We start from the raw sequence: 215,449 nt of genomic DNA, 5'->3' as shown, positions 1-215,449 counted from the left end.
AACTTTCCGGTCCGTTTCCCCGCTTCCGTGTCCCGTTCGAGGCGCACGGCAAGGGGCCGGAGATTCTCCGGAAGGATTCTGGAGTTCGTCGGGCGCCACCCGGATACGCGCTCGGCGCCGGGCAGGGGGTCGACAGTACAGGGCACCGCTCCGGCGGTGCAAATCGCGCCCCGGCAGCCCGCCCGCACGCTCCTGCGGAACCCGTCACTCCGATGACTTAGGCTGCTGAACGGACGCCGTCCGGGACAGGAAGAGGCGGCGGCTGAACGACACCGCCCCTGGAGGCTTCCCCATGACGACCGTGACGTCCCCGCTGGCCGGACGCGTCGTCGGGCTCGCTGCCGTGCCCGACCCCGTTTTCTCCGGCTCCATGGTGGGCCCCGGTACCGCCGTCGAACCCGCGCGTGGCGCCACGGTCGCCGTGGCCCCGGTGGACGGCGTCATCGTGTCCCTGCACCCGCACGCCTTCGCGATCGTCGACGACGAGGGGCACGGAGTGCTGACACATTTGGGCATCGACACCGTGCAACTGGGTGGCGAGGGGTTCGAGCTGCTCGCCGCCAAGGGCGACACCGTCCGGCGCGGGGACGCCATCGTGCGCTGGGACCCGGCCGCGGTGGAGCGGGCCGGCAAGTCGCCGATCAGCCCGGTCGTCGCGCTGGAGGCCTCGGCGGACGCACTGTCCGAGATGGTGGAGGACGCCGACGTCGCCACCGGGGACGCCCTGTTCCGCTGGAGCTGAACCGCACCGCGCCCCGCCACCGGCGCCGGGGCGCCCACCAGACGCACCGCGGTGCACGGGTCACCGCACGAACCGGAGACGGGTGAGATGGACAAGCTGCAAGGCGTCGGCGTCAGCCACGGGGTCGCCGTCGGACAGGTACGGCACATGGGCACGGCCGTGCTGGAGCCCCCGGCGCGGCAGATCGACGCCGAGGAGGCGCCGCGTGAACAGCAGCGTGCCCGGCAGGCCGTGGAGGCGGTCGCCGCGGACCTCACCGCGCGCGGCGAGCTCGCGGGCGGCGAGGCCCAGGCCGTGCTGGAGGCCCAGGCGCTGATGGCGCAGGACCCGGAGCTGATCGCCGACGTCGAGCGGCGGGTCACGGTGGGCGGGACCGCCGAGCGCGCGGTCTACGACGCCTTCTCGACCTACCGCGAGCTGCTGGCCGGTGCCGGCGAGTACCTGGCCGGGCGGGTCGCGGACCTGGACGACGTGCGCAACCGCATCGTCGCGCGCCTGATGGGCGTGCCGATGCCGGGCGTTCCCGACAGCGACGAGCCCTACGTGCTGGTCGCGCGGGACCTGGCCCCGGCCGACACGGCGCTGCTCGATCCGGCGCTCGTCCTGGGGTTCGTCACCGAGGAGGGCGGCCCCACCAGCCACAGCGCGATCCTGGCGCGCGCGCTCGGAGTGCCGGCGGTCGTGGCGCTGCCGGGGGCGGGGGAGCTGGCCGAGGGCGTGGTCGTCGCCGTGGACGGCGCCAACGGCGAGGTCGTCGTCGACCCGGACGAGGCGGAGCGCGAGCGGCTGGTCCGGGTGGCGGCCGAGCACCGGGCGGCGCTGGCGTCGGCCTCGGGCCCGGGGGCGACCTCCGACGGTCACAAGGTGCCGCTGCTGGCCAACGTGGGCGGCCCGGCGGACGTGGCCGCGGCCGTCGAGGCCGGGGCGGAGGGCGTGGGTCTGTTCCGCACCGAGTTCCTGTTCCTGGACGACAGCGAGCGGGCGCCGTCCGAGGAGAAGCAGGTGGCCGCCTACCGCGCGGTGCTGGAGGCGTTCCCCGAGGGCCGGGTCGTGGTGCGGGTGCTGGACGCGGGGGCGGACAAGCCGCTGGCGTTCCTCTCCCCGGGCGAGGAGCCGAACCCGGCGCTGGGTGTGCGCGGCCTGCGCACGCTGCTGGACCACCCCGAGGTGCTGCGCACGCAGCTCACGGCTCTGGCGAGGGCGGCCGAGGGCCTGCCGGTGTACCTGGAGGTCATGGCGCCGATGGTGGCCGACCGGGCGGACGCCCGGGCCTTCGCCGACGCGTGCCGGGAGGCGGGGCTGACGGCCAAGGTCGGGGCGATGGTGGAGATCCCGTCGGCCGCGCTGCGGGCGCGCTCGGTGCTCCAGGAGGTGGAGTTCCTGTCGCTGGGCACCAACGACCTGGCGCAGTACACCTTCGCGGCCGACCGCCAAGTGGGCGCCGTCGCGCGGCTGCAGGACCCGTGGCAGCCCGCGCTGCTGGACCTCGTGGCGCTGTCGGCGGAGGCGGCGAAGGCCGAGGGCAAGAGCTGCGGGGTGTGCGGCGAGGCCGCGGCCGACCCGCTGCTGGCCTGCGTGCTGACGGGGCTGGGGGTCACCAGCCTGTCGATGGGTGCCTCGGCCATCCCGCACGTGCGCGCGGCGCTGGCGCAGCACACGTTCGCCCAGTGCGAGCGGGCGGCGTCCGCGGCCCGGGCCGCGGACGGCGCCGAGCGGGCGCGGCAGGCGGCGCGGGCGGTGCTCTCCGGGGAGTGAGGCCCGCCCGGCACGGCCCGCCCGCGGCACACGGCCCGCCCGTCGCACCGACGACCGGTGCGGCGGGCGGGCCGTTTCCCGTGGGCCCGGTTCAGCCCCGGGTGGCGGCGCGCTCGCGGCCGAGGCGCTCGTAGACGCGCAGGAGCTCGACGTCGTCGACGGACCCGGGGTTGACGCACCGGTCGAGGGGCGTGCCCTGCAGGAGCCGCTTGACGGGGACCTCCAGGCGCTTGCCGGTGAGGGTGTGCGGGACGGCGGCGACCTCGACGACCTCGTCGGGTACGTGGCGGGGTGAGAGCTGTTCGCGGAGGGTGCGCTTGATCCGCTCGCGCAGGGCGTCGTCCAGGACGGCCCCGGGGGCGAGGTGGACGAACAGCGGCATCCAGTAGCCCCCGTCGGCCTCCTCGACGCCGATGACCAGGGACTCGCGGATCTCCGGGAGGCGTTCGACGGCCTCGTAGATGTCGGCGGAGCCCATGCGCACGCCCTGCCGGTTGAGCGTGGAGTCCGAGCGGCCGTGGATGACGACCGAGCCCCGGTCGGTGAGGGTGATCCAGTCGCCGTGGCGCCACACGCCGGGGTAGGTCTCGAAGTAGCTCTCGCGGTAGCGCGCGCCGTCGGGGTCGTTCCAGAACCGCACGGGCATCGAGGGCATCGGGTTGGTGACGACGAGCTCGCCCACCTCGCCGGTCAGCTCTCTGCCCTGCGGGTCCCAGGACCGCAGGTCGGTGCCCAGGCAGGCGGCCTGGAGCTCACCGACGTGGACGGGGAGGGTGGGGACGGCCCCGGCGAAGCAACTGCACACGTCGGTGCCGCCGCTCACGGAGGCGATCCACAGGTCGGCGCCCACCTCGTCGTGCAGCCAGCGGAAGCCGTCCGGGGGGAGCGGGGAGCCGGTGGTGGCCACGCAGCGCAGGGCGGAGAGGTCGGCGTCGCGGCCGGGGTGGACGTCGGCCTTGCGGCAGGCCATGACGTACGCGGCGGAGGTGCCGTAGAAGGTGGCGCCGGTGCGCTCGGCGACGCGCCACTGGGCGTCGGTGGTGGGGTGGCCGGGGCTGCCGTCGTAGGTGATGACGGTGGTGCCGGTCAGCAGGCCGGAGACGAGGAAGTTCCACATCATCCAGCCGGTGGAGGTGTACCAGAAGAAGCGGTCGCCCGGTCCGAGGTCGCAGTGCAGCCCGAGCTGTTTGAGGTGTTCCAGGAGGATGCCGCCCTGGGACTGGACGATGGCCTTGGGCAGCCCGGTGGTCCCGGAGGAGTAGAGCACCCACAGGGGGTGGTCGAAGGGGACCTGCTCGTAGACCGGCTCGGGGTCGCCGGCGGTCAGCGCGGCCCACTCCAGCGCGCCGTCGGGCGCCTCGGTGCCCAGCAGCGGCACGTGGACGACGGCGCGCAGGGTGGGCAGCTCGCGGCGCAGTTCGGCGACGACGTCGGCGCGCGGGTGCTCCTTGCCGCCGTAGCGGTAGCCGTCGACGGTGAACAGCACCACCGGTTCGACCTGCTGGAAGCGGTCCAGCACGCTGCGGGCGCCGAAGTCGGGGGCGCAGGAGGTCCACACCCCGCCGACGGCGGCGGTGGCCAGCAGGGCGACGGCGGCCTGCGGGATGTTGGGCAGGTAGCCGCTGACCCGGTCGCCGGGGCGCACGCCCAGGCCGCGCAGTTCCGCGGCGAGTGAGGCGACCTGGCGGCGCAGCTCGGCCCAGGCGAGCGGCTGCGGCTCCTGGCGCTCGTCGACGTGGACGAGGGCCGGCTGCCGTGCGCGGGCCGGGTCGTCGGCGGCGCGCAGGGCGTGCTCGGCGTAGTTGAGGGTGGCGCCGGGGAACCAGCGGGCGCCGGGCATCGCGCGGTCGGCGAGCACGGTCTCGTACGGGGTGGCGAAGCGGACGTCGAACCACTCGGTGACCGCCTGCCAGAAGGCGGGCAGCGCCTCCACGGACCACCGGTGCAGGGCCGCGTAGCTCGCGGCCGCGTCGCCGGGGTCGGGGGCGGGCGCGCCGTGCTGCTCGGCGGCCCAGGCGTGGAAGCGGGTGAGCTGGGCGCGCGCGATGCGGTCGGGTCCCGGCTGCCACAGGGGGCGGGGCTGGGGCGCGGTTGCTTCGGCGGTCATGGGGCGGCTCCCGGACGGTGTACGCGAGGGTGTGCGTGCGTGGCGCGCACGAGCGGCAGGGTGTGCGCGTGACGCGGCTGTGCAGGACGATGCCATGGGATGATCCGCGGCACCAGGGGCGCCATCCCATATCGGGACGTCCTGGTACGCGGCGCAACGCCCGCGGTCGCTTCGGTGAACACAGGTTGAACGGCGCCGTGCCGGTGGTGGTCCGGTGGCACGCTGAGCAGCATGGACGCGAGGGGCCTGGACGGGCCGACGGGGTGGGGCGCGGCGCCGCGGCGGTTCGGGGCACCGCTGGGGCGGGCGGTACGGCGGTGGGCGCGGACGGCGGCGGCCCGGGTGGGTGAGGCGGCGCCCGGCGCGGAGCGGCTGCGGGTACGGGCACCGGGGGCGGTGGTGGGTGCCGAGCCGGAGCCGGGCGGGGGGCGCGTCCGCTTCGAGCGGTCGGTGCTGCGGGTGCGGGTGGCGGCGGGCGGCGCGGTCTTCCTCGGGTGGGACGGCGCCGAGCCCGGCGCGGGCGGGGCGGGCGGGCCCCGCGAGCCGGACGCGCGGGCGACGCTGGAGCCGGACACCGAGCACGGCTGCCGGCTGGTCTCCCAGCGGGTGCTGGTGGTGGTCACCCGGCGGGGCGAGGTGCGGCTGCGCACGCCGGGCGGGGTGCTGCTGCGCCAGGACGCGCCGCCGCTGTGGTGGGAGCGGGAGGCGGGCGGCCAGGGCCCGTGGCTGCTGCGCTCCCGCCTGGCGGCCGACGCGCGGGTGCTGGACGCGCAGGGAGGCGCCGTGCACGACGGCGCGGCCGGTCGGGTGCAGCTCGTGCTGGCCTCGGCCGGGGCCCATCTGGTCGGCCACGAGGGTCCGGTGACGGGGCGGCTGACGGTGCGTGCGGGGGCGGCGGGGGCCGGATCGGGGCACGACCGGCCGGGCCGTGCGGAGCTGCGGATGGCCGGCGGGGCGCCGTGCTACTGGCTTCTGGTGGGTTCACCCGACCGGGTGCTGCGCGAGTGGGCGGCGCTGGAGGGGCGGCCCGGGCGGGGGTGAGCCGTTGCGCGCGCTCCGTTCGGGGCACCGCGCGGCGGGGGCGCTTGGGGTACGGCGCCCGGTGGTGCAGGGTGCGGGCATGCGAGGTGTGGTGGCGGTGCTGGTGTGTGCGGCGGCCCTGCTGGCCGGGGTGCCGCCCGCGGGGGCCCGGGACGCGCAGCGGGCTCCCGTGGGATTCGTGGCGCTGGACGCGGTGGCTCCCGGGGTGCTGACGGACCTGCGGTACCACGGCTCGCACAACTTCCTGGGCGAGCCGGTGGTCGGTTACCGCGAGCCGGTGTGCCTGCTGACGCGGGAGGCGGCCGAGGCCGTGGCACGGGTGCAGCGGGCGGCGCTGCGCCGGGGGTACTCGCTCCAGGTGTACGACTGCTACCGGCCGCGGCGCGCGGTGGAGCGGTTCGTCGCGTGGGCCGGGGACGCGCGGGACACGCGGACCAAGGCGGAGTTCTACCCCCGCGTGCCCAAGGAGCGGCTGCTGGCCGAGGGCTACATCGCCGAGCGCTCCGCGCACAGCCGGGGCTCCACGGTGGACGTGACGCTGGTGCGGCTGCCCGTGCGGCCGACGCGGGCGTACGTGCCGGGGGAACCCCCGGTGCCGTGCTACGCGCCGCGCGCCGCGCGGTACCCGGACGCCTCGGTGGACATGGGCACGGGGTACGACTGCTTCGACCGGCTCGCGCACACCCTCAGCCCGCACGTCACACCGGCGCAGCGGGCCCACCGGCTGCTGCTGCGGCGGCTCATGGTGCTGGCGGGGTTCGCGGATCTGCCGCAGGAGTGGTGGCACTTCACCTACCGGGCCGAGCCCTACCCCGACCGCTCCTTCGACTTCCCCGTGGCCCGGGGGTCGCTGCCGGCCTCCGGCCCCTCCCGGCCGCCGTCCCGGGCGGCTTGACGGGGTGGCGGGGCGGGTGAACACTGCCGGATGCGCCGCCGCGCCAAGTGGCGGGCACGGGCGCGCCGGTCACGGCCGGCCGGCTCACGCTGGTCGCGGGTGCGGTGCGGGCGGCGGCCGTCGGCCCGCTGCCGGGCCGGGCGTGCCGATGTGCGCACGGGGAGCACCTCGCAGGGTGCCCGGGGCGACCGCTCCGGGCGAGGCACGCACGAGGAGCCGTCATGGACTATCCCACCGGTGACATCTTCGTCGGCGAGATCATCGGCACCGCGATCCTCATCCTGTTCGGCGTGGGTGTGGTCGCGGCCGTGACGCTCCGCCACTCCAAGGCCGAGGCCGGGGGGTGGATCGTCATCTCCTTCGGCTGGGGCTTCGGCGTGCTCGCCGGAGCGTACACGGCCGGCCCGCTCTCGGGCGGGCACATCAACCCGGCGGTCACCTTCGGCATCGCGGTGGAGAGCGGGGACTGGAGCAAGGTGCCCGTCTACGTGGCCGGGCAGCTCGTCGGGGCGATGCTGGGCGCGGCGCTCGCCTGGGCGGCGTACTACGCGCAGTTCCAGGCCAACGCGGACAAGGAGAACGCGGCGCCGACGCTGGGGGCCTTCGCGACCGGGCCGGAGATCCGCAAACCGCTGGTCAACCTGCTGACCGAGATCATCGCGACGGTCGCCCTGGTGCTGCCCGTCCTGGCGTTCGGGCTGACGCAGGGGCTGGGCACCTCGGGCACGCAGACGCTGATGGTCGCCCTGCTGGTGGTGGGCATCGGCCTGTCGCTGGGCGGGCCGACGGGGTACGCGATCAACCCGGCGCGCGACCTGGGTCCGCGCATCGTGCACCAGCTCCTGCCCATTCCGAACAAGGGCGGCTCGGACTGGGGTTACGCCTGGGTTCCGGTGGCCGGTCCGCTGATCGGCGGCGTCCTCGGGGCGCTCGTCTTCAACGTGGCCTTCTGAGCGGCCCGCTACGGGGCGGCGGGCAGGTGCTGCCGCGCCGCGGCGGTGCGCAGGGAGTGTTCGACGAGGGCGACGAGCACCTCCCGCGCGGACTCCCGGCGGCGTGCGTCGCACAGCAGCAGGGGCACGTCCGGGTCCAGGTCCAGGGCGGCCCGCACGGTCGGGACGGGGTGGGTCGGCGCGCCGTCGAAGAGGTTGACGGCGACGGCGAAGGGGATGCCGCGCCGCTCGACGTAGTCGATGGCGGCGAAGCTCTCCTCCAGGCGCCGGGTGTCGACCAGGACGACGGCGCCCAGCGCGCCCTGCGCCAGCTCGTCCCACAGGAACCAGAACCGGTCCTGCCCCGGGGTGCCGAAGAGGTACAGGACCATGGAGGCGCTGAGGGTGATGCGGCCGAAGTCCATGGCGACGGTGGTCGTGGCCTTGGCCTCCACGCCGCCCAGGTCGTCGTAGGGGCGGCCGGCCTCGGTGAGCGCCTCCTCGCTGCGCAGCGGCTTGATCTCGCTGACCGCGCCGGTGAAGGTCGTCTTACCGACGCCGAAGCCGCCGGCGACCAGGATCTTCAGCGCGGTCGGCGCGGGGGTGGGCCGGGCCCCCGGCTCAGAGCGCCCGAAGGCCATCGATTACCTCTCGCAGAACGGTCTCGTCCGGCAGCTCGGCCGGGGGGACGGGGCGGGTGACGCGCACGAGCTCGGCGGTGACGAGGTCGGAGACCAGGACGCGCACGACCCCGACGGGCAGGTCGAGGTCGGCCGCCAGCTCGGCGACCGACTGCGGGTCCCCCGAGCACCGGCGCACGATGGTCAGGTGCTCGGGGGCGAACCCGGTGGCGGGGGTGGGCCCGGCGGGGCCGGGGTGCACAGGGTGGCCGGGCGCGTCGTCCTGCGCCCGGTGGTCGGCCGGTGCCGCGTGCTCGGCGCGTTCCAGCGCGTCGTCGTCGGCGGTGACCAGGGCGATGAGGTCCAGGCGCAGCCGCGCGTCGGGGCGGGTGCGGCCACGCGTCATCGCGTAGGGCCGCACCACGGGTCCGGCCGCGTCGTCGAACCAGGCGTCGGTCATGCGCCGCCCCTTCACCCTCCGCCCGGCACGTCGCTGCGCGGCGCGGTGCCCAGGTGGACGCCGACCCGCTTGACGAGCAGCGTCATCTCGTAGGCGATCTGGCCCACGTCGGACTCGGCTTCGGCCAGGACGGCCAGGCAACTGCCGTCCCCGGCGGCGGTGACGAACAGGAAGGCGTCGTCGAGCTCGATCACCGTCTGGCGGACGCCGCCCACGCCGAAGTGGCGGCCGACGCCCTTGGCCAGACTGTGGAAGCCGGAGGCCACCGCGGCCAGGTGTTCGCCGTCCTCCCGGGACAGGTCCCGGGAGGCGCCCCGGGGCAGGCCGTCGCCGGAGAGGACCAGCGCCTTTCGGATGCTGCCGACCCGCCCCACGAGGTCGTCCAGGAGCCAGTTCAGCTCTCCGGAGCCCTGTTCTTCGGCGTCGTGGGCCGTCGCTTTCGGTGCGGTCATCGACCGTCCCCTTCGGGTGTGGTTCCGTCGTTGTGCTGGCGTCCGCGCTGCCAGCCGCGCTGGAGCGCGGCCATGCGGTCGCGGACCTGCTCGGCGTCCCGGTCGGCCGGCTCGGGGGCCGGGCGGCCGGGGTCGTCGGCCGGGAGCGGGCCGCCGGGTGCCGGTTCGTCCGCGTCCCGGTGGTCCTCGCGGAGCTGCGGGGCCAGGCTGGCCTGGCGGCGGCGGCGCGGCAGCCCGCCGACCGTCCGCGGCGGCTCGGGCTCCTCGGCCGGGCGGGGCCCGCCGGGCCCGGCCGCTCCGCCGGGGTGGCCGGGGTGGTCGGGGTGGCCGCCGGGTCCGCGTCCGGTGTCGGTGCCGGCGTCCCGCGCCGGGCGGACGGGACGGCCGTGGTCGGCCACCAGGACCGGCCGTCCCGCGGTGCCGGAACGGCGGCGGGGCAGGGCCGCGGGCTCGCCGCGGGCGGCCTGGCCGCCGGCCTCCGGTGCGGTCCGCTCCTCGCGGCCGTGGTGCTCCTCGGGGGGCGCGGTGGTGGCGCCCCGCTCGCGCAGGGCGCGGAAGAGGCTGCCGATGCCGTCCGCCGGGGTGTCGTCGGGGCGGCGCCGTTCGCCGTCGTCGAGGTCGTCGAGGTCTCCCAGCGGGCCGTCCAGCTCCACCGGGCGGCCCCGGCCGCGCAGGGCGCCGCGGGGGCGGCCGACGCCGAGGGCCGCGGCGAGGTCGCGCTGCGGGGCGGCGGGGACGCGGGCGAGGGCCGGGGGCCGCTCGTCGTCGCGGTCGGCGGCCGGGTCGGTGCCGTCGGTCTCGGTGAGCACCGAGCCGGGGATGAGCACGACGGCGGTGGTGCCGCCGTAGGGGGACGGCTGCAGGGACACCCGCACGCCCTGGCGCTGGGCCAGGCGCGCGACGACGAACAGGCCGAGCCGGTCGGTGTCGGACAGCTCGAACTCCGGCGTCTCGGCGAGCCGGAGGTTGGCTTCCAGCAGGGCGTCGGCCGGCATGCCCAGGCCTCGGTCGTGGATCTCCAGGGTGAAGCCGTTCGCCACGCGCTCGCCCCTCACCTGTACGGCGGTGTGCGGCGGCGAGAATGCGGTGGCGTTCTCCAGGAGTTCGGCGACGAGGTGGGTCAGGTCGCCGACGGCCGGACCGTCGACGGCCAGCGGCGGCAGGCGCCGTATCTCGATGCGCTCGTAGTCCTCGACCTCGGCGACGGCGGCCCGCACGACGTCCATGAGGCCGACCGGGCGGCGCCACTGCCGGGAGGGCGCGGCTCCGGAGAGGATGACCAGGCCCTCGGCGTGGCGGCGCATCCGGGTGGTCAGGTGGTCCAGCCGGAAGAGGTCGGCCAGTTCGTCGGCGTCCTCGGTGCGGCGTTCCATGGTGTCCAGGAGCGCGAGCTGGCGGTGGAGGAGCACCTGGCTGCGGCGGGCGAGGTTGACGAAGACCTCCGAGACGCCCCGGCGCATCTCCGCCTGCTTGACTGCGGCCTCGACGGCGGCGCGCTGGAGGGTGTTAAGGGCCTGCGCCGCCTGGCCGAGCTCGTCGGGGCCGTACTCCAGGCGGGGCGCCTCGGTCTCCACGTCCACCTGCTCGCCGGCCGCCAGCCGCCGCATGACGCTGGGCAGCCGCACGCCGGAGACCTCGTGGGCCTCGCGGCGCAGGACGCCCAGGTCCCGCACCAGGCCGCGGCCGATGCGCAGGGAGACGACGATGGACAGCAGGACGGCGAAGAACCCGACGACGCCGGCGAGTCCCGCCCGGAGGAACACCGACCGGGCGGCGGGCTCGACGCGTTCGGCCAGCCGGTCGGCGGCCTCGCCGTTCATGCGGTCGAGGTCCTTGAGGACCGCGCTGGTGGCGGCTTCCCAGCGCTCGGAGTCGAGCGCCGCCACGGCTCCCTCGGGCCCCGCCGCCAGGGCCGCGTCCTCGGTCTCGGTGAGGATCTGGCCGTTGGCGCCGTCCCAGTAGTCGCGGAAGGCGCGCCGCTCCTCGTCGGGCAGGACGGCGAGGTTGGTGCTGTAGGTGACGCGGCGTTCGGCGATGCGGTCGGAGAAGGCGCGCAGCTCCCGCTGGGTCATGCGCCCCGCGGACAGGGCGCCGGCCAGCAGGGCGTCCTCGCGGGAGAGGAGCTCCCGGGCGCGGCTGAGACCGACGAGCGCCTTGCCCTCGCGGTCCAGCGAGGCGTCGCGCAGCGAGTGCAGCGTCACCAGCAGGTCGTGGCAGGGGTCGATGACGGACGTGTAGGCGGCGAACGCCCCGTCCCGGGTGGCGGTGTTGCGCTCGACCTGGGTGCGCACGGTGGCCAGGCCGTCGAGTTCGGTGAGCAGCGTCTCCAGGCGCCGGCGCGCGTCCGGCGGCATGTCACCGCGGAACTCCCCCGCCCTCTCGCGCAGTTCGCCGACGGCCTGGTCGGTCTCCGTCTGCTGGAGCGTGAGGTGGGACAGGGCGTCGGAGCGTCGCGGGTCGGCGAGGTGGACCAGGACCTGGCGGCGCTCGTCCTGCACGGCCTGGACGGCCTCCTCGGCGGGCCCGGCCAGTTCGGCCACCAGCCGGGCGGTGCGCGTGAGGTGCACGGCCTCGCGCCCGGTGAGGTAGGTGGCGAAGGCCCAGATGGTGGTCAGCGTGACCAGGGGCACGAGCAACAGCGCCACGATCTTCCGGCGGATGGTCTTCCCGCGAAAGCGCATGGCCTCCCCTACGTCGACAACGCCACCGGGTCGGCGCTGGTCCTCGGCTGGTGCGTGGTTCCTGGGTGGTACGCGGTCTCAGCCCGGCGGTCGGGCGCGAGCCTACTACTGCGCGGTGGGGAACTCGTAGATGTGTCCGGGCCGTGGCCCGTTCGAGCGGGCCCGGCTCGTCCGGAAGTTTCCGGTGATGCGCTGACAATCCGCTCGGCGACGTGATACGGAAACCGGTTGCGGGACAGTGGGTGACGACGAAGGACGACGAAGGGGGAACGGGGTCCATGAAGGGCAAGCCGCGGCTTCCCGACCCGGTGCGGGCGGCGGCCGTGCGGGCGGTGATCGTGGTCGCGCTGACGCTGGTGCTGGTGATGGTGGCCGTGCTGTGCGCGCTGGCGGAGGTGTGGGCGGCGTTCCCGGCGATGCTGAGCGCGGTGGGCGGCACGGTGGCGGCGACCTGGGCGGTGCTGGACGTGTGGGTCACCCGCCAGGCGTGGGCGCAGCGCTACGGCGTGGTGTCCGAGCCCAGCAGCGTGGCCCGGGAGCGGCGGCCCCGGCGCGCGAACCGGCCGGTCTGACGGCACCGCGCGCTGGCCCGGGTGCGGCGGGGGCCCGGCGCCGCCACGGCCCGGGGGCGCCCCCGCCCTGGCCGGACGGGCTCCTCCGTGCTGCCCGGGTGCGCTCCACAGCTCTGGCCGGACGTGTGCTCCCCCGCTCTGGCCGGACGTGCGCTCCGGCCGCGGCCGGAGCGCCCCAGCGTGACGGGCCGCCCGGTGCCCGACGGACCGGGGCCGGGGCGCGGGCACGTGTGCGGCGTCCGGTCCCGGCACCCGGCCCGTGGCCGGTACCCGGCGCGCTCCCGGCCGGTGGCCGGGCACGACGCGGGGAGGCCGCGTCCACCGCGGGCGCGAGGGCCGACGGAGAGGCGGCGCGGGGGTGAACTTCGGCCATTCTTCGGGTGGCGCCCCGCTCCGGGTTTCCGCCGGCCGCCGCGCACCCCCGCCCTCGCGGAGCGTCACGAAGCCGAGGTCCGGGGCGCATCCCCGCCACCCGGAGTTCGCCAGGGGGCCGCCGCCGACCGGGTGCATCGGCCCGGGACACGTTTGGTACCAGGCGACGGAGGTATCCGTGGTCGGGTCCGGCCGCCTCGCGGCCAGCCCGGCACACGAAGGAGTTCCGCATGATCGTCAAGAAGATGCATGATGCCGGCGTGCGCAGCGAGCACGCCTACCTCGGGGCTTTCGTCTCGATCGGCGGCGCGTTCGCCACGTGGCTGACCTCGACCAAGGCCGAGCGCGCCGGCCTGGACCGCGCCGACCGCTGGGGCATCTTCATCGGAGAGTGGGCCCCCACCTTCTTCGCCCTCGGCATCGCGCTGTCCCAGTACGAGCAGCAGGAGGGCGTGCTGGGCTCGAAGTAACGGCCGGGCGGCTCGCCACCTCCTGGGGTGAGGCGCCCGACCCCTGCTCACACCGCCGCTCCCGCGCAGGCCCACCGCGCTCCCGGCGGTGCCGTGATCAGCAGCGCGCCGAAGGGAGCCGCGATGCGGCACCAGACCACGACGGCCACCTCTCAGCCCACCGCCCCCGCGCCCGCCCCGGGAGCCCGCCCCGGCCCGCCGCTCAGCGGCCAGCGCCGTCCGTGCCCGGGGGGCGGGCCGGGGCCTTTGGGCACCGTGGCCGAGGTGCCCGCGGCGGTGGAGGGCGTCCTGCGCCAGTACCTGGCCGAGCGCGCCGCGCAGGCCGACGGCGTCAGCGGGCGGTTCGCCGAGGAGGTCGCCGAGCTGGTGGCGCGGTTCGCGCTCGGGGGCGGCAAGCGGCTGCGCCCCCGGTTCCTGTGGTGCGGCTGGCGGGCCGGGGGGCCTGGCGCCGCGGAGGAGCGGGCCGTGCTCCGGGTGGGGGCGGCGCTGGAGCTGCTCCAGGTCTGCGCGCTGGTGCACGACGACCTCATGGACGCCGCCCCCCTGCGGCGCGCGAAGCCCTCGGTGCACGTGGAGTTCGCCGCCCGGCACCGGGCCCGGGGACTGCGCGGCGCGGCCGAGGAGTTCGGGGCGGGCGCCGCGCTGCTGACGGGCGACCTCGCCCTGGTGTGGGCGGAGGACCTGTGGCACGAGGCCGGGCTGAAGGCGGCGGCGCGGCGGCGGGCGGGCGCCCTGTGGCGCGCGATGCGCACCGAGATGGTGGCGGGCCAGTACCTGGACCTGCACGGGCAGGCGGCCGGTGACTTCGACCCGCCCCAGGCGTTGCGCATCGCGCATCTGAAGGCGGGGCTGTACACCGTGCAGCGCCCCCTGGGCCTGGGCGCGGCGATCGCGGAGGACGGGCGGGTCCGCCAACCGGAGCTGCGGCGGGCGGGGCGCCGGGCGGGCGTCGCCTTCCAGCTCCGTGACGACCTGCTCGACGTCTTCGGCGACGGGTCCGCCACCGGCAAGCCGACCGGCGCGGACGTCCGGCAGGGCAAGCCGACCTACCTGATGGCCGTGGCCTTGCAGCAGGCGCGCGCCGGGCGCCGGCGGACGGCCGAGCGGGTGCTGACCCGGGCGCTGGGCGACCGCGCGCTCGGCGAGTCCGGGCTGGAGCGGGTGCGGGCGGTCCTCGTCGAGCTCGGCGCGCGGGCGGTGGTGGAGCAGCACATCGCGGACCTGGCCGCCGAAGCGCTGGCGGCGGTCGACGCGGCCGGCCTGACGGAGAGCGCGGCGCGGGAGCTCACCGGGCTCATCCGCTCGGTGGCGTGCCCGCCGGCCGTCACCTGGGCGCCGGGAGGTGCGCGGGGGTGAGGACGCTACGGGGCCCGAGCGACCACGTCGTGGTGGTGGGCGCGGGGCTGTCGGGCCTGTCGGCCGCCCTGCACCTGCTGGGCGCGGGCCGCTCGGTGACGGTCGTGGAGCGCGCGGACCGGCCGGGGGGCCGGGCCGGCCGGCTGGAGCTGGCGGGCTACCGGATCGACACCGGGCCGACGGTGCTGACGATGCCGGACCTGGTCGACGAGGCGATGGCCGCGGTGGGGCGGCGCCTGGCCGACCACGTGGAGCTGGTGCGGCTGGACCCGGCGTACCGCGCGCGCTTCGCGGACGGTTCCCACCTCGACGTGCACAGCGACCCGGCGGCCATGGAGGCCGAGGTCCACCGCGTGGCCGGCGCCCGGGACGCGGCCGGGTACCGGCGGATGCGGGGCTGGCTGGAGCGGCTCTACCGGGTGCAGATGCGGTCGTTCATCGACGCGAACTTCGACTCCCCGCTCGGACTGCTCGGCGCCGACCTGGTGCGGCTCGCGGCGCTGGGCGGCTTCGGCTCCTGGCACGGGCGCGTCGCGCACTTCCTGGACGACGAGCGCCTGCGGCGGGTCTTCTCCTTCCAGGCCCTGTACGCCGGGGTGCCGCCGACCCGGGCGCTGGCCGCGTACGCCGTGATCGCCTACATGGACACCGTGAGCGGGGTGTGGTTCCCGCGCGGCGGCGTGCACGCCGTGCCCCGCGCCATGGCGGACGCGGCCGCCGCGGCCGGGGCGCGGTTTCGCTACGGCACCGCGGTGAGCGCGCTGGAGCGGCGCGGCGAGCGGGCGACGGCCGTCGTCACCGGGGACGGTGAGCGCCTCGCGTGCGACGCGGTGGTCCTCACCTGCGACCTGCCGGCCGCCTACCGCCTGCTGGGCCGGACGCCGCGCCGGGCGGTGCCGCTGCGGTACGCCCCGTCGGCCGTCGTCCTGCACGCCGGGGGCACCTTCCGGCAGCCCGGACTGGGGCACCACACGCTGTCGTTCGGGCACGCCTGGCGGCGCACCTTCGACGAGCTCACGCGCACCGGGGAGCTGATGAGCGACCCCTCGCTGCTGGTCACCCGGCCCACGGCCACCGACCCGGGGCTGGCCCCGCCGGGCCGGGAGCTGTACTACGTGCTGGCGCCGTGCCCCAACCTGGTGACCGGCCGCCGGGACTGGGACCGGCTGGCCCCCGGGTACCGGGACCGGATCGTCGGGGAGCTGGAGCGCCGCGGGCTGACCGGGCTCGGCGCCGGGCTGGAGGTGGAGCACCTGGTCACGCCCGCCGACTGGGCGCGGCAGGGCCTGGCGGCCGGAACCCCGTTCTCCGCCGCGCACACCTTCGCCCAGACCGGGCCGTTCCGGCCGGGGAACCTGCCGCGCGGCTGGGGCAACGTCGTCCTCGCCGGGTGCGGCACCACCCCCGGGGTGGGGGTGCCGACGGTCGTTCTCTCCGGGAAGCTGGCCGCCGCCCGCGTCACCGGGGTCCCCGGGCGCCCGGCGGCGGCGACCGCGCGGCGGGCCCCCGCGCCCCGGGCCGCCGCCGCGACCGGCGGGGGCGGGCGATGACGGCCAGGGAGCTGGCGGCGGCGGGTGTCCGCGACGCACGGCTGCGGGCCGCCTACACCCGCTGCCGGCGCATCAACGCGCGGGGCGGGGCGACGTACTTCCTGGCCACCCGGCTGCTCACCCCGCGCCAGCGTCCGGCCGTCCACGCCCTGTACGGCTTCGCGCGCCACGCCGACGACATCGTGGACGCCCCCGGTGGCGCCCCCGCCGACGAGCGGGCCCGCGCGCTGGACGCGCTCGACGCGACGGTGCGCCGCGCGCTGGCCACCGGCCGCAGCGACCACCCGGTGCTGGCGGCGCTGGCCGACACGGTCGCCCGCTACCGGATCGACGCCGGCCACTTCACCGACTTCATGCGCTCCATGCGCATGGACCTGCACGTCACGGAGTACGCCGACTGGGAGGCCCTGCGCGCCTACATGCACGGCTCGGCCGCCGTCATCGGGCTCCAGGTGCTGCCGGTCCTGGGCACCGTCGTGCCGCGCGAGGAGGCGGCCGAGCACGCCGCGTCGCTGGGGGTCGCCTTCCAGCTCACCAACTTCCTGCGCGACGTCGGCGAGGACCTGGACCGGGGGCGGATCTACCTGCCGCGGGACCTGCTGGCCGCACACGGCGTCGACCGACCGCTGCTGGAGTGGTGCCGCGCGACGGGGCGGACCGACCCCCGGGTGCGCGGGGCGCTGCGGGCGATGATCGGCCTCACCCGCGACGTCTACCGGCACGCCGCGCGGGGCGTGCCGATGCTGCACGCGGTCTCCCGGCCGTGCGTGCGCACCGCGTTCGTCCTCTACCACGGCATCCTGGAGCGCATCGAGGCCGCCGACTACGCGATCATCGACCACCGCGTCGTCGTGCCGCGCCGCCACCGGGCCGGTATCGCGCTGGGCGGGCTGGCGTCCCTGACGGCCGGCCGGCTGCGCGGCGCCCTGGGCGCCCCGCCGTGGCCGGTGGCGCGCGGGAGGGGGGCGGCGTGAGGCGCCCCGGGTGGCGCAGCCCGGTGCGGCTGCTGCCCGCGCGTGCCTGGAGCGGCCAGGAGCCCACCTGGCGGGCGGCCCGCCCGCAGGTGATCGAGGCGGCGCTGAAGCGGGCCGGAGCCCGCCCGGCGGGCAACTGGTACGTGCTGTGTGCCAGCCGGGAGGTGCCGCCCGGCCGCCCGTTCGGGCGCACGGTGGCCGGGCGGGAGGTCGTGCTCTGGCGCCGGGAGGACGGCGGGCTGACCGCCGGGCCCGGGGCGTGCCCGCACCTGGGGGCGCCGCTGTGCCAGAGCCCGGTGGTGGACGGCCACCTGGTGTGCCACTGGCACGGACTGAGCCTGACCGAGCGCGGCGCGCCCGGCTGGGACCCCTACCCGGCGCACGACGACGGGGTGCTGGTGTGGGTGCGGCTGGACGGCGTCGGCGGGGAGCCGCCGCTGCCCGCGCCCCGGGTGCCGCGGCGGCCGCCGCGGCGCGCCTCGGTGGACGCGGTGACCACCGTCGTGGGCACGTGCGAGCCGGAGGACGTCATCGCCAACCGGCTCGACCCGTGGCACGGCGCCTGGTTCCACCCCTACGCCTTCACCCACCTGACCGTCGTCGAGGAGCCCGATCCGCAGGCCGGCGACCGGTTCGTGGTGGAGGTCGCCTACCGCCTGGGCCGCCGGGCGGCCGTACCGGTGCGGGCCTCGTTCACCGCGCCGGGTCCGCGCACGCTGGTGATGCGCATCCTCGACGGGGAGGGCGCGTCCTCGGTGGTGGAGACACACGCCACCCCGCTGACCGCGCCGGACGCGGCACGGCCGCGCACCGCGGTCGTCGAGGCGGTCGTCGCCACCTCCGAGCGGCGCGGCTTCGCGGCGGCCAGGGTGGCGTCCCCGCTGCTGCGGCCGCTCGTGCGCCGCGCCGCGGCCCGGCTGTGGCGCGACGACCTGGCCTACGCCGAACGCCGCTGGGAGCTGCGCGGGCAGGGCCGCTTCCCGGGGGCGACGTGAGCCGCGCGGCGCCGCCGTCACCCCGCGTCGGGGCGGTGGGCGAGGAAGGTGTGCACGATGCCGTGCTGCCACCCGGGCATCGCGCCCACGCGCACCCGGTCGAAGCCGGCCGCCGTCAGCCGGGCGGCCAGGCGCGGGACGGTGTCGAAGTCCAGCACGCTGCGCCGCAGGTGCCGGTAGAGGCCGGGGCCGCCGGGGCCGAGCGCGCCGGCCGGGATGATCACCGCGCGGCACACCGCGTTCCACAGCAGCCGGTGCCGCGCCGCGCCGGACAGGCAGTAGTCGTGCACCGCCAGTCGGCCGCCGGGGCGCAGCAGCGCGTGGACGGCGGCGAGCACGGGCCCGGGCGCGGTGAGGTTGCGCACCAGGTAGGCGGCGAACACCGCGTCGAACGGTCCCTGGACGCCCGCGCGCGCCAGGTGTTCGGCCCCGGCGTGCACGAACCGCACCCGGCGCGGCCACGGTTTGGCGGCGGCGCGGCGCAGCATCCCGGCCGAGGCGTCCACCGCCGTGACGTGGGCCAGCGGCGCCGCGTCGAGCAGGGCGCGGGTGGAGGCGCCGGTGCCGCAGCCCAGGTCGAGCAGCCGCAGCCCGCGCCCGGCGTGCGGCAGGGCCAGGCGGCGCGCCGAGAGCCGCAGTTGCCCGTGGTAGCCGGGGCTGGCGGCCACCAGGCGGTCGTAGCCGCCGGCGGCCCGGTCGAAGGCGGCGGCCAGGTCTTCGTCGCGCAGCAGGGTCACCGGTGGGGCCCCTTCCCGAGGTCGGCGGGCCGCCGGGCGGCGGCGCCACCGGGGCGCGTACCCGCCCGGCCCCGGCCCGCCCTCGCCCGTTCGGGTGGCACGCGCGGCGCGGGGAGGCGCGGATGAGGGAGGCGGACGTCGTGGTGGTCGGCGCGGGCGCGGCCGGGCTGTCGCTGGCCAGGCGGCTGACCGATCCCGCCGGGCCCGGCGGGCCGGTGCCCAGGGTGGTCGTGGTGGAACCGCCGCCCGGCCCGCTCAGCAGCCCGCCGCGCACCTGGTGCTTCTGGGAGCGCGGCCCGGGACCGCTGGACGCCCACGTGTGCGCCCACTGGGACCGCCTGCGGGTGCGCGGCGCGGACGGTGACCGGTTCGAGGGCGACGGCTACCGGTACAAGATGATCCGCTCCGCCGACTTCCTGCCGGCCGTCACCGCCGAGCTGGCCGGGAACGGCCGGGTGGAGCTGGTGACGGCGACCGTCACCGGCGTCGCGGACGGCCCCGGCGCCGCGCGGGTGGACGCCGTGGACACGACCGGGCGGACGGTGAGCGTACGGGCCCGGTGGGTGTTCGACTCGCGCCCGCCGCGCCCCCTGCCGCCCGCCCGGACCACGCTGCTCCAGCACTTCCGGGGCTGGTTCGTGCGCACCGAGGCCGACCGCTTCGAGCCGGGGGTGGCGGAGCTGATGGACTTCCGCACCCCGCAGCCCCGGCACGGCCTGTCCTTCGCCTACGTGCTGCCGCTGACCGCGCGGCAGGCGCTGGTGGAGTACACCGAGTTCTCCCCCCGCCCGCTGGACGACGCCGGGTACCGGGCCGCGCTGGAGCACTACACCGGCCGGGTGCGGCCGCTGGGCGCGTTCACCGTCACCGGCACCGAGCAGGGCGTCATCCCGATGACCGACGCCCGCTTCCCGCGGCAGCGCGGCCGGCGGGTCTTCGCCATCGGCGCGGCGGGCGGCGCGACCCGTCCCGCCACCGGGTACACCTTCGCCGCCGTGCAGCGGCAGGCCGGGGCGGTCGCCGCCGCCTGCCGCGCCGGGCGGCGTCCGCTCCCGCCGCCCCCGCACGCCCGTCGCCACCTGGTCATGGACGCCGCCTGGCTGCGCGCCCTGGACCGCGGCCGCATCGACGGTGCCGAGTTCTTCGCCCGCCTGTTCCGCGACAACCCGCTCCCCCGCGTTCTGGACTTCCTCGACGGCCGCTCCACCGCGCTGGGGGACCTGGCGCTCGGACTGCGCTGCCCGGTCGGGCCGATGGCCCGTTCGCTGGCCGAGCTGCCCGTCCTGCCCCGCCGGGCGCGGGACGCCCGCCCGACGCCGTCTCCCGAAAGGCGCCCCGATGCCCCGCTTCCGTGACCGCCCGCGCCGCCTGGCCCGCGACCGGCGCGCCGTGTACCGCCCGGCGCCGCCGGGCGCGTCCGCGATGCCCGCGCCCGCGGCCCGCACCGCGGTCGTCGGCGGCGGCGTCGCGGGGCTGGCCGCGGCCACCGCGCTCGCCGAGCGCGGTGTGCGGGTGGACCTGTTCGAGCGCGAACCGGTGCTCGGCGGCCGGGTGAGCGGCTGGTCGACGCGGCTGGCCGACGGCACCGACGCCACCATGACCCGCGGGTTCCACGCCTTCTTCCGTCAGTACTACAACCTGCGCAACCTGCTGCGCCGGGCCGACCCGTCCCTGTCCGCGCTGGTGGAGCTGCCGGACTATCCGCTCCAGCACGCCCGCGGCGCCCGGGACGGCTTCGCGCACGTCCCGCGCACCCCGCCGTGGAACGTGCTCGCCTTCACCGCGAGCAGCCCCACCTTCACCGCCGCGGGTCTGAGGGGGATGGACCCGCGCACCGCGCTGCCGCTGCTGGACGTGCACGCCACCGACGTCTACCGGCGGCTGGACGGAATCAGCGCGCACGACTTCCTGACCGCCGTGCGCTTCCCGGCACAGGCGCGGGCCCTGGCCTTCGAGGTGTTCTCCCGCAGCTTCTTCGCCGACCCGCGCGAACTGTCGGCCGCCGAGCTGGCGCTGATGTTCCACATCTACTTCCTGGGTTCGGCCGAGGGCCTGCTGTTCGACGTGCCCGCCGAGCCCTTCCCCGCGGCGCTGTGGGACCCGCTGGCCGCCCACCTGGGCCGCCTGGGCGTCCGCCTGCACACCGGCGCCCGCGCCGAGCGGCTGGCACCCCGCGCGGACGGCTTCACCCTGACCACCAGCTCCGGCGCCGCGGTCCGCGCCGAGCGCTACGACGCGGTGGTGCTGGCGCTGGACACCGCGGGATTGCGGGCCCTCGTCGCCGCCTCCCCGGGCATCGGCGACCCCGGCTGGCGCGAGCGGATCGCCCACCTGCGCCTGGCGCCGCCGTTCTGCGTCTCGCGGTACTGGTTCGACCGGCCCGTCGCCCCGGAGCGGCCCGGCTTTCTGGGCACCAGCGGATACGGTCCGCTGGACAACGTGAGCGTCCTGGACCGCTACGAGGGCGAGGCCGCCCGCTGGGCCCGGCGCAGCGGCGGCAGCGTGGTGGAGCTGCACGCCTACGCCGTCGACCCGGCCGCCGACCGCGCGGCCGTGCAGGGGCGGCTGCGCGCGGAGCTGGCCCGCGTCTACCCCGAGACCGCGTCGGCCGTGGCCGTCGACGAGCGGCACGAGTGGCGCCGGGACTGCCCGCTGTTCGCCCCCGGCACCTACCCGGGCCGCCCCACCGTGCGCACCGCGCACCCGCGCCTCGTCCTCGCCGGGGACCTGGTGCGCGGGCCGGCGCCCACCGCGCTGATGGAGCGGGCCGCCACGACGGGCCTGCAGGCCGCCAACGCCCTGCTGGCCACCTGGCGGGTGCGCGGGCACCCGCTGCTGACCGTGCCCGCCACGGGGCGCTCCGCCCCGCTGCGCCTGCTGGCCCGCGCCCTGGCGCCACCTCCTCCGGTTCCGATCCACACACCGCGACAGCCCGTCGCCGAGCACTGGGAGACACGAGCATGACCCACCACACCACGCACTCCTACACCGTTCCCGGACTGTCCCAGCAGGCCGGCCGGGAAGTGGCCGAGTTGCTCACCGGACGCCTGCACGCGCTGAGCGACCTGGCCCTGACCCTGAAGCACATCCACTGGAACGTCGTCGGACCGCACTTCATCGCCGTCCACGAGATGCTCGACCCCCAGGTCGACGCCGTCCGCGACATGACCGACACCACCGCAGAGCGCATCGCCACGCTCGGCGGGTCCCCGCAGGGCACGCCCGGCGCCCTGGTGGCCGGGCGCTCCTGGGACGACTACGGCGTCGGCCGCGCCGGTGCGATCGAGCACCTCGGGGCCCTGGACCTGGTCTACACCGGCATCATCACCGACCACCGGGAGGCGATGGCCGCCAGCGACGACATCGACCTCGTCACCCAGGACATGCTCATCGAGCAGCTCCGCCAACTGGAGCTGTTCCAGTGGTTCGTGCGCGCCCACCTGGAGAACGCGGGCGGCTCGCTGAGCACGGCGGGTGCCGCCACCGAGGGCCAGGCCGCCGCGCAGGCCGCCGACCGGGCCCGCGACGAGCCCTGACGCGCCGCCGGTGCCGGGCGGCGCACACCGCCCGGCACCGGCTTCGGACACACCGGCGACCGGTCGGCGCGAGGCGGCGGCACCCCTCGGCGGCGACGGCCTCGCCCACGCCACTCGGGCCGGGGTGGGCAGAGCGGGCCGGGGCTGCGGCGGGTGCCCGGGGGAACGGTGACGGTGGGGAGCGCGCCGGCCGACGGGCTGTGCGGGGCCAAAGCTGCGCGCCGACGCCGCACACGGTCGTCGGCGCGTTGTCCGTCGTTGCCTGGTGCCGACCCGGTCGTGTGGGGCGGCCCGCGCCGGCCTCTCCGCCCTCCGGATGCCGCACGTGCCGTTCGGCCTCATCATGGAAGAGCTGATCGCCACCCCGCGGCACGTACGGGTCAGCGTCCCGGCGGCACGCCGCACGACACGACCGGGCGAGTACGCCACCGCGAACACGTCGCCCGAGAAGGGCACGGTGCGGGGAGGCCCCCCACTCACGACACGACGGCCGCCCCAGGCGCTTCCCCTCCGGGCGGCGCCCCCACGTCCCCGGCCCGGGACGTCCGGGACAGCCCCGCGGCCACCTGCCCGAACGAAAGGAACAGCCCATGTCGCACAAGCGCAAGCCCGCTCTCCTCGCCGCCGCGGCCGGGAGCTGCGTGCTCGGCCTGATGGCCACCGCACCGGCGTACGCCGCGCCCCACCAGGACGAGCAGGCCACGGTCTCCGTCTTCCACGGCGTGCCGGACACGACGGTCGACGTCTACACCGGGGACCGGGAGCTCATACCCGACTTCGAGCCCGGCACGCTCAGCGAACCGCAGCAACTGGACGCCGGCAGTTACGACCTCCGCGTCTTCGAGGACGGCGCCGACCCGCAGGAGGACGACCCGGTCGTCGAGAAGACCGTCGAGGTGCCCGCAGGCGGCAACGCCACCGTCGCCGCACACCTGTCCGCGCAGGGCGAACCGCAGCTCACGTCCTTCGTCAACGACACCTCACAGGTGGCTTCCGGGCAGGCCCGGCTCACCGTCCGCCACGTCGCGGCCGCCCCCGCGGTGGACGTGCGCGCCGGTGGGAAGGCGCTCGTCGAGGGGCTGGAGAACCCCAACGAGGCGACCACCGAGGTGCCGTCCGGGACGGTGTCCGCCGACGTCGTGCTCGCCGGGACCGACGACGTGGCGATCGGACCCGCGGACCTGACGCTGGAGGAGGGCACGAGCACGGTGGTCTACGCCTGGGGCAGCGCCGACGAGGACAACCTCGCGCTGAAGACGCAGGCCCTGGGCGGGGGCGAGCACGCCACACCCAGTCAGACGCCCACCGGGACGCCCAGCGGCACACCGACGGGCACCCCCGGCGGCGGGAACTCCGCGCTGGCCGGGCAGGTCGACGACTCCACCGCCTGGTCGGTCGCGGGAGGCGCGTCGGCCGCCCTGGTGGCCACCGCGCTGGCCGTCGCCCGTCGCCGCGCGGCCGCAGGCGGCTGACACGGCCGTACTCCGTCGAGCGCGCCCGGCAGTGGGCCACCGGCGTCCGCCGCGGGGCGCGCTCACTCCCGCGAAGCGCGGGCCGCGGTGCGGGCGATGTTGCGTGCCATGCCCCCGAAGACGAGCGCGTGGAAAGGGCTGACGGCCCACCAGTACAGGTGGCCCAGCAGGCCGTGCGGGTGGAAGACGGCGCGCTGCCCGTAGCGGGTGCGCCCCCGGTCGTCGCGGCCGACGGTCAGCTCCAGCCAGGCCAGCCCCGGCAGCCGCATCTCGGCACGCAGCCGCAGCAGGCTCCCCGGCTCGATCTCCTCCACGCGCCAGAAGTCCAGCGAGTCGCCCACCCGCAGCCGCCGTGCGTCGCGCCGCCCGCGACGCAGGCCCACGCCGCCCACCAGCCGGTCCACCAGGCCGCGCACCGTCCAGGCGAGCGGGAAGGAGTACCAGCCGTTCTCGCCGCCGATCCCCTCCACCACCCGCCACAGCGCCCCGGGGGAGGCCGCTACCGTCCGTGTGCGCTGGTCGGTGTAGAGGCTGCCGCCCGCCCAGTTCGGGTCGGTGGGCAGCGGGTCGCTGGGGGCCCCGGGCACCGAGGCCGAGGACCACCGGGTGGCCACCTGTGCCTCGCGGATGCGGCGCAGGGCCAGGCGCAGGGCCTGCGTCACGTCGGTCAGGCCCTGCGGCGGGTCGGGCACGTGGGCCGCGATGCCGCGGTCTTGGCAGACGACCTCGTGGCGCAGGGAGTCGGTCAGCGGCCGGGCCACGCTCGGTGGTACCGGGGTGACCAGCCCGATCCAGTGGCTGGACAGCCGCGGCGTCAGCGCCGGGACGGGCACGATGACGCGCCGGGGCAGACCGGCCACAGCGGCGTACCCCCGCATCATGCCGCGGTACGTCGTCACCTCCGGGCCACCGATGTCGAAGCGCCGGTTGACCTCGTCCGGGAGTCGGGCGCACCCCACCAGGTAGTGCAGCACGTCGCGCACCGCGATCGGCTGCACCCGGGTGCTTACCCAGCGCGGGGTGACCATGACCGGGAGTCGTTCGGTGAGGTAACGCAGCATCTCGAACGACGCCGACCCGGAGCCGATGATGACCGCGGCGCGCAGTTCGGCCGTCGGGACGCCGCAGGAACGCAGGATCTGTCCCACCTCGGCCCGCGAGCGCAGGTGGGGGGAGAGCCGCTCGCGCGGCACCCCCCGCGGGGTCAGTCCGCCCAGGTAAACGATCCGCCGCACGCCGCACGCGCGGGCCTGCTCGCCGAACGCGGTCGCGGCCGCACGGTCGCTGGACTCGAAGTCCCGGCCCCCGGTCATCGCGTGCACCAGGTAGTAGGCGACGTCCACCCCGGTCATCGCGCCCCGCAGCGACTGCGGATCGGTGACGTCGCCGGCCACCACCTCCACCCGGTCGGCCCAAGGGTGATCGCGCAGCTTCGCCGGGGTACGCGCCAGGCAGCGCACCCCGTACCCGGCGGCCAGCAGTTCGGGCACCAGCCGCCCGCCGACGTAGCCACTGGCGCCGGTGACCAGACACCTCACGAGCACGGGCCTCCCGTTCCCCGGTGCGGCGCGCCGCGGTCGCACCCGCGCGCACCGTGCCTCCCACTGGTATCCGGTGGGGCACGGCGGCAAACCCCGCGGCACCGTGGGCACGCGAGGGGCCATCACGGTGCCTTCGGGCCGTACGCGTCGGAGGGCGAACGTCCACCGCGTGAACCGATCTGTGCTCTCCCCCGCCGCGGGCCCGGCGAGCACACCGCCGCACCGGGAGGCGGTCCCGGCACACCGCCGCTCGGTGCGGCGGCCCGACGGTCTGGCCGACCGGGGGTGCCGTACGCGCGGCGCTCGGGCCGGGGCGGCGGTCCCGGTTCAGGCGGTGGACGGGGCCCGGCCCGGCTCCGGCGCGGGGGGCTCGGGAGCGGCCGGCTCCGCGGGCGGGCGGCGGAACATGCGGGTGGCGGTGATCTCCCCGTGCACCGTCTCCCCGTCGGGCGCCCCGGCGGGCAGGCCGGGGCGCAGGTGCTCCTCGACGCTGATGTACTTCAGGCCCGCCCGCAGGTCGGCGTCGTTGCGCAACCGGATGACCAGCGGGAACTCGGCCAGCGCCGTGGTGTCGAACAGACCGGTGGTGTAGAGGAGCTGCACGCCCAGCGCGTCGGCCACCGCGCGCTGCAGCTCCAGCAGGTAGGTGGCGTTGGCCCGGCCGATGGGGTTGTCCAGGAAGAGCGTCCCGGCGTGGCGGTGCTTGTCCCGGCCGCGGTCGTTGCTGCGCAGGGCGGCCATCGTGCAGTACAGGGCGATCGCCGCCGTCAGGAGCTGACCACCGGAGAAGACGTCCCCCATCTGCCCCACCGGGACGCGCTCGGCACGCAGCACGGCGTCCGGCTTGAGGATCTCCACGCTCACCCCGCGCGGCAGCAGGGCCGCGTGCACGCCGCGCAGCAGCAGCGACATGCCGTCGCGCCGCAGGTCGGAGTTCTTGCGGACCGCCGCCCGGGTCGCCTCGTCGATGACCTCGCCCAGCCGTTCGGTGAGCGTGGCCTGGTCCGGGTCGTCGAAGCGGATGCGCACGAACTCCTGCCCCGACCACTCCCCCAGGCCGCCGGGCAGCCGGGACAGGCGCTGGGCGGAGCGCAGCGTGGCCAGCGCGGACTCGGTGAGGCCGCGCAGCCGGTCCACGATGCTGTCGCGGTTGCGTTCGAGCTGGGCCAGCTCGTCGGTGAGCACGCGCAGCCGGGGCGCGAACGCCTCGGCCCAGGCGGCGGCGTGGTCGGGCAGCGACGCGGCGGGCAGTTCGCGGATCTGCTGCCGCGCGGGGGTCCGGACGGCCTCGTAGCGCACGGAGTTGGCGTGCCGCACCAGGATGTCGCTCGCCTCGCGCACGGCCGTCTCTGCGGCCGCCAGGTCGGCGGCGCAGCCGCGCAGCGAGCGGCGGGCCTCGGCGGCGGCCTGCCGGGCCTCGGCGGGCGTGCCGGGGTAGGGCTCGGGGGCCTCGGTGCCGTCCTCGCCGTGCGGCGGGTCGCGCAGCAGGTCGCGCAGGAGCGCGGCCGTCTCCTCGAAGGCGCCCGCGGCGTCCTCGGCCGCGCGGCGGGCCTGCTGGAGCTCGCCGAGCCGGGTGCGGGCGGCCTCGCACGCGTCCTCGGCGGCGGCCAGCTCGCCGCCCGCCGTGCGCAGCAGCGCCTGCGCCTCCTGCGCGCTGCCGGGGACCTGGGCGTCGGGCAGGTCGGCGTGGGCGGTGCCCTCGGGCGGGGCCAGCCGTTCGGCCTCGCCGCGCAGGCGGCCGAGCTGCTCGCTGGCGGCGGCCGCGCGTGACTCCAGGAGCTGCACCCGCTGTTCGGCGCGGGCGGCGGCCGCCTGACGGGAGGGGCCGTCGGCCCCGTCGGCCGTCCGCAGCAACTGGTCGGCGCGGGTGCGCACCTTGTTGGTGAGACGCTCCAGTTCGGCCAGCGCGGCGCTCTCGTCGCCCTCGGCGCGGGCCTGCTCGGCGCGCAGGTCGGCACCGACACCGACCTTCTCGTAGAGCTGGGAGGCCGAGCGGTAGGCCTCGCGCAGCGCGGGCAGCGAGGCGGCGTCCGCCGCGCCGGGCCGTGCCTGCCCGTGCGGAGCCGACAGGTCGTCCAGCACGCCCGCGATCTCGGCGCGCTCGGCGCGCAGGCCGCGGGCGGTGCGGTGGGCGTCGTCGGCGGCCCGCTGCGCGGCGCGGCGGTCCTCGTCGGCCGCGCGGGCGCGCTCGCGGCACTCGGCGGCGCGCTGCTCGGCGTCGGCGGCCTCGTCGGCCAGTTCGCGCAGCCGGGCCTGCCAGGCGGAGCGCTCGCGCAGCCGGAAGGCGAGGCCGGCCAGGGCGTCCGCCGAGCGGCGCGCGCGCTGGGCCGCCTCCTGGCGCTCGTCGCGGACGGCGACGGCCTCGGCCAGCTCCCGGGCGGCCTCCTCGCGTTCGGCGGCGGCGCCGGTGTGCCGGTCGACGGCGTCGTCGACGGCCTCCCGCGCGGCCTCGGCCGCGGCGGTGAGCTCGGCCAGCCGCCCGGCGGGGCAGCCGGCGCGCCAGGAGGCGAGGCGGGCCGACAGGGCGCGGTCCGCGCTGAGCCGGGCGGAGTGGGCGCGGATCTCCGCGTCGCGCGCAGAGGCCCGCTCGCGCAGCGTGTGCCGCTCGCCGTCGGCGGCGCCCTCGTCGTGCATCGCGGGGTTCGGGGGGACCAGGAAGACGCCGGACTCGGCCGACCCGGCGGGCGGCGCGGGGGCCAGGAGCGCGGCGGCCGTGCCCACCGCGACGGCGGAGCGCGGCAGCAGCGCGGCCGCGGCCAGGACCTCGCGGGCGCGGGCGTGGCTCGCGGGGTCGGTGACGACGACGCCGTCGACGAGTTCGGGGCGGGCGGCCAGGACGGCGGCGTGGTCGGCCGGGTCGACGGCCTGGGCCAGATAGCGCCAGCCCGGCAGGGCGGGGACGCCGTGCTCGCCCAGGTACTCCACGGTGGCCAGCACGTCGGGCCCCGGCGGCAGCAGCCCGCCGTCGCCCAGGGCGGCGAGCATCCGGGCGTCCTCGGCGGCGGCGGTGCGCAGCTCGAACAGGCGGCGCTCGCCCTCGGTGACGCGCTGGTCGAGCAGTTCGCGCAGGGCGTCGGCCCCGGTGTCGAGGGCGGCCGCGCCCAGCGGGCCCTCGGCGGCCAGGAGCTCGGTGACGCGGGGTTCGGCCGCGAGGGCCTCCGCGGCGGCGACCTCGGCGGCGCGGGCGGCCTCGGCGCTGCGGGCGGCGTCGGCGGCGCGGGCGGCGGCCAGTTCGGCGCGGCCGAGTTCGGCGGCGCTCTCGCGGTCCCGTTCGGCGGCGCGGCGGGCGCGGTCCCGGGCGGCGTCCCAGGCAGCGGTCGCCTCCCGTTCGGCGTCGCCGGCCGCCAGCGCGGCGCGGGCCGGGTCGGCGCCCGCGGCGGTGTCCGCCAGCCAGCCCGCGCGGACGGCCTCGGCCGTCTCCCGCTCCACCTCGGCCAGCCGTGCGCGCAGGTGCTCGGACTCGCTGCGGGCGCGCTGGGCCTCGGTGGCGGCCGTGGTGGCACCGGTGTGGGCCTCCTCGGCGGCGCGCTGGAGGGCGCCGGAGCGCTCCTCCCCGGCGGTGGCCGTCTCCTCGGCCTCGTCGGCGGCGGCGTGCAGGGCGCGGACGAGGGCGTGGGCCGCCCTGGCCCGGGCGGCCAGCGCGGGGGCGGCGTCGCGTTCGGCGTCCTGGATGGCCGCGGCGGCGCGGGCGGCGCGGTCCGCGGCGGCGCGGTGGCGCAGCACCGTCTCGGCGGCCTGCCAGGCGGCGTGCAGGGTGCGGGCCTCGCTCAGCTCGCGGCGGCCGGCGGCGGCCGCCTTCTCGGCGGCGGCCAGCGCGAGGGAGGCGTGGCGGTAGGCGAGTTCGGCGGCGATCCGGCCCGCCCGGGTGCGGGCGCGCTCGGCGTCGGCGACGACGACGGCTGCCTGGTCGGTGCGTTCGGCCAGTTCGGCGGCGTGTCCGCGTTCGTCCCGGCCGCGGGCGGCCAGCCGGGTGGCGAGGGTGCGGGTGCGCCGTTCGGCCCCGGCGTGCACGGCGCGGGTGGTCTCGCGCCGCTCGGCGGCCTCGGCGATGCGGTGGAGCAGTTCGAGCGAGCCGGCCGTGAAGTCGCGCTCGGCGGTCAGCTCGGCGCGGCGGCCGAGCTTGTGGGCGAAGCCGTGGACGAGGTCGGCCAGTCCGTCGGTGTCGCGGGTGTCGGTGACGGCGCGCAGCAGCAGGTCGGTGAAGTCGGCGTCGTTCTTCACCGCGAACAGGCCGGCCGCCTCGCCCTCGTCGGCGTTCATCTCGCGCTGGTAGCGGAAGAGTTCGGGGTCCAGGCCGAGGGCGTCGAGGTGGTCCTTCCAGCGGTCGTGGACCTCCTCCCAGGCCACGTCGAGGTTGGGGTAGGCCCTGCCCGTCTCGGTCAGGACGTCGCGGAAGCCCTTCATGGTGCGCCGCCGCCCGCGCGCGCCGGAGGCGCCCTCGGCCGGGCGCAGGGCGCTGGACTCGGCCACCGGCAGCGAGTCCAGCGTCATGCCCGGGCCCGGCCGGAAGGAGTACCAGGCCTCGGCGAACTTGCGCGGATCGCTGGAGACCTGGCGGCCGCGCCACTCGCTGACCTTGCCGACGACGACGGACTCGCCGGTGAGGGTGTGCTGCCACTCCAGGGCGACGTGCCCGGTGTCCTCGGCGAGCAGGAACTTGCGCAGCACGCCGGAGCTGGCGCCGCCCAGGGTGTTGCGGTGGCCGGGCAGCATGACGGAGAAGACCAGCTTGAGCAGCACGGACTTGCCGCCGCCGTTCTCCAGGAAGAGCACGCCCGCGGGGGCCGGGCGGCGCGGTGGCCCGGTGGGCTCGTCCTCGAAGAAGTCCGCCTGGGCGGGGGCCGGCGTCGGCACGGGCGCGCCGACGCCGCGCAGGTCCAGCACGGTGTCGGCGTAGCGCGCGCCGGCCGGGCCGATGGAGTACAGGCGGATGCGGGACAGCTCGTACATGGTGGACTCTCGTTGCGGGCGCGGGGCGGGGCGGGGAGGCGCCGCCGGTGGTGGCGGGAGGTCGGGCGGTCGGCGGCGGCCGGACGGTCGGGTGGGAGGACGGTCGGAGGGTCGGGTGGTGGGGCGGTGGGCTGGCGGAGGCGGCGCCCTCAGGTGTGGAAGGGCAGGCCGGCGCCCTCGACCAGTTCGGCCTCGGCGTCGTCGGGCGCGGGCAGCAGGGTGGCGCTGCCGTCGCTCACCGGGACGATGCCCAGCTCCAGCAGTTCGGCCAGGGCCGCGCTGCCGGCCATGTCGCGCACCTGGAGCTGGTAGCGGGCGGTGGTGCGGAAGGTGCCGCCCGCCTCGTCCCCGGTGCGCTGCAGGAACCCGGAGTCCACCAGGAAGGCGACGGCCTTGGCGACGATGCCGGTGGTGGAGCCCGCCAGGCGGCGGGCGTCCTTGGTGGCCCCGGTGGCGCTGCGCCGGGCGTACACCCGCCACGCGGCCTCCAGGCCCGGGGTGTCGCTGGCCGGGTCGGTGTTCTCGCCCCGCTCGGCGGCCCGCTCCTCCAGGCGGCGGCAGGCCTGGCGGACGAAGGCGTCGACGCCGTTGACCGAGAGGCGGCCGATGTAGCCGTCGTCGGCGAGGTCCTCGGGGCGGGGGAAGGCGAGCGCGGCGACGGCCAGGTGGGCCAGGCCGTGCAGGAAGCGGTCGGTGGCGTCGGTGGCGGTGCGGCGTGCGTAGTCGCCCATGCGGACGGCGAAGACGGAGTCCTCGGCCGCGGTGAGGGCCATGCCGGCCCGGGTGGAGACCTCCAGCACCACCAGGCCGAGCCCGGTGGCCACGGCGTCGGCGAGGCGGGCGAAGGGGGGCTGGTCGCGGTAGCGGCGCAGCAGGTCGGCGTAGTCGGCGTCGCGGGCGGGCGGCAGCTTGGGCTGGAGGCCGAAGGAGACCAGCCGCGCGGCGTCGGCGGCGTCGGCCGGGGTGAGGGCGGCGGGCCGCTCCTCGGTGTGCTGCGGCCCGGGGCCGGTGCCGAAGTCCTGCACGGGGGTGTCTCCTCGGGGGTGGTGCGCGGGGGTGCGGGCGGGGGTCACTCAGCCGGCCTCGCTGCGGGCGGCGGCCATGGCGGCGGCGTCCAGCTCGGCGGTGCCGACGACGAGGTCGGCGCCGCCGAACTCCGGGTCCTGGAGCTCGGTGCCGTCGTCGACGGCGAACAGGAGCTGCCGCTCCCCCTGCCGGTAGGCGGTGCCGACGGGCGGGCTCGCGGCGTGCACGGCGAGCAGGGCGACGAGGTAGGGCAGCTCCCGGTCGCGGGCGCGCGCCTGGGCGAGCAGGCCGGACAGGCGGCGCGGCGCGTCGGGCGGGAGCGTGAGCAGTTCGGTGGCGGCGGCGAACTGCTCCTCGCTGAAGCGGCTGTCGTCCGGGGTGGCGACCAGGTCCGGCTCGGGCAGCTCGGCGCCCAGGTGCTCGCGGGGCGCCGGCGGCGTGAGCAGCAGCTCCGTCAGGTCGCCCAGGCGCACGGCGGGCGGGGTGCGCAGGCCGGCGCCGTCGGCGAAGAAGGCGTCGGTGACGCGGGTGGCACGCTCGACCGGCTCGCCCAGCAGGGGCGCGAGGAGCTGCCCGTACAGGTCCAGCCCGGCGCGGGCGGCCGGGGGCGCGAACGCCTGCCGGTCCTGCTCGGCGCGGAACAGCGGCCCGGCCTCCAGCAGCCGGGACTGGAGCTGGGTGTGGCGGCGGATGCAGTCCTTGACGATGTCGACGAGTTCGGCGGCGCGCAGCTTGTGGTCGGGGTGGCGGTCCTCGGCCGTCTCGTCGCGGGCGCGGCGGATGTTGGTGAGGATGGCGTTCTCGTGCCGGTAGCGGTCGGCGACGTGGTCGAGCGCCTCGGCGATGAGGTCGGGTACGGTGTGCAGCCAGTCCACGGCGCGGACGTCGCGCCGGGTGGCCTCCAGGGTGCGGCGCAGCGTCTCGGCGTACTGGACGGTGCGGTAGCGGGCCTGTTCGGCGGCGAGCTGGGCGTCGGCCAGCCGGCCGCGGCTGACCAGCACCTCCAGCTTGACCTCGGCGGCGATCTGGGCGCTGGTGACGTCGGTGTCCAGCGCGCCGACCAGCACGTTGACCGCCTCGTCGGTGGTGCGCAGGTAGATCCGGCCGCCGGGACCGGGCACCTCTTCGAGCAGCTTGAAGTCGTAGTCCCGGCGGACGTAGCTGCCGTCGGGCGCGAAGGTGCCGTAGACGGCGCGGAAGCCGCGGTCGACGCTGCCGACGTTGACGAGGTTCTCCAGCACCCAGCGGGCGACGCGTTCGTGCTCGGCGGCCTCCCGCCGGGGGGCCTGCGCGGCGACGCGGGGCAGCAGCCGGGCCACCACGTCCTCGTGGTCGGCGCCGGTGTCGAAGTCCATCTGGAGGGTGACGGCGTCGATGGCGGCGAGCGCGATCTCGGCCATGGCGTAGATGCCGTACTCGCCGGAGAGGTTGGCCTTGCGGGCGTCCAAATCGTGCAGGGGCGCGGTGCAGGCCAGCGCCCGCAGCCGCCTGGCCAGGCCCTCGTCGGCGGCTGGGCCGGGGGCCGGGCGGGCGGGGGCCGGGCGCGGTGCGGGTACGGCGGAACTCACGACGGACAGGTTAGGCGCTGGCACCGACACCGGGCGCCACCGGTCGGCGGCACCCGGCGGCCGGCGCCTACGCGGTCGGCGGACCGTACCCGCCGCCGCCGGGGGTGTGGACGACCAGCACGTCCCCGGCGGCGACCGACGCCGCGGCGACGCCGTCGAGTCGCGTGACCGAGCCGTCGGCGTGCTCGACGGCGTTGCGCCCGAGCGCGCCGGGGGCGCCGCCCGCCATGCCGTAGGGCGGCACGCGGCGGTGGCCGGTCAGCAGGGTCACCGTCATGGGCTCAAGGAAGCGCAGCCGCCGCACGACGCCGTCGCCGCCGGGCCAGCGGCCGGCCCCGCCGCTGCCGGCGCGCAGCGCGAACTCCTCGACCCGCACCGGGTAGCGCCACTCCAGCACCTCGGGGTCGGTCAGGCGGGAGTTGGTCATGTGCGTCTGGACGGCGGAGGTGCCGGGGAAGCCGTCGCCCGCGCCGGAGCCGCTGGCCAGCGTCTCGTAGTACTGCACCCGCTCGTTGCCGAAGGTGACGTTGTTCATGGTTCCCGAGCCCTCCGCCTGCACTCCCAGGGCGGCGTAGAGTGCGCCGGTGACCGCCTGGGAGGTCTCGACGTTGCCCGCGACGGTGGCCGCCGGGTAGGCGGGGGCGAGCATGGAGCCCTCGGGAATGCGCACCTGGAGGGGTTTGAGGCAGCCGCTGTTGAGCGGGATGTCGTCGGCGACCAGGGTGCGGAAGACGTACAGGACGGCGGCGAGCACGACGGAGCTGGGCGCGTTGAAGTTGTCGGCGCGCTGCGGTGAGGTGCCGGTGAAGTCGAGCACGGCGCCGCGTGCGGCGCGGTCCACGCGGACGGCGACCTCGATGACGGCGCCGCTGTCGGTCTCGTAGCGGCAGGAGCCGTCGGCCAGGCCGGCGACGATGCGGCGCACCGACTCCTCGGCGTTGTCCTGGACGTGGCCCATGTAGGCGCGCACGACGTCCAGGCCGAAGGTGTCGATCATCGCCCGGAGTTCGGCGACGCCCTTCTCGTTGGCGGCGATCTGCGCGCGCAGGTCGGCGAGGTTGGCGTCCGGGTCGCGCGAGGGGTGGCGGGCCGCGGCGAGCAGCTCGCGCGTCTCGGCCTCGCGCAGCCTGCCGTCGCGCACCAGCGGCCAGTTGTCGAACAGGACCCCCTCGTCGTGCACGGTGCGGCTGAAGGCCGGCATGGAGCCCGGGGTCAGGCCGCCGATCTCGGCATGGTGGCCCCGGGAGGCGACCAGGAACAGCAGTTCGCCGCCGTCCTCGGCGAACACCGGTGTGACGACGGTGACGTCGGGCAGGTGGGTGCCGCCGTGGTAGGGATCGTTGACGGCGTAGACGTCACCGGGGCGCAGGGTGCCGGCGTTGCGGCGCAGCACCTCCTTGATGGACTCCCCCATCGAGCCCAGGTGCACCGGGATGTGCGGGGCGTTGGCGATGAGGTTGCCCTCGGCGTCGAACAGGGCGCAGGAGAAGTCCAGCCGCTCCTTGATGTTCACCGAGTGGGCGGTGTTCTCCAGCCGCAGGCCCATCTGCTCGGCCACGGCCATGAACTGGTTGTTGAACACCTCCAGCCTGACCGGGTCGACCTCGGTGCCGACGGCCGCGGTGCGCGGGCGCGCGGCGGCCCGGTCCAGCAGCAGGTGGCCCAGCGCGGTGGGGGCGGCCTGCCAGCCGGCGTCCACCACGGTGGTGGCGTCCGGCTCGGTGATCACGGCCGGGCCGGTCACCCGCTCCCCCGGACACAGGTCGGCGCGCCGGTACAGGGGGACCTCGCACCAGTGGCCACCGGTGTGCATGCGCACCCGGGCGGCCGGTTCCGGCCCCCGCGGGCGCGCGGGGCGCGCGTCGCGGTGCGGGGTGTGGCGGCCGGTGCGGGCGGTGGCCTCGGCGACGGCGGTGGCGGCGATGAGGGGCTGGTCCGTGGTGAAGCCGTAGCGGGCCCGGTGGGCGGACGCGAACCGGGTGCGCAGGGCCTCCAGGCTCCCCATCGGCACGGGCAGGGCGGCGTCGGTGCCGGCGTAGCGCAGGTGGACGCGGGCGTGGGTGGTCACCGAGTCGTCCGGGATGCCGTCGGCGCGCAGCTCCTCGCGCGTGCGCTCGGCGAGCGCCTCGCACGCCGCGCGCACGGCGGGCACTTTCCCGGCGGTCAGTTCGCGTTCGACGGACTGCTCCCGCAGCGCCGTGGCGTCCGCGACGCCGATGCCGTACGCCGAGAGGACCCCGGCCAGCGGGGGCACGACGACGGTGTTCACCCCGAGGGCGTCGGCGACGGCGCAGGCGTGCTGGCCGCCCGCGCCGCCGAACGCGGCGAGCGCGTACCGGGTGATGTCGTGCCCGCGCTGCACGGAGATCTTCTTGACCGCGTTGGCCATGTTCAGCACCGCGATCTCCAGGAAGCCGGCGGCGACCTCCTCGGGGGTGCGCCGGTCGCCGGTGGCCTGCGCGATCTCGTCGGCGAGCGCGGTGAAGCGACTGCGCACGTGCGCGGCGTCCAGCGGCTGGTCGCCGCCCGGGCCGAAGACGTGCGGGAAGTACTCGGCCTGCACCCGGCCGAGCATGACGTTGGCGTCCGTGACGGTCAGCGGCCCGCCGCGCCGGTAGGCGGCGGGGCCGGGGTCGGCTCCGGCCGAGTCGGGGCCGACGCGGTAGCGGGCGCCGTCGAAGCGCAGGATCGAGCCGCCGCCCGCCGCGACGGTGTGCACGTCCATCATCGGGGCGCGCATCCGCACCCCGGCCACCTCGGCGTCGAGCGTGCGCTCCAGCTCGCCCGCGTAGTGCGAGACGTCGGTGGAGGTGCCTCCCATGTCGAGGCCGATGGCGCGCTCGTGGCCGACTTCGGCGCAGGCGCGGGCCATGCCGACGACGCCGCCGGCGGGGCCGGAGAGGACGGCGTCCTTGCCGCGGAAGTGCCCGGCCTCGCGCAGCCCGCCGCCGGACTGCATGAACATCAGCCGCACCCCGCGCAGTTCGGCGGCGACCTGGTCGACGTAGCGGCGCAGCACCGGGGAGAGGTAGGCGTCGACGACGGTGGTGTCGCCGCGCGGGATCAACTTGATGAGCGGGCTCACCTCGTGCGAGCAGCTCACCTGCGTGAAGCCCGCCGCACGGGCCAGCCGGGCCACCTCCCGCTCGTGCTCGGGGTGGCGGTAGCCGTGCAGCAGGACGACGGCGGCCGCCCGCACGCCCCGGGCCCGCACGGCGGCCAGCGCCTGGGCGGTCGCCGCGGGGTCCAGCGCGGTCACCGTCTCGCCGTGGGCGCCGAGGCGTTCGGGCACCTCGACGACGTGGTCGTAGAGCGCCTCGGGCAGCACGATGTGGCGGTCGAAGAGGCGGGGCCGGTTCTGGTAGGCGATGCGCAGCGCGTCGCGGAATCCGGCCGTGGTGACCAGCGCGGTGGGTTCGCCGGTGCGCTCCAGCAGGGCGTTGGTGGCCACCGTGGTGCCCATCTTCACCGCGGCGACGCGCTCGGCGGGCAGTGGTTCGCCGTCCTCCAGCGCGAGCATGCGGCGGATGCCCTCGACGGCGGCGTCCCGGTACCGGCCGGGGTCGTGCGACAGCAGCTTGCCGGTCACCAACCGCCCGTCAGGACGCTTGCCCACGACGTCGGTGAAGGTGCCGCCACGGTCGATCCAGAACTCCCAGCGTCCGCTCATCCGGCCATCGTGCCAGGCCGGGGATCCGGCCGTTCGGCACGGTGGCCGGCGGGCGGCGCGGGAGCGACCGGGCTCAGTGGGCCAGCGCGGCGCGGGCGTCGCGGACCTGCGCGTAGTGGTCGATGAGCTGGTCGCCCACGGCCGTCCAGGTGCGGCGGGCCACGGCCGCGCGGCCCGCCGCGGCGAGGCGGGCGCGCAGCGCCGGGTCGTCGCGCAGGGTCCGCACCGCCTCCCGGACGGCGGCCGCGTCCCGCGGCGGCACCAGCAGCCCGGTGCGGCCGTGGTCCACCAGGTCCAGCGGTCCGCCGGCCGCCGGTGCGACGACCGGAACCCCGCTGGCCTGCGCCTCCTGCACCGTCTGGCAGAACGTCTCGAAGGGCCCGGTGTGCACGAAGGCGTCGAGGCTGGCGTAGACGCGGGCGAGGTCGGCGCCGGTGCGGCGGCCCAGGAAGCGGGCGCCGGGCAGCGCGGAGCGCAGGGCCGGGGCGCTGGGGCCGTCGCCGGTGACGACGACGCGGACGCCGGGCAGCGCGCACGCCCCGGCCAGCAGCGCGACCTGCTTCTCGGGCGCCAGCCGGCCGACGTAGCCGACGAGCAGCTCCCCGCCGGGCGCGAGTTCGCGGCGCAGCTCCTGGTCGCGGTGGGCGGGGTCGAAGCGGCTGGTGTCCACACCGCGCGGCCACAGGTGCACGCGGGGCACCCCGCGGGCGCCCAGCTCCGCGGCGGAGGCGGTGGACGGGGCCAGGGTCCGGTCGGCGGCGGCGTGCACGGCGCGCATGCGCCGCCAGGCGGCGGCCTCGCCCGTACCGAGATAGGTGCGGGCGTATCCGGCGAGGTCGGTCTGGTAGACGGCGACGGTGGGGCGGCCGAGCCGGGCGGCGGCCGCCATGCCGCGCGCGCCGAGCACGAAGGGGCTGGCGAGGTGGACCACGTCCGGGCGGTGGTCCGCCAGGGCCGCGGCGAGGCGGCGGCTGGGCAGGGCGACGCGCACCTGGGGGTAGCCGGGCAGCGGGAGGGAGGGCACGTGCACGACGGGGGCGGGACCGGTCTCCGGGCGCGGGGCGCCCGGGGCCGGAGCGGGCGCGACGACCAGCGGCTCGTGGCCGCGCCGCAGGAGGTGGCGGGCGGTCTGCCACGCGCAGTGCGCCACGCCGTTGACGTCGGGCGGGTAGGACTCGGTGACGATGCACACTCTCATGCCCCGGTTCTCGCCACGGCCGGCGTGGGCGCGGCCACGGGGGCGTGGCCGGGAGCCGAACGTCGCGTGAGCGGTACGGGGTCCGGCGCGCGGGTGGAGCCGGCGCGGGCCCGGCCGGTCAGCCGGAGGACGGCCCGGGGCGCAACCGGCCGCGGACGGCGCTTTGCACCCCGGCCTCCTCGGCCGGGTCGGCGGCCAGGCGGCGCAGGCGCTCCACCACGCGGTCGTCGCCCGTGGTGGCGGCGCGGGCGGCGATCTCGCGGGTGGACTCCTCGCAGTCCCACAGGCACTCGACGGCGAAGGACGCCGCGAACCCGGGGTCCGTGGCGGCCAGCGCCCGGGCGGCGCGGCCGCGCAACTGCGAGGACGCCGTCTCCCGGTAGACGTGGCGCAGCACGGGCGCGGCGCAGCCGACCGCCAGCCGGCCGGCGCCGTCGACGAGCGGGCCGAGCGCCTCGCCGTCACAGCCCTCGGTGCGCACGGTGCGGCGCAGGGCGGCCAGCACGGCGTCGGCGTCCTGGCCACTGCCCCGGGTGGCGAGCATGGCGGCGGCCTCCGCCCCCAGCAGGTCATCGCGGACGGCCCAGCGGCGGGCCTGCCGGAGCGCGGCGACGCCGCGCATCCGGCCGAAGGCCGCCGCGGCCGCCGCGGCGACGGGGCCGGGGGCGCAGGTGACCGCCTCGTCGATGAGGCCGGGGGCCGCCGGGTCGTCGCGCTCGGCCAGGTGGCGCAGGGCCGCGCAGCGGGCCGCGTCGGGGCCGCCGCGCGCGGCGGCGCGCAGCTCGGGCCCGTCCTCGGGGCCCGCGACGGCGGCCAGGCAGCGGGCGGCGGCGGCCTCGCGCTGCTGCCGGGCCTGCTCGACGTCGAAGGGTTCGCCGGGCGGCGGGGTGGGCAGCTCCTGCGCCCAGGCCAGGACCTCGCGGACGCTCCAGCCCGGCCGGGGCCCGCTGGAGCGCATCTGGCGCGACCAGCGGTCGAAGGCGTGCTGTTCGCGGACTCTGCCCAGGCGGGCGCGCTGCGCGGGGCGGCCGGGGTCCTCGGCCCACAGCCGCCACGGGCGCGGCTCGAAGGCGTCCCGCAGGGCGGTGGCCAGCTCGGCGTCGCCCGCCCTCGTGGCGGGGAAGCGGGCCAGCACCGCGGGGCCCAGCCGGCGCAGCGCGGCGTCGTCGTCGCGCACGGCCAGCTCGTCCAGGGCCCACTGCCAGTTCGCGCCCCGCGCGGCGTAGCGGCGCAGCAGCCGCAGCGCCCCGTTGTCGCCGTAGGAGGCGAGGTGGCCCAGCACGGACAGGGCCAGCCCGGTGCGCTCCTCGCGGGTGTCCACCCGGTCCTGGGGGGCGAACAGGTGGGCCGCCAGCGCGTCGAGCCCGGCGTCCAGGTCCCGGTGCAGCCGGGCGTAGTACAGCGAGCGGTGCTCGACCTGCCAGTCCCGGCGCGGGTCGTGCGTCAGGCAGTGGTGCAGCGCGGAAAGCGCCTCGGCACGCGGCGCGGCCAGCGCGTGCAGCGTGCCGTCACCGCGGCCGCGCTGCAGCAGGCCGAGCAGCGTGCCACTGGGCGCTATGTCTGGATCGACGTATTGGCCGAGATTTTCCGCGTACATAGAGGTCAGCATCCGGTAAGGGGGTCGGGCTGGCAACGGGATTTCCGCTCCCCGGCTCCTTGCCGGACGGGCGGTCCCGTATGCCTGCGGCAGCGTACTGGGTACGACGGGACACCGTACCGACGCGGTCCGCGCGCCCGCCGCCGCCCCCGTCCGCCGGGGAGGCGGCCGTCCGTGTGGTCGCGGCCCGCGCTGGCGCCGTGTCGCGCCGGATACGGCGTGTCAGCTCACTCCCCCGGGGTACGGGTGGGGTTCGGTGCCGGACGCGCACGAGTCAGCGGGGTGAGGCATGCGCGAGTTCCTGGACGTGGCGGCGATGTGCGCGCTCGCCGCCGGGGCGGTGGCCGCCGTGCGCCTGCTGCACCGGATCACCGCGATCACCGCCGACCCGCTGACGGTGGGGCCCTTCCTGTCCGGCGCGGTACCCACCGAGCACGCCGTCTCCCGCTTCCACGCGCGCTGGTACGCGCTGACCCTGCTGTTCCTGGCGTTCGACGTCGAGATGCTGTTCATGTACCCGTGGGCGGTCGTCGTCGCCGAGGTCGGGTCGGCGGCCGTGGTGGAGATGTTCGCCTTCCTGGGGCTGCTGATGTGCGCGGTGCTGTACGCGTGGCGGGAAGGTGTGCTGCGTTGGGCGTGAGGAGCGGGCGGCGCCGTCCGCGTCGGCTGGCGCGGTGGGCGGTGCGGCGGCCACACGTGCTGCTGGTGGCCTGCCCCGGTGCGACGGGACTGCGCCTGGAGGCGGAGGCCGCGGTACGCGGGGCCGGCGGGCGGCTCGCCGAGGGCCCGGCCGACGCCGACGTGCTGCTGGTGGTGGGCAGCCCGGGCACCCGGCTGGGGGCGGCCGTGGAGACGGTGTGGTCACAGCTTCCCGAGCCCCGCGCGCGGGGGCACGCCGTCCGCCCCGGGCGGGTGGCGGCCGTGCTCGACGGCGCCCTGGCCCGCCTGCTGGACGACCAGCGCCAGGCGGCCGACGCCGCCGAGCGGCACACCGCCTGGCCGCCGCCCGAACCACGTCGCCCGACCGACGACGCGGACGCGGGGCCTTCGGGCGGCGCGGGCCACGGCGACGGCGGCACCGGTGACGGGGGCCGGGAGGAGCCGCACGCCGGAGACCGCCGCGCCGCAGGGCCGGAACACGCCGCCGAAGGACACGGGGAGCACGCGGAGCACGGGCGGGACGAGGAGCACGGGAGCGGAGAGCACGGGCAGCACGGCGGTCACGAGCGTCACGCTGAGAACGCCGAAGACGCCGAGGACGCCGAGGGCGCCCGAGACGACCAGCACGGCGAACACGCTGACCACAGCGACCACAGCAGCCACGGCGACCACAGCGACCACGGCGGCATGGAGATGCCCGGGGGGCTGGCGATGGCCGACCGCGCGGAGGACCGGGACGGGCTGAAGCTGGACGTGCTGCACGTGCCGCTGGGACCGGTGCTGCCCCACTGGCCGCCCGGGCTGGTGGTCGACACCCTGCTCCAGGGCGACGTCGTCCAGCGGGCCCGGGCGCGGGTGGTCGCCGCTCCCGGCGCCGGGCGGGCACCGTTCTGGCGGCCGGAGCGGCCCGCGCACCGGGCCGCGCGCCGCCTGGACTCCCTCGGGCGGCTGCTCGCCGTCGCGGGATGGGAGGCGGCGGCCGCACGCGCCGGTGAGCTGCGCGACCGGTTGCTGGGCGGCGCGCCCGAGTCGGCGGTCCGCGCCGACTTCGTCCGGCTGCGCCGGTCCCTGGAGCGCTCGCGGCTGCTGCGCTGGGCCACCGACGGGGTGGGGGTGCTCGATGCGGGGCAGGTGGCGCGCCTGGGCTTGCCGCGCCGGGCCCACCCGCCCGGCGCGGCGTGGGACGCCACCGCGCGCTGGCGGTGGTGGCTGGCGGAGGCGGCGGCGGCGCTCGCCGCAGAGCCGCCGCCCGGGGAGGACCGGGCCGCGGCGTCGGCGCGGGTGGTGCTGGACGTCGTCGAGGACCTGCTGCCGGGGGTGGAACTGGGTGAGGCGCGGCTGCTCGTGGCCAGCCTCGACCCGGACACCGACGCCGCGGGCGCGGCGGAGGGAGGGACGCGGTGACGGTGACCGGGGCCCCGGCCTGGGCCGTCGCCCCGGCCGCCGCCGCGCTGCTGGCCCTGGCCTTCGCCGGTGCCGTGGTGGACGGCGCGCTGGGCGGTGGCGCGCGGGCCCGGTCCGGCGGTCGGTGGACGCGCCCGCTGGTGGAGACCGCGCGGCTGCTGCGGCAGCGCGGGCGCCGGACCGTGGCGGCGGACGGCCTGCTGTGGCGGGTCGGCGTGGCGGGCCCGCTGGTGGTGGCGCTGCTGATGGTCGTGGTCGTCCCGGTGGGCGGCACCGTGGTGGCGGACCTGCCGGTGGGCGTCGTGTGGTTCAACGCGATGGACGTGTCCCTGTGGGCGGTGGCGTGGCTGGCCGGGTGGGGGCCGAACAGCGTCGGCCCGCTGGTGGGCGGCTACCGGTTCGTGGCGCAGGCGCTCGGGTACGAGCTGCCGTTGATGTTCGCGCTGACGGCTCCCGCGGTCGCCGCGGCCAGCCTGGACCTGGGCGACGTGGTGGCGGCCCAGCGGGGGCTGTGGTTCGCGGTGTGGATGCCGGTGGCCTTCGCGGTGTTCCTCGCCTCGGTGGCCGCGTTCAGCATGTGGGGGCCGTTCCGCGCTCCGGTGGGGGCGGACCTGGCCGGCGGGGTGCTGGCGGAGGCGTCCGGGGCGGACCGGCTTCTGCTGCTGGCCGGTCGGTACGCGCTGCTGGCCGCCGGGGCCGCGGTGGGGGCGGCGCTGTTCCTGGGCGGCGGGGCGGGGCCCTGGCTGCCGGGGTGGGCGTGGTCGCTGCTGAAGACGGTCGCGCTGCTGGTGGTCCTGGTGGCGGTGCGCCGTCGGCTGCCGGTGGTGCGTCCGCAGCGCGTCGTCCGACTGGGGTGGCTGGTGGCGCTGCCCGCCGTGCTGCTCCAGCTCCTCGTCGTGGCGCTCGTCGTCGTGTGGAAGGGGTGAGCGCGGTGGTGCCGACCGTGCTGTTCTGGCTGTTCGCCGTGGTGGCCGTCGGCTCGGCGGTGGCGGTCTTCCGGGTGGACTCGATGGCGCGGGCGACGTACGCGCTCGCGCTGTCGTTCGTCGCCGTGGGGGCGTCCCTGCTCCTGCTGAACCTGGCCTACCTGGGCGTGGTGACGATCTTGATGATGGTGATGGAGATGGCCGTCATGGCCGTCTTCATGATCATGTTCATGATGAATCCGGCCGGTCTGATGCCGATGTCCATGCTGCACAACCAGCGCGCCGCGCTGGTGCTCTCCGGCGGGGTGTTCGCCGCCCTGGCCGCCGGCGCGCTGCTGGTCGAGTGGCCCGAGCGGCGCGGCACCGTCCCCGACGACCCGACGCGGGCGGCCGGCGACGCGGTGATGGGCTCGAAGATGCTGGTGATGATGGGCATCGGCGCGGTGCTGTTCACCACCGTCGTCGCCGCGCTCGTGCTGGCCGCAGCCCGCAGCCGCTACGACCGGGGCCCGGCGGGTGAGCGGCCGTGACGCTGGAGCTGTTCCTGCTGCTCGCCGCCGCCCTCTTCGCCGTCGGCCTGTACGGCGCGCTCAGCCAGCAGTCCGTCGTCATGGTGATGATGGGGCTGGAGGTGATGGTGGCCGGCGTCATCGTGGCGGCCGCCGCGTTCTGGTACTTCCTCGCCCCGGACCGGCCGGACGGCCAGGTGCTGGTGCTGGTGGTCGTCTCGGCGATGACCGTGGAGATGGCCATGGGCTTCGCCGTGGTGACACTGCTGTTCCGGGCGAGCGACGCGGACACGACCGACGCCGCGGCGGAGCTCAGGCGGTGACGGGGCCGGTGCTGCTGTGGTCGCTCGTCCTGCTTCCCGCGCTGACCGGGGCCGCCCTCGCCCTGGGCGGCGCGGTCCGCGGCGGCGGGGCTCCCGGCCGCGGGGACCGCGGCGGCCGGAACGGTGGTGGGAGGACCGGTGGTGGGAGGCCCGGCGGCACGGGCCGCGGGGCGCCCGCCGTGGCGATCGCGGTCGCGGCCGTCACGCTCGCGCTCGCGGTCGCCGCCGCCGTACGGCGGCCCGCCGTGGGCGTCGCCTTCCTCGCGGACGCGCCGCTGGCGATGGCGGTGGACGGGCTGTCCGCCGTCGTGGTGGTGACGGTGGCGGCGGCCGCGCTGCTGGTGCTCGTCTTCGCCACCGCCGGGATCCGGGCCGCCCGGCCCCGGTTCTTCGGACTGATGCTGCTGTTCACCGCGGCCGTGCTGCTCACCGCGACGGCCACCACGCTGCCCGGGTTGCTGCTCGCCTGGGAGGTCATGGGCGCCACCTCCTACGCGCTCATCGCCTTCGACTGGCGGGAGCCGGCGAACACCCGGGCGGGCGCGGTCGCCTTCCTCACCACCCGCACCGGCGACCTCGGCCTGTACCTGGCGGCCGGAGCCGCCCTGGCCGCCGGCGGCTCGCTGACGCTGGACCGCCTCGCCGGGCTGGACGGCGGCTGGCGCCACCTCGCGGCCGCCGGAGTGCTGGTGGCGGCCCTGGGCAAAGCCGCGCAACTGCCCTTCTCCTTCTGGCTCTCGCACGCCATGCGCGGCCCCAGTCCGGTGAGCGCGCTGCTCCACTCGGCGGCCATGGTGGCGATGGGCGGCTACCTGCTGCTGCGGGTGCACCCGCTGCTGGAGTCCACCGGCTGGGCCGACACCGCGGCCGCCTGGGCGGGGGCGCTGACCGCACTGGCCCTGGGCGCCGTGGCCCTGGGGCAGCGCGACCTCAAGCAGTTGCTCGCCGCCTCCACCGGCGCCCAGCTCGGCTTCGTGGTGCTGGCCGCCGGGGTGGGCGGCATCGCGGGCGGCACCGCCCACCTGGTGGCCCACGCCGCCGTCAAGGCGCTGCTGTTCCTGGCGGCCGGGGCGTGGCTGACCGCGCTGGGCACCCGCGACCTCAGCGAGCTGCGGGGCGCCGCCCGGGCCGGACCGGTCGTGGGCCTGCCCTGCACCGTCGCGGCGCTGGCCCTGGCCGGGGTGCCGCCGCTGTCCCTGTGGGCCACCAAGGACGAGATCCTGGCCGGGGTGGAGTCCCCGGCGCTGTACGGGGTCGCGCTGGCCGCGGCGGTGCTGGCCTCCGGATACGCGGGCCGGGCGCTGGGCCTGCTGCTGCGCTCCGCGCCCCGGCCGGGGCGCCCGGTGCGCGCGCGTCCGGCCGAGAGCGGGGTGCTGTGGGTGCTCGCCGTCGGCGCTGCCGGACTCGGGGCGCTGGCGCTGCCGCCGCTGGGTGCCCGCTTCCAGCGGGTGCTCGGCGTCCCCGGCGAGCCGTCGGCGGAGACGGCCACCTGGCTCGGCAGCGCCGCCCTGGCCCTGGCGGCGACCGCCGCGGCCGTCGCCCTCGCTCCCCGGCTGCCGCGGCCGCGGTGGGCCCTGGGCTGGCTCGGCCTGGACGCGGCGGCGCACACCCTCGCGGTGCGGCCGACGCTCGCCGCGGCGCGGGCGCTGGCCCGCTTCGACGACGCCCTGCACCGCGCCGTCACCGGTACCGCCCCGGCGGCGCGGCGGCTGGCCGGCTGGAGCGCCGCCGTCGACGGGCGAGGGCTGGACCGGACCGTGCGTCGGACGGCGGCCGGCGTGCGCCGCCTGGGGACGCTCGCCCTGCGCCCGCAGACCGGCCGGCTCCACCAGTACTACGCCCAGGCGCTGACGCTGCTGGCCGCCGTCCTCGTCCTGCTTCTGCTCCTGTCGCTGAGGTGAGCATGCTGACCCTGACCGTCTTCGCCCCGCTCGGCGTCGCCGCGCTGCTGCTCGCGCTCCCCCGGGCCTCCGGCCGGGCGGTGCGGACGGTGTGGGTGGCCACGTGCGCCGTCGAACTGGCGCTGGTGTCCGCGCAGTGGGTCTCCTACGACGGCTCGGGCATCGGCCACGAGACGGACCGGCCCTGGATCCCGGGCGCCGGGGCCGGCTACCACGTGGGCGTGGACGGGCTGTCGCTGCCGCTGCTCGCCCTCACCGCCGTCGTCTTCCTCGCCTGCTCGCTCCACACCCCGGCCGGCCAGCGCGGCCTGCGGCGGTTCGCGGCCCTGTTCCTGGCGCTGGAGACCACCTGCCTGGGGCTGTTCGCCGCGCTGGACCTCATCCTGTTCTTCCTCTTCTTCGACCTGTCCATCGTCGGCATGTACTTCGTGATCGCCGGGTGGGGGCACGGCGCCCGGGCGGCCCGCTCGGCGCTGACGTTCTTCCTCTACACCTTCGTCGGCTCGCTGGCGCTGCTGCTCGGCTTCATCGGCCTGTACGCCGCCGCCACCCCGCACACCTTCGACATCACCGAGCTGACCGCCGACCCGCCGCTGGAGGGCGGCGGCGCGGCCGGTCCCCTCGTGCTGCTGGCCATCGCGCTGGGGCTGGCCGTCAAGACGCCCACGGTGCCCTTCCACACCTGGCTGCCCCCGGCCCACACCGACGCCCCCGCCGCGGGCTCGGCCGTGCTGGCGGCGGTCCTGCTGAAGATGGGCACGTACGGGTTCGTCCGCATCGCGCTGCCCGTGCTGCCGCAGGCCTGGCGGACCTACGCGCTCGTCTTCGTCGTCGTCGGCGTCGTCTCGGCCCTCTACGGCGCGCTGGTGGCGCTGGCGCAGACCGACTTCAAGCGCATGGTGGCCTACACCAGCGTCAACCACATGGGATACGTCCTGCTCGCGCTGGGGGCCGCCGGACTGGTGGCCGGCTCCGACGCCCAGGCCCGGTCGGTCGCGGTCACCGGCGCGGTGGTGCAGATGGTCAGCCACGGCCTCATCACCGCGGCGCTGTTCCTGCTGGCCGGCATCCTGTGGGAGCGCGGCGGCACGTACCGGATGGACGCCTACGGCGGGCTCGCCGCCCGCGCGCCGAGATTCGCCGCGCTCACCGCGCTCGCGGCCTTCGCCTCTCTCGGCCTGCCCGGCCTGAGCGGGTTCGTCGCCGAGTTCCAGATCTTCGCCGGGAGCCTCGGCTCCGCCCCGGTGCCCACGGCCGTGGCCCTGCTGGGCGTCCTGGTGACCGCCGGGCTCTTCCTGTGGGCCCTGCAGCGGCTCTTCCTCGGCCCCGCCGGCGACCGCTCGGCGGGCGTGAGCGACCTGCGCGGCGCCCAGTGGTGGTCCGTCGCCCCGCTGCTGGGCCTGTCGGTGGCCGTCGGCGTCGCGCCGCGGTGGCTGCTGGACACCGTCGTCCCGGCCGCCCGGACGACCGTGGAGCTGGTGTCGCGATGAGCGGGGCGCACACCGACCCGCTCGCGCTCACCCCGGAGCTGCTCCTGCTGCTGGGGGCCGTGGCGGCGCTGCTCACCGGCTCGTTCCTGCCCCGGGCCCGCCAGTGGCCCGCCCGCGCGGTGGCGGCACTGGCCCTGGCGGGCTCGCTCACCGCCGCTGCGCTCCAGGCGACCGGCGCCGAACGCACGGTGTACGCGGGCACCTACGCGCTCGACGGGGCGACCCACGCCGCGCGCCTGATCGCCCCGGCCGCCGCGCTGGCGGTCCTCGCCCTGTCCGTGGAGCGGGTGCGCGGTGACCGGCGCGAGGCGGAGTTCTCCGTCCTGGTACTGCTGGGCACCCTGGGCAGCGTCGTCCTGGCCGGCGCCTCGGACCTGCTCGTGCTGGCCGTCGCCTACCTCCTGGCGTCCTTCCCCCTCTACGCGCTGGCCGGGTGGGGACGCGACGCCCGCGGCGCCGAGGCCGCGCTCAAGCTCTACCTGCTCGGCACGCTGCTGGGCATCACCCTGCTGCTGGGCGCCTGCGTGCTGTACGGGCTCGGCGGGGCCACCGACTACGCCGCGCTCGCGCACGCGCTCCCGTCCGCCCCCGCGGCGGCGCTCGCCGCGGGCACCGTGGCGGTGCTGGGCGGCCTGCTGTTCAAGGTGGGCGCCGTCCCGGCGCACTTCTGGGTGCCGGACGCCGCGGCGGGGGCCAGCGTGCCCGCGGCCGCCTTCCTGACCACGGTTCCCAAGATCGGGGGGTTCGTCGCCCTGTACCGGCTGCTGACGGCGGTCCCGGACGCGGTGGCCGACTGGCGGCTGCCGGTGGCCGTCCTCGCGGTGGCGACCATGACGCTGGGCAACCTGGCCGCGTTCACCCAGCGCGATCCGCTGCGGCTGCTGGGGTACTCCACCGTCAGCCAGGCCGGGTACCTGCTCATGGCCGTCGCGGTGGCCGGGCGGCCGGGTTCCCTGCGCGCCCTGCTCTTCTACCTCGCCGCGTACGCGCTGACCAACCTCGGGGCCTTCGCCGTCGCCGCGGCCCTGCCCGGGCGCACGACCCTGCGGTCCTACGCCGGGGCCGGCCGGCGGCACCCCTGGCTGACCGGCGCGCTGGTGGTGTGCCTGCTGGGGCTGGTGGGCACCCCGCCGACGGCCGTCTTCCTGGGCAAGCTGACCGTGTTCGCCGTGAGCTGGGACGGCGGCATGGCGTGGCTGGCCGTGGTCGCCGCGCTCAACACCGTGGCCAGCCTCTTCTACTACCTGCGCTGGATCGCCCCGGCGGTGGGGGTCTCCCCCGGCGGCGACGGCGGTCGCGGGGGTGACGAGGGCGGCGACGGCGACAGTGGCGACCGCGGCGACGGTGGGCTCGGCGGCACACGGCCGCGCCGGTGGGCGGCGGGTACCGCCCTGGCCACGGCGGCCGGCACGCTCCTCCTCGGGGCCGGGGCCGGAGCCGTCCTGGCGCTGCTGCCGGCCGCGGTGACCCGGTGAGCCCGTCACCCTGGCGCCCGGCGGGGCCCGGCGGTGCTGCCACGCGGGTGACGGCCTGTCAGCCGATGGGGGCGCCGCCAGGGGTGCGCCCGCGGCATATCCCGCTGGCACCACCGGATCGGGTTCCGCCGAATCGCTTACGGCGTGTCGCCCGCTGTGCAAGAGTCGTTCCCCACACATCCACCCGGCACCGCCCCTCGGAGTACGCGATGTCCTCATACTCCTCCGCGGATTCCTCCGCCGCCCCCCGGAACGGCGCGCTGGACGTGCTCATCTCGCAGGCCCGCCGGCTGCGCGGCTCGGTCGCCGCCGTCCGGCAGGAGGCGCAGGACACGGACCGCGGCGAGGAGGACGCGCGGCAACGCTGGCAGCGCGCGCTGTGCGACCTGGCGGTGCTGCACCTGGACGACCTGGGCCACCGGCTGGACGAGCTGCGCGACGGGCCACCGCCCCAGGCGCCGCACCCGCCCGCCGAGCCCGCCGCGGAGGAGGAGACCGCGGGCCGCGTGGGCAGCGCGGAGTGGAGCTTCCTCACCGACGAGGTGGAGTGGTCCCCGGAGCTGTACGCCATCTTCGACCGCTCCCCGGAGGCCGGCCCGCTGTCGCTGGACGAGCTGCCCACCTGGCTGCTGCCCGACGACCAGGCGTGGATGATGCGGGCCGTCACCGACTGCCTGGTCGACGGCCGCCCCGTGGACGGCGAGTTCAACATCGTCCGGGACGACGGCACGGTGCGCACCGTGCACATGCGCGGCGAACCCGTGCTGGAGCGCGACGGGACGACGGCGGCGCTGTGGGCCGTCGTGCGCGACGTGAGCAGCGAGCGGCGCGGCGAGCGCGTCGCCCGCAAGAGCCGCGACATCGTGCGGCAGCAGCGGCACCGGGCCCACACCGAGCGGCGCCTCGCGGCGGAGCTCCAGGAGGCCGTGCTGCCGCCCTGGCGCGGCACCCGCCGGTTCTCCCGGCCCGACGGGGGCCGGGGCGGCGGGGGTCTGGAGATCGCGGGGCACTACCTGCCCGCCACCGTCGGCACGCTGGCCGGCGGAAGCTGGTACGACGCGCTCGGCCTGCCCGACGGTGCCACGCTGCTGACGGTCGGTGACCTGACCGGGCACGGGGTGGAGGCCACCTCCGGCATGGCCATGCTGCTCGGCGCGGTGCGGGGGCTGGCGCTGGCCGGGACGGGCCCCGGCGCGCTGATGAGCCACCTGAACCACCTCCTGGACACCGCCGAACAGCCCGCCCTGGGCAGCGCCCTGTGCTGTCGGTACGACCCCGGCACCGCGCGCCTGACCTGGGCGCGGGCGGGCCACCCGACGCCCGTGCGCTACCGAGCGGGCCGCGCCGAGCGGTTCGGCGGCGCCGACGGTGTGCTCCTGGGCGCCACCACCGGCGCGGAGTACGCCGAGGGCGTCGCGGAACTGCGGCCCGGCGACACGCTGCTGCTGCACACCGAGGGCCTGGCCGGGCGCGCGCCCGTGCCGTGGGACGCCGCCGCACCGGACCCGCTGCCCGGCCTCGCCCCGCGCATCACCACCGCCCGCTCCGCGCAGGAGTGCGTGCGCACGCTGGTCGAGGAGTACGCCGGCGGCCCCCGCGAGGACGACGCGTGCTTCCTGGTGGCCAGGGTGCCCGACGCCCGCGCACCCGCCGCCCGCGTGGCCCCGGCGCGCGAACCGGGCGAGGGGTAGCCCCGGCGGACCGGGCGCGCCCGCCCGCCCGCCACGTCGCGGCCGGACTTCCGGGCCCGCTGCCGCACCGCCGTCGGGCCGGGGCGTGCGCGGCCGCTGTCCGCACACGTCGGACGGCCGCCCCCGCCCGGGCGTCCGCCGCCGACCCGGCGCTACACCTTCAGGCTCGCGGCGCGCTTGACCGGCCCCGTACGCGGTGACCTCGGCGCCTTCGACAGCGCGTCCTCGATCTGCGCCCGCAGGTGGTCGACCTTCGGGTACCCGGCGTACCGCGCGGTCAGCCGGTACATCTGGCGCAGCCGGTCCCACGTGCGCAGCGAGGAGTTCTCGTGGATGCACTTCAGGGCCCGGCGGGCGTACTGGTCCGCCTGCTCGGGGTCGTCGGCGATGAAGCAGGCGGACGCCAGGGAGAGGTGGTCGAAGATCTGCGAGCGCTCGAAGCCCTCGCCGCGCAGCGCCAGCGCCCGCTTCGCGTGGAACTCGGCGGTCCTGGCCGCGGCCGGGTCGTGATCGGCCAGCGTGCGGTAGGCCAGCGCCTGCATCCCGTGCAGGTCGGCCTCGTCGAAGTTCTGCATCCAGTCGGGCGGTGCGACGTCGCCCTTGTCGGAGGCGAACAGCTCCTCCGCCTCGCCGAGCGTGCGCCGCACGACCTGGCCGCGCCCCATGGAGGCCTGCGCCCACGCCTCGATCGTGTGCAGCATGGCGCGGGTGCGCGGCAGCGTCCCCGCGCCCGAGCCCGCGTGGACGAGCCGCATCAGCTCCAGCGCGTCACCGGGGCGGCCGATGTGGACCATCTGGCGCGCCGCGCGGGAGAGCGCCTCTCCCGCCCGCGGCCGGTCCCCGCCCTCGCGCGCGGCGTGCGCGGCGAGCAGGAAGTACTTCTGCGCGGTGGGCTCCAGGCCCACGTCGTGCGACATCCAGCCGGCGAGGACGGCGAGGTTGGCCGCGACGCCCCACAACCGGCGTTTGAGGTGCGGGGGGTGGTGGACGGTCAGCATGCCGCCCACCTCGTTGAGCTGCCCCACCACCGCCTTGCGCTGGAGGCCGCCGCCCCGGGAGGCGTCCCAGGCGCGGAAGATCTCCACCGAGCGTTCCAGCGCCTCGATCTCCTGGGCGCCCACCGGTGGGCCGTCGTAGGTGTCCAGCGCCGCCGGGTCGGCGGTGGGCAGGGCCGGGGCGTGCCGGCTCGGTTCGGTCTGCAACCAGTCGTACAGCGATCCGTGGAGTGCTGAGCCTGCGGCGAGCGCGGCGCCCGCGCCCACCATGCCGCGTCGGTTGAGCATGAGGTCCATTCCCGTGAATTCGGTGAGGACCACGGCGGTCTGGTCAGGGCTCAACGGCAGCCCTTGGACGGACTGCCGCCTGGCCGACGGCCCCGACCTGCGGAACCCGAGGTCCTCGATGGTCACGACACGGCCGAGTCGCTCGGTGAACAGGGAGGCCAGCACCCGGGGCACGGGATCGCGCGGGGACTCCCCCGTGTCGATCCAGCGCCGCACCCGCGAGGTGTCCGTCGCCAGGTGCGGATGGCCCATGGCCGCCGCGTGCCGGTTGACCGTCCGGGCGAGCTCGCCCTTCGACCAACCGGTCAGCTCGAACAGCTCTGCGAGTCGGGTGTTGGGTCCCTTGGTCACGTCAAGCCCCCAGGTTCTCGGCTGAGTTGACAGTAACCGCGGACACCGGGGGCGGCGAGTATTCGCCAGGGTTCGCCAGGGTCCGCCAGATGGTGTGCCACCCGCGCGGGGGTGTGGTGTAGAAGAGCGCCACCCCGGCCTGCGGACACCGCCCGGCGGACCCGGCCGGACGACGGCCGGGTGCTGCCGGACGGTGCCGGAAGCCGCCGGACGCGGCATTCCCCAGGGTGCCCGCGGCCGGCGGGCCGGGGCGGCGCCGGAAGACCTTGTCGGCGCACGAAGGGATCTGTCTCGCGCATGTATCACGCAACGTCCCCCGTGACCGCCCCAGACCGGACGGCCCCCGCCAGGACCGCGTCCGCCAGGACGGGCCTGCCGGTGCGCTTCGACGGCGCCGCCGCGCCCGAGCGCGCGCCCCGGTTCCGCGGGCCGTCCCCGGTGGGCGGTCGACCGCCGATCAGCGGGAGGCTCGACCTGTCCGGCCCGCAGGGAACCCGGTTGCGTTCCGCACTCGCCCTGGTGCACCGCGTCTGCCCCGACTTCCGTCCCGTCCAGGTGCTGCGGCGCAGCGGCCGTTCGGCACTGCTCGCGGGCACGATCGGGCGCACTCCGGCGATCGCGAAGTGCTTACTGGACCACTCGCCCGTGTGGGTCGAGCGCTACCGTCAGGAAATAGGGGCCTACCGGGCGTTCGTGCGGCACCGGCCCCCCGTGCGGGCGCCCCGGCTGGTCGCGGCCGACCCGGAGAGCTGCACCCTGGTCGTCGAGCGCATGCCGGGCCGTCCCGGAGCGCTGCGGCGCCATCCCACGGACGCGGTGCCGATCGCGGACGTGCACGCCATGCTGGGCGCGCTCCAGCGGCTCGGCGCGTGGCGGCCGGCGAGCGGGCTGTTCGAGCGACCGCTGGACTACGGCGCGCGGCTGGCCCGCTACCACGAGCTCGGCCTGCTCACCGACCGGGACATGGGCGACCTGCACAAGCTGCTGCACAGCGCCGTGCAGGGCGGCGGGCAGGGGCCCGTGTGGCAGTTCTGCCACGGGGACGCGCTGCCCGCGAATTTCCTGCTCGCCCCCAGCGGGCCGGTGCTGGTGGACTGGGAGCTCTCCGGCTGGTATCTGCCCGGCTACGACCTCGCCACGCTGTGGTCGGTGCTGGGCGAGGCCCCGCTGGCCCGGCGGCAGGTGAGCTGGGCCGCCCAGGCGGCCGGGTCGGCGGCCCAGGACGCCTTCCTGGTGAACCTGATGCTCGTCCTCACCCGCGAGATCCGCACCTGCGAGATGGCGGTGCAGCGCTCCATGCGGGAGCCGGAGCCCGCCGCCGGGGCGCGGCCGGAGCGCGGTGGGGGCCCGGCGAGCGGTGAGGAGCAGCGGCTGCTGCTGCGCCGGCTGCACGACGACATCGGCCTCGCGCGCCGGGCGGTACGGGCGGCGGTCGGCACCCGCTGAGCGCGCGGGGCCGCCCGGCGGTGTCAGGGTTTTCCATGACGCCGCCGGGCGGCCCCGCGCGGCGACGACGGGCGAGCCGCAGGCGAGGGCGGCGGGGCCGGTCCCGGCCATGGGACGACGGAGGTCCGCCGGGGTACCGCCGGGGGCCGGGCGCTACCTCTGCTGGAACAGCTCCGCCGGGAGCGGCTTGAGGAGCTGGTAGAGCTCGTCGGTGATGGGCCGGTCCCAGCTCGCGATGGTGACGAGCACCCCGTCGCTGCGGTCGAACTGCACGCAGGCGACGCGGCCCTCCGAACAGGTGACCCGGCGCACGATGAGCAGGCTGCCGTCGTGCATGACCGGCACGTCCTCGCTGCCGGTGACGGTCACCGGATCGTCCATCTCCAGCGCGGCCAGGAGCTGGGCGACCTCGAACGGCACCTCCCCCTCCTCGGTCTCCCGGGCCGGTGATCCCTCGGGCAGATTGCCGATGATCATCGCCGGGCCCCGGTCGCCGAACAGGTCGTAGCGCAGGAAGACGCCCTGACAGCTCCCGTCGGGCGCGGGCAGCAGGCCCGCCCCCAGGTTGCCGGGCCAGTCGCCCGGGTCCATCGCGAGGACGTCGAAGTCCGGCCCTGCGGGCGAGGCGGCGCTACGGCGGCGGAGGAAGGACATGCCGCCATGGTACGCGGACGGCTAGCGGCCCCGGCCCGCCAGGTCCTCCAGTACCGCGACGGCCACCGAGGCGACCTCGTAGGGCACGAACAGGTGGTCGTGGTGGTACCCGGCCACCACGTTGCAACTGATCCCGGCGTCCGCCAGCGCGGTGGCCACGGCGGCCGTCAGCCCCACCGCGGCCAGGGCGGAGTGCACCCGCAGCGTGATCCACCCGGCCACGTAGTCGTAGGACAGCCCCGCCGCGTCGGCCTCGGCGCGCGGTACGACGACGGTGAGCGCCTCGTCCTCCGCGACGGTCACGACGGGGCGCACCCCGTCGGGCACCGGCCCCGGCACGGTGCTGAACACGTACGGCCCCGGTCGCAGGTCCGGCCGCATCCCGGTGAGCAGTTTCGACAGATCGCGTTCTCCTGACACACTGTCAAGCCTATGCCCACCGTCGACCTGTGGCGAGCCGGGCTCGACAGCGTGCCGGCCGAGGTGTGGCGGCCTCCCGGGCCGGACACGCTCGTCCTGGCCGAGAACCGCCTCACCCACCTGCCGCCCGGCCTGGGGCGGCTGACCGCCCTGCGCACCCTCGACCTCGGCCACAACCTGCTGACGGCGCTACCGGAGGAGCTCGGCGAGCTGCCCGCGCTCGACCGGTACCTCTACGTACACGACAACCGCCTGCGCGCCCTGCCGGACTCGCTGACCCGGCTGGACCGCCTGAGCTACCTCAACGTGGGTGAGAACCCGCTCGACGAGCTGCCGGAGGGCCTCGGCGGCCTGACCGGGCTCGTCGAACTGCGCGCCCGCGCCTGCGGGCTGCGCCGGCTGCCCCGGTCCCTGGGCGCGCTGACGCGGCTGCGGGAGCTGTGGGTGGGCGGCAACCGGCTGCGCGGGCTTCCGCCCACCGTGGCCGGCCTGCACGACCTGCGGGTGCTGGACCTGCGGGACAACCGGCTCACCGGCGTGCCGCCCGCCCTGCGCGCCCTGCCCCGGCTCTCCCGGCTCGACCTGCGCGGTAACGGACTGCGCGCCCTGCCTCGCTGGCTCGCCGTCGGCACCGCGCTGCCGCGGCTGGAGAAGCTGGACGTGCGCTGGAACACCTTCGAGGGAGGCGCGCCGGACCCCGCGGTGACCGATGCGCTCACCCGGCGGGGCTGCGTGGTGCTGTGGTGAGGGCCGGGGCGCCGGCGGCCGGGTGACCGCGCCCGCACCGGCGGCGGGAGCGCGAGTGCCCCGCCGCGGGGCCCGGCCGCCGTGGCTGCGGGCGGGACGGCCGACGCGGAGCGCGCGCTCCGGCGGCGGCCCGGGGCGCCCCGGGGGGGGCGCGCGTCGCCCGAGGGTCCGGTGCCGCCCGGCCGGACCGTGCGCGGGCAGGCGGGCGGCGGGGCGGCGGATGCGTCCCGCCACCGGCGCCGAGACGCTGCCGCGGGCGGTGCGAAGCGTGCAAGGCGATGCGAGGCGGTACGAGACGGCCGCGGCGGCGCGGGGCGCGGCCGCCCCAGGCAGCGGCTACCGCGGGTCGTGCGCGTCCTTCGGCGGTGGTCCGGCCGGGGCGAACCAGGCGGGGCCGTCGGCGGCGGCCTGCTTGATGCGCTGGGTCCCGAAGTCCTCCAGCGCGGGCAGCGCGTCCGGCTCGAACCAGCCCACCTCCAGGGACTCCTCGTCGTTCACCCGGGCCCGGCCGCCCACCGCCCGGCAGCGCAGCGTGATGTCCAGGAACTGGCACACGTCGCCGTTGGGGTACCGGACCGGCTCCCGGGTCTCCACGAGCACCACCCGTTCGGCCACGCAGCGCACCCCGGTCTCCTCGTACACCTCGCGCACGGCGGTCTGCGCGGGCTGCTCCCCGGGCTCGACGATGCCGCCGATCACCGCCCAGCGCCCGGTGTCGGCACGGCGGCCGAGCAGCACCCGGCCGGCGTCGTCGTGGACGATCGCGGTGACGCCGGAGAGGAAGAGCGGACGGTGGCCCACGGCGTCGCGCAGCTCGCGGATGAACTCGGGGGTGCCCATGCGCGAGAGCGTACGCGGTGGGCCCGGGGGCGCCGGGGCGGGCGCACCGTGCGGCCGTCAGGCGGGGCTGGGCGCGGCCAGTCCGCGGCCCTCGGCGTAGTGGAGGGCCGCGGCGGGGAGCGCCACGCGCCGCCCGGTGTGCAGCACGACCAGGTCCTCGCCGCCCGGCGCGGGGGGGGACTCGGGCGCGTCGAGGCGGCGCAGCGCCTGGGCGGCCACCGCCTCCGCGGAGCCGTGCAGCCGGGGGGCGGGCGCGCCGGGGCGGTGCAGGGCGGCCAGGATGCGCTCGGCGACCAGCTCGTAGTGGGTGCAGCCGAGCACCACGGCCCGCACGTCCGCCGGGGTCAGCGCGGCGGCGGCCTGGACGGCGGCGTCGATGGCCGCCTCGTCGGCCCGCTCCACGGCGTCCGCGAGGCCGTGGCAGGGCACCTCGGTGACCTCGGCTCCGGCGGCGAAGTCGGCGATGAGGCGCCGCTGGTAGGGGCTGCCGGTGGTGGCCGGGGTGGCCCAGACCGCGAAGGGGCCGCCGTCGGCCGCGGCCGGCTTGATCGCCGGCACGGTGCCGATGACCGGCACGGCGGGCTCGAACGCGGCGCGCAGCGCGGGCAGCGCGTGCACGGTGGCGGTGTTGCAGGCGACGACCAGCGCGTGCGGCGCGAGCGCCATGGCGGCCCGGGCGCAGTCCAGCGCGCGGTCGGCGATGTCCGAGGCGGTGCGCGGCCCCCAGGGCATGCTCGCCGGGTCCGAGGAGAGGACCAGGGCGGCGCCGGGGTGGCGCCGGCGCAGCGCCGCGGCGGCGGGGAGCAGACCGATTCCGGAGTCGACGAGGGCGATTCTCACGCCCAGAAGCGTACGCGCACCCGGGCGGCGTCGGCGCACGAGCGCCCGCGCACGGGCGGCGGCACACCCAGGCCACGGGGCCGTGCGCCAAGGCGGCCGGGGCCCGCCCGGGCCTTCCGCCGCCCTGGGGCCAGGAGCCGGCCGACGGCCGGGCGTTCACGGCCCGGGCACGCACCTTTCACCGGGCGGTGACAGGAGGGGATGGGCGGTTTCGACCGGTTCGTTCTCGTTGGCCCGGCCGGGTCACCTCCTACCCCGGAAATGACCCGCCTACCAGGCTCCTCATCGGACACTTCTTCGGCTTAACTTATGGAGCATGACCTCCCCCCGCAGCACGTACGGCGGCGGCTACCACAGCGCGCCGTCCTTCGCTGACACCCCGATCTACGACAGCCTCGTGGCCGAGCGCGGCACTCCCCAGATCGCCCCCATCCGCGTCCCGGCCGCCTACGACTCCGGCAGTGCGCTGCCCGCCCTGCCCTCGGCGCTGCCCGCGCTGCCCTCGGGGCCGAGCGCGCAGCAGGCGCCGCCGCGCGGGTACGGCTATCCGCAGGCCGCGCCGCAGCCCGCCGCTCCGTACCAGGCGCCCGCGCCGTACGTGCCGCAGCAGAACAGCGGCGGTTACGGATACCCGCAGCCCCCGCAGCCCGTCCCCGGGCAGCCCTACCAGCAGCAGCCGCAGATGCGTCCGGTGGCGCCGCCGCGACCGGCCGTGCCGCGGCAGATGCACACCCCGCCGCAGGGCACGCCCGGGCTCTACAGCGACCCGTACGGGCGGCAGCACCCAGCGCCCGGCTACTGACCCGTCGCCCGCCCCGGGGCCGCGCCGTGGACGCGGGCACGAGGGGTGACAGGATGGCCGCATGCCGACGCTGACCGAGCTGCACGTCTACCCGGTGAAGTCGCTCGCGGGCGTCGCGCCGCGGCGGGCGGAAGTGGAGCCGTGGGGGCTGGCGGGCGACCGGCGCTGGATGGTGGTGGACGCCACCGGCCGCCAGGTGACGCAGCGCGACCGGCCACGGCTGGCGCTGGCCACGGGGGAGCCGCTCGCGGGGGGCGAGTTGAGGCTGACGGCGCCGGGGCTGGAACCACTCACGGTGGCCGCGCCCGGACCGGCCGACGCCCGGGCCGAGGTGCGGGTGTTCGGTGCGCGGGTCACGGCCGGGCCGGCCTCGGCCCGGGCGCACGCGTGGCTCTCCCGCTTCCTGGGCGCGCCGGTGCGGCTGGTGCGGATGACGCGGCCGGAGCGGGACCGGGCGGTGGACCAGCGCTACGGGCGCTGGGGGGAGACGGTGAGCTTCGCCGACGGCTATCCGCTGCTGCTGACCACCACGGCCTCGCTGGACGCGCTCAACGCACTCGTCGCCCAGGGACGCCACGCCGACGAGGGGCCGCTGCCGATGAGCCGCTTCCGGCCGAACCTGGTGCTCGACGGCACCGCGCCGTGGGCGGAGGACGACTGGAAGCGCGTCCGCCTGGGCGCGGTGGACTTCCGGGTGGTCAAGCCGTGCGGGCGCTGCGTGGTGAGCGCCACCGACCAGGCGACCGGGGAGCGCGGCAGGGAACCGCTGCGCACCCTCGCCCGCCACCGCCGCCGCGGCGACGCCCTGGTGTTCGGGCAGTACCTCGTGCCCGAGTCGACGGGCACGGTGCGCGTCGGTGACGCGTTCGAGGTGCTGGACTGACGCCGCTGCGGCGCGGCGCCCCGGAACCGGCGGCGAGGCGGGCACCACCGCACCACGCCCGGCCGGCGAACCACGACGAGCACGACGCCGGCGTCGTTGGCGGCGGGGCGCCGGAGCGTTGGCGGCGCGGTGCCGGGGCGGCGGTGCGTCGGCGGGGTGCCAGGGCGGCGAGGCGGGGCGTCGGCAGCGGTGTCGGCGTCAGGGCAGGTCGGCGCTGCCGGCGGGGCCGAAGGCGTCCAGCAGGCGGGCGCGCGAGCGCTGCAGGCGGTGGGAGATGATCTCGCCGACGGCCAGGGCGAGCGCGTAGCCCAGCTCGTGGTCCTCCTCGCACAGCCGCCGCACCTCGACCGCGCCGAACTCCAGGGCGCGCACCGGGCTGCCCGCCTCGGCGCCCAGGTGCCAGGTGTAGGGCCGGAAGAGCCAGGACCAGCCCAGCAGCTCCCCGTGCCCGACCGTCTCCACCGTCTGCGGTCGGCGCCCGGGTATGCGCTGGTCGAGGGTGACCGAGCCGGTGTGGATGATCCAGAAGCGGTCGGCGATCGTGCCCTCTTCGAAGATGCGGGCGCCCGCGGGGAAGGCGACCTGGTGCCCCAGCGCGCGCAGCCGCTCGCTGTGCCCGGGCGGGAGGGAACCGAGCAGTCCGGTCATGGTCCGCATCGCTGGCCTCCTCGCCTCGCGCGGTCCTGCCCCGCCGTGGCCCGCTCCGGCCCGGCCACCGCGGACGGCTGTCAGGTGTGGCCGCACGGAGGGGGGAAACCCGTCCTCGCGGACGCCGTGACGCACACCCGGCCGGAGGGCCCATGACGAATCACCATCCTCTCACCGAACGCGCTTGCGAGCAGCTCGACGCCCAGTGGCGCGCACTGAACTTCCTCGCGGCCGGACAGCTCTACCTCACCGGCAACCCCCTGCTGCGCGAGGAGCTGCGCCCGGAACACGTCAAACCGCGCCTGCTGGGCCACTGGGGCACCTGTCCGGGCCTGAGCCTGGTCTACACCCACGTCAACCGGCTGATCAGCGAGCGGGAGCAGTCGGCGCTGTGCGTGTGGGGGCCCGGCCACGGGGCGCCGGCCGTGCTGGCCGGGGCGTGGCTGGAGGGCTCCTACGGTGAGCTCGACCCGGACGTCGGCCGTGACGAGGCGGGCATGGCGCGGCTGTTCCGGCAGTTCTCCCACCCCGGCGGGGTGAGCAGCCACACCGGCCCCGCGGTCCCCGGGGCGATCCAGGAGGGCGGGGAGCTGGGGCACGCCCTGTCGCACGCCTACGGGGCGGCCTACGACAACCCGGACCTGCTGTCCGTCTGCGTCATCGGCGACGGGGAGGCGGAGACGGGCCCGCTGGCGGCCGCCTGGCACGCCGACAAGTTCCTCGACCCGGTGCACGACGGCGCGGTGCTGCCGGTGCTCCACCTCAACGGCTACAAGATCGCCGGACCCACGGTGCTGGCCCGGATTCCGCAGGAGGAGCTGGCCGAACTGCTGCGCGGCTACGGCCACGACCCGCTGTTCGTCACCGCGACGCCGGACAGCGACCCGCTGGAGGTGCACCGGGAGCTGGCCGCGGCGCTGAATACGGCCGCGGACCGGATCGCGTCGGCGCAGCGCGCGGCCCGGGAGGACGGCGAGCGGGGCCGGGTGCGCTGGCCGGCGATCGTGCTGCGCACCCCCAAGGGCTGGACCGGGCCGCGGAGCAGCGACGGGCACCCGGTCGAGGGCACCTGGCGGGCCCACCAGATCCCGCTCTCCGGCGTCCGCGAGGACCCTGCGCGGGTGCGCGAGCTGGAGCGGTGGCTGCGCTCCTACCGACCCGACGAGCTGTTCGACGACGCGGGCCGGCCGCGCCCCGAGGTGCTGGCGCAGGTGCCCGCCGGCGCGCTGCGGCTCGGGATGAGCCCGCACGCCAACGGCGGCCGGGTGCGGCGCTCGCTGCCGCTGCCGGGACCCGCCGCGTTCGCCGTGCCGGTCGAGGAGCCCGGGGCCACCCGGCACGAGCCGACCCGGGTGCTGGGCGAGGTGCTGCGCCAGGTGCTGAAGGAGACCGAGGGGCGGCGGGACTTCCGGGTCCTGGCGCCGGACGAGATGGACTCCAACCGGCTCGGCGCCGTCTACGGCGCCACCGCGCGCGCCTGGCAGGGCGAGCGGCGGGACACCGACGAGCACCTGGGGCGGCACGGCCGGGTGATGGAGGTGCTGTCGGAGCATCTGTGCCAGGGGTGGCTGGAGGGGTACGTCCTCACCGGGCGGCACGGCGTCTTCGCCACCTACGAGGCCTTCGCCTCGGTGGTGGCGGACATGGCGACGCAGTACGCGAAGTGGCTGCAGAGCGCGCGCGAGGTGCCGTGGCGGATGCCGGTGGCGGGTCTGAACTACCTGCTCACCTCGCACGTGTGGCGCCAGGACCACAACGGCTTCTCGCACCAGGACCCCGGCTTCGTGGACCACGTGCTCAACAAGAGCCCGGACGTGGTGCGCGTCTACCTGCCGCCGGACACCAACAGCCTGCTGTGCGTCGCCGACCACGTGCTGCGCTCGACGGACGTGGTCAACGTGGTGGTGGCCGGCAAGCAGCCGCAGTTCGACTGGCTGGGCCCCGAGGCGGCGCGCGAGCACGTCGCCCGCGGGGTCGGCGTGTGGGACTGGGCGGGCACCGAGACCGGCGAGCGGGAGCCGGACGTCGTGCTGGCCTGCGCCGGGGACGTGCCCACCGAGGAGACGCTGGCCGCCGCGGCGCTGCTGCGCACCTGGCTGCCCACGCTGGCGGTGCGCGTGGTGAACGTCGTCGACCCGACGCGGCTGATGCCCCGCGACCGCCACCCGCACGGCATGACGGACGCCGAGTTCCGGGCCGTCTTCACCGCGGACCGCCCGGTGGTCTTCGCCTACCACGGCTACCCGTGGCTCATCCACCGGCTGACCCACGGCCGGGACGCGCACGAGCGGCTGCACGTGCACGGCTACCGCGAGAGCGGGGCGACCACCACGCCGTTCGACATGGTGGTCCGCAACGACCTGGACCGCTACCGGCTGGTGATGGACGTCGTGGACCGGGTGCCCGGCCTGGCGGACCGGGCGGCGCGGGTGCGGCAGGCCATGGCGGACGTGCGCACCCGGCACCACGCGTGGGTGCGGGAGCACGGCACCGATCTGCCCGAGGTGACGGACTGGCGCTGGCCCGGCACGCGGGAGTGACCGCCGCCCCGGGGCGGCGAGCTGGGGCAGCGAGCCGGGGCCGCCGGGCGGTGGGTGCCCGGCGGCCCCGTCGGCGCGGGCTCAGAGTTGGACGTCCTCCAGGACGCCGAGGGCGTCGGGCACGAGGACGGCCGCCGAGAAGTAGGCGCTCACCAGGTAGGACAACACCGCCTTGTCGTTGATGCCCATGAACCGGGCGTTGAGGCTGGGTTCCAGCTCGTCGGGGATGCCCGCCTGCCGCAGCCCCACCACCCCGTCGTTCTCCTGGCCCACGCGCAGCGCGATGACGGCGCTGGTGCTGGCCCGGCTGACCGGGATCTTGTCGCAGGGCAGCAGCGGGATGCCGCGCCAGGCGCGGACGGTGACGCCTTCGACGTGCGCCTGGTCCGGGTAGACGCCGCGGCGGCTGCACTCCCGGCCGATCGCGGCGACGGTGCGGGGGTGGGCGAGCAGAAACTGGGTCTTGCGCCGCCGCGTGACCAGGTCGTCCAGGTCGTCCGGGGTGGGCGGCCCGGCGCGGGTGTGCAGGCGCTGCCGCGGGTCCACGTTGTGCAGCAGGCCGAAGTCCCGGTTGTTGACCATCTCGTGTTCCTGGCGCTCGCGCAGGGCCTCGATCGTCAGCCTGAGCTGCTCCTCCACCTGGTTCATCGGCTCGTTGTAGAGATCGGCGACCCGGCTGTGCACCCGCAGCACGGTCTGCGCCACGCTCAGCTCGTACTCCCGCGGCGCACAGTCGTAGTCCACGAACGTCCCCGGCAGCGTCGGCTCGCCCTCGTGGCCGGAGGCGATCTCGATCTCCGCCTCACCGCGCCGGTTCCGCCGGGGCAGGGCGTGGGAGAGGTAGGCGTACAGGTGCTCCCGTAGCGCCGGGGAGCGCTCGGCGACGGCCTCGAACTCCGTCAGGGGCAGCGCGAGGACGGTCGCGGAGGTGAGCGCCCGCAGGGAGTGGGCCCACTCGCCGGGTTCCGTGGCCAGGGCGTGGTCGCCGGCCCACTCGCCGTCCGCCAGCCTGCCCAGGTCGCTCTCCCCGTCGTAGGCGCCCGCCCCGTACCTGCCGATCTTCCCGTGGGCGATCAGGAGCACGTCCTCGACCGGCTGCCCCTGCTCGGCCAGGAGCTCGCCCGGCCCGTACGCGCGCTGGACGCACCGGTCGGCCAGTGCCGCGAGCTCCTCCCGCCCCGCGAAGCCGCGCAGCGCGGGGAGCTCGGTGAGCTGGTCCGGGATGACCCGGACCCGGGAGCCGGAGACGTCGAACTCCACGCGTCCGTCCCCCAGCGTGTGGGTCAAGCGCCGGTTGACGCGGAAGGTACCGGCGGAGACCTGCACCCACGGCAGGATTCTCAGGAGCCACCGCGAGGAGACGCCCTGCATCTGCGGCGGCGTCTTGGTGGTCGTGGCGAGCTTCTGGGCCGCCCGGGTGCCCAGAGCGGTGAGCGCTTGTGTCGTCGGTGTGGTCATGCGGCCTGGGCCCTCGCTGGTTCCGAACGGTGATGGACGCCGAATGCCGTCATGTCAGTTCCCGATCTCCACGTCCTCCAGAACTCCCAGCGCGTCCGGGACGAGGACGGCGGCGGAGTAGTAGGCGCTCACCAGATAGGAGATGATGGCCTTGTCGTTGATGCCCATGAAACGCACCGAGAGGCTGGGCTGGTATTCGTCGGGAATTCCCGTGCGGTGCAGTCCGACGACCCCTTGGGCCTTCTCCCCGGTGCGCAGGGCGAGGATGGAACTGGTGCCGTGGGCGGTCACCGGGATCTTGTTGCAGGGCAGGACGGGAACGCCGCGCCAGGAGGGCACCTGGTGGCCCTGGAGGTCGACGGTGCCCGGGTAGAGGCCGCGCCTGCTGCACTCGCGGCCGAAGGCGGCGATGGCCTTGGGGTGGGCGAGGATGACGCTCGGGTCCTTCCAGACCGTGGACAGCAGCTCGTCCAGGTCGTCCGGGGTCGGCGGGCCGGTGCGCGTGTGCACGCGCTGGCCGAGGTCGGCGTTGTGCAGCAGGCCGAAGTCCCGGCTGTTGACCATCTCGTGTTCCTGGCGCTCGCGCAGGGCCTCGATCGTCAGCCTGAGCTGCTCCTCCACCTGGTTCATCGGCTCGTTGTAGAGATCGGCGACCCGGCTGTGCACCCGCAGCACGGTCTGCGCCACGCTCAGCTCGTACTCCCGCGGCGCGCAGTCGTAGTCCACGAACGTCCCCGGCAGCGTCGGCTCGCCGTCGTGCCCGGAGGCCAGGTCGATGGCCGACTCCCCCTCGGCGTTCCGGCGCTGGGCGGGGACCGCGGCGCGGTAGGCCGCAAGGTGCTCGCGCAGCCCGGGGGCGCGCTCGGCCGTCACCAGGAACGTGGCCCGGGGCAGGAACAGCACCGTGCCGCTGGTCAGGGAGCGCAGGGTGTAACCCCAGGCGCTGGCCTCCTCCTCGACGAGCTCGGCCGCGCCGGCGTGCTCGCCGTCCGCCAGGACGCCCAGCGAGGCCTCCTCGTCGTACAGACCGCTGGCGGTCTTGCGGAGCTTGCCGTGGGCGATCAGCACCACGTGGTCGACGGGCGTGCCCTGTTCGACGATGACCTCGTCGGGGCCGAAGTCGCGCTGCTCGCAGCTCTCGGCGAGCCGCCGCAGCACCTCGGTGTCGGTGTAGCCGCGCAGCGGGGGGAGCTCTTGCAACTCGTCGGGGATGACGCGCACCTCGGCGCCGGTCTTGTCGAACTCCACCCGCCCGTCGCCGACGGTGTGGACCAGGCGGCGGTTGACCCGGAACGTGCCGCCGTTCACCTGCACCCAGGGCAGCACCTTCAGCAGCCAGCGGGAGGAGATGCCCTGCATCTGCGGCGGCGTCTTGGTCGTGGTCGCCAACTGCCGGGCCGCGGCGGTGGCCAGGCTCAGCCGTGCGCCGGAGCCGGAGTTGTCGTCAGTCGTCTCGATCGGGTCGACCGAAGTGGTCACGCAGGACACCACCCATCTTCATGGAGCGCGGGCGATTCCGCCCGCCGTGCGCGACGAAAGTAACGAGCCCGCGACCGGGGCGGCAATCACTCAAAAGAAACCCCAGCCCCGAGAATGGCGCCGAGTGAACTCGGGTATCCCCCACGGGATTTCACCGCATTACCCGGCAGCAACCACGAATAGTCACCACCGCGCCGAAGCCCATGACGCACCGTCACGGCAACGCCTGTGGCACCGCCGCGGTCGGCGGTGATGCCACAGGCGCGCAAGGGGGGCGCACGCCCCCGGCCGCACACCGGGCCGGGTGACCGGAACCTCGCCGGGGGCGACCGCGGGACGCGTCCCGCGGGAGCCGCCGCACGCGCTACCGTGGTGCGGCACCGCCCGAGGGGCGGCCCGGCGCTGGTCGCGGGCTTCGCGGACAGCGGTCCGGTACGTATCGCACGAGGTTTGGGGCACGACGGTCCATGGCGCACGGCTCGGTCCAGGTGACGTACACCAACACGTCGCGATGGCGACGCCGCACCGGGGACTACGCCTCGCTGGCCGCGGCGCTGGAAGCGGCCGGCGACGGTGACGTCCTGACCGTCGCCCCCGGCACCTACCGGGAGAACCTGGTGCTGGACCGGGCCGTCACGCTGCGCGGCCCGGAGCGGGCGGGCGCCGGCTCGGTGCGGCTGAGCCCGCCCGACGGCGTGCCGCTGACGGTGCGCTCCTCGGCGGTCGTGCGGGACCTGCAGATCGAGGGGCAGGACCAGGCGGCCCCGGCTGTGCTGGTCGAGGCCGGCGCACCGGAGCTGTCGGCGCTGCGCGTCGTCACGCGGTCCGCGGCGGGGGTGGAGGTGCGCGGCGGGGCCCGTCCCACCGTGCGCGGCTGCACCGTCGACAACCCCGCGGGGATCGGCTTCGCCCTCTCCGGCGGGGCCGGCGGGCTCTTCGAGGGCTGCGAGGTGGTCGCCGCGGGGCAGGCCGGGTTCGCGGTGCGCGACGCCGCGCAACCGCGGCTGGACGGGTGCCGGGTGCACCACGCCGGGGGCGCGGGGCTCGCGCTGAGCGGTACGGGCACCACGGTGGAGGCCGTGGGCTGCGAGTTCTACGAGGTCCGCGGCGCCGGCGTGCACGTCTCCGCGCGCGCCGCGGCGCAGTTGACCGACTGCCAGGTGCACCGCACCAGCGCCGACGGGGTGACCCTGGACACCGACGCCGTGCTGACGCTGACCGACTGCCACGTGCACGACGTCCCGGAGAACGCCGTCGACCTGCGGTCGCGTTCGGTGCTGACGCTCGTGCGCTCCACCGTGAGCCGGTTCGGGCGCAACGGGCTGTCGGTGTGGGACCCGGGCACCCGCGTGGACGCCAACCGCTGCGAGATCCACGACAGCACCGGCGACTACCCGGCGGTGTGGGTCAGTGACGGCGCCACCGCGGTGCTGGACGCCTGCCGGGTGCACACCGTGCCCGACGCCCTGTTCGTGCTCGACCGGGGCTCGCGGGCCGACGTGGTGGACAGCGACCTGACCCAGATACGCGGCACCGCCGTCTCCGTGAGCGACGGCGGCACCGTGGAGCTGGACGACTGCCGCGTGCGCGAGGCGGCCACGGGTGCCTGGTTCCGCGACCACGGCAGCGGCGGCACGCTGGCCGGCTGCACGATCGACGCGACGTCGACCGGCGTCATCGTCACCAAGGGCGCCGACCCGGTGGTGGAGCGCTGCACGGTCACCGGCCCGGCGGAGGCGGGGTTCTACGTGTCGGCCGAGGGACGCGGCACGTTCACCCAGTGCCGGGTCACCGGCTCGCGCGGCTACGGCTTCCACGTCATCGACGGCTGCCGGGCGACGCTGCGCCGCTGCCGCACCGAGCGGTGCGCGCGGGGCGGCTACGAGTTCGCCGAGGAGGGGCCTTCGGCGCAGGAGTGCACGAGCGACGAGACGGCGGTGCCGGCCGCGCCCGAGCCGGCGCCGTCGGCCCCCGCGAGCGGCCCCGGGCTGCTGGCCCCGCTGCCGGACCCGGCCGCCCCCGCCGTGGCCGCGCCCCCGCGGTCGGCCGCGGTTCCCGCCGCGGCCGGTGCCGCCCAGGAGACGGCCGAGCCGGAGCGACCCGTCGCGCGCCCCGCGCGGGAGGTGCTGGGCGAGCTGGACGCGCTGGTGGGGCTGGAGGACGTCAAGCGGGAGGTCAGGGCGCTGATCGACATGATCGAGGTCGGCCGGCGGCGGCAGCGGGCCGGGCTGAAGGCGGCCTCCGCGCGCCGCCACCTGGTCTTCACGGGCTCGCCCGGCACCGGGAAGACGACCGTCGCGCGGCTGTACGGGGAGATCCTCCATTCCCTGGAGGTGCTTGAGCGCGGGCATCTGGTGGAGGTCTCCCGGGTGGACCTGGTGGGCGAGCACATCGGCTCGACGGCGCTGCGCACCCAGGAGGCGTTCGGCCGGGCCCGCGGGGGCGTGCTGTTCATCGACGAGGCCTACGCCCTCTCCCCGGAGGACTCCGGGCGGGACTTCGGCCGGGAGGCCATCGACACCCTGGTGAAGCTCATGGAGGACCACCGCGACGAGGTGGTGGTCATCGTGGCCGGGTACACCGCCGAGATGGAGCGCTTCCTGTCCGCCAACCCCGGCGTCGCCTCCCGCTTCTCACGCACCATCACCTTCGGGGACTACGCCCCCGAGGAGCTGCTGAGCATCGTCGAGCAGCAGGCCGAGGAGCACGAGTACCGCCTCGGGGACGGCACCGCCGAGGCGTTGCTGAAGCACTTCGGCGCCATTCCGCGCGGGCCCTCCTTCGGCAACGGCCGCACGGCGCGGCAGACCTTCGAGGCGATGGTCGAGCGGCACGCGGGCCGGGTCGCGCGGCTGGCCGACCCCGGCACGCGGGAGCTGACGCTGCTGTACGCCCAGGACATACCGCCGCTGCCGTGAGCGCGCGGCCCCGCCGCACCGCACGCCGCCGTCACGCGCTCCCGGCGCACGCCGCCGTCGCGCACCCCGGCGCACGCCGCCGCACGTCCGCGCGGCACCCCGCCTCCGCACGCCTGTCAGCCGGCCCGTCCCGGTGGCGCCCCGGCCCCCGGCGGCGCGCCGGCTCCCGGCTGGGGCGCCTGCCCGCGCGGGGCCGGCGGTGCGGTGCGCCGGGCGCCGTCGGGCCGGACCGCCCCCAGGGGCCGCAGGTGGGCCAGGAGTTCGGCGCGGGCGCGGGCGAAGGCCGGGTCGGCCTGGTAGTCGCTGTGGCCGAGGAGCGGCGCGAGCAGGGGGTCGCGCAGGGTGCGGCCGTAGGTGAGCGGGTCCAGCAGCGGCCCCCGGTCGACGTCGGCGACCTTCACCGGGCCCCCGATGGGGTCGGTCAGTCGCCACAGGTTGCGCCAGTGGTCCACCTGCCCGGCCAGCGCCGCCAGCGCGGTGGGGCCGAAGCAGCCGGGGAACCAGCGCCCGTACAGCCGCTCCAGCGGCGAACCGTAGGTCAGCAGGGCCACCTGGGCGCGGGTGGAGCGGTCGAGCTGCCAGATGGCCGCGGCGGCCAGCACGCTGCCCTGGGAGTGGCCGGACAGGACGAGCCGGCCGCCGGTCAGCTCGGTCCAGGTGCACATGCGCCACGCGAGGTCGGGGACGGCCCGCTCGGCGTAGCAGGGCGGCGCGAAGGGGTGCGCCGCGCGCGGCCAGAAGGTGCCGACGTCCCACAGGATGCCCACGCTGCGGCGCGCCCCGGCGTCCCGGTAGGCGCGCCGCCCCGTGGTCACCAGCACGATCACCAGGCCGCCCATCAGCCACGAGCCCACCCCCTGGGCGAGGTCGGCCGCGGCGGCCAGCGGCGGCGGGGCGCCGTCGACGGCCTGCTCCGGCGCCCGGTCGCTGGCCAGCGCGCCCGCGACGGCGGCGGCGCCCAGCAGTGCCGTGAGCGCCGCGACCGTGCCGACCAGGACGGGCGCGGAGTCGGTGAGGCCCGCGCGGGCGACGGCCGCGGCGATGCGGTGGCCGCGCCCGGCGTCGCCGGTGTCCTCGCCGGGGTAGCCGCGGGCGACGTCGGGCACCAGGCGGCGGGTCAGGCGCCACACGCGCACCGCGTAGCAGACGGCGAAGACGGCGACGGCCAGGATGACGACGGGGATCACCGCGGCCTGCCAGACGAGCACGACGGGCGGCCCGGCGATGCGCGCGCCGGGCAGGTGGGCGGTGGAGCCGGGGGCCAGCCACTCGGCCACGCGCTGCGCCGTGCCGCCGGAGAGCAGCCCGCCCAGCGCGCAGGCCAGCAGCGCCACGGCCGGGCCGCCGAAGCCGGCCAGCGCGCTGGCGGCGCGCGCGTCACCCGGCGAGCGGCGGTGCAGCACGGCGGCGGCGCCCGCCAGGGCGAGGACGAGGCCGCCCTGGACGAGCGTGGAGACGGCGAAGTACCCGGTGCCCGGGAGCTGGGCGGTGGCGCGCCAGCCGGCCCGGTCCCAGCCGGTGTGCACGGCGGTGGCGGCCAGCAGGGCCACCGCGGCCCAGGGCAGCCAGCGGGTGAGCGCCGGGTCGGCCCGCTCGTCCACCACGCGTTCGCTGCGTCCGCGCCGCACGACGGCGGTGAGCACGGCCGCCCAGCCCGCGGCGCACAGCACGGCGAGGACCGTGCCGGTCACCGCGAGCGCCCGCCCGTCCGCGCCGGACGCGGTGTCGTACTGCGCGGTGGGCGCCAGCAGGGCGGCGGTCACGGTGAGCAGGGCCGCGGCCGTGTGGGCGGCTCGCAGCCGGGCGACCAGGCGCCTGCCGTACCAGAAGCCCGGCAGGCTGAGCGCGGGGGCGTCCTCGTCGGCGGGCTTGCGCGGGACGCCGTCGGTGCGCGCGGGGGGCGGCGCGGACTCCAGCGCGCTCCAGGTGCGGCGCGAGAGCCACCACAGCAGCGCGGTGACGGCCAGCGGGAGCAGCGCGGCGACGACCAGGCGCCGCCCGGGCAGGCTCCACCACCCTCCGGCGTCTTCGGCCAGGAAGGTCAGCCAGGAGGTGCCGCCCGAGCAGGCGGCGGAGGCGGCGCACTGCCAGGCCACCAGGTCGAGGGCGACCTCGCAGGCGGCCGCGGTCAGCAGGACGGTCAGCGACAGCGCGGTCAGCCGCACCAGGCCGCCGTACACCCGGTGCGTGCGGTGCGCGCGCGGGGCGGCGGGACGCATCCAGTGCGCCAGGTTCACGATCATGAAGGGCAGCAGGACGAGCCACAGCGCGCGGGCTCCGTTGCCCGAGGTGAGCCCGGACCAGCAGTAGGCCTCGGGCACGGGTTCGCGGCCCGCGTCGCCGGGGCGTTCCTCGGCGTCCACGTCCACGGCCCGACGGTGGATGCCCGCGGTGGCGTCGCCGGTGACGCGGACCGTGCGCGGGTCGTCGAGCATCGCCTCCGGGGTGGCCCCGCCGACCCCGTGGACGAGGAGTTCCAGCGCCGGCGCGCCGGGCCGGCCCCCACCGGTGGTCGACCGGGGGTCCGCGGCGTGCGCGTGCGGTGGTTCAGCCATCGTCCGTCCTCGGGTCGGGGGAGGTCTGGTCGCCTCACAGCATCGGCGCGCCGACCGGGTCTGCCCAGCCCGGCGGGGTGAAGGCGGGGCGAAATCGCGGTCGCCGCACGCCCACCGCGCGCCCGGTCCTGGCCCGGGCGCCGGGTGGCCCGTAGGCTCCGGCCATGATGCGGCAACTGGTCGACGTACCACTTGAGTTCGTGGATCTCGCCCCGCTGCGGCTGCGGTACGGGGCGACGCTGGCGGCCGGGCCCGAGGCGGTCTACGGGGCGCTGGCCGAGGACGTGGAGCACTGGCCGCGGTGGTTCGCCCAGGTCGCCGCCGCGCGCCCGGCGCGCCGGGGCACGGGCCGCGACATCACCCTGCGCGGCGGCCCGCGCTTCGAGGAGACCTACCTGGCCGGTGAGCCCGCCGTCCGGTTCGCCTACCGGGTCGACCGGACGACGGTGCCGGGCCTGCGGGCGCTGGTGGAGGACTGGCGGCTGGCCCCGGCGCCGTCGGGCGGCACCCGGCTGAGCTGGACGGTGGCCGTGGACGGCGCACCGGCGGTGCGGCTGCTGCTGCGCCTGGCGCGCCCCGGCCTGGGCCACTCCTTCCGGCGCGCGGCCCGGGCCCTGGACCGGCGGCTGGCCTGAGCCGCCGCCCGTCGCGGCGCGGACGGCCCCTCATCCGCTCGTCCCGCTCGTTTCGGTCATCCGGTCAGCCGGTCAGCCGCGCATCCGCTCGCCCGGTCGGCCGGGGCCTCGGGCCAGGCCCCGGTGGCCAGGAAGCCGTCGAGCACGGCCTGGTAGGGGCGGATGTCCAGGCCCTGCTCGGCCAGCCACGCGTCGGAGTAGTACTTGTCGAGGTAGCGGTCGCCCGGGTCGCAGATGAGCGTGACGACCGACCCCCGGCGGTCCGCGGCGATCATCTCGGCGACGATCTTCAGCGCGCTCCACAGGCCGGTGCCGGTCGAGCCGCCCGCCTTGCGGCCCACGGCCGACTCCAGGGCGCGCACGGCGGCCACGCTCGCGGCGTCGGGGACCTTCATCATGCGGTCGATGGCCCCGGGCACGAAGCTGGGTTCCATCCGGGGGCGTCCGATGCCCTCGATGCGGGAGCCGCGGTCGCTGGCGGCGCAGGGGTCGCCGGAGACCCAGCCGTCGAAGAAGCAGGAGTTCTCCGGGTCGGGCACGCAGATGCGGGTGTCGTACTGCATGTAGCGCACGTAGCGCGCCAGCGTCGCCGAGGTGCCGCCGGTCCCCGCGGCGGCGACGATCCACGTCGGCTGGGGGTAGCGCTCCAGCCGCATCTGGTGGTAGATCGACTCGGCGATGTTGTTGTTCCCGCGCCAGTCCGTGGCCCGTTCGGCGTAGGTGAACTGGTCCATGTAGTGGCCCCCGGTCCGGGCGGCGAGCTCCGCGGAGACCTCGTAGACCGTCTGCGGGTCGTCCACCAGGTGGCACCGGCCGCCCTGGAACTCGATGAGGCGGGTCTTCTCCCGGCTGGTGCTGCGGGGCATGACGGCGATGAACGGCACGCCGATGAGGCCGGCGAAGTAGGCCTCGGAGACGGCGGTGGAACCGCTGGAGGCCTCGATGACGGGCTTGCCGGGACGGATCCACCCGTTGCACAGCCCGTAGAGGAACAGCGAACGGGCCAGGCGGTGTTTGAGGCTGCCGGTGGGGTGGGTGGACTCGTCCTTCAGGTACAGGTCGATGCCCCAGCGCTCGGGCAGCGGGAAGCGCAGCAGGTGGGTGTCGGCGCTGCGGTTGTTGTCGGCCTGGACCTTGCGGACCGCGTCCTGCAACCACGCCCGGTAGGCGGGGTCGCTGCGGTCGACGTCCAGGGTGGGCCGGGCCGGGGCCGCGGTGGGCGTGCGTTCCGCCGTTCGGGTGGAGTGCGCGCCCCGCGGCTCGTTCTCGCTGTTCACGCGGCGATGATAGGCGGCCTCTGGTGTACGGCTCCGCACCCGGGCACACTGCGCACAGGACCCGGCCGCCCGCGGCGGCGGCCGGTGGTGAAGGCGGGGTGCGATGCGAGTTCCGGATTTCGACGTGCGGGGCGTGCCGGTGCGGCGCCTGCTGCGGACGCTGACCCGTGCGGGGCGGGTGCTTGTCCAGGACGGCCGGCTGAGGCTGCTGACCAGCTACGGGCGGGAGATCGCGGGCTCTCCCGTGGAGGAGGTGCGGCTGCTGCGGCCGTGGGCGGCGGACCTGCTCGCTCCCGCGCGCGGCACCGTACTCGTCCTCTCCGGGAGGCGCTACGTCGTGCGTCTGCCGCGGGCGGCGCGGGAGCGGCTGGTCGCGGCGCTGGGGGACGCGCGCGAGCGGGCGGCGAAGATCGCCGCGCATCGACGCACGGCGCCCCCCTGGACACCACCCGATTTGCGCAACCGTGTGACCTGAATCACGCTGGGAGGTCCGGGGCCGGGTCGGCGTTTCGGCGTGGCCTCCGGTCCGTCCGCCACGCAGGTCGCCCGGCCCGAGGGAGTCGCAGCCGTGATCACTCACCCCGCCCCCAGTCGGCACTGTGCGGTCGAGTTCCAGGCCCTGCCGTCGCGCATCGGCCAGGTCCGCCGCATCGTCTCCGCCCAACTCCGCTACTGGCGGCTCGGCCAGCTCGTCGACACCGCCGCGCTGGGCGTCACCGAGCTGCTGGCCAACGTGCACCGGCACACCGGGGCGGACAAGCACTGCACCGTGGAACTCGTGCTGCTGTGGGACAAGTTGACCATCTCCGTCCGCGACCACGATCCCCGGCTGCCCCAGGTGCGGGCGCCGGGCCGCCTGGCCACCAGCGGACGCGGGCTGGCCCTGGTCGCGGCGGTCAGCGAGAGCTGGGGCATGCGCGCCCAGCGCGGCGGTGCGGGCAAGGTGGTGTGGTTCACCCTCCCCGCCCCGCCGCCGACGGTGCGCGAGCCCTCGGTCCGCGCAGTGGAGACGGCACGCGCGGTGGAGACGGCACGCGCGGTACCGGGCTGACGGTCGCCGGGCACCGGTACCGGCGCCGGGGCGTGCGGCAGTGGCTTCCGAGCTTCCGCCGCGCCGCTCAGGAGGCGGCCGGTGGCAGCGGTGCGCGCCGCATGCACAGCCGCGGCCAGCGGTCCAGGCCGAGTTCCGCCTCGTGGGCGCGGATCTCCCGCAGGCCGGGCGTCCACCGCTCCTCGGCCAGCGCGACGAAGCCCAGGCGGGCGTAATAAGGCGCGTTCCACGGCACGTCGCGGAAGGTGGTCAAGGTCAGCGGCCGGTTGCCGTGGGCGCGTTGCACGTGGTCCAGCAGCGCGCGCCCGAGCCCCCGTCGAGCGGCGTCCGGGTGGACGGAGACCTGCTCGACGTGCGTGGCGCCGTCCACCGGCAGGGCCAGCAGGTAGCCGACCGCGGGGGCCGTGCCCGCACGGGCGCCGCCCCCGACACCGGTGCCCCCGGCGGCGGTTCTCCCGACGCCGGTGCTTCCGGCGGCGGCCTCCGCGGCGGTGACGACCCACAGGCCGCCCGCACGGCGGTAGGCGTCGAGCACGGTCGTCGGCGGCGGGTCGTCGTCGGCGATCGGCGCCATGCCCAGGGCCCGGAAGCCCTCTCCGGCCGCGCGCTCGATCTCCTGACAGCGCGGCAGGTCCCCCGCCTGCCCGCGGCGGATCAGCACGTCAGACCTCCTGGATGAGCAGCGGGTCGTCCAGCACGGGCTGCCAGGCGAGTTCGGCCGCCCCGACCAGGCTGTTGTGCTCCAGGCTACAAGCCAGCACCGGGACCTCACCGCTGCGGCCCCACAGGCTGCGCTCGGCGATGACCGCGCGCAGCCGCTCCGGATCGGCGCGCAGCAGCTCGCGGTGCAGGCCGCCCAGGATCACGCGGTCGGGGTTGAGGATGTTCACCAGCCCGGCCAGCCCGAGCCCGAGGCGGTCGATGAGCAGGTGCGCGGCGTCCCGCACCGCGGGGTCACCGGGGAAGCCGGTGCGCAGCAGTTCGCGCGCCTGGTGCAGCAGCGACGACTCCGGCCCGGGCTCGCGGCCCGCGGCGTCCAGGAGGGCCAGCGGATCGGTCTCCACGTCCAGGCAGCCGCGGGAACCGCAGTGGCACGGCCGGCCCTGCGGGTCGACGGTGAGGTGGCCGACCTCCAGGGCCAGGCCCGAGCTGCCGGTGTGCAGTCGCCCGCGCAGCACGAGCGCCCCGCCGACGCCGCGGTGCCCGGTGGCCACGCACAGCAGGTGCTGGGCCCCGCGTCCGGCCCCGTGCCGGTGTTCGGCGAGCGCGCCGAGGTTCACGTCGTTGGCGGCGTGCCCCAGGGCGGGCGCGCCGGGGGCGGGTCCGGTGACGCCCGCGTCGGCCAGGCACTCCGCGAAGAGCGCCCGCACCGGGGCGCCGGGCGGCCAGGCCAGGTGCAGCGGGTTGAGCGCCGTGCCCTCGGGCTCGGCGACGGCGGAGGGCACCGCGAGACCGGCGCCCACGCAGCGCCGACCGGTCCGCTCCAGCAACTCCACGCCCGCCGCCACCACCTGACGCAGCACCCGCACCGGGTCGGGGTCGACGTCGCCGCAGCCGGGCGCGGTGGCCACGACGGTCCCGCCGAGCCCGACCAGCGCGGCCCGGAAACCGTCGGCGTGCACCTGGGCGGCCAGCACGACGGGGCCCCCGGGGTCGACGGCCAGGCGGTGCGAGGGGCGGCCCTGGGCTCCGGCCGCGACGGCGGGCCGGGCGTCCACCGTGATCAGGCCCAGGCCCTGGAGTTCGGCCGCGACGGCGCCCGCCGTCGCCCGGGTCACGCCCAGTTCGGCGGTCAGCACGGCGCGGGTGGGCGCACGGCCGGTGTGGACGAGCTGGAGCGCCGGTCCCAGCGCGCTGCGGCCCCGGTCAGGGCGGGTTCGGTGGTGCGTCACGGCATCATTCTCGCTTTGTGCGCGCGGTGAACAAAGCGGGCCCCGTCCTCCGCGGCGCTCCGGGGCGTGCGCGGACGGTCACAGACTCCCGGTTACTGATCAGTAATACCAGTGTTAGCCTGACCGCCATGGCACGCAGCATGAGTCCGGCCGCCCTGCGCCTCGGCATGAACTGGTGGCCTCCGTTCCGCTTCGCGGGCATCCGCGTCCTCCACATCGCCGACGACTGGAGCGGCGCCCGCGTCCGGCTGCGCCTGGGCCGCCTCAACCGCAACTACTTCGGCACCCACTTCGGCGGGTCGCTGTTCTCGATGACCGACCCCTTCTGGGCACTGCTGGTCCTCTCCTCGCTCGGCCCCGGCTACATCGTGTGGGACAAGTCCTCGGAGATCGACTTCGTCTCCCCCGGACGCGGCGACGTCTTCGCGGACTTCAAGCTCACCCCCGACCGCCTGGAGGAGATCCGGGCCGCGACGGCCGACGGCGCCAAGGCCCTGCCCTGGTTCACGTGCACGGTGGTCGCCGCCGACGGCACGGTCGTGGCCGAGGTGCGCAAGCAGCTCTACGTGCGCCGCAAGCCCGCACGTTCGCACGCGCCGGCCGGCTGACGGCCGCCCGGCGGCGAAGGGCGGGCCGGCGGGCCGCGCGCCCACCGGTGCGAAACGCCGTGCGATCGAGGCGCGGTGCGGTCGGGGCGCGGTGCGGTCGGGGCGGCGCCGGACGGACGGTGGCGGCCGGGACGGTCCGCACGGGCCGTGTGCCGACGGGGCTGCGCCGCCCGGGCCGACGGCCTCCCCGCCGGGTCCGCCGCTCGGGCGGAGCGCACCGCCTCGGCGGCGCCGCGCCGGGCCCGGCCGCCCCGCGGACGCGCCCTACGCCCCGCGGTCCAGGGCGGTCAGCGCACGGCGGGCCAGCGGGTGGGTGCGGACGATGTCGGCCAGCGTCGTGGTGCCGCGGGTGATCTGGGTGAACACCGTCCACGCGGGCCGGAAGCCGGTGAGCACCGCGTGCATCAGCTTCGGGCGGCGCGCGAAGACCTGGTGCATCCGGCGTCCCACACCCATCTCCACACCCAGGCCCGACTTGACGGCGAAGGCGTAGTTGAGCGCCTGCCGCCGCGCGTCCACGGCGTCGCCGGCGTCGGCGATGCGCACCGCCCACTCCCCCGCCAGCCGCCCCGAGCGCAGCGCGTAGGAGATGCCCTCCCGGGTCCAGGGCTCCAGCAGCCCGGCCGCGTCGCCGCAGACCAGGACGCGCCCCCGGGTCAGCGGCGAGTCCTCGGTGCGGCAGCGCGTCAGGTGGCCCGAGGAGATCGCCGGCTCGAAGCCCGCCAGGCCCAGCCGGGCGATGAAGTCCTCCAGGTAGCGCTTGGTCGCCCCGCCCTCGCCGCGGGCCGCGATGACGCCGACCGTGAGCGTGTCTCCCTTGGGGAACACCCAGCCGTAACTTCCCGGCAGTGGACCCCAGTCGAGGTGGATGCGGCCCGCCCAGTCCTCGGCCACGGACTCCGGCACCGGGATCTCCGCCTCCAGGCCGAGGTCCACCTGCTCCAGCTTCACCCCGACGTGGTTTCCTATGCGGCTGGCGCTGCCGTCCGCGCCGACGACCGCGTGCGCCAGGACCGTCTCGCCGCCGCTGAGCACCACCGCGACCGTGCGCCGGTCCGGCACCGCGGGCCCGTGCTGCTCCACCCGGGTCACCGTGGCGCCGGTGCGCAGCTCGGCACCCGCCTTCCGCGCGGCCTCCACCAGCGCCTGGTCGAACTCGGGCCGGTCGACCAGGCCGAAGAGGGTGCGCCGGGAGCGGCGGGTGCGGGCGAAGCGGCCGTCCAGCGAGAAGGTGACGGCGTGCACCCGGTCCCGCAGCGGGAGGTCCACGCCGGGGGGCAACGCGTCCCGCGACGGGCCGATGAGGCCGCCACCGCACGTCTTGTAGCGGGGCAGCTCGGCCTTCTCCAGCAGCAGCACCCGGCGCCCGGCGACGGCGGCGGCGTGGGCCGCGCAGGCCCCGGCCGGACCGGCGCCGACGACGACCACGTCCCAGACGGAGCGCGCCTCCCCTTCCCCGCTTCCGGTGCTCTCGGCTGCGTCCGGGGTGTACTCGCTGCTCACGATCTGTTCTGCTCCCGCTCGAAGACGACCGGCTGGTGGGACGGGCCAGGCCCTGCGGGCATCCTACGGCCCGGTGCCCCGCCGGGCCGCTGTGGGAGGATCAACCCACCGCCGGACGGGCGGCGATCCCGCTCATCCGGACACCGACGAGGATTCCGAGGAGCTTTTCGATGGCGCAGGACCCGGCGCAGCGGCCCCCGTCCGACCCCACCGGCCTCTCCGCCCCGGCCGGCCCGCGGCAGCCGGCCGGGCCCGGCGGCGAGGAGGCCACGGCCGACGGCATGGCGGACACCGTCGCCGCGCTGCTGCCGCAGGCCCGCCGGGAACTGGCCGAGCTGGTGCGCTTCCAGTCGGTGGCGGACCCGGAGCAGTTCCCGGTCAGCGAGTGCGCGGGCGCGGCGCGCTGGGTCGCCGACGCGCTGCGCGCCGAGGGGTTCACGGACGTCGCCGAGCTGGCCACACCGGACGGCACGACCTCCGTGTACGGGCTGCTGCCCGGTCCGGCCGACGCGCCCACCGTCTTGCTGTACGCCCACTACGACGTGCAGCCGCCGCTGGACCTCGCCGGCTGGGACTCGCCGCCGTTCGAGCTCACCGAGCGGGACGGGCGCTGGTACGGGCGCGGGGCCGCCGACTGCAAGGGCGGTTTCATCATGCACCTGATGGCGCTGCGGGCGCTGCGGGCGCACGGCGGCGTCCCGGTCACGGTGAAGATGATCGTCGAGGGCTCCGAAGAGCAGGGCACCGGCGGCCTGGAGCGGTACGCGGAGGCCCACCCGGAGCTGCTGGCGGCCGACACGGTCGTCATCGGGGACGCGGGCAACTTCCAGGCGGGCCTGCCGACCGTCACCAGCGTGCTGCGCGGCATGACGCTGGTGCGCGCGCGGGTGGACACCCTGGAGGGCAACCTGCACTCCGGACAGTTCGGCGGCGCGGCGCCCGACGCCCTGGCGGCGCTCGTCCGCGTGCTGGACTCGCTGCGCGCCCCGGACGGCTCGACGACCGTCGACGGGCTGCCCGCCGACGGTACGTGGGAGGGGTTGCAGTATCCGCAGGAGGACTTCCGGCGCGACGCGAAGGTGCTGGACGGCGTGGAGCTGATCGGCTCCGGCTCGATCGCCGACCGGCTGTGGGCGCGCCCGGCCGTCACCGTGCTGGGCATCGACTGCCCGCCGGTGCTCGGTGCCACGCCTTCGGTGCAGGCCACCGCACGGGCGCTGCTGAGCCTGCGGGTGCCGCCGGGCACGGACGCCGCGGAGGCCACCCGGCTGCTGACCGCGCACCTTGAGGCCCACGTCCCCTGGGGCGCCCGGATCGCGGTGGAGCAGGTCGGACAGGGACAGCCGTTCAGCGCCGACACCGGCAGCCCGGCCTACGCGGCGATGGCCGACGCCATGAGCGCCGCCTACCCCGGGCGGCGCATGGCGGTGGCCGGCATGGGCGGCTCCATCCCCCTTTGCAACACGCTCGCCTCGCTCTATCCGGCCGCGGAGATCCTGCTCGTCGGGCTCAGCGAGCCGCAGGCGCAGATCCACGCGGTCAACGAGAGCGTCTGCCCCGACGAACTGCGCCGCATGGCGCTCACCGAGGCCCTGTTCCTGCGCGGGTACGCGACGCGGGCGTAGACCCGTGGAAGCGGCGGCGCGGGCCTAGCTCCCCGGGTGCGGGGCGGGCGGCCAGGGCGTCCCGGCCACCCGCCCGCACCCGCCCGCACCCGCCCCGCCCCCGGCGTCCGCTCGTCACCCGGCCGTCCGGCCCACCGGCACGCCGTCCTCCAGGTTGAGGGGGCGGCCCCACGCGCGGGCGCGCAGGGCCCAGCGCAGGCGGGTCAGGCGCATCGGCGGGAGCAGGTCGGCCGCCTCCTCCTCGGCGACGAAGCGCCAGCCGCGCAGTTCGGCGCCCGGCAGGAGCAGGTCGCGCGCGGTGTGCTCGGCGAGCCGGCCGCCGTCGAACAGCAGCCGCAGCCCGCCGTACCCGGGCGGCTTGGGCGGCTCCCAGTCGACGACCAGGAGCGCGGGCGGCTCGGCCAGGCGCAGGCCCAGCTCCTCGGCCACCTCCCGCACACCGGCCTGGGCCGGCGGCTCGCCCGGCTCGACGACCCCGCCCGGGAACTCCCATCCGGGCTTGTAGGTGGGGTCCACCAGCAGGACCCGGTCCAGTTCGTCGAAGAGCAGCACCCCGGCGGCCACGGTCTCGGCGGTGGGCTCGGGCGTCTGGACGATGTCGCAGGCGCCGGCGCCCTCGCGCAGCGCCGCGGCCACCCGCTCGGCGGCCTGCCGCGGGGTGAGGCCGGTGGTGTCCACGGCGCGGGCGTCGCCGCCGAGCCAGGCGCGGGCCCGCCGGTAGGCGGCCAGGTGGTCGCGGCCCGCTTCGGGCGGTTGGGGGGCGCGGGCCTCCAGCCGGTCGCTGAGGACCTTGTCGTCCGCGTCGAGCAGGAAGTGCCGTACGGGTATGCGCCGGGCGGCCAGGCCGCCGAAGATCTCGTCCCGGTGCTCCTGGCGCAGCAGGGTCATGGGCGCCACGAGCGGCCCGGAGACCTCCCCGAGCAGCGCCGCCGCGGTCTCCACGACCAGGCGCCGCCAGGCGGGCAGGTCCTGGCAGTCGGTGACCTCGGCGAGCCGCCGCGCGGGCAGCATGCCGCGCAGCCCGGACCCCACCAGGCGCGGGTCGTACAGGGTGCTCTCCGGCAGCAGGGACAGCAGTGCGCGGGCCGTGGCGGTCTTACCGGCGCCGTGGGCGCCGTTCAGCCAGACGATCACGGTTCCCCCCTCTTCTTCGGCCCCCTGTTCAGTGCCCGGTTCCCCCCGCCGGGGAAACGCACTGCTGTTCGGCGCCGGGTCCGGCGTCCGCGGCGGTGCGGGCGGCGGCCGCGGCGCCCACCAGCCCGGCGTCGGCGCCGATGCGGGCCGGGACGACGCGCAGGCCGCGCAGGAAGGAGAGCGTGGCGTAGTCGGCCAGGGCCTCGCGCAGCGGGGTGAACAGGACCTCGCCGCTGCGTGCGACCCCGCCGCCGACCACCGCGACGTCGATCTCGGTCAGCGCTCCCGCGGCGGCGATGGCGGCGGCCAGGGCCCGGGCGGCCCGGGCGAAAGCCGCGCGGGCCACGGCGTCGCCCGCGCGGGCGGCGGCGGCCACGCCCGCGGCCGTCGCGTCGCCGCCGGGCGCCGGCCGCCAGCCCCGGGCCGCGGCCCAGCGGGCGATCGCGGGGCCCGCGGCCAGGCGCTCGACGCAGCCCCGGCTCCCGCACGGGCACGGCTCGCCGTCGAGCTCGACGCTGAGGTGGCCGATGTGGCCGGCGTTCCCGGTGGGCCCGGGGTGGGGGCGTCCGTCCAGCACGAGGCCGCCGCCGACGCCGGTGGACACCACCATGCCCAGGGCGTTGGCGTGGCCCCGGGCGGCTCCCCAGGCGTGCTCGGCCGCGGTCATGGCCACGCCGTCGCCCACGAGGGTGACCGGCAGGGCGCCGACGTGCCGCCGCACGCCGTCCACCAGGGGGAAGTCGCGCCAACCGGGGATGTTGACGGGGCTCACCGCGCCCCGGCGGGCGTCGACGGGGCCCGCGCAGCCGACTCCCAGCGCGCCGACGTGCCGCCACCGCGGCGTCGCCCGCAGCGCGTCCAGGACCTCGGTGACGGCGGCCAGCACCCGCTCGCCCGGTCCGGCGGGCGGGGTGGGCCGCTCGGTGCGGTCGTGGATCGTGCCGTCGGCCGCCACCAGGGCGCCGGCGATCTTGGTGCCGCCGATGTCGAGCGCGGCGGTCAGGTCACGGGTCATGCGCGGTATGGTCGCCCGCCCGCGCCCGCCTGTACAGGCGCCGGCCGGACACCGGACCGCCGGCGGGCGGGGCGCGCGGCCGGGCTCAGGGGGCGGCGACCGTCAGCGCGCCGCGCCGCGGGGAGGCGTAGCCCTCCAGGTCGGCCCGGGTCAGCCCGGTGGCGTCGGCCACCTCGTCGACGGCCAGGGCGCCGCAGTCCAGGCCGCGCAGCAGGTAACCGCTGAGCGCCTTGGCGGTGGCGGGCTCGTCCATGACGTCGCCCTCGGCGTGCCGGGCGTAGGCGGCCAGCCGCGCGGCGGCCGCCGCGTAGCCCTCGCGGTAGAAGGCGTAGACGGCGGCGTAGCGGGTCGGCAGGTGGCCCGGGTGCATGTCCCAGCCCTGGTAGTAGGCGCGGGCCAGGGAGCGGCGCACGAGGTCGTGGTGGAGGCGCCAGGCGCTGTGGACCTGGGCGGTGGGGCCGACGGGCAGGACGTTGGTCGAGCCGTCGGACAACCGCACGCCGGTACCGGCCGCGGCGACCTGCATGACGGCCTTGGCGTGGTCGGCGGCCGGGTGGTCCGGCGACTGGTGGGCGGCGCTGACCCCGCAGCAGGCGCTGTAGTCGAACGTGCCGTAGTGCAGGCCGGTGGCCCGGCCCTCGGCGGCCTCGATCATGCGGGCGACGGTGGCCCGCCCGTCGGGGCCGAGGATCGACTGACTGGTCTCGATCTGGAGCTCGAACCCGATGCGGCCGGGCGCGAGACCCTTGGCCCGCTCGAACTGCTCGCACAGCCGCACCATGGCCGTGACCTGCTCGGCGTAGGTGACTTTCGGCAGGGTCAGGACCAGGCCGGCGGGCAGCTCGCCGGCGTCCATGAGGTGGGTGAGGAAGATGTCCAGGGTGCGGATGCCGCGGGCGCGCACGGGGGCCTCCATGCACTTGAGCCGGATGCCCAGGAACGGCGGGACGCGGGCGGGGTCGCCGTCGGCGGACGCGCGGGCCACCAGGCGGGCGGCGCGCGCGGCGGCCGCGTCCTCCTCGGTGTCGGGGCGGTTGCCGTAGCCGTCCTCGAAGTCGATGCGCAGGTCCTCGACCGGCTCGCGGGTGAGCTTGGCGCGCACCCGGTCGTAGACCGGTCCGGCGAGCTGCGGGTCGAGGCCGAGGACGGCCGCGAGGGCGGCGGCGTCCGGCGCGTGCTCGTCCAGCAGGGCGAGCGCCTGGTCGCCCCAGGCGCGGACGGTGCCGGCGGTGACGGCGTCCCCGGGTACGTAGACGGTGTGCACGGGCTGGCGGGTGCCGGGGTCGCCCGGGTAGCGGCGCTCCAGCTCGGCGTCGACGGCGGCCAGCGCGGCCCCGATCTCCTCGGTGACGGAGTCGGACAACGTGGTGGTCACCGTGGTGACGGTCGTCTCCGGCTCGCCCTGCGTCATCGGCACTCCCTGGTTCCGCGGCCATCCGTTGATTCAACAAAACGTTGAAGTACGCTGGACGCTATGCCGCCGCGTCCCCGCACGTCAACACCGCCGCGGAAGGCGGCCCCGGCGCGGCACGACGACGGCCGGGGCCCGCACGGCGCGTTCCGTGCGGGCCCCGGCCGTCCGGCGCCGGTGGCGGCTCAGCCCTTGCGGGACTTGACCTCTTCGGTGAGCTGCGGGATGACCTCGAAGAGATCGCCGACCACGCCGTAGTCGACCAGGTCGAAGATCGGGGCCTCGGCGTCCTTGTTGACGGCCACGATGGTCTTCGAGGTCTGCATGCCCGCCCGGTGCTGGATCGCGCCGGAGATGCCGGCGGCGACGTAGAGCTGCGGCGAGACCGTCTTGCCGGTCTGGCCCACCTGGCTGGAGTGCGGGTACCAGCCGGCGTCGACGGCGGCGCGGGAGGCGCCGACGGCGGCACCGAGGGAGTCGGCCAGCGCCTCGACGACGCCGAAGTTCTCCGCGCCGCCGATGCCGCGGCCGCCGGAGACCACGATGGCGGCCTCGGTCAGCTCCGGGCGGCCGGTGGACTCCCGCTCCTTGCGGGAGACGACCTTGGTGCCGGTGGCCAGCTCGCCGAAGGAGACCGCGAGCTGTTCGACGGTCCCGCCCGCCGGGGCGGCCTCCGGGGCGGCGGAGTTGGGCTTGACGGTGATGACCGGAGTGCCCTTGGTGACGCGGGACTTGGTGGTGTAGGCGGCCGCGAAGACCGACTGCGTGGCCACCGGGCCCCCGTCACCGGACTCCAGGTCGACGGCGTCGGTGATGACGCCGGAGCCGAGCCGGACGGCGAGGCGGGCCGCGATCTCCTTGCCCTCGGCGGAGGACGGCACCAGCACGGCGGCCGGGGAGACGGACTCGCACGCCGCCTGCAGGCCGTCCACCTTCGGGACGACGAGGTAGTCGGCGAACTCGGGGGCGTCGGCGGCCAGGACCTTCACCGCGCCGTACTCGGCGAGGGTCGCGGCGGCGGTGTCGGCGCCGGGGCCGAGGTGGACGGCCACCGGGTCGCCGATGCGGCGGGCCAGGGTCAGCAGCTCCAGGGTGGGCTTGCGGACGGCACCGTCCACGTGGTCGACGTAGACAAGGACTTCAGCCATGGGAAAGCTCCTGCGGTGAATGTGCGGGCTGGTCGGCGGAGGGGGCGGCTCAGATGAACTTCTGGCCCGCGAGGAACTCGGCGAGCTGCTTGCCGCCCTCGCCCTCGTCCTTCACGACGGTTCCGGCGGTGCGGGCCGGCCGCGGGGCGGCCTCGTCGACCTTCGTCCAGGCGCCCTCCAGGCCGACCTCCTCGGCCTCGATGTCCAGGTCGTCCAGGTCCAGGCTCTCCACCGGCTTCTTCTTGGCCGCCATGATGCCCTTGAAGGAGGGGTAGCGGGCCTCGCCGGACTGGTCGGTGACCGAGACGACGGCGGGCAGCGCGGCCTCCAGGTGCTCGGTGGCGGTGTCGCCGTCCCGGCGGCCGGTGACCTTGCCGTCGGCGACCGCGACCTCGGACAGCAGCGTCACCTGGGGCACGCGCAGGCGCTCGGCGAGCAGGGCGGGCAGCACGCCCATGGTGCCGTCGGTGGAGGCCATGCCACAGACGACCAGGTCGTAGCCGGTCTCCTCGATGGCCTTGGCCAGCACCAGGGAGGTGCCCATGGCGTCGGTGCCGTGCAGGTCGTCGTCCTCCACGTGCACGCCCTTGTCCGCGCCCATGGACAGCGCCTTGCGCAGCGCGTCCGAGGCGTCCTCCGGACCGACGGTCAAGACGGTGACCTCGGCGTCGTCGGCGTTCTCGGCGATCTGCAGCGCCTGCTCCACCGCGTACTCGTCCAGCTCCGAGAGCAGGCCGTCCACGGCGTCGCGGTCGGTGGTCAGGTCCTCGGCGAAGTGCCGGTCGCCGGTGGCGTCGGGCACGTACTTCACACAGACAACGATCCTCAGGCTCACGCCGGCTCTCCTACTGCATCGTCAATGGGGGCTGCTGCCTTGTTTCAGGCAGCATAGGCGCCTGTCGGGGCGGGTTCCGGCCGGGTGGACCGGGTCCTACCAATCAGTTTATTACTCGCCAGTACATACAACGGCCCACCCGGGTATCAAGGGTGGACGACTGTGACGTTGCCAACGCTTCACGCGGTGTCAGCCGGGCGGGTCGAGACCCGGCGGGGACACCGCCTCGCCGCCCAGCGCGGTGAACCGCCCCCGGTGGTAGAGCAGCGGCCGGCCCGGGCCGTCGGCCGCGCCCGCGACGACCTCGGCGATGACCACGCGGTGGTCGCCGGCGGCCACCCGGGACAGCACCCGGCACACCAGCCAGACGGGCACGTCGGCGAGGACGGGAACGCCGTGCGGCCCGGGGCGCCAGCGCACCGGCGGCGCGAACCGGTCCGCGCCGCTGCGGGCGAAGGTCTCGGCCAGCTCGCGCTGGTGCGCGCCCAGCAGGTGCACGCCGACGTGGCCGGACCGGGCCACGGCCGGCCAACTGGAGGAGCCGGTGCCGATGCCGAACGACAGCAGCGGCGGCTCGGCGGCCACCGAGGTGAGCGAGGTGGCCGTGAAGCCCACGGGTCGGTCCGGCCCGGACCCGGCGCCGTCGGCGCGGGCCCCCTCCGGCGCCCGCGGCCGGCCAGGGTCGCCCCCGGGGTGCACGGCGGTGATCACCGCCACCCCCGCAGGGTGCCGGCGGAAGGCGGCGCGCAGCAGCTCCGGGCTTCCGGCGCGCGCCCCGGCCACGCGGACGAACGACCGCGCCGCGCTCACCTGGTGCCCTCCGACCGTCCGCGCTCACCCATAGCGTCACCCTGACGATTGGCGGCCCGCGGCGTCAAGCCCGAGCCCCTGGTCGCCGCCCCGGGCCGCGACCGGCTCGCACCGCACGGGCCCGCGCGCGTCATGGGCCGGAGCACCGCGCTCGCGTCACGACGGGAGCACCGCGCCCAGCGCCGCGATGACGTCGGCGGTGCGCGGCAGGCCCTCGGCGCGGCGGGCGACGGTGCCCGCGCCGTCGAGCACCAGCACGGTGGGCGTGGCGACGACCCCCACCCGGCGCACCAGGTCCAGGTGCAGCTCGGCGTCGACCTCCAGGTGCTCGACTCCGCCGACCATGCCCGCGACCTGCCGCAGCACGCCCCGTGTGGCCCGGCACGGCTGGCAGAACGCCGTGGAGAACTGCACGAGCGTCGCCCGCTCCCCCAGGCGCGCGGCCCCCAGCTCGGCGGCGGTCAGCCGCACCGGCTCGGCGTCCCCGGTCATCGTCCCGCCTTCCGTCGTCCTGTGTCGTCCCGTGTCGTTTCGCGCGAGGCTGCGCCCGCTCGCGCGGGTCCGCACCATCTCGCACCGCTCCGGGCCGCTCCGGGACATCTTCTCGTCTGCTGGTCGTGCGTGGGTGAGGGCTCCGGCCGACGGTCCGCGCGGACCGCTCTGGTGCCCAACACGGGTGCCCAACACGGGCCCGGCCGCGCGGCATTCCCCACCGCGCCGGCACCGCACGGACGCCTGCCCGCACCGGACGTGACGGGGATCTCCCCACCCCCGGCTGGCCCACTTAAGTTACGCCCGCGTAGGTTCGCGTCCAGGCGGGCGCACATGTCGGCCGCAGGCCGGGGCACACCTTCCGGCAGTACCACATCCCACCGAAAGGTCCCCATGGCAGAGCTGGTCTACCCACCCGTCATCCGCGCGGCGCTCACCTGGTTCAAGGCGCTGGACCTGCGCTTCGACATCGAGGGGACCGAGCACGTGCCGCGGCGGGGCGGAGTGGTGCTGGTGAGCAACCACATCAGCTACCTGGACTTCATCTTCGCCGGACGCGCCGCGCTGCCCGCGGGGCGGCTGGTGCGGTTCATGGCCAAGGAGTCGGTCTTCCGGCACAAGGTCTCCGGGCCGCTGATGCGGGCGATGAAGCACATACCGGTGGACCGCGCGGCCGGGGTGGACGCGTACCGGCACGCCGTGCAGGCGCTGCGCTCGGGGGAGGTCGTCGGCGTCTTCCCCGAGGCGACGATCTCCCCCTCCTTCACGCTGAAGGAGTTCAAGACCGGCGCGGCGCGCATGGCCCAGGAGGCCGGGGTGCCGGTGCTGCCCGTCGCGCTGTGGGGCACCCAGCGGCTGTGGACCAAGGGCCGCCGCCGGGACTTCGGGCGCAACCACTTCCCCGTCACCATCCGGGTGGGGGCGCCGCTGCACCCCGCGGCCGGGGAGGCGGTGGCCGCCCTCACCGACCGGATCCGCGAACGGGTGCAGGAGCTGCTCGACACCGCCCAGCGCGCCTACCCGGGCCGCCCCCGCGATCCCGAGGACACCTGGTGGCTCCCCGCCCACCTCGGCGGCACCGCGCCCGCCCCGGCGCCGCCGCAGACCTGAGGCCGCCGGCCCGCGGGCCAGGCCCGAGGGCCGGGGTCCGCGGGCCACGACCGAGCCCGGCACGCCACGCCCCCGCCCCGGCGTGCCGGGCTCACCACCGGGGCGGGGACGCGCGGGCTCAGGCGTGCATCTCCGCCCGAAGGGCCGCGACGAACCCGTCGACGTCCTCCTCCGAGGTGTCGAACGAGCACATCCAGCGCACGTCCCCGGTCGCCTCGTCCCAGAAGTAGAAGCGGTAGTGCTTCTGCAGCCGCTCGCTGACCTCGCGGGGCAGCCGGGCGAAGACGGCGTTCGACCGCACCGGGTAGCGGATCTCCACCCCCGGCACGGCCCCCACGCCCTCGGCGAGCCGCCGGGCCATGGTGTTGGCGTGCCGCGCGTTGCGCAGCCACAGGTCCCCGGCGAGCAGGGCCTCAAGCTGCACGGAGACGAAGCGCATCTTGGACGCGAGCTGCATCGACAGCTTGCGCAGGTGCTTCATCCCCCGGACGGCGTCGGGGTTCAGCACGACGACGGCCTCCCCGAACAGCGCCCCGTTCTTCGTCCCGCCCAGGGAGAGCAGGTCGACGCCGGGCACGTTGGTGAGCGCGCGCATCGGCACGTCCAGCGAGGCCGCGGCGTTGGCCAGCCGCGAGCCGTCCAGGTGCACCACCATGCCCCGCTCGTGCGCGTGGGCGCAGACCGCGCGGATCTCCTCGGGGGTGTAGACGGTGCCCAACTCGGTGCTCTGGGTGATGGAGACGACCTGGGGCATGGCCCGGTGCTCGTCGTCCCACCCGTACGCCTCGCGGTCGATCAGCTCGGGGGTGAGCTTGCCGTCCTCGGTGGGCACGGTGAGCAGCTTCAGGCCGCCCACCCGCTCGGGCGCCCCGCACTCGTCGACGTGGATGTGCGCGCTGTCGGCGGCGATGACCGCCCCCCAGCGGTCGGTGACCGCCTGCAGGGCGACGACGTTCGCGCCGGTGCCGTTGAACACCGGGAACGCCTCGGCGCGCCCGCCGAAGTGGCGGCGTATGACCTGCTGGAGATGGGCGGTGTAGTCGTCCCCGCCGTAGGCCGTCTGGTGACCGCCGTTGGCCAGCGCGAGGGCGGCGAGCACCTCGGGGTGGGCCCCGGCGTAGTTGTCGCTGGCGAAGCCGCGCGTCAGCGGGTCGTGGTGGCGCCGCGCGTCCGTCTTCGGCGCGGGGGCGTTGGGGGCGTTCTTCACGCCGGCTTCTTGGTGAGCCACAGGCGGTTTCCGTTCACTTCCTCGGCGGGCTGGTCCCAGGTGCCGGTGATCTCCTCCGCCAGCTCGCGGACGTCGGTGAAACCGGCGAACTTGGCCTGCGGCCGCTCCGCGCGCATCGCGTCGTGCACCAGCGCCTTGACCACCAGGATGGCAGCGGCCGCCCGCGGGCCCGCCTCCCCGCCCTGCTTGCGGAAGGAGTCGGCGAGCGCCAGCGTCCACGCCTCGGCGGCGGCCTTGGCGGCCGCGTAGGCGGCGTTGCCGGCCGTCGGCTTCCCCGCGCCGGCCGCGCTGACCAGCAGGAAGCGCCCCTTGCCGCTGCGCTGGAGCGGGCCCTCGAAGGCCAGTGAGGTGTGCTGGACGGTGCGGACCAGAAGCCGTTCGAGCGCGTCCCAGTCGCCGAGGTCGGTCTCGGCGAAGGAGGCCGAGCCGCGCCAGCCGCCGACCAGGTGCACCAGGCCGTCGATCCGGCCGAACTCCTTCTCGGTGCGCCGGGCCCACTCGCGGGTCTCCCCGAGGTCCAGCAGGTCGACGGTGTCGCCGGTGACGGTCGCACCGCCGTGGGCGAAGCGGGCCGCGTCCACGCCCTGCGCGAGCCGCTGCGGGTCGGCGTCCGCGCCGACGACGACGGCGCCCGCCTCCGCCAGCCGCAGCAGCGCCGCGTGCCCGGCCGGTCCGCCCGCCCCGGCGACGGCCACCACCGCGCCCTCCAGTGCTCCCCCGCGTCCGTTGCCGCCCGTCGCGCCGGTCATGTCGATCGCCTCCACTGTGCCCGCTGGTGCCCTGTCCGTTTCCGCCGTGGCCGCCGCGGGGGCGGCCTCCCGCGCGCTCACGCGGCCGCGGGAGCGGTGGTGGCGCTGTCCGCGGTGATGCCCTTGGTCGAGGCGATCACACCTCGCAGCTTCTTGGCGAGGGCCTCGTAGAACATGCTGAGCGGGAACTCGTCCGGGTGCACCTCGTTCACCAGCTTGCGCGGCGGCAGGCTGAGGTCGAGGGCGTCGGGCCCCTTGGCCCAGGTGGAGCCGGGGTGCGGCGCCAGGTATCCGGAGACCAGCTCGTAGGCCTTGAACCAGTGCACGAGCTTGGGGCGGTCGATGCCGGCGCGGTAGAGGGTCTCGATCTCCTCGCGCAGCCGCACGGTGACCTCGCGGGCGCGCTCCCAGTCGATGGTGAGCTGGTTGTCCGTCCAGCGCAGGGCGTCGTGCTGGTGCAGGTAGGCGAACAGGAGCTGGCCGCCCAGGCCGTCGTAGTTGCGGTTGCGCTCACCGGTGACGGGGAAGCGGAACAGCCGCTCCAGGATGACGGCGTACTGCACGTCGCGGCCCTGCGGGAAGCCGTCGGCCTCCAGCCGCACCGCCTCGTGGAAGGCGGTCAGGTCGCACCGCAGCTCCTCCAGGCCGTACATCCAGAACGGCTGGCGCTGCTTGATCATGAACGGGTCGAAGGGCAGGTCGCCGTGGCTGTGCGTGCGGTCGTGGACCATGTCCCACAGCACGAACGTCTGCTGGGCGCGCTCCTGGTCGGTGAGCAGACCCTGGGCGTCCTCGGGGAGAGCGAGGCTGGTGACGTCGCAGGCCGCCTTGACGACGCGGCGGAAGCGGGCGGCCTCCCGGTCGCAGAAGATCCCGCCCCAGCCGAACCGCTCGGGCGCCTCGCGGACCGCGATCGTCTCGGGGAAGAGCACGGCCGAGTGGGTGTCGTAGCCGCTGGTGAAGTCCTCGAAGGTGATGCCGAGGAAGAGGGGGTTGTCGTAGCGGGTGCGCTCCAGGTCGGCCAGCCAGTCCGGCCACACCATGCGCAGGACGACCGCCTCCAGGTTGCGGTCGGGGTTCCCGTTCTGGGTGTACATGGGGAACACCACGAGGTGCTGGCGGCCGTCCACGCGCTGCTCGGCGGGGCGGAAGGCGAGCAGGGAGTCCAGGAAGTCGGGCACCTCGAAGCCGCCTTCGGCCCAGCGGCGCAGGTCGGCCACCAGGGCGCGGTGGTAGTCCGCGTTGTGCGGCAGCAGCGGGGCGAGCCGCTCGACCGCGGCGACGACGCGGTCCACCTGGGCCTGGACGTCGGCCCGCGCCGGCGCGTCCTCGGACGCGAAGTCGACGGAGCCGTCCTTCGCCTGCCAGGGCCGGATGCGCTCGACGGCGTCCTTCAGCTCACGCCACGCGGGGTGCTCGACGATCGGCTCGGCGTCCGCCCCCGTCTCCACAGGAAGAACGCCGCCCTTTACGGCTGTGGGCGAAAGAGTCTCCGTCATTGCTGTCCCTCCACGGCAGAAAATCTCGTAATGCCCACGGTAGGCGCAACTCCGCCCGTACTCAAGTGCGAGCGCAGGAAGATTTCCCGTCCGACCATGCGAACCACGGGTTTTTTCTCTGTGAACCTCGGATGCGGAGGACGCGTCGACGGAAAAGCGCGGAACGCCCGCCCGGGGCCCCCTTCCCGCGCTTCACCCGTTCGGCCTCATCCTCCGGCCGTCCGGCGTTCAGCGGCCGTTGACCCGCGGTGGATACGCTGGCCGGGCGCGCGGCTGGCGGCGCCGCACCACACGACAGGAGAGCGCACGTGCCACTGCTGACCGTCGGCCACCGCGGCGTGATGGGCGTCGAGCCGGAGAACACCCTGCGGTCCTTCCGCCGCGCGGAGGCCGAGGGCCTGGACGTGATCGAACTCGACCTCCATCTCAGCAAGGACGGCGAGCTGGTGGTCATGCACGACGCCGCGGTGGACCGCACCACCGACGGCGCCGGACGGGTCGACGAACTGACGCTGGCCGAGCTGCGCGGCCTGGACGCGGGACGGGGCGAACGCGTCCCGGTCTTCGAGGAGGTCGTCGACGCGGTGCGGGCCCCGCTGCAGGCCGAGATCAAGGACGCGGCCGCGGCCCGGGTCCTCGCGGGCGTCATCCGGCGGCGCGCCCTGCACGAGCGCGTGTCCGTGATCTCCTTCCACGAGGCCGCGCTGCGCGAGACCCGGGAGCTGCTGCCGACGGTCCCCCTCGCCCTGGTCACCGGCCGTTCCACGCCCACCGCGCCCGAGCGCGCCGCGCTCCTGGGCGCCCGCACGGTCTCCTGCGAGCTGCGGCACCTGGACGCCGCGACGGTCGAACGCTGCCACGCGGCGGGCATCGCCGTGCTGAGCTGGACGGTCAACACCCCCGCCGAGCTGTCCCGCGCCCGGGCGCTGGGCGTGGACGGGGTGGTCACCGACCTCCCCGCGATCCGGCGGGCGGTCAGCCCAGCGGCTTGACCAGGAGCTCGAACGCGAGATCGGGGCGGCGCGGCAGGCCGAACCGCCGGTCGCCGTACGGGAACGGCGTCCGCTGCCCGGTGCGCCGGTAGCCCCGTCGCTCGTACCAGGCGATCAGGTCCGCGCGCTGGGTGATGACCGTCATCTGCATCTCCCGGGCGCCCCATCGCTCGACCGCCGTGCGCTCCGCCTCGGCGAGCACCTGACGGCCCACGCCACCGCCCTGGAGCCCCGGGCGCACCGCGAACATGCCGAAGTACGCCACGACGCCGGCCGGCCCCGGCCTGCGTTCGAGCTGGCAGCAGGCGACGAGTTCACCGGCGCGTTCCGCGGCGAGCACCCTGCTGTCCGCGCCGGTGATCACCGCGCGGACGCCCGCCGCGTCGGTGCGCTGCCCGTCCAGCAGGTCCGCTTCGGTGGTCCAGCCCGCCCGGCTGGCCTCCCCCCGGTACGCGGACTCCACCAGGGCGACGAGCGCCTCGACGTCGGCCTCTGCGGCCTCCCGGAAGGTCAGGGGTGGGCTGGCTACGGCGTCCATGGCCCGAGCCTATCCGGCACGGACCCGGAGGCGGGCGGCGACCGCCCCCGAACGCGGACCCGGAGCCACGGGACGCGCGGGCACCGGGCGAGCGACCCGGGGCTGGAGCGCCCGCCCCGGGCGCCGGGGCGGGCGGCGGGCAGGTCGGGGACAGCGGGCCGCCGACCCGGGCGCCGGGCAGCCGATCCGGGCGCCGGACGGTCGGACGGTCGGACACGGACTCCGGGCAGCCGGACGCGGGCGCCGGACGGCCGGAGGGTCGGACGCGGGCTCCGGGCCGTCGGCCGGACGGCAGGCGGCCGTGCGCGGGCCGGGCCGCGGGCGCGGATGCCGCGGGCCGCCTCCGCGTCCGCCCGCGCGAAGTCGCCCCCGGGGCCACGGGCACGGCCCACGGGCGCGGGCGCCGCGGTGGCCGGGCGGGCGCGCACCGGGTCGGGCCTACAGTCGTGGCATGGTGCACGTACTGAGCAGCAGGGTGTTGTTGCGGCCGACGGACCCCGAGGAGGCGCGCGACTTCTACGGGCGCCGGCTCGGGCTCGCCGTCCACCGGGAGTTCGGCACGGGGCCCGAGCGCGGCACGGTGTACTTCCTGGGCGGCGGCTTCCTTGAGGTGTCGGGTCGCGGCGAGCGCCCGTGCGCCCCGGGGCTGCGGCTGTGGCTCCAGGTCGCCGACGCCGAAGCGGCCCACGCGGAGCTGCGGGAGCGCGGGGTGGAGGTGCTGCGGCCGCCGGTGCGGGAGCCGTGGGGCCTGGTCGAGATGTGGGTGGCGGCACCGGACGAGGTGCGGCTGTGCGTCGTCCAGGTGCCGGACGACCACCCCCTGCGCTACCGCCCGGGCCTCTGAGCGCCCCCCGCCCGCTCCGGTGCGCTCCCGTGCACCTCCCGTGAACGCGGCCCGGGCCGGGCAGCCTCCCCGGGTCCGGGGTGGGGAGGTGGGCCATGCACGGCCCGGCGGGGCTCGGCTGGCTGCTCGTCGCGGTGTGCGCGCTGGCCGGCGCAGTGTGCCTGGCGCGGGCCCGGCGCGTCCGCGGCCGGGCCCGCGAGGCCGCGGCCGCCGAGACGGCCATGGCCGCGGCGATGGCCCTCATGGCGCTGCCCGGCGGGCGGCTGCCGCCCGCCGGCTTCGCCGTGCTCTTCGCCGCCCTGACCGCCTGGACGCTCACGCTGCTGGCCCGCCGGGCCCCGCACCAGCTCCACCACGTGGCGGAGGCGGCGGCCATGGGATACGCGGCGACCCTGATGGCGGCCGGCGGCCACCACGGCGGACCGAGCGCGGTCACGGGGCTGCTGGCCCTGTACTTCGCGGGCCACGCGCTCCACGCCGGTGCGCGGTTGCTGCCGGCGGCGGCGGTGGCCCCCTCGGGCGGCCCGCCGGGCGCACCGCCCTGGCCCCTGCTCCCGGGCGTCGCGCACGCCTGCCGCCTGGCCCTGTCGCTGGCCATGTGCCCGATGCTCCTGCTGTGACCGGGCGGACACCGGCGGAGGGCACCCGGGCGACGCGGCGGCTCCGCGGCCGTGAGGCACGTCACTTCACCCTGGGCCACGCGCCGCAGGTACCCGGGCGGTCCTAGGCTGGGGAGCATGACGGTCGCGCTGGCGCTCCTGTTCCTCGGTGCGGTGACGGCGGCACTGGCGCCGCGCGTCCTGGCCCGCAGTCCCTGGGCCGATCGCGAACCGGTGCTCGCCCTGTGGGTGTGGCAGTGCGTCGTGGTGGCGGTGCTGCTGTGCTGCGTGCTGGCGATGGCGCTGTTCGCGGCGGAGGCGTGGCAGGCCGTCAGGGGCCAGGTCTTCGCCCCCGCGCCGCGTCAGGTCGTCGAGGCCTACGCCCTGACCGGCGACGGTCACCCGTGGGCCGCCGTGCTGGCGTTCGCGCTGTTCGCGGGCGGCGCGTGGAGCGCGGCCATGCTGACCCGCGAGGTGCTCGGCGCCCGCTCCCGGCGTCGCGCGCGCCGGCGCGAGCTGCGCACCCGTGCGCCGCTGCTGCCCGGCGAGGAGGAGTCGACGTCGCGGCGGCTGACCGTGCTGGAGGGCGAGCGACCCGGCGCCTGGTGGCTGCCCGGCTCCGCGCCGCGCCTGGTGATCACCACCGGCGCGCTCCACCGCCTCAAGGGACGCCAACTGGACGCCGTGCTCGCCCACGAGGAGGGCCACGTGCGGGCGCGGCACGACTGGCTGCTGCACTCCTCGGCCGCGCTGGCCACGGCGTTCCCCCGGGTGCCGGTGTTCCGGGCGTTCCGGCAGCAGATGCACCGGCTGGTGGAACTGGCCGCCGACGACGTGGCCTCCCGCCGCTTCGGCCGACTCACCACCGCCCTGGCCCTGGTGGGGCTGAACGAGGACCGGGGCGTCTTCGGCCCGTGCCCCTCCCCCGGGTCCGCGCACGGCGACCACCTGCCCCAGCGCGTGAACCGGCTGCTGAGCCCGGCCGACCGGCTCTCGGTGGGGAACCGGCTGCGGGTGACGGCCCTGGCCTCGCTCGTCCCCGTCGTCCCGCTGCTGGTGACCTTCGCGCCGGGCCTGCGGGCGCTGGGCTGAGCGGCCGCCCGGGGGCGCGCGGGGCCTGACGGCAGGCGAAACGCCGTTTCGTGGAGCCGGAAGCGGCCCCACGAAACGGACTAAAAAGGAGAAACCGGTCTCGGACGATCCCCCGCGTCGCCCGAGACCGGCCGTCGGAAACCGCACGCAGGGAGCGGCTCCGGCACCTGGCTGAGTATATTGGCTGGGAGCCAGTCAACGCAGGAGTTACAGCATGTCCCCTCGGAGCGCATCGGTCAACGAGGAATTGCGCCGGCGCTCGCGCGAACGCATTCTCCAGGCGACGATCGAGCTGGTGGAGGAGCGCGGGTTCGAGGCGACGACGCTGGCGGACATCGCTCGCCGCGCGGGCGCGGCGCGCGGGCTGATCTCCTACTACTTCCCCGGCAAGCGCCAGCTCCTGCAGTCCGCCGTGCACCGGCTGATGCACCGGACGCTCCAGGCCGCGCTCGAGCGCGAGCCGGCGCCCAGCGGGCCGGACGCGGGGCGGGAGACGCTGGCGCGGGCGATCGACGCCGTCATCGGGCTGGCCCGGTCACATCCCACGCTGATGCGCACGCACATGGCGGGCATACTCCAGCAGGAGGGGTTCGTCCAGTGCGCGGAGCAGCAGCGGCTGGCCGCCCTGCTGCGGGGCGCGATGGAGGCCTACGGCTCCGCCGACCCGGACACCGACTACCCGCTGCTGCGCGCGCTGATGATGGGCGCCGTCGTCGCGGTCCTGCTGCCGGGCGCGCCCATGCCGCTGCCCCGGCTGCGCGCCGAGCTGTTCGCCCGGTACGGGCTGGACTGGCGGCAGGGGGCCCCGCCGGGCGAGGAACCGCCCGACGGGGCCGTCGTACCACGGGCGCCGCGCGGCGCGTCCCGGGGTGCGGTCAGCGGTAGCGGGGCTGAGTCTGGACGTTGAGCTCCGCCAGGCGCAGCGACTCGGCGCTGTCGGTGCGGCGGTCGTCGATCCGCAGCACGTCCATGCCGTTCTGGTCGTTGGAGTAGATGTGTCCGTTGTAGTAGTACGCGGACCACGTGCCGCCGAAGCTCAGGCGCTCGGTGGACTCCGGACCGCGTTCGAAGTAGCCGATCTCCCGGGGCCGGTGGGAGTTGGTGAAGTCCCACACCGACACGCCGCCCTGGTACCACGACTGCACCATGATGTCGCGGCCGCCGCGCACCGGGATCAGCGAGCCGTTGTGGGCGACGCAGTTCTCGGTGTCGGCCTGGTGCCGGGGGATCTTGTAGTAGGAGCGGAAGTCCAGGCGGGACTTCTCGCCCTTGCCCTTGACGTGGTAGATGCCGTTGGCACCCTTGTCGCCACCGGTGCGCGCGTTGCAGGTGGCGGCTCCGCCGCCGCCCAGCTCGTCGGTGAAGACCACCTTCCGGCCGTCCTTGCTGAAGGTGGCCGAGTGCCAGAAGGCGAAGTTCTCCCGGTCCTGGACCCGGTCGATGACCCGGGGCTGGGCGGGGTCGGTGATGTCCATCAGGATGCCGTCGCCCATGCAGGCGCCCGCCGCGACGCCCTGCGCCGGGAAGGCGGTGATGTCGTGGCAGCCGCTGGTGGGCGTGTTCTGCGGACGGCCCTCCTCACCGGGGTAGCCGCCGTCGGGGAAGAGCCCCGCGAAGGTCGTCAGCTCGGCCTGCTCGGGGGCCTGCCGGGGCACCTTCACCACCGAGATGCCGTCGTGCGGCGGCTGGCAGTCGGGGAACGCCTCGCTGGGGAAGTAGGAGGAGACGTAGACGTAGACGTCCTGGCGGTCGGGCACGAGGGTGTGCGTGTGCGAGCCGCAGGGCGTCTCGACGGCCGAGACGTACCGGGGGTTGCGCTTGTCGCTGATGTCGAAGACGCGGACGCCCTCCCAGGAGTCCTTCTCGCTGGCGGGCTGCGAGACGCTGGAGCAGGAGTCGTCGCTGCGTGAGGAGTCGACGGACAGGAAGAGCAGGTCCCCCGAGACGGACACGTCGTTCTGCGCCCCCGGGCACAGCACCTGGCTGACGATCCGGGGCTGCTCCGGGCGGCTGATGTCGTAGACGACGAAGCCGTCGTAGTTGCCCGCGAAGGCGTAGTCCCCCTGGAAGGCCAGGTCCGAGTTGGTGCCCTTGAGCGCCGACTTCGGCATGTTCGCCAGGTGGGTGATGTTGTCGCTGTGGGCGGTCTCGCCCGGGGCGGGCACCTCGCCCCGCTCGACGGCCTCCTCGACGGCTTCCTGCTGGACGGCGGAGTACTCCTGGGGCGGCACCGGGTCCTCGGGGCCGGGCACGGCGGCGGCCGGATGGGCGGTCAGCAGCGCGGCGAGCATGCCGAACGCCGCCGCGGCCACGCCGATGCGTCTGCGCCGCACGGGGGGTGAGTGCAACGACTTCACGTAACGCCTCCTTCAGCCCCCCGGTCCGGGAGGCACGCGGTAAGGACTTCCGTGCAGTATGGACCTTGCATGCACACCTCAACCAGAGGACATTCAGACCGGTGTTCGCGCACTACTCCTCGCACACCCGGCCGCACGGCCCGTCCGATCCCGAGCCACATCCCGCCCAGGAGGCACAGGTGAACCACCGTCAGGCACCACGCTGGGGCGTCGCGTTCGGCGCCGCGTCCTGCCTCGTCCTCGCCCTCACCGGCTGCACCGGGCAGGCCGGCGAACGGGAGGCGGACGCGGGCCCCGCGGTCATCGCCCCCGGCGCGCCCGGCGAGCGGGCCGAGACGGTCGCGCCGGCGGAGGCCGAGCGGGTCAGCCGCGAGCAGAGCCGGCCCAACGCCGCCGACGTCGCGTTCCTGACGATGATGATCGAGCACCACCAGCAGGCCCTGGAGATGTCCGACCTCGCGGAGCAGCGGGCGGGCAGCGACGCCGTGCGCCGGATGGCCGAGCGCATCCGACTGGCCCAGGACCCGGAGATCACCCTCATGCGCTCGTGGCTGGCGGAACACGACGGGGCGCAGGGGGCGGACGGCGCGGACGGTGGCCATGAAGAGCACGAGGGCCACGAGGGCCATGCGCCCGACCCGCGTCCCGAGCACGGCCGGGGTGGCCACGCGCACGACCACGAGGACCAGCACGACCACGAGGCCATGCCCGGCATGGCCTCACCCGCCCAGATGGCCGAGTTGCGCGACGCCGAGGGCGCCGCGTTCGACGCGCTCTTCCTCACGCTGATGATCGCGCACCACGACGGCGGGGTGGCCATGGCCACCGACGTGCTCACCGAGGGCAACGCCGTGCGCGTGGAGGAACTCGCCACCGAGATGGCCGCACAGCAGTCCGCGGAGATCGAGCGCATGCGCGCGCTCCAGGACTGACGGCGCCGCCCTTCGCGGTGTGCCGGGGTACTCCCCTCGCGGGCCGCGCGGTGCCATCCTGGAGGCACCCGGCGGAAGGGAGACCCGCGGCCGTGAGTGCTCTCAGGCGTGTCGCCGTCGTCGGCTCGGGCCCGAGCGGGGTCTACACCGTCCAGGCACTGCTGGAACGGGACCGCTCGGGCGCCCTCGCCGTCGACGTGCTGGACCGGCTGCCGTGCCCGTACGGCCTGGTGCGCTACGGGGTGGCGCCGGACCACGAGAAGATCAAGTCGCTTCAGCACACCCTGCGCGGCGTCCTGGAGGACCCCAGGGTGCGCTTCGTCGGCAACGTGCCGGTGGGCGCGGGCGGGATCGCCCCCGAGGAGCTGCGCGGGCTGTACCAGGCGGTCGTGTACTGCGTCGGCGCGGCGGCCGACCGCCGGCTCGGCATCCCGGGCGAGGACCTGGCGGGAAGCGTCTCGGCCACGGAGTTCGTCTCCTGGTACAGCGGCCACCCCGACGCGGGCGGCGGCTTCCCGCTGGACGCCGGGTCCGCGGTGGTGCTCGGCGTGGGCAACGTCGCCGTGGACGTGGCGCGCATCCTGGTGCGCGGCGCCGCCGAGCTGCGCGGCACGGACATGCCGCAGGCGCCGCTGGACGCGCTGGCCCGCACCGCCGCACGGCGGGTGCACGTGGTGGGGCGGCGGGGCCCGTCCCAGGCCAAGTTCACCACCAAGGAGCTGCGCGAGCTGGGCACGCTGCCCGGCGTGGACACCGTGGTGCGCGAGGCGGAGCTGCTGCGCGACCCCCGCTACGCCGACCCGGCCGGGCTCCCCGCGCCCGTCCGCCGGAACCTGGCCGTGCTCGGTGACTGGGCGCGCCGCCCGGACACCGGTGCCGCGCGCCGCGTCGACCTGCGCTTCTTCCTGCGCCCGGTCGCCGTGCTGGGCACGGCGGCGGGCGCGGTGCGGGCGGTGCGCTTCGAGCGGACGGCGCCGGACGGGGAAGGCGGGGTGCGCGGCACGGGGCGGTTCCACGAGATCGAGGCCCGGTGGGTCCTGCGGTCGGTCGGCTACCGGGGCGTGCCGCTGCCGGGACTGCCGTTCGACGCCGCCACCGGCACCGTCCCGCACGAGCGCGGCCGCGTCCTGCGCGACGGCGTGCCCGCACCGGGCGAGTACGTGGCCGGGTGGATCAAGCGCGGCCCCACCGGGGTCATCGGCAGCAACCGGCCGTGCGCCAAGGAGACGGTGGCCTCACTCCTGGCGGACGCCGACGCGCTCGCCGCACGCCCGGTGCCCGAGGCGGACCCGCTGCCGCGGCTGGGCGGCGAGGGCCGGACGCCGGTGCCCTGGAGCGGCTGGCTGGGCATCGAGGCGGCCGAGGCCGAGCTGGGACGCACTCTGGCGCGGACCACGGTGAAGATCTCCGACTGGCCGGGCCTGCTGCGCGCCGCGCGGGCCCCCGGCCGCAGTTGACGGCCGGCGCCGGCCGGCCGGGCGCCGCCGGGCCGAGCGTCGCTCAGGACCGCCCGGCCGCGCCGCCGCCCGAGTCGCCCGGGTCGCCGGCGGCGCCCGAGTCGTCGGCCCCGGTGGTGTGCCCGGCGGCCGCGTCCTGGCGGGCGGCCGCGCTGAGCACGCTGGCCAGCAGGCCGGGGAAGCGCGCGTCCAGGTCCGCGCGGCGCAGCGCGTTCAGCTTCGCCGTCCCCCGGTAGGTCTGGCTGATGACCCCGCTCTCGCGCAGCACCCGGAAGTGATGGGTGCTCGTGGACTTGCTCACGGGCAGTTCGAGCGCCGAGCAGCTCTGTTCGGCCGGGCAGGCGGCCAGCCGCCGCACGACCGCGAGGCGCATCGGGTCGGCGAGTGCGTGCAGCACCTGCTCCAGGGTGAGGTCGGCGCGGGCCGGATGCGCCAGCTCCCGGCCGGGCGCCGCGTTCGTGGTCGAGGTCGTGGTCGAGGTCGAGGTCGAGGTCGAGGGCAGCGTCGTCACGCCTCCCATACTACGACCACTTTCGTAGTTTGACAGATGACGTACTACGACGTTTATCGTAAGAGCGCGCCGCACCGCGCACCGCCCCCAGCGAAGGAGCCTCCGTGAGCGTCCTGTTCGAGCCGTACACCCTGCGGTCCCTCACCGTGCCCAACCGGATCTGGATGGCGCCGATGTGCCAGTACTCGGCCGCGACGCAGGGCCCGCTCACCGGCGTGGCGACGGACTGGCACCTGGCGCACTACGCGGCACGCGCCGTCGGCGGCACCGGCCTGGTGCTCGTCGAGGCCACCGCGGTCAGCCCCGAGGGCCGGATCAGCCCGGCCGACCTGGGCCTGTGGAACGAGGAGCAGACGGCCGGGCTGCGCCGCGTCGCCGAGTTCCTCACCGCCCAGGGCACGGTGCCCGGCATCCAGCTCGCCCACGCCGGGCGCAAGGCCGCCACCGACGCCCCGTGGCGGGGCGGCGCACCGCTCGCACCCGAGCAGGGCGGCTGGCGGCCGCACGCGCCCAGCCCGGTACCGTTCGACGCCGCCCACCCGGTGCCCGAGGAGCTGACGCCCGAGCAGATCCGCGGCGTCGTGGACCAGTTCGCCGACGCCGCCCGCCGGGCGCTGGCCGCGGGGTTCCAGGTCGCCGAGATCCACGGCGCCCACGGCTACCTCATCGGCGAGTTCCTCTCCCCGCACAGCAACCACCGCAGCGACGCCTACGGGGGTTCCTTCGAGGGCCGCACCCGCTTCGCGCTGGAGGTCGTGGACGCGGTGCGGGCGGTGTGGCCGCAGGACCTGCCGCTGTTCTTCAGGATCTCGGCCACCGACTGGCTGGCGGACGGCGGCTGGACGGTCGACGACACGGTGCGGCTGGCGGGCCTGCTGCGGGCCCACGGTGTGGACCTGCTCGACGTCTCCAGCGGCGGCAACGCGGCCGACGTGACGATCCCGACCGGGCCGGGCTACCAGGTGCCCTTCGCCGCCCGGGTGCGCGCCGAGACCGACCTGCCGGTGGCCGCCGTGGGACTGATCACCGAGCCGGGACAGGCGGAGAAGATCCTCGCCTCCGGGGAGGCCGACGCCGTCCTCCTGGGGCGCGAGCTCCTGCGCGAGCCGTACTGGGCGCGGCGCGCCTCCCGCGAGCTGGGCGCCGGCGGCGTCCCGGTCTCCCCGCCCGTACCGGACCAGTACGGGCGCGCCATGCGCTGAGAGCGAGCGACGCCGCGCTCCGGCCCGGGCGGTGGCACGCGCGGGCCGCTGTCCGGGGCCGGGCAGCGGCCCTCCCGCGCACGCGCGCGAACCCGGCCCGGTCGGGAGGCGCCGTCCACGGACGGTGGCGCCGCCCGGCACCGGATGGCCACCGGCCTCCCGGCCGACCCGCGCGCGTGCGGTGCGGTGTGACGGGAGCGGTGCCGCGCCGTCGGCGGCAGCCAGTAGGGTGGCGCCCGTGGCTGCACGACCCTTGAGTGAGATCGTCGAAGCGGGCTGGGCGAAGGCGCTGGACCCGGTCTCCGAACGCATCGCCGCGATGGGCGACTTCCTGCGCGCGGAGATCGCCGCCGGACGCACGTACCTGCCCGCGGGCGCCAACGTCCTGCGCGCCTTCCAGCAACCCTTCGACGACGTGCGGGTGCTGATCGTGGGTCAGGACCCCTACCCCACCCCCGGCCACGCCGTCGGGCTCTCCTTCTCCGTGGCGCCCGAGGTGGCGCCGCTGCCGGGCAGCCTGGAGAACATCTTCCGGGAGCTGCACACCGACCTCGGAGCGCCCCGCCCGTCCAACGGCGACCTCACGCCGTGGACCCGGCAGGGCGTCCTGCTGCTCAACCGCGCCCTCACCACCGCGCCGCGCCGACCGGGGGCGCACCGGGGCAAGGGCTGGGAAGAGGTCACCGAACAGGCCATCCGCGCGCTGGCGGCGCGCGGCACGCCACTGGTCGCCGTGTTGTGGGGGCGGGACGCGCGCAACCTGCGCCCGCTGCTGGGCGGCGTGCCGACGGTGGAGTCCGCCCACCCCTCCCCCATGTCCGCCGACCGCGGCTTCTTCGGCTCGCGCCCCTTCAGCCGCACCAACGAGCTGCTGGCGGGACAGGGCGCGGAACAGGTCGACTGGCGCCTGCCGTGACCGGCTGGGTGCTCGGCGTCGACTCCGGCGGGTCGGGGCTGCGCGTCGCCCTCGCCCCGGCGGCGCCCGGGCCGGTGGGCACCCCTGGGCCGGTGGTGACCGCGCCGCCCGTGCGCACCGGTGCCGGCGGGATCGACGCCGGGGACCTGCTGGAGCGGCTCGTCCCCGCCGCCCGGGCCCTGCTCGCCGACGCGCCTCACGCGGCCGGTGGCGCGGCGCTGCGCGCGGTGTGCGTGGGCGCCGCGGGCATGGCGACGCTGGGCGAGCGGCTCCGCGCGGAGCTGCCCACCGCGCTTGCCGGGGCCTTCGGCACCCCCCGGCTGGCGCTCGCGGCGGACGCGGTGACGGCCTACGCCGGGGCACTGGGCCAGCGCCCCGGGGCGGTGGTCGCCGCGGGCACCGGCCTGATCGCCGTCGGCACGGACCTGTCGACGTGGCACAGGGCGGACGGCTGGGGGCACCTGCTCGGGGACTGCGGCGGCGGCGCCTGGATCGGCCGGGCGGGGCTGGAGGCCGCGCTGCGGGCGCACGACGGGCGCCCGGGCGGCTCCCCGCCCCTGCTGGCGCGGGCGGAAGCGGTCTTCGGGCCCGTCGCCGGTCTGCCGGGCCGGCTGTACCCGCGGGCGGACCGCGCCGCGGTGCTCGCCTCCTTCGCGCCGGAGGTGGCGCACTGCGCCGCCCACGACCCGGTCTCGGCGCGCGTCCTGCGGGAAGCGGCGGCGCACATCGCCGACTGCGCCGCCGCCGCGTGCCCCCCGGCCGCGCGGCCCGAGGTGGCCGTCACCGGCGGACTGGTGCGCCTGGGCGCGCCGCTGCTGGGACCGCTGCGCGCGCGGCTGGCCGCGCGACTGCCGTCGGCGCGCGTCGTCGAGCCGGCCGGCGACCCGCTGGCCGGGGCCCTGCTGGTGGCCGCCCGGCTGGCCGCTGACGCGCTGGAGCTGCCGCTGGACCCGGCCCTGCTGCACCTGCCCTGACCAGCGAAAGCGCGCCGGATGCGGCGGACTTCCACAAATTCCGGCGCGCTCCGCCGACGCAACACGCGGGACGATTCGGGCGAACCCGCACTGGTCGACCCCGGCCCCGGTGCGGAGACGGCCAAGGCATTAGCATGCGGCGCCATGAGCTCCTCCACTGGGCCCGAAGGCGGGCTGCCCGTACGAATGCCGCGTCCCCGCAAGCCTGGACGGCACCGCCGGCCCGAGCCCGTCGTCGCCCCCGAGGGCGCGCCAGCCCTGGTGCTCGCCGTGCCCGGCCGCCCGTCCGCCCCGGTGCGTGCGCTGGCCGAGGAGATACTCAGCATCGCCCGCTCCGAGCTGCCCGGTCTCGACGCCCGGATCGGCTTCGTGGACGGCGCGGACGAGGAGTTCCCGGCGCTGTCGGCCGTGCTGGCCGCGAGCGCGGGCGAGCGGGCCACGCGCGTGGCCCCGGTGGCGGTGGGGGGCGCCGAGGCGACGGAGGGCGTGGAGCACCCCGAGGAGCCGGCCCCGGGCACGGAGCCCGGCGTCGTGGTGGTGCCGCTGCTCGCGGGCCCCGACCCGGCCGTCCTGGACCGCATACGGCGGGCCGTGGCCGACAGCGGCTCGTCCGCCGAGCTGGCCGAGGTGCTGGGGCCGCACCCGCTGCTGGCCGAGGCCGTGCACGTGCGGCTCTCCGAGGCCGGTCTCGCCCGCGCCGACCGGGCGCGGCTGTTCACCGTGGCGACGGCCGCCGACGGGATCGTCCTGGTCACCAGCGGCGGCGCCGAGGCGGTGCAGGTCGCGGGCATCACCGGCATGCTGCTGGCGGCCCGCCTGGCGGTGCCGGTGCTGGCGGCCGCGCTGGACGAGGAGGGCGCCGTGGCCCGTGCCGCGGCGGAGCTCACCTCCTCCGGCTCGCAGCAGCTCGCGCTCGCGCCGTGCCTGATCGGCCCCGAGGTGCCCGAGGGACTGCTCGCCGAGGCCGCCCGGGAGGCGGGCTGCCCGGCGGCCGAGCCGCTGGGGGCCTACACCGCCATCGGCAAGCTGGTCGCCTCCGCGTACGGCGCGGCCTCCGGCATCACCGCCACCCCCGCGGCCGTCCGCTGACGCGCCCGCGCCCCGCGCGCGGCGCGGTGTGCCCCGTGGCCCGGGCGGGCCGCGGGGCGGGCGTCGTGACAGACGTTGCTCAACCGGCCGTGGCCGGAAGCGCGGCGAGAGGCTCGGCCCGGGGTCTCCCGGCCGAGCCTCCCGCGTGGGCGGCTGCCGGGCCCGGCGGCGACGGCGACCGGGCTTACGTGTCAGCCGGCCGCGGCCCCGGGCCGGCCTCCGGGCCGTCCCGCACCTGGCGGCTCCATCGCATCCCTGAGCTGGAGCGTCGCGGCGACCACGAGAGCTCGGGCTCCGGCCGCGGGGGCGTGCCCGTGCGCCCACGGGCGGCGCCGGCTCGCGGCGGCGGGCCGACCGCGGCGGCGGCTGGTCCGCCGGAGCGGGCGCGAGGCCGCCGCAGCGGGCGCGGAGTCGTTACGCGGCGGTCTGGAACGGGGCGCGCGGTGCGCTGTGCACCGGCGCCGCGAGGCCCACGAGGGCCGACTCCAGGCCGTGCAGGTGGCCGAGGGCGCGCTCGACCGCCGGATGGGGCGACTCGGCCGCCTGGGCCGGCACGGGACCGGTCGCCGCGGTGGCCGCAGCCTGCTGCCGCAGCAGCCGGTGGACGGCGGCCTCCACGCGGGCGCAGGCGGCGCTCAGCCGGGCGTCGTGCGAGGCCCGCGGATCGGCGGCGGTCTCGGCCAGGCCCTTCGCCTCCCGGGCGCACTCGTCGAGCAGCGCCAGCACCAACCGCGCCCGGGACTTGCGCGCGCGGTGGAGGTTGAGCGGGTGGACCAGCGGCGCGAGGGCGGCCCGGGCACGGCCCAGCAACAGCTCCAGCTCGGCGATCCCGGCCGCGGGGTCGGCCGTCCGGTCGCCGGACAGCCGCCGGGCGGCCTGCTCGGTGCACCGGTGCAGGCACAGCACGGCGCGCTCGATCCAGGCGCTGGTGGCCGCGTGCGTGGTGACCGGCAGCACGAGTGCCACCGCGAGCGCGGCGCCCAGCGCACCGACCGCCGTCTCCACCACGCGCAAGCCCAGCAGCCCCGCGTTCAGCACGTCCAACATCCCGTACAGCAGCCCGACCATCACCGTGACGAAGAACATCATCCAGCTGTAGGAGACGGCGGCCGTGTAGAAGATGCCGAAGACGCACACCGCGACGACGGCCGCGGTGGGCACCGGCGCGCCGTCCACCGGCAGGGCGACCAGCAGCCCGGCGGCGATGCCGCACACGGTGCCCAGGACCCGCCGGAAGCCCCGCACCAGCGTCTCGCCGCGCGAGGCGGTGTTGACGAAGATCCACCAGGCCGCGCCCACCGCCCAGTACCAGCGCTCGTGGGACAGCGCCTGCCCCGCGGCCAGCGCGAGGCCGCAGGCGACGGTGGCCTGCACGGCCTGCCGGGTGGTCGGGCACCGCAGGCCCCGCCGTTCGGCCATGGCGGGCACCGCGGGGGGCGGGTCGCGCCGTTCGATGGGCCACAGCCCGAAGCGCACCAGGGCCGCGGCGGCCAGGGACAGCAGGACGGCGGCGCCGAACCCGGCCAGCTCGGCGGGCGAGGGGTGCAGGAACTGGGCGACGAAGAACATCATGAAGGCGAAGATGCCCAGCGCGTTGCCGCGCGGCCCGTAGCGCCGGGCGTAGACACCGGCGAAGACGACGGCGAGGAAGGCCGCGTCGCGAGCCAGCGGCATCGTGTGCAGCAGTGCGGCCAGCGCCAGCACGGGGAGCCCCGCCAGGGGGAGCAGCGCGGTCGTGACCGCCTGCCGGGAGACGGCGGGGTCGGTGACCGTGAACAGCGCGAGCAGCGCCGCGAGGCCGCCGGTGATGACCGACGTCAGCCCCAGGCCGGTGAGCGCGACGGCGACGACCGCGAGGCCGATGCCGAGCACCGCGCGCAGCGACGAACGAAGCCTGATCCTTTGGGGATCGGGCGCGACGAACATCCGCTTCACTGCGTGCTCCCCACCTCCTGGTCGACCGGTCCGACGTCTTCCGCGCCCGGTTTGCCCTTGTCCGCATCGTGATACGACACCGATGGAAGCACCTCGTGGTGCCTGCATCCAAATCGGTGCCGCGCCGGTTCCGCCCTGCTCAGGGGGGTGACGAGAGCACCACCCGCCCCGGTGCTCCCTGGCTCCGGCGCAGGCTGGGCGGCGGGCGGCGCACCCGTGGTGCTCCGCCGTGCGGCCGGGTGGTGGCCGGTGCGGTGTGGCCGACTTCACCGGGGGCGCGCCCGTTTCGCCGGGTTCCGGCCGACCCGGGGCGCCGCGGGCCCGCGCTCCGTTGCGCGGACGTCCCCGGCGTCGCGGAGCGCCGGCCCCCTCCCGGGAGGCGCGCGGCCGCGCGTACGGGCAACCGGCGCGGGCGGTCACGCTATTCCCGGGCCCGTCGAGGCGCGCAGGGCGGTGAGGGCACGGGGTGCGGCGCACGGAGCGGCTGGGGCACGTGTGTGAACCGCGGAGCGGCCGGTCGCGGGCGGGCCCCGGCCGTCGCCGTCCGGCGGGTCTCTCCGGTCGCCGGCCCTTCCCGAAGCGCGCCCCCGTCCGCGCCGCCCGCACCGGCGCGGCGCGGCAGGCGCGGCGCGGCAGGCGGGACGCGGCACGCCCGGACCGCAGCCGCCCGCGCGTCCAGCACCGCGGCGGCCGGAAACCCGCCGAGACCGGGCCTCAGCCGAGGAAGGAGAGCCGCACCTGGCGCCGCGGGTTGTCGCGGTTGGTGTCGACCAGGCACACCGACTGCCACGTGCCCAGGGCGAGGCGCCCGTCGACGACCGGCAGCGTGGCGTGCGGCGGGACGAGCGCGGGCAGTACGTGGTCGCGGCCGTGCCCGGGGCTGCCGTGCCGGTGCCGCCAGCGGTCGTCGGCGGGGAGCAGGTCGCGCAGGGCCGCGAGCAGGTCGTCGTCGCTGCCCGCCCCGGTCTCCAGGACCGCGAGGCCGGCGGTGGCGTGCGGGGTGAAGACGTTGAGCAGCCCGTCCCGGCCCGCGGCCACGTCCCGGAGGTAGCGCTCGCACTCGCCGGTGAGGTCGGCGACCGTCTCGGAGGTGCCGGTGGTGACGTCGATGACGCGCGTGGTGAACCGTTCACTCATCCCTCCATCCTGCCCCGGAAGAGCGCGGGCCCCGAAGTGGTTGAAAGTTGCATGAACACAGTGGAGGCCGTCGTCGTCGGCGGTGGGCAGGCGGGCCTGTCCGCCGCCTACCACCTGCGGCGGCGCGGTTTCGTGCCGCACCGCGAGTTCGTGCTCCTCGACCACGCGCCGCGGCCGGGCGGCGCCTGGCAGTTCCGCTGGCCGACGCTGACCTACGGCACGGTGCACGGCATGCACGCGTTGCCCGGTATGGCGCTGGCCGAGGCCGACGCCGGCCCGGACCGGCCCTCGGCGGAGGTGATCGGCGCCTACTTCGCGCGGTACGAGGAGGCGTTCGCGCTCCCGGTCCGCCGTCCGGTCGACGTGCGCGCCGTGCGCGCGGCTCCCGGTGGGCGGCTGCGCGTGGAGACCTCCGCCGGGGTCTGGCACACCCGCGCCCTGATCAACGCCACCGGCACCTGGGAACAGCCGTTCTGGCCCCGGGTGCCCGGGCAGGAGACCTTCCGCGGCCGCCAGGTGCACACCCGCGACTACCCGGGCCCGGAGGCTTTCGCGGGCCGTCGCGTGGTCGTCGTGGGCGGCGGCACCTCGGCCGTGCAGCACCTGCTGGAGATCGCCGGAACGGCCGCGGCGACCACGTGGGTCACCCGGCGGCCACCGCGCTTTCGCACCGGCCCGTTCGACGCGGAGGCCGGGCGCGCCGCCGTCGCCCGCGTCGAGGAGCGGGTGCGCGGCGGGCTGCCGCCGCAGTCCGTGGTCTCGGTCACCGGGCTGCCGATGACCGAGGCGATGGAGCGGGCCCACGCGCGGGGCGTGCTGGAACGGCTGCCCATGTTCGACCGGGTGACGCCCGACGGCGTGGCGTGGGACGACGGGCGGCACGTGGCGGCCGACGCCCTAGTGTGGGCGACCGGCTTCCGCCCGGCGCTCAACCACCTGGCTCCCTTGCGCCTGCGCGAACCGGGCGGCGGCGTCCGGCTGGCGGGCACCCGGGTGGTGCGCGACCCGCGCGTTCACCTGGTCGGGTACGGGCCGTCGGCGAGCACCATCGGCGCCAACCGGGCGGGCCGCGCGGCGGTGGCGGACGTAGCCGCCCTGCTGGGACGCGCGGGGCGGCACCCCACACCTCTCGAACCGGTGGGCGGTTCCTCACCCGATGGCGTGGCAGCGGAGCATCCGGCTGCCGTATAGCCCTGTGACGCACGATGCTTACGGTGCGCAAGCGACGGGCTGCAGACCGCGTTTCGCGCCCCCGCCCGCTGTCCCACGCGGTGCCGGGGCAGTCCCACTGACCACGCAAGGAGAACGCACCACCATGGATCTGCTCACCAACCTGCTCGCCGGTGTCATCCACTTCGTGGGCTGGCTGATCTGACAGACCCCGACCCTCGCGGCGCCGCCCCTCCTGTCCCACGGCGGGGGCGGCGCCGCCGTGTGTGCCACCCCCGCCGTGCGCGGCGCGGGAGCGGGACGCGGCTCCGGGCGGGGGCAGGGCGCGCCCGGACGGACCCGGGATGGGCGTCCGGGCGGGGCTCCGCTGCGGACAGCACGCCGGGCGGCCGGGCGAAACCCCGTTGGGCCACCCGACACAGCGCCGTAGGCTCGCTGCCCATGACCCTGGCTTACGGTCGCTACTGCGACGAACTCCTCACCCAGACCCGGGCGCTGTGCGCCGTCCTCACCACGGCCGACCTGGGCCGGACGGTCCCGACCTGCCCCGACTGGACCCTCGCCCAGCTCGCGGAACACGTCGGCCAGGCCCAGCGCTGGGCCGCCCACCTCGTCCGTACCCGGGCCACCGCCGACGTCGACGAGGAGGACATCCCCGACTACACGGCCCCCGCGCACACCGACGCCGAGGCCCTGAGCGCCTGGCTCGCCGACGCCGCCGACGAGGCCTCCGCCGCGCTGCTGGCCGCGGGCCCGGGCACCGAGGTGTGGACCTGGTGGACGCAGCAGCGCACCGACTTCTGGGCCCGGCGCATGACGCTGGAGACGGTGGTGCACCGCGCAGACGCCTGCCTGGCGGCCGGCATACCCTTCACCGTCACGCCGGAGGTCGCCGTCGACGCCATCGACGAGTGGCTGGAGCTGGTGTGCAGCCCGGCGCTGTGGGAGTACAAGGAGGAGCTGCGCGGGCTGAGCGCACGAGCCGGTGAGAGCCTGCACCTGCACGCCACCGACGCCCCGGCCGAGTACGGCGCCGAGTGGACGGTCGAAGTGGGCGCCTTTGGCCTCGCCTGGCGCCGCGGCCACGCCAAGGCGACGGTGGCCCTGCGCGGCCCGCTCACCGACGTCCTGCTCGCCTTCTACCGCAGGCTGCCGCTGACCAGCGAGCGCGTCGAGGTGCTGGGCGATGGGGAGCTGCTGGAGTTCTGGCTGGAGCGCGCGAGCTTCGACTGAGCACGCGCACCCGCGCCCGCGCGCGCGGGGCCAGGTCGCGGGCCGTCTGCGATGCTCGGGGCATGACGCCTGTGGCTTCCCGCGTGGCCGCGCTCCTCGGCCACGCCGTCGCCTTCGAACACCCGGTCGGCGGCGGCTCCATCTGCGACGCGTGGCAGGTCGGCCTCGGCGACGGGCGCGCCGTCTTCGCCAAGACCCTGCGCGACGCGCCGCCCGACTTCTTCGCCACCGAGGCGGCCGGACTGGCGCGGTTGCGCGCGACGGGGGCGGTCGCCGTCCCCGCCGTCCTGGTGGACGCGACGGGCCTGCTCGTCCTGGAGTGGGTGGACGGCGCGCCCGCCGACGCCCGCCAGGCGGAGCGGCTGGGCCGCGACCTGGCGGCCCTCCACGAGACCCGCGCCGACTCCTGGGGCACCCCGGGACGGCCCTGCTACCTCGGCCCCCTCCCGCTGCCCTCCCCCGCCACCGGACGCGGCGCGGCCGAGGACTGGCCGGCCTTCCACGCCGAGTACCGCCTTGGGCCGCTGCTGCGCCGCGCGGTCGACGAGGGCGGCATCGCCCCCGCCGACGCCCGCGCCGTCGAGGAGCTGTGCGTCCGGCTGCCGGAGGTGGCGGGTCCGCCGCAGGCCCCGGCGGTGATCCACGGTGACCTGTGGTCCGGCAACGTGCACTGGGCCGCCGACGGGCGGGCCCGGCTCATCGACCCCGCCGCCCAGGGCGGCCACCCCGAGACCGACCTGGCGCTCCTGGAGCTGTTCGGGTGCCCGCGCCTCCCCCGCGTCCTGGCCGCGTACGCCGAGGCGCGCCCGCTCCCGGGACGCGCGGAACGGGTGCCGCTGCACCAACTGCAGCACCTGCTCGCCCACGCCGCGCTCTTCGGCGGCGGCTACGGCGCGCAGTGCGGCAGCGCCGCCCGGGCCGCGCTGCGGGCGGGCGGTGGGTGAGGCGCGTCCGCAGGGCGCGCCGGGACGCGGGCCCTGCGGGGCGGGAGCGGGTGAGTGCGGCGTCGCGGGGGTGTACGGCCGTCGGTGGGTGAGCGCACTCAGGCCCACCGCCGCGCCGGATGTGGCGCCGGGCCCATCGGACCGTCCGTCCAGCGGGCCACCACGACCGCGCTCTGCGTCCGGTCCGTCGTCGTCGCCCTCGCGTTCGCGCTCGCGCGCCGGGCACGGTCACCGCGGGCACCGCCCGCCTGGCGCTCGGCCCTGGGGACAGGGCTCCGTGGCGCTGGTCCGCTCTTCCTGACCCCTCGACGTTCACGCCCGCCAAGTGGTCCGCGACCCGCGGGAGACACTGCGGGCCACCGACCGCGTCGGCCGGACGCGCACGGACGAGCCGATCGCCGCGGCACGACGCGTTCGGGACCAAGGGCACCCGCTTCGGGCCGGGCGGTCACCGCACGCGGGTGCCGTCAGCCGACCTGCTCGGTGAACACCTGGTGGGCCCGGTCGTCGAAGAGGACGAACCTGACCTCATCCACCGCCGCGTCCGCGGCCCGCACCGACTCCACCGCGATCCGGGCGCCGTCCTCCAGCGGCCAGCGGTAGACGCCGGTGGACAGGGCCGGGAACGCCACCGACCCGGCGCCCAGCTCGTCGGCCACCCGCAGGGACTCGCGGTAGCAGGAGGCGAGCAGCCCCGAGCGGTCCTCGCCGGAGGACCACACCGGGCCCACCGTGTGGATGACCCAGCGCGCGGGGAGCCGCCCGGCGGTCGTGGCCACCGCCTGCCCGGTCGGCAGGCCCTCGGCGTACCGGGACGCGCGCAGGGCGCGGCACTCGGCCAGGATTTTGGGGCCGCCCACGCGGTGGATGGCGCCGTCGACCCCGCCGCCGCCCAGGAGGGAGGAGTTCGCCGCGTTGACCACGGCGTCCACCTGCTGCCGGGTGATGTCTCCGCGCACGCATGTGACCCTCATGCGGCCATCCTGCCACGCTGTCGGCGCGCGGCAGGGGCGCGCCGCCCGTAGCATCCGCACATGGCCGCGCGCTTCAAGGACCTCGCCCTGGACGCCGTCGACCACCAGGCGACGGCCGACTGGTGGTGCACCGCGCTGGGGTACAGCCGACGGCTGGCGCAGCCGGGCCACGAGCCGCCGCCGCCCCAGTGGCCGGTGCCCATCCACGACCCGCGCGGTAGCGGGCCGCTCATCTGGGTCAATCCCGTTCCGGAGCCGAAGCGGGTGAAGAACCGCATGCACCTGGACGTGTGGGGGGACACGGCCGAGCTGCTCGCCCTGGGCGCGACCCTGATCCGCCGGCACGACGCGCGGCACGACTGGGACGTCCTGGCCGATCCGGAGGGCAACGAGTTCTGCGTCTTCCCGCCGCCGGGCGGGCCCCGCATCCCGCTGACCCGCCGCTGACCGCGGCGCACCCGCCCGCCGTCGGGCGACCCCCGCCCCGGGTCACGGGAGGGGCGCCGCATGGGGCAGGCTACCCCCGTGATCGACACCGTGGCATGGATTCACCTGCGGGACGGCCGCATCCTCACCGCCCGCACCAGGGGCCGCACGCTGTTCTACGTACCCGGCGGCAAGCGGCACACCGGCGAGAGCGACGTGGAGACGCTCGTGCGGGAGGCGCGGGAGGAGCTGACCGTCCGGTTGCTGCCCCACACGGCCGCGCACGTCGGCACCTACGAGGCGGCCGTGGACGAGGGCGACCCCCGCAGGGTGACGATGGCGTGCTACACCGCCGACCACCACGGCACCCCCACGCCCGCCGGCGAGATCGCCGAGATCGCCTGGCTGGCCTACGCGGACCGCGAGCGCACCCCGCCGGTGGACCGGCTCGTCTTCGACCGGCTGTACGCCGACGGCCTGCTGCGCTGACGGCCCGCCGCGCTGACCCGGCCGGACGGCGCCCGCCCAGCGGTCGTCAGCCCGGCAGCTCCACGGGGGCCGGGGTGCGCGCGTCACGGCGCACGAGCGCGGCGTACCGGCCCCCGCGCGCCATCAGCTCCTCGTGGGTGCCGAGCTCGGCGATCGCCCCGCCCTCCAGCACCAGGATCTGGTCCGCACCGCGGATCGTGGACAGGCGGTGCGCGATCGTGATGGTGGTCCGCCCGGCGGACAGCTCGTCGATGGCGGCCTGCACCGCCTGCTCGGTCGTGGCGTCCAGGGCGGAGGTGGCTTCGTCCAGGATGAGCACGGGCGGATCGCGCAGGATCGTGCGCGCGATGGCCAGGCGCTGCTTCTCCCCGCCCGAGAAGCGGTAGCCGCGCTCGCCCACCAGCGTGTCGTACCCGTCCGGCAGGGCGGCGATGTGGTCGTGGATCTGGGCGGCCTTCGCCGCGGCGACCAGCTCGTCGTCGCTCGCGTCGGGCTTGGCGAAGCGGAGGTTCTCGGCGACGGAGGCGTGGAAGAGGTAGGTCTCCTGGGAGACGACGCCCACCGCACGGGCCAGCGACGCGAAGTCCAGGTCCCGTACGTCCACACCGTCCACGGTGACCCGGCCCGCGCTGACGTCGTACAGGCGCGGCACCAGGTAACCCAGCGTCGTCTTGCCCGAACCGGTGGCGCCCACCAGGGCCAGGCTGGAACCGGCGGGCACGCTCACGTCGATGCCGCGCAGCGTGGGCTCCTGGTTTCCGGCGTAGTGGAAGGAGACGTCCTCGAACCGGACGTCACCGCGCGGCGCCGCCAGGTGGACGGGGTCGGCGCGCTCGGCGAGCTCCACCGGCAGGTCCAGGTACTCGAAGATGCGCTGGAAGAGCGCGAGCGAGGCCTGGACGTCGACGCCGGTGTTGAGCAGGGACACCGCCGGGCGCAGCAGGCCCTGCTGCAGCGTGACGAAGGCCACCAGGGTGCCCAGGGACAGGGCCGGGCCGCCGACTTCCAGCAGGAGCCCCGCCGACCAGTAGAGCAGCGCCGGAATGGCGGCCATGATGATCCCGATCGTGGCCATGCGCCAGCGCCCCGCCATGCTGGAGCGGATCTCCAGGCGCGCCAGCCGATGCGACTCGTCGGCGAAGCCACTGGTCAGAGAGTCGGACCGGCCCATCGTGCGGCCCAGCAGGATACCGCTGACGGACAGCGACTCGGTCACCATCGCGGCCATCGCGGCCATCTGCTGCTGCCGGGCGGTGGTGATCTTCTTGCGCTCGCGGCCCACCCGGCGGCTGATCCACACGAACAGGGGCAGCAGCGCGAGGGAGACCAGGGTCAGCCTCCAGTCCAGGACCAGCATCGCCACGATCGTGGCGATGACGGAGGTGGCGTTGGAGACCAGGGAGGTGGCCGTGGAGGTGACCGTGGCCTGCATGCCGCCGATGTCGTTGGCGATGCGCGACTGCACCTCCCCGGTGCGCGTCGTGGTGAAGAAGGACAGCGGCATCTGCTGGAGCTTGGTGTAGACGCCGGTGCGCAGGTCGTGCATGACCCGCTGTCCGACCGTGGTGGAGATCAGCGTCTGCAGGACGCCGAAGACGCTCGTGAGGACGGCGGTGGCGATCATGCCGAGGGCGAGCACGGTGAGCAGGCCGGTGCGCCGCTCGGGGATGGCGACGTCGAGGATCTCGCGCAGGAGGAAGGGCGAGGCGACGGTCACCAGCGAGGCCGCGGCCACCAGCGCGCCCACCACGGCCAGCCGCCCGCGGTAGGGGCGGAAGAGCCGCATGATCCGGCCGAGCTGGGCCGGCGGCTCGGGACGCCCCGGCGTCTTCGGGGGCGGGGTCCACTGGGGTGTGTCGGGGTGCATGGGCTCCTTGGATTCTCGGACCAGGGCGCCGGAGCGCGAAGGAAGCGCGCTCCGGCTCTGCCGGGGACGATAGCCGATAGTTACCTATGTTCACAATGAACTGCGTCCTGTTAGGGTCGCGGCATGGCTTCCCCCGACACCGACGGCTCGCTCGCCGACCAGCTCATCCGCCTCACCCGGCGGCTGCACCGCGCCCAGCGGCACCGGCTGGAACCGTTGGGTCTCACGCCCGCCCAGGCCCGGCTGCTGGGTGTGGTGGCGCACTACGACACCGCCCCGCGCATGGCCGACCTGGCGCAGCGGCTGGACGTGGTACCCCGCGCCGTGACCACCCTGGTCGACCACCTGGAGGGACGCGGAGCCGTGTGCCGGGTCGCGGACCCGGCCAGCCGCCGCGTCGTCCGCATCGAGCTGACCGAGTGCGGCCGCGGGTTGCTGGCCGAGTTGCGCCACGCCCGCCGCACGGCGGCCGAGGAGCTGCTGGCACCGCTGGCCGCGGGACAGCGCGCCCAGCTCAGCGAGCTGCTCGCGGCGCTGGACGCACCCCGCGGCGGGCGCGGGTGAGCGGCGGGTGACCCGCGGCTCCGGGGCCAGGCCACCGCTCCGGGCGACCGGCGACCCCGCGCGGGAGCACGGAAGGAGCCGGTGCACCGCGGCGCCCGGCCCCCGGGGTCAGGAGACGAACCCCAGCGCGTAGAGCCCCCCGGCGCCCCCGGCCACACCGAAGGCGGGCATCAGCACCTTGTTCTCCACCCAGTGACCTGCGGGGAAGCGCAGGAAGGAGGGCGTCCCCACCGGGTACCAGCGCCGGTCGCCGATGGGCAGCGGCCACAGCACCGGGCACCCGGAGAGGGTGAGCGCGTCGCCGATGGTGTGCACCACCGCACCCAGGACGATCGGCAGCCCCAGCCACAGGTACTCCTGCCCGGGCGCCCCGAACAGCCAGTCCGAGCCGTTGCCCGGACGGTCCAGGACGCCGGCGAGTATCCACGCCCCGGCCGCGCCCAGCAGCCAGACCAGGACGTCGCTGGAGGCGCGGGCGGCGCGCCAGAGCAGCCCCTCGACCGCGAGCACCATGTGGACGAAGAGGATGCCCAGGACCGCCCACCGCCCGCCGATTGCCGCGAGGGCGGAGAACCCGGCGCCGATGAAGGCCGCCCATATCCAGGTGTGGGTCAGCGTGCGGTGGCCGCCGCTGCGCTTGCGCTCCCCCTTGCCGCGCGTGGCGTTGAACACGGCGGTCGACAGCTTGTCGATGGCGACGGCCAGCAGCCGGGAGACCGGCCCGAAGGCCCGGGATATCGTGGCCGACTTCTGGTCCAGGTCCGGAGCGAGCGCCGCCCCGGAGCAGATGAGCGTACCGGCCACGAGGACCGGCCACGGCATCGGATGGCCGAGCGCGTACACCGCCGCACCCACCCCGAGCCACGCCGCGGCCCCCGACAGGGAGTGTGCCGGTCCCATCATCTGCGTCCCACCCCATCGCCGTACTGTGCGCCGCCGCGGCCGAGTTGGCCGTGCCGGAAGGCGGCCGCGGTGCCGGACAGCGTAGTCCCCGGTGATCTTGGCCGCGCAGCCGGTTCCCCGCCCCGGGGTGCGGGCAGGCAGTATGGGGGCGTGACGCTCATCGATCAGCTCCCCAAGGACGCCGACCCCGATGCCCTCTTCGACGCCTTCACCTCGTGGGCCCAGGAGCGCGGCATCACCCTCTACCCCGCCCAGGAGGAGGCGCTGATCGAGGTGGTGTCGGGCGCGAACGTCATCCTCTCCACCCCCACGGGGTCGGGGAAGTCGCTGGTGGCGGCCGGCGCGCACTTCGCCGCGCTGGCCCGCGACGAGGTCACCTTCTACACCGCTCCGATCAAGGCCCTGGTGTCGGAGAAGTTCTTCGACCTGTGCAAGCTGTTCGGCACCGAGAACGTCGGCATGCTCACCGGGGACGCCTCCGTGAACGCGGACGCGCCGGTGATCTGCTGCACGGCCGAGGTCCTGGCCTCGATCGCGCTGCGGGACGGCGCGGACGCGGACATCGGCCAGGTCGTCATGGACGAGTTCCACTTCTACGCCGAGCCGGACCGGGGCTGGGCCTGGCAGGTTCCCCTGCTGGAGCTGCCGCAGGCGCAGTTCGTGCTGATGTCGGCCACCCTGGGCGACGTGTCCCGGTTCGAGGAGGACCTCAGCCGGCGCACCGGCCGCTCCACCGCCGTGGTGCGCTCGGCCAGCCGCCCGGTACCGCTCAGTTACGAGTACCGCACCACCGGCCTCACCGAGACGCTCACCGAGCTGCTGGAGACCCGCCAGGCGCCCGTCTACATCGTGCACTTCACCCAGGCGCAGGCCGTGGAGCGGGCCCAGGCGCTGATGAGCATCAACATGTGCACCCGGGCCGAGAAGGACCAGATCGCCGAGCTCATCGGCGGCTTCCGCTTCACCACCCGGTTCGGCCGCAACCTCTCCCGGTACGTGCGGCACGGCATCGGCGTGCACCACGCGGGCATGCTGCCCAAGTACCGGCGTCTGGTGGAGCGGCTGGCCCAGGCCGGGCTGCTGAAGGTCATCTGCGGCACCGACACGCTCGGGGTGGGCGTGAACGTGCCGATCCGCACGGTGCTGTTCACCGCGCTGGCCAAGTACGACGGCACCCGCGTGCGCGTGCTGCGTGCCCGGGAGTTCCACCAGATCGCCGGACGCGCCGGACGCGCCGGGTTCGACACCTCCGGGTTCGTGGTGGCGCAGGCGCCCGAGCACGTCGTCGAGAACGAGAAGGCGCTCGCCAAGGCCGGGGACGATCCCAAGAAGCGGCGCAAGGTGGTGCGCAAGAAGGCTCCCGAGGGGTTCGTCAACTGGAACCAGAACACCTTCGAGAAGCTGATCGCCGCCGACCCGGAGCCGCTGACCTCGCGCTTCCGCGTCACCCACGCCATGCTGCTGGCGGTGATCGCCCGCCCGGGGGACGCGTTCACCGCCATGCGGCGGCTGCTGGAGGACAACCACGAGGACCGGCGGGCCCAGCGGCGGCACATCCGGCGGGCCATCGCCATCTACCGGTCGCTGCTGGACGCCGGCGTGGTGGAACGCCTGGACGCGCCCGACGAGCAGGGACGCACCATCCGGCTGACGGTGGACCTGCAGGAGAACTTCGCGCTGAACCAGCCGCTGTCCACGTTCGCGCTCGCCGCCTTCGACGTGCTGGACCCCGAGTCCCCCTCCTACGCCCTGGACATGGTCTCCGTCGTGGAGTCCACGCTCGACGACCCCCGGCAGATCCTGGCCGCCCAGCAGAACAAGGCCAAGGGGGAGGCCGTCGCGGCGATGAAGGCGGAGGGGGTGGAGTACGAGGAGCGCATGGAGCGGCTGATGGACATCAGCTACCCGCGGCCGATGGAGGAGCTGCTCCTGCACGCGTACGGGCTGTACCGCACCTCGCACCCGTGGGTGGGCGACCATCCGGTCTCCCCGAAGTCCGTGGTCCGCGACATGTACGAGCGCGCGATGTCCTTCAGCGAGTTCGTCTCCTTCTACGAGCTCGCGCGCACCGAGGGCATCGTGCTGCGCTACCTGGCCAGCGCCTACAAGGCCCTGCAGCACACGGTGCCCGACGACCTGAAGTCCGAGGACTTCCAGGACATCGTGGAGTGGCTGGGCGAGATGGTGCGGCAGGTGGACTCCAGCCTGCTGGACGAGTGGGAGCAGCTCGCCAACCCGGCCGAGGAGAGCCCCGAGGAGGCCCGGGAGCGCGCCGACCACGTCCGCCCGGTGACCGCCAACGCCCGGGCCTTCCGCGTGCTGGTGCGCAACGCGCTCTTCCGCCGCGTGGAGCTGGCGGCGTTGGACAAGGTCGAGGAGCTGGGCGAACTGGACGGCGAGGACGGCTGGGACGCCGACGCCTGGGCCGCGGCCCTGGACGCGTACTTCGAGGAGTACGAGGAACTGGGCACCGGGCCGGACGCCCGCGGCCCGAAGCTGCTGCGCATCGAGGAGCGTGCCGAGGACGGGCTGTGGCGCGTCCGGCAGACCTTCGCCGACCCCAAGGGCGATCATGACTGGGGCATCTCCGCCGAGGTGGACCTGACCGCCTCCGACGCGGAGGGGCGGGCCGTCCTGAAGGTCACCGACGTCGGCCCGCTGTGAGCGGCCAAGCGCCACCGGCACGGCCCCGGCCGCGCCCCCACCGACACGAGAGGAGCGCCGATGAGCGCGAGCCCGGCCGAGCGGCTGGTGGACCTCCTCGACCTGGAGCGCATCGAGGTCGACATCTTCCGCGGAGACAGCCCCGAGGAGCACCTCCAGCGGGTGTTCGGCGGCCAGGTGGCCGGGCAGGCGCTGGTGGCGGCGGGCCGGACCACGGACGGCGAGCGCCCGGTGCACTCGCTGCACGCCTACTTCCTGCGCCCGGGCACACCCGGGCTGCCGATCGTGTACCAGGTGGAGCGGGTGCGCGACGGGCGGTCGTTCACCACCCGGCGGGTGGTGGCGGTGCAGCGGGGCAAGACGATCTTTCATCTGACGGCTTCCTTTCACACTCCCGAGCCGGGCATCGAGCACCAGTTGCCGCTGCGCGAGCTGCCGCGGCCGGAGGACCTGCCGAAGCTCGCCGACGAGATCCGCGACCATCTCGGGACGCTCCCCGAGGCGCTGGAGCGCATGGCCCGACGGCAGCCGTTCGACATCCGCTACGTGGACCGGCTGCGCTGGACGGCGGACGCGGTCCGCGGGTCGGAGCCGCGCAGCGCGGTGTGGATGCGTGCCGTCGGCCCACTGGGTGACGACCCCCTGGTGCACACCTGCGCGCTGACCTACGCCAGCGACATGATGCTGCTGGACGCGGTGCGGGTGCCGGTGGAGCCCCTGTGGGGGCCGCGCGGGTACGACATGGCCTCGCTGGACCACGCCATGTGGTTCCACCGGCCCTTCCGCACGGACGAGTGGTTCCTCTACGACCAGGAGTCACCCATCGCGACCGGTGGGCGCGGGCTGGCGCGCGGGCGGATCTACGACCGGGACGGCAAGCTGCTCGTCTCCGTCGTGCAGGAGGGCCTGTTCCGCCCGATCGACGCCTGAGCCCCGCGCTGACACCGCGCCGCGCGCGTTCCCCGGGCCGCTCCCGCGGCCCGGCTCCCCCGCGGCGCCCGGTTGCGGCGGGGCGGACGGGCGCGCCTCGCCCGCCGGGGGACGTGGCGGGCCGAGGGGGTGCCCCGCGGCTCCTCCCGGGGCCTCTCGGCGGGCCTGGGCCAAGGCCAGGGCGAGGCTGAGCCGGTGCCAGTGGACCTCCTCGGCCGCGCGGGCCGTCAGCACCTCGGCGACCGCCGCCGCGGCCGCGGGTGAATCCGTCCTGACCGGGGACAGCGACGGCCGCAGCGCGGCGAGCGCGAGCCGCTCCCGCGACGCCGGCACCGCCTCCACCAGCTCCCGGGGCGCGAGGACCGCCGCGTGCACCGCGGCGACGCCCCACGGGCCCTCGGCATGCCGCAGGAGTTGGGCGACCCGCCGACCACGCCACAGCCGCGGCCGCCAGTCCTCCCGCTCGGCCAGCGGCGCGCGCAGTGTGCGCGGCAGCGCGCCGTGCAGCAGCCCGGGGTGCCAGGCGGCGAACTGCTCCAGCTCCGCGGCCAGGTAGAGCCACACCAGCCGCCGGTAGCGGTTGACCGTGTATCGCACCGGGCCGAAGCAGCCGGCCCGGGCCAGCCGGGTGAAGCGGGCCGGGCCGACGCCCAGCAGGGCCGCGCCCTCGCCCGCGCCCACCACCCGCAGCCGGACCCGCAAGACGTCCGGGAAGCCGGGCTCGGCACGCAGCCGGGCCAGCTCGGACGCCGCCACCCGGCGCCTGCCGCCGGAGCGCTGTGGAGGGACGGTGGTGAACTCACCGAGCTCCAGGGCCAGCTCGAACTCCCGCGGCGTGAGCATCAACTCGTGCCGCGCCCGCTGCGGGGCCACGCTGTCCGGGGCCGGCTCCCGGCCGGAGCCGGCCTCCGTGCGGTGACGCTCGCGGTGGGCGTGGCGAGTGGTACACGCTGCCATGACGGTCCTCCCCCGTGACGGGTTCGTTTACGGTGCGTCACGACAGTAGAACGTCCGCCCCTCCCCCGTGCGGTCTGTGGACCGTCGGTGAAAAGCCCTGTTCAGCCCCGGCCGGGCTCATTACACAGGCGGCCCGGACGCCCGCTCACGCGGCCCCCGGCGCGCCCCTGCGGCTCCGCTCGGCCACCGCCAGGTGCTCGCCGACCCGGTTGACGAGCAGGGTGAGCTCGTAGGCGACCTGGCCGATGTCCGCCTGTGCGGTGGCGAGCACGCACAGACAGCTTCCGTGCCCCGCCCCCGTCACGAAGAGCACCCCGTCATCGAACTCGATCATCGTCTGCCGCACCTGACCGGCCGCGAAGTGCCGCCCGGTGCCCTTGGCCAAGCTGTGCAGCCCGGACGCCACGGCGGCGAGCCGGTCGGCGTCCTGCCGCCCGATCTCCTTGCTGGCCCCCGTCACCAGCCCGTCCGTGGAGAGCACCAGTGCGTGCCGCACCGTGGGCATCCGCACGGTCAGGTCTTCGAGCAGCCAGTCCAGTTGCGTGCTCAGCGCCATGCCCCAACCCCCTTCGTCGTGGTGTTCGACGTGCCACCCCTACCCATCACCGTAGTCCCGCCAACACCGTCCGGGCAGCCGGTCGCGCATCGAGTGCGCCATCATGACGGTATGACGCGCGACGACCGGGCCGCGGTGCGGTCCTTCTTCGGCGAGCGGGCAGCGCGCTGGGACACCCGGTTCCCCGACGACGGCCCCGCCTTCTCGGCGGCCGTGGCCGCCCTGCGCCTGCGTCCGGGCGACCGGGTGCTCGACGCCGGCTGCGGCACCGGGCAGGCGTTGGCCGTGCTGCGCGAGGCGGTGGGCCCGGGCGGGCTCGTGATCGGCGCCGACCTCACCGCGGCGATGCTCACCGAGGCCGTGCGCGCGGGACGGCGGCGGCGGGCTCCCCTCCTCCTGGCCGACGCGGCACGGCTGCCACTGCGCGCCGGTGCGCTGGACGCCGTGTTCGCCGCCGGGCTCGTCTCCCACCTGCCCGACCCCGCGGCGGGCCTGGCCGAGCTCGCCCGCGTCACCCGCGCGGGCGGGCAGCTCGCCCTGTTCCACCCGGTGGGCCGGGCCGCGCTCGCGGCGAGGCAGGGCCGCGAGCTCAGTGCGCGGGACGTCCGTGCGCGGCCGCGTCTGGAACCGCTGCTGGCCGCCACCGGGTGGCGGTTGACGTCGTACGCGGACGAGGAGGCCCGCTTCCTCGCCCTGGCCCGCCGGAGCCGGCCGCCCGCCGGATAGCCCAACGAGCCGCCCCTTCGGCCAGCGGTCCTGGGCCCGGCCCGGCGGCGGCCCGGGCCCGCTGGCCGGCGGCTCACCCACCGCCGGTGCCTACTCCCCCGTGCCCGGCGCCGGGTCGGCGGCCCGGGCCCCGGCCTCCCCCGGGTGCGCGGCGCGCGGCACCGGGCAGCCCTGCGGGAAGGTGCCCAACTGGCTCGGGCGGTACCCCGCGGGGTAGCTCCTGATCTGCGGGTTCTGACGGGCGAAGTGCGGAGCGCGGCGGGGTGGGAGCAACCGCACGGCGCGCCCCCGCAACCGCAGCGCGCCGTGCGCGAGGCGCCGTGCCGTCCGCCCGGGCAGCGGCAGCCGGAAGGCGTGCAGCAGCGCGTCGTCCATGACGGCGATGCTGCCCCGCCGCGCCAGGGGCGCCAGGGGGCGGGGGTACCAGGAGGCCATCAGGTCCAAGGTGGCGTCGGCGACGGAGCGGGCCGCGGGGTCGTAGGCGTAGTGGGCGGCCTCGTAGGAGTCCATGTACGCCTCGAAGTCGGCGTAGGTCCGCGGCGTGTCCCGGATGCCCAGGTGGTGCCCGAGCGTGCGGTAGTACGCGGCGACGGCGCGCAGCTCGTGGTCGGTCAGCCGCCGCCAGCCGTACGCGTCCAGCCAGCGCTTGGGGGTGACGACGAAGGTGCACAGCACGTACCGCATGTCGTCGTTGGAGATGGAGTGGGCACGGTGCATCTGGTTGATGCGACGGATCGCCGTGCGGCCGTCGACGGAGTCGAAGCCGTGCTCGACGACGGCGTCGAGCAGCAGCGCGGTGTCGTCGTACCGCTTCTGGGAGCGCTCGGTCAGCTCGGCGGTGCGGGCCAGCAGAGCGCCGATGCTGGGCACGGCGTAAGTGCGAAAGAGCGCCAGCTCCAGCGCCCGCGTCACGTCCCAGGGGAACTCGCGGGTGGCGATGAGCTGGTAGATCGCGTGGTGGTCGCGCTCCGGGTCGAGTCTCAAGATCTCCTTGAGCTGGTCGTAGCGTCGCATGCCGTCGTCCCCCAGGTCCGTGTGGTGCCCAGGCCGCCATCCTACGGACTGCGCACGGGCGAACGCACCGGGTCAGCGGCCGAGTTCCCGGCGCGACACGCGGCGCACCCGCCGCCGCTGGGAGGGGTCCAGCGCCAGGTAGGCGACGACGGGCACCCCCACCACGATCAGCAGCACGGCCCACAGCGGGAGCCAGATCCACAGGAGCAGGCCGACGGCCACGCCCCCGACGGCGACCTTCGCTTGGGTGCTCATCCCTCTTCGCCTCCTTCTGCGCGGCGCCCGCTCCGCCGGGCCGCCTGCCCTCTACAACGCCGCCGCGGCCCGGTGCGTTCCCGCCGCATCACCGCCACGCCCACCGGGCCATCCGCGAGCCGCCCGCCGCCGGTCCGACCGCGGTCCGCGCCTCACGCGGGCGGAGCCCGCCGGCCGCGCCGGCTCGTGGCGAACCCCGGCGGTCGAGGCGCGGGGCGACCGGCCGGGCGCCGCGCGTCGGGAAGGTCCGTCTCGGGCAGCGCACCACCCGCAGGCGTGCCGGGGACCGTGGCCGGCCGCGGTCCTGCCGCGGGCGGCGCGGCGGCGCGCGGGCACGCGCGCCACGACCGGCCATCTCACCCGGCGGACCCGGGGCGCGAGCCGGGCCCGCCGGGTGCGGGACGGGCCGTCAGGCCGGGACCGTCAGGCCAGCCTCTCCATCACCGGGTAGTAGCCGCCGGACTGGCCGGCCGCGGTCGGGTGGTAGGAGTCGCTGACGGGCCAGGTCAGGCTGTGCAGCCACGAGTCGCCCGAGCAGATCTCGTGGCCGGTGAAGGTGCCGCGGACGTCGCCGTAGGTGAAGCCGTGGTCGGCCGCGCGCTTGGCCGTGACGTTGTGCAGGTCGTCGGAGGCCGCGTTGATCGCCGCACGGGAGCGCTCGCTGATCCCGAGCACGCAGCTACCGTTCAGCTTGTACATGCGCGGGTAGCCGAGCACGACGATCTCGGCGTTGGGCGCCTTGGCGCGCACCGCGTCGTAGACCGCGTCGAGGCGCCCGGGCAGCGTGTTGTTGATGTAGGCGCGGGCCTGGTTGACGCGCGAGACGCAGGCGCTCTCGCCCTGGAGGACGCACGTGGTCATCGCGTCGGCGAAGCCCGCGTCGTTGCCGCCGATGGAGATGCTCACCAGCGTGGTGCCGGAGTTCAGCGGTCCGAGCTGGTTGTTGATGACGTCCGGGGTCCGGGCGCCGGAGCAGGCGGTGAAGTGGAAGGACCGTGGGGCGTTGGCGTCGCTCCACAGCTCGGGGTAGGCGCGGGTGCTGCGCTTGCAGTTCCCGCTGGCGGGGTCGTAGCTGCCGGCGCCGACGCCGGAGGAGTAGGAGTCGCCGAGTGCGACGTAGGACTCGGCGGCGGCCTGTTGGGCGAACGCGGCGCCACCGCTCAGACCGGTGAGGGCGAACAGCGCGGCCACCGTGGCCGCGACCGAGGCGAATCTGGGCAGTCTCACGGAACCTCCCGTGGGGGGCAGGGGAAAGGTCGGGACAACTGTCGTAGCAGCGCCCTTCACGCTGGAGAAGTGTTCATGCCAAAAGTTAGGGGTGGTAGGGGGCGGGTTCACCTCCATGAACGAACGTCAAAGCCGTACGTGACGGGCCGTGCGCGGAATCTGACGGCATATCAGCTCTTCGAGTGACCCTGAGCCCCGAGGCACACGGGCGGGTGCCGCGCGGCCACGTCGACCGGCGGGGCGCCCGGCGACGTGGCTCGGTGACCCGTGTCGGCGACCCGGCCCGGCGGGCCCCGCACAGGCGTCCGGCCCCGCCCCCCGAGGAGGGGCGCGCGCTCCGCCCCGCCCCGCGCGGCCGCCCGCCCCACCGCGCGGGGCTCGCCCGGCGTCGGCGGGCGAGCCCGGGGCGCCGGGAACACCCGCGCCGCGCCGGACGTTGGAACGCGGGGGGAGCCGCAACCGCTCGACGGGAGGTCGGCCGTGGAACGCGAACCGCAGGACCGGGGCAGGGACCGCGAGGACACGTGGGACGAGCAGGTCCTGGACGAGCAGTTCATCCGGGAGGCGGAGGCGAACGAGCCCGCCGCGCGCACCAGGATGCTGCGTGAGCGCTGGCGCACGAACCCTCCCGAGCCGCAGCCGTGGCGCGCCGACGCGCCACCGGCCGGCTGGTTCTTCAGCAAGTCGCGCCGCGCGGCCCGCAGGCGCCGCCGCACCGGCGAGTGACGCGGCGAGGGAGGCCGTACGCGCGTGCGTACGGCCTCCCTCGCCGCGTCCCGCACGCGTTCGCAGACGCGTACACCCGGCCGCTACTGCGGTACGTGGTGGTTCATGCACCCCGTGTCGATATTCATCCGATCCGGTGAACTGCCCTCAGTCACCTCATGGCCGGGGGGCGCGCCGCGCACCATCGCCCTCATGAGGACACCTCGGTGCCGGAGGGCGACGCTCGCCGCCGGGTCGCTCGTCGCCTTCTCCGGAATGCTGCTCGCTCCGGGTTCGTCGGTCGCGGCTCCGGTCGCCGCCGTTCCGGCCCACGCGTGCGCCATCGCCGGGGGCGACGTTCCGGTGCGGGAGTTGCTGAAACGCGCCCTGCGCGGGGAGCCGGTGACCGACCTGTGCCGCCGCTCACCCGAGCCGAAGCCGCCGCCCGCGCCGCCACCGGCCCCGCCGCCCGCGCCGCCACCGCCGCCCGCGCCCGAGCCACCCCCGGCCGAGCCGCCTCCCCCCGCGCCGCCACCGCCCGCGCCGCCCGAGCCACCCGCGCCGGAACCGCGTGACACCCCCGCCGCGCCCCCACCCGCCCCCGCTCCCGACCCGGCACCCGAGCCCGCGCCGCCACCGCCACCGCCGGAGCCCGCGCCGCCGGAGCCTCCCCCCTCGTCCGCGCCCACCGCACCCGCCTACGTCGCCGCGGCGGACCTGGCGCCCGACACCGACCTGTCCACCACCAGCCGCATGCTGCTGGTCGTCGCCCCGGCCGTGCTGGCCGCCGCCGCGCTGCGCCCGCGCACCCGCGCCGCCGCTTCCACCGGCTCCGACGGGGCGCCGGCCGCCCGGTGACGCGGGCGGCCCAGTTCCCACCGCTCCGCGGCCCTGCCTGTGCGATCACCCGACCAGGAGGTTCCCTTGCCCACGTGGCTCGTGCTCACGCTCGCCATGACCCTGTCCTGCGCCACCGTCATCACCCTGGCGGTGCTGCGCGGCCGACGGCGCTCCGCCGCCGACGGGGAGGCGGAGGAGGACATCAGCCAGACCCCCGACGTCGTCGAGTACATGATCATGATGATCGGTGTCGTGTACGCGATCGTGCTGGGTCTGGCGATCGCGGGCGTGTGGGAGGAACGCAACGCCGCCGCGGAGTGGGTCCGGCTGGAGGCCCAGGCGCTGCACGAAGTGCACGAGCGGGTCGCGGCCTACCCGGAGCCGGTGCGTGAGGCGGTCCGCGCGGACGTGGACGCCTACGTCGCCCACACGGTGCACACCGAGTGGCCGTCGATGACCGAGACCGGGCAGCTCTCCGAGCACGGCGACGCTCTGCTGGACCGCATCCGCGAGCGCACGGCCGGGTTCGAACCGTCGACCGCGCTGGAGTCCCACGCCTACCAGGGGCTCGTGGACCAGGTGGCGGAGGCGGACGAGGCGCGCACCGCGCGGGGGCAGAGCGCGGGCACGACGATGCCGGGAGCGGTGTGGTTCGGGCTCATCGTGGGCGCGGTCGTCGTCGTGGGCATGGTCTTCACCCTGCAGATCCGGCGCGACGGGCGGGAGCTGCTGCTGGCCGGCCTGTTCACCGCGCTGATCGCCTTCCTGCTCTTCCTGATCTGGGCCTTCGACGCCCCCTACGCCCGGGGGCTGGCGGAGTCGACGGAGCCCTTCCTCGCGCTCTTCCCCGGCGCGGCCTGACGGCGGGTCGCGGGCGGCCGGAAGCGGGCCGGGACTCGACAGCCGCTCGTACGGCGCGGGCTCGGCCTTGCCCCGGGGCGGGTGCCGCTGATGGGATCGTGATCGCGGACCGGTCCGCGGCCCGACGATCAGCGAAGGAGTCCGGGTGTCAGCTCTCATCCCCGCCCTGGAGAGGCAGCCGGACAAGCCGGCGCTGTGTTTCGGCGACGTGGTGCTCAGCTACGCGCAACTCGCCGGCGCGGCGTACGCGCTGGCCGGGAAGCTGGCCGGCCGCGGGCGGGTGGCCGTGTGGGCGACGCCGACCCCGCACACGGCGCTCGCGGTCGTGGCGGGCGTACTGGCCGGGGTGCCCGTCGTCCCGCTCAATCCCAGGAGCGGTGCGCGCGAGTTGGCGCACGTACTGGCCGACAGCACCCCGGACGTGGTGTGCGTGGCGCCCGAGACGGAGCTGCCGGAGGCGGCCGCCGGGCTGACCACGCTGACCGTCACCCTGGCGCCACCCGCCGACGCGGCGCCCCTCGCCCGCCCGGAGCCCGGTCCGGACGCCTCCGCCGCGCTCATCGTCTACACCTCCGGGACGACCGGTGCGCCCAAGGGCGTCGTCCTCTCGCGCCGGGCGGTGGCGGCCACGCTCGACGACGTGGCGGAGGCCTGGCAGTGGACCGGCGACGACGTCCTGGTGCACGCGCTGCCGCTGTTCCACGTGCACGGGCTGATCCTGGGCGTGCTGGGCCCGCTGCGGCGCGGGGGCACCCTGCGCCACCTCGGCCGGTTCTCGGTGGACGGTGTGACGCGGGCCCTCACCGAGCAGGGCGGCACGATGCTGTTCGGCGTCCCGACGATGTACCACCGGCTGGCGGAGTCCGCCGGGGAGGACGCCGCCCTGGCCCGGGCCCTGGGCGGCGCCCGACTGCTGGTGTCCGGCTCCGCGGCTCTGCCCGTCTACGACCACGAGCGCATCAGGTCGGCGACCGGCGCCCGGGTCATCGAGCGGTACGGCATGTCCGAGACGCTGATGAACACCAGCACCCGCCCGGACGGGCCGTACCGCCCCGGCACCGTCGGCGTGCCGCTGCCCGGGGTGGACGTGCGCCTGGTCGACGACGACGGCGAGCGCGTCGAGGCCGACGACGGCGAGACGGTGGGCGAGATCCAGGTGCGCGGCCCGAACCTGTTCACCGAGTACCTCCACCGCCCCGACGCGACGAACGGGGCCTTCGCCGGCGGCTGGTTCCGCACCGGCGACATGGCCACCCGGGACGCGGAGGGCTTCTACCGGATCGTCGGCCGGAAGTCGACGGACCTCATCAAGAGCGGCGGGTACAAGATCGGCGCCGGGGAGATCGAGAACGCCCTGCTGGAGTTCCCCGGCGTGCGGGAGGCCGCGGTCACCGGGGCGCCCGACCCGGACCTGGGGGAACGCGTCGTCGCCTGGATCGTGCCGGCCGACGGCGCCGCGCCCCCCGACGAGGTGGCTCTCACCGACCACGTGGCGGCCCAGCTCGCCCCGCACAAGCGGCCGCGTGAGGTCCGCTTCGTGGCGGAGCTGCCGCGCAACGACATGGGCAAGGTCATGAAGCGGGAACTGCGGTGAGCGACGGCGGCCCGGCCTCGGCCCGCTCGGTCGTCGCCGCCGTCACCGACGCCTTCACCGACCTCACGGGCACCACACCCGCGCCCGGCGGGACGGCCGCCGCCGAGGGGGACGACGGCCCACTGGGCTGGGCCGGGTACGGGGCAGCCCGGGCGCGGGCCGCGGAGCGGACGGGCGAGAGCGAGTCGGTGGTGTGGGGCGTCGGCGAGGTCGGCGGGCGGCGCGCGGTGGTCGTGGCCTTCGAGTTCGCCTTCCTGGGCGGCTCGCTGGGCGCCCGCACCGGGGACCGGCTGGAGGCGGCGCACGCCCGGGCCCGCGCGCTGTCCCTGCCGGTGGTGTCGCTGATCGCCACCGGTGGCAGCCGGATGCAGGAGGGCATGCGCGCCCTCACCCAGCTCCAGCGCGTCGCGCGCCAGTCGGCGCTGACCCGGGCCGCCGGCCTGCCGCAGCTCGCGGTGTTGCGCGATCCGGCCACCGGGGGCGGCTGGGCCACGCTGGGCGCGGGCGCCGACGTCCTGCTGGCGCTGCCCGGGGCGCAGATCGGCTTCGCCGGATCCCGGGTGCGTCCGGCGGGGGCCGACCCGGCCGCGTACTCGGCCGAGGGGCAGCACGCCGCGGGCCACGTCGACGCGGTGGTGCCGGCGCGGGAGCTGCGGCCCGCGCTGGGGCGCTGGCTGCGGCTCCTGGGCCGCCCCGGGGCCGGACCCGCCGCGCCGCCGGACGCGCTCGGACGGCCGACGCTGCCCGAGCGCGGCTGGGCCGCGGTGCGGCAGGCCCGGGCGGCCGGGCGGCCCCGCGCGGACGCCTACCTCGACGCGTACTTCACCACCCGCGCGGAGGTCTCCGGGGACCGCTGCGGCGGCACCGACCCGGGGGTGAGCTGCGGGTTCGGCGAGCGGGACGGCGCCACGGTGGCCTACGTCGCGCAGCGCGGCACGGCGACCCGGCCCGCCGGGTTCCGCACGGCGGCGCGGTTGATCCGGCTGGCGGGGCGGTTGGGCGTCCCCGTGCTGACCCTGGTCGACACGCCGGGCGCCGCGAACGACGCCGAGGCCGAGCGCGCGGGCGCGGGCGCGGCGATCGCCGAGTGCTTCGCCGCCGTGGCGGAGTCCCCGGTGCCGGTGACGACGCTGGTGGTGGGCGAGGGCGGTTCGGGCGGCGCGCTGGCGCTCGCGGCGCCGGGCCGCACCTGGGTCACACCGGACAGCTACTTCTCGGTGATCGCGCCCGAGCTGGCCGCGGCGATCCTCAAGCGCGGGCCCGAGTCCGTCGAGCGCACGGCGGACGAGTTGCGGCTGCGGCCTCAGGACCTGGTCGCGCTCGGGGTGGCCGAGGGCATCGTCAGCGCCGCGAGGCGCGCGTAGGAGTCCAGCCGGGCGTCGGGGTCGGGGCCGGCGAGAGTGACGAGCACCTCGTCGGCGCCGGTGGCCGCCACCAGGCCGGTGAGCGCGTCGGCCACCTCCTCCTCGGTGCCGGCCACGTGCCCCGCCGCCGCCTCGGCCAGATAGCGTCGCTCGCGGGCGTCCAGCGCCCCGGTGGTGAGGGCGGACGGGTGCCGCAGCGGTTCGAACACGCCGGTGACGCGCGAGCGGGCGACGGCGTGGGCCTCGGGGAGCTGGAGGAGGGTGGCCGCGTGCCGGGTGGCGGCGACGGCGATGTTCGCGGCGAGGACGACGTGGGGCACCGCCGCCCGCGTCGAGGGCCGGAAGGCGGCGCGGTAGCGTGCGACGGCAGCCGTCAGCCGGTCCCGGTCCCGACCAACGGCGATCACCAGCGGCAGCCCGTGGGCGGCGGCCACGTCGGCGCCCGCGTCGCCGGCGAGCACGAAGACGGGCACGCGCTCGGCGCCGCCGGGCAGGGCCGGGACCGGTGCCCGCCCGTCGAGGTGGGCGAGCAGCTCGGCCAGCCGCTCGCCGAAGCCGCCGGCCGCCTCGCGCGGGGTGCCGAGCGCCGCGCGTACGGCCGCGGTGAAGCCGGTGGAGCGGCCGAGTCCGGCGTCGATCCGGCCCGGGTGGAGGGCTTCGAGCACCGCGAACTGCTCCGCGACCACCAGCGGCGGGTGGTTGGGCAGCATGACCCCGCCGGTGCCGACGCGGATGCGGGAGGTGGCGGCGGCCACGGCGGCGGCCAGCACGGTCGGCGCGGAGCCGGCCACCCCGGGGACGCCGTGGTGTTCGGCGACCCAGAACCGGTGGTAGCCGAGCGCTTCGACCGCCCGGGCGAACGCCACCGTCTCCCGCAGCGCCGCCGCCGGCGGTTGTCCGGCGCGCGTCAGGGCGCGGTCCAGCACGGACCAGGGGATCTCGCGGAGCTTGCTCACGTGTGTGCCAACACCGCACGGCGCCCGGCATTCCCGCGCGGGCGGGCGGCTCACGCCACGGCGGCCTCGGACGCCGTCCCGGACGCGGCGAACTCGGTCACCCGGTCGCACCAGCGCTCCAGCAGCACCCGGTCGTGGCCCACGGCCAGCAGCGCGGCGCCGCTGTCGGCCCGGTAGGCCTCCACCACGCCGACCAGCGCGGCCGTGGTGGACGCGTCCAGCATCGCCGTCATCTCGTCGCAGATCAGCAGGCGGGGCCGCAGGACCAGGGCGCGGGCCAGGCAGGCGCGCTGCAACTGGCCGTCGCTGACCTCGTGCGGGCGCCGGGTGAGCAGGTCGTCGCCGAGCCCGACCGTGCGGGCGAGGTCCGCGGTGCGTTCGGGCACGTGGGCGGCGCGGCCGGTGGCGCGCAGCGGTTCGGCGACCAGGTCGCGCAGCGTCAGCCGCGGGTCGGCGGACAGCCGCGGCTGCTGGAAGACCACGCCGACGGCGGTGCGCTGCGCCCGGGGCGCCCGGTGCCGGAAGCCGGTCACCGGCTCGCCGGCCAGGCGCACCTGCCCGGCGTCCGGGCGGTGCAGCAGCGCGGCGACCCGGGCCAGGGTGGACTTGCCGCAGCCGCTCGGGCCGAGCAGGCCCACCGACTCGCCGTCGGCGACGGTGAGGTCGACCTCCCGCAGCACCGGGGCGCGGCGGTCGTATCCGGCGGTGATGGCGCGCAGTTCAAGCATGGGCGGAGTCCAGGGCGTGGTGGCAGGCGGTGCCCTCGGTGAGCGCGGGCCGCTGGGCGCAGGCGTCGGTGGCCCGCGGGCAGCGGGGGGCGAAGGCGCAGCCCGGGGGCAGCGCGTGCAGCTCGGGCGGCATGCCGGGGATGGGCGTGAAGTCCCGCTCGGGCAGCGCCGCGAGCAGCCCGGCGGCGTACGGGTGGCGCGGTCCCGGCTTGCCGAAGAACGTCCCGGCGTCGGCCAGTTCGACGATCCGCCCGGCGTACATGACGGCCACCCGGTCGGCGACGCGTTCGGCGGCGGCGAGGTCGTGGGTGATCACGAGCAGGCCGCGTCCGTCGTCGACGTGGCGGCGCAGCTCGTCCACGGTGCGGTCCACCAGCGCGCGGTCCAGCCCGGTGGTGGGCTCGTCGGCGACGAGCAGCGGGGCGTCCCCGACCAGGGCGAGCGCGGTGGCGGCGCGCTGGGCGAGGCCGCCGGAGAGCTGGTGCGGGTAGCGGTCGAGGTGGTCGGCGGGGAAGGCGGCGCGGTCGGCGGCGGCCAGGACGGCGTCCGGCAGCGCGGCGGCGCCGGCGCCGGTCAGCTCGCGCACCGTCTCGGCGAGCTGGGCCCGCACGGTGCGCACCGGCGTGAGGTGGGCGGCCGGGCTCTGCGGGACGAGGCCGATGAGGCGGCCGCGCACCCGGCGGGCCAGCGTCCGCTCGTCCGCGGTGAGCAGGTCGCGCCCGCCGGCGTGGACGGCGCCGCGCACCTCGGCGTTGCCCGGGAGCAGCCCGAGCAGCGCGGAGGCCAGCACCGACTTGCCGCAGCCGCTCTCCCCCACCAGCGCCAGGCACTCGCCGGCGGCGAGGTCGAAGGAGACGTCGCTGACGGCGGCGACGGTGCGGCCGCCGCTCATGCGGAAGCGGACGGACAGGCCCGCCACCGCCAGCAGGGGGGAACTCACAGCATCAGCTCCGATCGGCGGCGCGGGTTGATCCGCTCGCGCCAGGCCCCGGCCAGTCCGGCGATGGCGAGCGTCGGGATGACGATGAACAGGCCGGGGAAGAGCGTGGGCCACCAGTCCCCGGCGAGCAGGGAGCCGCGCGCGGCCTCGGTCATGGTGCCCAGGCTCGCCTGGTGCGGTGGGATGCCCAGGCCCAGGAAGGACAGCGCGGACTCGTGCCAGATGGCGTGCGGCACCATGAGGACGGCCGCGAGCGCCGCCTGCGGCCACACGCCGGGGACCAGGTGGCGGACGGCCACCCGCCAGCGCGAGGCCCCGCCGGAGACGGCCGCGTCGATGAAGGGGCGCGAGCGCAGCGAGTGGATCTCGGCCCGCACGATGCGGGCGGTGGACACCCAGTGCGTGAGCCCGACGGAGACGATGACGGGCCACACCCCGGGCCGGAACATCGCCACGATGAACACCCCCAGCAGCAGGTGGGGCACCGAGGAGATGGCGTCGACCACGCGCATGACCAGGCGGTCGGTGGTACCGCCCACCGCGGCGGCCAGCGCGCCGACGCACACCCCCAGGACGGAGGCGACGAGCGCGGCGACGAGCCCGACCAGCAGGGAGACGCGCAGCCCGTACACGCAGCGCAGCAGCACGTCGCGGCCGACGTCGTCGGTGCCGAACGGGTGGGCGGCCGAGGGCGGCTGGAGCTTGTTGGCCAGGTCGACGGCCTGCTGGTCCAGGGGGAACAGCAGCGGCACGGCGAGCACGGCCAGGGCCAGCGCGACGACCAGCGCCGCGGCGGTGCGCACCCGCAGCGCGCGGTAGTCGCGGCGGCGCCGTCGCGCACCGGCCGGGACGGTCCAGCCCTCCCGGGGCACCCGGGGGGCGGGCGGGGCGGTGGTGTGCGTCACATCTCCTCCAGGGCGACGCGCGGGTCGGCCAGGCCGTAGAGCAGGTCGGCCAGCAGGTTGCCCAGCAGCACCGCCAGCGTGGCGAGCACGGTCAGGGCGGCGAGCAGCGGGAAGTCGCTGGCGGTGGCCGCGCGCACGGTCGCGGAGGCGATGCCGGGCCAGGAGAAGACCGTCTCCACCAGCAGGGCGCCGGTGATGAGTTCGGGCACCCGCGAGCCCATGAGCGTCAGCACGGGCAGCAGTCCCGAGCGTAGGGCGTGCCCGTAGAGCACGGTGCGCTCCTTCAGGCCGCGTGAGCGCGCGCCGCGCACGGGGTCCTCGTGCAGCGCGTCGCTGACGCCCTGGCGCACGTACAGCACGAACCACGGGGTCTGGGAGAGGGCCAGCACCGCGGCGGGCAGCGTCAGGTGGCGCAGCAGCGAGGCGGCGGTGACGGTGTCGCTGCCGGTGTCGGTGAGGCCGCCGGCCGGGAGCACCCCGAGCTGGAGCGCGAACAGCCAGACGGCCAGCAGGCCGAGCCAGAAGGGCGGCGCGGCCTGGAGCACGTAGGCGGTGGAGGTGACGCAGCGGTCGAGCAGGCCGCCCGGGCGGCGGGCGGCGGTGACGCCGAGCAGCGTGCCCACGACGACGGCGAGGACGAAGGCGACCGCGCACAGCAGCACGGACCAGCCGATGCGCTCGGTGACGACCTGGGCCACCGGCTGGCGCAGGGTCGTGGAGTGGCCGAGGTCCCCGCCGAGCGCGGAGCTCAGCCAGCGCCACCACTGCTCGGCGAAGTGGGCGTCCGCGCCGAGATTCTCGCGGAGCTGGTCCAGCGTCGCCTGGTCGGCCCGGAGCGCGGCGTCCCCGGCGTACTGCTTGACCGGGTCGAACGGCGAGGCGGCGGCGAGCGCGAAGAGGCCGAAGGTGACGGCCGCGAGGACGGGGACGGCGGCCAGCAGCCGCCGCCCGGTCAGCCGGGCCATCGGCCCCCAGGGCAGCCCGGCCCGCCCGCCGCCGCGCGGGGCGGTCTTGGCGGGGGCGGGCCGCACGGGGGCGCCGGGCGTCAGCGTCTTCACTTCTCCCGCTGCCAGTCCTCGATGTTCCACCAGGGCCCGGCGCCCAGGCCGTGGTCGTGCGGCTCGACCTGGGTGGTGACGTTCGTCCAGCCGTCGCTCATCACGTAGACGTGGTCGATGTGGGTGAGGAAGACGTAGCCGGGGTTCTGCTGGAGTTCGCGCTGCACCGCGTCGTAGGCCGCCTTGCGCGTGTCGTGGTCGCCGCTTTCACGGCCCTCGCGCAGCTTCTCGTCCACGGCCGGGTTGTCGTAGCGGGCCATGTTGTGGAAACCGTCGCCTGCCAGTTCGGAGTGGAGCAGGGTGTAGAGGTCGAAGTCGGGGTCGGCGGGGTTGCCGCCGCCGGCCAGGACGGCGTCCCGCTTCATCGCGGGCTCGATGACCTCCCAGGTGCCGGACTCGACGGTGACGTCGATGCCGATCTCCTTGGCGTCGCCGGCGAAGGCCAGGGCGTGCTCCTGGCGGAGCCGGTCGCCGGCCGGGTACCACAGGGTGAAGGCCGCCTTCAGGCCGTCCTTGGCCCGCGTCCCGTCGGACCCGGGCTTCCAGCCCGCGTCGTCCAGGATCTCCCGCGCGACGTCCGGGTCGTGCTTGCGCTCGGTGCCCTCGGCGAACCAGGGGCTGCCGGTGGGCACGGGGCCGTAGGCGGCCTGGCCCGCGCCGTCCAGGATGTTGTCGACCATCGCCTGCCGGTTCACGGCGATGTCCAGGGCGCGGCGCACGGCGCGGTCGCCGGTGACCTCGTGCCCGGTGGGCAGCGTGACGCCGCGGAAGTCGGCCGAGGCGGCGGAGACGACGGTCTTGCCGTCCTCGTCCTCGAACGTCTTCGCGAGGTTGGGCGGCAGCACGGCGGCGTCCAGGTCGCCCGAGCGCAGCCGGGTGGCGCGCACGTCGTCGTCGCCGATGACGGCCATCGTGAGCTTCTCCACCTCCGGCGCACCGCCCCAGTAGTCCGGGTTGGCGCGGAAGCTGAGCTTCTCGCCGCGGCTCCAGGAGGTCAGGACGTAGGGCCCGGTGCCGACCGGCTCGGTGTTGTAGGCGCCGGTGTTGACGTCCTGCTCCCCGGCCACGGCGCGGGAGGCGATGGGCAGCACGGTGCGCTCGGCGAAGGCGGCGTAGGGGTACTTGAGGCGGAAGACGACGGTGTGGTCGTCCTCGGCCCGCACGCTCTCCAGGGCGTCGAGTTCGCCGCGCGCGGGGTTGTTGGTGCCCTCGTCCAGGATCGTCTCGTAGGTGAAGACGACGTCGTCGGCGGTGAAGGGCTTGCCGTCGGAGAAGGTGACGCCTTCGCGGAGGGTGTAGGTGTAGGTCAGGCCGTCCTCGCCGACCTCCGGCAGCTCCGTGGCGAGGGCGGGCTGGAGGTCGAGGTCGGTGTCGTGGCGCAGCAGCCCGTCGAAGATCTTGGAGTTGCCGTCCTTGCCGTAGCCCAGCAGCGGGCTCAGCGTGTCCGGCTCGTTGGCGATGCCGACGACGTAGGAGGTGTCCTCCGAGCCACTGCCGCCGTCGGCGGGGGCGGAGCAGCCGGCCGCTCCCACGAGCGCCGCCACCGCGGCGGCGGCCACTGTCCGTATCCGTCGGGCCGTCATGATCCACACCTTTGCTGAGCGACGTCTGTTGTTGCGAACGGCTCGCAATTAAACCCCAGCAGGCGGGTCGGGTGGGAGACCGGGGGTGGGGCGCGGGGGCGCGCGGGGAGAGCGAAGGCCGCGGGCACCCGGTTTCCGTGACCGGTTGCCGGGCACGCGGAGGGTGAACGGCCGCACAGCGGCGTCACGTTCCGGCTTCTGGCCGGACCACAGAACGGAGGCCCATCGTGCTGAAGGCGATCGCGGACGTGCTCCGGTCGATCGGCGGAGCCATCGCCACCGTGGTGACCCTGCCCTTCCGGGCCCTGGCCCGGCTCTTCGGCGGAGCGTCGAGCACCGCCCGCGGCCACCACTGAGCCGCGCCGCGGGAAGCGTCCGGCCTCGCGGGCCAAAGCCCCCGCGGGCGCGCGTGTTGCCGACGGGCCGCCCCCGACCGGCTACGGCCGGTCGGGGGCGGCCCGTCGGCAACACGGTCGGATATCGGACGGCTGCCACCCCTTGACCACCTCGTTGGTCTATGCCAATGCTGTGCTTCTGCCTCCCCCCACGTCAGGTCCCGTTCACTTTTCCGTCCCCTGTGGACGCAAGGGGTGAGGTATGCCCATCCGGCCGAGACGACTCGCGGCGCTGGCCACCGCCGCCGTGACGACCCTGGTGCTGACCGCCTGCGGGGGCGGCGCCGACGTCGGCGACGCCGAGGAACCCGTGCGCGTGTGGCTCATGCAGAACAGCCTCAGCACCGAGCTCACCGAGCGCGTCGTGGCGGACTTCCGAGCGCGCCACCCCGGCCGCGAGGTGGAGGTCACCGTCCAGGAGTGGACGGGCATCGGGGAGAAGGTCACCGAGGCGCTGGCGGCCGACGAGGCACCCGATCTCATCGAGGTCGGCAACACCCAGGTCGCCCAGTACGTCGCCGCCGGCGGGGTCAGCAACCTCACCCTGAAGGTGCCCGAACTCGGCGGCGACGACTGGATCGGCGGCCTGGAGGAGTCCGGCCAGATCGACGGCTACCAGTACGGCATCCCCTACTACGGCGCCAACCGGGTGGTCATCTACCGCAAGGATCTCTTCGAGGCCGCGGGCGTCACCGAGCCGCCGGCCGACCGGCAGGAGTGGCTGGAGATCACCGAGCGGCTCAACCGGCCGGAGGCCGGGCAGCAGGGCATCTACCTGCCGGGCCAGAACTGGTACGTGCTGGCGGGCTTCGTGTGGGACGAGGGCGGCGAACTGGCGGTCGAGCTCAGCGGTCGCTGGGAGGGGGCCCTGGACACCTCCGAGGCCCTGCGCGGCATGGACTTCTACGCCCGGCTCCAGGCTCTCGGCCAGGGGCCGCCCGACAGCGACGAGGCCGACCCCGAACACGGCGAGGTCTTCGCCGACAACGAGGTCGCCCAGCTCATCGCCCCGCCCGGGCACGCGCGCCTGATCACCGAGCGCAACCCCGACCTGCGCGGGAAGCTGGGCTACTTCCCCGTCCCCGGCAAGAAGGCCGGTGAGCCCGGCGCCGTCTTCACCGGCGGCTCGGTACTGATCATTCCCGAGCGGGCCGGGGACCCCGAGGGGGGCTACGCCTTCCTGCGGCTGCTCACCGGCGACCGCTGGCAGCGCGAGATCGCCAAGACGATGAGCTACGTGCCCAACAAGTCCACGCTGGTGGACGCGCTGGAGGGCGACCCGGGAGCGGAGGCGATGGCGCGCGGCGCCGAGGCCGGACGGGCCACGCCCAACTCGCCCTCGTGGGCCCGGCTGGAGGCGGACAACCCGATCAAGGACTACCAGACCGCCGTGCTGACCGGGCAGAGCCCCGTGTCCGCCGCGCGGGAGGCGTCCGACGCGATCACCCGGCTGCTCAGCGCCACCCCCGGCTGACGCCGCACCGGCACCCGTCCCGGACGCCTGCCGACCGGAACGCCTGCCGACCGGACGCCGCGCCGGGCGGGGCGTCGCTCCGGCCGCGGCCGGGACGGGGCCGCCGCGGGCCGCTCGGCGCGCAGAGTACCGGCGTCCCGGCCCGGGGGGCGCGGGCGGGCAGGTGCGGCGGCGGTGCCCGCGGCAGGCCCGGACGGGTCGGCCGCCCCTCGCGCGGGAGCGGCCGACCCGCACCCACCTGGCGCTCCCGCCTGGCGTGCCACGGCCTCCTCGGGAGGGCGCCGACCTACGGTGATCAGGTGCACCGCTGCCCCTCGGTCCGCAAGGACCTGTACGCCGTCGCGCTCGCCGCCGCCCTGTTCGCCACCGCGGTCGTCCTCGGACACGTCCTCCAGGAGCGGGACGGCACGCTGCGGCTCGGCTGGCCGCCGCTGTACGCCAACTGGCTGCCGCACGTGGGCCCCGGCACGCCCGCCGCGCTGGCCGTGGCCGCGCTCGTCATCGCCTACGGCCCCGCGGTGGCCCGGCGGCTGGGGCCCCGCGCCCTGGCCTGGGCGAGCTTCGGCGCCTCGCTGGCGTGGGTCCTCTCGCTCGCCCTGGTGGACGGCTGGCACCGGGGCGTCGCCGCGCGGCTGACGACGAAGTACGAGTACCTGCGCTCGGTGCCCGAGGTCACCGACGTCTGGCACACGCTGCGCGAGTTCACCGGCCGCATCCTCATGGACTCCCCCGACAACTGGCCCGCCCACGTCGCCGGCCACCCGCCGGGGGCGCTGCTGACGTTCGTGTGGCTGGACCGGATCGGGCTGTCCGGCGGCGCCTGGGCCGGGGTGTTCTGCGTCGTCGCGGCGTCCTCGGCGGCGGCGGCCGCGGTGGTGACGGTGCGCGCGCTGGCGGGGGCGGACCTCGCCCGGCGGGCCGCGCCCTTCCTGGTGCTGGCCCCGGCGGCGGTGTGGCTGGGCACCTCCGCCGACGGCTACTTCACCGGCGTGAGCGCCTGGGCCGTGGCCCTGCTGGCGCTGGCCGCGACCGGGCGCGCGCGCCGGCCGTGGCTCGCGGCGCTGGGCTCCGGGCTGCTGTTCGGGTGGACGCTGTACCTGTCCTACGGGCTGACGCTCATGGCGCTGATCGGCGTGGCCGTGCTGGTGGCGGCGCGCACCGCCCGGCCGCTGCCGTGGGTGCTGCTGGGCGTCGCCCCGGTCGTCGCCGCCTTCACGCTGGCGGGCTTCTGGTGGCTGGAGGGCTATCTGACGCTGCACGAGCGCTACTACCAGGGGGCGGCGGGCGTCCGTCCGTACGCGTACTACGTGTGGGGGAACCTGGCGGCGCAGGTGGTGTCGGTGGGCGTGGCGGGGGTGGCGGGCGTGCGCCGGGCCGCCGCCCGGGCCCGGCGCCCCTCACCCCTGGTCCTCCTGGTGGCGGGCGCGGTGCTGGCCATGGCCGTCGCCGACCTGTCCGGCATGAGCAAGGCGGAGACCGAGCGCATCTGGCTCCCGTTCGCCCTGTGGGTGCTGCCCGCCGCCGCGCTGCTGCCCCGGGCCTGCCACCGCTGGTGGCTGGGTGCGCAGGCCGCCGTGGCGCTGGCGGTCAACCATCTGCTGCTGACGGGCTGGTGACGCCCGCGCAGCCGGCCGCCACCGGGGCGCGGCCCGCCTCCCGCCCCGGACGCGCGGGCCGCGGGGCGGTCGCGGGGCGCAGGGCCACGAAGCGGCGTCCCGCGCAGGTCCACTCCTCCAGCACGCGCCACCCGGCCGCGGTGGCCTGGCGGCGCAACGCGCCCGTGCCGCAGCGGGCCCACGGGAAGGCCGGGCCCCGCGCGCCGCTGCCGTCGTCCAGGCAGACCTCGCAGAACTCCTCGACCTCGGCCGTCGCGGCCTCGGCCAGCAGCAGCCCGCCCGGTGCGAGCAGGGCGCCGACACGGCGCAGCAGCGCCTGCGGGTCGCCTCCGATGCCGATGTTGCCGTCCAGCAGCAGCGCCCGGTCCCAGCGGCCCTCGTCGGGCAGCGGTTCGAAGACCGACCGGCACAGCGCCGGGCCGCCCAGCCGCCGGGTGTGGCGCACGGCGGCCGGCGCGGAGTCGATGCCCAGCGCCCGCCCGCCGTCCCCGGTCAGCGCGGCCACCATCCGGCCGGGCCCGCACCCGATGTCCAGCACGCTGCCGGCGCACCGGCCGAGCACGGACCGGTCGGCCTCGTCCGCGCGGGCGCACCAGCGTTCGACGTCCAGCGGGAGCAGCCAGCCGTCGGCGCGCCGCAGGAACAGCGGGCCGCGGCCACTGCGCAGCGCCCGCTCGTAGGGGTCGGCGTGCCAGGGGAGCTGCTCGCCGGGCGAGGGCGCGGTCGTGGTCATCGTGCCGCCGCCCGGGGGTGTGCCGCCAGCGCGCGGGCGAAGTGGCCGCCCGGTGCGGCGGCGGCGACCTCGGCGGCGTCCTCCGCGGTGTCGACGTCGCGCAGCACCGGCAGGTCCCGCACCCGCAGCCCGGCACCGGTGAGCCGTGCGCGCTGGCGCGCCCCGGTGTCCGGGCGGGACATCGGCACCCCGCGGACGAGGTCGGGGCCGCCGCGCGCGTCCGCCAGGGCCAGGGCCCAGAAGCCGCCGTCGGCGGCCGGGCCGAACCAGGCGTCGCACCGCGCGAAGGCTCCCGGCTCCAGCACCGGGGCCAGGGTGCGCGCGGTCACCTGCGGGGTGTCCATGCCCAGCAGCAGCGCCGGGCCGCGGCAGGCGGCGAAGGCGGTCGCGATGCGCTCGTCGAGCCCGCCCCCGCCCTGCGGCCGCACCTCGAACCCGGCGGGCAGCCACGGTCCGGGGCGGCCCGCGAGCGCCAGCACCCGGCGGGCGGCGGGCAGGGCCGCGACGGTGCGCAGCGTGTCCCGCAGCGCGGCCTCGGCGAGCCCGGCGGCCTCGTCGGGGCTGAACGGCGGGGTGAGGCGGGTCTTCACGCGCCCGGGCGCGGGCTCCTTGGCGATGACGACGACGGTCAGCGCGGCGGGACCGGGGCCCGGCGGCGGCGCGGGGGCGCTCACCGGAGCACCGCGCGCATGTCGCGGACGGCGCCCAGCGTGCCGAGCCAGGTGCCCGTGACCTTCGAGCGCCCGGTGCGCGGCCGGTAGGGCACGGACGTCTCGTGGACGCGCCATCCGGCGTCGCAGGCGCGCAGCACCATCTCCAGCGGGTAGCCGCTGCGCCGGTCGGCCAGGCCCAGGCCGAGCAGGTCGGTGCGGCGCGCGGCGCGCAGGGGGCCCAGGTCGTGCAGCCGCACGCCGGTGCGGCGGCGCACCATCCGGGCGAGCGCCAGGTTCCCGGCCCGGGCGTGCAGGGGCCACGCGCCGCGCGCGGTGGGGCGCCGGCGGGCCAGGACCAGGTCGGCCGCGCCCGCCCGCACCGGGTTCGCTACGGCTTCCACGGCGGCCGGGTCGAGGGAGCCGTCGCAGTCGCAGAAGGCCACCACGTCGGCGTCGGCCGCCTCCAGGCCCGCGTGGCAGGCGGCGCCGAAGCCGCGCCGCGGTTCGCGCACCACCCGGGCCCCCAACGCGGCGGCGAGCTCCGCCGAGCCGTCCGTCGAGCCGTTGTCCACCACGATCGCCGTCCAGCCCCGCGGGACCCGCGACAGGACCCACGGCAGCGCCGCCGCTTCGTCCAGGCAGGGCAGCACCAGGTTTCCTCGCTGCGTTGGGGTGTCGTTCATCTCGCCCACCCTACGAGGACATAGGGGGCGAAAGGGACTACCGGACGGTGCGGCACGCGGAGGCGGTGCCGGGGAGTGCGCCGATGCGCGCCCCGGGCCGCCGAACGGGTGACACGCCGCGCGTCAGCCGACCGCCAGCGGCTCCCGGGCGAAACGGGCCATGCCGTCGGCGAAGCCCACCCGCGGGCGCCAGCCCAGCTCCTCGCGCAGCCGCCGGGAGCAGGCGGTGATGTGCCGGACGTCGCCGAGCCGGTACTCGCCGGTGACGACGGGCGCGGGGCCGCCGAAGGCGTCCGCGAGCGCGCGGGCCATCTCCCCCACCGTGTGCGGCTCGCCGCTGCCGGTGTTGTACGCGCGCAGCTCCCCCGGCGCCCTCCCGCCGACGGCCTCCAGCGCCGCCACGTTGGCCGCCGCCACGTCGGCGACGTGGACGAAGTCGCGACGCTGGCCGCCGTCCTCGAACACCCGCGGCGGACGCCCGGCCTCCAGCGCGGAGCGGAAGAACGACGCCACCCCGGCGTACGGCGTGTCGCGCGGCATGCCGTCGCCGTAGACGTTGTGGTAGCGCAGGCTGACGGCACGGCCCCCGGTGGCCCGGGCCCAGGCGGCCGCCAGGTGCTCCTGGGCGAGCTTGGTGGTGGCGTAGACGTTGCGCGGGTCCGCCGGAGCGTCCTCGGTGACCAGCTCCGGGGCGAGCTCGGCCCCGCACCGCGGGCACGGCGGCTCGAACCGGCCCGCGTCCAGCTCCGCCACCGCACGCGGGCCCGGCCGCACCGCCCCGTGCTCCGGGCAGCGGTAGCGGCCCTCCCCGTAGACCACCATCGACCCGGCCAGCACCAGGTGCGCCACCCGCGCCCGGGCCATCTGCTCCAGCAGCACGGCGGTGCCCAGGTCGTTGACGGCCACGTAGTCGGCGGCGTCCGAGAACCCCCGGCCCAGGCCCACCATCGCCGCCTGGTGGCACACCGCGTGCATCCCCGACAGCGCCTCGGCCAGCGCGTCGGCGTCCCGCACGTCGGCCCGCACCCCGTCGGGCGCGGACCGCACGTCCAGGGCCGTGGGTTCGTGCCCCGCGGCGCGCAGCGCCGCCACGACGTGCGAGCCGATGAACCCGGCTCCTCCGGTGACCAGGACGCGCATGGCCCCCACCGTAGGCGGGGCGCGGACACACCGGTGCGAACCGGGGCGGAGTGTCGGCCCCCTGGCCGGGCGGGGTGGCGCAGCACACCCGGCACCGGTCCGCCGCCCTATGGCCAAGGGACGCGCGCCGGTGCCACGATCGTTGCCATGAGCAACGATCGCCTGCGTGATGTGTACATCGTCGACGCCGTGCGGACCCCCGTCGGCAAGTACGGCGGCGCGCTGTCGGGCGCGCGGCCCGACGACCTCGCCGCCCACGTCGTCCGCGCCCTGGTGGACCGCGCGCCCGCCCTGGACCCGGCGCGCGTCGACGACGTGGTCTTCGGCAACGCCAACGGCGCGGGCGAGGAGAACCGCGATGTCGCCCGCATGGCCGTGCTGCTCGCCGGGCTTCCCGTCACCGTCCCCGGCACGACCGTCAACCGGCTGTGCGGCTCCGGGCTGGAGGCCCTGGTGCAAGCGGCCCGCGCGGTGGCCACCGGAGACGCCTCGGTCGTCGTCGCCGGCGGCGTGGAGTCGATGAGCCGGGCGCCCTGGGTGGTGCCCAAGCCCGAGCGCGCCTTCCCCGCCGGGGCGCCCGAGATGGCCTCCACCACGCTGGGCTGGCGCATGGTGAACCCACGCATGCCGAAGGCGTGGACGGTCTCGCTGGGCGAGGGCGCCGAACTCGTCGCCGACCGGCTGGGCATCACCCGCGAACAGCAGGACGCCTTCGCCCTCGCCAGCCACGAGAAGGCGGCCCGGGCCTGGAAGGACGGCGCCTACGACGCCGAGGTGGTGCCTTACGGTGACGTGGACCTGCCCCGCGACGAGTGCGTGCGCGACGCCACGTCCGTCACGGCGCTGGCCAAGCTCAAGCCGGTGTTCCGGCCGGAGGGCGGCACCGTCACGGCCGGCAACTCCTCACCGCTCAACGACGGCGCCGCCGCGCTCCTGGTGACGGACGAGGCGGGGCTGCGGGCCACCGGGCGCGAGCCGCTCGCCCGGGTGCGCGGCTCGGCGGTGACCGGCATCGAGCCCCAGCTCTTCGGCCTCGGACCGGTCGAGGCCGTGCGCCGGGTCCTGGAGCGCACCGGGCGCTCCTTCGCCGACCTGGACATGGTCGAACTCAACGAGGCCTTCGCCGCGCAGGCGCTGGGCTGCCTGGCCGAGTGGCCCGAGCTGGACCCGGCGAAGGTGAACCCGCGCGGCGGGGCCATCGCCATCGGCCACCCGCTGGGCGCCTCCGGCGCGCGCATCGCCGGCGCGGTGGCCCACCAACTCGCCGCGGCGGGCTCGGGCGTGGGGCTGGCGGCGCTGTGCATCGGCGTCGGACAGGGGCAGGCCCTGGTGCTGGAACGGTAGCCCGGCGAGCGCGGCGGCGGTCGGCGTCGGACGGGCGGGCGCGGGCGGCGGGCGACGGGCACGGCGGACGGGGCGCGCGGCGGGCGCGAGCCGGTGGGCACGGCGACGCTCCGGGCGCGGGCGGTGGGCGCGTCCGACGGCATGTGCGCGCCTGGCCGGGCGCCGGGGGTGGTAGTCGTGGCCGGTATGGACTGGTTCACGGCCCCCCACTACGGAGTGGCCCGCCTGGTGTTCCAGCGCGGGCTCGCCGTGGTGTACCTCGTCGCCTTCGTCTCCGCCGCCCTGCAGTTCCGGGCGCTGATCGGCTCGCGGGGCATGACGCCCGCCGCGGACTTCGTGCGCCGGGTGCCCTTCCGTGCCGCGCCCAGCCTGTTCCAGTGGCGGTACTCCGACCGCCTGTTCGCGGCCGTCGCCTTCGGCGGTGCGGCCCTGGCGGCGGCGCTGGCGGCCGGGCTCGGCGACGTGGTGCCGCTGTGGGCCGCCGTCCCGCTGTGGCTGCTGCCCTGGGCGCTGTACCTGTCGATCGTCAACGTCGGACAGGCGTGGTACGGGTTCGGCTGGGAGACGCTGCTGCTGGAGGCGGGCTTCCTGGCCGCGTTCCTCGGCAACGGCACCGTCGCGCCGCCCCTGCCCGTCCTGCTCCTGCTGCGCTGGCTCCTCTTCCGCGTCGAGTTCGGCGCAGGGCTCATCAAGTGGCGCGGGGACCGCTGCTGGCGGGACCTGACGTGCCTGGACTACCACCACGAGACGCAGCCGATGCCCGGCCCGCTGAGCTGGTTCTTCCACCACCTGCCCAGGCCGCTGCACCGGGTGGAGGCGGCGGCCAACCACGTCGCGCAGCTCGCGCTGCCGGTGCTGCTGTTCGCCCCGCAGCCGGTGGCCACCTGGGCGGCCGCCGGGATCGTCGTCACGCAGCTCTGGCTGGTGCTGTCCGGCAACTTCTCCTGGCTGAACTGGCTGACGATCCTGCTGGCGGTGGCGGCCGTGGACTTCTCACGGCTCGGCCTCGCCAGCGCACCGCCCGCCTACGGGCCGACGCCCCCGTGGTTCGCCGTGCTGGTCGCCGCGCTGACCGTCCTCGTCGCCGTCCTCAGCTACCGGCCGGTGCGCAACCTGCTGTCGCCCCGGCAGCGGATGAACCGCTCCTTCGACGCCTACCACCTGGTCAACGCCTACGGGGCGTTCGGCAGTGTCACGCGGCTACGGCACGAGGTGGTCATCGAGGGCACGGCCGACGAGCGGATCACGCAGGACACGGTGTGGCACGAGTACGGCTTCCGCGGCAAGCCCGGCGACGTCAGGCGGCTGCCGCGGCCGTACGCGCCCTACCACCTGCGCCTGGACTGGCTCATGTGGTTCGCCGCCCTCTCGCCCGCCTACGCCCGGCCCTGGTTCACCGCGCTGCTGGAGCGGCTGCTGACCGGTGACCGCGACACGGTGCGCCTGCTGCGGCACGACCCCTTTCCCGACGGCGGCCCCGCCCACGTCCGCGCACGGCTGTACCGCTACCGCTTCACCACCTGGCGCGAGCTGCGCGCCACGGGGGCGTGGTGGCACCGCGAGCTGGTGGGCCCGTACTCACCGACCCTGTCCCGGCGCCCGTAGCCAGCGGAACGGGGCGGGGCGACGCCCTCGCCGCCGCGCCCCACGCGTCGAACGGCTACCCGGCCGGGTGCCGGACGGTCTCGGGCGACTCGGTGTCCAGCGGCACCGCCCACTTGCGCACCAGCCCGAGCTGCGTCGCCTGGCGCGGCAGGACGGCGTTGAGCGCCCAGTCGGTGAAGACCCGCGTCCGGTTCCCCGGCAGCGAGGCCAGGTGGTACCCGCGGGTCACCAGGCCGGCGGCGGGCCCGGACAGCGGGACCTTGAACGGGTTGGCCGCCGCCTGCAGGCCCCCGAGGTCCACGGCGAACCCCAGGTCGTTGTGCTTGTACGCCTTGCGCTCGCCGACGCCGCAGGAGGCGGCGATGTTCTGCGCCGCGACCTTGCCCTGGCGCGAGGCGTGCTGCGCGGTCATCGGCGTGGTCTCGCCCGGCCGGGTCAGGTCCGGCACGGCGGCCGCGTCGCCGCAGGCGAACACCTCCGGGTAACCCGGCACGGTCAGGTACTCGTCGACGCACAGGCGGCCCTTGTCGGTGGGCACCCCCAGGTCGGCGACGAGCGGGTCGGGGCGCACGCCCACGCACCACACCAGGGAGCGGGTACCGACGACCGAGCCGTCGTCCAGCAGCACCCCGTCGGCGGTCGCCTCCTTCACCGAGGTCTCGGTGTGCACCTCCACCCCGCGCGAGCGCAGCACCCGGTCCGCCGTGCGCGACAGCCGCTCGTCCAGCCCCGGCAGCACGCGCGGGGCGACGTCCAGCAGCATCCACCGCGGCCGTGGCACACGTCCGTACTGGCGGGCCAGCGCGTCGGTGTACCGCACGCCCTGCGCCGCCACCTCGGTTCCGGTGTAGCCGGCGCCCACCACGACGAAGGTGCAGCGCGCGGCGCGCTCCTCCGGGTCGTCGGTCTCGGCCGCCAGCGCGACCTGGCGGGCGATGTGGTCGCGCAGGAACAGGGCCTCGGGCATGCCCCGGAAGCCGTGCGCGTGCTCGGCCACCCCGGGGATCGGCAGAAGCTTGTTGACGCTGCCCACGGTGAGCAGGAGCCGGTCGTAGGACAGGGTGCCCTCGCGGCCGTCCGGGTCGGTGTACGTCACACCGCGCCCCTCCAGGTCCACCCCGTGCACCTCCCCCAGCACCACCCGGACCCCGGGCAGCGTTCCGGCCAGCGAGACCGTCACCCGCCGGGGCTCCAGGGTGCCCGCGGCCACTTCCGGCAGGAGCGGCAGGTAGAGGAAGTAGTCGTTGGGGTTGACCAGCACCACCTCGGCCGCCCCGCGCGCCTTCCGCGCCAGGTCCCGGGCCGCTTGGTATCCGGCGAACCCGGCTCCGACAATGACGATCCGGGGCCGCTTCACTCTGCCCTCCCAGCACTCGTGATCAAGGACAACACCGGCTTCGGGTAACCCGCCCCCACCTCGTGAAACCTCCCCCCGGGCGGCGTGCGCGAGCACCGGCCGGAGTGAGGTACAGTTTCTGTGCGCGAGCGGCGAGGGCCCCGGCCCGAACCGCGAGAGCACCGGGACGTGGCGCAGCTTGGTAGCGCACTTGACTGGGGGTCAAGGGGTCGCAGGTTCAAATCCTGTCGTCCCGACGGTGCAACAGCAGCTCAGGGGCTGTCCTTCATGCGAGAGGCAGCCCCTGAGCTGTTTGTGCGACTAAGTGAGTGACACGGCTCCCGCTGCGCGGCCGCCAACCCCGTTGGCGGCCCCTCCCGCCCCCTCGGCCCTCGGCAAAGGCGTCTAAGATCCGGTCCATGGCTACGGCCCCGGCCCTTCCCTGGCCTCGCTGCCGCCCTCTGCCACTACACGGCTCTTAGCGAACTCTCACATCCGGGATCTGAGCACGTCGACCTCACAGCCCGGAGCGAAGGGGTCGAAGCCGTGCTCGATCAGCCAGCGAACTCCCAGCAGGCTTCGCAACGACCACCACGCGTGGATCACGTCAAGGTCGATGTCGGTGCCATAGCCGGCGACGACGTCGTCAAGGTGCTCTTCATGTCCGAGGGTGAAGGTGGCGAGATCGTACAGGGCATCACCCTGGCCCGCCTCGGACCAGTCGATGATGCCCGTGACCTCGTCGCCGTCGACGAAGACATGCGCGACCTGCAGGTCGCCGTGCGTGAACGCCGGAGTCCACGGCCGGAGCGCGGCCTGGGCGACCTGACGGTTGCGGGTGACCAGGTCGGCGGGCAGGACTCCGTTCGTCACGAGCAACTCGCACTCGTCATCGAGTTCCGCCGCCAGCGCGACGACGCTCCGCCCGGCCCGTCCCGGCCGGGACGGCAGCGGCGCGGCGTGCAGCTTCCGGATGGCGGCGCCCGCCGCGGCCCACGCCGCCGACGACCCGGTCGACGGCCCGCCGAGGCGCCCAAGCGTCGTCCCCGGAAGCGCGGCGATCGCGAGTACGGGCGGCTTGCACCACAGGACCTCCGGGGTCGGGACCGGCGCGAGGGACATCGCCTCGACCTCGACGTCGATGCGCGCCTGATCGGCGTCCACCTTCAAGAACACGTCGCCGACGCGCAGAGTCGCACGCTCGGAGTGGGCGACGACGACTTCAACCTTGTCCACAAGCGACCAGTATCCCGGAGGCGATCGGCCGATGTCGCCGGGCGTAGCACCGCCTGGGGTGTGACTCCACGTCATGCAGGAACGCGGGCAACGGTGTCCCCGGCCGTGCGGATCGGAGCAGTCTGCGTGCTCCGGCTGGGCTCGCCCACCCGGTCCACCGCGAACAAGTCGATGCGGGCTGCTGCGCGGATTCCGCGCGCGCAGGGGACGGACGGCCGTGATCCTCCCAGCTCGAAGGGGGGTTGCCGGCACGGCCGAGACTTCGTCCGGTGCTGCCGGTTCGCTCACCTGGGTGGTCTCACGCACCAGGAGTCTCCGGTGCATCGCTGGTTCTGGCCGGTTTCGCCGGTTCGCCCCGACTGCCGTGTGACGGCGCGGCTGAATCGGCGCGCTCGGCACGGGCGGCCCGCTGCCCGCTCTCCTGTGCCGTACGACCCGGCCCGGGCGCCGGGTCCGAAGGGCACCACCCGGTCCGTCGCCGGTACCTCGAAGAGACCTGACCCAGAACCCCGCCGGGCCCGGGCGCACCCGGTCCGTCGGCCACGACACGCGCGATGCCCGCGGGATGTCGAACGCCCGCAGCGGTCGCTGGAGGAGCCGCAGGCGGAGGTGTGGCGGCGCGGGGCCGCCCGCGCTGCCGCCGGTGGTCAGTCAGTGGGGCGCCGCACAGGCGTCGCCGGTGCCGTCCACGGCACGCTCCAGCTCGTCCACCGCCTGTTCCCACAGGCCCGGCAGCGACGCCGCCAGGGGGAGCGCGCGGTCGGTCACGAAGGCCACCTCGGCCCAGTCGCCGAAGAACGACAGGCCCACCGCGCAGAGGTGCCCGGGCGCCAGTGGGGGCAGCAGCGCGGTGCCCGTCACCGTGGCGGCACCGAGATCGCCCTTCCTCGCCAGCGGCATGGAGGTGGCGAGCAGGTCGGTGACGCGCCGGGAGAACGCGAGCCGAAGGCACCACTCGGTCGGCCGGTCCGGCATGAACCTCACCAGGTCCTGGACGGCCTGACGCCACCGTCCGGTCCGCATTCTCCCGGTCACCGCCGTGACGCGCTCCAGGCGCCGCAGGGGCGCCCCACCGTCCGGGGCGCCCTCCGTACGCTCCGTCGCGGAGGCCGCCGGCACGTTCACCGGCAGGTCCAGCGGCAGCGCGAAGACCCGGTTGCCCCACCCCTGTTCCTCGTCGGGGCGGCGGACGTCGACGGGGAGCAGCGCCGACATCCGCGGCAGTGCCACGCCGGTCCGCGCCGACCAGGCCGACAGCGCGCCCGCGAGTGCGGCCAGGTGCGCGTCGTGCGCCGATCCGCCTCGCGCCACGCCGATCCTGCGGAGGGTGTCCACCGGCACCCTGCCACGCCCCAGCGCCCTGTCGCCGGAGGGGACGAAGGGCACGGTCGGCCCCCGGCCCCGGGTGAGGAGGGCGCCGCCCAGGGTGCGCACGGCCAGGCCGAGCGCCGTCGCGATCCTGCGGGGCCGTCCGAAGCGGCGGTAGGGGCTCGGTACGGGCCGGGCCGAGGGCTCTCCGGCACCCAGCATGACCCGGAAGGTGAGCGCCGCGGCCGCTCCGTCCTGGCAGGCGTGGTGGAACCGGTAGCACACGGCGTACGCGTCGGGAGCGTGGCCGTGGACGAGCCACACACCCCAGTACGTGCCGGGCGCGAACGGCGCGTTGCGCGCGGTGTCCAGGGCCCGCTCCCACCCGGCGGGCCCGTCCGCCACCACCTCGTGGACGTGTCGGTCGACGTCGAAGTCCGGGTCCGGGCACCACCAGGAGCGGCCCGGTGCCCCCTCCAAGCGGCTCCTGAGCATGGGCAGGCGACCCAGGCGCAGGCCGACGTGGGCGCGGAGCTCGGCGAGGCTTGGTGGCGGGCCGCTCAGGTAGGCGACGCCCCCGCCGTCCCACCGGAGGTCGGGGTGCCGGCTTTGCAGGCGGAGGAAGGCGCGGTCGACGGAGTGGGCGCGCTGCCGTGCGCCCGGAACGCGCTGGGCGGGCGGATCAGAGACGGTCATCGAGGACTCCGGTTCGGTCCGTCGGCCGGCCGGCCGGCCGGAGGCGGCCGGTCGACGGGAGTGGACTGCGGGCCCGGCCGAGGGGCTGCCGACCGGCGCGGAACCACCCTGCGCCGCCTCCGACCCGGTGAGCACGGTTTATACCGGGCGGCGGTGGTCCCGCGCCTCACGGGAGGACCGTCGCACGGCGGCCGTCCGCCGCCTTCCGCGTCCCCTCCCCGGGTGGCCCCGGCCCGGGTGCGGCAGGCCGGCCGCGGTTGTCGCGACCTCCGGGCCGCCGCCCGGAGAGGCCGCCGGACGCGGCCCCGGAATCACCCGAATCGGTGACGGGGACGCCCGGGCCCGGGCACCGGACCGGGCCCGGGCGCCGCCCTGCCGGTGCACGGCCTCCGTCGCCAGGGCCCCGACCGCGACCGACGCCCTGCCCGGCGCCCGCGGGTTCCGGCTGCCATGCCCACGTACTCCGTTCAGGTGAGCCGGTTGCCTCGGGAGCACCGTCGGTGTCCGGCATCTGGCACTGTGTGCGTCGGAATCGCCGGGTCCGGGAGAGCTCCCGAGACGCCCGCCCGAGCGCGCCGACCCGCCGGGAAGCGCACCGCACCGGCCGTGCGGTACGCCCCCGCGCGCCCGTCGCGCCCGCCCACCCCAGGACGCGGTCCCGGCGTTCGTTCCACGGCCGCCACGGGCGGGTGGCCACCGGTTCGCGTTCTGCCCCTTGGGGAAGCAGTCCCGTCCCTCTCGATCACACCAGGAGTCAAGGCCGTGCACGTCGCGCTCACCGGCGCCACCGGGTTCCTCGGGCTCCGCCTCCTGCGCCGGCTCCTCGACGCACACGACTCAGTGACGGTCCTGGCCCACGCGGGGTCGGGGGACGCGCTGCGCCGCATCACCCGGTTCTTCGAGCTGTCCGGCGCGCCGGAGGCCGTGACCGCTCGGCTCCCGAGCCGCTTGCGGGTGGTGGAAACGGAGCTGCAGCGGCCGAGGCTGGGGCTGTCGCGGAGTTCCTTCCAGGAGCTGGCCGACGGGCTCGACGCCATCTGGCACTGCGCGGGCAGCATCAACCTGGAGGGCGGCCTCGCCGAACTGCGCCGGGTCAACGTCGACGGCACCCGGCACGTGCTGGAGCTGGCCGAGGCCGGACGCCGCGGCCCCGCACTCCACCACGTGAGCACCGCCTTCGTGGCCGGGGCACGGCGGGACGGGGTGGCGTACGAGGACGAGCTGGAGGGCGCGTACGGCTTCGAGAACGCCTACGAGCGCTCCAAGTACGAGGCGGAGGTGCTGGTCCACGCCTGGTCGCGCGCGCACGGCCGGCCGGCGGTGGTGCTGCGTCCGAGCATCCTCGTCACGGACCTGCCGCCGCACCCGGAGCTGCCCCCGCACCCGCTGGAGGTGATCAAGCGGCTCCTGCGGGCCGGGGTGCGCGCCCTCGCCCCGGCGGCGTCCGGGCGCCGGACGGTCCGCCTGGTGGGCCATCCGCGCGGGCATCTGAACCTGATGCCGGTGGAGGACGCGGCCGAGGTGATGGTGCGCCTGTCCGGCCGGCGGGCCCCGGGGGGCGTCGACACCTACCACGTCGTCCACGGCCACGACGTGCCGGTGCCCGTGGTGGTCGCGCTGTTGGAGCGGCTCGTGCCCCTGTCGTTCGAGCTGGTGGCCTCCCGGTGCGGCGCCGTCTGCGAGCTGGAGGAACTGACCGACTCCTACCCGGGGTTCACGGCGTACCTCGCCCACCGGCGGCGCTTCGACGACACCCGGGTCCGGACCCTGCTCGGCCCGCCGACGGGCCGGACGAGGGTGGACCTCGACTACCTGTGGTCGGGGCTGGGCCCGGGCAGCGGCGACCGCCGCGAGCCCGCGACCGCGGCCTGGACCGCGCCGCCCGCCCCTCCCGCGCCGGCACGCCCCTCCCCGACCCCCCGGTACGCCTGACCCGCAGACGTCCACGCCCGCTGGAGCCCCTCTTGTCCGTCCCCGCCACCGCCCACGCCGCCCCCGCGGCCCCCGCGGTCTTCACCGCCGCCGGAATCGCCGACCGCGCCCGGCGGCTCCGGGAGCCCGTCCACATCGTCGCCGGGCCGACCGGGCGCGAGCTGGGACTCGCCACCGGTGCGGTGCCGGACGGCGGCCCGGTGCTCGGCACCCTGCCACCGCTGTATCCGGAGTGGCTCGGCGGGCGTACGTTCTGCGAGGCACACGACGTGCGCTTCCCGTACGTCGCGGGCGAGATGGCGAACGGCATCGCCACCACGCGGATGGTGTCCGCGATGGCCGGTGCGGGGATGCTCGGCTTCTTCGGCGCCGGCGGGCTGGCGTACGCCGAGGTCGAGCAGGCCGTGCGCACGCTGGCGCGCGAGCTCGGTCCGCGCCCCAACTGGGGGGTGAACCTGATCCACTCACCGGCCGAGCCGGCGCTGGAGTTCCGCGTCGCGAAGCTGCTGCTGCACCACGGCGTGCCGCGGGTCTCGGCGTCGGCGTACATGGAGCTGACCCCGGCGGTCGTGCTGTGCTCCGCCCGGGGGCTGCGCCGGGGTGCCGACGGCCGTGTCGTGCGGCGTACCCGGATGTTCGCCAAGGTCTCCCGCCCCGAGGTGGCCGAGAGGTTCCTCTCCCCCGCTCCGGCCGCGCTGCTCGGCCGGCTCGTCGCGGAGGGCGAACTCACCCCGCACGAGGCGGCGCTGGCCGCCGAGGTGCCGGTCGCCGAGGACATCACGGTGGAGGCCGACAGCGGCGGCCACACCGACAACCGGCCGTTGCCGGCCCTGCTGCCCCGGATCGCGCTGCTGCGCGACGCGCTCACCCGGCGGTACGGCTACCGCGCGCCGGTCAGGATCGGTGCGGCCGGCGGGCTGGGCACACCGGACGCGGTGGCCGCCGCCTTCGCACTCGGGGCCGCGTACGTGGTGGTCGGATCCGTGCACCAGACGGCCGTCGAGGCGGGGATGTCCGACGTCGCCAAGGCGATGCTCTGCGCGGCCGACGTCGCCGACGTGACCATGGCCCCGGCCGCCGACATGTTCGAACTGGGCGTCCGACTGCAAGTGCTCTCCCGGGGGACGATGTTCGCCCAGCGGGCCGCCCGGCTCTACGCGGCCTACCGGGCGCACGGCTCGCTGGAGGAGATCCCGCGGCAGGTGCGCGCCTCGATCGAACGGGACGTGCTGCGCGCCACGTTCGACGAGGTGTGGCAGCGCACCCGGACGTTCTGGGAGCGCAGGGACCCGTCGGAGATCACGCGGGCGGAGGCCGACCCGAAGCACCGTATGGCGCTGGTGTTCCGCTGGTACCTGGGCAGCTCCAGCCGGTGGGCGATCGCCGGGGACGCGTCCCGCCGTGCCGACTACCAGATCTGGTGCGGCCCGGCCGTCGGCGCCTTCAACCGGTGGGTGGAGGGCACGTTCCTGGCCGAGCCGGCCAACCGCGGCGTGGTGCAGATCGCGCTGAACCTGCTCGAAGGCGCCGCCGTGCTCACCCGCGCCCACCAGCTCCGCACCTGCGGGGTGCCGCTGCCCGCCGACGCCTTCGGCTACACACCCCGCGTGCTGGCATGACCGGCCCCACCCGGCCGGCAGCGGCCGTACCACCCCGAGGAGAGCCATGTCCCCCGAACGTCAGCAGGTACCCGTCGCCGTGGTCGGGATCGGCGCCCTGGTACCCGGTGCCACGGACGCGGGAGGCTACTGGCGGACCGTGCTCAGCGGCCGGAGCCTGATCACCGAGGTCCCCGCGTCCCGCTGGCGGGTGGAGGACCACTACGACCCGGACCCGGCCGCCCCCGACAAGACCTACGCCCGGCGCGGCGCGTTCCTGCCCGAAGTCGACTTCGACCCGATGGCGTACGGCGTGCCGCCCACCGGTCTGCCGTCGACGGACAGCACCCAGTTGCTCGCCCTGATGGTCGCCGAGCAGGTCCTGGCCGACGCCGGTGGCCTCGCGGGCGTCGACCGGGACCGGGTGGGTGTCGTCCTCGGGGCTGCCGCCCTGGAGATGCTCGCGCACATGTACGGACGCACCCATCGGCCCATCTGGCTCAAGGCGCTGCGGGAGAGCGGCGTCCCCGAGGACGAGGCGCAGGACGTGTGCGACCGCATCTCCGGGCACTTCGCCCCCTGGCGGGAGTCGACGTTCCCCGGCCTGCTCGGCAACGTCGTCGCCGGCCGGATCGCCAACCGGTTCGACCTGCACGGCACGAACCACACCACCGACGCCGCCTGCGCCAGCTCGCTCGCGGCGCTGTCCACGGCGGTCGGTGAACTGGCGCTCGGCCGGTCGGACCTGGTGATCAGCGGAGGCGTGGACACCGGCAACGACGTCGGCATGTTCCTGTGCTTCTCCAAGACTCCCGCGCTGTCGCCCACCGGTGACTGCCGGCCCTTCTCCGACGCCGCGGACGGCACGATGCTCGGCGAAGCGGTCGTCATGTACGCACTCAAGCGGCTCCGGGACGCCGAGCGCGACGGCGACCGCGTCCACGCGGTGATCCGCGGTATCGGTACCTCGTCCGACGGCCGGGGCACCGCGATCTACGCGCCGCTGCCCGAGGGCCAGGCGCGGGCGCTGCGCCGCGCGTACCGGGAGGCGGGCTACGGCCCGGACACCGTCGAGCTGGTCGAGGCGCACGGTACGGGGACGAAGGCCGGGGACGCCGCCGAACTGGCCGCGCTCGGCGAGGTCTTCCGTGCCTCCGGGCGTGCGGACGGGCCCTGGTGTGCGATCGGCTCGGTCAAGTCGCAGATCGGCCACACCAAGTGCGCGGCGGGCGCGGCGGGACTGCTCAAGGCGGTCATGGCCCTGCACCACAAGGTGCTGCCCCCGACGGCCAACGTCGACAGGCCCAGCCCGGCGGTCGCCGCCCCGGACAGCCCGTTCTACGTGAACACCGAGGCCCGCCCGTGGGTGCGGCCCCCCGACCACCCCCGCCGGGCGTCGGTGTCCAGCTTCGGTTTCGGGGGCAGCAACTTCCACGTCACGCTGGAGGAGTACGTGCCCTCGGGCGGGTCGGGCCGGGCCGCGGCGCGGCAGCGGTCCGCCCCGGCCGAACTCGTGCTGTTCAGCGGCCCGTCGCCACAGGCCCTGACCGCCACCGCGATCGACGCCGACCGTCCGCTCGCCACGCTCGCGCGCGAGAGCCACGGGAGGTTCTCGGCCGCCGATCCGGTGCGGCTGGCCGTCGTCGCCGCCGACGCGGAGGAGCTGTCGGAGAAGTTCTCGCGGGCGGCCGAGTCGATCCGGCGACGCCCCGACCACGCCTTCGCCACGCCGAACGGCGTCCGGTACGCCGCCGGGACCCCCGAGCCGGGCCGGATCGGCTTCCTCTTCCCCGGGCAGGGCTCCCAGTACGTCGGGATGGGCGCGGGGCTGGCCATGCTGGCCCCGGAGGCCCAGGCCGTCTGGGACCGGCTGGGCGGCACCCGGTTCGACGGCGTACCGCTGCACCGGGTGGTGTTCCCACCGCCGTCCTTCACCGACGACGAACGCGCCGAGCGGCAGGCGCGGCTGGCCGCCACCGAGTGGGCGCAGCCCGCGCTCGCGGTGCACGGCGCCGCGCTGCTGGACGTGCTGCGCGGCCTCGGGCTGCGGCCGGACTGCGTGGCGGGCCACAGCTTCGGGGAGCTGGTCGCCCTGCACTGCGCGGGCGTACTGGACGCGCGGTCGCTTCTCTCGCTGGCCCGCCGGCGCGGTGAGCTGATGCGGGACGCGGCCGCCGTGCCGGGGGCGATGCTGGCCGTCGCGGCGGACCGCGCGCACGTGTCGGCGGTCCTCGCCTCCGCCGGGCTCACCGACGTCTGGCCCGCCAACCACAACGCACCCCGCCAGGTCGTGCTGGCCGGCACGGCCGAGGCGGTCGCGGCCGCCGAGAAGGAGTTCGCGGCGGACGGAACCGGCACCCGGCGGCTGAACACCTCAGCCGCCTTCCACAGCCCGCTGGTCGCCCCGGCCGGTGAACCGCTCGCGGCGTTCCTGGACACCCTCCGCCTCACCCGTCCCGTGCTCGACGTCTACGGGAGCGCCGACGCGGCACCGTACCCGGCGTCACCCGACGAGGTGCGCCGCACCATCGTTCGCCAGGTGTCGTCGCCGGTGCGCTTCCAGGACCAGGTCGAGTCGATGTACGCGGCCGGGGTCCGGACCTTCGTCGAGGTCGGCCCGGGAACCGCGCTGACCGGCCTGGTGGAACAGATCCTCGGCGACCGCGCGCACGCGGCCGTCCCGCTGGACGGGCCCGGACGGTGCGGAGCCGGTGGCCTGCACGCCGCGCTCGGCGCCCTCGCCGTGCGCGGGGTCCCCCTCGACCTCGACCGACTCTGGGCGCCGTACGCCGTGCCCGGGACACCAGCGAAGGAGCGCGAGCCCCGGATGACCGTGAAGATCAGCGGAGCCAACCACGGTCGGGCCTATCCGCCCGCCGCCCCCGCCGCCGTGCCGCCGCCCCCGCGCGCCGCGTCCGCGGCCGAGCCCCCGGTGGCCCAGGCCCCGGTGCCCGGGGCGGCGTCCGGCCCCGGGCCCGCGTCCGGGGAGGCGAGCGGACCCGCCGTCGAGGACGCGCCCGGACCCGTGTCCGAGGACGCGCCCGCGTACGACGGCGGTGGCGACTGGTACGCCGCGGTCGAGAGCGTCCAGCGGCAGACGGCGGAGGCCCACGCCGCCTGCCAGCGGATGCTGACGGACAGCCACATGGCCTTCCTGCGGATGACCGAGACGACGCTCGCCGCGATGCTCGGGGCGCGGGGCCCCGGCGCCGTGGCCGACATGGCCGACCCGGCCGACATGGCCGATGTGGCTGACATGGCTGACATGGCTGACATGGCCGCTCCGGCGGCTCCGCTGCCGCTCCCCAGGCCCTCGACGCCCCAGCGGGCGGCGCCCCCGGCACCGCCCGCGCAGGCGGCGTGGGCGGAGGCACCCGCCCACGCCGCCCACGCCGCTCCCGTCTCCCCGCCCGCTCCCGGGCGGGAGGCCGGGAGCGCACCTGCGGCGGCCGAACCGGCGCAGGGGGCGGCCGAGCCCGCACGGGACGCCGCCGAGCCCGTACAGGAGGCGGCCGAGCCCGCACGGCTGTCCGCATCGGACCTGACGGAACTGCTGCTGTCGGTGGTGGCCCGGCTCACCGGCTACCCCGCGGAAATGCTCAATGCGGACATGGAGCTGGAGGGGGAGCTGGGGGTCGACTCCATCAAGCGCGTGGAGATCCTCTCCGCCGTACGCGAGGAGGTGGGCGAGCTGCCCACACAGGACATCGGGCAGCTCGGCAAGCTGCGCACCCTGCGGGAGATCGTCGACGCGCTCCTCCCGGCCGGCGACGCCGTGCTCCCGGGGGCCGCCGCCCCCTCCTCCCCGGCAAGCACCTCCGCGCCTCCCACCCCGGCCGCCCCGGCGGCCCCGGCGGTCCAGCCACCCGCGCGGGAGTTCCCGGCGGTCCCCACCGCGCGCGCCGAGCCCCGGCGGGGCGGGGAGCTGACCCGGCTGGTGTCCCGGGCGACGGTGTCCCCCGCGTCGGGCCTGGCGACGGTGGGTCTGTGGGACGGGCCGCTCGTGGTGACCGCACAGGGCTCCGACGACAGCGGGATCGCCGGCCTGGTGGCCGAGCGGCTCGCGGCCCACGGCGTCGACGCCACCGCCGTCACCGAGGTGCCGGAGGACGTCCACGGTGTCGTCCACCTCGGCGGACTGACCGGGAGCGGCGCGCCGGAGGAGGCGCGGGAGATCCACCGGTCCGTCTTCCGGGCGGCCCGCCTGCTGGCGCGGCGGACGGCGGGCCGGGGCGGGCTGTTCGTCACCGTGCAGGACACCGGGGGCGACTTCGGGCTCGACGGCCGCGGCCCCGGGCGCGCGTGGCTGGGCGGTGTCGCCGGCCTGGTCAGGACGGCGGCGAAGGAGTGGCCCGACGCCTCCGTCAAGGCGATCGACTGTGAGCGGGGCGACCGGGACGAGGGCGCGGTCGCCGATGCGATCGTGCGGGAGCTGCTCACCGGCGGGCCGGAGGGAGAGGTCGGTCTGCGCGCGGACGGCACCCGCACCGTCCCGCGTGCGGTGCCCGCGCCGGTGGCCTCCGGCGGTACCGCGCGGATCACCTCCGACGCGGTGATCGTGGCCAGCGGCGGGGCCCGCGGGGTGACCGCCGCCGCGCTGCTGGACCTGGCCCGGGCACACCGGCCCCGCATCGTGCTGCTCGGCAGGACGGAACCGGCCCCGGAGCCGGCCGGGCTGGCGTCCGCCCGGGACGAGCCCTCGCTCACCCGCCTGCTCGCCGAGCGGGACTCCCCCGGGCCCGGGGGCGCCTCGCCGTCCGCCCTCACCGCGCGGGCCCGGCGGATTCTGGCGGCGCGCGAGGTGCGGGCGACCCTGGCGGCGCTGGAGGAGGCGGGCTCTCCCGCCCGGTACATCGCGGTCGACGTACGGGACGAGAAGGCCCTCTCCGCCGCCCTCGCCGACGTGCGTGCCGCCTGGGGGCCGGTCACCGGTCTCGTCCACGGCTCGGGCGTGCTGGCCGACAGCCGGATCGAGGACAAGACGGACACCCAGTTCGACCAGGTGATGTCCACCAAGGTGGACGGCCTGCGGGCGCTGCTGGAGGCCACGGCGGAGGACCCGCTCGACGTGCTCCTGCTGTTCTCCTCGGTGGCCGCCGTGTTCGGCAACGAGGGGCAGAGCGACTACGCCATGGCCAACGAGGTCCTCAACCACGTGGCGTCCGCCGAGCGGGCCCGCCGCCCCGGCTGCCTGGTGCGTTCGGTGGCCTGGGGCCCGTGGGACGGAGGCATGGTGACGCCCGCCCTGGCCGGGCACTTCGACCGCCTGGGAGTCCCGCTCATCGCGCTGGACCGGGGCGCCGCCGCGTGTACGGCCGAACTGGCCGGTCCCGCCGACGAGGTGCGCGTCGTCCTCACGGCCGGGGGTGGTGACGTCGGCCCCCACGCCCCCGCCCGGGCCGCCGAGCCGCGCCCGGCACAACTGGCGGTCCGGCAGGAGGCGTTCCCGCAGTTGGCGGAGCACTCCCTCGCCGGTACGCCGGTGCTACCGGTGGCGATGGTGCTGAACTGGTTCGCGGGGGCGGGGAGCGCGTGGCTGCCGGACCACGGCACCCTCGTCCTGCGCGACCTGCGCGTCTACCGGAAGCTGGCCCTGCCGGACCTGTCCGGGGCGGGCCACCTGCTGACGGTGCGGGGCCGCCGCGGCGCGGCCGGTTCGCCCACGGCGCTGGAGGCGGAGCTTCGGGGCGAGGACGGTGTCGCCCACTTCCGGGCCGTACTGGACGCCGAGGCCACGGTGCCGGACCCGGCCGGCTGGGGCAGCCCGGCGGATTTGAAGCCGCTCCCCCGCCCAGAGGTCTACGACGGCGGGACCCTCTTCCACGGCACCCGGTTCCACGCACTCCGCGCGGTGCGGGGCGTCTGCGACGCGGGGGCCGAGGCGACGGCCGTGGGGCTGCGCGCGCTGGACTGGCCGGGCGAGGACTGGCCGCTGGACGCCGCCGCCCTGGACGGGGCTCTCCAACTCGCCCTGCTGTGGGCCGAGAAGGTTCTCGGTGCGGCGACGCTGCCGATGGCGGTCGCCGAGTGCCGGGTGCACCGGCCGGGCCCGGCGCACGAGTCCGTGCGGTGCGTGGTGCGGGCGCGCAAGGCGCACAGCACGGGCGCGCGGTGCGACGTCGCCGTCGTCGATCCGGACGGGTCGCTCCGCCTGGAACTGCTCGGCGTGGAACTCGTCCTGCGCCCCTCCTGACCCCCTTGAACATCCGCCCCTGCCCTGCGTCGCGCAACGTCGACCGACCTGCCGGGGCTCGCGCGAAGTGAGAAGACCCGCATGCCATTCGACCCGATCGCCGTCGTGGGGCGGGGCTGCGTGCTGCCCGACGCCCTCGACCCGGACACGTTCTGGGACAACGTCGCCGCAGGCCGCAGCAGCCTGTCCCCCGCCCCGGACGGCCGCTGGCGGCTGCCGCTCCGGTGGGCCGCGGGCACGGCGGACGACCACCTCGACCGCGCCTGGACCGGTGTCGGGGGGTATGTGCGGGGCTTCGAGTCGGTCTTCGACCCGGGTGGCTTCCGGATCGCCCCGGAGCGGCTCCGCGAACTCGACCCGCTGTTCCACTGGGTGCTGTACGGGGTCCGGCAGGCGCTCACCGAGGCGGGCCGGGACGGCCCGTCGGCACGCGCGGGCCTGGTGCTGGGGAACCTGTCCTACCCCACGCCCGGCGGTGCGGCCTTCGCCGAACACGTGTGGCTGTCCGCCCAGCGGCCCGCCGTCCGCGACGCGCTGCTGCACGGGGAGCTCCGGCAGCGGCCGGCGGCCCGCAACCGCTTCTCGTCCGGACTGCCCGCCCACCTCGCGGCCGCGGCGCTCGGGCTCGGCGCGGGCGCCTGGTCGCTGGACGCCGCCTGTGCCTCGTCGCTGTACGCGGTCAAGCTGGCCTGCGACCGGCTGCACGACGGCACGGCCGACCTGATGGTGGCCGGAGCGGTCAGCCGCGCCGATCCGCTGCTGACGCACGTCGGGTTCCGCGCCCTGGCCGCGACGAGCCGGACGGGGCGCAGCCGGCCCTTCCACCGGGAGGCCGACGGGCTCGTGCACGGGGAGGGCGCCGGGTTCGTCGCCCTGATGCGGCTGTCGGACGCGCGCACGGGCGGGGTGCCCGTGCTGGGTGTGATCCGCGGCATCGGGCTGTCCAACGACGGACGCGGCAACGGCCTGCTCAGCCCTTCGGAGGAGGGCCAGGCGCGGGCGATGCGCCTGGCGTACGCCGCGGCGGGAGTGGCGCCCGAGACGGTGTCCCTGGTCGAGTGCCACGCCACGGGGACGCCGGTCGGTGACGCGGTGGAGGCGCGGGCGATGGCCCGGGTCTACGCGGCCGGCGACGACGTCCCGATCGGTTCGGTGAAGTCCAATGTGGGGCACCTGCTGGCCACGGCGGGGGTGGCCGGGCTGCTGAAGGTGCTCGGTGCCCTGCGCACGGGGGTCCGTCCGGCGACGCTCGGCGCCCAGGCCCCGCTGGACGCGCTGACCGGGACCCCGCTGCGGGTGCTGACCGCGCCGGAGGCGTGGTCGGGGCCGCGCCGGGCGGCCGTGAGCGCCTTCGGCTTCGGCGGGACGAACGCCCACCTCGTCGTGGACCTCGCGGACGAGGGCCCGGAGCCCGCCGCGCCCCGGCCGGCGCCGCCCACTCCCGGGCCCACACCCGGGCCCGCGCCCCGGCCCCGTACCGCGGTGGCGATCGTCGCGCTCGGTGCCCGGGTCGGCGACGGCACCAGCGCGGAGGACTTCCGCCGTGCCGTCCTCGGCGGTGAACGGCGCGGACCCGCCACGGCGATCCCCGTGGAGCTGACGGGCCTGTGCTTCCCGCCGCTGGCGCTGGAGCGGACCGTGCGCCACCAGTTGCTCGTCCTGGAGGCGGCGCGGGAGGCCGTGCGGGGGCTGTCGCTGCCCCGCGAGCGGACCATGGTGGTCGTCGGCATGGGCGTCGACCCCGAGGTGGCCAGGACCGGTGCCCGCCGGCGGCTTCCGTACTGGCTGGAGCGGGCCGGACGGGAGCCTGTCTGCGGCCGGACGCCGCCGTCGGGTACTCCTCCGGGGAGTCGGCCGCGCTGGTCGCGCTGGGCGCCTGGCCGGACGCGGCGGGCCTGTACGAAGCGACCCGGGACAGCGGGCTGTTCACGACGGAGCTCACCGGCGAGCTCCGGGCCGTCCGGCGCCGCTGGGAACGGATGGGTGTCCAGGGCTCCCGCTGGTCGAGCTACCTGGTCAACGCGCCGCTGGACCGGGTCCGTACGGAGCTCGCGGCCGAGCCCGCGGTCCACCTGATGGCGGTCAACGCGCCGGGGGTCTGCGTCGTCGGCGGCGAGGCGCGCGCGTGTGCGGCCGCCGTGCGGAGGATCGGTGCGGAGCGGGCGATCGAGCTCGACTACGACATCGCGGCCCACGCGCCGGAACTGGCGGACGTCCGCGACGTCTGGCACCGGGTCCATGACCGGCCCACCGCCGACGTTCCGGGTGTCGTGTTCTACAGCGGTGCCACGGGGCAGGCGTACCGCGCGACGTCCGACCGGGCGGCGGAGGCGCTCACCGCGCAGGGGGAGCGCACGATCGACTTCGCGGCCACGGTCGAACAGGCGTGGGCCGACGGCGTGCGGGTCTTCGTCGAGCACGGACCCCGCGCACTGTGCACCGGCTGGATCAAGCGCGTGCTCGGTGACCGCGAGCACGTGGCGGTCGCCCTGGACGCCCCGGGGGACGCCGGGCAGCGCCGGCTCTCCCTGGCGGTCGCCGAACTCCTCGTCGCGGGGGTTCCCGTGCGGGCCGACGCGTTCTTCGCCCGGCTCTCGGAGGCCGCCGTGGACGTCCCCGCTCCCGGGCCCACCGTGACCGTGCCGCTCCCCGGGCCCCCGGTGCTGCCGCCACTGGAGACGGCGCCGGTGGTCATGGGCCGGGCACCCGAGCTGGCGCCGGTGCCAGGCCCGGACGCGGCGGCTGCCGCGCACGCGCCGGACCGGGACGCGGCTGCCGCGCTCCCGTCGGCCCGGGACGCGGCTGCCGCGGTCCCGGCAGGCCGGGACGCGGCGTCCCCGCCGATCACTTCGGTGCCGGGCCGGGAAGCGGCGTCCCCGCCCGCGCCCGGCGCTGAGCGCCCGGGGCCGCTCCCCCGGCCGGAGCCCCGGCTGCCGGGCGTCCCCGGGCTGGTCGCCCGGCAGAGCCGCCGGGTGGCCGCGCTGCACGAGGAGACCATGGCCGGGCACACCGCGGCCCATCAGCGGTTCCTGCGGCTCTCGGCACTGGCCGCCGGTGCGCTGTCCGCCGCCCCGGCCGCGGGCCTCGCGCCCCCGCCCCGCGCACCGCAGGGCCCGCCGGCCGGGCGGGCGCCCCGGCCGGCGGCGCCGACGCCCGTGCCGCCGCCCCCCGTGCCGGGGCGTCCCCCCGCGTCGCTGCCCGGCCCCACGTTCGACCGCGCCCAACTGGAGCATCTCGCCTCCGGGAAGATCTCCGAGCTGTTCGGCCCCCGGTTCGCCGGGCAGGACGGGTACGCGGTGCAGACCCGGATGCCCGGACCGCCGATGCTGTTCGCCGACCGCGTCACCGGCATCGACGCGGTCCCGGCGGCGCTCGTCACCCCCGGCCCGGTGCGCACCGACGGAAGGATCTGGACCGAGACCGACCTCCGGCCGGGCAGCTGGTTCCTGGATTACACCGGGCGCATGCCCGCAGGGTTGCTGATCGAGGCAGGCCAGGCGGACCTGCTCCTGCTGAGCTGGCTGGGCGTCGACCTCCTCAACCGGGGCGAGCGGGCCTACCGCCTGCTGGGCTGCGAGGTGACGTTCCACGGGAGCCCACCCCGGGCCGGAGACGTCCTGCGGTTCGAGATCCACCTCGACGGCCACGCGGAGCACGCCGGTGTGCGCCTGGCCTTCTTCCACTACGACTGCTACGTGGACGGCGAACTCCGGCTCAGTATCCGCGAGGGCCAGGCCGGGTTCTTCACCCCGGACGAACTCGCCGACAGCGGCGGTGTGCGGTGGGACCCGGCCGGCCGGCCGTCCTGCGACGACCTGCCGTTCGACCCGCCCGCCCTGCGCTGCACGCGGGACCGCTTCGACGCGGACCGGGTCGCGGCCCTGGCGCAGGGGCGGCCCGCCGACTGCTTCGGCCCCGGCTGGGAGGCGACCGCCGCCCAGATCCGGCCACCGGCCCTGGACGACGGCCGGCTGCGGATGCTGCACGAGGTCACCGCGTTCGACCCGAACGGCGGCCCGTGGGGGCGCGGCTATCTGCGGGCGGAGACCCCGGTCTCGCCGGACGACTGGTTCTTCGCCGGGCACTTCAAGAACGACCCGTGCATGCCGGGCACCCTGATGCTCCAGGGCGGCCTCCAGGCGATGGCGTTCTTCCTGGCCGCCCTGGGCTTCACCGCCGGGAGGGACGGCTGGCGCTTCGAGCCCGTCCCCGACTCCACCGGTACGACGGTCTGCCGCGGCCAGGCGACCCCGGACAGTCGCCGGGTCGTCTACGAGGTGTTCGTGCGGGGCGTCTCCTCCGGGCCGCTGCCGACGCTCCACGCCGACGTCCTGGGAACGGTCGACGGGCTGATGTCCTTCCTCGGCCGGGACATGGCGGTGCGACTCGTGCCGGACTGGCCGTTGTCGCACTGGCGGCACTCGGGTCCGCCCGCCGTGCAGACCGACGGCTCCCCCGTGCCGCTGCCGGCGCTCGGCGGGCTGGCCGGGCACCGGGAGGAGCGCCCGGTGGCGGTGGTGGACGGCTTCCCGTACGGCTACGCCTCGTTGCTGGCCTGCGCGTGGGGCAGGCCGAGCGAGGCGTTCGGAGCCGCCTACGCGCCGTTCGACTCCCCCCGCAAGGTCGCGCGCCTGCCGGGCCCGCCGTACCACTTCATGAGCCGGATCGCCTCCGTGGAGGGCCCGCAGGGCGGTATGCGGGAGGGCAGCGCCGTCGTCGCGGAGTACGACGTGCCCGCGGACGCCTGGTACTTCGAGCAGAGCGGCGGCCACACCATGCCGTTCGCGGTGCTCCTGGAGGTCGCGCTGCAACCGTGCGGCTGGCTGGCCTCGTACGCGGGCAGCGCGCTGACCGCGGACACGGACCTGCTGTTCCGCAACCTCGACGGCTCGGGAACGGTCACCGGCGAGGTCACCCCGGCGACCGGAACGGTGCGCACCCACGCGGAACTGGTCCGCGTCTCCCGGAGCGGCGACATGATCATCGAGTCGTTCCGGGTCCGGTGCACCGCCGACGGTGCGCCCTTGTTCGACGTGTCCACGGTCTTCGGCCACTTCCCGCCCTCCGCCTTCGACGACCAGCCCGGCCTGCCGGTGACCGCCGAGGACCGGGCCCGCATCGCCGAACCGTGCGGGCACACCGTGGACCTGACGGCCCGGCCCGACCGCTACTGCGCAGGCCCCCTGCGGCTGCCCGGGCCCATGCTCCTGATGCTCGACCGGATCACCGGCTACTGGCCGGGAGGGGGGCGGGCCGGGCTCGGTCGGCTGCGGTCGGAGAAGGACGTGCGGCCGGGTGAGTGGTTCTTCCGGTCCCACTTCTTCCAGGACCCGGTCCAGCCCGGCTCCCTGGGCGTCGAGGCGATGTTGCAGTTGCTCCAGTACTTCCTGCTGGAGAGCGGGCTGGCGGCCGGCGTCCCCGCTCCCCGCTTCGAACCGGCCCTGCCCGGCGTCGAGTTGACGTGGACGTACCGTGGGCAGATCACCCCGGAGAACCGGCTGGTCCGGGTGGAGATGGACATCCTGGAGACCGGCAGGGACGCCCAGGGCCCCTACGCCACGGCGGAGGCCTCGCTGTGGGGCGACGACACCCGCATCTACCGGGCGCGCGGGCTGGGCGTACGCGTGGTGTCCGGCCCCGGCGCGTAGGACGGCGGCCGGGAGCTGGTGGTGCCGCCGCGCGCGGGCGGGGCGAGGGAACGGTCGGGAGGCTCGCGGCCTTCGGCCCGCCCGCAGGCGGGACAGGGCTTCGGAACGCGCGGCCCGCGGCGGGCGGGAACTGTGCGGGCCGGGGCGTCGGCGGCGCCGGAGTGGGTGCCGCCCGCCCCGGGGTGGGGTCGAGTTGTGGCCAATGTGGTGGATTCGGTCTCGCGGCGGGGCCTGGACCGGTACACCTGTTTGCGTGGCGCGAGCGCGACCGACCGACGCGGAACGGAGAGCGGCCCCTGCCCCGAGCGGCTGCGGCAGCGGCCCGCCGGGTGTGCGACGACGACCTCGCCCTCGCGATCCCACGGACGCCCGGCGACCGGGCCCGCCTCCGCGGGACGCCGGGGCGTACCGCCCGCCCGCCGCGACCACGCCCGCGTCACCGCCGCCCGCCCCGTCCGCCACGCCCGTCCCGAGAGGGGTCCCGCCCTCCGCCCGAGCGCCCTCGTCGGCGCGCCGGACCCGAACCACCGGTCCCCGGGTGCTCCGCCCGCCCTCCGCCCCCTCCCCACCGAAGGAGAACCGCCGTGTCCGACCAGCAGGTACTCGTCCTCGACCCCCACGGCGCCGATCACCACGCCGAGCACCAGGCCCTGCGCGCCCGCGGGGCGGCCACCCGGGTGGACATCCTCGGCGTGACCGCCTGGTCCGTCTCCGAGCCCGGCCTCCTGAAGCACCTGCTGACGAGCCCGGACGTCTCCAAGGACGCCAAGCGCCACTGGCCGGCCTTCGCCGAGGCCGTCCCCGACTGGCCCCTGGCCCTGTGGGTGACGGCGGAGAACATGTTCACCGCCTACGGCAGCGACCACCGCCGCCTGCGCCGCATGATCGCACCGGCCTTCTCCGCCCGCCGCATCGCCGCCCTGGAGCCCGTCGTCCAGGAGCTGGTGCGGGGCATCCTGGACGGCCTCGACGCCCTCCCCGCCGGTGAGGTCGTCGACCTGCGCGCACACCTGGCCCATCCGCTGCCGATCGCGGTCATCGGCCAGCTCATGGGCGTCCCCGCGGACCAGCGCACCGGCTTCGCCGCCTTGGTCGACGGCGTGTTCGCCACCACCCTCTCCACCGAGGAGGCCGCCGCGAACGCCACCGCTCTGTACGGGCTGCTCGACGAGCTGATCGCGGCCAAGCGCGCCGAGCCGGCCGAGGACCTGACCTCGCTCCTGCTCGCCGCCCGCGACGAGGAGGGCGACGGCCGCGCGCTCAGCGACGTCGAACTGCGCGACACGCTCCTGCTGATGGTCAGCGCCGGGTACGAGACGACCGTCAACGTCATCGACCAGGCCGTCACCTCCCTGCTGACCGATCCGGAGCAGCTTGCCCACGTCCGCGCCGGCCGCTGCGGCTGGCACGACGTCGTGGAGGAGACCCTGCGTCACGAGCCCGCCGTCAAGCACCTGCCCCTTCGCTACGCGCTCAGGGACGTCTCCCTGCCCGACGGGCAGACGATCCGCGCCGGGGAGGCCATCCTCGCCTCCTACGCCGCCGCCAACCGGCACCCGGACTGGCACGGCGCGAGCGCGGACCGCTTCGACGCCACCCGGCCCGCCAAGGACCACCTCGCCTTCGGCCACGGCGTCCACTTCTGCCTCGGCGCCCCGCTCGCCCGCCTCGAGGTCGCCACCGCCCTGCGCCAGCTCTTCGCGCGCTTCCCCGACGCGCGGCTCGCCGTACCCCCCGAGGAGCTGCGCCCGCTGCCCACCCTGATCAGCAACGGGCACCTCACCCTGCCGGTGCGCCTGCGCTCGGTCGCCCACCGGTAGCCAGGCCGGCGCGGGCCACGCCCTCGGCGCGCCCACGGCCGCGCCGAGGGCCGCGGGCGGCCGGGAGGCCGTCACCCCGCGGTCCTCGGCGGCGTCGCGGGAGCGCCGTGGCGGCCCGTCAGGGCTTCACGGCGTGCAGTGTTCGCATCCCCCGGGCGTCCGCGGAGTCGTGGCGCACGAGCAGTCCCGCGGCCCGGCACCGCTCGACCAGCCAGGACGAGGGGATGCGCAGCTTGGGGTAGCTGCTGGCCTGTTGCCGCCAGGTGCCGTCCGTCCGGGTGTGGAGCAGGTCGTGGACGACCACCGTGTCCTCGTCGCGGTACTCCAGGAAGCAGGTGAGCAGCCGGTCGTCGCCGCTGCGGACCGGGATGAACCGGTCCGTGCCGCGCAGCTCCGCCGTGAGATCGCGGTACGTGACGACGAGGTGGCCGCCCGAGGCGAGGGCGCGACCGACGTGACCGAGCAGCTCGGGGACGTCCGCCTTGGAGGGGAGGTGGGGAAGCGTGTCGCCCATGCAGACGACGGCCGCGACCGTGCCCGGCTCGGCCGTCTCGGGCAGCACGGTGCGGATGTCGCCGTGCACCGGCCGGACCGCCTCGGTGTCCGGGACGTGCGAGGCGAGCTCGTCGAGCAGGCGGCGGCTGGTGTCCACGGCGATCACCGGGGAGAAGCCGAGCCGGACCAGCGCCAGCGTCTGTGCGCCGGAGCCGCAGCCCAGGTCGAAGGCCGTCCCGTCGCCTGCGGTTCCCGCCACTCCGAGGTCCGCGAGCAGCGCGGCCTGCCGGTCGGCGACCTCGTGGACGTCGCCGCCCAGCATCCAGGTGTAGTGCTCGGCGAGCAGCCGGTCGTAGTGGTCGGTGTGGGTGCCCGCGTCGGGGGTCATCGTGTGCTCCTTCGGCTCGTCTGCATGTCTTACCGCACGCGTCGGGGTACGCGCCGCGGGAGGGCCGCCGCCACGTGGCAGCGTGCGGGCGCGCCGGGTGCCCGGCGTCACCGGGTCCCGGCGCCCGGCGACGCCGTGGGCGGGGCGGCGGGGTCGGGGGCGGCGTGCAGGCGGCGCCGGGCCAGCTCGCTCGCCGCCTGCGCGGGCGTCCGGCCGTGGCGCCGCGCGGTGTCCACCACCTCGCCCACGGTGTCCTCGATGGCGCGGACGCGCGCGCGGGCCTCGTCGGCACTGGCGCGGTGGAGCTCGGTGCTGACGGCGTTGACGACTCCTCCCGCGCTCGCGACGTAGTCGGGCACCCAGAGGATGCCGCGCTGGTGCAGCAGGTCCGCGACGTCCGGCGTGGCGAGCTGGTTGTTCGCCGGTCCGACCACGGCGCGGCAGCGCAGGTCCGCCGCGGTCCGCCTGGTCAGGACGGAGCCGAGAGCCGCGGGGACCACGATGTCCACGTCCGCGGTGAGGGTCTCGTCGGGCGAGCGCCAGACGGCGCCGAGTTCGTCGCCGATCCGCCGCTTGTCCGGGTCGACGTCGGTCACCGTCAGGACCGCCCCCTCGGCGGCGAGCAGGCGCGCGAGGCGGGCGCCAACGCGGCCCAGACCGACCACGGCGAGGCGGCGGCCGTCCAGGCGGGCGGTGCCGTACAGCCGGCGGCTGACGGCCCGCAGCGCGGCGAGGGCGCCGTGCGCGGTGTGCGGGGAGGAGTCGCCGCTGCCGCCCAGCGCGGTCCGCCGGCAGAACACGTGGGGGGTGGTCTCCCTGATCAGCGCCATGTCCTCGGAACTGGTGCCCTCCACGTCTTCGTCCTCTCCGGGGGCGACGACTTCCTCCTCCACGTCGCCGTGCAGGACCTGGACCACCTCCACGCCTTCCTCACCGACCGGCTCAGCAAGCGCGGCGAGATCACCGGCTTCCGCACCTCGGTCATCTTCCAGCAGGTGAGCGACACCGCCCCCACCCGCCTTCCCCCGCCCGACTAGGACCCGGCGCGCACGCGTCGGCCACGGCCACGCGTCGGCGGTGCCGTGCGGTGGGGCGACCGGGCAGGAGGCCGGCCGCGAGCGCGCCCTGCCCGGCTGACGGCGGATCACGCGGGAACGGGTGCGCTACGCCGATCAGCAGGATTCGCCCTGTGGGCTCCGAGTCGCGACCGGCCTCCTGTCGTTCCCGACGTCGCGGGCCGCCCGGAGGTGAGGCGTGTTAGATTGAGCGGCGCAGAGACAACCGGGTCGACTGCGGGACCAGAAGTGGGAGGTGAGTTGATGACTGCCGTAGAGGCCGCTGCCATGAGCAGCGCCCGCCGGACCATCCTCACGTCCCGGGCCCCGGTCTGACCTGACGTTCACCACGTTCACCACGTGCACCACGTGCGACCCCGCCCGAGCCCGACGGCTCAGGGGGGCGGAGCGTCACGCGCGACGGGGCCCCCGTTCAAGGGTCTTCCACGTTGTCTCGACCTTCTTCACCTTCTTCCTTCCCCATCCCACCGTGCTCCCTGGCGGACTACGGCTGGGACGAGGCGTGTGAGCACGCCTTCTCGCCTCATCGCGCCGCCGGGCTGACCCCGGCCCGGGTGGTGCGGGCCGAACGCGGCCTGTGCGACGCGGTCACCGATGCCGGGACCGTCCGTGCGGAGATCCCCGGCACCGCGGAACAGGACGACCCCCCGTCGGCGCCGTGCACGGGCGACTGGGTCGCCTTGCGTCCTGCCACCACCGGCCGGGCCCCGGTGCTGCACGCGGTACTGGCCCGGCGCACCGCGCTGGTGCGCTCCGCCGCTTCGCGCACCTCGCACGGCCAGGTCCTGGCCGCCAATGTCGACACGGTCGTGGTGGCGGTGTCGCTGGCCGCCCCGCTGAGGCACGGGCGGACCGAACGCATGCTCGCCCTGGCCTGGGAGAGCGGGGCCCGGCCGGTGGTGGTGCTCACCAAGGCCGACCAGTGCGCCGACGCGCAACGGGCCGCGTCCGAGGTGTCCGAGGTGGCACCCGGCGCGGACGTGCTGGTCACCAGTTCCGTGACGGGGCGGGGCCTGGAGGCCCTCACGGCCGTGCTCAGCGGCACCATCGTGCTGCTCGGCCCCTCCGGTGCGGGCAAGTCCACCCTGGGCAACCGCCTGCTGGGCGAGGACCGGCTGGCCACCGGCGCGGTGCGCGACGTCGACGGCAGGGGCCGGCACACCACCGCGTGGCGGGAGCTGCTGCCGCTGCCCGGCGGGGGCGTCCTGCTGGACACCCCCGGTCTGCGGGCGATCGGCCTGTACGACGCCCAGGACGGGCTGGAGCAGACCTTCTCCGAGATCGAACACCTCGCCCGGGGCTGCCGGTTCACCGACTGCGGTCACCGGAGCGAACCGGGCTGCGCGGTGCTGGCCGCCGTCGAGGCAGGTGAGGTCCCCCGGCGCCGCCTGGAGAGCTACCACCGGCTGCTGCGGGAGAACGCCTACGTCGCCTCGCGCACCGACGCACGTCTGCGGGCCGGACGCGAGGCGGTCAGGAAGGACATCGCGCGGAAGCTGCGCGCCACCTACCAGTTCCGGGAGGGCCGGCGGTGAGCCGCACCGATCCGCCCGCACAGGGCCCGCACGGCGACCCGGTGACCGAGGCGTTCTTCGCCCTGCACCACGGCCTGCCCCGGCAGGGGCCCGGTTCGGACGCCACCACACGGCGCCTGCTGCGGACGGCCGGACCGCTGCCCGATCGCCCCCGGGTGCTGGACGCGGGCTGCGGCCCCGGCCGTTCCACCCTGCTGCTGGCCAAAGAAGCCGGCGCGCAGGTGACCGCGGTCGACCTGCACCAGCCCTTCCTCGACGGCCTCGCCGCCGAGGCGGCACGCCGGGGCCTGGGCGACCAGGTCACGGTCGTCAACTGCTCGATGGACCACGTGCCCGTCCCGGACCGCGGCTTCGACGTGATCTGGGCCGAGGGTTCGGTCTACACCGTCGGCTTCGACGTCGCCCTGCGCGCCTGGCGCCGCCTGCTCGCCCCCGGTGGCGTCCTCGTCGTCACCGAAGTCGAGTGGGCGGTGCCCGACCCCGCCGCACCGGTGCGCGCCTACTGGGACGCGGTCTACCCGCTGCGCACCGGCGCCGCGAACGCCGCCGCCGCGCGGGCCGCCGGCTACCGGGTCCGCGCGCACTGGCCGCTGCCGGAGAGCGACTGGTGGGACGAGTACTACACCCCGCTCGCCCAGCGGATCGCCCGAGCGGACCCGCGGCGCCCCGGCATGCCCGAGGCACTCGCCGCGACACGGGCGGAGATCGCCCTGCGGCGCGAACACGGTGGCGACTACGACTACGCCGCCTACCTCCTCCACCCCCACGACGACACCCCGCACACCTCCGAGGACGGAATCACCATGACCACCTGGACCACCCGCCCCGAGACCCCCGAGGACATCGCCGCCGTCCGTGCCATCGACCTCGCCGCCTTCCCCACGGCGGAGGAGGCCGCCATCGTCGACGCCCTGCGCGCCGACCCCCGGGCGTGGATCGACGGACTGTCCACGGTCACCGCGGCACCCGACGGCACCCTGGTCGGGCACGCTCTGCTCACCCGGTGCCACGTCGACGGCGAGCCCGCGCTCGCCCTGGCCCCGTGCGCGGTACTGCCCTCGGCCCAGCGCACCGGCGCCGGCTCCGCCGCCGTCCGCGCCGCCCTGGAGGCCGCGAGGGCCAGGGGCGAGAACCTCGTCCTCGTCCTCGGACACGCCGACTACTACCCGCGGTTCGGCTTCGTCCCCGCCTCCCGCTTCGGCATCCGAGCCCCCTTCGAGGTGCCCGACGAGGCCATGATGGCCATGGCTCTCGACGACACCCGACCGGTCCCCAGCGGCACCATCGAGTACCCCCCGGCGTTCGGCGTCTGATCCCTCCGGCGGCGCCCCGGGGCTCCCGGGGCGCCGCGACCCCCTTCCGGTCACCACGTCCGTCGGTCGGCCGGCCGGGGGCGGCGGTGGCTGGGGGCGGGCGGCCACGAGAACGCGGCGCCTTCCCCCGCGGCCTTCGCCGCCGGGCGCCGTGCTCGTGGTGCCGCCCGGCCCGGGGTGGCTGGTGGGGGCGGAGCGCGGCGAGGGCCGGGGCGCCCGTGGCGGCCCGGCCCTCGCTGGCGGCGGTGGAGGTCAGGGGAGGTTGTGGACGTGGGGGCCCACGGCGTTGGACCAGGCGTTGCCGGCCTTGGCGTCCCAGTTGGTGGACCAGGTCATCGCGCCGCGCAGGGACGGGTAGGTCTTGGACGGCTTGAAGTTGCCGCAGTTCGTGCCGCGGGTCAGGCAGTCCAGGGCGTTGTTCACGATGGTCGGGGAGACGTAGCCGCCGCCCGCGCCCCGGGGCGAGGCGGGCACGCCCAGACCCACCTGGGACGGGTCGAGGCCGCCCTCCAACTGGATGCAGGCGAGGGCGGTGAGGAAGTCGACCGAGCCCTGGGAGTAGACCTGGCCGTCGCAGCCGAGCATCGAGCCGCTGTTGTAGTACTGCATGTTGACGACCGTGAGGATGTCCTTCACGGCGAGCGCCAGCTTGAAGTACTCGGTACCGGTGTTCTGCATGTCGATGGTCTGCGGGGCCATGGTGAGCACCATCGACGGGCCCGCCTTGGCCGAGAGCTGGCGCAGCGCCTTGGTGAGATAGGTGGAGTTGATCCCGTGCTCCAGGTCGATGTCGACCCCGTTGAAGCCGTACTCCCGCATCAGCGCGTAGGTGCTGTCGGCGAAGGCGGTGGCGGCGGCGTCGCTGTTGATCAGGACGTTGCCCTTCTCCCCGCCCACCGAGATGATGACGGACTTCCCGTCGGCCTGCTTGGCGGCGATGTCCGACCTGAACTCCTCGACGGAGGAGTAGCCCAGGGCCGGGTCGAGGTTGAAGACGATCTCACCGGGCGTGGTCGTCGAGTCGGCGAAGGCGACGGCGATGATGTCGTACTGGTCCTGCACGTCCCGCAGCTTCTGCACGGTGGCGCCGTTGTCGAAGTTCTGCCAGTAGCCGGTGACGGCGTGCCTGGGCACCGCGGGGTTGCCCGGGTTGCCGCCGCCCTTGGAGGTGCGGGCCCTGACGGCCGAGGACTTCACCGACTCGCCGGCGGCGTTGGTGGCCGTCACCTGGAACTCGTAGGCGGTGTCGGCGGCCAGTCCGGTGACCGTCGCGGAGGTGCCGTTCACGGACTGGACCCGGGCCCCGTCGCGGTAGACGTTGTAGCCGGTGGCCCCGGTGACCGGGCTCCAGCTCAGCGCCACCGAGGAGGAGGTGACCGTGCCGACCGACGGCGTCCCGGGGGCGTCGGGGACCACCGGGTCGGGGTCGGTGCCGCCGCCCCCGTCGGGGCCGAACACGCTGACGTCGTCCACGTGGTAGGCGGGCGTGCCGTACCAGCCGTGGGTGTAGAGGGTCACCGAGGTGGTGTTGGCGCCGGTGGTGAAGCCGGTGGAGAGCTTGGTCCAGGAACCGGTGCCACCGGTCCAGGTGGACACGTCGGTGGTGCCGGTGCCGCTCGCGCCCAGGTAGGTGTGGCCGCCCTGCACCCAGGCGCTGACCGCGTAGGTGGAGTTCGGCTTGACCTTGAGGGTCTGCGTGCACTTGGCGTTGTCGTGCCCGGCGGGCGTGGCCTTGAGCGCGCCGGCGCCGGAGCGCACGGGGGAGGACACGGCCGCGCCGCTGCTCCCGGAGCACGTCCAGCTACTGAGGCCGGACTCGAATCCGGCGTTCTTGACGACGTTGATGTCCGCGGCCTGTGCGGTTCCGGCGGTGCCCATGAGGCAGAGCCCGGCGCCGAGGGCGAGCGCCAGCCCTGCGCCCAGCCCTCTGCGGGTGGGGGTGCTGCGGTTCACTTGTGTCCTCCGGTGGGGGAGTCGGGGGGTACCGGGGTCCGGGCCGTCCGGCTCCCGGGCGGTTCGGTGGCCACCGTGGGAGTACAAGTTGGTCCAGACCAATTCGGTTGTCAAGACCTCTGGCACGAACCCCGGTTGGCTTCCCTCCCCCACTCCCCCGGCTCTTTGCCCCGCGCGCGCCGCACGGGACGCCGCCGGGCCACGCGCCGGGGGCTCCGGGCAGGTCGGCCCGCACGCGGCGGCGGGGCGTCTCGGGCCGGGTCCGGACGTGGCGTGGGAGCAGGCGCCGAGCGTGCGGCGGGCGACACGGCTCCCGTCCGCGCCGCCCCGGACGGACCGGACGGCGAGCTGGCCCCGTTCACCGCACCGGACCCGGGGCGGCGGCACCCTGGGCTGGGGGCGACGACGTTGAGCACCAGCCCGGAGAGCGGGTCGGCCAGCTCGTGCAGGGCGGGCAGGCCGAAGCACCGGGCGAGGAAGGCCCGGAAGTGCGGGTGGGTGTAGAGCCGGCTGATGAGGGCGTCGCCGGGCAGCCGGTCGCGCGGGACGAAGGCGTTGCCGCGCCGGTACGTCCGGCGGCCGGGGTGGTCGGGCGGCAGGTCGGTGTCCACGGAGATGTTGTAGACGTTGACGGTCTCGACGTCGTAGTGGGCGTGCGGCGCGAGGTCGGCGCACTCGCGGCGCATGGTCTCGCGCAGCTCGGGGCGGACGAAGTCCGGCAGCACCGTGCAGCCGCGGTCGGCCAGCTCGCGCCGGGCGCGGGAGACGACCGCCTGCCCGGCGGCGCTCGCGGGGTCGGACAGGGGGTAGCGGGCGGTGTCGACGAGGTGGTCGAGCGGCACGGGGGCCGAGGTGCTCATGCGATCCCTCTCCACGCACGGGACGGGTCGGACTCACCGGGCATGCCGGGACGCACCGGCGGCCCGGTGGCGGGCCGCGTGCGTCGGCGGCAGCAACTCTACTGAGCAGTAACCGAGTTGGCACTCCCCGGGGCACGCCCGGTTGCCTGTGACACGCCCCACGCTCGCCCGCCGCACGCCCCACCGCGTCGGGGCGGACCGCGCGGGGGCCGCGCCGCGACGCGGTGATGCCGACCGGCCCGACCGGCCCGCCGGAAGCGCCGGGCGCCCCGGGCACGCACGCCGGGGCGTCGGCTACCGGGCGCCGGGGAGCTGCCCCGTCCGGACGACGGTGCGGGCGACGTCGCGCAGCTTGATGTTGTTGTGCTGCGAGCTGCGCCGCAGCACTCCGAACGCCTGCTCCTCTGAGACCTTGTAGCGTTCCATGACGATCCCGATGGCCTCGCCGATCTCGGCCCGGGTCTCCAGCGCGGTCTCGAGCTGTGCGTGGCTGCGGGCGCTGGAGAAGGCCACGGCCGCGTGCGAGGCGAGCACCCAGCCGGCGTGCTCCGAGCTCTGGCTGAAGGCGTTGGGCCGGGAGGAGTAGACGTCCAGGGAGCCCAGCGAGCCCTCCTGGGTGAACAGCAGGAAGCCCATCATGCTGCCGATGCCCAGCTCGCGCGCGCGGGGGGCGTAGCGCGGCCAGGACTCCCCCGCCTGGCGCATGTCGGTGATGCGGTAGACCTCCTCCAGATTGCGGGCGGCGTCGAAGCAGGGCCCCTCCGCCACCTCCGCCTGGTAGCGGTCGGAGACGCGCACCAGCTCGCTGGTGGCCGAGAGGGTGCGCACGCGCTCGCGGTCCTCCACCACCAGCACACCGGCGTGCTCGCATCCGTCGACGAGGTCCACCGCGTGCGCGGAGATCTGGTCGAGGGTGTCCTGGACACTCTCCTGCCGCAGCAGCGTCCGGGACATCTCGGCCAGCCGCGTGGCGTACTCCTGCCAGAAGCCGTCCTGCGTCACCTGAACCTCCACTCGTCGCCCTCGCGGATCCGCGCCCCCGGCGCCTCTCGCGACACGTCGGCCCCATTCAACCCTAGGCCGTGTCCGGCGATGATCACTGCGGTGATCCGCGGAGCCACCGCACCGCGCGGCGAGGCGGGGCCCGGCTCGGCGGCGGACGGCGAGCCCGTCGGGGCGGACGGCGACGGCGCGGACCCGCTCGGCCGGTCGCCGCAGCGCTCGACCGACGTCGCGGCGCTGGTGGGCCCCGCGCGCGAGGGCCAGGGCCGCCGCCCGCCGGGCCGCGGCGCGGACGGCGCCGGCCGCCTGGCCGCTGCCGCATGGGGATGGCGGGCGCCCCCGCCACGGACTCCGGGCGCGCCCGCCATCCGCCCCCGGCACACTCCCCGGCGGCGCCGCCCCGGCGGGCTGCGCGCCGCGCGCGGCCCAGGCGGACCACTCCGCCGAGAGGCCGCGGTGGCCGCGCGAGCGGGGAGCGTCGTCCCGTGGCCGAGGGCGACCGACCGCCCCACCGAGAAGTGGCGGGTGCGGCCGTGCCGTGCTGGAGTGGCGTAGGGGCGCTGGGAAGCACCAGCGGAGTCTGCGCAGGTGTCGACAAGAAGTCGACAAGAAAAGGTGCTGCATGCCCGTTCATCACCGGGGCCGCCGCCCGGCTGCTGACCCCTCCCGCCGGGTTCCCGTCGGTGGAGGCGAGGAACTTCCCTCACACCCCTCACCGACAACCGCGGCGCATGGAGGGTTCCGCCTGCCGGGCTCCGCGTCCCCGCGCGCAGGGGCTGTTCCGCGGCCGTGAGTCACCCGGTGCGCGTCGAGCGCCGTCCCCTCGCTCCTCGGCTTTCGCGCCACGTCCCGGACCCGCCTCGCGCCGGCTCCACCACCATCCCGTGCCCCTGGCCGGTTCCTCGTTCCGACCAGGCGGCTCCCCTCGCCCCTCCCCACCAGGGGGGAGGGATCGTTCGACCAACCCGGCCCCCGCCCATCCCGAGTTCCTCGCCGCAGGAGGATACGTGCACACGCGTGAACTGACGGCCGCCGGCGTGCGTGACAGACGCGTCACCGAGGCCTACGAACATTGTGGTGCGGCCCTGGCCCGCAAGAACTCCGCCGCCTATCCCCTGGCGCGGGTACTGCTGCCCGCCGGGAAGCGTCCTTACTACGACGCGATGCTCGCCTTCTGCGGGCACGCCGACGACCTGCTGGACGACCCCGGGACATCGATCGCGGAACGCGGGGAGGCGTACGACGCATTCGTCGCCGACTTCTTCCGGGACGAGGAACGAGTCGACCCCGGCAAGCCCGTGGCCGACTCCCCGAGGCGGCGGCACGGACGGCTGGTCTCCCGGGCATTCCGTCACTTCGCCAGCACCTGGGGCATCCCACCGGAGTCGGTGCGCGAGTTCCTGCTCACCATGCGCGAGGACCTGTCCGTCACCAGTTTCCCGACATACGGCGACCTGCACCACTACATGCAGGGCGTCAGCGGCGTACCGACCCGGTGGGTGAACACGCTTCTCGAACCGCGGCGCGAAGGCGCGGAGCGCATGGCGACGGCGCTCGGCTACGGGCTGTACCTCCTCGACTTCCTCGCCGACATCCGCGAGGACCTCGAACTCGGCAGGGTGTACCTCCCGGCGGAGGACCTCCGCAGCTTCGGCCTGGACCGCGCGAGCCTGGAGTCGGCCGTCCGGCGGGGGACCATGACCGAACCACTGCGCGAACTCGTCCGGTACGAGGCTGAGCGGGTGGGCCGGTACTTCGACGAGGCCGAGGAGTGGTGGCACCACGTCCACCCCTCTTCCCGTGAACTGCCCCGCCAGTACCTGGCCCTCGGCCGCCAGACGCTGCGGCAGCTCCTCCGCGCCGACTGCGACGTCCTCCGCCCGCGGCCTGCCGGGCGGGTTCTGGGGGCCGCCCGGGCGTACGGCACGACCGGGCTCTCCTACCTGCGGGCCCGGCGGGACCAGCGCAGGTACGGGGTGCGGCCGCTCGCCACCGTCTGACGTGCCCGGCCCGGCGACACCGCCACGGGCGGCCCCACCCGTCGCCGAGGGCTCTGCCGGCACCGGCGCGCTTCCCGATCGCGTCCCGTGTTCCCGCGAAGGGGCACCGCGCCCGAGCGGGGCGGCCGTGCGTCTGGCCGGTCGGGGCCGGGAGGAGTCTTCGCAGGCGTGGGGGGGGCGGTCGGTGGGCTCCGAGGCCGGGGGCCCGCCCGCGTCCCAGCGCCGGGAGCGCCGCGTCAGCGGTGGCGCAGGGCGCTGGGCCACCACACGGCCGGGCCGATGAGCCGCACCAGCGCCGGTACGAGCAGTGACCGCACGACGAGGGTGTCCAGCAGGACGCCGAAGGCCACGATGAAGGCGATCTGCACCAGGAAGGACAGCGGGATGACGGCCAGCGCCGCGAAGGTCGCGGCCAGCACGACGCCCGCGGAGGTGATGACGCCGCCGGTGGCGGTGAGGCCCTTGAGCACGCCGTAGCGGGTGCCGTGCCGCACGGCCTCCTCGCGGACCCGGGTCATCAGGAAGATGTTGTAGTCCACGCCGAGCGCGACGAGGAAGACGAAGCCGTACAGCGGCACGGACGGATCGGTGGCCGTGAAGCCGAGCACGTGCTCGAAGACGAGCGCGGCCACGCCGAGGGTGGCGAGGAGGTTCAGCGCGACGGTGGCCACCAGCAGGACGGGCATCAGCACCGCGCGCAGCAGCAGCACCAGGATGACCAGGATGATCGCGAGCACGACGGGGGTGATGAGCGCGCGGTCGCGTTCGGCGGTGACCCGGGTGTCGTGGGTCTGCGCGGTGTAGCCGCCGACGAGCGCGTCGGCGCCGGGCACCGCGTGCACGGCGTCCCGCAGGCGCTGGACGGTGCGCTGCGCGGCGTCGCTGTCGGGGGGCGCGGCGAGGGTGGCGTCGATCAGCGCCCGTCCGTCCTCCACGCGCGGCGGACCCGCCCCCGGGCGCCCGCCCTCGGCGCGGGGCGCGGCCTGCGCGACGCCCTCGGTGCCGCGCACCGCCTCGGTGACCTCGGCGACGGCGCCGGCGTCCGTGATGACCACCGCCGGGTTGCCGGAGCCACCGGGGAAGTGCTCGCTCAGCTCCTCCTGCGCCCGTACCGAGGCCGCCTCGCCCACGAACGTCTCGCTCAGCGGCACGCCGTCCGTCCGCAGCCCGCCGGCGAAGGCGGCGCCGGCCGCCAGGGCGACGAGGGTGGCGGCGACCACGCGGCGCGGACGGCGGTCCACCACGGCGGCCACCCGGGCCCACACCCCGCCGCCGTCGATGCCGGACGGATCGGGCTCCGCGGTGGGCCGGGGCCGCGCGGGCCAGTAGGCGGCGCGGCCCGCCAGGGCGAGGGCGGCGGGCAGGAAGGTGAGCGTGGACGCCACCGCGCAGGCGATGCCGATCGCGCCCACCGGGCCGAGGGCGCGGTTGTTGGTGAGGTCGCTCAGCAGCAGCGCGAGCAGCCCGGCGGCGACGGTGGCGGCGCTGGCCACGATCGCACCGCAGGAGCGGCGGACGGCGGCGGCCATGGCGGCCAGCCGGTCGGTCCCGTGGGCCAGCTCCTCGCGGAAGCGGGCGGACAGCAGGAGCGCGTAGTCGGTGGCGGCGCCGATGACCAGGATGGACAGGATGCCCTGCACCTGGCCGTCCACGCGCACGAGGTCGCGGTCGGCGAGCTGGTAGACGATCGCGCTGGCCAGCGAGAGGGCGAGGACGGCACCGGCCATGATGGCCAGCGGCAGCAGCACACTGCGGTAGACCAGCAGCAGGATCAGCAGCACGACGCCGAGCGCGACGGCCAGCAGGAGGCCGTCGATCCCGGCGAACGCCTCGCCGAGATCGGCCTGGGTGGCGGCGGGCCCGGCGACGTGGGCGCTGGTGCCGGGCACCTGCCGCGCCGCCGCGCGCACGCGGTCGACCACCTCGGCCGCCCGCTCGTCGAGGTCGCCGCGGAGCTGGAGGACGCCCTGGAGCGCCGCGCCGTCCTCGGAGGCCACCAGCGGGGACCCGCGGCCCGCCACGCCGTCGGTCCCGGACAGGTCGGCCAGCACCTCCTCGGCGCCGTCCCGCTGCGCCGGGGAGACGGTGCCGTCGTCGGCCGTCCACACCACGATGGCCGGGACGGCGTCGCCGTCCTGGAACGCCTCCTGCGCCCGCAGGGCCCGGGTGGACTCGGCGCCGCGCGGCAGGAACGCCGCCTGGTCGTTGGTGGCGACCTCGCCCAGCTTCCCGGCGTAGGGGCCGACGACGCCGCCCAGCGCGAGCCAGGCCAGGAACAGCGCGGCGGGCAGGAGCAGGCGGACGGTTCGCGGCGCAGGGCGCATGGCACCACCTCACGGTCGGGCGCACGGCCGGTTCCGGCCGCACGGGCCCAAAATATCTCAACGATCGAGATACTCCGTAGAGTGGGGGTGTGACGGCACCACCCGAGCGGACTCCAGACGGCGGCACGCCCGAGCCCCGGCCCGACCCGGGGCCGCGGGAGTTCGCCGTGCAGTTGCGGGGCGTCACCGCCGGCGTCAACCGCGTCGCGCAGGAGTTCGCCCGCACCCACGGGCTGCACCCCACCGACCTGCTGGCCCTCATCGCGATCCTGGACGGGGACGGGCACGGCGGTCCGCTGACGCCCGGGCGGCTGCGGCGCCACCTGAACCTCAGCTCCGGCGCGGTGAGCGCGTGCCTGGACCGGCTGGAGCGCGGCGGGCACGTCATCCGCACCCGCGACAGCGCCGACGGCCGGGTGGTCCACCTCCACTACGCGCCGGCCGGCCGCGCGGTGGCCCGGGACGCCTTCCGGCCGCTCGCCCGGGGCACGGACGCCGTCCGCCGGCGCTTCAGCCCCGCGGAGCTCGCCGTCGTCCTGCGCTTCCTCACCGAACTCAACGCCGAGCTGAACACCGCGCAGGCCCCGCCCGGCTGACGCCGCGCCACCGGACCGGTACCGGCACCCGGGCCCGCCGACGCGCGCCGGCACGCCGGGCGTCCGCGGGAGCCGTGGCCGCGCGGCGCCGGTCCGCGCGCGGGCGCCGGGCCGCCGTGGCGCACGGCGTGGGGGGTCTCGGACCGACGGGCACCCGGGCGGCCGCCGCCATCTGGGGCGGCCCCCGGCACCGGCCGGTGGCGGCGGCCTCCGGCGCGGACGGACCGGCGCCCACCGGCCGGTCGCCGCCACCGGCCGGTCGCCGCGGGGAGGGCGCCCGGGCGACCCGGGTACCCCCGGCCCCCGTCGCGCCCGCGCGGCGTGGAGGGCACAGCCGCGCGCGGGCCGCGGGCCGCCGACGGCGCGCCGTGCTCCGGCCGACGCTCGCCGCGGCCCGGGGAAGCGCCGGAACGGCCGGGTGGCACCCGGCCGGGCCCCGGGGCCCCGGGTCCCAGGCCACAGGACGGCTGGGCAGCGCGGTTTCGGCACCGCCCCGGCCTGGCACCCGACGGGGGCGGCGCCGCCGCGCCGACCGTCCATCGCACCACGGGAGACCTCATGGCCCTCAGCGCCGTCCAGCGACACGTCCGCGAGCACACGGAAGGGTACGCGCCCGACGCGGAGCGCCCGCTGGGCGGTTACCTCGCGGTGCTGGCCTCCTTCGGCACGGGCGCGGCCGGTGCCGCGCTCGCCGCCCGGCTGACCGGAACGCCGCCACCGCGGCTGAGCACCCGCGAGCTGGTACTGCTCACGGTGGCGACGCACAAGCTGTCCCGCATGGTGAGCAAGGACGCCGTCACCAGCCCGCTGCGCGCGCCGTTCACCCGTTTCCAGGGCCCCAGCGCTCCGTCCGAGGTGGCCGAGGAGGTGCGCGGGAGCGGCCTTAAGCACTCGCTGGGCGAGCTGCTGACCTGCCCGTTCTGCCTCGCCCCGTGGGTGGCCTCCGCGCTGCTGGTCCTGCGCACGGCCTCCCCCGCCACCGCGCGCACCGTCTTCGCCGGCCTGACGGCCGTGGCCGGGTCGGACTTCCTGCAGTACGCCTTCGCCGCCGCCCAGCAGCGGCACGCGCCGCGCGACTGACCGCCGCCCGGTGAACCGATCCGTACTGGGGGGTAGTCGGCGCCGCCCGCTTGCTTTACATTGCGTCTAACAAGCGTCGGGGGCGGGGTGCGCCCTGCCGGGGCCCGCACCCCGCCGCGCAGTTCGGACGGCGGCGCGACGGTCGCCGCACTCGCTTCGAGGAGCCGCAGCATGGGGAGCACCGTTCGCCCGCAGACCCAGGGCCACACCGACCAGCACGACGTCGCCGGGCGGCTGCTGGACTCGGCCGCGCAGCTGGCGTACGACCCGGCCACGGAGGTGGACTGGGAGACGCCGCTGGACACGCGCTTCCACGGCGCCAGCCCGGAGTGGAGCACGCTCTACGGGACGGCGTACTGGGCGGAGATGTCCGAGGAGCAGCGCAAGGAGCTGACCCGGCAGGAGGCCGCCTCGGTGGCCAGCACCGGCATATGGTTCGAGATGATCCTCCAGCAGATGGTGCTGCGCGACATCTACGCCAAGGACCCCACCGACGCGCGGTTCCAGTGGGCCCTCACCGAGATCGCCGAGGAGTGCCGGCACTCCATCATGTTCGCGCGCGGGGCAAAGAAGCTGGGCGCCCCGGCCTACCGCCCGCACCGCGTGGCGGTGGAACTGGGCCGCGCGTTCAAGACGCTGGCCTTCGGCGAGGCCGCCTACGCGGCGATCCTGGTCGCCGAGGAGGTCCTCGACGTCATGCAGCGCGACTGGATGCGTGACGAGCGGGTGGTGCCGTTCGTGCGCACCATCAACAACATCCACGTCGTGGAGGAGTCCCGGCACATGAAGTTCGCCCGGGACGAGACGCGCAGGCGCCTGGCCCGGGCCGGACGGGTGCGCCGCGAGGTCAACGCGTTCGTCATCGCGGTCGCCGCCTACGTGATCGTCACGAGCATGGTGAACAAGAAGGTCTACGCCAACGCGGGGCTCGACGGCGAGCGGGCGCTGGCCGAGGCCCGGGCGAACCAGCACCACAAGGCCATGATGCGGTCGAGCTGCTCGGGGCTCATGGAGTTCCTGGCCTCCTGCGGCCTGCTCACCAAGCCCGCCCTGGTCTTCTACCAGCGCGCGAACCTGATCTGACCCATGGCCTACGCGATCACCCAGAACTGCTGCAGCGACGCCACGTGCGTCGCCGTCTGCCCGGTCAACTGCATCCACCCCACGCCCGAGGAGCGGGCTTTCGGCAGCACCGAGATGCTGCACATCGACCCGCGCGCCTGCATCGACTGCGGCGCCTGCGCGGACGCGTGCCCGGTGGACGCCGTCGTGCCGGTGGACCGGCTCACCGCCGACCAGCGGGAGTACGCGGCGATCAACGCCGCCTACTTCGCCGACGCCGAACCGGAAGCGGCGGACCCTGGCCCCAACTTCCACCCCTGGGGCGAGCCCACGTTCGACCGCACGCTGCCGGCCGACTTCGGGCCGCTGCGGGTCGCCGTCGTCGGCACCGGGCCGGCCGGCATGTACGCCGTGGAGGACCTGCTGCTCCACACCCCGGCCCAGGTCACGCTCGTGGACCGGCTGCCGGTGGCCGGAGGACTGGTGCGCTACGGCGTGGCGCCCGACCACCCGGGCACCAAGAGGGTGGGCGAGACGTTCGCCCGCTTCCACACCCACCCACGGGTACGCATGCACCTGGGCCTGGAGGTGGGCCGGGACGTCACCCCGCAGGAGCTGGCCGCCCACCACGACGCCGTGATCTACGCGGTGGGCGCGGCCACCGACCGCCGCCTGGGCGTCCCCGGCGAGGACCTGCCCGGCTCGCTGTCCGCGACCCGCTTCGTCTCCTGGTACAACGCCCACCCCGACGTCCCCGCCGACGCGGTGCGCCTGGAGGGGGAGCGGGTGGTCGTCGTCGGCAACGGCAACGTGGCGCTCGACGTCGCCCGCATCCTCGTCGCGGACCCCGACGCGCTCGCCCGCACCGACATCGCCGCGCACGCGCTGCGCGCGCTGCGCGCCGGCCGGGTGCGCGAGGTGGTGGTGCTGGGCCGGCGCGGCCCCGAGGACGCCGCCTACACCCGCTCGGAGCTGCTGGCGCTCAGGCACCTGCCCGGGGTGGAGCTGGTCGTCGACGACCACGACCCGCGCACCGGGGAACGCGTCGAGGCGGCCGCACCGCACGAGAAGGCGGCGCTGCTGCGCGACGTGCCGCGCGCCGCGGTGGACTACGCGCGCCCGCCCGCGCCCGGTCGGCGCATCGTCTTCCGGTTCCACTCCGCGCCCGTGGAGGTGCTGGGCGAGGACAAGGTCACCGGGGTGCGCACCACCGGCGCCGGAGGCGGCACACCGATCCGCGCCGGGACGCTGCTGCGGGCGGTCGGCTACCGCGGCGTACCCTCGGCCGGGCTGCCGTTCGACGCGGCTACCGGCACCGTGCCGCACGAGGGCGGCCGGGTGACCGGGCGGCCCGGCACGTACGTCGTGGGCTGGATCAAGCGCGGCCCGTCGGGCGGGATCGGCGCCAACCGCACCTGCGCGGCCGAGACGGTCGGCACGCTGCTCGCCGACGCGGTCGACGACGCGCTGCCCGCCCCGGCACGTGATCCGGGGGCCTTCCACCGGCTCGCCCGGCGGCGCGCCCGGCATCTGGTCGACGCCCGCGGGCTCGCGGCCATCGAGCGGGCGGAGGCGGCCCGGGGACGGGGCGAGGGCCGGCCGCGCGTCAAGCTGGCCACGGCCGAGGAGCTGGTGGCGGCCGCCCGCGGCGGCCGCTGGAGGCCGTCGCGCTGAGCCCCGGCGCCGCGCGCGCCGTACCGACGGCCCGCGCCCCCGGCGCCGCGGCACGCCGGTCCCCGGGCCGCCCGCGCCCGGCGCCGGACCTCACCGGCGGTCCGGCGCCGCGTCGTCGGGCATCCGGGCGGCGGCACGTCAGGCGGCGGCGAGGTGGCGCGGGCGGTGCTCGGTCTCCTGGTCGACGTTCTCCCGGATGCGGGTGAAGGTGCGGTTGAGCAGCCGCGAGACGTGCATCTGGGAGATGCCGAGCTGCTCGGCGATGCGGCTCTGCGTCATGTCGCAGAAGAACCGCAGGTAGAGGATGTGGCGCTCGCGCTCCGGCAGCCGCTGGAGCTGGGGCTTGACGGCCTCCCGGTAGATCACCTGGTCGTAGCCGGCGTCCACGTTGCCGAGCACGTCGGTCAGGGCCAGCCCCTCGGCCGAGGCGCCCGTGGTCTGGGCGTCCAGCGACAGGGTGCTGAAGCTGCCGAGCGCCTCGAAGCCCTCGATCACGTCCTCCTCGGACATGCCGGTGTGCTCGGCGACCCGCGCGACGGTGGGGCCGCGATCCTCGGCGCCGTGGTTGAGCTCCTGCACCGCCTTGCGGACGCGGTGCTGGAGCTCCTGCACCCGGCGGGGCACGTGCAGGTCCCACAGGTGGTCGCGGAAGTGGCGGCGCAGCTCGCCCACGATGGTGGGCACGGCGAAGCTCTCGAAGCGGTGGCCCTGGTGCGGGTCGAAGCGGTCCACGGCCTTGACCAGCCCCATGGCGGCGACCTGCTCCAGATCCTCCAGGTTCTCGCCGCGGTTGCGGTACCGGCGGGCCAGGCGCCGGGCCATCGGCATCCAGGCCGTGACGATCTCCCGCCGCAGGCTCTCCCGCTCCGCTTCGGACGGCCCGGAGGCGAGCTGCTCGAACGCGGCGTCGGTCTGGGGGACCTCCCGGTCGGGGCGGTGGGTGTGGTGTGCGCGTACGGACACGGTGGTGGCTCCTTGCCTTCCGTCGACGACGTCACCCGCTGGTCAGCGGGTCGACCACGCGGAAGCCGGACACGTTTCGAGGCGTCGGGGACAGCCACGGCCGCGGCCTGGCTTCCGCACACGTGCCTGCTGTCCGAAGCACTGCGGCGTCGTCTGCCCTCGGGATTTGAGACCAAACCGGTACCGTTCAAGTCTCTGAAACGAGTCCGTAGCCGTGGTATTCGAGCCGCCGTTCTCGGGCTCTCCGTGCCCGCCCGGCGGCGGACGGAGCCGGGCGGGCGGGGCCCGGGAGGGCGGCCGGTACGGCGGCGCGGGACGCCTCGCGGGGCGCGTCCCCGGCTCCGGGCCCGGCGGCGGGTGCGGGCCGGGGTCCGGCGTCTCGGCCCCACCGGCGGTCCGGCCGGACGCGGTGGAGCGCTTCCGGACGCCGGGGCGGTACGGCGCGCTGCCCAGCGCGTGCCCTCGGCAGCCGCCTCCACACCTGCGCGGCCGACGTACGTGCACACGTCCGCTCCGGTCCCGCCCGGGCGGCCGGCGCCGGGGGCGGGCGGTGGCGGTGGACGGCGCCGGTGCGCCGCTCGCGCGGGCGGCGGGAGAGCCCGATGCCCGCGCCCTCGCGTCCCCGTGCCCTCGGCGCGCGGTGCCGGTGCGGCCCTCCCGGGTCCGCGGCGGGGAAGCCGACGACCGCGGCGCCGAAGCCGGTGCCGCACGCACCACCGGCAGGCGGCTCCAGGGGCCCGCCCCCGCGCGCCGCGCGGCCGGGACGGCCCGCGGCCGGGGCGTCAGCCCCCCGCGCCGGGTCCCGAAGCCGGGCGGCCGGGGACGCGCCCGGGCGCGGCGGCGTCGCCGCTCGCGCCGGCGCGTGCGCTCGGCACGCCGGACGCCGTGCCGCCGGGGGCAGGAGCGGCGGTGAGCCGGAAGTCCGCCGGGCGGACGCGGCGCGTCCGCAGCCAGTAGCGCCAGGTGAAGCCGGGCCAGATGGTGCGGTTGACGCCCCGGGCGTCGAGGTACCAGCTCCGGCAGCCTCCGGTGCTCCACACGCCGTCGCGCAGCTTGTGCTGGATCTCCCGGTCGAACCTCTCCTGCGTCTCCGGGCGCACCTCGACGGCGGTGGCGCGCTCGCGGTCGGCGAGCCGGATGGCGTCGACGACGTAGCGCGCCTGCGACTCGATCATGAACACCACGGAGTTGTGGCCCAGTCCGGTGTTCGGGCCGAGCAGGAGGAAGAGGTTGGGGAAGCCGCTGACGGTGATGCCCAGGTGGGTCCGCATGCCCTCGGCGGCCCACTGCTCGCTCAGCCTGCGGCCGCCGGGGCCGGTGATGTCCAGGGCGTCGAAGGCGTCGGTGACGTGGAAGCCGGTGCCGAAGACGATCGCGTCGACCTCGCGTTCGACGCCCGCGCCGTCGACGACGCCGTGCTCCCGCACCTCGCTCGCCCCGCCGGTGTGCAGCTCGACGTTGGGCCGGTCGAGGGCCGGGTAGTAGTCGTTCGAGATCAGCACGCGCTTGCAGCCCATGGTGTAGTCGGGCGTGACCGCGCGGCGCAGGTGGGGGTCGGTGATGTGCCGGGCGATGTGCCGGCGCGCGATGAACTCGCCGGCCTTCAGCAGCCGGGGGTTGCCGTTGAAGCCCACGGCGCGCGCCTCCAGCGCCCCGTAGAGCAGGGCGCGGTAGGCGCGCTGGGCGGCCGGTACGCGCCGGAAGAGGGCGGTGGCCCAGGCGGGCGTGGCGCGGTCGCCCTTCGGCATGACCCACGGCGGGGTGCGCTGGAAGACGTGCAGCTCGCGCACGTGCGGCGCGATGCGCGGGATGAACTGGACGGCGCTGGCCCCGGTGCCGATCACCGCCACGCGCCGGCCGGTCAGGTCGTAGTCGTGGTCCCAGGCGGCGGAGTGGAAGCTCCGGCCGGTGAAGCGCTCCAGGCCGGGCAGGTCGGGGATGTTCGGCAGGTGCAGCGCGCCGACGCCGGAGACGAGGAAGCGGCCGGTGAACTCGTCGCCGCGGCGGGTGGTGACCGTCCACGTGCTGGTGGCCGGGTCCCAGCGGGCCCCCGTCATCTCCTGGCCGAAGCGGATGTACCGGTGCAGCCCGTAGTCGTCGGCGACCCGGCGCAGGTAGGCGTGGATCTCCGGCTGCGGGGAGAACGCGCGCGTCCAGCCGGGGTTCTGGGCGTAGGAGAAGGAGTACAGGTGCGACTGGATGTCGCACGCGCAGCCCGGGTAGGAGTTGTCGCGCCAGGTGCCGCCGACGTCCCGCGCCTTCTCCAGCACCACGAAGTCCTCGATGCCGGCCTTGAGGAGCTGGATCGCCTGGCCGAGCCCGGAGAAGCCGGTGCCGACGATCACCACCTTCGCGGTGTGGCGCGTCGCCATGTCGGTCCTTTCGGCCGGCCGGGCGTGCCCGGGGCGGGGTGAGCGGTCAGGGCAGCAGGGCGGCCTTGCGCCACAGCCCCTTGGCGGGACCGCCGACCAGGCCGGCGTCCTGGAGGAACGGCATGATCTTCTCCCCGGCGAAGCGCATCGTCCCGCGGTAGTGCGGGTTGGCCAACGCGACGCGCCATGCCTCCTTCGGGTCCAGCCCCACGGCACGGTAGGCGCGCGGGTTGCTCAGGCTCCGGGCGATGGCCAGCGAGACGGTCGCGATGAGCGTCTGCTGGTAGGGCAGTTCGCTCTTGCGCAGGCGCGCCATGCCGCGCACGACCTCCTCGCGGGCGAAGGTCACGTGCCGGGCCTCCTCGACGATGTGGATGTGGTTGACCATCCGCATCAGCGGCTGGACCGACTCGTCGCCCACCATCTCACGCTGCAGCCGGTCGGTGACCTCCTCGGCCACCAGGATGGAGCCGTACATCGCCGGTCCGTAGGAGATGGCGGGCAGGACCTTGGCCGTCTGGCGCAGGAACGGCGGCGGGCCGTAGTTGGGGCAGCCGATGCGCTCGACGAACCGGGCGAACATCGTCACGTGCCGGCACTCGTCGGCCACCTCGGCCAGCGCGTACTGGACGTGCCGGGTGGTGGCGTCGCCGTTGTAGGCCGCCTTGACGAGCATCTTCATCAGCAGCAGCTCGAACCACAGGCCGACGCTGGCGACGGTGGCCGCCTCGTGCTTGCCCAGCTCCACGCGCTGCTCCCGGCTCATCCGGTCCCACAGCGGGGTGCCGTAGAGGGAGACGCGGTGCGGGAGCATGAAGTGCTTGCCGTCCACGAGCGGCGCGGACCAGTCGACGTCGACGTCCGGGTCGTAGGACTTCTTCGCCGACGACGCCAGCAGGCGCGCCGCGGTCTTCTCCCTGTCGGCCACCTTCGACTCGCTCACCGTACGTGCCATGACGGTCGCTCCTTCACCGGGGTGCCTCGGCCCATCGGGCCCGTCAGCCTGAGTACGTGCTACCTCAAGTAACTGTTACTTCGGGTAGCATGAGACGTCCGAGACGGCCAGTCAAGAGCGGAGGCGGCGTGCAGCCCGTGGACGGACGCAAGGAGCGCTGGCGGTCCCACCGTGCCGCGCGGCGCGAGGAGTTCGTCGACGCCGCGCTGCGCGCCCTGGCCGCCCACGGACCGGAGCTGCGCGTCGCGCGGGTCGCCGCGGCGGCCGGCGTCAGCAAGCCCGTGCTCTACCGCCACTTCGCCGACAAGGACGACCTGCTGGCGGCCCTGCACGTCCGGCTGACGGCCATGCTGATGGAGCGGCTCGCACCGGCGACCGATCCGGCGGCCGCCCCCACCGCACGGATCAGGGGCGCGATCGACGCGCTGTTCTCCCTGCTGGACGAACACCCCAACCTCTACCGGCTGGTCAGCCGCACGCTGCTGACCGGGCCGGACAGCGGACGGCAGGGCGTGCGCAGCGGCAAGACGCTGGCGGCTCGGACGCTCACCCAGGTCTTCGACGCCTACCTGTTCGCCTTCGGGCTCGGCACCCGCGGGGCCGAGCCGATGGCGCACGCGGTGGTCGGCATGGTGCACAACACCGCCGAGTGGTGGCTGGAGCACGGGGCCGCCGGCCGCGCCGAGACCGTCGACCGGCTGGCCGAGGCCGTCTGGGACTGCTTCGACGGCTTCCTGCGCCGGCGTGGCGTCACGGTCGACCCCGGCACGCCGCTCCCTCCCGAGGACGCCCTGGCCGCCCGTGCCGGGTCCACGTACGCCGCGGGCCCGGCCGCCGCCCCCGCCTCCCCCGCCGCCGGGCCCGTCACCGCCCCGGCCGCCGCACCGCACCCGTGACCGAGGAGACCGCGATGTCCCACTCCCCCGCCACCCAGCCCGCCCCCGGCCCGCGCCCGGCCGACGCGCGCCACGACGCGCCCGCCGAGGAGCACCGGGAGGAGGGCTACCAAGGGCCCGCCACCCTCGTCGTCGGAGACACCGAGGTGTCCGTGACCGTCGACCTGCGCGGCCACTTCCAGCCGATCGACGGCTTCTACCGCTGGTACGGCCGGGTGGTGGCCGACCCCGAGGTGACACGGGCGCTGGGCGGCCGACGGGCCGCGGTGACGGTGCGCACCCCCGAAGGCGAAGCCCGGGGCGAGGCCGCCGACCCCGACTTCTGGGGCCGCTACCGGGTCACCGGCACCAGCAGGCCCCCGTTCCGCACCGTGGGCTTCAGCACGGTCCGGACTCGGCCGTGCGGGCCCGGGCCCGCGGGCCCAGCCCCGGGGGCGGACCCGGTCCGGTAACGGCCGGCGCCCGCCCGGATCCGCCCGGCGCGGACCCGGGGGGGGCGTCCGGCCCCCGTCCGCCCGTCCGCGCCGACCGGCGCGGACGGGCGGCGCGGGCAGCGGCACGCCACCGCGACCGCCGACGCCGCGGGCGGCACGGGAGCGACGGCCCGGCGCCCGGCACGGCGGGGCCGCGGCGGTGCTCCGGTCGGCGCGGTGGGCCGGGATCGCGGCGGAGGGTGTGTTGATCGTTACATGACCTACCCCGCCCCGGACGGTACGGTTCCCCCGACCCGGGCCACGCCCGGGTCGCCAGCCACCGGACCTCACACGACTCGGAGCGAGATGTTCGACAAACTACTGGTCGCCAATCGCGGAGAGATCGCGATCCGGGCGTTCCGCGCGGCGTTCGAGCTCGGCATCTCCACGGTGGCGGTCTTCCCGCACGAGGACCGCAACTCGCTGCACCGCGCCAAGGCGGACGAGGCGTACCGCATCGGCGAGCCCGGCCACCCGGTGCGCGCGTACCTGTCCGTGGACGAGATCATCAAGGCCGCCCGCCGCGCGGGCGCGGACGCCGTCTACCCCGGCTACGGCTTCCTGTCGGAGAACCCGGAGCTGGCCGCGGCCTGCGCGCGGGAGGGCATCACCTTCGTCGGCCCGCCCTCCGCGGTGCTGGAGCTGACGGGCAACAAGGCGCGGGCGGTGGCCGCGGCGCGCGAGGCCGGGGTCCCGGTGCTGCGCTCCACCGAGCCCTCCACCGACGTGGACGCGCTGGTCGGTGCGGCCGAGGACATCGGCTTCCCGGTGTTCGTCAAGGCGGTCGCCGGCGGTGGCGGCCGGGGGATGCGCCGCGTCGAGCGGCGCGACGGGCTGCGCGACGCGATCGAGGCGGCCATGCGGGAGGCGCGCTCGGCCTTCGGTGACGCGACGGTCTTCTTGGAGCAGGCGGTCGTCAACCCGCGCCACATCGAGGTGCAGGTCCTCGCCGACGCCGCGGGCGACGTCGTCCACCTCTACGAGCGCGACTGCTCGGTGCAGCGGCGGCACCAGAAGGTGGTGGAGATCGCGCCCGCGCCGAACCTGGACCCGGCGCTGCGGGAGCGGATCTGCGCGGACGCCGTCGCCTTCGCCCGGCACATCGGGTACGTCAACGCGGGCACCGTGGAGTTCCTCGTCGACGAGCGCGGCAACCACGTCTTCATCGAGATGAACCCGCGCATCCAGGTCGAGCACACCGTCACCGAGCAGATCACCGACCGCGACCTGGTGATCGCCCAGCTCCGGATCGCCGCCGGGCGGACGCTGCCGGAGCTGCGTCTGACGCAGGAGAGCATCACCGTCTCCGGGGCCGCGTTGCAGTGCCGCGTGACCACCGAGGACCCCACCAACGGCTTCCGCCCCGACACCGGCACCATCTCCGCCTACCGCTCCCCCGGCGGCCCGGGCGTGCGGCTGGACGGCGGCACCGTGCACACCGGCGCGTCGGTGTCCGCGCACTTCGACTCGCTGCTGGTCAAGCTGAGCTGCCACGGGCACGACCACGCCAACGCGGTGCGGCGGGCCCGGCGCGCCATCGCGGAGTTCCGTATCCGGGGCGTGGCGACGAACCTGCCGTTCCTCGGCGCGGTGCTGGAGGACCCCGACTTCCAGGCGGGGCGCGTCACGACCTCCTTCATCGACGAGCGGCCCGAGCTGCTGCGCACCCGCCCGCCCGCCGACCGGGGCAGCCGCATCCTGCACTACCTGGCCGACATGACGGTCAACCAGCCGCACGGTCCGCGCCCGCGGGTGGTGGAGCCGCAGGAGAAGCTGCCGGCCACGGACCTGAGCGCGCCGCCGCCCGAAGGGTCCCGGCAGCGGCTGCTGGCGCTCGGCCCCGAGGCGTTCGCGGCCGACCTGCGGGCCCGGCGCGAGGTCGCCGTCACCGACACCACCTTCCGGGACGCGCACCAGTCGCTGCTGGCCACCCGGGTGCGCACCCGGGACCTGCTGGCCGTCGCGCCGCACGTGGCCCGCACCGCGCCGGAGCTGCTGAGCCTGGAGTGCTGGGGCGGGGCCACCTACGACGTGGCGCTGCGCTTCCTGGCCGAAGACCCGTGGGAGCGGCTGGCCGCGCTGCGCGAGGCGGTGCCGAACCTGTGCACCCAGATGCTGCTGCGCGGGCGCAACACGGTCGGGTACACCCCCTACCCCACCGAGGTCACCGACGCCTTCGTCGCCGAGGCCGCCGCCACGGGGATGGACGTCTTCCGCATCTTCGACGCGCTCAACGACGTCTCCCAGATGCGGCCCGCGATCGACGCGGTGCGGGCCACCGGAACCGCGGTGGCCGAGGTCGCGCTGTGCTACACCGCCGACCTCTCCGACCCGGCGGAGCGGCTCTACACGCTCGACTACTACCTGCGGCTCGCGGAGGAGATCGTCGAGGCCGGGGCGCACGTGCTGGCGGTCAAGGACATGGCGGGCCTGCTGCGCCCGCACGCGGCGCGCACCCTGGTGACGGCGTTGCGCGAGCGCTTCGACCTGCCGGTCCACCTGCACACCCACGACACGGCCGGCGGCCAGCTCGCCACCCTGATGGCCGCCATCGACGCCGGTGTCGACGCGGTGGACGCGGCGACCGCCTCCATGGCGGGGACGACCAGTCAGCCCTCGCTCTCGGCGCTGGTCGCGGCCACCGACCACACCGAGCGGGCGACCGGCCTGTCGCTCCAGGCCGTGGGCGACCTGGAGCCGTACTGGGAGGCCGTGCGGAAGGTGTACGCGCCGTTCGAGTCGGGCCTCGCCTCGCCGACCGGGCGCGTGTACCACCACGAGATCCCCGGTGGCCAGTTGTCCAACCTGCGGCAGCAGGCCATCGCGCTCGGCCTGGGCGACCGGTTCGAGCTGATCGAGGACTGCTACGCGGCCGCCGACCGGATGCTGGGCCGGCTGGTGAAGGTGACGCCCTCCTCCAAGGTCGTCGGGGACCTCGCGCTGCACCTGGTCGGCGCGGGCGTGACGGCCGCCGACTTCGAGGCCGATCCGGGCAAGTTCGACGTGCCCGACTCGGTGGTGGGCTTCCTGCGCGGCGAGTTGGGCGACCCGCCCGGCGGCTGGCCCGAGCCCTTCCGCACCCGGGCCCTGCAGGCGCGCCCGCCGCAGGCCGAGCCGCCGCGGCTGGACGAGGAGGACCGGCGCGGCCTGGCGCGGTCGCGGCGCGCCACGCTGAACCGGCTGCTCTTCCCCGCCCCGACGAAGTCCTTCCAGACCCACCGCGAGAGCTTCGGCGACACCTCGGTGCTGTCCACGAAGGACTTCTTCTACGGTCTGGAGCACGAGGTCGAGCACACGGTCACGCTGGAGCAGGGCGTCACGCTCCTCATCGAGCTGGAGGCCGTCTCGGACGCCGACGAGCGCGGCTACCGCACCCTGCTGGCCCGGCTCAACGGCCAGCTGCGCCCGGTGTCGGTGCGCGACACCTCCGTCGCCAGCGAGGTCAAGGCGGCCGAGAAGGCCGAGCCGGGCAACGACCGGCACGTCGCGGCACCGTTTGCGGGTGTGGTCACCCTCCAGGTCGCCGAGGGGGCCGAGGTGGCGGCCGGCCAGACGGTGGCCACCATCGAGGCCATGAAGATGGAGGCCTCCATCACCGCCCAGTCCAAGGGCACGGTCCGGCGGCTGGCGATCGGCGGCGTCCAGCAGGTGGAGGCCGGTGACCTGCTCGTAGAGATCACCCCTTAGGGTGTTTTTCCGGGGGGAGGCGGCCTGCGTGGCCGCCTCCCCCCCGCAGCCATCCGGACGGAGCGGCAGGCCCCCGGTTGCGCCGAATGCACCTGCCTCGCCGTGCGATGGAGTGGCTCCGGGCTAAGTTGAGTGGCGAAGCCTTGCGGTGCTAGTGAAGCCTTGCAGTGCTTGCGCACGCGAACACGAGGGGTATGACCGCACGCGGGCGCCGGGGAGCCGGTGCCCGCCGTCCACCGCCACCGCCAACCAAGGGGTGACTCGTGTCGACCGAAGGACCCGGAACCGGCGCGCCCATGCAGGACGCCGCCATCGACGAGCCGAGACCGGCGCGTGAGTCGGAGCTCAAACGCGTCGTCTTCTTCGGCTCGTCGGTGCTGATCCTGGCCGTCTCCGTCTGGGCGATCATCACACCGCAGGGCGCCGAGAACGCGATCGGCGTGGTCGTGGACTGGATCAGCACCGGCTTCGGCTGGTACTACTTCCTGGCCGCCACGCTCTACCTGGTCTTCGTGCTGTTCGTGGCGATCTCCCGGTACGGGACGATCAAGCTCGGGCCCAAGCACTCCAAGCCCGACTACGGGCTGTTCGCGTGGGCGGCGATGCTCTTCGCCGCGGGCATCGGCATCGACCTGATGTTCTTCTCCGTCTCCGGCCCCGTCACCCACTACCTGGCGCCGCCCGAGGGCGACCCGGAGACCATCGAGGCGGCCCGGCAGGCGGTGGTGTGGACGCTGTTCCACTACGGCATCACCGGCTGGGCCATGTACGCGCTGATGGGCATGGCGCTGGGCTACTTCGCCTTCCGCTACCGCCTCCCCCTGGCGATCCGCTCGGCGCTGTACCCCATCATCGGCCGCCGCGTCTACGGCAAGATCGGCGACGGCGTCGACCTCGCGGCCATCATCGGCACGGTGTTCGGCATCTCGGTGTCGCTGGGCATCGGCGTCGTGCAGCTCAACTACGGGCTGAACGTCCTGTTCGGCGTGGACGAGGGGCTCGCCGCGCAGATCGGCCTCATCGTCGTCGCCGTGGTCATGGCCACCGTCTCGGCGGTGGCCGGCGTCGACCGGGGCATCCGGCGCCTGTCGCAGCTCAACGTGCTGCTGGCCGTGCTGCTGATGGGCTTCATCCTGGCGGTCGGCAACCCGATCCGGCTGCTGAACAGCCTGATCCTCAACATCGGCGACTACGTGAGCCGCTTCCCGTCGATGACGCTCAACACCTTCGCCTACGACCAGCCCACCGAGTGGCTCAACGCGTGGACGCTGTTCTTCTGGGCCTGGTGGGTGGCGTGGGCGCCGTTCGTCGGGATGTTCCTCGCGCGCATCTCCAAGGGGCGCACGATCCGCGAGTTCGTCGCGGCGACGCTGATCATCCCGTTCCTGTTCACGCTCGTCTTCCTGTCCGTCTTCGGCAACAGCGCGCTCAGCGTCATCCGCGACGGCAACCGGGAGTTCGGCCAGACGGCCATGGACCTCCCCGAGCAGGGCTTCTACGGGCTGCTCGAACAGTACCCGGGCGCGCTGTTCAGCGCGGGTCTGGCCACCTTCGTCGGCCTGCTGCTGTACGTGACCTCCGCCGACTCCGGCGCGCTGGTCATGGGCAACCTCTCCTCCCACCTGCCGACCCCGCTGACGGACGCGACGCCCTGGGTCCGCATCTTCTGGGCCATCGCGACGGGCCTGCTGACGCTGGCCATGCTGATCGTCGGCGGCGTGGACGCGCTCACCAGCGCGACGATCATCATGGGGCTGCCGTTCTCCTTCGTGATGTTCCTGATCATCGCCGGGCTCTACAAGGCGCTGAGGCTGGAACGCATGCGCGACGAGGCGCTGACGGCCACCCTGCCGTCGTCGCTGTCCGGTCGTACCACGCACCGCGGCGAGACGGCCCAGCGCAACTGGCGGCAGCGGCTGGCGCGGACGATGAGCTTCCCCGGCCGCCGGCACGCCGCGCGGTTCGTCGACGAGGCGGTCCGCCCGGCGTTCCGGGAGGTCGCCGACGAGCTGCTGGAGCAGGACGTGGAGGCGCAGGTCACCGAGGAGATGGACGAGGACCTCGGGCTGCCGCACGTGGGCCTGCAGGTGCCCATCGGACGCCGCGAGGAGTTCGTCTACCGGGTGTGGCCCATCGAGACGCCCACGCCCGCGTTCGCCACCCGCTCGGTCACCCAGCACGACACCTACGTGCGGTTCGAGGTGCAGCTCGCCGAGGGCAGCCAGGGCTACAACGTGATGGGCTACAGCAAGGAGCAGCTCATCGCCGACATCCTCGACCAGTACGAGCGGCACCTGGAGTTCCTGCGCCTGCACCGGGAGGCGACGGCGCACTCCTCGCTCCCGGACCACCGGCCCGACACCGCCGAGGTCCACATCCCGGAGACCGAGCGCTGACGCCACCCGCCCCGGAGCCCCCGCCGCGGCGGAGCCGCCGGACGACCGGACCGGCGGAGACCGCGGGGCGGCCCCCGGCGGCCGGAGCCGCCGGGGGCCCGGGGCCGCCGTCCGGCCCGAACCGGCGCGACGGCCGAAGCCGCCGGAACCGTCCTGCGGCGCGGGGGCGGGGTCTCCGGCCGACCGGAACGGCCGGGCCCCGTCGGGCCACCGGGCGAGCCGGGCCACCGGGCGAGCCGGGCAGCCGGGCAGCCGGGCAGCCGGGCAGCCGGGCCGAGTCAGGCGGACGGCCGCGAAGACCCGGGTGCGCCACCCGGCCGGGGTCTCCTCGACGCGGGAGAGCGGGCCGGGCCCGGGCGACACGCCGGGCGGGCGCGCCGAGCGGAGGCGCCCGTCACGCCCGTGGGGCGAGCGCCTCGGACGGGCGCGCCGGAGGGGGACGCCCGACGCGCTCACCCGGCGCGCGGCTCGCCGGGTGAGCGGGTCGGACGGGCTCGCCCGGCGGGCGCGCAGGGCACCAGGCAGGCGCACCGGGCGAGGACGCCCCGCGGGCCCGCCGGGCGGGGCGGGCGGGGGCGAGGGCGTCGGCGTGCCGGGTGGCCCGGACGCGCCTATCGTCGGCGTATGGAGCCGTGCAGACGGATGCCGGGCCGAGAGGTGCCGTGGTGATGGCCCAGGACGCGGGGCACGAGGGGGCGGACTTCGCGCGGCAGCTCATGGACCAGGTCTTCCTCCAGCTCCTGCGGGACACCGGGGCGCACGTGGGCGGGGTGTACCTGCTGGAGCACGGCGGGCAGCTCCTGAACCTCGACGTCCTCTCCGGGGTGCCGCCCGAGGTCGCCGAGCTGTGGGCGCGGCTGCACACCGGCGTGCCGCTGCCGGTGGCCGACGCGGTGCGCACCGGCGACCTGGTGTGGGTGGGCGGCGAGGGCGAGATGGCCCGGCGCTATCCGCGCGCGGCGCTCGTCCTGCCCTACCCGTTCAAGCTGGCCGCCGCGCCGCTGGTGACCGAGGCCGGGTGCTGGGGCGCGGTGCTGCTGCTGTGGCCGGGAGCCAGGCCGGAGGTGCTGGAGGCCGGTGAGCGGGCCCGGATCGCCGCGCTGAGCGGGCGGCTGGCCCGGCTGCTCCACGTGGCCGACGAGGCCGGGGAGCGCATCCGCACGGGCGACCGGCCGCGCGGCCTGCCCGGGCCGTGGGCCGGGGCCCCGGACGAGGGGCGGGGCGCGGGCGCCGGGGCCGCCGCCTACCTCCAGCGGCTCCCGGAGGGCGCCTGCGCACTGGACCTGGACGGCCGGGTCACCTTCGTCACGGCCCGGGCGGCGGAGCTGCTGGGGACGCCGGCCGAGCGGCTGCTGGGCGCCCGGCCGTGGGAGCTGCTGACCTGGCTGGACGACCCGGTGTACGAGGACCGCTACCGGGCGGCGCTGGTCAGCCGCGAGGCCGTCTCCTTCGTCGCCGGACGGGCGCCCGGCGGGCCGCTCGCCTTCGAGCTCCACCCGGACGCCGACGGGATCAGCGTGCGCGTCACGCGGTTCCAGGGCACGGACACCCACGCGCCGCCCACCCGCCCGCCGACGGCCGGTCCCGGCCGGGCGGGCACGCTCTACCACCTGATGCACCTGGCCGGCGCGCTGACCGAGGCGGTCGGCGTGCGCGACGTGGTGGACCTGGTGGCCGACCACATCCTGCCCGCCTACGACGCGCAGGCGCTCGCGCTGCTGGTGACCGAGGACGGCCGGCTGCGCATCGTCGGCTCCCACGGCTACAGCGCCCGCACGCGCGAGCGCTTCCACAACATGCCGGTGTCCGGCCGGACACCGGCCGGACAGGCGCTCACCACCGGGGTGCCGTCCTTCTTCGCCTCCCGCGAGGAGCTGGAGGACGCCTACCCCGCCACGATCGGCATGGCCAGCAGGGCGGCGTGGGCGTTCCTGCCGCTGATCGCCTCCGGGCGCCCGGTGGGCTGCTGGCTGATCGCCTACGACCAGCCGCACCCGTTCAGCGCCGAGGAGCGTGCCGCGCTGACCTCGCTGAGCGGCCTCGTCGCGCAGGCGCTGGACCGGGCCCGCACCTACGACCGGCAGTACCGGATCGCCCGGGGCCTGCAGTCGGCGCTGCTGCCGCACACGCTGCCCTCGGTGCCCGGTCTCGAGGTGGCGGCACGCTACCTGCCGGCCACCCACGGCATGGACATCGGCGGCGACTTCTACGACGTCATCCCGCTGCGCGGCGCGGGCGCGGGCGCGGCGGCGGTGATCGGGGACGTGCAGGGGCACAACGTGACGGCGGCCGCGCTCATGGGCCAGGTGCGCACCGCGGTGCACGCCCACGCCAGCTCCGGGGCCTCGCCGCGGGAGGTGCTCGCGCGCACCAACCGGCTGCTGAACGACCTCGAACCCGAGCTGTTCACCAGTTGCCTCTACGCCCGCCTGGACGTGACCGGGCACCAGCTCTGCCTGGCCTCGGCCGGCCATCCGCCGCCGCTGCTGCGCCACCCGGACGGCCGCACCGAGGTGCTGCGCCCGGCCCCGGGACTGCTGCTGGGCATCGTCGCCGAGACGCCGTACGAGCAGGTGGAGCTGGCGCTGCCGCCGGGCGCGGTGCTCGTGTTCTACACCGACGGCCTGGTGGAGTCCCCGGGGGCCGATCCGGACGACGTGCTGGAGGACCTGGCCGCGCACCTGTCCCGCACCCCCGCCCGCTCCCTGGACCCCCTGGCCGACGACCTGCTCCAGCACGCGCGCCGGTACGCGGGCGAGCACACCGACGACGTCGCCCTGCTCCTGCTGCGCCTGACCTGACGGGCCGCGCCGGGGCGGGCCCGGCCGCGCGGCGCGGGAGCACGTGCCGCGGCGCGGGAGCGCGTGCCGCGGCCCGGGAGCGCGTGCCGCGGCCCGGTCGCCGGGCCGCTCGGGCGCGGCCGTTCCGGCGGGGCACCGAGGCCCTCTGTCGCGGCCCGCGGTTGCGCCTTAGGCTGAGCCGCGCAGTCGGTACGCGCCGCCCGCCAGGCGGAGGCGTCGCAAGAGGGAACCCGGTGCGAGTCCGGGACTGTCCCGCAGCGGTGAGTGGGAACGACCGCCGTCATCTGCACTGGACCGGTGCCCGGTCCGGGAAGCGACGGTCAGTAGGTGCCGGGGCGAGCGCCCCGGCAGGCCCACGAGTCCGAAGACCTGCCACTGCGCACGTGCCCGCGCGGCACGTGCTGTGCACGGTGACCTCGAGGACAGGGTCGACGGTGGGAGGCCGGTGTGCGCGCAGGCGACGCGGCTCGGCCTGCCCTGCTCCCGTGGTCCACGGGACGGCGAGGGAGGGTTTGTGCGTGACCCCCGGATGCGGCCAAGCGGCCGCCCGGCCCAGCCGCGCGCGCCCGGACGACGGGGGCCCGCGATGCTGACGCCCGGCCAGGCGCCCCCGCGGCGCACGTCCTCGGGCGTGTGCCAGGGCACGCTCGGGGAGCTGTTCCAGGGCCCGCTGTGGCACGGCGGCGCGGAACCCGACGTCGCGCTGGTGTCCTTCCCCGTGGAGCGGTACTCCTTCGTGCACTTCACCCACGGCGCCGAGGCGGCGGGCGCCCCGCCCCTGGGGGCGAAGGCGGCGAAGGCCGCCGAACTGTTCCTGGAGCGCTACGGGCTCACGCTGCCGCCGGGGCGCTTCGGCGTCCACTCCGACCTGCGCGTCGGCGTGGGGATGGCCAGCTCCACGGCCGACATCGTCGCCACCCTGCGCTGCCTGTTCCAGATCTTCGCCCTCCCCTACGACCCGGACACCGTGACCGGCGTCCTCTCCGCCATCGAGCGGTCCGACAGCGTCTTCCTCGACGAGTACACGCTGTACCTGAGCGGCCGGCACCGGGTGGTGCGGCGCCTGGGCACGGCGATCGGTTTCCACACGGCGTTCGTCACGGAGCCGGGGAGCGTGGACACGGCCGCCGTCACGCCCCTGCTGCTGCGCGCCTACCGGGCCCACGCCGCGGAGTACGAGCGGTGCCTGACGGATCTGCTCAAGGGGTTCGCGGCCACCGACCCGGCGGCCGTGGCCCGCGCGGCGACCACCAGCGCCCGGCTGTCCCAGGAGGCGCTGCCCAAGCGGGCGTTCGGCCCCGTGCTGGCGCACCGCGAGGCGTTCGGGGCGGACGGGGTCTTCGTCGCCCACACCGGCTCGCTGATCGGCTACCTCTTCTCCCGCCGTCCCGGGCCCGCGCTGCGGGACGAGCTGTCCGCGTTCTTCCACTCGCTCGGCCACCAGTGCTCATTCGCCCAAGGAGGCTACGGGTGATACACCCCCACATCACCGACGCGCTCAAGACCCCCGACCTCGTCCGGCTCACCGACCAGATGGTGCTGCTGCGGTTCGAGTCCATGAAGATCTACTCCGCGCTCGCCGCCGTCCGCACCCTGCTGGAGCGCGGCACGATCCGGCGCGGGCAGACGCTCGTCGACAGCTCCAGCGGCATCTACGCCTACGCCCTGGCGCTGGCCTGCCACCGCTACGGCCTGCGCTGCCACATCGTGGCGTCCACCACCGTCGACACCACCACGCGTGCCCAGTTGGAGGTGCTGGGCGCCACGGTGGAGCAGGTCAGGCCGTCGGCCAACCTGAAGCTCGACCAGGAGCTGCGGGTGCGGCGGGTGCGGCGCATCCTCGCCGAGCGTCCGGACGTGCACTGGATGCGCCAGTACCACGACGCGGTGCACTACGTCGGCTACCGCGAGGTCGCCGACGCGGTGGCCGCGGCGGTCGCCGGGCACCGGCTGGCCGTCGTCGGCGGCGTCGGGTCGGGCGCCTCGACGGGCGGGCTCGTGGAGCACCTGCGCCGCCGGGACCCCTCGGTGCGGCTGGTGGGGGTGCAGCCGTTCGGCAGCGTCACCTTCGGCAGCCAGGACCACCACGACCCGGAGGCGATCATCGCCGGGATCGGCTCGTCGATCGTCTTCGACAACGTCCGCCACGCCCTGTACGACGCGATCCACTGGATGGACTTCGCCCACGCGATGTCCGGCACCGTGGCGCTGCTGCGGGAGCACGCCGTGTTCGCCGGGCTGTCCACCGGCGCCGCGTACCTGGCCGCCGCCCACGAGGCCCGGCGGCAGCCCGAGACGCTGCACCTGGTGATCGGCGCCGACACCGGGCACCGCTACGTCGAGCGGGTGTACGCCCGGCACGCCGAGGCGCTGGACCCGGCCGCGCTCAAGCCCGTCGAGGTGGCCGCCCCCGAGGAGATGGCCATGCCCTGGTCCACGATGGCGTGGAACCGCACCCCCTGCCCGCAGCACTGGAAGGAGCCGGCGGCGTGACCGTGGCCTGCCTGGAAGCACTCACCTTCGGCCTGGGGCGCCTCGTGCGCGCCGCCGACGGCCTCGGCGAGCGGCTGCGGCTGCTGACCCGGGATGCCGGCTTCTACGCGTACGAGCTGGAGCGGCTGCCCGAGGGCGCCCTGGACGTGGTGGAGGTGGACACCTTCGACACCGAGGCCGTCGCGGCCGAGCTGCGGCGCGCCCCCGGGCTGCGCGGGCTGATCAGCTCCACCGACACCTGGATGCTGGTCGGCGCCGAGCTGACGGCCCGCTTCGGACTGCCCGGCCTGGACCCGGCCGTGCTGCGGCTGGCCCGGGACAAGGCGGCCGTGCGCGACCTGCTGCACGCCGCCGGGCTGACCCGGGCGCGCGCCGTCGAGGCCGACGGCGCCGACCTGGCGGAGCTGCTGCCCAAGGAGGCCGGATTCCCCGCGATCGTGAAGGACACCGCGGGCACCGGCAGCCAGAACGTCTGGCTGGTGCGCGACGAACGGGAGCTGGCGGCGGTCCTGCGCACGGCGCGCGGCCGGACGTTGAAGGGCCGGCTGTTCGCCGAACCGTACTTCTCCGGCCCCGTCTACAGCGCCGAGACGCTCACCTGGGCCGGGCGCACCCGGCTGCTGGGCGTCTCCAGCCGGCTGATGTCGCCCGAGCCGCGCTTCCGGGAGGAGATCACCGCGTTCCCCGTGGCGTTCCCCGAGCCGCGCCGCGCGGAGCTGGAGCGGTGGCTCGGCGAGGTACTGGCCGCCATCGGCTACACCGACCGCTTCGCGCACGTGGAGTTCGCGCTGACCTCCGCGGGCCCCGAGGTGGTGGAGGTCAACCCGCGCATCGGCGGCGCGCTGGTCGGGGAGGGCCTGTGCCGCGCGCTCGGACGCAACGTGTACGAGGCGATGGTGGAGGCGGCGCTGGGTCGGCGGCCCCGGCTGCTGGACGAGGCGTTCCCGGGCGGCCCGGCCGTCGCCTTCGTGCTGGGCTACCCCGAACGCCCCGGGGTGTTCACCGGCGTCGCGGGGCTGGAGCGGCTGGCGGACATGCCGGGCGCCCCGGCCTGGTACCCCGTCAAGCGGACGGGCGAGGTGGTGGAGCACCTGGAGGACAGCCGGGGCTACGCCGGCATCGTCTACGCGGAGGCCGAGACGGCCGAGCTGGCCACCCACTGCGCCGTGGCCGCCGCCAACGCCGTGCGCGTGCTGACCGAGCCGCTCCCGCGGGGGACCGGGCGGGCCGCCGGTGCGTGAACGGCACGGCGGCGGGCCGTCGGTGCCGGCCACCCTGGCCCGGCTGACCGGGCCGCTGCGCTTCCTGCTGGCCAGTTCGTTCCTGATCCCGCTGGGCAGCTTCATGGTGCTGCCCTTCATGTCGGTGTTCCTGCACCAGCGGCTGGGGATGGGGCTCGGCGCGGTCGGGGCGGTGCTGGCCGTCGCCTCCCTGGTGCAGTTCTCCGGCGGCGTCCTGGGCGGGGCCCTGGCCGAGCGGATCGGGCTGCGCCGGACGATGGTGTGGGCGCTGGTCGTCCGCACCGCCGGGTTCGTGGGGCTGGCGCTGGCCCTGCGGTGGCCGCCGCTGGCGGTGGGGGCCCTGGTGCTGACGTGCTGCGGCGCGGCGCTGTACCTGCCCGCCAACAAGGCGTACCTGGTGCACGGGGTGGACGAGGAGCGGCGACCGGTCTTCCTGTCGGTGGGCAACGCGGCGCTCAACGCGGGCATGGCGGTGGGGCCGCTGATCGCCGGTCCGTTCGTGCTGACGGCTCCGGGGCCGCTGTTCGTCGCCGTCGCGGTGCTGTTCGCCCTGGTGACGGTGGGCCACGCCCGGCTCCCGGCGGCCGGTTCGCCGGGCGCGGGCGCGGCCCCGGAGGCGAGCGGTGCCCCGGACGCCGGGGCGGGCTCGGGGGCGGCGTCGGGCGGGCGGGCCGCGCCGGGCGATCGGGCCGCGTCGGGCGGGCGGGGGCTGCTGGCCGGGGTGGCCGTCCTGCCGTTCGCCGCCAACGCGCTGGTGTTCTACCTGTACTTCCACTTCCAGCACTACCTGGCCGTGTACGCCGTCGAGCGCGCGTCCGCCGCCTTCTACAGTCTGGTGCTGCTCACCTGCTTCGTGCTGGTCATCGTCGTCCAGCCGCTCGCCTCCGGGCTGATCCAGCGCACGCCCTACCCGGTGGCGCTCGCGGCGGGGTTCGCGGCGCTGGCCGCCGGGCTCGCGGTGCTCTCGGTGGGCACCAGGGCCGCGCTGCTGGCGGGCGGGGCGCTGATCACCGCGGGCGACATCGTGCTGTTCCTCAAGAACGACCTGGAGGCGCTGCGGCGCAGCCCGCGCTCGGACGCCGTCGTCTTCGGCCAGCAGCGGCTGGCCGCCGGGCTGGGCGCCGGGGCCAGCGGGGTGCTGGGCGGGCAGCTCTACGGCCTGGGCGAAGCCGTCGGCGACACCGGCTGGTTCTGGCTGTGGGCCGCGGCCCAGTGCCTGCTGCTACCCCCGCTGCTGCTGCTCGTCGGGCGCGGGCGGCGCGCCGGGGGCGAGAGCCGCGAGGCCGCCCCGGCGGCCGGACGCGGAGCCGACCGCCCGCGGCGCGACGGCCCGCCGGGCGCCGGCCCGGTCGCCGCCCCCGCGGGCGGCCTCGACCCGGGCCCCACACGACCGGCCACGACCGGGCCGGCACCACACGAAGGGAACGCTGAACGCCGATGACCCAGCAGACGCGGACCGCGGGATTCCAGGACGACGAGTTCTGGACCGGGTTCTACGACTTCCTCTTCTCCGAACAGCGCTTCGCCCAGGCCGAGGAGTTGCTCGCCACCTCGCCCCTGCTGTCCTTCGCCGACGGGGCCCGGGTGCTGGACCTGTGCTGCGGCCCCGGGGTGTTCACGGTGCCGCTCGCCCGGCGCGGGTTCGCCGTCACCGGCGTGGACCTCAGCCCCGCCATGCTGGAGCGGGCCCGCGAGCTGACGGCCGAGGCGGGGGTGGCGGCCCGGTACGTCCGCTGCGACGCCCGGGAGTTCGCGGAGCCCGGGGCCTTCGACGCCGTGCTGAACATGTTCACCTCCTTCGGGTACTTCGCCGACCCGGCCGACAACCGGCGGGTGCTGACCGCCATGCGCGACTGCCTGGCCCCCGGCGGCACGCTCGTGCTGGACGTGGCCGGGAAGGAGCTGCTGGCCCGCAAGGTGGTGCCGCCGAAGGTGGTCCGGCGCGGCGCCGACCTGCTCGTGCAGAGCGACACCGTGCTGGACGACTGGGCCCGGCTGCGCAGCGACTGGGTGCTGGTGCGCGGCGACCGGGTGACGCGGGCGAGCCTGGTGTGGTTCGTCTACAGCGCGGTGGAGCTGCGGGCGATGGTCGAGGAGGCCGGGTTCGCGGGCGTGGAGGTCTTCGGCGGCTTCGACGGGCGCCCCTACGACCAGGACGCCGAGCGGCTGGTGCTGCGCGCCGTCCGGCCGGACTGACGGGCGAGCGCCGGGGGCGCCCGCTGTTGCGGCGAGCGCCCTGTTGCGACGGGTTCGCAAGAACGTAGTATCACCAGGTCATCACCGCGACGGGACACGGAAGCCGGTGCGATGCCGGCACGGTCCCGCCACTGTGACCGGGGAGTGGAACCCTTCGAGCACGCCACTGCGCACCACGCGGGAAGGCCAGGGGGAACGTCGATCCGGGAGTCAGGAAACGTGCCCGTCGCGGGCCCGATCTGCGGAGCGCGGACTCCCCGGAGGCTTCCCATGCACCACGGCACGCACCGTTCCCCCTCGCCCACCGCCCCGCCGCCACCGGCCGCCGGGGGGCGCCGACGCCGTCGCGGCACGGCACCGGCCGTCGCCGCCGTCGCCCTCGTCACCCTGCTGGCCGGGTGCGGTGCCGCGGACGGCGACGCCGGCGACCGCGCCGCGGGGCCCGCCGCGGCGGGTTTCCCGCTCACCGTCGACAACTGCGACGTCACCACGACGTACACCGAACCGCCCTCCCGCGCGGTCACCATCCACCAGCACCCCGCCGAACTGATGCTGGCGCTCGGGCTCCAGGACCGGATGGTCGGCACCGCCTTCCCCGACCCCCCCACCCTGCCCGAGCACCGGGAGGCCTACGCCGCCCTGCCCCGGCTCGCCGAGAAGGAGCCGTCCTTCGAGACGGTGCTGGAGGCCGGGCCGGACTTCGTCTACGGCGGCTACGGCAGCGCGTTCGCCGAGAACGAGGGCCGCTCGCGCGAGGCGTTCGCGGACGCGGGCATCGACACCCACCTCAACCGCGAGTACTGCGGCGCGGGGCGGGTCTCCATGGCCGACGCCTACGCCGAGATCCGCACCATCGGCGACATCTTCGGCGTGCCGGAGCGGGCCGAGGACCTGGTCACCGACCTGGAGCGGCGCGTCGACCGGACCACCGAGGCGGTGGCGGGCGCCCGACAGGTGCCGGTGTTCGTCTACGACAGCGGCGACAAGGCCGCCTACACCGCCGGGGGCAGGAGCATGGGCACCGAGATCATCGAGCTGGCGGGCGGGCGCAACGTCTTCGCCGACCTCGACGAGGTCTTCGGCGACGCCTCCTGGGAGCAGGTCGTCGCCCGCCGGCCCGAGGTCATCGTGCTCCACGACTACCCGGGCGCCGGGAGCGTGGCCGAGAAGCGGGAGTTCCTGCTCTCCCAGCCCGCGCTCGCGGACGTGCCGGCCATCCGCAACGAGCGGTTCGCCGTGCTGCCGCTGACCGCGACGCTGGTCGGCGTCCGGCCCCCGCACGCCGTGGCGGAGCTGGCCCGCGCCCTGCACCCCGAGCGCTTCCGGTGACGCTGCCCACCCGCACGGCGCCCGCGGCCCCCTCCCGGCCCCCGGCGGCGGGACGCGCGGCGGCCCCCCGCGGGCGGCGGGCCTACCTGCTGACCCTGGCCGCGCTGGGCGCGCTGCTGCTGGCCACCCTCACCGCCGGGGTGGGCATCGGCTCGGTGTACGTGCCGCCCGGCCAGGTGTGGGGCATCGTGGGGCACGGGCTGGGCGCCGACTGGTCGCCACCGGTGTGGTCCTCGGCGCGCGAGACGATCGTGCTGGAGGTGCGGGCCCCGCGCGTGCTGCTGGGCGCGGTCACCGGCGCGGGGCTCGCCGTGGTGGGCGCGGCCATGCAGGCGCTGGTGCGCAACCCGCTGGCCGAGCCGTACCTGCTGGGGGTGTCCTCGGGCGCGTCGCTGGGCGCCGTGGTGGTGATCGTCTCCGGGGTCAGCCTGTTCGGGCCGCTGTCGCTGTCGGTGTCCGCGTTCGCCGGGGCGCTGCTCGCCCTGTCGGTGGTGTACGCCACGGCCCGGGCGGGCGGGCGGATCACCTCCATCCGGTTGGTGCTCTCCGGCGTGGCGGTGGCCGCCGTGCTCACCGCGGTGATGGACCTGCTCCTGCTCACCGCCGACCGGGGGAACCAGGCCCGCACGGTGCTCGCCTGGACGCTCGGCGGCCTCGGCGGCGTGAGGTGGGGCACGCTGTGGCTGCCCGCCGCGGCGCTGCTGCTGGGCCTCGGCGCGCTGCTGGTGCGCTCCAGGGCGCTGAACCTGCTGCTGGCCGGCGAGGAGGCGGCCACGACGATGGGGCTGGACGTGGCCCGGTTCCGCGCCCGCATGTTCGTGCTGCTGTCCCTGGTGACGGGGGTGCTGGTGGCCTCGGCGGGGCCGATCGGCTTCGTCGGGCTGATGATGCCGCACATCGTGCGCCTGTTCGTCGGCGGCGACCACCGCCGGGTGCTGCCGACGGCCGCGCTGGCCGGTGCGGTGTTCCTGGTGTGGGCCGACGTCGCGGCCCGCACCGTCGCCGCGCCCATGGAGATCCCGGTCGGGGTCCTGACGGCGCTGTGCGGCGGGCCGTTCTTCCTGCTGCTGATGCGCCGCGACGCCCGGCGCGCCGACGGGCGGGGGGCGGGATGAGCGCCGCCGAGCTCGACGTCGAGGGCGTCACGCTGCGCGCCGGGGCGCGCCACCTGGTCCGGGACGTGTCGCTGACCGCGCGCCCCGGCGAGGTGGTGGGTCTGGTCGGCCCCAACGGGAGCGGCAAGTCCTCCCTGCTGCGCGCCGTCTACCGGGTCCTGCGGCCGGACGCCGGGCGCGTCCGGGTGGACGGGGCGAACGCCTGGTCGCTGCCGGTGCGACGGCTGGCCCGGACGCTGGCCGCCGTGGTCCAGGACCCCGGCGCCGGCTTCGATCTGAGCGTGCGCGACGTCGTGGCCATGGGCCGCACCCCGCACAAGCGGCTGCTGGACGGCGACACCGAGGAGGACGGCCGCCTGATCGCCGACGCGCTGGCCGCGGTGGACGCCACGGAGCTGGCCGACCGCCCCTTCGACCGGCTGTCCGGCGGGGAGCGGCAGCGCGTGCTCATCGCCCGGGCCCTGGCCCAGCAGCCGACCCTGCTGGTGCTGGACGAACCCACCAACCACCTGGACGTGCGGCACCAGTTGGAGGTCCTGGGGACCCTGCGCAGCCTGCCGGCGACGGTGCTGGTGGCGCTGCACGACCTCAACCTGGCCGCGTACTACTGCGACCGGCTCTACGTGCTGCGCGACGGCGAGGTCACCGCACGCGGCACGCCGCGGGAGGTGCTCACCCCGGCCCTGCTGGCGGCGGTGTACGGCGTGGCGAGCGAGGTCGCGGTGCACCCGCGCACCGGCGCGCCGCAGGTCACCTTCCTGCCCGCCGAGACGCCGCCCCCCGGCTGAGGCGGCGCCGGCGGCGCGCCCGCACCCGGCGTCAGCCGCCGTCGTGGTCGTGGCCCTGACCGCCGTCGTGGTCGCCGTCGTGGTCGTGCGGCGGCGTGGCGGGGCGCTCCTGGGGCGCGGGGCGCGTCCGTCCGCCGTCGTGGCCGCTGAGCACCACCGCGAGCAGGCCGACGACGACGGCACCCGCGGCGGCCCGGCCGAGCGCGCGCACCGCCCAGGCCGAGCGCGCCGCCCCGCCGTCGCCTCCCGGCGCGCGCAGCCGCTGGGACCGCCGGGCGGGCCGCAGCAGCCGCAGCAGGAGCAGCACGGCCACGGGCAGTTGCAGCAGCCACAGCACCGTGCGGGGCCACTCTCCGTACCAGACGTTGGTGCCGTACAGCAGGGTGTGCCACACGCTCAGCACGTAGACGACGAGGACGAACCGGTGCAGGCGGCGCCAGGTGGCCGGGCCGATGCGGTGCCGGGCGTAGAACAGCAGCCCCAGCGGCAGCCCGAGGTAGAGCGCGCCCTGCCCGATGGGGATGGCGATCTGGCCGGTGCCGGTGTCGTAGCCGAAGGGCACGAAGGTGTCCACGAACGCGGACCACAGCCGCGCACCCCAGGCCAACTGGGCTTCGTACCGCACGAGTTCGGCGGCGAAGAGCAGGGCGTGGGCGAACATCAGGGCGAGGGTGGTCAGGCTGGTCGTGCGGTGCCAGCGCTCCAGCGTGCCGCGGCCCACGCGCGGTCGGCCCGGCCGGGGGCCGGACAGCAGCAGGCCCAGCATGACCGTCCCCCAGGCCCACAGCAGCGCCGACCAGCCGAACGCCTGGCTGAGCAGGTACATCCAGAAGGTGGCGGGGTCGTCCATGAACGGCATGACCGCGACCGTCGCGGAGGTCCCCTCGCGCATGCGCACGTACAGCAGGACGAACACCGCGGCGGTGACGCCCACCGCCGCACCCGCGTCCGGGAGCGCCGCGCGCAGGTCCGCGGGGAGCCTGGTCCGCGGTGTGCTCCGGTGCTCGTCCGGCCGATGGGCCGCGGGCTCCTGCTCGGGTGTCGCGTCGGTGTGCATGGCTGGACCTTCCGGTGAACGGCGGACGGAAGCGGTGGTCCGAACCATTGTGGTGGTGCAGCCCCTTGATGGTGAGAGGCGGGTCGGACACACGTCCGAAAACGCTCGCCCGCACCGTTTTGGGCCTCCCACCGCCGGCGTCCCGGCCGTGCCCCACGCCGCGCGCGGCGGCGGGGCACGGGCTGGGGCGGGCGGCTGTTCGGCGTAAGGGAGGTATCAGCGCCGCGGCGGCGGGAACGCGTCTGCCGACCCGCCCGCGCGGCGGGCCGCGTATTTCCGCGGGACGACGACACGGACACCGAGGAGGCCCCTGTGGCAGACGAGCACCCGGCGCAGCCGAACCCCGCCGAGCGGTACCCGCGGCCGGACCTGCCCGCGCAGGACCAGGCGCACCCGGGCTGGACCGGGCCGATGGACCCGCCGCCCGACCACGGCGAGGACTCCTACCGCGGCAGCGGCAAGCTGGAGGGCCGCGCGGCCCTCATCACCGGAGGCGACTCGGGCATCGGCCGGGCCGTGGCGCTCGCCTTCGCCCGCGAGGGCGCCGACGTGCTGTTCACCTACCTGGAGGCGGAGGCCGAGGACGCCCGGGAGACCACGCGTCTGGTCCAGGACGCCGGGCGCCGGGCCGTCGCGGTCTCCTGCGACATCCGCGAAGAGGCCAACTGCCGCGCGCTGGTCGACCGGGCCGTGGCGGAGTTCGGGCGCATCGACGTCCTGGTGAACAACGCGGCCTTCCAGATGTCGCAGCCCGAGGGCATCGAGGCCATCACCACCGAGCAGTTCGACCGGGTGATGCGCACCAACGTCTACGGCATGTTCTGGCTGTGCAAGATGGCCGTGCCGCACATCCCCGAGGGCGGCAGCATCATCAACACCACCTCCGTGCAGGCGTTCAAGGCCAGCCCGCACCTGCTGGACTACGCGACGACCAAGGGGGCCATCGCCACGTTCACCCAGGGGCTGGCCCAGATGCTCGCCGAGCGCGGCGTACGGGTCAACGCCGTCGCCCCGGGCCCGGTGTGGACGCCGCTGATCCCGGCGACGCTGCCGGACACGGTGCAGTTCGGCAAGCAGGCACCGCTGGGCCGGCCGGCCCAGCCCGCCGAGATGGCACCGGCCTACGTCTTCCTCGCGTCCCAGCAGGCGAGCTACATCACCGGAGAGATCGTCAACGCCACCGGCGGTACGCCGATCTCCTGACCCCGCCCGGAGGACCTCGTGACCCGCACCGCACCGCCGAGCCGGCGCACCCTGCTGACCGGACTCCTGCTGCCCCCGCTGCTCGGCGCGTGCTCCCCGGCCGCGCGCCCGGCGCCGCCGTCCGGCTCCGCGGACCCGGCGGCCGGGCGGCGTCCGGAGGCCGCCCCGTTCGCCGAGCTGGAGCGCCGCTACGGCGCCCGGCTCGGCGTCTACGCCGTCAACCACCGCACCGGGGAGCGGATCGGCCACCGCCAGGGCGAGCGGTTCGCGATGTGCTCCACGTTCAAGACCTACGCGGCGGGCGCGCTCCTGCGCGAACACGCCCCCGACGGCGCGTTCTTCGCCCGGCCCGTGGCCATCGGCGCCGGGGACATCCTGCCGCACAGCCCGGTCACCCGGGAGCGGGTCGGCCAGGCGATGACCGTCGCGGAACTGTGCGAGGCGGCGGTGACGGTCAGCGACAACGCGGCCGCCAACCACCTGCTCGCCCTGCTGGGCGGCCCCGCCGGTGTCACCCGCTTCGCCCGCGCCATCGGTGACGAGGTCACCCGACTGGACCGGCGCGAGCCGGAGCTCAACAGCGCCGAGCCCGGTGACGAGCGGGACACCACCACCCCCGCCGCGATCGCCGAGGGCTACCGGGCCATGGTGCTGGGCCCGGCGCTCCCCGCGGCCGGACGCGAGCGGGTCACCGCGTGGCTGCGGGCCACCACCACGGGCACCCGCCGCATCCGGGCGGGCCTGCCCCCGTCCTGGGCCACCGGGGACAAGACGGGCTCCGGCCGCTACGGCACGCTCAACGACGTCGCCGTCACCTGGGCGCCGGACGGCACCCGGGTGGCCCTCGCCGTGCTCTCCGACCGCCGGACCCCCGACGCCGGGACCGACGAGGCGCTGCTCGCCGACGCCGCCCGCGTCGCCGTCGGCCCCCACGGCCTGGGGCTGACGGGCTGACGGACTGACCGGCTGACCGGCGCTGTGGTGGCGCCGAACACCCAGGACACCCGGGAGGTCTCGGCCCCACGGACGCCGCGGCGCCGCGCGCCACCGCGCGCGGGGCCCGTCCCGGGCCGCCCGGGACGGGCCGGGACGCGCGGGCTCCGGACACGGCGGACGTGTCCGGAGCCCGCGATCGTGCGCCGTCAGACGGACGCGGGGAAGCGGTCCCAGACCCGGTGCCGGGACAGCAGGGTGGTCACCTCGCGCAGCACGTCCGTCCCGCCGGAGCCGGTGACGACGCCGGGGGCGCCGGTGTCGATGCCGGCCGCGCGCAGCGCCTGCGTGCCGTCCGCCCAGGCGCCCAGCGCCTTGGCGTGCCGGAACGCCTCGTCGGCGAGCAGCAGCACCCGCGGGTCGGTCCCCGCGCCGGGCACCTCGACGCCGGCCCGGGCGTCGCGGGCCCCCTTGGCGTCGCCGCCGGGGGCCGGGTTGGCCGCGAACAGCAGGGCGTCGAACTCGATCGAGCGGGCGGTGGCGAAGGTGCGCTGGACGGTGAGCGCCTCCTCGCCGGTGCCGACCGTACCGCCGGTGGGCGCGATGAGCAGGGGCACCATCGAGGCGTCGAGCACCGCCTGCCGCACCTCCCGCACGGCCGACAGGTCGCTCTCCGGGTCGACGACGATGCCGATGATCCGGCCCGTGGTGGGCCACTCCTCGCCGATCTGGGCGAGCGCCGGGCTCGGTTCGACGTCCGCGAGCGGCTCGGACGCCTCCGGGGCGGGCAGGCCCAGCCCCTCGGCGACCGCGCCGCACAGCACGGGGTCGATGTTGGCCAGCACCCGGAGCTGGCGCTCCTTGACCGCCTGCTCGTAGCACTTGCCCAGTTCGAAGGTGTAGGCCGCGATGACGTGCTCCTGCTCCACCGGGGTGAGGCTGAGCCAGAAGCGCCGGGGGTGGCTGAAGTGGTCGGCGAAGGAGGCCGGTGCCTCGCGCACCTTGGCGGACGCGGCGACCTCGCGCGGCACCTCGACGTACCCGCCCACGTCCGCCCCGGCCAGGAACGGGCAGCCGCCGTCCAGCGAGTTGGGGTGGTAGGGGGCCACGCCGCGGTGGACGGCCGTCTGGTGCATGCCGTCGCGCGTCATGTCGTTGACGGGCGCGTGCGTCCGGTTGATCGGGAGCTGGGCGAAGTTGGGGCCGCCCAGCCGGGTGATCTGGGTGTCGATGTAGGAGAACAGGCGCCCGGCCAGCAGCGGGTCGTCGGTGACGTCGATGCCCGGCACCAGGTGGCCCGGGTGGAAGGCGACCTGCTCGGTCTCCGCGAAGAAGTTGCTCGGGTTGCCGTTGAGCGTCAGCAGCCCGATCGGCTGGACCGGTGCGAGCTCCTCGGGGACGATCTTGGTGGCGTCCAGCAGGTCGATGCCCTCGAACGTCTGCTCCGGGGTGTCGGGGAAGGTCTGGATGCCCAGCTCCCACTGCGGGTACGCGCCCGCCTCGATGGCGTCGGCGAGGTCGCGGCGGTGGAAGTCGGGGTCCATGCCGCTGGTGAGCTGCGCCTCCTCCCAGACCATCGAGTGCACGCCCGCCTTGGGCTTCCAGTGGAACTTCACCAGCGTCGTCGCGCCCTCGGCGTTGACCAGCCGGAAGGTGTGGACGCCGAAGCCCTCCATCGTCCGGTACGAGCGCGGGATGCCGCGGTCGGACATGTTCCACAGCGTGTGGTGCGTGGCCTCGGTGTGCAGGGAGACGAAGTCCCAGAAGGTGTCGTGGGCGCTCTGCGCCTGCGGGATCTCCCGGTCCGGGTGCGGCTTGCCGGCGTGGATGACGTCGGGGAACTTGATCGCGTCCTGGATGAAGAACACCGGGATGTTGTTCCCGACGAGGTCGAAGGTCCCCTCGGTGGTGTAGAACTTCGTCGCGAAGCCGCGGGTGTCGCGCACGGTGTCCGCCGAGCCGCGCGAGCCGAGCACCGTGGAGAACCGCGTGAACACCGGCGTCTCGACGTCCTTGGCCAAGAAGGCGGCCTTGGTGACGTTCGAGGCCGTGCCGTAGCCGACGAAGACCCCGTGCGCGGCGGCGCCGCGCGCGTGCACCACCCGCTCCGGGATGCGCTCGTGGTCGAAGTGGGTGATCTTCTCCCGCAGGTGGTGGTCCTGGAGCAGCACGGGGCCGCGCGGGCCCGCCTTCAGCGAGTGGTCGGTGTCGGGCAGCCGCAGCCCCTGGGCCGTGGTGAGCCACTCGCCGTTCTGCGCCACCGCCTCCCGGTCCACGCCGGTGGCCTTGCCGGTGGGCGTGTAGGTGTCGGGGCCGGTCTGGTCGGGCTTGGGCGGCAGCGGCTCGCGGGGCCGGGTGGGCTCCTCCAGCGGCGCGGGCTGGCTGCTCGGGGCGCCCGGCACCTCCGGTTTCTCCCCCGTGGGGCGCACCGCTTCCGCGGCCTTGTCCACGGCGGCCTTCACCGGGTTCGGCTTGTCCATGGTTCCTCCGCTTGGTGATACGGCAACGTCCCTCCAAGTGACCGGCTGCGCGCACCTGAAACGAGCCGGGCGGGTACGCCTGTGCGGCCACGCCGCGACGGGCCGCGCGGACCGGGTGGGAGGGGTGGCGAAGGAGCGGGACGGGCGGCGGGCGCCGGTCACGGGCGACGGGCGCGGGGGGACGGCGACCGTCGGCCCGGACCGGTCCGGGCCGACGGCGGCGGGGCTCACTTCCGAACCCCGTGCGGAGGTCGTCGCGTCCGCCCTCGAACCGGGGCTCGGACGCGGACCTGGCCGCTCGTCCGCACCCGTGGAGTCACACCGTGCGGGGGTGCCGAAACACCCGATTTCCCGCGCTTCGCTCCCGGCTTGACGGGCGCCGTACCGGGTACTCGGCCGGGTCGTGCGGGCCGCTGTCAGCGGCCCGCTCACCGTGTGGTTCAAGGAGGTCAGAGCATGGGTGTCCGCAACTCCGTGGTCGTGGTGACCGGCGCGTCCAGCGGCATCGGACGGGCCACGGCCGAGGCGTTCGCCAAGCAGGGCTGCGCCGTCGTGCTGGCGGCCCGCCGGGAACGTGCGCTGCGGGCGGCGGCGAAGGAGTGCGAGCGCCACCGCGGTGCGCGCACCCTGGTCGTGCCCACCGACGTCACCGACAACCAGGAGGTCGCCTGGCTGGCGCACCGCGCGCTGGAGAGGTTCGGGCGGATCGACGTGTGGGTCAACGCGGCGGCCGTCAGCGTCTTCGGTCCCTTCCAGGAGGTGCCGCTGCGGGATCTGCGCACGGTGTTCGAGGTGAACGCGCTGGGCACCGTGCACGGTGCCCGCTCGGCGCTGCGGGCGATGCGCGAGCAGGGCCACGGCACGCTGGTCAACGTCTCCTCGGTGGTCGCCGCGGTGGGTCAGCCCTACACCCACGCCTACGGCATGTCCAAGGCCGCCGTCCGCTCGCTGGGCGGCAGCCTGCGGCAAGAGCTGCGGCTGCACGGCTCGAAGGGCGTGCACGTGTGCACCGTCCTGCCCGCCTCGATCGACACGCCGCTGTTCGCCCAGGCGGCCAACTACACCGGGCACCGGGTGCGTCCGGTGCCGCCCGTCTACAGCCCGGAGCGGGTGGCCCGCGCCATCGTCGACCTGGCCCGGCGGCCCCGGCACGAGGTGGTGGTGGGGCCCGCCGGACGCGCGCTCCTGCGCGGCGCGCGCCGCTCGCCGGAGCGCACCGAGCGGCTGACCGGCCGCCGCTTCGGCAAGAGCCTCGTCTCCCGCCGGCACGCGACCGCCCCCGGCCACGGCAACCTGTACACGCCCACGCCGGGCGCGGGGAAGGTGCACGGGGGCTGGGGCGGCCGTCGGCGCACCGCCGTGCGCCGCCTGGTCCTGGTCGGCGGCGGCCTGGCCTGCGCGGCGGCCCTGGCGGCCCGCCGCCGGTGAGCCGCCCGGTGCCGTGCCGAGCCCCGCACGGCACCGGGCGCCGCGCCCGCCCGAACAGCGTGGGAAACGGAAAGGACGGGGGAGGGGCGGACCGGAGCGCAGTGCGCTCCGGTCCGCCCCTCCCCCGTCCGCCGGGGGCCGTCCCGCGCGCGGGGCGGGCGGGACGGCCCCGCGCGGCGGCTCAGGTCCGGTGGTCCTCCGTGCCCCGGCCCAGGGCGCGCATGATGTCCTGCACGTTCTCGTACGTCCGGCCGCCCGGGAGCTGCGCGGCCAGCGACACCAGTCCGTCCGGGGCGTTGTTGTCCCGCAGGGCCCGCAGCACGCCGTCGCGTTCGGCCGGGTAGAGACCCATGCCCAGGTGGCGGGCGAGGTCGTTGCGCAGCTCCACGTCGGTGGCCGTCATGCCGGGCGGCGTGCCGCCGGTGAGGGTGGTGTCCGGAGCCCGGTCCGTCTCCGGCTGGTCCTCCCCCGCGGGTTCCGCCTGGAGCGACTCGTCCGCCCGGCCGGAGCGGGCGGCCCGCAGCTCGCCCTGCATCTCCTGCTTGGCCTCGTCGTCGCGCAGCGGGCCGGTCTTGTTCGGTCCGTGCTCGGTCGTCATGGGGTCCTCTCTCCTCTTCCGGCGGGTTTCAGGCCGTCTTGGCCCGGCGCGGCCCCAGCAGCAGGCCCAGGGCCACCATGCCCACGCCCAGGCCGAAGTGCAGCCAGTCGTCCGCGGTGTTGAGCGGCACGAAGTTCGCGGCGCTCGACTTGTCGATGACCAGCCCGTAGATCCACAGCACCAGGTAGACGATCCCGCCCCCGATGAGGTAGGCCCGTGCGGTCTTGACGCTCCGGGCCATCGCCAGCCCGAGGACGCCGAAGGCCAGGTGCACGATGTTGTGCAGCACCGACACCTTGAAGACGCCCAAGAGCTGCGCCTCGGACTCGTGCCCGGCGAACCGCATCGTGTCGTAGTCGGTCGTGATGCCGGGGATGAACCCGGCCACTCCCACGAGCAGGAAGACGATGCCCAGCACCGTTGCGGCCTTCCGCACCGCACCCGTGCCGGACTCCGGGGCGTTTCGCCCCTCGACGTGAGCCATGCGGGTCACCTCCTTCTTGTCCGGATGTGCGGGTGCCGGGGTACCCGGGCACCGAAGCGCGAAACGATCGCCCGCGGGGCGTTAGGCCGCCGCCCGCCGGGGAACTCGATGGCTCCGGGCCCGGTGCGACGAAGCGCCAGGGCCTGCTGCACCCCCGTTCTAGGAGGAAGTACCGAGATGGGACACGGCGGGAACGTCATCGACGAGCTGACCACCGACCACCGCGAGGTGGAGGAGCTCTTCGGCCGGAT

General features: G+C 76.0%; 170 protein-coding genes, 1 tRNA gene, 1 pseudogene and 2 riboswitches (1 of these 174 running past the window's edge). Of the genes and pseudogenes, 97 read left to right on the top strand and 75 right to left on the bottom strand.

Annotated features, from left to right (window positions below):
* Nucleotides 1-292: 292 nt before the first annotated feature.
* Together OSB71_RS06550 and ptsP are read left to right on the top strand one after the other, a co-directional pair.
* Nucleotides 293-742 carry a PTS sugar transporter subunit IIA gene (locus tag OSB71_RS06550; RefSeq protein WP_265945199.1) on the top strand — a complete coding sequence of 150 codons (450 nt, stop codon included), beginning with the start codon at nucleotides 293-295 and terminating at the stop codon, nucleotides 740-742.
* Nucleotides 743-829: 87 nt separating this feature from the next.
* Nucleotides 830-2,497, top strand: coding sequence for a phosphoenolpyruvate--protein phosphotransferase (gene ptsP, locus OSB71_RS06545; protein ID WP_265945197.1), 1,668 nt, complete (start codon nucleotides 830-832; stop codon nucleotides 2,495-2,497).
* 91 nt (nucleotides 2,498-2,588) lie between these two features.
* Here the strand turns inward: ptsP and OSB71_RS06540 are convergent, their stop codons facing one another.
* Nucleotides 2,589-4,604: an acetoacetate--CoA ligase gene (locus tag OSB71_RS06540; RefSeq protein WP_265945195.1), complete on the bottom strand. Its 2,016-nt coding sequence runs from the start codon at nucleotides 4,602-4,604 to the stop codon at nucleotides 2,589-2,591.
* Nucleotides 4,605-4,835: 231 nt separating this feature from the next.
* Here OSB71_RS06540 and OSB71_RS06535 point away from each other — a divergent pair, with 231 nt between their 5' ends.
* From OSB71_RS06535 to OSB71_RS06525, 3 genes are all read left to right on the top strand, one after another.
* Nucleotides 4,836-5,645 (top strand): hypothetical protein, encoded by an 810-nt coding sequence (locus OSB71_RS06535; protein ID WP_265945193.1) that lies wholly within the window; start codon nucleotides 4,836-4,838, stop codon nucleotides 5,643-5,645.
* 79 nt (nucleotides 5,646-5,724) lie between these two features.
* Complete coding sequence (locus OSB71_RS06530) at nucleotides 5,725-6,540, top strand: M15 family metallopeptidase (RefSeq protein WP_265945191.1); 816 nt, start codon at nucleotides 5,725-5,727, stop codon at nucleotides 6,538-6,540.
* A gap of 221 nt (nucleotides 6,541-6,761) precedes the next feature.
* Complete coding sequence (locus tag OSB71_RS06525) at nucleotides 6,762-7,493, top strand: MIP/aquaporin family protein (protein ID WP_265945188.1); 732 nt, start codon at nucleotides 6,762-6,764, stop codon at nucleotides 7,491-7,493.
* An 8-nt stretch (nucleotides 7,494-7,501) separates the two neighbouring features.
* Here the strand turns inward: OSB71_RS06525 and OSB71_RS06520 are convergent, their stop codons facing one another.
* From OSB71_RS06520 to OSB71_RS06505, 4 genes are read right to left on the bottom strand one after another with little or no spacing between them, the layout of a single operon-like run.
* Nucleotides 7,502-8,113, bottom strand: coding sequence for a GTP-binding protein (locus OSB71_RS06520; protein ID WP_265945186.1), 612 nt, complete (start codon nucleotides 8,111-8,113; stop codon nucleotides 7,502-7,504).
* A complete protein-coding gene (locus tag OSB71_RS06515) occupies nucleotides 8,094-8,552 on the bottom strand; it encodes a DUF742 domain-containing protein (RefSeq protein WP_265945184.1) in 459 nt (152 codons plus the stop codon). The genes OSB71_RS06520 and OSB71_RS06515 overlap by 20 nt, the downstream gene beginning before the upstream one ends.
* 11 nt (nucleotides 8,553-8,563) lie before the next feature.
* Complete coding sequence (locus OSB71_RS06510; protein WP_265945182.1) at nucleotides 8,564-9,004, bottom strand: roadblock/LC7 domain-containing protein; 441 nt, start codon at nucleotides 9,002-9,004, stop codon at nucleotides 8,564-8,566.
* Complete coding sequence (locus tag OSB71_RS06505; RefSeq protein ID WP_265945179.1) at nucleotides 9,001-11,685, bottom strand: nitrate- and nitrite sensing domain-containing protein; 2,685 nt, start codon at nucleotides 11,683-11,685, stop codon at nucleotides 9,001-9,003. The genes OSB71_RS06510 and OSB71_RS06505 overlap by 4 nt, the downstream gene beginning before the upstream one ends.
* Before the next feature lie 242 nt (nucleotides 11,686-11,927).
* Between OSB71_RS06505 and OSB71_RS06500 the strand changes: the two genes are divergently transcribed.
* From OSB71_RS06500 to OSB71_RS06475, 6 genes are all read left to right on the top strand, one after another.
* On the top strand, nucleotides 11,928-12,257 hold the full coding sequence (locus OSB71_RS06500; protein WP_416237204.1) for a hypothetical protein: 330 nt from the start codon (nucleotides 11,928-11,930) through the stop codon (nucleotides 12,255-12,257).
* 602 nt (nucleotides 12,258-12,859) lie between these two features.
* On the top strand, nucleotides 12,860-13,099 hold the full coding sequence (locus OSB71_RS06495; protein WP_265945177.1) for a hypothetical protein: 240 nt from the start codon (nucleotides 12,860-12,862) through the stop codon (nucleotides 13,097-13,099).
* A gap of 264 nt (nucleotides 13,100-13,363) precedes the next feature.
* Nucleotides 13,364-14,455, top strand: a complete 1,092-nt coding sequence (locus OSB71_RS06490) for a polyprenyl synthetase family protein (RefSeq protein ID WP_265945175.1) — start codon at nucleotides 13,364-13,366, stop codon at nucleotides 14,453-14,455.
* Nucleotides 14,452-16,005 (top strand): phytoene desaturase family protein, encoded by a 1,554-nt coding sequence (crtI, locus tag OSB71_RS06485; protein ID WP_265945173.1) that lies wholly within the window; start codon nucleotides 14,452-14,454, stop codon nucleotides 16,003-16,005. Before OSB71_RS06490 ends, crtI begins: the two co-directional genes overlap by 4 nt.
* The gene (locus tag OSB71_RS06480; protein WP_265945171.1) at nucleotides 16,002-16,979 is read left to right on the top strand and encodes a phytoene/squalene synthase family protein; all 978 of its coding nucleotides are present in this window, start codon (nucleotides 16,002-16,004) and stop codon (nucleotides 16,977-16,979) included. The genes crtI and OSB71_RS06480 overlap by 4 nt, the downstream gene beginning before the upstream one ends.
* Nucleotides 16,976-17,974 carry a Rieske (2Fe-2S) protein gene (locus OSB71_RS06475; RefSeq protein WP_265945169.1) on the top strand — a complete coding sequence of 333 codons (999 nt, stop codon included), beginning with the start codon at nucleotides 16,976-16,978 and terminating at the stop codon, nucleotides 17,972-17,974. Before OSB71_RS06480 ends, OSB71_RS06475 begins: the two co-directional genes overlap by 4 nt.
* 17 nt (nucleotides 17,975-17,991) lie before the next feature.
* Here OSB71_RS06475 and OSB71_RS06470 read toward each other — a convergent pair whose 3' ends face one another.
* Nucleotides 17,992-18,711 carry a class I SAM-dependent DNA methyltransferase gene (locus OSB71_RS06470; protein WP_265945167.1) on the bottom strand — a complete coding sequence of 240 codons (720 nt, stop codon included), beginning with the start codon at nucleotides 18,709-18,711 and terminating at the stop codon, nucleotides 17,992-17,994.
* A 122-nt stretch (nucleotides 18,712-18,833) separates the two neighbouring features.
* On the opposite strand from OSB71_RS06470, the gene OSB71_RS06465 reads away from it, so the two are divergent.
* The 4 genes from OSB71_RS06465 to OSB71_RS06450 all read left to right on the top strand — a co-directional run bounded on the left by OSB71_RS06465 (nucleotide 18,834) and on the right by OSB71_RS06450 (nucleotide 23,719).
* On the top strand, nucleotides 18,834-20,066 hold the full coding sequence (locus tag OSB71_RS06465; protein ID WP_265945165.1) for a lycopene cyclase family protein: 1,233 nt from the start codon (nucleotides 18,834-18,836) through the stop codon (nucleotides 20,064-20,066).
* Nucleotides 20,050-21,675, top strand: coding sequence for an FAD-dependent oxidoreductase (locus OSB71_RS06460; RefSeq protein ID WP_265945163.1), 1,626 nt, complete (start codon nucleotides 20,050-20,052; stop codon nucleotides 21,673-21,675). Before OSB71_RS06465 ends, OSB71_RS06460 begins: the two co-directional genes overlap by 17 nt.
* Nucleotides 21,672-22,247: a Dps family protein gene (locus OSB71_RS06455; protein WP_265945161.1), complete on the top strand. Its 576-nt coding sequence runs from the start codon at nucleotides 21,672-21,674 to the stop codon at nucleotides 22,245-22,247. Before OSB71_RS06460 ends, OSB71_RS06455 begins: the two co-directional genes overlap by 4 nt.
* Nucleotides 22,248-22,837: 590 nt before the next feature.
* Complete coding sequence (locus OSB71_RS06450) at nucleotides 22,838-23,719, top strand: DUF4397 domain-containing protein (protein WP_265945159.1); 882 nt, start codon at nucleotides 22,838-22,840, stop codon at nucleotides 23,717-23,719.
* Between the two features lie 62 nt (nucleotides 23,720-23,781).
* On the opposite strand, the gene OSB71_RS06445 is transcribed toward OSB71_RS06450, so the two are convergent.
* From OSB71_RS06445 to OSB71_RS06415, 7 genes are all read right to left on the bottom strand, one after another.
* Nucleotides 23,782-25,263 (bottom strand): SDR family oxidoreductase, encoded by a 1,482-nt coding sequence (locus tag OSB71_RS06445; RefSeq protein ID WP_265945157.1) that lies wholly within the window; start codon nucleotides 25,261-25,263, stop codon nucleotides 23,782-23,784.
* Between the two features lie 324 nt (nucleotides 25,264-25,587).
* The gene (locus OSB71_RS06440; RefSeq protein ID WP_265945155.1) at nucleotides 25,588-30,210 is read right to left on the bottom strand and encodes a hypothetical protein; all 4,623 of its coding nucleotides are present in this window, start codon (nucleotides 30,208-30,210) and stop codon (nucleotides 25,588-25,590) included.
* Nucleotides 30,211-30,359: 149 nt separating this feature from the next.
* Nucleotides 30,360-31,235: a hypothetical protein gene (locus OSB71_RS06435; protein WP_265945152.1), complete on the bottom strand. Its 876-nt coding sequence runs from the start codon at nucleotides 31,233-31,235 to the stop codon at nucleotides 30,360-30,362.
* Between the two features lie 48 nt (nucleotides 31,236-31,283).
* A complete protein-coding gene (locus OSB71_RS06430; RefSeq protein WP_265945151.1) occupies nucleotides 31,284-32,804 on the bottom strand; it encodes a hypothetical protein in 1,521 nt (506 codons plus the stop codon).
* Nucleotides 32,805-32,871: 67 nt separating this feature from the next.
* Nucleotides 32,872-36,474, bottom strand: a complete 3,603-nt coding sequence (locus tag OSB71_RS06425; protein ID WP_265945149.1) for a hydantoinase B/oxoprolinase family protein — start codon at nucleotides 36,472-36,474, stop codon at nucleotides 32,872-32,874.
* A 73-nt stretch (nucleotides 36,475-36,547) separates the two neighbouring features.
* Complete coding sequence (locus OSB71_RS06420) at nucleotides 36,548-37,672, bottom strand: glycosyltransferase family 4 protein (protein WP_265945147.1); 1,125 nt, start codon at nucleotides 37,670-37,672, stop codon at nucleotides 36,548-36,550.
* 118 nt (nucleotides 37,673-37,790) lie between these two features.
* Nucleotides 37,791-39,269: a HEAT repeat domain-containing protein gene (locus OSB71_RS06415; RefSeq protein WP_265945145.1), complete on the bottom strand. Its 1,479-nt coding sequence runs from the start codon at nucleotides 39,267-39,269 to the stop codon at nucleotides 37,791-37,793.
* A 289-nt stretch (nucleotides 39,270-39,558) separates the two neighbouring features.
* On the opposite strand from OSB71_RS06415, the gene OSB71_RS06410 reads away from it, so the two are divergent.
* The 9 genes from OSB71_RS06410 to OSB71_RS06370 all read left to right on the top strand — a co-directional run bounded on the left by OSB71_RS06410 (nucleotide 39,559) and on the right by OSB71_RS06370 (nucleotide 49,648).
* Nucleotides 39,559-39,909: an NADH-quinone oxidoreductase subunit A gene (locus OSB71_RS06410; RefSeq protein ID WP_265945143.1), complete on the top strand. Its 351-nt coding sequence runs from the start codon at nucleotides 39,559-39,561 to the stop codon at nucleotides 39,907-39,909.
* Nucleotides 39,900-41,333: a hypothetical protein gene (locus OSB71_RS06405; protein WP_265945141.1), complete on the top strand. Its 1,434-nt coding sequence runs from the start codon at nucleotides 39,900-39,902 to the stop codon at nucleotides 41,331-41,333. Before OSB71_RS06410 ends, OSB71_RS06405 begins: the two co-directional genes overlap by 10 nt.
* Nucleotides 41,330-42,259: an NADH-quinone oxidoreductase subunit H gene (locus OSB71_RS06400; protein ID WP_265945139.1), complete on the top strand. Its 930-nt coding sequence runs from the start codon at nucleotides 41,330-41,332 to the stop codon at nucleotides 42,257-42,259. Before OSB71_RS06405 ends, OSB71_RS06400 begins: the two co-directional genes overlap by 4 nt.
* Before the next feature lie 5 nt (nucleotides 42,260-42,264).
* Nucleotides 42,265-42,789, top strand: a complete 525-nt coding sequence (locus OSB71_RS06395) for an NADH-quinone oxidoreductase subunit J (protein ID WP_265945137.1) — start codon at nucleotides 42,265-42,267, stop codon at nucleotides 42,787-42,789.
* Nucleotides 42,786-43,091, top strand: a complete 306-nt coding sequence (locus tag OSB71_RS06390) for an NADH-quinone oxidoreductase subunit NuoK (RefSeq protein WP_265945135.1) — start codon at nucleotides 42,786-42,788, stop codon at nucleotides 43,089-43,091. The genes OSB71_RS06395 and OSB71_RS06390 overlap by 4 nt, the downstream gene beginning before the upstream one ends.
* Before the next feature lie 179 nt (nucleotides 43,092-43,270).
* The gene (locus OSB71_RS06385; RefSeq protein WP_265945134.1) at nucleotides 43,271-44,992 is read left to right on the top strand and encodes a proton-conducting transporter transmembrane domain-containing protein; all 1,722 of its coding nucleotides are present in this window, start codon (nucleotides 43,271-43,273) and stop codon (nucleotides 44,990-44,992) included.
* Nucleotides 44,993-44,994: 2 nt separating this feature from the next.
* Nucleotides 44,995-46,482 carry a complex I subunit 4 family protein gene (locus tag OSB71_RS06380; RefSeq protein WP_265945222.1) on the top strand — a complete coding sequence of 496 codons (1,488 nt, stop codon included), beginning with the start codon at nucleotides 44,995-44,997 and terminating at the stop codon, nucleotides 46,480-46,482.
* A complete protein-coding gene (locus OSB71_RS06375) occupies nucleotides 46,479-47,957 on the top strand; it encodes an NADH-quinone oxidoreductase subunit N (protein WP_265945132.1) in 1,479 nt (492 codons plus the stop codon). Before OSB71_RS06380 ends, OSB71_RS06375 begins: the two co-directional genes overlap by 4 nt.
* 209 nt (nucleotides 47,958-48,166) lie before the next feature.
* Nucleotides 48,167-49,648, top strand: coding sequence for a PP2C family protein-serine/threonine phosphatase (locus OSB71_RS06370; protein WP_265945130.1), 1,482 nt, complete (start codon nucleotides 48,167-48,169; stop codon nucleotides 49,646-49,648).
* A 152-nt stretch (nucleotides 49,649-49,800) separates the two neighbouring features.
* Here OSB71_RS06370 and OSB71_RS06365 read toward each other — a convergent pair whose 3' ends face one another.
* Nucleotides 49,801-51,282, bottom strand: coding sequence for a DNA-binding protein NsdB (locus OSB71_RS06365; RefSeq protein WP_265945128.1), 1,482 nt, complete (start codon nucleotides 51,280-51,282; stop codon nucleotides 49,801-49,803).
* A gap of 297 nt (nucleotides 51,283-51,579) precedes the next feature.
* Here OSB71_RS06365 and OSB71_RS06360 point away from each other — a divergent pair, with 297 nt between their 5' ends.
* Nucleotides 51,580-52,728 carry an aminoglycoside phosphotransferase family protein gene (locus tag OSB71_RS06360; RefSeq protein WP_265945126.1) on the top strand — a complete coding sequence of 383 codons (1,149 nt, stop codon included), beginning with the start codon at nucleotides 51,580-51,582 and terminating at the stop codon, nucleotides 52,726-52,728.
* A 153-nt stretch (nucleotides 52,729-52,881) separates the two neighbouring features.
* On the opposite strand, the gene OSB71_RS06355 is transcribed toward OSB71_RS06360, so the two are convergent.
* Together OSB71_RS06355 and OSB71_RS06350 are read right to left on the bottom strand one after the other, a co-directional pair.
* The gene (locus OSB71_RS06355) at nucleotides 52,882-53,382 is read right to left on the bottom strand and encodes a hypothetical protein (protein ID WP_265945124.1); all 501 of its coding nucleotides are present in this window, start codon (nucleotides 53,380-53,382) and stop codon (nucleotides 52,882-52,884) included.
* 21 nt (nucleotides 53,383-53,403) lie between these two features.
* The gene (locus OSB71_RS06350) at nucleotides 53,404-53,802 is read right to left on the bottom strand and encodes an ACT domain-containing protein (RefSeq protein WP_265945122.1); all 399 of its coding nucleotides are present in this window, start codon (nucleotides 53,800-53,802) and stop codon (nucleotides 53,404-53,406) included.
* 12 nt (nucleotides 53,803-53,814) lie between these two features.
* On the opposite strand from OSB71_RS06350, the gene OSB71_RS06345 reads away from it, so the two are divergent.
* A complete protein-coding gene (locus OSB71_RS06345) occupies nucleotides 53,815-54,549 on the top strand; it encodes a leucine-rich repeat domain-containing protein (protein WP_265945120.1) in 735 nt (244 codons plus the stop codon).
* A 336-nt stretch (nucleotides 54,550-54,885) separates the two neighbouring features.
* Here the strand turns inward: OSB71_RS06345 and OSB71_RS06340 are convergent, their stop codons facing one another.
* Nucleotides 54,886-55,389 carry an NUDIX hydrolase gene (locus OSB71_RS06340; protein ID WP_265945118.1) on the bottom strand — a complete coding sequence of 168 codons (504 nt, stop codon included), beginning with the start codon at nucleotides 55,387-55,389 and terminating at the stop codon, nucleotides 54,886-54,888.
* Between the two features lie 57 nt (nucleotides 55,390-55,446).
* The gene (locus OSB71_RS06335) at nucleotides 55,447-56,229 is read right to left on the bottom strand and encodes a glutamate racemase (RefSeq protein WP_265945116.1); all 783 of its coding nucleotides are present in this window, start codon (nucleotides 56,227-56,229) and stop codon (nucleotides 55,447-55,449) included.
* Nucleotides 56,230-56,545: 316 nt separating this feature from the next.
* Here OSB71_RS06335 and OSB71_RS06330 point away from each other — a divergent pair, with 316 nt between their 5' ends.
* Both OSB71_RS06330 and OSB71_RS06325 read left to right on the top strand, forming a co-directional pair.
* Nucleotides 56,546-57,031, top strand: coding sequence for a DUF6643 family protein (locus OSB71_RS06330; RefSeq protein ID WP_265945114.1), 486 nt, complete (start codon nucleotides 56,546-56,548; stop codon nucleotides 57,029-57,031).
* Nucleotides 57,032-57,092: 61 nt separating this feature from the next.
* Complete coding sequence (locus OSB71_RS06325) at nucleotides 57,093-57,914, top strand: MOSC domain-containing protein (RefSeq protein WP_265945112.1); 822 nt, start codon at nucleotides 57,093-57,095, stop codon at nucleotides 57,912-57,914.
* Nucleotides 57,915-58,112: 198 nt separating this feature from the next.
* Here OSB71_RS06325 and OSB71_RS06320 read toward each other — a convergent pair whose 3' ends face one another.
* Nucleotides 58,113-58,571, bottom strand: coding sequence for a Crp/Fnr family transcriptional regulator (locus tag OSB71_RS06320; protein ID WP_265945110.1), 459 nt, complete (start codon nucleotides 58,569-58,571; stop codon nucleotides 58,113-58,115).
* Nucleotides 58,572-58,714: 143 nt separating this feature from the next.
* On the opposite strand from OSB71_RS06320, the gene OSB71_RS06315 reads away from it, so the two are divergent.
* Nucleotides 58,715-61,102 (top strand): phosphoketolase family protein, encoded by a 2,388-nt coding sequence (locus tag OSB71_RS06315; RefSeq protein WP_265945108.1) that lies wholly within the window; start codon nucleotides 58,715-58,717, stop codon nucleotides 61,100-61,102.
* An 81-nt stretch (nucleotides 61,103-61,183) separates the two neighbouring features.
* On the opposite strand, the gene OSB71_RS06310 is transcribed toward OSB71_RS06315, so the two are convergent.
* Both OSB71_RS06310 and OSB71_RS06305 read right to left on the bottom strand, forming a co-directional pair.
* The gene (locus tag OSB71_RS06310; RefSeq protein WP_265945106.1) at nucleotides 61,184-62,560 is read right to left on the bottom strand and encodes a family 2B encapsulin nanocompartment shell protein; all 1,377 of its coding nucleotides are present in this window, start codon (nucleotides 62,558-62,560) and stop codon (nucleotides 61,184-61,186) included.
* 54 nt (nucleotides 62,561-62,614) lie between these two features.
* Complete coding sequence (locus OSB71_RS06305) at nucleotides 62,615-64,039, bottom strand: family 2B encapsulin nanocompartment shell protein (RefSeq protein ID WP_416237203.1); 1,425 nt, start codon at nucleotides 64,037-64,039, stop codon at nucleotides 62,615-62,617.
* A 467-nt stretch (nucleotides 64,040-64,506) separates the two neighbouring features.
* On the opposite strand from OSB71_RS06305, the gene OSB71_RS06300 reads away from it, so the two are divergent.
* On the top strand, nucleotides 64,507-66,957 hold the full coding sequence (locus tag OSB71_RS06300; RefSeq protein ID WP_265945104.1) for a right-handed parallel beta-helix repeat-containing protein: 2,451 nt from the start codon (nucleotides 64,507-64,509) through the stop codon (nucleotides 66,955-66,957).
* Between the two features lie 116 nt (nucleotides 66,958-67,073).
* Here OSB71_RS06300 and OSB71_RS06295 read toward each other — a convergent pair whose 3' ends face one another.
* Entirely contained in the window at nucleotides 67,074-69,512 is a 2,439-nt protein-coding gene (locus OSB71_RS06295; protein ID WP_265945102.1) for a hypothetical protein, read from the bottom strand.
* 164 nt (nucleotides 69,513-69,676) lie between these two features.
* Here OSB71_RS06295 and OSB71_RS06290 point away from each other — a divergent pair, with 164 nt between their 5' ends.
* Complete coding sequence (locus OSB71_RS06290; protein WP_265945100.1) at nucleotides 69,677-70,147, top strand: SRPBCC family protein; 471 nt, start codon at nucleotides 69,677-69,679, stop codon at nucleotides 70,145-70,147.
* 56 nt (nucleotides 70,148-70,203) lie between these two features.
* Here the strand turns inward: OSB71_RS06290 and OSB71_RS06285 are convergent, their stop codons facing one another.
* The gene (locus tag OSB71_RS06285; RefSeq protein WP_265945218.1) at nucleotides 70,204-71,340 is read right to left on the bottom strand and encodes a PLP-dependent cysteine synthase family protein; all 1,137 of its coding nucleotides are present in this window, start codon (nucleotides 71,338-71,340) and stop codon (nucleotides 70,204-70,206) included.
* A 187-nt stretch (nucleotides 71,341-71,527) separates the two neighbouring features.
* Between OSB71_RS06285 and OSB71_RS06280 the strand changes: the two genes are divergently transcribed.
* Nucleotides 71,528-71,899 (top strand): hypothetical protein, encoded by a 372-nt coding sequence (locus OSB71_RS06280; RefSeq protein WP_265945098.1) that lies wholly within the window; start codon nucleotides 71,528-71,530, stop codon nucleotides 71,897-71,899.
* 93 nt (nucleotides 71,900-71,992) lie between these two features.
* The gene (locus OSB71_RS06275; protein WP_265945096.1) at nucleotides 71,993-72,475 is read left to right on the top strand and encodes an ATP-binding protein; all 483 of its coding nucleotides are present in this window, start codon (nucleotides 71,993-71,995) and stop codon (nucleotides 72,473-72,475) included.
* 67 nt (nucleotides 72,476-72,542) lie between these two features.
* On the opposite strand, the gene OSB71_RS06270 is transcribed toward OSB71_RS06275, so the two are convergent.
* Complete coding sequence (locus tag OSB71_RS06270) at nucleotides 72,543-73,136, bottom strand: GNAT family N-acetyltransferase (protein WP_265945094.1); 594 nt, start codon at nucleotides 73,134-73,136, stop codon at nucleotides 72,543-72,545.
* 1 nt (nucleotide 73,137) lies between these two features.
* Nucleotides 73,138-74,367, bottom strand: coding sequence for an ROK family protein (locus tag OSB71_RS06265; protein ID WP_265945092.1), 1,230 nt, complete (start codon nucleotides 74,365-74,367; stop codon nucleotides 73,138-73,140).
* Between the two features lie 128 nt (nucleotides 74,368-74,495).
* Between OSB71_RS06265 and OSB71_RS06260 the strand changes: the two genes are divergently transcribed.
* Nucleotides 74,496-74,975 (top strand): DUF4442 domain-containing protein, encoded by a 480-nt coding sequence (locus OSB71_RS06260; RefSeq protein WP_265945090.1) that lies wholly within the window; start codon nucleotides 74,496-74,498, stop codon nucleotides 74,973-74,975.
* A gap of 264 nt (nucleotides 74,976-75,239) precedes the next feature.
* On the opposite strand, the gene OSB71_RS06255 is transcribed toward OSB71_RS06260, so the two are convergent.
* Entirely contained in the window at nucleotides 75,240-76,403 is a 1,164-nt protein-coding gene (locus OSB71_RS06255) for a geranylgeranyl reductase family protein (protein WP_265945216.1), read from the bottom strand.
* 356 nt (nucleotides 76,404-76,759) lie between these two features.
* On the opposite strand from OSB71_RS06255, the gene OSB71_RS06250 reads away from it, so the two are divergent.
* A complete protein-coding gene (locus OSB71_RS06250; protein WP_265945215.1) occupies nucleotides 76,760-78,103 on the top strand; it encodes a dipeptidase in 1,344 nt (447 codons plus the stop codon).
* A 114-nt stretch (nucleotides 78,104-78,217) separates the two neighbouring features.
* Here the strand turns inward: OSB71_RS06250 and OSB71_RS06245 are convergent, their stop codons facing one another.
* The 7 genes from OSB71_RS06245 to OSB71_RS06215 all read right to left on the bottom strand — a co-directional run bounded on the left by OSB71_RS06245 (nucleotide 78,218) and on the right by OSB71_RS06215 (nucleotide 84,948).
* Nucleotides 78,218-79,237 carry an NUDIX hydrolase gene (locus OSB71_RS06245; protein ID WP_265945088.1) on the bottom strand — a complete coding sequence of 340 codons (1,020 nt, stop codon included), beginning with the start codon at nucleotides 79,235-79,237 and terminating at the stop codon, nucleotides 78,218-78,220.
* A gap of 28 nt (nucleotides 79,238-79,265) precedes the next feature.
* Complete coding sequence (locus OSB71_RS06240; protein ID WP_265945086.1) at nucleotides 79,266-80,252, bottom strand: ROK family protein; 987 nt, start codon at nucleotides 80,250-80,252, stop codon at nucleotides 79,266-79,268.
* A gap of 85 nt (nucleotides 80,253-80,337) precedes the next feature.
* The gene (locus tag OSB71_RS06235; RefSeq protein ID WP_265945084.1) at nucleotides 80,338-81,663 is read right to left on the bottom strand and encodes a DUF6986 family protein; all 1,326 of its coding nucleotides are present in this window, start codon (nucleotides 81,661-81,663) and stop codon (nucleotides 80,338-80,340) included.
* Between the two features lie 185 nt (nucleotides 81,664-81,848).
* Complete coding sequence (locus OSB71_RS06230; RefSeq protein ID WP_265945082.1) at nucleotides 81,849-82,811, bottom strand: electron transfer flavoprotein subunit alpha/FixB family protein; 963 nt, start codon at nucleotides 82,809-82,811, stop codon at nucleotides 81,849-81,851.
* A 49-nt stretch (nucleotides 82,812-82,860) separates the two neighbouring features.
* Nucleotides 82,861-83,646: an electron transfer flavoprotein subunit beta/FixA family protein gene (locus OSB71_RS06225; protein WP_265945080.1), complete on the bottom strand. Its 786-nt coding sequence runs from the start codon at nucleotides 83,644-83,646 to the stop codon at nucleotides 82,861-82,863.
* 189 nt (nucleotides 83,647-83,835) lie between these two features.
* Nucleotides 83,836-84,456, bottom strand: a complete 621-nt coding sequence (locus OSB71_RS06220) for a flavin reductase family protein (protein ID WP_265945078.1) — start codon at nucleotides 84,454-84,456, stop codon at nucleotides 83,836-83,838.
* Between the two features lie 156 nt (nucleotides 84,457-84,612).
* Nucleotides 84,613-84,948: a thioredoxin family protein gene (locus OSB71_RS06215; RefSeq protein WP_265945076.1), complete on the bottom strand. Its 336-nt coding sequence runs from the start codon at nucleotides 84,946-84,948 to the stop codon at nucleotides 84,613-84,615.
* A gap of 393 nt (nucleotides 84,949-85,341) precedes the next feature.
* Here OSB71_RS06215 and OSB71_RS06210 point away from each other — a divergent pair, with 393 nt between their 5' ends.
* Nucleotides 85,342-86,058 (top strand): lysophospholipid acyltransferase family protein, encoded by a 717-nt coding sequence (locus tag OSB71_RS06210; protein WP_265945074.1) that lies wholly within the window; start codon nucleotides 85,342-85,344, stop codon nucleotides 86,056-86,058.
* 118 nt (nucleotides 86,059-86,176) lie between these two features.
* Here the strand turns inward: OSB71_RS06210 and OSB71_RS06205 are convergent, their stop codons facing one another.
* From OSB71_RS06205 to OSB71_RS06195, 3 genes are all read right to left on the bottom strand, one after another.
* Nucleotides 86,177-87,265, bottom strand: coding sequence for a threonine aldolase family protein (locus OSB71_RS06205; protein ID WP_265945072.1), 1,089 nt, complete (start codon nucleotides 87,263-87,265; stop codon nucleotides 86,177-86,179).
* Entirely contained in the window at nucleotides 87,262-88,035 is a 774-nt protein-coding gene (locus OSB71_RS06200; protein ID WP_265945071.1) for an SDR family NAD(P)-dependent oxidoreductase, read from the bottom strand. The genes OSB71_RS06205 and OSB71_RS06200 overlap by 4 nt, the downstream gene beginning before the upstream one ends.
* Nucleotides 88,036-88,112: 77 nt before the next feature.
* The gene (locus OSB71_RS06195; RefSeq protein ID WP_265945068.1) at nucleotides 88,113-89,534 is read right to left on the bottom strand and encodes a DUF6421 family protein; all 1,422 of its coding nucleotides are present in this window, start codon (nucleotides 89,532-89,534) and stop codon (nucleotides 88,113-88,115) included.
* Nucleotides 89,535-89,842: 308 nt separating this feature from the next.
* Here OSB71_RS06195 and OSB71_RS06190 point away from each other — a divergent pair, with 308 nt between their 5' ends.
* Entirely contained in the window at nucleotides 89,843-90,526 is a 684-nt protein-coding gene (locus OSB71_RS06190) for a glycerophosphodiester phosphodiesterase (RefSeq protein ID WP_265945066.1), read from the top strand.
* Here OSB71_RS06190 and OSB71_RS06185 read toward each other — a convergent pair.
* Nucleotides 90,510-91,064 carry a GNAT family N-acetyltransferase gene (locus tag OSB71_RS06185; protein ID WP_265945064.1) on the bottom strand — a complete coding sequence of 185 codons (555 nt, stop codon included), beginning with the start codon at nucleotides 91,062-91,064 and terminating at the stop codon, nucleotides 90,510-90,512. The genes OSB71_RS06190 and OSB71_RS06185 overlap by 17 nt on opposite strands.
* 451 nt (nucleotides 91,065-91,515) lie before the next feature.
* On the opposite strand from OSB71_RS06185, the gene OSB71_RS06180 reads away from it, so the two are divergent.
* The 4 genes from OSB71_RS06180 (at nucleotide 91,516) to OSB71_RS06165 (ending at nucleotide 94,506) form a co-directional block, all read left to right on the top strand.
* Complete coding sequence (locus OSB71_RS06180; RefSeq protein ID WP_265945062.1) at nucleotides 91,516-91,908, top strand: VOC family protein; 393 nt, start codon at nucleotides 91,516-91,518, stop codon at nucleotides 91,906-91,908.
* Nucleotides 91,909-92,003: 95 nt separating this feature from the next.
* Nucleotides 92,004-92,528, top strand: a complete 525-nt coding sequence (locus tag OSB71_RS06175; RefSeq protein ID WP_265945060.1) for a DUF5134 domain-containing protein — start codon at nucleotides 92,004-92,006, stop codon at nucleotides 92,526-92,528.
* A gap of 117 nt (nucleotides 92,529-92,645) precedes the next feature.
* Entirely contained in the window at nucleotides 92,646-93,599 is a 954-nt protein-coding gene (locus tag OSB71_RS06170; protein ID WP_265945058.1) for a M56 family metallopeptidase, read from the top strand.
* Nucleotides 93,600-93,813: 214 nt separating this feature from the next.
* Nucleotides 93,814-94,506 carry a TetR/AcrR family transcriptional regulator gene (locus tag OSB71_RS06165; protein ID WP_265945056.1) on the top strand — a complete coding sequence of 231 codons (693 nt, stop codon included), beginning with the start codon at nucleotides 93,814-93,816 and terminating at the stop codon, nucleotides 94,504-94,506.
* On the opposite strand, the gene OSB71_RS06160 is transcribed toward OSB71_RS06165, so the two are convergent.
* A complete protein-coding gene (locus OSB71_RS06160; RefSeq protein ID WP_416237201.1) occupies nucleotides 94,475-95,956 on the bottom strand; it encodes an LVIVD repeat-containing protein in 1,482 nt (493 codons plus the stop codon). The two genes, OSB71_RS06165 and OSB71_RS06160, sit on opposite strands and share 32 nt — an antisense overlap.
* A 179-nt stretch (nucleotides 95,957-96,135) precedes the next feature.
* Here OSB71_RS06160 and OSB71_RS06155 point away from each other — a divergent pair, with 179 nt between their 5' ends.
* Nucleotides 96,136-96,888 (top strand): DUF305 domain-containing protein, encoded by a 753-nt coding sequence (locus OSB71_RS06155; RefSeq protein WP_265945054.1) that lies wholly within the window; start codon nucleotides 96,136-96,138, stop codon nucleotides 96,886-96,888.
* Nucleotides 96,889-96,980: 92 nt separating this feature from the next.
* Nucleotides 96,981-98,345: a ferredoxin--NADP reductase domain-containing protein gene (locus OSB71_RS06150; RefSeq protein ID WP_265945052.1), complete on the top strand. Its 1,365-nt coding sequence runs from the start codon at nucleotides 96,981-96,983 to the stop codon at nucleotides 98,343-98,345.
* Nucleotides 98,346-98,388: 43 nt separating this feature from the next.
* On the opposite strand, the gene OSB71_RS06145 is transcribed toward OSB71_RS06150, so the two are convergent.
* Entirely contained in the window at nucleotides 98,389-98,865 is a 477-nt protein-coding gene (locus OSB71_RS06145; protein WP_265945050.1) for an ArsR/SmtB family transcription factor, read from the bottom strand.
* Between the two features lie 95 nt (nucleotides 98,866-98,960).
* On the opposite strand from OSB71_RS06145, the gene OSB71_RS06140 reads away from it, so the two are divergent.
* The 4 genes from OSB71_RS06140 (at nucleotide 98,961) to OSB71_RS06125 (ending at nucleotide 103,037) form a co-directional block, all read left to right on the top strand.
* Nucleotides 98,961-100,058 carry an NADH:flavin oxidoreductase/NADH oxidase gene (locus OSB71_RS06140; RefSeq protein ID WP_265945048.1) on the top strand — a complete coding sequence of 366 codons (1,098 nt, stop codon included), beginning with the start codon at nucleotides 98,961-98,963 and terminating at the stop codon, nucleotides 100,056-100,058.
* A 238-nt stretch (nucleotides 100,059-100,296) separates the two neighbouring features.
* Nucleotides 100,297-100,974, top strand: a complete 678-nt coding sequence (locus OSB71_RS06135) for a uracil-DNA glycosylase (protein WP_265945046.1) — start codon at nucleotides 100,297-100,299, stop codon at nucleotides 100,972-100,974.
* On the top strand, nucleotides 100,971-101,948 hold the full coding sequence (locus tag OSB71_RS06130) for an N-acetylglucosamine kinase (RefSeq protein WP_265945044.1): 978 nt from the start codon (nucleotides 100,971-100,973) through the stop codon (nucleotides 101,946-101,948). Before OSB71_RS06135 ends, OSB71_RS06130 begins: the two co-directional genes overlap by 4 nt.
* A gap of 144 nt (nucleotides 101,949-102,092) precedes the next feature.
* Complete coding sequence (locus OSB71_RS06125; RefSeq protein ID WP_265945042.1) at nucleotides 102,093-103,037, top strand: sirohydrochlorin chelatase family protein; 945 nt, start codon at nucleotides 102,093-102,095, stop codon at nucleotides 103,035-103,037.
* Between the two features lie 414 nt (nucleotides 103,038-103,451).
* Here the strand turns inward: OSB71_RS06125 and OSB71_RS06120 are convergent, their stop codons facing one another.
* Both OSB71_RS06120 and OSB71_RS06115 read right to left on the bottom strand, forming a co-directional pair.
* The gene (locus tag OSB71_RS06120) at nucleotides 103,452-104,963 is read right to left on the bottom strand and encodes an FUSC family protein (RefSeq protein WP_265945211.1); all 1,512 of its coding nucleotides are present in this window, start codon (nucleotides 104,961-104,963) and stop codon (nucleotides 103,452-103,454) included.
* A gap of 723 nt (nucleotides 104,964-105,686) precedes the next feature.
* Nucleotides 105,687-106,109 carry a secondary thiamine-phosphate synthase enzyme YjbQ gene (locus OSB71_RS06115; protein ID WP_265945040.1) on the bottom strand — a complete coding sequence of 141 codons (423 nt, stop codon included), beginning with the start codon at nucleotides 106,107-106,109 and terminating at the stop codon, nucleotides 105,687-105,689.
* 51 nt (nucleotides 106,110-106,160) lie between these two features.
* Here OSB71_RS06115 and OSB71_RS06110 point away from each other — a divergent pair, with 51 nt between their 5' ends.
* The 3 genes from OSB71_RS06110 to OSB71_RS06100 all read left to right on the top strand — a co-directional run bounded on the left by OSB71_RS06110 (nucleotide 106,161) and on the right by OSB71_RS06100 (nucleotide 109,456).
* A complete protein-coding gene (locus OSB71_RS06110) occupies nucleotides 106,161-107,300 on the top strand; it encodes an NAD(P)-binding domain-containing protein (RefSeq protein WP_265945038.1) in 1,140 nt (379 codons plus the stop codon).
* 420 nt (nucleotides 107,301-107,720) lie between these two features.
* Nucleotides 107,721-108,512: a maleylpyruvate isomerase family mycothiol-dependent enzyme gene (locus OSB71_RS06105; RefSeq protein ID WP_265945036.1), complete on the top strand. Its 792-nt coding sequence runs from the start codon at nucleotides 107,721-107,723 to the stop codon at nucleotides 108,510-108,512.
* Between the two features lie 62 nt (nucleotides 108,513-108,574).
* Nucleotides 108,575-109,456, top strand: coding sequence for a fructosamine kinase family protein (locus OSB71_RS06100; protein WP_265945034.1), 882 nt, complete (start codon nucleotides 108,575-108,577; stop codon nucleotides 109,454-109,456).
* A 467-nt stretch (nucleotides 109,457-109,923) separates the two neighbouring features.
* On the opposite strand, the gene OSB71_RS06095 is transcribed toward OSB71_RS06100, so the two are convergent.
* Nucleotides 109,924-110,430, bottom strand: a complete 507-nt coding sequence (locus OSB71_RS06095; RefSeq protein ID WP_265945031.1) for an O-acetyl-ADP-ribose deacetylase — start codon at nucleotides 110,428-110,430, stop codon at nucleotides 109,924-109,926.
* 60 nt (nucleotides 110,431-110,490) lie between these two features.
* On the opposite strand from OSB71_RS06095, the gene OSB71_RS06090 reads away from it, so the two are divergent.
* Nucleotides 110,491-110,877: a VOC family protein gene (locus OSB71_RS06090; protein ID WP_265945029.1), complete on the top strand. Its 387-nt coding sequence runs from the start codon at nucleotides 110,491-110,493 to the stop codon at nucleotides 110,875-110,877.
* A 78-nt stretch (nucleotides 110,878-110,955) separates the two neighbouring features.
* The gene (locus tag OSB71_RS06085) at nucleotides 110,956-111,345 is read left to right on the top strand and encodes an NUDIX hydrolase (RefSeq protein WP_416237200.1); all 390 of its coding nucleotides are present in this window, start codon (nucleotides 110,956-110,958) and stop codon (nucleotides 111,343-111,345) included.
* Nucleotides 111,346-111,391: 46 nt separating this feature from the next.
* Here the strand turns inward: OSB71_RS06085 and OSB71_RS06080 are convergent, their stop codons facing one another.
* Nucleotides 111,392-113,212 carry an ABC transporter ATP-binding protein gene (locus tag OSB71_RS06080; protein ID WP_265945024.1) on the bottom strand — a complete coding sequence of 607 codons (1,821 nt, stop codon included), beginning with the start codon at nucleotides 113,210-113,212 and terminating at the stop codon, nucleotides 111,392-111,394.
* Nucleotides 113,213-113,335: 123 nt separating this feature from the next.
* On the opposite strand from OSB71_RS06080, the gene OSB71_RS06075 reads away from it, so the two are divergent.
* A complete protein-coding gene (locus OSB71_RS06075; protein WP_265945021.1) occupies nucleotides 113,336-113,776 on the top strand; it encodes a MarR family winged helix-turn-helix transcriptional regulator in 441 nt (146 codons plus the stop codon).
* Between the two features lie 108 nt (nucleotides 113,777-113,884).
* On the opposite strand, the gene OSB71_RS06070 is transcribed toward OSB71_RS06075, so the two are convergent.
* Nucleotides 113,885-114,679 carry a metal-dependent hydrolase gene (locus OSB71_RS06070; RefSeq protein ID WP_265945019.1) on the bottom strand — a complete coding sequence of 265 codons (795 nt, stop codon included), beginning with the start codon at nucleotides 114,677-114,679 and terminating at the stop codon, nucleotides 113,885-113,887.
* Between the two features lie 150 nt (nucleotides 114,680-114,829).
* Here OSB71_RS06070 and OSB71_RS06065 point away from each other — a divergent pair, with 150 nt between their 5' ends.
* Together OSB71_RS06065 and OSB71_RS06060 are read left to right on the top strand one after the other, a co-directional pair.
* The gene (locus tag OSB71_RS06065; RefSeq protein ID WP_265945017.1) at nucleotides 114,830-117,343 is read left to right on the top strand and encodes a DEAD/DEAH box helicase; all 2,514 of its coding nucleotides are present in this window, start codon (nucleotides 114,830-114,832) and stop codon (nucleotides 117,341-117,343) included.
* Nucleotides 117,344-117,403: 60 nt separating this feature from the next.
* Nucleotides 117,404-118,273, top strand: a complete 870-nt coding sequence (locus OSB71_RS06060) for an acyl-CoA thioesterase (protein WP_265945014.1) — start codon at nucleotides 117,404-117,406, stop codon at nucleotides 118,271-118,273.
* On the opposite strand, the gene OSB71_RS06055 is transcribed toward OSB71_RS06060, so the two are convergent.
* Nucleotides 118,160-119,230, bottom strand: a complete 1,071-nt coding sequence (locus OSB71_RS06055) for a DUF6397 family protein (RefSeq protein ID WP_265945012.1) — start codon at nucleotides 119,228-119,230, stop codon at nucleotides 118,160-118,162. The two genes, OSB71_RS06060 and OSB71_RS06055, sit on opposite strands and share 114 nt — an antisense overlap.
* A gap of 145 nt (nucleotides 119,231-119,375) precedes the next feature.
* A complete protein-coding gene (locus OSB71_RS06050) occupies nucleotides 119,376-119,786 on the bottom strand; it encodes a roadblock/LC7 domain-containing protein (RefSeq protein ID WP_265945010.1) in 411 nt (136 codons plus the stop codon).
* Nucleotides 119,787-119,897: 111 nt separating this feature from the next.
* Between OSB71_RS06050 and OSB71_RS06045 the strand changes: the two genes are divergently transcribed.
* Nucleotides 119,898-120,512, top strand: a complete 615-nt coding sequence (locus OSB71_RS06045) for a methyltransferase domain-containing protein (protein WP_265945008.1) — start codon at nucleotides 119,898-119,900, stop codon at nucleotides 120,510-120,512.
* Nucleotides 120,513-120,602: 90 nt separating this feature from the next.
* On the opposite strand, the gene OSB71_RS06040 is transcribed toward OSB71_RS06045, so the two are convergent.
* The 3 genes from OSB71_RS06040 to OSB71_RS06030 all read right to left on the bottom strand — a co-directional run bounded on the left by OSB71_RS06040 (nucleotide 120,603) and on the right by OSB71_RS06030 (nucleotide 123,008).
* Nucleotides 120,603-121,526 (bottom strand): oxygenase MpaB family protein, encoded by a 924-nt coding sequence (locus OSB71_RS06040; protein WP_265945006.1) that lies wholly within the window; start codon nucleotides 121,524-121,526, stop codon nucleotides 120,603-120,605.
* A gap of 72 nt (nucleotides 121,527-121,598) precedes the next feature.
* A complete protein-coding gene (locus tag OSB71_RS06035; protein WP_265945004.1) occupies nucleotides 121,599-121,781 on the bottom strand; it encodes a tail-anchor membrane protein in 183 nt (60 codons plus the stop codon).
* A gap of 423 nt (nucleotides 121,782-122,204) precedes the next feature.
* Complete coding sequence (locus OSB71_RS06030; RefSeq protein ID WP_265945002.1) at nucleotides 122,205-123,008, bottom strand: SGNH/GDSL hydrolase family protein; 804 nt, start codon at nucleotides 123,006-123,008, stop codon at nucleotides 122,205-122,207.
* Nucleotides 123,009-123,488: 480 nt separating this feature from the next.
* Here OSB71_RS06030 and OSB71_RS06025 point away from each other — a divergent pair, with 480 nt between their 5' ends.
* The 5 genes from OSB71_RS06025 to OSB71_RS06005 all read left to right on the top strand — a co-directional run bounded on the left by OSB71_RS06025 (nucleotide 123,489) and on the right by OSB71_RS06005 (nucleotide 128,372).
* Entirely contained in the window at nucleotides 123,489-123,734 is a 246-nt protein-coding gene (locus tag OSB71_RS06025; RefSeq protein WP_265945000.1) for an SGM_3592 family protein, read from the top strand.
* A gap of 192 nt (nucleotides 123,735-123,926) precedes the next feature.
* The gene (locus tag OSB71_RS06020; protein ID WP_265944998.1) at nucleotides 123,927-124,571 is read left to right on the top strand and encodes a hypothetical protein; all 645 of its coding nucleotides are present in this window, start codon (nucleotides 123,927-123,929) and stop codon (nucleotides 124,569-124,571) included.
* A gap of 66 nt (nucleotides 124,572-124,637) precedes the next feature.
* On the top strand, nucleotides 124,638-125,414 hold the full coding sequence (locus OSB71_RS06015) for a bestrophin-like domain (protein WP_265944996.1): 777 nt from the start codon (nucleotides 124,638-124,640) through the stop codon (nucleotides 125,412-125,414).
* Nucleotides 125,415-125,559: 145 nt separating this feature from the next.
* Nucleotides 125,560-127,008 carry an acyl-CoA synthetase gene (locus OSB71_RS06010; protein ID WP_265944994.1) on the top strand — a complete coding sequence of 483 codons (1,449 nt, stop codon included), beginning with the start codon at nucleotides 125,560-125,562 and terminating at the stop codon, nucleotides 127,006-127,008.
* A complete protein-coding gene (locus tag OSB71_RS06005; RefSeq protein WP_265944992.1) occupies nucleotides 127,005-128,372 on the top strand; it encodes a carboxyl transferase domain-containing protein in 1,368 nt (455 codons plus the stop codon). The genes OSB71_RS06010 and OSB71_RS06005 overlap by 4 nt, the downstream gene beginning before the upstream one ends.
* Here OSB71_RS06005 and OSB71_RS06000 read toward each other — a convergent pair.
* The 6 genes from OSB71_RS06000 to OSB71_RS05975 all read right to left on the bottom strand — a co-directional run bounded on the left by OSB71_RS06000 (nucleotide 128,312) and on the right by OSB71_RS05975 (nucleotide 134,542).
* A complete protein-coding gene (locus OSB71_RS06000) occupies nucleotides 128,312-129,328 on the bottom strand; it encodes an MsnO8 family LLM class oxidoreductase (RefSeq protein ID WP_265944990.1) in 1,017 nt (338 codons plus the stop codon). The two genes, OSB71_RS06005 and OSB71_RS06000, sit on opposite strands and share 61 nt — an antisense overlap.
* Nucleotides 129,329-129,378: 50 nt before the next feature.
* Entirely contained in the window at nucleotides 129,379-130,056 is a 678-nt protein-coding gene (locus OSB71_RS05995) for an ABC transporter ATP-binding protein (RefSeq protein WP_265944987.1), read from the bottom strand.
* The gene (locus OSB71_RS05990; protein WP_416237205.1) at nucleotides 130,049-130,948 is read right to left on the bottom strand and encodes an ABC transporter ATP-binding protein; all 900 of its coding nucleotides are present in this window, start codon (nucleotides 130,946-130,948) and stop codon (nucleotides 130,049-130,051) included. Before OSB71_RS05990 ends, OSB71_RS05995 begins: the two co-directional genes overlap by 8 nt.
* Nucleotides 130,949-130,992: 44 nt before the next feature.
* A complete protein-coding gene (locus OSB71_RS05985; protein ID WP_265945209.1) occupies nucleotides 130,993-131,805 on the bottom strand; it encodes an ABC transporter permease in 813 nt (270 codons plus the stop codon).
* A 92-nt stretch (nucleotides 131,806-131,897) separates the two neighbouring features.
* Entirely contained in the window at nucleotides 131,898-132,866 is a 969-nt protein-coding gene (locus OSB71_RS05980) for an ABC transporter permease (RefSeq protein ID WP_265945207.1), read from the bottom strand.
* 89 nt (nucleotides 132,867-132,955) lie between these two features.
* Nucleotides 132,956-134,542 carry an ABC transporter substrate-binding protein gene (locus OSB71_RS05975; RefSeq protein WP_265944983.1) on the bottom strand — a complete coding sequence of 529 codons (1,587 nt, stop codon included), beginning with the start codon at nucleotides 134,540-134,542 and terminating at the stop codon, nucleotides 132,956-132,958.
* 227 nt (nucleotides 134,543-134,769) lie between these two features.
* Here OSB71_RS05975 and OSB71_RS05970 point away from each other — a divergent pair, with 227 nt between their 5' ends.
* The 3 genes from OSB71_RS05970 (at nucleotide 134,770) to OSB71_RS05960 (ending at nucleotide 138,027) form a co-directional block, all read left to right on the top strand.
* Nucleotides 134,770-134,898 carry an LPFR motif small protein gene (locus OSB71_RS05970; RefSeq protein ID WP_265944981.1) on the top strand — a complete coding sequence of 43 codons (129 nt, stop codon included), beginning with the start codon at nucleotides 134,770-134,772 and terminating at the stop codon, nucleotides 134,896-134,898.
* A 241-nt stretch (nucleotides 134,899-135,139) separates the two neighbouring features.
* Complete coding sequence (locus OSB71_RS05965) at nucleotides 135,140-136,411, top strand: extracellular solute-binding protein (protein WP_265944978.1); 1,272 nt, start codon at nucleotides 135,140-135,142, stop codon at nucleotides 136,409-136,411.
* A gap of 299 nt (nucleotides 136,412-136,710) precedes the next feature.
* Nucleotides 136,711-138,027 (top strand): hypothetical protein, encoded by a 1,317-nt coding sequence (locus tag OSB71_RS05960; RefSeq protein WP_265944976.1) that lies wholly within the window; start codon nucleotides 136,711-136,713, stop codon nucleotides 138,025-138,027.
* On the opposite strand, the gene OSB71_RS05955 is transcribed toward OSB71_RS05960, so the two are convergent.
* From OSB71_RS05955 to OSB71_RS05940, 4 genes are all read right to left on the bottom strand, one after another.
* On the bottom strand, nucleotides 137,999-138,760 hold the full coding sequence (locus tag OSB71_RS05955; RefSeq protein ID WP_265944974.1) for a methyltransferase domain-containing protein: 762 nt from the start codon (nucleotides 138,758-138,760) through the stop codon (nucleotides 137,999-138,001). The genes OSB71_RS05960 and OSB71_RS05955 overlap by 29 nt on opposite strands.
* Nucleotides 138,757-139,434, bottom strand: coding sequence for a TIGR04282 family arsenosugar biosynthesis glycosyltransferase (locus OSB71_RS05950; RefSeq protein WP_265944972.1), 678 nt, complete (start codon nucleotides 139,432-139,434; stop codon nucleotides 138,757-138,759). Before OSB71_RS05950 ends, OSB71_RS05955 begins: the two co-directional genes overlap by 4 nt.
* On the bottom strand, nucleotides 139,431-140,096 hold the full coding sequence (locus OSB71_RS05945; RefSeq protein WP_265944970.1) for a glycosyltransferase family 2 protein: 666 nt from the start codon (nucleotides 140,094-140,096) through the stop codon (nucleotides 139,431-139,433). The genes OSB71_RS05950 and OSB71_RS05945 overlap by 4 nt, the downstream gene beginning before the upstream one ends.
* Before the next feature lie 123 nt (nucleotides 140,097-140,219).
* Entirely contained in the window at nucleotides 140,220-141,236 is a 1,017-nt protein-coding gene (locus OSB71_RS05940; protein ID WP_265944968.1) for an NAD-dependent epimerase/dehydratase family protein, read from the bottom strand.
* Nucleotides 141,237-141,383: 147 nt separating this feature from the next.
* Between OSB71_RS05940 and OSB71_RS05935 the strand changes: the two genes are divergently transcribed.
* The gene (locus OSB71_RS05935) at nucleotides 141,384-142,580 is read left to right on the top strand and encodes a thiolase family protein (RefSeq protein WP_265944966.1); all 1,197 of its coding nucleotides are present in this window, start codon (nucleotides 141,384-141,386) and stop codon (nucleotides 142,578-142,580) included.
* Nucleotides 142,581-142,766: 186 nt separating this feature from the next.
* Nucleotides 142,767-144,185: a lipase maturation factor family protein gene (locus OSB71_RS05930; protein WP_265944964.1), complete on the top strand. Its 1,419-nt coding sequence runs from the start codon at nucleotides 142,767-142,769 to the stop codon at nucleotides 144,183-144,185.
* A 55-nt stretch (nucleotides 144,186-144,240) separates the two neighbouring features.
* Here OSB71_RS05930 and OSB71_RS05925 read toward each other — a convergent pair whose 3' ends face one another.
* Nucleotides 144,241-145,542 carry an NAD(P)/FAD-dependent oxidoreductase gene (locus OSB71_RS05925; RefSeq protein ID WP_265944962.1) on the bottom strand — a complete coding sequence of 434 codons (1,302 nt, stop codon included), beginning with the start codon at nucleotides 145,540-145,542 and terminating at the stop codon, nucleotides 144,241-144,243.
* A 162-nt stretch (nucleotides 145,543-145,704) separates the two neighbouring features.
* Between OSB71_RS05925 and OSB71_RS05920 the strand changes: the two genes are divergently transcribed.
* A tRNA-Pro gene (locus OSB71_RS05920) sits at nucleotides 145,705-145,778 on the top strand.
* 232 nt (nucleotides 145,779-146,010) lie between these two features.
* On the opposite strand, the gene OSB71_RS05915 is transcribed toward OSB71_RS05920, so the two are convergent.
* On the bottom strand, nucleotides 146,011-146,757 hold the full coding sequence (locus OSB71_RS05915; RefSeq protein ID WP_265944960.1) for a phosphotransferase family protein: 747 nt from the start codon (nucleotides 146,755-146,757) through the stop codon (nucleotides 146,011-146,013).
* 651 nt (nucleotides 146,758-147,408) lie between these two features.
* Complete coding sequence (locus OSB71_RS05910; protein WP_265944958.1) at nucleotides 147,409-148,761, bottom strand: wax ester/triacylglycerol synthase domain-containing protein; 1,353 nt, start codon at nucleotides 148,759-148,761, stop codon at nucleotides 147,409-147,411.
* A 762-nt stretch (nucleotides 148,762-149,523) separates the two neighbouring features.
* Between OSB71_RS05910 and OSB71_RS05905 the strand changes: the two genes are divergently transcribed.
* The 5 genes and pseudogenes from OSB71_RS05905 to OSB71_RS05880 all read left to right on the top strand — a co-directional run bounded on the left by OSB71_RS05905 (nucleotide 149,524) and on the right by OSB71_RS05880 (nucleotide 165,952).
* Entirely contained in the window at nucleotides 149,524-150,693 is a 1,170-nt protein-coding gene (locus tag OSB71_RS05905; RefSeq protein WP_265944956.1) for an SDR family oxidoreductase, read from the top strand.
* 32 nt (nucleotides 150,694-150,725) lie between these two features.
* Entirely contained in the window at nucleotides 150,726-152,312 is a 1,587-nt protein-coding gene (locus tag OSB71_RS05900; protein WP_265944954.1) for a PfaD family polyunsaturated fatty acid/polyketide biosynthesis protein, read from the top strand.
* A gap of 46 nt (nucleotides 152,313-152,358) precedes the next feature.
* Nucleotides 152,359-158,484, top strand: a complete 6,126-nt coding sequence (locus OSB71_RS05895; protein ID WP_265944952.1) for a type I polyketide synthase — start codon at nucleotides 152,359-152,361, stop codon at nucleotides 158,482-158,484.
* 81 nt (nucleotides 158,485-158,565) lie between these two features.
* Nucleotides 158,566-164,132: pseudogene (locus OSB71_RS05885) on the top strand (beta-ketoacyl synthase N-terminal-like domain-containing protein).
* 584 nt (nucleotides 164,133-164,716) lie between these two features.
* Complete coding sequence (locus OSB71_RS05880) at nucleotides 164,717-165,952, top strand: cytochrome P450 family protein (RefSeq protein WP_265944948.1); 1,236 nt, start codon at nucleotides 164,717-164,719, stop codon at nucleotides 165,950-165,952.
* A 118-nt stretch (nucleotides 165,953-166,070) separates the two neighbouring features.
* Here OSB71_RS05880 and OSB71_RS05875 read toward each other — a convergent pair whose 3' ends face one another.
* Together OSB71_RS05875 and OSB71_RS05870 are read right to left on the bottom strand one after the other, a co-directional pair.
* Complete coding sequence (locus tag OSB71_RS05875) at nucleotides 166,071-166,835, bottom strand: class I SAM-dependent methyltransferase (RefSeq protein WP_265944946.1); 765 nt, start codon at nucleotides 166,833-166,835, stop codon at nucleotides 166,071-166,073.
* 107 nt (nucleotides 166,836-166,942) lie between these two features.
* A complete protein-coding gene (locus OSB71_RS05870) occupies nucleotides 166,943-167,752 on the bottom strand; it encodes a Glu/Leu/Phe/Val dehydrogenase family protein (protein WP_265944944.1) in 810 nt (269 codons plus the stop codon).
* On the opposite strand from OSB71_RS05870, the gene OSB71_RS05865 reads away from it, so the two are divergent.
* The 3 genes from OSB71_RS05865 (at nucleotide 167,735) to OSB71_RS05855 (ending at nucleotide 170,759) form a co-directional block, all read left to right on the top strand.
* Nucleotides 167,735-167,872: a hypothetical protein gene (locus tag OSB71_RS05865; protein ID WP_265944942.1), complete on the top strand. Its 138-nt coding sequence runs from the start codon at nucleotides 167,735-167,737 to the stop codon at nucleotides 167,870-167,872. The two genes, OSB71_RS05870 and OSB71_RS05865, sit on opposite strands and share 18 nt — an antisense overlap.
* Before the next feature lie 467 nt (nucleotides 167,873-168,339).
* Nucleotides 168,340-169,446, top strand: a complete 1,107-nt coding sequence (gene rsgA / locus OSB71_RS05860; RefSeq protein ID WP_265944940.1) for a ribosome small subunit-dependent GTPase A — start codon at nucleotides 168,340-168,342, stop codon at nucleotides 169,444-169,446.
* Nucleotides 169,443-170,759, top strand: coding sequence for a bifunctional class I SAM-dependent methyltransferase/N-acetyltransferase (locus OSB71_RS05855; protein ID WP_265944938.1), 1,317 nt, complete (start codon nucleotides 169,443-169,445; stop codon nucleotides 170,757-170,759). The genes rsgA and OSB71_RS05855 overlap by 4 nt, the downstream gene beginning before the upstream one ends.
* 252 nt (nucleotides 170,760-171,011) lie before the next feature.
* On the opposite strand, the gene OSB71_RS05850 is transcribed toward OSB71_RS05855, so the two are convergent.
* The 3 genes from OSB71_RS05850 to OSB71_RS05840 all read right to left on the bottom strand — a co-directional run bounded on the left by OSB71_RS05850 (nucleotide 171,012) and on the right by OSB71_RS05840 (nucleotide 174,574).
* A complete protein-coding gene (locus OSB71_RS05850; RefSeq protein ID WP_265944936.1) occupies nucleotides 171,012-172,712 on the bottom strand; it encodes a chitinase in 1,701 nt (566 codons plus the stop codon).
* Nucleotides 172,713-172,822: 110 nt separating this feature from the next.
* Entirely contained in the window at nucleotides 172,823-173,572 is a 750-nt protein-coding gene (locus tag OSB71_RS05845; protein ID WP_265944934.1) for a hypothetical protein, read from the bottom strand.
* A gap of 294 nt (nucleotides 173,573-173,866) precedes the next feature.
* On the bottom strand, nucleotides 173,867-174,574 hold the full coding sequence (locus OSB71_RS05840; RefSeq protein ID WP_265944932.1) for a GAF and ANTAR domain-containing protein: 708 nt from the start codon (nucleotides 174,572-174,574) through the stop codon (nucleotides 173,867-173,869).
* A 1,007-nt stretch (nucleotides 174,575-175,581) separates the two neighbouring features.
* Here OSB71_RS05840 and OSB71_RS05835 point away from each other — a divergent pair.
* Nucleotides 175,582-176,574 (top strand): phytoene/squalene synthase family protein, encoded by a 993-nt coding sequence (locus OSB71_RS05835; protein ID WP_265944930.1) that lies wholly within the window; start codon nucleotides 175,582-175,584, stop codon nucleotides 176,572-176,574.
* Nucleotides 176,575-176,810: 236 nt separating this feature from the next.
* Here OSB71_RS05835 and OSB71_RS05830 read toward each other — a convergent pair whose 3' ends face one another.
* The gene (locus OSB71_RS05830) at nucleotides 176,811-178,898 is read right to left on the bottom strand and encodes an MMPL family transporter (RefSeq protein WP_265944928.1); all 2,088 of its coding nucleotides are present in this window, start codon (nucleotides 178,896-178,898) and stop codon (nucleotides 176,811-176,813) included.
* Nucleotides 178,899-178,987: 89 nt separating this feature from the next.
* On the opposite strand from OSB71_RS05830, the gene OSB71_RS05825 reads away from it, so the two are divergent.
* From OSB71_RS05825 to OSB71_RS05810, 4 genes are all read left to right on the top strand, one after another.
* On the top strand, nucleotides 178,988-179,494 hold the full coding sequence (locus tag OSB71_RS05825; RefSeq protein WP_416237199.1) for a MarR family winged helix-turn-helix transcriptional regulator: 507 nt from the start codon (nucleotides 178,988-178,990) through the stop codon (nucleotides 179,492-179,494).
* A gap of 558 nt (nucleotides 179,495-180,052) precedes the next feature.
* Entirely contained in the window at nucleotides 180,053-180,574 is a 522-nt protein-coding gene (locus tag OSB71_RS05820) for a DUF1360 domain-containing protein (protein WP_265944926.1), read from the top strand.
* 171 nt (nucleotides 180,575-180,745) lie between these two features.
* A complete protein-coding gene (locus tag OSB71_RS05815) occupies nucleotides 180,746-181,657 on the top strand; it encodes an AurF N-oxygenase family protein (RefSeq protein ID WP_265944924.1) in 912 nt (303 codons plus the stop codon).
* 3 nt (nucleotides 181,658-181,660) lie between these two features.
* Nucleotides 181,661-183,310 (top strand): FAD-dependent oxidoreductase, encoded by a 1,650-nt coding sequence (locus OSB71_RS05810; protein WP_265944922.1) that lies wholly within the window; start codon nucleotides 181,661-181,663, stop codon nucleotides 183,308-183,310.
* Nucleotides 183,311-183,448: 138 nt separating this feature from the next.
* On the opposite strand, the gene OSB71_RS05805 is transcribed toward OSB71_RS05810, so the two are convergent.
* The 3 genes from OSB71_RS05805 to OSB71_RS05795 form a co-directional block, all read right to left on the bottom strand.
* Entirely contained in the window at nucleotides 183,449-184,273 is an 825-nt protein-coding gene (locus OSB71_RS05805; RefSeq protein WP_265944920.1) for a SigB/SigF/SigG family RNA polymerase sigma factor, read from the bottom strand.
* Between the two features lie 782 nt (nucleotides 184,274-185,055).
* A complete protein-coding gene (locus OSB71_RS05800; protein WP_265944918.1) occupies nucleotides 185,056-186,645 on the bottom strand; it encodes a flavin-containing monooxygenase in 1,590 nt (529 codons plus the stop codon).
* A 46-nt stretch (nucleotides 186,646-186,691) separates the two neighbouring features.
* On the bottom strand, nucleotides 186,692-187,600 hold the full coding sequence (locus OSB71_RS05795) for an AurF N-oxygenase family protein (protein ID WP_265944916.1): 909 nt from the start codon (nucleotides 187,598-187,600) through the stop codon (nucleotides 186,692-186,694).
* Nucleotides 187,601-187,728: 128 nt separating this feature from the next.
* Between OSB71_RS05795 and OSB71_RS05790 the strand changes: the two genes are divergently transcribed.
* From OSB71_RS05790 to OSB71_RS05730, 13 genes are all read left to right on the top strand, one after another.
* Nucleotides 187,729-188,496 carry a TetR/AcrR family transcriptional regulator gene (locus OSB71_RS05790; RefSeq protein ID WP_265944914.1) on the top strand — a complete coding sequence of 256 codons (768 nt, stop codon included), beginning with the start codon at nucleotides 187,729-187,731 and terminating at the stop codon, nucleotides 188,494-188,496.
* 14 nt (nucleotides 188,497-188,510) lie between these two features.
* Nucleotides 188,511-188,948, top strand: a complete 438-nt coding sequence (locus OSB71_RS05785) for a DUF4873 domain-containing protein (protein ID WP_265944912.1) — start codon at nucleotides 188,511-188,513, stop codon at nucleotides 188,946-188,948.
* A 327-nt stretch (nucleotides 188,949-189,275) separates the two neighbouring features.
* The gene (locus OSB71_RS05780; protein ID WP_265944910.1) at nucleotides 189,276-192,656 is read left to right on the top strand and encodes a pyruvate carboxylase; all 3,381 of its coding nucleotides are present in this window, start codon (nucleotides 189,276-189,278) and stop codon (nucleotides 192,654-192,656) included.
* A gap of 263 nt (nucleotides 192,657-192,919) precedes the next feature.
* Complete coding sequence (gene betT, locus OSB71_RS05775) at nucleotides 192,920-195,052, top strand: choline BCCT transporter BetT (RefSeq protein WP_323055251.1); 2,133 nt, start codon at nucleotides 192,920-192,922, stop codon at nucleotides 195,050-195,052.
* A gap of 668 nt (nucleotides 195,053-195,720) precedes the next feature.
* The gene (locus tag OSB71_RS05770; protein ID WP_265944907.1) at nucleotides 195,721-197,853 is read left to right on the top strand and encodes a SpoIIE family protein phosphatase; all 2,133 of its coding nucleotides are present in this window, start codon (nucleotides 195,721-195,723) and stop codon (nucleotides 197,851-197,853) included.
* Between the two features lie 223 nt (nucleotides 197,854-198,076).
* Nucleotides 198,077-198,224, top strand: a riboswitch (cobalamin riboswitch).
* A 215-nt stretch (nucleotides 198,225-198,439) separates the two neighbouring features.
* Nucleotides 198,440-199,327 carry a GHMP family kinase ATP-binding protein gene (locus OSB71_RS05765; protein WP_265944905.1) on the top strand — a complete coding sequence of 296 codons (888 nt, stop codon included), beginning with the start codon at nucleotides 198,440-198,442 and terminating at the stop codon, nucleotides 199,325-199,327.
* Nucleotides 199,324-200,346 carry a pyridoxal-phosphate dependent enzyme gene (locus OSB71_RS05760; RefSeq protein ID WP_265944903.1) on the top strand — a complete coding sequence of 341 codons (1,023 nt, stop codon included), beginning with the start codon at nucleotides 199,324-199,326 and terminating at the stop codon, nucleotides 200,344-200,346. The genes OSB71_RS05765 and OSB71_RS05760 overlap by 4 nt, the downstream gene beginning before the upstream one ends.
* Nucleotides 200,343-201,587 (top strand): ATP-grasp domain-containing protein, encoded by a 1,245-nt coding sequence (locus OSB71_RS05755; protein WP_265944901.1) that lies wholly within the window; start codon nucleotides 200,343-200,345, stop codon nucleotides 201,585-201,587. The genes OSB71_RS05760 and OSB71_RS05755 overlap by 4 nt, the downstream gene beginning before the upstream one ends.
* Nucleotides 201,580-203,028: an MFS transporter gene (locus tag OSB71_RS05750; RefSeq protein WP_265944899.1), complete on the top strand. Its 1,449-nt coding sequence runs from the start codon at nucleotides 201,580-201,582 to the stop codon at nucleotides 203,026-203,028. Before OSB71_RS05755 ends, OSB71_RS05750 begins: the two co-directional genes overlap by 8 nt.
* A complete protein-coding gene (locus OSB71_RS05745) occupies nucleotides 203,025-203,783 on the top strand; it encodes a class I SAM-dependent methyltransferase (RefSeq protein ID WP_265944897.1) in 759 nt (252 codons plus the stop codon). The genes OSB71_RS05750 and OSB71_RS05745 overlap by 4 nt, the downstream gene beginning before the upstream one ends.
* Nucleotides 203,784-203,841: 58 nt before the next feature.
* A riboswitch (cobalamin riboswitch) is annotated at nucleotides 203,842-204,024 on the top strand.
* Between the two features lie 29 nt (nucleotides 204,025-204,053).
* Nucleotides 204,054-205,112, top strand: coding sequence for an ABC transporter substrate-binding protein (locus OSB71_RS05740; protein WP_265944895.1), 1,059 nt, complete (start codon nucleotides 204,054-204,056; stop codon nucleotides 205,110-205,112).
* Nucleotides 205,109-206,227, top strand: coding sequence for a FecCD family ABC transporter permease (locus tag OSB71_RS05735; protein ID WP_265944893.1), 1,119 nt, complete (start codon nucleotides 205,109-205,111; stop codon nucleotides 206,225-206,227). Before OSB71_RS05740 ends, OSB71_RS05735 begins: the two co-directional genes overlap by 4 nt.
* A complete protein-coding gene (locus OSB71_RS05730; RefSeq protein WP_265944891.1) occupies nucleotides 206,224-207,015 on the top strand; it encodes an ABC transporter ATP-binding protein in 792 nt (263 codons plus the stop codon). The genes OSB71_RS05735 and OSB71_RS05730 overlap by 4 nt, the downstream gene beginning before the upstream one ends.
* A 31-nt stretch (nucleotides 207,016-207,046) precedes the next feature.
* Here OSB71_RS05730 and OSB71_RS05725 read toward each other — a convergent pair whose 3' ends face one another.
* A complete protein-coding gene (locus OSB71_RS05725; protein WP_265944889.1) occupies nucleotides 207,047-208,072 on the bottom strand; it encodes a ferric reductase-like transmembrane domain-containing protein in 1,026 nt (341 codons plus the stop codon).
* 312 nt (nucleotides 208,073-208,384) lie between these two features.
* Between OSB71_RS05725 and OSB71_RS05720 the strand changes: the two genes are divergently transcribed.
* Together OSB71_RS05720 and bla are read left to right on the top strand one after the other, a co-directional pair.
* Nucleotides 208,385-209,275: an SDR family oxidoreductase gene (locus OSB71_RS05720; RefSeq protein WP_265944887.1), complete on the top strand. Its 891-nt coding sequence runs from the start codon at nucleotides 208,385-208,387 to the stop codon at nucleotides 209,273-209,275.
* Nucleotides 209,276-209,293: 18 nt separating this feature from the next.
* On the top strand, nucleotides 209,294-210,229 hold the full coding sequence (gene bla / locus OSB71_RS05715) for a class A beta-lactamase (RefSeq protein ID WP_265944884.1): 936 nt from the start codon (nucleotides 209,294-209,296) through the stop codon (nucleotides 210,227-210,229).
* 188 nt (nucleotides 210,230-210,417) lie between these two features.
* On the opposite strand, the gene OSB71_RS05710 is transcribed toward bla, so the two are convergent.
* Entirely contained in the window at nucleotides 210,418-212,688 is a 2,271-nt protein-coding gene (locus OSB71_RS05710; RefSeq protein WP_265944882.1) for a catalase, read from the bottom strand.
* A 456-nt stretch (nucleotides 212,689-213,144) separates the two neighbouring features.
* Here OSB71_RS05710 and OSB71_RS05705 point away from each other — a divergent pair, with 456 nt between their 5' ends.
* The gene (locus OSB71_RS05705; RefSeq protein ID WP_265944879.1) at nucleotides 213,145-214,116 is read left to right on the top strand and encodes an SDR family oxidoreductase; all 972 of its coding nucleotides are present in this window, start codon (nucleotides 213,145-213,147) and stop codon (nucleotides 214,114-214,116) included.
* A gap of 181 nt (nucleotides 214,117-214,297) precedes the next feature.
* Here OSB71_RS05705 and OSB71_RS05700 read toward each other — a convergent pair whose 3' ends face one another.
* Nucleotides 214,298-214,714 (bottom strand): DUF2795 domain-containing protein, encoded by a 417-nt coding sequence (locus OSB71_RS05700; protein ID WP_265944877.1) that lies wholly within the window; start codon nucleotides 214,712-214,714, stop codon nucleotides 214,298-214,300.
* Nucleotides 214,715-214,742: 28 nt separating this feature from the next.
* Nucleotides 214,743-215,198, bottom strand: a complete 456-nt coding sequence (locus tag OSB71_RS05695; RefSeq protein ID WP_265944875.1) for a DUF4383 domain-containing protein — start codon at nucleotides 215,196-215,198, stop codon at nucleotides 214,743-214,745.
* Nucleotides 215,199-215,375: 177 nt separating this feature from the next.
* On the opposite strand from OSB71_RS05695, the gene OSB71_RS05690 reads away from it, so the two are divergent.
* A protein-coding gene (locus tag OSB71_RS05690; RefSeq protein WP_265944873.1) for a hemerythrin domain-containing protein crosses the window boundary here: on the top strand, nucleotides 215,376-215,449 show its 5' end (the start). Its footprint extends 487 nt past the window's final position; the window shows 74 of its 561 coding nt (coding positions 1-74); it begins with the start codon at nucleotides 215,376-215,378; its stop codon lies beyond the right edge, outside the window.

Origin of the sequence: Streptomyces marinisediminis (genome assembly GCF_026262575.1) — a bacterium.
Lineage (GTDB): Bacteria > Actinomycetota > Actinomycetes > Streptomycetales > Streptomycetaceae > Streptomyces > Streptomyces marinisediminis.
The sequence above is the reverse complement of the archived record's forward strand: the minus strand, read 5'-3'. Positions and strand labels throughout refer to the sequence as shown.

Coding starts and splice junctions, on each gene's coding strand:
- OSB71_RS05975 (WP_265944983.1), bottom strand. CDS start 134,542: ATGACGGCCCGACGGATACGGACAGTGGCCGCCGCCGCGGTGGCGGCG.
- OSB71_RS06210 (WP_265945074.1), top strand. CDS start 85,342: ATGGCAGAGCTGGTCTACCCACCCGTCATCCGCGCGGCGCTCACCTGG.
- OSB71_RS06415 (WP_265945145.1), bottom strand. CDS start 39,269: ATGTACGCGGAAAATCTCGGCCAATACGTCGATCCAGACATAGCGCCC.
- OSB71_RS05980 (WP_265945207.1), bottom strand. CDS start 132,866: ATGGCCCGGCTGACCGGGCGGCGGCTGCTGGCCGCCGTCCCCGTCCTC.
- OSB71_RS05745 (WP_265944897.1), top strand. CDS start 203,025: ATGACCCAGCAGACGCGGACCGCGGGATTCCAGGACGACGAGTTCTGG.
- OSB71_RS05700 (WP_265944877.1), bottom strand. CDS start 214,714: ATGACGACCGAGCACGGACCGAACAAGACCGGCCCGCTGCGCGACGAC.
- OSB71_RS06280 (WP_265945098.1), top strand. CDS start 71,528: ATGCGAGTTCCGGATTTCGACGTGCGGGGCGTGCCGGTGCGGCGCCTG.
- OSB71_RS06290 (WP_265945100.1), top strand. CDS start 69,677: ATGATGCGGCAACTGGTCGACGTACCACTTGAGTTCGTGGATCTCGCC.
- OSB71_RS06170 (WP_265945058.1), top strand. CDS start 92,646: ATGACGGTCGCGCTGGCGCTCCTGTTCCTCGGTGCGGTGACGGCGGCA.
- OSB71_RS05695 (WP_265944875.1), bottom strand. CDS start 215,198: ATGGCTCACGTCGAGGGGCGAAACGCCCCGGAGTCCGGCACGGGTGCG.
- OSB71_RS06315 (WP_265945108.1), top strand. CDS start 58,715: ATGACGAATCACCATCCTCTCACCGAACGCGCTTGCGAGCAGCTCGAC.
- OSB71_RS06075 (WP_265945021.1), top strand. CDS start 113,336: ATGGCTTCCCCCGACACCGACGGCTCGCTCGCCGACCAGCTCATCCGC.
- OSB71_RS06240 (WP_265945086.1), bottom strand. CDS start 80,252: ATGACCCGTGACCTGACCGCCGCGCTCGACATCGGCGGCACCAAGATC.
- OSB71_RS05910 (WP_265944958.1), bottom strand. CDS start 148,761: ATGACCGTCTCTGATCCGCCCGCCCAGCGCGTTCCGGGCGCACGGCAG.
- OSB71_RS06165 (WP_265945056.1), top strand. CDS start 93,814: ATGTCCCCTCGGAGCGCATCGGTCAACGAGGAATTGCGCCGGCGCTCG.
- OSB71_RS06105 (WP_265945036.1), top strand. CDS start 107,721: ATGACCCTGGCTTACGGTCGCTACTGCGACGAACTCCTCACCCAGACC.
- OSB71_RS06035 (WP_265945004.1), bottom strand. CDS start 121,781: ATGAGCACCCAAGCGAAGGTCGCCGTCGGGGGCGTGGCCGTCGGCCTG.
- OSB71_RS05785 (WP_265944912.1), top strand. CDS start 188,511: ATGTCCCACTCCCCCGCCACCCAGCCCGCCCCCGGCCCGCGCCCGGCC.
- OSB71_RS06040 (WP_265945006.1), bottom strand. CDS start 121,526: ATGCGACGCTACGACCAGCTCAAGGAGATCTTGAGACTCGACCCGGAG.
- OSB71_RS05740 (WP_265944895.1), top strand. CDS start 204,054: ATGCACCACGGCACGCACCGTTCCCCCTCGCCCACCGCCCCGCCGCCA.
- OSB71_RS06370 (WP_265945130.1), top strand. CDS start 48,167: ATGTCCTCATACTCCTCCGCGGATTCCTCCGCCGCCCCCCGGAACGGC.
- OSB71_RS06020 (WP_265944998.1), top strand. CDS start 123,927: ATGAGGACACCTCGGTGCCGGAGGGCGACGCTCGCCGCCGGGTCGCTC.
- OSB71_RS05830 (WP_265944928.1), bottom strand. CDS start 178,898: ATGCGCCCTGCGCCGCGAACCGTCCGCCTGCTCCTGCCCGCCGCGCTG.
- OSB71_RS06320 (WP_265945110.1), bottom strand. CDS start 58,571: ATGCGGACCATGACCGGACTGCTCGGTTCCCTCCCGCCCGGGCACAGC.
- OSB71_RS05965 (WP_265944978.1), top strand. CDS start 135,140: ATGCCCATCCGGCCGAGACGACTCGCGGCGCTGGCCACCGCCGCCGTG.
- OSB71_RS05935 (WP_265944966.1), top strand. CDS start 141,384: ATGAGCAACGATCGCCTGCGTGATGTGTACATCGTCGACGCCGTGCGG.
- OSB71_RS06250 (WP_265945215.1), top strand. CDS start 76,760: ATGGCGGACACCGTCGCCGCGCTGCTGCCGCAGGCCCGCCGGGAACTG.
- OSB71_RS05815 (WP_265944924.1), top strand. CDS start 180,746: ATGGGGAGCACCGTTCGCCCGCAGACCCAGGGCCACACCGACCAGCAC.
- OSB71_RS06125 (WP_265945042.1), top strand. CDS start 102,093: ATGAGCTCCTCCACTGGGCCCGAAGGCGGGCTGCCCGTACGAATGCCG.
- OSB71_RS06110 (WP_265945038.1), top strand. CDS start 106,161: ATGAACACAGTGGAGGCCGTCGTCGTCGGCGGTGGGCAGGCGGGCCTG.
- OSB71_RS05710 (WP_265944882.1), bottom strand. CDS start 212,688: ATGGACAAGCCGAACCCGGTGAAGGCCGCCGTGGACAAGGCCGCGGAA.
- OSB71_RS06310 (WP_265945106.1), bottom strand. CDS start 62,560: ATGACCACACCGACGACACAAGCGCTCACCGCTCTGGGCACCCGGGCG.
- OSB71_RS06465 (WP_265945165.1), top strand. CDS start 18,834: ATGAGGGAGGCGGACGTCGTGGTGGTCGGCGCGGGCGCGGCCGGGCTG.
- OSB71_RS06535 (WP_265945193.1), top strand. CDS start 4,836: ATGGACGCGAGGGGCCTGGACGGGCCGACGGGGTGGGGCGCGGCGCCG.
- OSB71_RS06095 (WP_265945031.1), bottom strand. CDS start 110,430: ATGAGGGTCACATGCGTGCGCGGAGACATCACCCGGCAGCAGGTGGAC.
- OSB71_RS06525 (WP_265945188.1), top strand. CDS start 6,762: ATGGACTATCCCACCGGTGACATCTTCGTCGGCGAGATCATCGGCACC.
- OSB71_RS05955 (WP_265944974.1), bottom strand. CDS start 138,760: ATGACCACGACCGCGCCCTCGCCCGGCGAGCAGCTCCCCTGGCACGCC.
- OSB71_RS05895 (WP_265944952.1), top strand. CDS start 152,359: ATGTCCCCCGAACGTCAGCAGGTACCCGTCGCCGTGGTCGGGATCGGC.
- OSB71_RS05945 (WP_265944970.1), bottom strand. CDS start 140,096: ATGAACGACACCCCAACGCAGCGAGGAAACCTGGTGCTGCCCTGCCTG.
- OSB71_RS06115 (WP_265945040.1), bottom strand. CDS start 106,109: ATGAGTGAACGGTTCACCACGCGCGTCATCGACGTCACCACCGGCACC.
- OSB71_RS05930 (WP_265944964.1), top strand. CDS start 142,767: ATGGACTGGTTCACGGCCCCCCACTACGGAGTGGCCCGCCTGGTGTTC.
- OSB71_RS06340 (WP_265945118.1), bottom strand. CDS start 55,389: ATGGGCACCCCCGAGTTCATCCGCGAGCTGCGCGACGCCGTGGGCCAC.
- OSB71_RS06055 (WP_265945012.1), bottom strand. CDS start 119,230: ATGGCAGCGTGTACCACTCGCCACGCCCACCGCGAGCGTCACCGCACG.
- OSB71_RS05795 (WP_265944916.1), bottom strand. CDS start 187,600: ATGGCACGTACGGTGAGCGAGTCGAAGGTGGCCGACAGGGAGAAGACC.
- OSB71_RS06530 (WP_265945191.1), top strand. CDS start 5,725: ATGCGAGGTGTGGTGGCGGTGCTGGTGTGTGCGGCGGCCCTGCTGGCC.
- OSB71_RS06260 (WP_265945090.1), top strand. CDS start 74,496: ATGGCACGCAGCATGAGTCCGGCCGCCCTGCGCCTCGGCATGAACTGG.
- OSB71_RS06355 (WP_265945124.1), bottom strand. CDS start 53,382: ATGTCCTTCCTCCGCCGCCGTAGCGCCGCCTCGCCCGCAGGGCCGGAC.
- OSB71_RS06540 (WP_265945195.1), bottom strand. CDS start 4,604: ATGACCGCCGAAGCAACCGCGCCCCAGCCCCGCCCCCTGTGGCAGCCG.
- OSB71_RS05780 (WP_265944910.1), top strand. CDS start 189,276: ATGTTCGACAAACTACTGGTCGCCAATCGCGGAGAGATCGCGATCCGG.
- OSB71_RS06295 (WP_265945102.1), bottom strand. CDS start 69,512: ATGGCTGAACCACCGCACGCGCACGCCGCGGACCCCCGGTCGACCACC.
- OSB71_RS05990 (WP_416237205.1), bottom strand. CDS start 130,948: ATGAGCGGCGGCCGCACCGTCGCCGCCGTCAGCGACGTCTCCTTCGAC.
- OSB71_RS06080 (WP_265945024.1), bottom strand. CDS start 113,212: ATGCACCCCGACACACCCCAGTGGACCCCGCCCCCGAAGACGCCGGGG.
- OSB71_RS06200 (WP_265945071.1), bottom strand. CDS start 88,035: ATGACCGGCGCGACGGGCGGCAACGGACGCGGGGGAGCACTGGAGGGC.
- OSB71_RS06480 (WP_265945171.1), top strand. CDS start 16,002: ATGACGGCCAGGGAGCTGGCGGCGGCGGGTGTCCGCGACGCACGGCTG.
- OSB71_RS06145 (WP_265945050.1), bottom strand. CDS start 98,865: ATGGGAGGCGTGACGACGCTGCCCTCGACCTCGACCTCGACCTCGACC.
- OSB71_RS06510 (WP_265945182.1), bottom strand. CDS start 9,004: ATGACCGCACCGAAAGCGACGGCCCACGACGCCGAAGAACAGGGCTCC.
- OSB71_RS06360 (WP_265945126.1), top strand. CDS start 51,580: ATGTATCACGCAACGTCCCCCGTGACCGCCCCAGACCGGACGGCCCCC.
- OSB71_RS05875 (WP_265944946.1), bottom strand. CDS start 166,835: ATGACCCCCGACGCGGGCACCCACACCGACCACTACGACCGGCTGCTC.
- OSB71_RS06325 (WP_265945112.1), top strand. CDS start 57,093: ATGCCGACGCTGACCGAGCTGCACGTCTACCCGGTGAAGTCGCTCGCG.
- OSB71_RS06425 (WP_265945149.1), bottom strand. CDS start 36,474: ATGAGCGGACGCTGGGAGTTCTGGATCGACCGTGGCGGCACCTTCACC.
- OSB71_RS06450 (WP_265945159.1), top strand. CDS start 22,838: ATGTCGCACAAGCGCAAGCCCGCTCTCCTCGCCGCCGCGGCCGGGAGC.
- OSB71_RS06060 (WP_265945014.1), top strand. CDS start 117,404: ATGAGCGCGAGCCCGGCCGAGCGGCTGGTGGACCTCCTCGACCTGGAG.
- OSB71_RS06175 (WP_265945060.1), top strand. CDS start 92,004: ATGCACGGCCCGGCGGGGCTCGGCTGGCTGCTCGTCGCGGTGTGCGCG.
- OSB71_RS06215 (WP_265945076.1), bottom strand. CDS start 84,948: ATGACCGGGGACGCCGAGCCGGTGCGGCTGACCGCCGCCGAGCTGGGG.
- OSB71_RS06550 (WP_265945199.1), top strand. CDS start 293: ATGACGACCGTGACGTCCCCGCTGGCCGGACGCGTCGTCGGGCTCGCT.
- OSB71_RS06345 (WP_265945120.1), top strand. CDS start 53,815: ATGCCCACCGTCGACCTGTGGCGAGCCGGGCTCGACAGCGTGCCGGCC.
- OSB71_RS06520 (WP_265945186.1), bottom strand. CDS start 8,113: ATGGCCTTCGGGCGCTCTGAGCCGGGGGCCCGGCCCACCCCCGCGCCG.
- ptsP (WP_265945197.1), top strand. CDS start 830: ATGGACAAGCTGCAAGGCGTCGGCGTCAGCCACGGGGTCGCCGTCGGA.
- OSB71_RS06230 (WP_265945082.1), bottom strand. CDS start 82,811: ATGGCTGAAGTCCTTGTCTACGTCGACCACGTGGACGGTGCCGTCCGC.
- OSB71_RS06460 (WP_265945163.1), top strand. CDS start 20,050: ATGCCCCGCTTCCGTGACCGCCCGCGCCGCCTGGCCCGCGACCGGCGC.
- OSB71_RS06495 (WP_265945177.1), top strand. CDS start 12,860: ATGATCGTCAAGAAGATGCATGATGCCGGCGTGCGCAGCGAGCACGCC.
- OSB71_RS05770 (WP_265944907.1), top strand. CDS start 195,721: ATGGCCCAGGACGCGGGGCACGAGGGGGCGGACTTCGCGCGGCAGCTC.
- OSB71_RS06300 (WP_265945104.1), top strand. CDS start 64,507: ATGGCGCACGGCTCGGTCCAGGTGACGTACACCAACACGTCGCGATGG.
- OSB71_RS06455 (WP_265945161.1), top strand. CDS start 21,672: ATGACCCACCACACCACGCACTCCTACACCGTTCCCGGACTGTCCCAG.
- OSB71_RS06045 (WP_265945008.1), top strand. CDS start 119,898: ATGACGCGCGACGACCGGGCCGCGGTGCGGTCCTTCTTCGGCGAGCGG.
- OSB71_RS06070 (WP_265945019.1), bottom strand. CDS start 114,679: ATGATGGGACCGGCACACTCCCTGTCGGGGGCCGCGGCGTGGCTCGGG.
- OSB71_RS06235 (WP_265945084.1), bottom strand. CDS start 81,663: ATGACGCAGGGCGAGCCGGAGACGACCGTCACCACGGTGACCACCACG.
- OSB71_RS06050 (WP_265945010.1), bottom strand. CDS start 119,786: ATGGCGCTGAGCACGCAACTGGACTGGCTGCTCGAAGACCTGACCGTG.
- OSB71_RS06330 (WP_265945114.1), top strand. CDS start 56,546: ATGACCTCCCCCCGCAGCACGTACGGCGGCGGCTACCACAGCGCGCCG.
- OSB71_RS06100 (WP_265945034.1), top strand. CDS start 108,575: ATGACGCCTGTGGCTTCCCGCGTGGCCGCGCTCCTCGGCCACGCCGTC.
- OSB71_RS05730 (WP_265944891.1), top strand. CDS start 206,224: ATGAGCGCCGCCGAGCTCGACGTCGAGGGCGTCACGCTGCGCGCCGGG.
- OSB71_RS05765 (WP_265944905.1), top strand. CDS start 198,440: ATGCTGACGCCCGGCCAGGCGCCCCCGCGGCGCACGTCCTCGGGCGTG.
- OSB71_RS06505 (WP_265945179.1), bottom strand. CDS start 11,685: ATGCGCTTTCGCGGGAAGACCATCCGCCGGAAGATCGTGGCGCTGTTG.
- OSB71_RS06375 (WP_265945132.1), top strand. CDS start 46,479: ATGAGCGGGGCGCACACCGACCCGCTCGCGCTCACCCCGGAGCTGCTC.
- OSB71_RS05820 (WP_265944926.1), top strand. CDS start 180,053: ATGGCCCTCAGCGCCGTCCAGCGACACGTCCGCGAGCACACGGAAGGG.
- OSB71_RS06185 (WP_265945064.1), bottom strand. CDS start 91,064: ATGGACGCCGTAGCCAGCCCACCCCTGACCTTCCGGGAGGCCGCAGAG.
- OSB71_RS06420 (WP_265945147.1), bottom strand. CDS start 37,672: ATGAGAGTGTGCATCGTCACCGAGTCCTACCCGCCCGACGTCAACGGC.
- OSB71_RS05995 (WP_265944987.1), bottom strand. CDS start 130,056: ATGCTTGAACTGCGCGCCATCACCGCCGGATACGACCGCCGCGCCCCG.
- OSB71_RS05940 (WP_265944968.1), bottom strand. CDS start 141,236: ATGCGCGTCCTGGTCACCGGAGGAGCCGGGTTCATCGGCTCGCACGTC.
- OSB71_RS06180 (WP_265945062.1), top strand. CDS start 91,516: ATGGTGCACGTACTGAGCAGCAGGGTGTTGTTGCGGCCGACGGACCCC.
- OSB71_RS06090 (WP_265945029.1), top strand. CDS start 110,491: ATGGCCGCGCGCTTCAAGGACCTCGCCCTGGACGCCGTCGACCACCAG.
- OSB71_RS06440 (WP_265945155.1), bottom strand. CDS start 30,210: ATGTACGAGCTGTCCCGCATCCGCCTGTACTCCATCGGCCCGGCCGGC.
- OSB71_RS05845 (WP_265944934.1), bottom strand. CDS start 173,572: ATGAGCACCTCGGCCCCCGTGCCGCTCGACCACCTCGTCGACACCGCC.
- OSB71_RS05705 (WP_265944879.1), top strand. CDS start 213,145: ATGGGTGTCCGCAACTCCGTGGTCGTGGTGACCGGCGCGTCCAGCGGC.
- OSB71_RS05810 (WP_265944922.1), top strand. CDS start 181,661: ATGGCCTACGCGATCACCCAGAACTGCTGCAGCGACGCCACGTGCGTC.
- OSB71_RS06515 (WP_265945184.1), bottom strand. CDS start 8,552: ATGACCGACGCCTGGTTCGACGACGCGGCCGGACCCGTGGTGCGGCCC.
- OSB71_RS06120 (WP_265945211.1), bottom strand. CDS start 104,963: ATGTTCGTCGCGCCCGATCCCCAAAGGATCAGGCTTCGTTCGTCGCTG.
- OSB71_RS06380 (WP_265945222.1), top strand. CDS start 44,995: ATGCTGACCCTGACCGTCTTCGCCCCGCTCGGCGTCGCCGCGCTGCTG.
- OSB71_RS05800 (WP_265944918.1), bottom strand. CDS start 186,645: ATGGCGACGCGCCACACCGCGAAGGTGGTGATCGTCGGCACCGGCTTC.
- OSB71_RS06195 (WP_265945068.1), bottom strand. CDS start 89,534: ATGACGGAGACTCTTTCGCCCACAGCCGTAAAGGGCGGCGTTCTTCCT.
- OSB71_RS05725 (WP_265944889.1), bottom strand. CDS start 208,072: ATGCACACCGACGCGACACCCGAGCAGGAGCCCGCGGCCCATCGGCCG.
- OSB71_RS06410 (WP_265945143.1), top strand. CDS start 39,559: ATGCGCGAGTTCCTGGACGTGGCGGCGATGTGCGCGCTCGCCGCCGGG.